Consider the following 226,467-nt stretch of genomic DNA (forward strand, 5'->3'; position numbering starts at 1 on the left):
GGATGAAATGTCGACCGGCGGCTCAGCGGCTCTGCGCCAGTTTTCAGGTCTCTGGTTCGATATCACCTTCATCGGTATCTCGGGCCTGACGGCGGAGGGAATTTATGACTACGCCTTCGAAGATGCGGAACTCAAACGCCTTTATCTCAACCGTTCCAGCCTGAAAGTGGTGCTGTGCGACTCCAGTAAGTTTCAACGGATGTCGCTGGTTCACCTGGCCACGCTGGAGCAATTCGACATCCTGATAACCGAGCAGGCGCCGCCGCCCGCGCTGTCAGCGATGCTCGATGCGGCAAATATTGATGTGATCATCGCGCCTGAGCTGTCGAAAGACGCGTGATCGCTTTTTCACCATGACATACCAGCCAACACCGGAGAAAGTTATGATCTTTGATTTTTTGGGTAATAAGAAAAAAGCGGTTATCGCAATGGCCCATATTGGCGCGCTGCCTGGCGCGCCGCTGTACGACGCCAAAGGCGGTCTCAACAAGCTGATTGACGATGTCCTCAGCGACGTTGAGAAGCTGCAGGCAGGCGGCGTGGATGCGATCATGTTCGGCAATGAAAACGATCGCCCTTACGTGTTTAAAGCCTCACTGGAAGGCGTTTCCGCCATGTCAGCCGTGGTGCAGGCGGCGAAATCGGTGCTGAAAGTCCCGTTCGGCGTGAACTACCTGTGGGATCCCAACGCCAGCGTCGCCATCGGTGCCGCCACCGGGGCGAGCTTCGTGCGTGAAATTTTCACCGGCGTGTTTGCCTCTGATATGGGGATCTGGGAACCGGATTGCGCCAGCGCGTCTCGCCTGCGTCGCAACCTTGGCCGGGAAGATATGAAATTGCTCTTTAACATCAACGCCGAATTCGCCCATTCTCTGGATGCACGCCCCATCGAACTGCGTGCGCGCAGCGCCATTTTCTCTTCGCTGGCCGATGCCATCCTGGTTTCCGGGCCAATCACCGGCGAACCGGCGGAACATTCCAACCTGCGTAAAGTCTGCGAAGCGGTGGAAGGCGTTCCGGTTTTCGCTAACACCGGCACCAATATCGACAACGTCACCGATATCCTGAGCGTGGCCAGCGGCGTGGTCATCGGCACACACTTTAAAGTGGAAGGGCATACCTGGAATCAGGTTGATGGGGATCGCGTAAAACGCTTTATGGATGTGGTCGAAAAACTGCGCTAAGCACAGCCGTCGGAACGGGAGGATAACATGCAGTATCTATTAGGTATTGATATTGGTACGACCTCAACCATCGGCATTCTGATCGCTTTGCCCGACAAGGTACTCGGTACGGCCTCCCGGCCGGTCACGCTCTCGGCCCCGCACAGCGGCTGGACGGAAGAATCGCCAGAGCAGTGGTGGGCGAATGTCGGCGAAATTTGCCGGCAACTGCTGGCGCAAAGCGGCATTGCGGCGAGTGATATCAGCGGCATTGGCGTGACAGGGATGCTGCCTGCCGTGGTCCTGCTGGATAATGAAGACCGGCTGCTGCGCCCGAGCATTCAGCAGAGCGACGGCCGCAGCGGCGCACAAGTGCAGCAAATGCGCAGCGAAATGGACGGTCAGCACTTCTTGCAGCGGGCAGGAAACGGTATCAATCAGCAGTTGGTGGGGGCCAAAATCCGCTGGATTGAGCGCCATGAACCTGCTGTGTTTGAACGTATTGCGACGGTGTTTGGTTCCTATGATTTTATCAACTGGAAGCTCACGGGCGAGAAAATCATCGAGCAGAACTGGGCGCTGGAGGCGGGGTTTGTCGATATTAGCAGCAATACGCTGAATGAGGAACTGATCGCCTTTGCCCATCTTCCGCGACACGCGGTTCCCCGGCTGGCGCGTTCCCACGAGGTCATTGGTTCCATCACCGAACAGGCGGCGGCCTGGACGGGGCTCAGTGAAGGCACGCCGGTGATTGGCGGGGCCGCAGATTTGATTGCGTCCGCTCTCGGCGCGGGTGTGACGGCTCCGGGTGAGGTGCTGCTTAAATTCGGCGGTTCGGTGGACATTCTTACCGTGACAGCAACCGCCAACCCGGACCCGCGTCTGTATCTGGATTATCACCTCGTGCCGGGGTGCTATATGCCGAACGGCTGTATGTCGACCGGCGGCTCGGGGCTGAACTGGTTCGTGCAGAACTTCGCCGCGCAGCATGAAGCGGCGGCGCGTGAAAAAGGGATGAGTCTGCACCAGTATCTGGACACGCTGGCGGAAAATCGTCCGGCGGGCAGCGACGGCCTGATTTTTCTGCCCTATTTTCTCGGGGAGAAGACCCCGCTGCACGACCCGGATGCCCGTGGCATCCTCTTTGGTCTGACGCTCACCCACGACGCAGGTCATATCTGGCGCGCGCTGCTCGAAGCCTACGCCTATGCCATCAAACACCATATTGAAACGCTGGTTGATATCGGTTATCCGGTAAAACGCTACGTTGTGTCAGACGGCGGGTCGGCAAGCAAACTGTGGATGCAGATTGTCGCCGATGTGCTGGGACAGCCGCTCAATCGTCTGGACGGTCACCCCGGTTCTTGTCTGGGGGCGGCCTGGACGGCGGCGATTGGCGTCGGGGTGTCGACAGACTGGAAGGGGGCCAGCGCGTGGGTCAAGCTGAAAGATGTGATTACGCCGCTGCCTGAACATGCGGATGTCTATCGCCAGGGATACCCGCGTTTCCGCCAGCTTTATGAAGCCTGCCGCCCGCTGACTCGCCAGGAGACGCCATGAAATTTAACGCTATTGCCTGGGATGTTGACGGCACGCTGGTGGACAGCGAGCCTCTCCACCATCGGGCGCTGCTCGCTGCCTGCCATAGCTTCGGGCTGGATCTGAGCCATATTCCCGAGACGCGTTTTTACGGCGTGCATATTAACGATGTCTGGCTGGCCTTACGCGCCGAACTGCCCGCAGATTTAGATCGGGACGTATGGCTGCAGGCGATTGAGGATTACTACCACGACCACAGCAGTGAACTGGTTGCCATTCCCGGCAGCCGGGAAACCATCCGCCAGCTGGCGGCGAAAGGCGTCAGGCAGGCCTGCGTGTCAAACTCATGCCGACGTATCGTCGAATCGAATCTCGAGGCTTTAGGCGTGCGGGAATTCATTGACGTGGTGGTGACGCTGGACGATGTGCGCTCTGGTAAACCGGCTCCCGAGCCGTATCAACATGCGTTGGGGGCGTTCGGGCTGCCTGCTGCTACCGTCCTGGCGGTTGAGGACAGTATAACCGGAATGCGCTCGGCGCAGGCTGCCGGAATGCACGTGGCTTTTTATGGCGCATCACCCGCCTCTGAGCAGGGGGTAACCGAGATAACGTCGCTGGCCCGGATCCTCGACTGGTTCTGATTCGCACAGTTTCGCGTGGGGCAGGGAGGTCCCCGCAACGAAATGAACAAATTCGAACAAATTTGGTTTTAAATTACACCACTTCCTCTTAATATTGTGAGCTATATCGTTTAAGCCACCCTCAACCCGAAACAGAGTGTCCATCGTCATGTCAGCCAAACCCGAGATTCAGGCCCGTTATCTTCCCCAGGAACGCAAAAAGCGGATTCTAAACATGCTGGTCGAACAGGGGCGTGCGACGGTGGTTGATATCTCGGCGGAGCTGGCGGTTTCGGAAATGACGGTTCGCCGCGATCTGGCCGAACTGGAAACCGAAGGCAAACTCAGCCGGGTACACGGCGGCGCCGTACTGACGGAAACGGTCAGCCAGGCGATTATGGACCCGCTTCCGGCGCACTTTGATGCGCGCCTTTCACTGCACCGTGACAGCAAGATGCGTATTGCCCGGATGGCCGCCGAGGTTGCCGGGCGCTATCAGAGTGTTGCGCTTGATATCGGTACCACTACCCTGTTTATGGCCGAAGAACTGGTGAAGCATGAGCGCCTGAAAATCTTCACCAATAGCGTGCGTATCGCCCATGCGCTGGGGCGTTATGCGCAGGCGCCGGAAGTCTATCTGGCAGGTGGAATGATGCGAGATGATGAGATGGCGATTGTCGGACCGTCTGCCATTGAGCAATTCCAGCAGTTCTGGTTTGATATAGCGTTTATCAGCGCGTCGGGTATTACCAGCCAGGGGATTTACGATAGCGCGCTGGATGAGACGGAAATGAAGCGGGTGCTGATCCGCCGCTCCGGCTTTAAAGTGCTGCTTTGCGATGCCGCGAAGTTCCAGCATATGTCGCTGGTGCAGGTTGCGCAGTGGCAGGATATCGACCTGCTGATCACCGACAGCGCACCGCCTGCAGTGCTGGCCACCGCCCTTGAGCTGGCGAATGTGCAGGTGATGATTGCAACCTGACTGGTAATCAAGCTGCTGAGGCTGCCAAAAACGATGCAAACCGATGAAGGGAGAGATGGCGGAACACAACGCCCGCTTCCTGGTGCAGTTTATGGCGAAGCTCAGTTCGGCGCTGTAGGGCGACCCCATCGCGCTGGATGAAGCGGTTTTGCGTCGCTTTGATCCACAGGCTTAAAACTGCCTGCGCTATTTGTGATAATCTCTGCGAAAAGTGTCCAGCTGGTTGAGGTTATGCCGCAAAATTTATCTAAGGAAAATCCCCCGTCTCTGCCGGTCACGGGCGCCGGGGAAGATGCGCAGGCGTTATTGCGCCAGCTGATGGCAATATATGATGTGAAAACGCTGGTGGCGCAGCTGGTTGCCGTCGGCGAACAGCACTGGAGCCCGGCAATACTCAAACGCGTTGCGACGGTGTCCCGGGCGGCTGGCCGCTTAGGCCGCCGGGAGCTCGCGCATCTGGCATCGCTGCTGCCGCAGCCGCCGGCTCACCATCCGAATTATGCTTTTCGCTTTGTCGATCTGTTCGCCGGTATCGGCGGCATTCGTAACGGCTTTGAAGCCATTAACGGGCAGTGCGTTTTCACCAGCGAATGGAATAAACATGCGGTGCGCACCTACAAAGCGAACTGGTATTGCGACCCAGAGCAGCATCGCTTCAACGCCGATATCCGGGATGTCACCCTCAGCCATCGTCTCGATATCAGCGATGATGAGGCCGCGCAGCATATCCGTGACACCATTCCTCAGCACGATGTTCTGCTGGCCGGCTTTCCCTGCCAGCCTTTTTCCCTCGCCGGGGTGTCGAAGAAGAACGCGCTCGGACGCGCCCACGGCTTTGCCTGTGAGACGCAGGGCACGTTGTTTTTCGATGTCGTCAGGATTATAGCGGCGCGGCGGCCGGCAATCTTTGTTCTGGAGAATGTCAAAAACCTGAAGAGCCATGACAAGGGGCGAACGTTTAGCATTATTATGCAAACCCTCGACGAACTTGGCTATGAGGTGTCTGATGCCGGGCATAGCGGGGCGGACGATCCCAAAGTTATCGATGGCCGCAACTTCCTGCCGCAGCACCGCGAACGCATCGTGCTGGTTGGCTTTCGCCGTGACCTGCAGCTGCACGATGGGTTTACCCTGCGCGATATCTCCGCGCTTTACCCGGCCCGGCGCCCGACGTTTGGCGATCTGCTTGAGCCGACGGTGGATGCCAAATTTATTCTTACCCCGGTGCTGTGGAAGTACCTCTATCGCTACGCGCGTAAACATCAGGCGCTGGGCAACGGTTTTGGCTACGGGTTAGTCGACCCGCGCAATCCGCATAGCGTGGCGCGCACGCTGTCGGCTCGCTACTACAAAGACGGCGCCGAAATTCTTATCGACCGCGGCTGGGATCGCCCGCTTGGCGAAAAGGACTTTGACGATCCGCAAAACCAGCAGCGCCGCCCGCGCCGGCTCACGCCCCGCGAATGCGCGCGGCTGATGGGCTTTGAGGCCCCGCAGGGATACCGCTTCCGCATTCCCGTTTCCGATACTCAGGCGTATCGCCAGTTCGGTAACTCGGTGGTTGTGCCGGTGTTTGCCGCAGTCGCTAAACTGCTACAGCCGCGAATTGCGCAGGCGGTGGCCCGCCGCGATCCCGAGGATGGTGCTGATGGACGTTCACGATAAGGCCACCCGCAGTAAAAATATGCGCGCCATCGGCAAATTCGATACGGCGATTGAAAAACGACTGGCCGGGCTGCTCACGCAGGCCGGTTTTTCTTTTACCGCTCAGGAGGCCACGCTGCCGGGGCGCCCGGATTTTGTGGTTAATGATTACCGTTGCGCTATCTTCACCCACGGCTGTTTCTGGCATCATCATCACTGCTACCTGTTCAAGGTGCCGGCAACCCGGACGGAGTTCTGGCTGAAAAAAATCGACGGCAACGTGGCGCGAGACCGGCGGGATGAGACGCTGCTGCTCGAACAGGGATGGCGGGTGCTGATCGTCTGGGAGTGCGCGCTACGCGGGCGGAAAAAGCTCAGTGATGAAGCGCTTAGCGAACGCCTGGAGGAGTGGATCTGCGGCGGCGGCGACCGCGCGCAGATTGATACTCAGGGGATCGGGCCGTAGCCTACTTTTCAACCTTACAGGGCGTTACTTCGCTGCGGGCGGGAAACAGATACTTGCCCAGCGTCACCAGAACTACCGCAAAAATGATGACGCCTAGCGCCGTCCACTCCGTCAGCGACAGGCTCTCTCCGGCGAACCCGGTGCCTAATAACACCGCTACTACCGGGTTAACGTAGGCATAGCTGGTGGCGACGGCGGGGGTGACGTTGCGGATCAGGTACATGTAAGCATTAATGGCAATCAGCGAGCCGAATATGGCCAGGTAGGCGACGGCAATAATGCCGGACCATGATGGCATATGGGTGAGCTTTTCGCCGGTCAGCGCCGAGGCGACCATCAGCACAATTCCCGCCGCGAGCATTTCAATCGCGCCGGCCATCATGCCGGTCGGAAGTTCAATTCTCGAACCATACACTGAGCCAAACGCCCAGCTAATGGAACCGATCAGAATCAGCAGCGAGCCCCAGGGGTTGCCGCTTAAATTGCCGCCGCTATTGAGCAGGATAATCCCCGCCAGGCCGATGGCAATGCCCAGCCACTCGATTTTACGCGTGGCGATGCCGAAAAAGCGGCTAAAGCACAGGGTAAATAGCGGGACGGTGGCGACCATGACCGCCGCAATTCCTGAAGGCACGTGCTGATGCTCAGCCAGGGTGACGAAGCCGTTGCCAACGGCAAGCAGCAGGATACCGATCAGCCCCGCGTTGAGCAGCGGTCTACGCGCCGGGAGCTTGTGGCCGGTAGCCAGCAGATAGACGATCAGCAGCCCTCCGGCGGAAAGGAAGCGAATGCCGGCCATCATCAGCGGGGGCCAGCTGGCAACGCCAATGGCGATGGCAAAGTAGGTGGATCCCCAGATGATATATAGCGCAAACAGCGCCCCGATAAGCGGTAATAACTGGCGGGTAGACATACGTCCTCACGACGGTACAAAAATAGGAAGGGGGCATATAGTAAACGTGAAAACTACCTCGCTGGCGAGCGCTTTAATTGCCCGGTGATTGTTAATTTTTTGTTGACTATTCGCTTTGCTGGGCGAGAGGCCGATTTTGCCCCATACTCTATGTTTCATAACCATAAAATGAAGGAATGGTATTTTGGCGGGAAGTAGTCTTTTAACCTTGTTGGACGATATTGCTACGCTGCTCGACGATATCTCCGTTATGGGTAAGCTGGCGGCGAAGAAAACGGCAGGCGTGCTTGGGGACGATCTTTCCCTCAATGCTCAGCAGGTAACCGGCGTACGGGCGAACCGCGAACTGCCGGTAGTCTGGGGGGTGGCGAAGGGGTCCCTGGTCAATAAAGTGATCCTGGTACCGCTGGCGCTATTAATCAGCGCATTTATTCCGTGGGCGATTACGCCGCTGCTGATGCTTGGCGGGGCCTTCCTCTGTTTTGAAGGCGTCGAAAAAGTGCTGCATAGCGTGCAGGCTCGCAAACACAAAGAGGACCCGCAGGCCCGTCAACAGCGTCTGGAGGCGCTGGCTGAACGCGACCCGCTGGCATTTGAACGCGATAAAGTGAAAGGCGCTATTCGTACCGACTTTATTCTCTCCGCCGAAATTGTCGCGATCACCCTCGGCATCGTGGCGGATGCGCCGCTGTTAAACCAGATTCTGGTCCTTTCAGGAATTGCCATTCTGGTGACCGTTGGCGTGTACGGCCTGGTGGGAATTATCGTGAAGCTGGACGATATGGGCTACTGGCTGGTGGAGAAAGGCGGCGTGCTGGCGCAGTGGCTCGGCAAAGGTCTGCTGGCGGTGGCGCCTCGTCTGATGAAGATGCTGTCGATTGTCGGGACGCTGGCGATGTTCCTCGTCGGCGGCGGAATTGTGGTCCATGGCATTACCCCGCTGCACCATGCGGTGGAAAATCTGGCCAGCGGAATGTCCGGGTTCGCCGCTTCACTGCTGCCGACGGGCGTAAACCTGGTTTTGGGTTTCATCATTGGCGCCGTGGTGCTGGCGGGCGTGAAAGCCGTTTCCGGACTTCGTCGCGCGGTAAAGTAAATCCGCCGGCGGTTATGCAAAATGTCGCAGCTTCGTCTAAGGTGAAACAGTTTCTCCCGGATTACGGAGCGAAAAATGGTCTGGTCCATCAGCGATGAAGTGAGACGAAAAAGCGGCGGGCCGCGCATGGTTGTAACCGGTTTTGCCAATGGCATGGTTGAATGCCGTTGGTATGACGGTTATGCCGTCAAGCGCGAGGCGTTCCGTGAAGATGAATTGGTTCGTGGGGGAGGGGGAGCGGAACAGGTCTCCTGAGCCCAATAACGCCCGGTATATACCGGGCGTTTTGTCATGGTATGGCCTGTCTTTCCGACAGGGAGCGTTGATGATTGCACTGCGAGAGAACGATGAATAAGCCGCTGTGGGTGAGAAAACTTCGCCGCTTTTCGAGCCCTGGACATGTGGTAAATTTTTGTTTTGTTGCGGTGCTGTTCTTTTCCACGCTGCTGATATGGCGAGAAATAATGGTGCTGGAGGAGGCGTATGTCGATAACCAGCGCAACAATCTGGCAAACGTCGCCCATGAAATGGATGGCCTGCTGCAGTTTAATATCGACCGGATGATCTTTTTCCGCAACGGGATGCAGTCGGCGCTGGAAACGCCGTTAGATTTTACGATCCTGCGTAATGCCGAGCAGGAGTATATGAGCAGGCGCCATGAAGCGATCTGGTCGGTGGCGCTACACAACCGGCGTACGCTGCCGGTCTACGGCGTGTCCGATGCTTTTGTCGACAAAGCTAATACCCTGTCCCGCGACAACCCCCTTTCCGGCAACGAGCTGATGGCCACGCTTGAGCTGGGCTATCTGCTGCGCCTGACCAATAATAACCGCGGCTTCACCGAGCGTATGCTGTATGTGTCGCGCAGCGGCTTTTTTATCAGCACGGAAACGCTAAAAAACACCGCCCAGGCGCTGGAGCGGTATAGCGATGCCACCCGCTCCCCGTGGTTTACCCGCCAGGCCCAGCGGACCAATCCCGGGCGCGGCGTGGTTTGGCAAACCTTTCCTGAGGAGGGGGCGCTGCGCGATGCCCAGGTGGTGACGGCTTCCGTACCGCTGGATTTCCGCCACTACTGGCACGGCGTGCTGGCTATGGACTTCTCCGTTCGCGAAATGAAGGCCTTTCTGGTGAGCGCGGCAAAGGGCGGGCAGGACGGCGAGTATCAGCTGTATGACAACCGGCTGAACCTGATTGCCTCTTCCGCGCCGGGAACGGTGCTCACGCTGCTCTCGCCCCGCGAGCAGGAGATGCTGAGCTACGCCTTCTCGCATGACAACGAAGGCGGCATGCGCCTGCTAACCCGCTACATCAGCTGGGAAAAACTGCATAATTTTGATGGCGTCCTGCTGCGTATCCACACCCTGCAGGAAGGAGTCCGCGGTGAATTCGGATCGATTACCATCGCGTTGATGCTGATGTGGCTGCTCTTTACCTCAATGCTGATAATCTCCTGGCTGGTTATTCTGCGCATGGTGCGCAATATGAGCGTGCTGCAAAAGTCGCTGGAGTGGCAAGCCTGGCACGATGCCCTAACGCGGCTGTTAAACCGCGGGGCATTGTTTGCAAGAGCTATTGCCGCGGCCGGTGAGTGCGAGCGCGGGAGGCGCCCGTTGGCGGTGATCCAGCTCGATCTGGATTACTTCAAGCGGGTTAACGACCTGCACGGCCATCAGTCCGGCGATCGGGTGCTGTCTCTGGTCGCCGGTACGATAGCCTGCAACATCCGCGAAGGCGATCTCGCCGGGCGCGTGGGCGGGGAGGAGTTTTGCGTGGTTATGCCTGATACCACGCTGCAGGAGGCGGCTGCGATAGCGGAGCGTATCCGCATTCGCATTAACAGCCGCGAAATACTGCTCTGCGACAACACGAGCCTGCGTATCAGCGCCTCGCTGGGCGTCAGCTGCAGCGAGGATTCCGCGGAGGCTAACTTTGAAAACCTGCAGTCGATTGCCGATCGCCGGCTCTATCTTGCGAAACAGAACGGCCGAAACCAGGTCTGTTTTGCGGGATAGGCGTCCGGGTCTGGCCATCGTTATCCGGTTGCGGCGGCACGATCATCTCCTGATATGGGATTTTTCTTAAAAGAGGGGGCGGGGTTAAACGTGACTCATGGCGCAGCGATATCGACGAAGCCTTCTGCCGCCTGGGTTATTCAACGCCCTGACGTCATTGGCCACATTTCTCAATTATTTACTTCATCAATAGCTCTTGTCATACAAAATAATTGAGGATAATGTTTTCCACGCATCGGATCTCCCGGTGTAACGAATTTTCAAGTGCTTCTTGCATTAGCAAGTTTCATCCCGACTCCTGCGAGTCGGGATTTTTTTCGCCTGCGCCTAGCGGTTGACTTCGGTGACGCTAAAGTCATGGATATCGAGCTCAAAGGCTTCCGCTAGTTCACGCCAGGTATGGTAATCGCGACCATCAATGCTCACATGATGGGGATCGTCGCGGGTGCGCTGCACTTCACTTTCGCTAATCTCATTAATTGCCGCCAGCAGGGCGTCAACATTGACGTTGCCCCCGCCGCTACCCGAACTGCTCTCTTTGGCGGATTTCATCTTCGCTACCTCGCTTGGCTCCGACAGTGCCTCTTCAAGTATAGACGGTCTATAAAAACAGCGCTCGTCGGGCGGGACGCTGCGCATCTGGCGGTTTTGTTCTACACTGGCTCAAAAATAGAGGAGACAAGTTATGCAGGTGAACGATCGTGTCACGGTGAAGACCGACGGTGGCCCACGTCGATCGGGGGTAGTACTGGCAATAGAGTCGTTTAGCGAAGGGACAATGTATCTGGTTTCGCTGGAAGACTATCCGCTGGGGATCTGGTTTTTCAACGAGAAAGGGCATTCGGACGGTATCTTTGTTGAGAAAGTTGACTAGCGTGCTAAAAATCAAAACTGGCGGTTGTTGCCGCCAGTTCTTTTACCGCATGTTGACGTAAATTCCTGAAGTAATGTTTTCCGTCAGACGGACAATATGGTAAATCACCTGTTTATTGTGGGTCTGGATTTTCTTTTTAATATTGCCTTTGTGCGATGATACGGTCTTCGCCTTGATGTTCATCTGCGTCGATATTTGCGATGTCCCGTGTCCGGCCATCCACATTTGCAGCATATTTGATTCGGCCCGGCTTAATGACAGCGTTGGTATATTGATCCGTCCGGCGCTGAATCGATCGTATTTCAGATGATTACCCAGAATATCATCAAGGTCTTTTGGCGTAAGCGATTTCGAGCTAATAAGTAAATTTTTGCGCACCAGCAGATAGTGGTCAAAATGAACGTTAGCCAGCGCCATAAAGATGACAAATAGCGTGCCGGGATACTCCGTAATGATTTGCCGGATTAGCTGATTACTATCTTCGCGATGAATAAAGCAATCTTCGTTGAGAAACACCACCTCCGGGCGGGACGATTCACAGCTCTCTTTCAGGCTTACCGCCGTATCTACTTCTCTGATGTCACGTTTTCTTATTCCTCTGCTTGTCAGATACCCGGTTAATCCCAGTCGGGTATAGCTGCACAAATCCATGATAATCGTTGACATGACCCATCCTCAATCAACACGTAACGATAATTCATCCCTCGCCGGTAAGCGCGATGAAGTCCATTTAAGTGGGTAATAAAACAAGGTACAGTGTTGAAACCATTAAGTAACCTGAACTATTCCGTAATATTGCCTATAATTTGCCAGGAATACTCCCAAAGTAAAGGCGTGCATCATGTTACGTCAGAGAATTAAAAGCAAAAACTTCCAGTTACAGATATGGTTGGCGGCCATGAGTTATTCTTTTTTCAGATTTTCCTTATACTGGCTGGATAAATTCTCACCTCACCAATATGCCCGTTTCATCAAAAATATTAATTAATGTCTGAATAAACCACGCCGCCATTTAGCGACCCGAGCGATCGGCGTGGATTGACGGCCGCTGAGCGCGGGTGTCGGACACCGCTTTTCGTTCGCTGCAAGAGAGGTGGCAGCCTTAACGCTTTAATGCCACAATACTTTTTTATCGGTGTGTGGGATGAATGATGAAAAAGATAGTAATTGCTGGCGCGCTGTTGACTCTCGCCGGATGCGTTCAGGTAGATAATTATAACGAGGTTGTCAAAGCGCCGGCGCCCGCCGGGTTAGAGGGATACTGGCAATCGAAAGGCCCGCAGAGCGAAATGATGAGCCCGGATGCGATTGCCAGCCTGATTGTGACCAAAGATGGCGATACCCTCGATTGCCGTCAGTGGCAGCGGGTTATCGCCACGCCGGGTAAATTAATGCAGCGTGACGAGCAGGTTTACAACGTCACGTCAGGTCTGGATATCTACCCTATAGAACGTTCTGGCAATAGCCTGCAATACGATCGCATGACCCTGACCCGCGTCGACCGCCTGACCCCTGAGTGTGAGCAGGCGTGGAATAAAGCCGCCGCCGCGACGAAAAGCGCGCGCTGAGGCATCGACGGGCTGGCAGCGCGTCCAGCCCGCGATATTTACCTGATTTATAACGTCTCTTCGATAACCCACACGCTGACGCTCCCGCCGCTGCAGGTAAACGTAGCGCAGCCTTCGTCGTCGGTTTCTACCAGCCCTTGCTGGTTGCCGAGAAAATCCTTCCAGCGCTTATTGCCGTAATTGGCGCCAAGAGTCAGCGATTTTTCACCGTCATCGCCGTTCGACAGCACCACCACGCATCCCGGATCGTCATCGGTACCGCTGCGGCTGAAGGCGATGCAGTTCGGATGATCGAACCACAGCGTCTGCACGCCGTGGGCAAAGCGCTGGCGGGCATCAATCAGCTCATGCAGCTGTTCGATCACCGGCATCTCGATTGCGTAAGTCTGGCCATCTCCGCCGGTATCTTCATAGCTGGCGCCGAAGAGGTCGGCGTAAAAGACCGACGGCACGCCGTTCTCGCGCAGCAGAATAAGCGCATAGGCCAGCGGTTTAAACCACGGCTCAACCGGCGCCTCCAGCGCCTGCAGCGGCTGCGTGTCGTGGTTGGTCACCAGGGTGACGGCGTGGAAAGGATCGGCTTCAACCAGCGTGCCGCTAAAGATCTGGCTCATATCGTAATCGCGGCCCTGGCGCGAGGCCTCGTGAAACTTCATCTGCAGAGGGGCGTCAAACAGCAGCGTATTGCCGTCAACCATCGCAATATACTGCTGCAGCTTTTCGACTTCGTGCGACCAGTATTCCGCCACGATAAACAGCGGCTTTGTCGCCACCTCCTGAACGTGATCGATCCACTCCTTATAGAACCAGGCCGGAATATGCTTCACCGCATCGAGGCGAAAACCGTCGCAGCCGGTCTGCTCCATCACCCAGCGCGCCCAGTACTTGAGCTCCTCGGTAACCGCATGATTGCGGAAATCGATATTTTCGCCCATCAGGTAGTCGAAGTTGCCCATCTCATCATCGACCTGCTCGTTCCAGCCTTCGCCGGTATAGTCGTTAACGATTTTAAAAACGCCGTCTTCGTCCGGGTTTTCAATATGATCGATGCCGCTAAAGCATTTGTAATCCCAGACGAACTGCGAATATTTACCGCCGCGGACCGGGAAGTCGTAGCGGGTCCAGGCCTCGCACTCCACGACCTCTTCGGCTATTTGCGTGCGGTCCTGCTCGTCCACCCGCTGAACGCGGATGCTCTCTTTTTTATCGGCGCCCATTTTATGGTTGACCACCACGTCGAGCAGGACGGCGATGTCGTGCTGTCGTAGCGCGGCGATGGCCGCCAGCAGCTGCGCCTTATCGCCGTATTTGGTGGCGATGGAGCCCTTTTGATCGAACTCGCCAAGGTCAAAAAGGTCGTAGCTGTCATAGCCGACGGAGTAGCCGCCGGAAGCGCCTTTATAAGCGGGAGGGAGCCAAATCATATTGACGCCGATTTCGTTCAGGTTAGGTGCCAGCGCCTCAACTTCACGCCACAACTCGCCGCCGGTGGGGTAATACCAGTGAAAGCACTGCAATAACGTGGGGTTTTTCATCTTCCGTGCTCCAGACGTCATCAAGCTGACTCTTGCAGTATGAGAGATCTCCAGCAAATACGATCAATTTTGCGCGCGTTTTTCACTATGCCATAAACGGTATCGTATATAATAAATTGGAATAAGATGTAGCGGATAGATGTTGGTTCGTGAGGATAAACGCCTTACACTACAAAAAAATATCACTCTGTGGGGTCTCTATGAAATTAGCACTTCTGGGCCGCCATGCGCTGATGGGCGCAATGGCTGTGGTTTTGATGACTGGCGTTAGCGTAAAAACGTTCGCAGCAGAAAACCTGTTTAACCAAATTAAAGAGCGCGGCACGCTGCGCGTGGGTCTGGAAGGCACCTATCCTCCGTTCAGCTATCAGGGTGATGACGGCAAGCTGACCGGTTTTGAGGTCGATTTTGCCAGCGAGCTGGCTAAGCATCTGGGCGTGAAGGCCGACCTCAAACCGACCAAATGGGACGGGATGCTGGCGTCGCTGGATTCCAAACGCATTGACGTGGTTATTAACCAGGTGACCATTTCCGACCAGCGCAAGAAAAAATATGACTTCTCCACCCCGTATACCGTTTCTGGCGTTCAGGCGCTGGTGAAAAAGGGCAATGAAGGCGCTATCAAAACGGCGGCCGATCTGAAAGGCAAAAAAGTCGGCGTGGGCCTGGGCACCAACTACGAAGAGTGGCTGCGCCAGAACGTGCAGGGCGTGGATATCCGCACCTATGATGACGACCCGACTAAATACCAGGATCTGCGCGTAGGCCGTATCGACGCTATTCTGGTCGATCGTCTGGCGGCGCTGGATCTGGTGAAGAAAACGGGTAATACCCTGGCCGTCACCGGCGAAGCGTTCTCGCGCCAGGAGTCCGGCGTAGCGCTGCGTAAAGGTAATGAAGACCTGCTGAAAGCGGTGGATGATGCCATTGCCGACATGCAGAAAGATGGCAGCCTGAAAGCGCTGTCGGAAAAATGGTTTGGCGCTGACGTGACGAAATAACGGCCGGCGGTGAAAAAGGGCGCTCATGGTAGCGCCTTTTTTTATTTCGTCCGCAACTACGTGCATAATAAAGATAAAGGGCCTGTTTCATCAGGCTATTTTATGGGCCAGTTTGCCTGGAATAATAACGCCTGAGGGATAGGCTCTCAGTCAGGAGATATCATGTCACTGCAAAATTTAACGCGTTTCCCGCGCCTGGAGCTGATTGGCGCCCCGACGCCGCTGGAATACCTGCCGCGCCTGTCCGATCATCTCGGTCGCGAGATTTTTATCAAACGTGACGACGTGACCCCGCTTGCTATGGGCGGCAATAAGCTGCGCAAGCTGGAGTTCCTGGCGGCCGATGCGCTGCGGGAAGGCGCCGATACGCTGATCACCGCCGGCGCTATTCAATCCAACCACGTTCGTCAGACGGCGGCGGTGGCGGCTAAGCTTGGCCTGCACTGCGTGGCGCTGCTGGAAAACCCGATTGGCACTCGCGCAGAGAACTACCTGACTAACGGCAACCGCCTGCTGCTGGATCTGTTCAATACTCAGGTTGAGATGTGCGATGCGCTGACCGACCCCAATGCGCAGCTGGAAGAGCTGGCGACGCGTATCGAGGCTCAGGGCTACCGGCCGTATGTGATCCCGGTCGGCGGCTCCAGCGCGCTGGGTGCGCTGGGCTATGTTGAAAGCGCGCTGGAAATCGCCCAGCAGTGCGAAGGCGCGGTAGAGCTGTCGTCTGTCGTGGTGGCATCCGGCAGCGCCGGCACCCATGCGGGCCTGGCGGTGGGTCTGGAACAGCTGATGCCGGGGGCCGAACTGATTGGCGTCACCGTGTCGCGCAAAGTCGCGGACCAGCTACCGAAAGTCGTTGCCCTGCAGCAGGCGGTAGCGAATAGCCTCGAACTGCAGGCAAAAGCAGAGATTACGCTGTGGGACGACTATTTTGCGCCAGGCTACGGCACGCCGAATGACGAAGGAATGGAAGCGGTAAAACTGCTGGCGCAGCTTGAAGGTATCCTGCTGGACCCGGTCTATACCGGGAAGGCGATGGCCGGGCTGATCGACGGTATTCAGCAGAAGCGCTTTAAGGATGAAGGGCCGATCTTATTTATTCACACCGGCGGAGCGCCGGCGCTGTTTGCCTACCATCCTCATATCTAAAGCAGAACAAACAGAATGCAAGAGAGTATCCAACTGGTTTTTGATTCCGCACCTTATCTCCTCAAGGGGGCGGTATTTACGCTACAGCTGAGCATCGGCGGCATGTTCTTTGGCCTGGTGCTGGGCTTTATCCTCGCGCTGATGCGAATGTCGCCCCTCTGGCCGGTAAAGTGGCTGGCGCGGGTCTACATTTCTATTTTCCGCGGCACGCCGCTGATCGCCCAGCTGTTTATGATTTACTACGGCCTGCCGCAGTTTGGCATTGAGCTGGATCCGGTTCCGGCGGCGATGATTGGCCTGTCGCTCAATACCGCGGCGTACGCCGCCGAAACGCTGCGCGCGGCGATTGCTTCTATTGATAAAGGGCAGTGGGAAGCGGCGGCGAGCATCGGCATGACGCCGTGGCAAACCCTGCGCCGGGCGGTTCTGCCGCAGGCCGCGCGCGTCGCGCTGCCGCCGCTCTCCAACAGCTTTATCAGCCTGGTGAAAGATACTTCGCTGGCGGCGACTATTCAGGTACCGGAACTGTTCCGTCAGGCGCAGCTTATTACCTCCCGCACGCTGGAAGTTTTCACCATGTATCTGGCCGCATCGCTGATTTACTGGGTGATGGCGACGGTGCTGTCGACGCTGCAAAACTATTTTGAAAATCAGCTTAATCGCCAGGAGCGTGATCCAAAATGAGTGCCATTGAAGTCAAAAACCTGGTGAAAAAGTTCCACGGCCAGACGGTGCTGCACGGTATTGACCTGGAGGTGGCGGAGGGAGAAGTGGTGGCGATTATCGGCCCCAGCGGCTCTGGTAAAACGACCCTTCTGCGCAGCATCAACCTGCTGGAGCAGCCGGAAAGCGGCACCATTCGGGTCGGTGACGTCACTATCGATACCGCGCGCAGTCTCAGCCAGCAGAAGGGGCTGATTCGCCGTCTGCGCCAGCACGTCGGCTTCGTCTTCCAGAACTTCAACCTGTTCCCGCACCGCACGGTGATGGAGAACATCATCGAAGGGCCGGTTATCGTGAAGGGTGAAGATAAAAACGAATCCATCACCCGGGCGCGCGAACTGCTGGCGAAAGTTGGGCTGAGTGGGAAAGAGAATAGCTATCCGCGCCGTCTTTCCGGCGGCCAGCAGCAGCGCGTGGCGATTGCGCGCGCGCTGGCGATGCGTCCGGATGTCATTTTGTTTGATGAACCCACGTCGGCTCTGGACCCTGAACTGGTGGGCGAAGTGCTGAATACGATCCGTCAGCTGGCGCAGGAGAAGCGCACTATGGTTATCGTAACCCATGAAATGAGCTTTGCCCGCGATGTGGCCGACCGGGCTATCTTTATGGATCAGGGACGTATCGTCGAGCAGGGTGAGGCTAAGGCGCTGTTCGCCAATCCGCAGCAGCCGCGCACGCGGCAGTTCCTCGAAAAATTCCTGATGCAGTAATGGCTACCGGCTTGCGGTAGCTGAGCCCGGCGAAGAGGGCGGGAGCGACCAGATGACCGGCGCTCCCGCCAGCCGTAGAGGTAAACGCCGGCGCCCGTACCGCCGACGAGCGCTTGAGTCGCGAAGTGACAATCCTCCTGGACGAGTAGGGCGATAGCGCTGAGCGATGGCGTCGGTCTGAGAGAGCAGAACTATTAAACGCTGCTTATCGATTGGTTTTTTTATATTAGAAGCGCGCAGCGTTTTCCCGGAACAATCCCTTCTTACTACGTCGGTTCGTGCCGGTTTTCCGGATCGATACGCCGACCTTATCGCTGACGGCAAAACAGGAGCGCCTGAGAGAATGCAATATCTGCGGCAGGTTGAGCGCTAAACTCCTTCCACAGTTGAGAATATATCCTCGGCTGAGATAAATGAGACAACATTCTCTTCTCCCGTCGGCGCTGAATAGCACCGGTAACGATCTAATATGTGCGGTGTATACGATATTTTATACATATAAATAAGATTTATGTGTTAGTTTTTGTATTTGTAATAATGATAATTACTCAGGAGTTATTTGGTCGGTTATGAGGGACAATGATTTTTTCAGCTGGCGGCGGGAAATGCTGCAACAATTTCAGTCAATCTCGACAGGGGAGGATGTTTATAATCTCCTGCAGCAGCAAACGGAAGGGCTGGAATACGACTATTTTGCTCTCTGCGTACGCCATCCCGTGCCCTTCACGCGCCCCAGGGTAACGCTGCAGACGACCTATCCGCAGGCGTGGATGGCGCACTATCAGGCCGAGAACTATTTCGCCATCGATCCGGTGCTGCGGCCGGAAAACTTTCTTCGAGGTCACCTGCCGTGGAATGACGGGCTATTTCGTGATGCCCCGGAGCTCTGGGATGGCGCGCGCGATCACGGGCTGGTCAAGGGGATCACACAGTGCCTCACCTTACCCAACCACGCGCAGGGTTTTCTTTCGGTCTCAGGGCAGAGTCGTAGCCTGGGGCCCTATCCGGCAGACGAACTGGAAATGCGCCTGAGAACGCTGATCGAGCTGAGTTTGTTAACGCTATTACGCCTGCAGGACGCGATGGTGATGCCGCCGGAAATGAAGTTCAGCCGGCGTGAGCTGGAGATTTTGAAATGGACTGCGGAAGGGAAAACCTCGGCGGAGGTCGCGATAATTCTGTCTATCTCAGAAAATACCGTCAATTTTCATCAGAAAAATATGCAACGAAAGTTCAACGCACCGAATAAAACGCAAATAGCCTGTTATGCGGTCGCCACTGGCTTAATTTGAGTTCGCCCATCGTTCTGCGTGTCAGGCGTGAAACCGGCTGTCAGTTATACTTTCAGCCGGTTTATTGTTACTGACGGTAAGCCTGTTTAATTTGCTTAACGGTGCTGGAGAATACGGCAGCCTGAGCCTCATCTTCCATCTGCGTGATTTGCCTTTCCATCTTAATAATCACCCGACCCGCATCGGCCTGACCCATTGCCTGGAGCATCAGCGTCAACAGCGTTTTCAGGCAGGTCACTTCCTGCGCCAGTTCTTGATTATTTTCTGCAGTGGAAAAATCTGGTGTGCTCATCGATATCCTCGTTTGCTATCTGCGCTTTTGCGCAATACTAAATCTCAAAGCGGCGCAGTATACCACAAGAGGAACAAAAAAAAGGAGCGCGTAATTTGTGTTCTCTGATCAGAGCTGTAGAGGGTTTAATTTCCTGGATAAAGCCCGTTCCGCCGCCCACAAATTGTTAATTTTTGGTGTGATTTTTAGAGTTAATTATTGTTACATATTTTCTTTCGTATTTATCAACTAGTATTGTGTTGTGTTTATTACGTTTTCTGTATGACGAATGTTAAAAATACGACCTTATACAACTCTCTGTTATGTATGGGTTTCCACCAGGTGTGCAAACAACTTGCCATAAATGGCAGATAAATCCTCTGAAGAACACTTTTGGCTTTTAAAATTATGCCAAAACCCGGTAATATGGGTTCGATAAACTATCAGTTGTGTTATCCCTAATTCTGGAGATTATTCCTTTGATCAACGTCCTTCTTGTTGATGACCACGAACTGGTGCGCGCAGGGATACGACGCATTCTGGAAGATATAAAAGGGATTAACGTCGTCGGCGAATCTTGCTGCGGCGAGGATGCCGTTAAATGGTGTCGGGCTAATCCCGTTGACGTTGTCCTGATGGACATGAATATGCCGGGGATTGGCGGTCTTGAGGCGACGCGTAAAATTGCGCGTTCTATCGTCGATACCAAAGTCATTATGCTCACCGTACATACCGAAAACCCGCTGCCGGCGAAGGTCATGCAGGCAGGGGCTGCGGGCTACCTGAGTAAAGGCGCCGCGCCGCAGGAGGTGGTCAATGCGATTCGCTGCGTGGCATCCGGGCAGCGCTATATCGCCTCGGATATCGCCCAGCAGATGGCGCTCAGCCAGATCGAGCCGGAAAAGACGGAGTCGCCGTTTGCCAGTTTGTCGGAACGAGAATTGCAGATTATGCTGATGATCACTAAAGGTCAGAAGGTCAATGAGATCTCAGAGCAGCTGAATCTGAGTCCCAAGACGGTGAACAGCTATCGCTATCGGATGTTCAGTAAATTAAACATCCACGGTGACGTTGAGCTGACTCACCTGGCAATCCGCCATGGCCTGTGCAATGCGGAGTCGTTAGCAAGTCTGTGAGTGATGTTTTTGATGCCAAAGCTTTCCTGAAGACAGTAACCAGCCAGCCGGGCGTCTATCGGATGTACGATGCTGGCGGTACCGTTATCTACGTGGGTAAAGCAAAAGATCTGAAAAAACGGCTAAGCAGCTATTTTCGCAGCAACCTGGCTTCGCGTAAAACCGAGGCCCTGGTGGCTCTGATCGCGCAAATAGACGTGACGGTAACCCATACCGAAACGGAAGCCCTGCTGCTTGAACATAACTATATCAAGCTGTATCAGCCGCGCTACAACGTGCTGCTGCGTGATGATAAATCCTATCCTTTTATTTTTCTCAGCGCCGATACCCATCCGCGGCTGGCGACCCATCGCGGCGCAAAGCATGCAAAGGGCGAATATTTCGGTCCTTTCCCGAACGGCTACGCGGTTCGCGAAACGTTAGCGCTGCTGCAAAAAATCTTTCCCGTTCGCCAGTGCGAAAATAGCGTCTATCGCAACCGCTCACGTCCGTGCCTGCAGTACCAGATTGGCCGCTGCCTGGGCCCCTGCGTGGCCGGGCTGGTTAGCGAGGAAGAGTATGCTCAGCAGGTTGAATACGTTCGGCTGTTCCTTGCCGGCAAAGACGATCAGGTACTGACGCAGCTTATTGCCCGCATGGAGAGGGCCAGCCGGGCGCTGGAGTTTGAAGAGGCGGCGCGCATTCGCGACCAGATCCAGGCCGTACGCCGGGTGACGGAGAAACAGTTTGTCTCAAATAATGGCGACGATCTGGACGTTATCGGCGTCGCCTTTGATTCAGGCATGGCCTGCGTCCACGTGCTGTTTATCCGCCAGGGGAAAGTGCTGGGCAGCCGCAGCTATTTTCCAAAGGTTCCCGGCGGCACCGAGCTCGGGGAAGTGGTGGAGACCTTCGTCGGCCAGTTCTACCTGCAGGGCAGCCAGATGCGCACCTTGCCTGGGGAAATTCTGCTCGATTTTAACCTTGGCGATAAAACCCTGCTCGCGGATTCGCTCTCCGAGCTGGCGGGGCGGCGGGTGAATGTCCAGACTAAGCCTCGCGGCGATCGCGCCCGCTACCTCAAGCTGGCGCGCACCAATGCCGCGACGGCGCTGACGACCAGGCTTTCCCAGCAGTCAACCATCCATCAGCGCCTGCAGGCGCTGGCAACGCTGCTCAAGCTGCCGGCGGTGAAGCGCATGGAGTGCTTTGATATCAGCCACACGATGGGCGAACAGACGGTCGCCTCGTGCGTGGTGTTTGACAGCAACGGGCCGCTGCGCGCCGAGTATCGTCGCTATAATATCACCGGGATTACGCCGGGGGATGACTATGCGGCGATGAATCAGGTTCTGCGCCGGCGCTACGGTAAAGCTATCGAAGAGAACAAGATCCCGGACGTTATCCTGATAGATGGCGGTAAAGGGCAGCTCGGGCAGGCGAAAAGCGTGTTTGCCGAGCTGGATGTGGCCTGGGATAAACATCATCCTCTATTATTAGGGGTAGCAAAAGGCAGCGATCGTAAGGCGGGCCTGGAAACGCTATTCTTTGAGCCTGAGGGCGAAGGCTTTAGCCTGCCGCCGGACTCTCCCGCGCTGCACGTCATTCAGCATATTCGCGATGAGTCGCACGATCATGCCATCGCCGGACATCGTAAAAAGCGGGCAAAAGTTAAAAGCACCAGCACGCTGGAGACTATCGAAGGAGTGGGGCCAAAGCGTCGGCAGATGCTGCTGAAGTATATGGGCGGCCTGCAGGGGTTACAGAAAGCCAGCGTCGAAGAGATAGCCAAAGTACCGGGTATATCTCACGGTCTGGCAGAAAAGATCTTCTACTCGTTGAAACATTAGGGGCTCTGTAGCAACATAGGGCTAATTTTTACTTCTAACAGATAGTTACCCGTCACTATGCAATTTAATATCCCTACATTGCTTACTCTGTTTCGCGTCATACTGATACCGTTCTTTGTGCTGGCGTTTTACCTTCCCGTGGTATGGGCACCTTTCGCCTGTGCGCTGATCTTCTTCGTCGCCGCAGTAACCGACTGGTTTGATGGTTATCTGGCGCGCCGCTGGAATCAAAGCACGCGCTTTGGCGCGTTTCTCGATCCGGTAGCAGATAAGGTTATGGTGGCGATTGCGATGGTGCTGGTTGCCGAGCATTACCACACCTGGTGGGTTACTCTGCCGGCGGCGACGATGATCGCCCGTGAAATCATTATTTCTGCCCTGCGCGAATGGATGGCTGAGCTGGGTAAACGCAGCAGCGTGGCGGTTTCCTGGATCGGCAAAGTTAAAACGACGGCGCAGATGACGGCGCTGGTGTGGATGCTATGGCGGCCAAATGAGTGGGTTGAAGGGGCAGGGATCGTGCTGTTCCTCGTCGCGGCGGTGCTGACTCTGTGGTCAATGCTGCAATATTTGAACGCGGCGCGCGGCGATTTGCTTGATCAGTGATCGTTTCGGCGTAATTTTCAGCAAACGACGCAAGGTTTTAAAAAATATCGTTGACTCATTGCGCCAGGTAAGTAGAATGCATCGCATCGAACGGCGGCATGACTCGCCAGACGATAACAAAATCAAGTGATTAGCAATTACCTTGATAATGCGGGAATAGCTCAGTTGGTAGAGCACGACCTTGCCAAGGTCGGGGTCGCGAGTTCGAGTCTCGTTTCCCGCTCCAGTTTAAAAACATCGGCAGTTGCGGGTGTTGCAGCATTAAGGGCGCGTTAGCAAAGCGGTTATGTAGCGGATTGCAAATCCGTCTAGTCCGGTTCGACTCCGGAACGCGCCTCCAATTTACATCCCGAGCCCGGATGGTGGAATCGGTAGACACAAGGGATTTAAAATCCCTCGGCGTTCGCGCTGTGTGGGTTCAAGTCCCACTCCGGGTACCATTGGGATGATGCAGAATAATCAAAGCAATAAGCAGTGTCGTGAAACCACCTACGGGTGGTTTTTTTGTGTCTGAAATCCGCCATTTATAATATCACTTCATAATATTATCTTTCCCTTCAGCATATTCCCTTGCCGCGCAGGGCTTCGCCCGCTAACCCTGTTACTATCCGTAAGATCGTACTTATCAAAAATAACGAGGAGTTCTGATGCCCGTTTCAGGCCTGCCCAGGAGCCGCAAAATTTTTATTGGCGATATTCATGGCCAGTACGGCAAGCTTTCCGCTCTGCTGGGTCATCTGCAGTCCCGGGAGAATCTGGATCGCAGCCTCCTGATTTTTGTCGGCGACCTTATTGATAACCAGCCGGGGAGCCACATCGATCATGCCTCCGTGCTGGAACAGGTGAGGGGAGATGTGGCCGCGGGCCGCGCCGTTTGCCTGATGGGCAATCATGAATTTAATGCCGTTGGCTGGCTGATGCGGCATCCGGAGACGGCGCAGCCCCTGCGCCCGCATACGCCGAATAACCGCCGTCAGCATCAGGCCTTCCTCAACGACGTCACGGAAGACAGCGCGCAGCACCTGCGGTGGGTTGAGTGGTTTAAAACGCTGCCGCTGTTTGTCGATTTTGGCGATATCCGTGCGGTGCACGCGTGCTGGGACAAGGACGCTATTGCCCAGCTTCGCCCGTGGCTCGATGAAGAGAACCGGCTGAAACCGGAGTGCTGGGTACACGCCTTTGATAAACGGCACGTCCTGTTCCACCTGCTGGAGACGATACTCAAGGGGCCAGAGCTGGCGCTGCCTGAGGGCTATAGCTTTCAGGATAAAACCGGGATCGAGCGGCGCCATATTCGTATCCGCTGGTGGCTGAATGAGGCAACAACCTATCGCCAGATTGCTCAGGTCCAGCCCGAGATGATTGACAGCATCCCGGATATCGCGCTGGAAAAAAACGCTCACCTTTTGCCCGAGGTTCCCGTGGTCGTTGGGCACTACACCCTATCCGCCGAACCGCAGGCGCTGAGCGAGCGGGTGGTGTGCGTTGATTATAATGCGGCAAAAGCGAACCATCCGCTGCGGGCGTGGATCTATGACGATGGCCAGACGGAAGTGGCAAACGGACGCTTCGTCAGCGTATGAGGCTGGTTTGCCGCATTATCGTCATGGCGCCTGGCGGTCAAGCCCTAAGTTTTCTCCGGCACATTCCGGGAAAACTGCGCTAAAATAGCGCCCGGTGCGCGCCTGCGGGCCGGATAAACTGCCTTTGGGACAATATGCCGTCACGGCAATAATAATTATTTTTGATGAGGGATCTTATGGCCACGTTGCTTGAAAGCTACGGTAACTGTTTTCGGAAATATGCCACCTTTCGCGGCCGCTCGGCGCGCAAAGAGTACGCCGTATTTACCGTCGCTAACTTTGTGCTGTCCGCGGTACTGGGGCTGATCCCGGTTATCGGCGGGCTGTTTAGCCTGATTATTATTATTCCGGGTATCGCGGTGGCGGTACGACGCCTGCACGATCTGAACAGATCCGGCTGGTGGCTGCTGGCGCCTTTTCTGATCCTGATTATCGGCCTGATTGGCGTCGCCGGCAGCGTTGAAGACGGCGGGGCTGCGGCATGGGTATGGCTGATGGTCGCTGGCGGAATCATGTCGCTGGTGATGTCGATTTGGCTGCTGTTCGCCCGAGGTACCGCCGGGGTTAACCGCTTTGGCGATGCGCAGCAAGATAACGCCGACGGCGCGCAGAGCGCCCCCGTTTCTTCCGCCGACGATGTCAGAGAGCGCCTGGCCCAGGCCACGAAAATGCGCGATGACGGTACGATCAGCGAAAGTGAATATGAAACGATGCGCTCGAGCATTATTAAAGATATTTAACCCGCGCAGAATGCCCGCGCCGGGTGGTTTTCTCCCGGCATTTCCGCTACTGTATGCGCCATTTTTATAAGACGACGAGCCTGTTTATGAAAACCGGACCCCTGAACGAAAGCGAACTTGAATGGCTGGACGATATCCTGTCGAAATACGCCACCGACGGCGCCATTCTTGATGTCTCCGAGCTTGATGGCCTGCTGACGGCGATTCTCTCCGGGCCTGCTGAAATTGAGCCCGCCCGGTGGCTGCTGGCTATCTGGGGCGGTGCCGACAACGTACCGCGCTGGGCAAACGATCGCGAGCGCGACCGCTTCGTTAACCTCACTCTCCAGCATATGAGCGATGTCGCCGAGCGCCTGGACGACTATCCGGAGCAGTTCGAGCCGCTGTTTGGCACGCGTGAAGAGGAAGGCCAGGAGCTGACTATCGTTGGCGAGTGGTGCTTTGGCTATATGCGCGGCGTCGGCTTGAGCAACTGGGCCGCTTTACCGGCGGAGCTGCAGGCCGAGCTGGATATCATCGCTCTGCACGGGACGGAAGCGCAGTTCCCGGCGGTTGAAGCGCTCTCTGTCGACGATTTTCTTGCCAGCGTGGAGCGTATTAAACCCGCGGCGCTGGCGCTCTATCAATACGGGACGGAGCATGCGCAGCCGGCGGAAGTGCAGCAGCCAATCAGAAATGATGCCAAGGTTGGACGTAACGATCCGTGCCCGTGCGGCAGCGGTAAGAAATATAAGCAGTGCTGCTTAGCGAAATAAAATAAGGGGCCGACAGGGCCCCTTACTCTTTTATCCGACGGCAGGTAAAACGCCGATCGCGATACAAAACTGAATCAACACGATAGCGATACCGCACAGCAGGACCAGCCATAGCGCCGGCGTGCCGCCGACAACCCGCCACGCCGCCTGCGGATGCTGCTGGCGGCTCTTCATCACCAGCAGCGCAGGCAGCATCAGCGCCAGTACGGCCAGGGCCACGCCGGCGTAGCCCAGCGCCATCACGAAACCCCGCGGATAGAACAGGGAGAAGGCCAGCGGCGGCACAAAGGTGATGACGCCGCTTTGCACGCGCCCGCCCGGCGTATTTTTACGCTGGAACAGGTCGGCCAGATAATCGAACAATCCCAACGCGACGCCGAGGAACGAAGTGGCCAGCGCCAGATCGGCAAACAGATGAACCGCCAGCTCGACGTGCGGTGAGGCGACGACTTCCCGGATGGCTTCCAGCAGGCCGTTCAGTCCCGCATGCTGTCCCAGCAGGACGGCAAAGGTCGGTGAGCTAATACTGCCCAGCGTCGCCAGCTGCCAGAAAATATAGGCAACCAGAGGGATAAAGCTGCCGATGATAAATACCCGCCGCAGTTTACGAATATCGCCGTTGAGGTAGCTGACGATGCTCGGTACGCTGCCGTGAAAGCCGAAAGAGGTAAAGATAACCGGGATCGCCGACAGCGCCAGCCCCTGCTGAAGCGGTAAGGTCAGCAGGTTTATCTGATGAATATGCGGCATCAGCAGCGCCAGCATAATGGCGAGAAAAATAATTTTGGCGCTGAATAAAAAACGGTTGCACAGATCGACCAGAGAGGTCCCGAGGCAAACTACGGCACCGCCAATGGCGGTAAACAGCAGCACTCCGCCGGCCGGCGGAAGGTTCCACTGCAGCCACTGATTCAGGCTGGAGGCTAACAGCTCCCCCGCGCCGCTAATATAGGCGGCCGTCAGCGCGTACATCAGGAACAGCATGCAAAAACCGGTGACCCACTGCCCATAGCGTCCGAGATAGCGGGCGGCGAGAGAGCCTAGCCCCATATCGGCCGGGACGTGCTGGTAGACCTCCAGCAGCAGCAGTGCGGTATAGCACATCAATGCCCACAGGGCGATCAGCAGCCCGAGCGTGACGCCGAAACCGACGCCAGCGGATGCCAGAGGCATTGCCAGCATCCCTGCGCCAATAGTGGTCCCTGCCACGATTAAAATACTACCAAGAGTGCGGTTCTTCACGTTTCTCTCTATCCATGAAGGAATTAACAATAAAATATGTCGCGCAGAGTATGTGAAATTGGCAGGCTCGTCAAATGAGGGTTACAGTGCTTGTCAGGAAAAGTTTACATGCTGAAGACCGCTCTAATGCTGCGCTGGCGCAAAACTTTAGGCCGTAAGGTCGTTTAATCTGGGCACTTTACAGGAGGAGTTATGCAATCTATTCACGGTCATGAAGTTCTGCAGATGATGCTCGCTTCGGGCGAACCCTACAGCGTTGCCAGTCTTGAAGCTGCGATAGTCGCCCGCTTTGGTAGCGACGCCCGTTTTCACACCTGTTCGGCGGAAAATCTGACCGCTGGGGAGCTGGTGATATTTCTACAAAAGAAAGGGAAGTTTATTGCCGCAGACGCCGGGTTTAATACCAGCGAAAGCAAAATCTGTCAGCATTAATCGGGCGACAATGCCGAAGCATCGTCGCCGACTTCATTATTTTTGCGTATCGAGCGTTGCCAGGTCTTTATCAATAAAGTACAGACCTTCGCCGCTTTTACCGGCGAGGGTAAGTTTATCAATAACGGATTTAAACAGTTTTTCTTCTTCGTGCTGCTCGGCAACATACCACTGCAGGAAATTAAAGGTCGGATAATCCTGAGCAGACATCGCGGCGTGGGCCAGAGCATTAATTTGCTGCGTGATCAGCTGCTCGTGTTCGTAGGTGACGCGGAACAGCTCATCCAGCGATGCGTACTCGGCAAACGGCGAGGCAATGGCGTTGATGCACGGCAGGCTGCCGGTGTCAGTCAGGTAGTCAAACAGGCGCTGCATATGGGTCATCTCTTCCTGAGCGTGACGACGGAGAAACGCCGCCGCCCCTTCGAAGCTATGATAGCTGCACCATGCGCTCATTTGCTGATAAAGCAAAGAGGAATAGAGTTCAAGGTTCATCTGCTCATTGAGCTTATCGATCATTTCTGTTTTCAGCATAGCGCGTGCTCCAAAATATAGGCATAAAGTTTATTGTGTGCTCACTATAATTTGTTATTTATTTATTTGCAAAAAGTAAATTAAAAAACTCATTTATTAAAAATGCAAATGGGAATAAAACGCATTGGCAATTTAATAATTAATGAGAATGGTTTTAATTGATATTTAATAAAATAGCGATGAGCGCGCGCCGGATAAATATGAGATACCGTATGGCTGACGACTGAGAGCTTCGCGCGGGTTTGCCGATCGGGGCCAGGCAGGAAAGCGGATGCGGGAAGGGCGGGTAGCGGGGCGCGAGGGTAAAAGTGTGAAGCGCTACGTAATTTATAAAACAACTTTTCATAAAATTTGAAAGTGTGTTTGTTAAGTAGTAATGTCATACCAACGTTAACGACCTAGCGCGGAAGTACCCGCAAAGCATTCAGGAGAGTAAAGCATGAAAATTGCACTGATGATGGAAAACAGCCAGGCAAACAAAAATGCCATCATCCTCAACGAGCTCAACGCCGTTGCCGACGAGAAAGGTTTCCCGGTTTACAACGTGGGTATGAGCGATGAGCACGATCATCACCTGACCTATATCCATCTGGGCATCATGGCCAGCATTCTGCTGAATTCAAAAGCGGTGGACTTCGTAGTCACCGGCTGCGGCACCGGCCAGGGCGCGCTGATGTCTTTGAATATCCACCCGGGCGTGGTGTGCGGCTACTGTATCGATCCTGCCGACGCTTTCCTGTTTGCCCAGATCAACAACGGCAATGCGCTCTCTCTGCCGTTTGCTAAAGGTTTCGGCTGGGGCGCAGAGCTGAACGTGCGCTTTATTTTCGAAAAAGCGTTCACCGGCCGTAACGGAGAAGGCTATCCGCCAGAGCGTAAAGAGCCGCAGGTACGTAATGCCGGTATCCTGAATACGGTGAAAGCGGCGGTGGTGAAAGAGAATTACCTGGATACGCTGCGCGCCATCGACCCGGAACTGGTTAAAACCGCCGTCTCTGGCCCGCGCTTCCAGCAGTGCTTCTTCGAGAATTGCCAGGATAAAGAGATCGAAGCGTTTATTCGCCAAATCGTCGGCTAATCACCATCAGGGTCAGCCGCGGCTGGCCCTGCTTTCGCTTAGGTTTTTTTGTTCGACACGCTGCTTCCCGCATCCTCGGCCAGCTTCAGGCTATCCACCATTCCTACCAGACAAATCAACGCGATAAACACAAACGAGAGTCGAAAACTGATGCCGGGCAGGGTCGCTAAGGTTAGCCATTCGCTCAGCTTTTCCCCGATACGAATACCTATCGCGCCAAGAGTTATACCTAGGCCAACCGCCAGCTGCGACGCGGTGCTGAACAAGGTGTTGGCGTAGCTCATTTGCGTGGAGGGCACATCGGAAAAGGCCAGAGTGCTGATGCCGGTGAACTGAATTGAACGGAACACGCCGCCAAGAAACAGGATCAGCAGAATTAACCACGCCGGCGTTTGCGGGGTCAAAAATGCGCAGGCCAGCAGCGAAATAACGTTGAGCGCACCGTTAATCAACAGCAGACGGCGAAAGCCGAGCCAGCGGATAAGCGGCGTGGTGGCGGGCTTAATCGTGAAGTTGCCGACGAAGACGGCGAGCACCAGCAGCCCTGAGTGGAAAGGATCCATGCCGAATCCGACCTGGAACAGCAGCGGCAGCAGGAAAGGTACGGCGCTGATGGAGGCGCGAAATAGCGAGCCGCCGTACATTGTGACCCGGAATGTGGGGACCTGCAGCGCATCGAGGCGCACCATCGGCCAGGCGGCGCGGCGGAAGTGGCGCAGCGAGAACAGCATGCAGCCGATCCCAAGCCCCAGCAGAGCCAGGGTTTTCCAGCCCTCGGGCCGGTTATCGCCAAGGATCTCCATCGCGCTGACCAGGCTGACCATCGCAACCGCTGTGGCCAGGAAGCCGGGAAGGTCGAACGGCCGCCGCTCCTCCTCGCGGATATCGGGAATAATGCGCAGCGACAGCGCCATCGCCGCGAGACCCAGCGGGACGTTAATAAAGAAAATCCAGTGCCAGCTGGCGTAACTGGTAATAAAACCGCCCAGCGGCGGACCAACGATCGGCGCCACCAGCGCGGGCCAGGTCAGCGTCGCAATGGCCTTAATCAGCTGGTGTTTCGGGGTGGTACGCAGCACCGCCAGACGGCCGACCGGGACCATCAAAGCGCCGCCCATCCCCTGCAGGATACGCATGGCGACGAAGGTATCGACGTTGGTTGAAAGGCCGCAAAATACCGAGGCAAGGGTAAAAATCGCCAGCGCGAGGGTGAAGACCCTGCGCGCGCCGAAACGATCGGCTATCCAGCCGCTGGCCGGGATCAAAACCGCTAGCGTAATCAGGTAGGCGCTGATCCCGATATTGAGGTCCACCGCCGCCACGCCAAAATCTTTCGCCATGTCCGGTAGCGCGGTGGCGATCACCGTGCCGTCGAGAAACTCCATGAAAAAAGCCCCGGCAACCAGCAGCGCTGGCGCCGAGAACGCCCGGTCTTCCCGGGCGGAGATGTTTGTCGTCATTGTGTTGTTGCCATAGCCTGCAGAGATCGTGAGCAGGAGAGGGGGAACGCTCCGGCTCCGCTCGCTTTTTGTTAAATTTAAAATTCAGTCTGCAATTATTTTTGTGATTTAGCGCACATTTAAATTGATTTTTGTGATATTGGTCATATTATGGTCGCACAAACATTAACACCTGCATAACAAAACGGAGTGACTCCATGAAGCTGCGCAAGATCCTGAAAAACATTTTCGACACCTACTGCAAGACCTTCAAAGATGTGCCGCCGGCCGGCATGTTCTGATAAAAAAACCTGCTGCGGCAGGTTTTTTTATCTCAGCAGATTTAGGGTACTATTACGCTCCTGCAAAAAGGAGTAAAAAATGTCTCAACACCTTACCGAACAAGACGAGCTGGTTTCCGACGTTGTTGCCTGTCAGCTGGTTATCAAACAGATCCTCGACGTCATTGACGTTATCGCCCCTGTAGAGGTGCGCGAAAAGATGGCGACTCAGCTTAAAGCTATTGATTTTTCTAGCCATCCTTCGTCATCCGACCCGGTTACGCTGCGCGCGGTGCAAAAGGCGATTGCGCTGATTGAGCTGAAGTTCACCCCGCAAAGCGAAGCGCACTAATTCGTTTTACCCCGCCGCCGGCCGCGGCGGGGCGTCATCAGGCCTGATGGGAGACGGCGGAACGGGCCGGGGTAGCCTCTTCGCCCTTAAACAGCTTGCTGTTACCCCAGCACTCTTCATAGCGATGGCCGACTAAATCCTCAACGATAACGCGTACCTCCGGCGCGATATCGGCGATTTTACCTCCTGCTTTAATCCGCGCGACCTCCTGTAAGACAACCATATGGGCTTTGCGATCCAGCTTCATCTGTTTGCTGAACACGATCGCTGCCAGAGCCAGCAGCACCACTCCGGTACAGAACACCACGGCAATTGCCGTTACCGCGCTTTCCGGTTGGGTGTGCGCCTTCGACTGGAATCCGTAGAAGCTGAGAATGGCCCCCATGGTGAAGACGATGACGGAGCGTAATATTTTCCCGGAGAAGGTCATCGCGCCGGCATAAATTCCCTCGCGACGGCGGCCGGTGTAGATCTCATCCACATCGGCAAGGAAGGTATAAACGGTCCACGGGATGTAATACACGCCGCCGGTGCCAAGGCCAAACAGGACGGTGATCCCGAACATCAGAACGGTGGCGAGGTGCGCCGGAAGATGGAAGAACCACAGCGAGGTGTACAGCAGTACCGAGAAAATGACGACGCTCAGCGCGAGGATATAGGGCTTGCTGAAGCCTTTTTTCACGCACAGGCCGATGAACAGCGCGGTAGAGACGAGCTGCAGAATTGAGTTCAGGCTGTTTAGCCCGGCGACCATCGCCGGATCGTGCTGCAGAACGAAGATCACAAAATAGGTAAAGATGGAGGCGAACAGCCATTCTGCGCCAAAACCACACAGATACATGCCGAGATGCTTGCGGAAGACGCGTAAATAAAAAGTCGAACGCATATCTTTTGCCAGCAGCAGCAGCGTATTAAGCAGCCCTTTCTTCTCGCTGACGCTGCTTCCTTCTTCACGCGGACGCTCCCAGCTGCAGTACCACAGGCAGGAGATAGCGGTGACAAGGATGATCCCATAGGTCAACCCGGTCAGGAAGAACGGAGTAGCGGAATCCTTGCCGTATAGCAGGATGAACTGCCCCGGAATAAAGGCCGCGAGGAAGTTCGCCAGCTTGCCAAAAATGGCTTTATAACCGGTTAGCTTAGAGCGTAATGAGAAATCGTCGGTCATTTCGGTGGCCAACGTTTCGTAGGGCACCATGATTGAGGTATAAATAATTTCGAAGATGACGTAAGTGCTGAGGTAGTACCAAAAGCCGAGGCCCTCGACCCACAGCAGAGGGTAAAACATCATCAGCGGAATGCCGATGAGCAAAAAGAAGCGCCGCCGCCCAAAGCGTTTGCCGAGCCGCGTTTTACCGAAGTTATCGGTCAGGTAGCCCATTAACGGGTTACTGATGGCGTCGATAATGCTGGCGATCGAGAAAATTAACGAGGCCTCGATCAGCGTCAGCCCGCAAAACGTTGTATAAAAATAAAGTAACCATGCGCCGCTGATTGCCAGCGCGCCGCTCCCCAGTAAGTTGCCGCCGCCGTAGGCGAGCTGATGGCGTAACAAAATCGGTCTTCCCTGCAGCCCTTGCGAGGCTGAAGCCGCGTATCTTGCCATTAATATAAACCTCTTGTTTTAAATTTTTGAAACGATGTTTTTATATTATTAACTCATGGCGTAAAAAGTGATCCCGGTCACTAATCATCGGTAAGGTGATTTACCTGCGCAGTAATGCGATCGGGTTAAAAGTTTTTAATACTTTTCAGGAATAACAAATGACGCTGGAGCGCCAAAAAGTCAGGGTAGCGGGACGAGAGGGTCATGCCGGGGAGCTCTGAAGCGATGCTGAACAGAGGGCGACTGCGCCCTGAAATAGGGTTGGCGATGACGGGACGCAGCGGGACGGGGATTATCAGGCACCTTTCATTCACCGCTCGAACGGTGCCTACAACGGTGCGTTGCAGCGGTTGCTTCCGGCTTTATCCCGCCTGAAGGAACCGCTGATGCGGCGTGCGCCGGAGCGGAATTAATGGCGCTGCTGAGCAACCAGATCCATCAGGCGGCGGTCGGTTTGCTGCAGACAGATGCCGGCCTTATCGGCGTTACGCACTTCGTCGAGGACGGTTTTCAGGAGAATGCCGTCCTGCTGCTGCTCTTTCTCTAACAGGGTTAAAAAGCGCCAGGTGGAATCATCGCTTTGCGCTTTGGCTTCTTCTGCCAGCCCGGCGAGCAGGCTGCTGCGCTGTTCATAGTCGGCAAGGGTTTGGGTAAACAGATCCTCGAGGGAGCTGCACTCCTGGCGGTAGGTCCCTTCGGCTTTCACGATAGGCCACTCACCGCCCTTTTTCATGAAATCGAATACCCGCATCATCAGCGTGACGCTGGACTGCGCCTGCGAGCGGAGAAACGTCGCGGTGCCGTTCAGGCGCCGCTGCGCGCACCATTCGCTCAGATGCAGATACGAGTTCGACGCGCGGAACTCAAGATTCATCTGGTTATTCAGCTTTTGAGCCATTTCTGCAATTACCATAAAATATCCTTATTAATCTGGAAGGGGGCCTTCGCGGGTTAAGGGCTTGCGCCTACAAACAGCTTCAATACGAGACCTTTACGCAAACTTTACTGGCGGAATAATATAATTCCACGCTCTCCATTGGTGGCCGGAAATGATATTGCTGATGACCACAAATATAGAATACTCTCAGAATTTACTTAAGAAAACTCTTAACCAGAGGGATTTACCTTTAGTTACACCATCCTGTGGTGGCAGGCCGTTTCTCAACGTTTTCTCTACGAGAGTAAATTTACAATATTTTGATTTTATTCATTTTTTATTGTTTTGCTTACCGGGCTTATCAAACTGCTCATTCGTATTACGTAGATATATGATGTTTACATGAGTATTGCTTAGTGCAAATAAAAGTGCCGGATGTTTAAACCCGGCATTTAATTTTCATGATGCGGCTGGCTAACATTGCGCTGGATCATTTTTTAATTTTTATTGCTGAACATTCTCCGTAATAATATTTCAAGACGATGAATCTTTTATCAATAAAGCATGATGTCATCTTTGCCGCCTGAAATCGTCGGGAGGGCGGGAGCGGGGGATTGAAAAAAGATTCCGCCGATTGCGGGCCCGCATGTTGCCCGCGTTTCGCTGAGGCGTTCCACAGGGATAACTCTGCTGGTGATATGGATAATACTGCTGATACCTGCGCTAATTGTCTGACAATTAGCGCTTTTTTTATGTCATTTTTCGCTGAATTTATGCACTCAATTACTGTAATTCCGTGGTGTGATAATGCTCTCGTATGGAGAATTGATTTCCAGCTATTACTATTTCAACAACGACATCGTTGGATGAGTTTTTTCTAATGCCTTGTTTTAAGCCTGATAAAAATTTTTAGATCCGATATTTCCCTACATAAAAGCGAATTTAAGCTGGAGTTTACCATGCACAAATTTACTAAAGCGCTGGCGGCGATTGGTCTCGCTGCGGTTATGTCACAATCAGCTATGGCGGAAACGCTTAAGCTCGGTTTTCTGGTCAAGCAACCGGAAGAGCCGTGGTTTCAAACTGAATGGAAATTCGCCGATAAGGCCGGCAAAGATTTAGGTTTTGAGGTCATTAAAATCGCGGTCCCGGACGGCGAAAAAACGCTCAACGCTATCGACAGCCTGGCCGCCAGCGGTGCGAAAGGGTTTGTCATTTGTACCCCGGATCCGAAGCTCGGGGCGGCGATTGTCGCCAAAGCTCGCGGCTATGACATGAAAGTGATCACCGTCGACGATCAGTTCGTTAATGCCAAAGGTAAACCGATGGAGAGCGTTCCGCTGGTGATGATGGCCGCCAGCGAGATCGGCGCTCGGCAGGGCCAGGAGCTGTATAAAGAGATGCAAAAACGCGGCTGGGAAGTGAAGGATACCGGGGTGATGGCGATTACCGCCGATGAGCTCGATACCGCGCGTCGCCGCACGACCGGTTCGCTGGATGCGCTGAAAGCCGCCGGCTTCCCGGATAAACAGATCTACCGCGTGCCGACGAAATCTAACGATATTCCCGGCGCCTTCGATGCCGGCAACTCGATGCTGGTCCAGCACCCGCAGGTAAAACACTGGCTGATCGTCGGTATGAACGATAACACCGTCCTGGGCGGCGTTCGCGCCACCGAAGGGCAGGGCTTCAAGGCTCCGGACGTGATTGGTATCGGTATTAACGGCGTTGATGCGGTCAACGAACTCTCCAAGGCGCAGGCCACCGGCTTCTACGGCTCTCTGCTGCCTAGCCCGGATATCCACGGCTACAAAACCAGCGAGATGCTCTACAACTGGGTAACGAAGGGCGCCGAACCGCCGAAATTCACCGCGGTGACCGATGTCGTCCTGATTACTCGCGATAACTTCAAAGAAGAGCTGGCGAAAAAAGGGCTGTAAGGCCTGCTAACCATGCCTCCCGCAGCGGCGGGAGGCTGAGCGCAGTAGAGCGGAGTCGTTATGCAACAGTCTACCCCTTATCTCTCATTTCGCGGCATCACCATGACTTTCCCGGGCGTTAAGGCGCTGTCCGATATTAGCTTTGACTGCTATGCCGGCCAGGTTCACGCCCTGATGGGAGAAAACGGCGCCGGAAAATCCACGCTGCTGAAGATCCTCAGCGGCAACTATATACCGACCGCGGGCAGTCTGCATATCCGCGGCCAGCAGCTGGCGTTTAGCAACGCCACCGAGGCGCTTAACGCCGGGATCGCCATTATTTACCAGGAGCTGCACCTGGTACCGGAAATGACCGTCGCGGAAAATATCTACCTCGGCCAGCTTCCGCATAAATACGGCATGGTGGACCGCAAGCTTCTTAACTACGAAGCACGGCTGCAGCTGGAACATCTGGGTCTGGATATCGATCCGCAGACGCCGTTGAAGTATCTCTCTATTGGTCAATGGCAAATGGTGGAGATCGCCAAGGCGCTGACGCGCAACGCCAAAGTTATCGCCTTTGATGAACCGACCAGCTCCCTTTCCGCCCGTGAAATTGACAACCTGTTTCGGGTCATTCGCGAGCTGCGTCAGGAAGGGCGGGTCATTATTTACGTCTCGCACCGCATGGCGGAGATCTTTGCGCTAAGCGACGCGATCACCGTCTTCAAGGATGGCCGCTATGTGCGCACCTTCGACGATATGCAAACGGTGAGCCACGACGCGCTGGTACAGGCGATGGTGGGGCGCGATTTGGGCGATATCTACGGCTGGAAGCCGCGCGAGTACGGCAATGAGCGCTTGCGTCTGGAGCAGGTAAAAGCGCCGGGCGTGAGAACGCCGGTTAGCCTGGCGGTGCGCAGCGGAGAAATCGTCGGCCTCTTTGGCCTGGTGGGTGCCGGACGCAGCGAGCTGCTGAAAGGGCTGTTTGGCGGCACCCGGATCGCCGGCGGTCAGGTGTACATCGACGGGGAAGCCATCGATATTCGTAAACCGGCGCAGGCCATTCAGGCCGGGATGATGCTGTGTCCGGAGGATCGTAAAGCCGAAGGCATTATTCCGGTGCATTCGGTGCGCGACAATATCAACATCAGCGCCCGACGTAAGCATATTCACGCCGGTTGCCTGATTAACAACGGCTGGGAGGCGCAGAACGCCGACCGACATATTCAGTCCCTTAATATTAAAACGCCGGGACCTGAACAGCTGATTATGAACCTCTCCGGCGGTAATCAGCAAAAGGCGATTTTGGGGCGCTGGCTCTCCGAGGAGATGAAGGTGATCCTGCTCGACGAGCCGACCCGCGGTATCGACGTCGGCGCCAGGCATGAAATCTACAACGTCATCTATGCGCTGGCGGCATCCGGCGTGGCCGTGGTCTTTGCCTCCAGCGATTTACCCGAAGTGCTTGGCGTTGCGGATCGCATCGTCGTGATGCGCGAAGGGGAAGTGGCGGGTGAGCTGCTGCATGAAGATGCGAATGAACAGCAGGCGTTAAGCCTTGCGATGCCAAAAGTGAGCCAGGCGGTCGCCTGAGTAAAGGAGCCTATGATGTCCTCTGTTACCACCTCAAATACCCGTCGATCCGCCTTCAGCTTTGCCCGTATCTGGGATCAGTTTGGGATGCTGGTCGTCTTTGCCGTGCTGTTTATCGGCTGCGTGATTTTTGTGCCGAACTTTGCCTCTTTCATCAATATGAAAGGACTCGGGCTGGCGATTTCGATGTCCGGAATGGTAGCCTGCGGGATGCTGTTTTGCCTGGCATCCGGTGATTTTGATCTTTCGGTCGCGTCGGTTATCGCCTGTGCGGGCGTGACGACCGCCGTGGTCATCAACCTCACCGAAAGCATGTGGATTGGCATTGCCGCCGGCCTGCTGCTGGGGGCGTTAAGCGGCCTGGTCAACGGTTTTGTTATCGCCAGGCTGAAAATCAACGCCCTGATCACCACCCTGGCGACGATGCAGATTGTTCGCGGGCTGGCCTATATTATCTCCGATGGCAAAGCGGTGGGCATTGAAGATGAGCGCTTCTTCACCCTCGGCTACGCCAACTGGTTCGGCCTGCCGGCGCCGATTTGGCTGACCGTGGGCTGCCTGATAATCTTCGGCCTGCTGTTGAATAAAACCACCTTTGGCCGTAATACCCTGGCAATCGGCGGCAACGAGGAGGCGGCGCGTCTGGCCGGGGTGCCGGTAGTGCGTACCAGGATTATTATCTTCGTTATCTCCGGCCTGGTTTCTGCCGCGGCGGGGATTATTCTGGCATCGCGAATGACCAGCGGCCAGCCGATGACCTCGATTGGCTATGAGCTGATTGTGATCTCCGCCTGCGTGCTGGGCGGCGTGTCGCTAAAAGGGGGGATCGGTAAGATTTCGTACGTGATCGCCGGGATCCTGATCCTCGGCACCGTCGAGAATGCGATGAACCTGCTCAATATCTCTCCCTTCTCGCAGTACGTGGTGCGCGGCGTGATCCTGCTGGCGGCGGTTATCTTCGATCGCTACAAGCAGAAGGCAAAGCGTAGCGTGTAAATACTCCAACCTTTCAGTTTAATCCTGGAATATCACCAGCGCCCGCTGCGCTGGTGATAACTATCAAAAATGGCGAGCTCCGTCACACTGTCTATACTTACATGGCTAACAATTCGTTAACAGCCAGCGAAACGCTGGTCATGAAAGGAGGAGTTCAGGGTGGCTGACCAGATATCTGTACCGCCTGTACCAACCGGAAATTGCGCATTTTTCTTTGACCTTGACGGTACTCTTGCCGATATCAAACCTCATCCCGATCAGGTTGTTATCCCGGTTAACGCGCTTCAGGCGCTGCGGCAGCTCGCGCAGCAGCACCGTGGGGCGGTGGCATTGATTTCAGGGCGCTCAATGGTTGAGCTCGATGAGCTGACCCGTCCTCACCGGTTGCCGCTGGCCGGCGTCCACGGAGCTGAGCGCCGTGATATCAATGGGAATACGCATATCGTTTCCCTGCCGGATGCGCTACAGAAGGAGCTTCACGCGCGCCTGGCGCTGGCGCTTGAGGCGCTGCCGGGCTGTGAGCTTGAGCATAAGGGGATGGCTTTTGCGCTGCACTATCGTCAGGCGCCGCAGCACCAGAGCGCGGTGCTGGCGCTGGCCCAGGAGGTGGTAAAGAGCTATCCGCTGCTGGCGCTACAGTTAGGCAAGTGCGTGGTCGAGATAAAACCGCGCGGAGTGAACAAGGGCGAGGCGATTGCCGCCTTTATGCAGGAGGCGCCGTTCGAGGGGCGCAGGCCGGTATTCGTCGGTGACGACTTAACCGATGAAGCGGGTTTTGGCATCGTTAACCAGCTGGACGGCGTTTCGGTAAAAGTCGGCGGCGGCGAGACGCAGGCGCGCTGGCGCTTGCCGGACGTCGCGGCGGTGCACCTTTGGCTAAATAATATTGCGAATAATGGACAGCAACCAGACGCGCTAACCGACAGGAGAGATGGCTATGAGTCGCTTAGTCGTAGTATCTAATCGTATTGCCCCACCGGATGATAAAAAGGCCAGCGCCGGCGGCCTGGCGGTGGGGATTATGGGGGCCTTAAAAGCGGCCGGTGGGCTGTGGTTCGGTTGGAGCGGGGAAATTGGCGACGATCGTCAGCCGTTGAAAAAGGTGACTCAGGGAAATATTACCTGGGCCTCCTTTAACCTTAGCGAGCAGGATCATGATGAGTACTACAACCGCTTTTCCAACGCGGTGCTGTGGCCCGCGTTTCACTATCGCCTCGATCTGGTCGATTTTCAGCGCGACGCCTGGGAGGGCTACCAGCGCGTCAACGCGACGCTGGCGGACAAACTGCTGCCGCTGATTGAGCCTGACGATATTGTGTGGATCCACGATTATCATCTGCTGCCGCTGGCGCACGAGCTGCGCCAGCGCGGGGTCAATAATCGGGTCGGCTTTTTCTTACATATTCCCTTCCCGACGCCGGAAATATTTAACGCGCTGCCGCCGCATGCCGAGCTGCTTGAGCAGCTCTGCGACTACGATCTGCTGGGCTTTCAGACCGAGAGCGACCGGCAGGCATTTCTTGACTGCATCGCGGTGCAGACCCGCCTGACCACCCGCAGCGGAAAAGCTCATCTCGCATGGGGCAAGCCGTTCCGCACCGCGGTCTACCCGATTGGTATCGATCCTGATGAGATCGCGCGTAGCGCCAAAGGGCCGCTGCCGCCGAAGCTGGCGCAGCTCAAAAGCGAACTCAAGAGCGTGCAGAATATCTTTTCCGTAGAGCGGCTGGACTACTCGAAAGGGCTGCCGGAGCGCTTCCTGGCCTATGAGGCATTGCTGGAGAAATATCCGCAGCATCACGGCAAGATTCGCTATACCCAGATTGCCCCGACCTCACGCGGCGATGTTCAGGCCTATCAGGATATCCGCCACCAGCTGGAGACCGCCGCCGGGCGCATTAACGGCCAGTATGGTCAGCTGGGCTGGACGCCGCTCTACTATCTGAATCAGCATTTTGAACGCAAGCTGCTGATGAAAATTTTCCGCTATTCCGACGTCGGGCTGGTGACGCCGCTGCGCGACGGGATGAATCTGGTGGCGAAGGAGTTTGTTGCCGCCCAGGACCCGCAGAACCCCGGCGTTCTGGTGCTGTCGCAGTTTGCCGGAGCGGCAAACGAACTGCCGACGGCGTTAATCGTCAACCCCTACGATCGCGATGAGGTCGCCGCGGCGCTGGACAGCGCGCTCACCATGCCGCTGGCCGAACGTATTGCGCGCCACTCGGCGATGCTGGCGGTGGTTAAGGATAATGACATTCACCGCTGGCAGGAGCGGTTTATTGCCGACCTGAAGCAGATAGAACCGAGAAATGAGGAGAGTCACCTGCAGCATAAGGTGGCAACCTTCCCCAAACTGGCTTAGCCCGGTCGTAAGGCTGGCGCTTCGGCGCTAGCCTTTTTCCAGCGAGATCAGCAGCACGTCAACGCCGCTGCTGCCGACGATATTTTTTGCCGAGCAGGTCGCGCGGGAAAACAGGCTGTGATTGTGGTTGCCGCAAATCACCAGATCCACCCTATGCAGCTGGCAAAAATCTTTCACGTGATGGCCGAGTTCGCCGCTGGCGATGACGATTTTATCAATCGGATACCCGGCATCCTGGGCCAGACCGTTGAGAAAGCCGCGGGTCTCTTCATGCATCAGATCCCGCAGGTTCTCTAACATTGGCGCCGCAAACTGGTTATACATTTCCGGGTCTGTTGCCAGCGTTATCAGGCTAATTTTAGCGTCAAGCGGACGCGCGATAGAGACCGCCTTGCTGATAAGCGTACGGCTTTCCGGCGTTGGGGCAACGGCTACGAGCAGATGTGAGTAGGGCATCAAGCCTCCTTGAGATACGCAAAATAACCCTTCTTCTTTTCTTTACTCCGATTTCCCTGTTCCCGCAAGGGCTATTGTTTGCTGCAAAGTACGCGCTTGCCGAGGGCGCGCAATCGCGATTTTGACAACCCAGCCACAAAATTGGTCTCTGGTTTTGCTATAAAAGAAATGCTGTTTTATAAATCGGTGATGCGCGTTCACTCTCTCTTTGCGTTTTTGCCATTGCCGGGCGAGGGCTGGCAAAAATGAAAAGGTAAGCCCGTTTCCATACTTTTACTGTAGCCGGGTACCAACTCCCTTTTGGCCTGGCCAGAAAGATTGTCGGAGTTCTCTAAAAAAAACGACACAGGATTTACGGCGATGAAAACACGTAAAATCGGTTTGGCTAATTATCTTGCCTATGGATCGGGCGATTTTCTCGGCGCCGGAACCACGGCGCTCACCGCGGCATGGCTGCTCTATTTTTACACCACCTTTTGCGGCTTATCGCCGATTCAGGCAACGCTTATCTTTGCCACCGCCAGAGTGCTGGATGCGGTCATTAGCCCGCTGATGGGGTTCCTGACCGATAACTTTGGCTCCACCCGGCTCGGCAAACGCTTCGGCAGACGAAAGTTCTTTATCCTGCTGGGGATCCCCTGCGTATTCAGCTACTCAATGATGTGGGTGGGCGATATGGGGTTCTGGTACTACCTGCTGACCTATCTGCTGTTTGATATTGTCTACACCATGATTCTGGTGCCGTACGAAACCCTGGTTCCGGAAATGACCGATGATTTTAAACAGAAAACAAAATTCTCCGGCGCGCGCATTTCGATGGCGCAAATGTCGGCAATTCTGGCCTCGTTCCTGCCGGGAGTGCTGCTTAGCCACTTTGGCAAGGACAATGCCGTCTCCTTCTTTTACGCAAGCCTGGTGTTTTCGATCCTGTGCGCAGTGATGCTGACGTTTGTCTGGTTCTTTACCTGGGAGCGCTCTCGCGAAGAGTGGTCGGAGACGGCGCTGCGGGCCGAGGAGGAGAAGCGTAATCTCTCGCTGGCGCAGAGCCTCAATCGTCTGTTTATCGAGCTCACCTCGACGCTGCGCATTAAGATCTTCCGCCAGCATCTGGGCATGTATCTTGGCGGCTATATTGCTCAGGACGTGTTTAACGCCGTCTTCACCTACTACGTGGTCTTCGTGCTGATGCAGGAAGCCGCGGTGGCATCCAACCTGCTCGGCACTATGGCCATCTTCCAGTTTATTGCGGTCATTGCCATGATCCCGCTGTGCATTCGCTTTGGGCCGGCGCCGTCCTATCGGATGGTGGTGGTTCTGTTCGGCCTCGGCTCGCTCTCATATGCGATGCTTTATTATGCCGGGCTGAGCGACGTTTATTCGCTGCTGCTGCTGATTTCCGCCATTGCCGGCCTCGGTCGCGGCGGGATCAACTATGTTCCGTGGAACACCTACACCTATATTGCCGACGTCGACGAGGTGATTACCGGCCAGCGTCGGGAGGGCATTTTCGCCGGCATTATGACGCTGACCCGCAAGGCGTCTCAGGCGGGGGCGGTGATGCTGGTGGGCATCATCATGCAGCTATCCGGCTTTGTCTCCGGGCAGAAAACGCAGCCCTATGAGGTTAGCCACACCATCCTGTTAATTCTCAGCGTGGGCACGCTGCTGGTGCTGGCCTGCGGTTTCCTCGTCTCCCTGCGCTTTAAGCTCAACCTCGAAACCCACGGCGTGCTGCACGCCGAAACGCGCAAGATGCGCGAATCGGGCCGGGTGCAGCCAGAGCTGACCCGCGCCGAGGATCGTGCGGTGGTGGAGATGCTGGCCGGTATGCCTTACTCATGCCTGTGGGGAAATAACAACATTGGCTATCTGAATCGTAATAAACCTGCCGCGCCGTCCCTGAAGCAGGGTGCTGAAATGAATTCGACATTGAACAGAGGTTAATAATATGAAGGTTTGGCCTGTCAAACATAGTCCCTTACTGCGTCAGCCGGAGCACTTTATTGCGCGCAACGAGCTGCAGGCGCTTATTCAAAAAGTGACCGACAATCTGGTCAATATTAAGGATGAAACGGGCGCGTTTCTGCTACGGCTGGACGATGGGCGGGTCATTGATACCAAAGGGTGGGCCGGCTGGGAGTGGACCCACGGCGTCGGTTTATACGGGATCTACCAGTACTACCAGCAGACCGGAGATATCGCGATGCGCGATATTATCGATAGCTGGTTTGCGGATCGCTTCGCTGAAGGCGCGACCAGCAAAAACGTCAACACCATGGCGCCATTCCTGACCCTGGCCTGGCGCTATGAGGAGACCGGCAGGCAGGAGTACCTGCCGTGGCTCGACAGCTGGGCCGAGTGGGCGATGAACGAGATGCCGCGTACCGATCATGGCGGGATGCAGCACATTACCCTGGCGGAGGAGAATCATCAGCAGATGTGGGATGACACGCTGATGATGACCGTGTTGCCGCTGGCGAAGATCGGTAAATTGCTCAACCGACCGCAGTATGTGGAAGAGGCGGTGTACCAGTTTTTACTCCACGTGCAGAACCTGATGGACCGGGAAAGCGGGCTGTGGTTCCACGGCTGGAGCTATGAGGGGCGGCATAATTTCGCCCGGGCCCGCTGGGCGCGCGGCAACAGCTGGCTGACGATGGTGATCCCGGACTTTCTCGAGCTGGTGGACCTCCCCGAGCACAGCGCGGTGCGGCGCTATCTGCTTCAGGTACTGAATACGCAAATTGAGGCGCTGGCACAATGTCAGGACGAGAGCGGTCTGTGGCATACGCTGCTGGACGACCCGGACTCGTATCTTGAAGCGTCGGCAACCGCCGGTTTTGCCCACGGAATTCTGAAGGCGGTACGTAAACGCTACGTGAGCCGGGAGTATGCGAGCGTCGCGGAGAAGGCCATGCGCGGGATTGTGCAAAATATCTCTCCACAGGGGGAGCTGCTGCAAACCTCATTCGGCACCGGAATGGGCTCGAATCTCGATTTCTATCGCCAGATCCCGCTCACCTCGATGCCGTACGGGCAGGCGATGGCGATCCTGTGCATGACGGAATATCTGCGTAGGTATTTCTGACGGCGAACCGTCTCCCGGCTCAGCGCAGCGCGGGCGGGACGTGCCCAAAAAAAAGAAACCGGCAGGCGCCGGTTTCTTTATCGTTCATCAGGGCGGTATTACATCCGCTCGACGGTTTCAATACCTAAAGTATCCAGACCCGTCTTGAGCGTTTTCGCGGTCAGCTGCGCCAGCTTCAGACGGCTGTTGCGCGTCTCTTCGCTTTCAGCGGAGAGGATCGGGCAGTGTTCGTAGAAGCCAGAGAACAGACCGGCCAGATCGTACAGGTAGGCGCACATGACGTGCGGAGTCCCTTCACGCGCGACGACGGTCAGCGTCTCTTCAAACTGCAGCAGGCGTGCTGCCAGCTGCGCTTCGCGATCTTCGGTGATGATGACCGGCGCCGCAGCCAGCGCGCTTTCGTCGATCTCCGCTTTACGGAACACCGACAGCACGCGGGTATAGGCATACTGCATGTAAGGCGCGGTATTGCCTTCAAACGCCAGCATGTTGTCCCAGTCGAAGATGTAGTCGGTGGTGCGGTTTTTGGACAGGTCCGCATATTTTACCGCCCCGATACCGACCGCATTAGCCAGCTTCTCCAGCTCGTCGGCAGGCATATCCGGGTTTTTCTCGGCAACCAGGCGACGCGCGCGCTCCAGCGCTTCGTCCAGCAGGTCGGCAAGCTTCACGGTACCGCCCGCGCGGGTTTTAAACGGCTTGCCGTCTTTACCGAGCATCATGCCAAACATATGGTGCTCCAGCGGAACGGAGTCCGGCACGTAGCCCGCTTTGCGCACGATGGTCCACGCCTGCATCAGGTGCTGATGCTGGCGGGAATCGATGTAGTAGAGCACGCGGTCGGCGTGCAGAGTTTCGTAGCGGTATTTGGCGCAGGCGATATCGGTGGTGGTGTAGAGATAGCCGCCATCCTTTTTCTGGATGATAACGCCCATCGGTTCGCCTTCCTTGTTTTTGTACTCGTCAAGGAATACGACGGTGGCGCCTTCGCTCTCAACCGCCAGGCCCTGCGCCTTCAGATCGGCAACGATACCCGGCAGCATCGGGTTATACAGGCTTTCACCCATCACGTCGTCGCGGGTCAGGGTCACGTTCAGGCGGTTATAGGTAATCTGGTTTTGCGACATGGTGATGTCGACCAGCTGGCGCCACATCTGGCGGAAGTACTCGTCGCCGCCCTGCAGTTTAACCACATAGCTGCGCGCGCGCTCGGCGAAGGCTTCGTCTTCGTCGTAGTGCTTTTTCGCTTCACGGTAAAAGCCTTCGAGGTCCGCCAGCGCCATTTCGCCGGCATTTTCCTGCTGCTGCTTTTCGAGATAAGCAATCAGCATCCCAAACTGGGTGCCCCAGTCGCCGACGTGGTTGGCGCGAATAACCTTGTGGCCGAGGAACTCGAGGGTGCGAACCGCGGCATCGCCGATGATGGTGGAGCGCAGGTGGCCGACGTGCATCTCTTTTGCCACGTTGGGCGCCGAATAGTCGACGACGATAGTCTGCGCCTGCGGCTGGGTAACGCCAAGGCGCTCTGCGGTCAGCGCCTGGCTAACATTTTCCGCTAAAAACGCCGGGTCGAGGAAAATATTGATAAAGCCAGGCCCGGCGATTTCGACCTTATTGGCAATGCCGTTCAGATCAAGATGAGACAGCACCTGCTCTGCCAGTTGTCGCGGTGCCATACCCAGTTTTTTAGCCACCGCCATCACGCCGTTGGCCTGATAGTCGCCGAACTGGATTTTTGCTGACTGGCGGACCTGAGGTTCGCAATCGGCAGGGGCGCCTGCCGCGATCAGGGCGTGGCTGACTTTTTCTGAGAGAAGAGCCTGAATATTCACCGGAATACCTTACTTTTAAGGCGCCGTAACCCCTGCAGGGTGGCGCCGGAATGTGGACAAATTAGGGCGGGAGTATACTGCATTTGCACCCCTGCGTCAGCCCTGCGCGCGCGTCGCCGGGCGGCACGCTTAACGAATAACCAGCGCGGGCGGAATAAAGAAGATTGCGGGTTGGTCGCCGTCGGGAAACGCGATAAATTAGCCCCCTTTAGCGAGCACCGAGGTCAAGAATGGCGAACTGGCAGCAAATTGATGAACTTCAGGATATTACCGCGGATCTGCCGAGCTTCACCGAGGCGTTAGGCAGGCTGGCCGCGCGGCTCGGGCTGGATATTGCGCCACTCTCTGCGGACCATATCTCTCTGCGCTGTCATCAGAATACGACGGCTGAGCGCTGGCGGCTCGGGCTCGAGCAGTGCGGCACGCTGCTCTCAGAAAACATCATTAACGGTCGGCCAATCTGCCTGTTTAAGCTGGATGAACCTGTCATCGTGGCGCACTGGCGCTTTAGCGTGGTTGAGCTGCCGTGGCCTGGGGAAAAGCGCTATCCGCACGAGGGCTGGGAGCACGTTGAGATTGTGCTCGCCGGCGACCCGGAAACGCTTAATGCCCGCGCGCTGGCGCTGCTCTCCGACGACGGCCTCAGCCAGCCGGGGATCTTCGTCAAAACCAGCTCGCCGAAAGGGGAGCGCGAGCGCCTGGCAAATCCGACGCTGGCGGTGACGGACGGGAGCGTGACGATCAAATTTCATCCGTGGTCCATCGAGCAAATTATCGCCAGTGAAAAAACGGATGCGTAACAGTGTGAAGCTACGCGGTTTCTGAACGGAAAAATCGTGACATGCTGTGTTGCCCGCGGCGTGAATGGAGAAGGGAATGACGCTACTGGAAGTGTGCTGTTACAGCACGGAGTGCGCCGAGGAGGCGCAGCGACGCGGCGCTGACCGCATCGAACTGTGCGCCGCGCCGCAGGAGGGAGGGCTAACGCCGTCGCTGGGCGTGCTCAAAGCGGCCCGCAGGGCGCTGACCATCCCGGTGCATCCGATTATTCGCCCGCGCGGCGGTGATTTTTGCTACACCGAGGGCGAATTTGCCGCGATGCTCGACGACGTGGCAACGGTGAGGGAACTGGGTTTCCCGGGCCTCGTGATTGGCGTTCTGGACGCCGATGGTCGGGTTGATACTGCGCGTATGCGTAAAATTATGGCCGCGGCGGGACCGCTGGCGGTTACCTTCCACCGGGCTTTCGATATGTGCGCAAACCCGCATCAGGCCTACGCTACGTTGGCTGAATCAGGCGTTGCGCGGATCCTGACTTCCGGCCAGCAGGCGAGCGCAGAAAAAGGTATTTCATTAATTTTGGAACTTATTGCCCTGGGCGATACTCCAATCATTATGGCCGGAGCAGGGGTGAGGGCAGCGAACCTGTCGCAGTTCCTGGAAGCCGGCGTGAAGGAAGTGCATAGCTCTGCCGGCCAGTGGCTGCCTTCGCCGATGCGCTTTCGTAATTCCCGGCTGTCGATGTCGACAGACGCCGACGCAGATGAATATTCACGCTACGCCGTTAACGGCGCAGCGGTGGCGGAAATGAAGAGTATTATTTCCGCCTGAATGCCCCGAGTTGTTTGCGCGCAGCCTGCGGGCTGGTGAGCTCAAACTCTGTGGGTAGAGAAAGAAAACCGTTTTTTGCTGCACATCATGTCGCCCAATATGATGATTGCCCGTACCAGGCCCCTGCAATTTCAACAGGGGCCTTTTTTTAGGCAAAATTTCGCTACCGATCGCCGAGGCGCGATGCCTGGCCCGCCGGCGTTAGCCCGCTTTTCTGGCCAGAGATTGCTGGGTTTCGGGCCTGGTGGCGATAATCACCGCGCGCAGCGGCGCGGGATAGCCTTCGAGGGTTTTGCTGCTGTCGTTCGGGTCGAGGAAATCCGCCAGCGATTCGGTGGTCATCCATTCGGTGCGGCGCTGCTCTTCGGTACTGGTCATGCAGGCGTCAACGATGCGCACGTCGACAAAACCGCATTTTTCCAGCCACATTTTCAGCGCAGCGGCCGAAGGAATGAAGTAGACGTTGCGCATCTGCGCGTAGCGATCGCCCGGCACCAGCACGGTATTTTCATCACCTTCAACAACCAGCGTTTCCAGCACCAGCTCGCCGCCTTCAACCAGCTGATCTTTGAGCTGCCACAGATGGTCGAGCGGAGAGCGGCGATGATACAGCACGCCCATTGAAAATACGGTGTCAAAGGCATTTAGCGCCGGAAGCTGCTCAATACCTAGCGGCAGCAGATGGGCGCGCTGGTCGTTGCCCAGCAGCTTGCGCACCGCTTCGAACTGGCATAAAAACAGCTGCGTAGGATCGATACCCACCGCCAGATGAGCGCCGGCGCCGATCATGCGCCACATGTGATAGCCGCTGCCGCAGCCGACGTCGAGGATCGTCCGGCCGGTCAGATCGGAAAGATGCGGCAGAACGCGATCCCACTTCCAGTCCGAACGCCATTCGGTGTCGATATCCACGCCATAAAGCGACCACGGGCCTTTGCGCCACGGCATCAGGTTGCGCAGCAGGTTTTCAATCCGCAGCCGATGGCCTTCGCTCAGCGGGACTTCGCTTTCCGCGGTCACGCTGTGCAGCAGGTCCAGACGATAGGGGGAGAGCTCGGGAAGAAACTCAACGGCCCGCTCCCATTCGCGGAACTTACCGTGCAGGGCTTCGCGCTGCCAGGCGGCAACCTGAGCAGGGAGCGTCTCCAGCCAATGGGAGAGCGGACCTTTGGCGATACGCTGATAAAAATTGCTGAAATCGATCATGCCGTTTCCCCGGACTTCACCGCCACCAGTGAGCCAAAGTTAAAGCACTGGAACCACAGCTCGGCGTGTTCGAACCCGGCCTTGCGCAGCCGCGCTTTATGGGTTTCTACCGAATCGGTGAGCATGACATTTTCCAGCATGCTGCGCTTCTGGCTGATTTCCAGCTCGCTGTAGCCGTTGGCGCGTTTAAAATCGTGATGCATGTTAAACAGCAGTTCGCCGACGTTGGCGTCTTCAAAGCTGAATTTTTCCGACAGCACCAGCGCGCCGCCCGGATTAAGCCCTTGATAGACCTTATCCAAAATCGCCTGGCGTTCATCGGGCTCAAGGAACTGAATGGTGAAATTGAGCACCACCATCGAAGCATTTTCGATGGTGACATGGCGAATATCGCCTTCCACCACTTCAACCGGCGTCGGCGCTTTGTAGGCGTCGATATGGCGACGGCAGCGCTCAACCATCGCCGGGGAATTATCTACGGCCACAATCCGGCAGCCGGCGTGGGAAATATTACGCCGTACGGACAGCGTGGCTGCGCCGAGGGAGCAGCCGAGATCGTAGACCTGGGTATCAGGCTGCACAAAACGCTCGGCCAGCATGCCAATCATTGAAATAATGTTGGAGTAGCCGGGAACGGAGCGCTGGATCATATCCGGGAAGACTTCAGCAACCCGTTCATCAAAGGTCCAGTCGCCAAGGCTGGCGATCGGCGCGGAAAAAAGGGTATCGCGGTGAGACATAAGGTTAAACCCGAAAAAACGAAAACGGCGTATTGTGCGCTAATGTAAGGAGAAAACCAACTCCCAGGGCATATACCACAGGTTAGCGAGCACCATCAGCACCAGCGCGCACCAGGTCGCGCTCATGCCCGAGCGGCGCCAGCTGTAGAGCCGATGATGGAAACCGTAAGAGTGCATCAGCCGGCCGGCGATAAGCAAAATACCGCAAAGGTGCACCATCCAGTTCTGCGCGCCGTCCATCTCGACAAACAGCAGCAGGATAAGCCCGATGGGCAGGTACTCAACCGCATTACCGTGCACGCGGATAGCGACCTGTAGCTCGCTAAAGCCGCCGTCGCCGTATCCGACATGGTACTGCGTACGCAGGCGTACGACGTCAAAAGAAAACTTGATTAACAATAACGCACCCAGGACGGCATACAGCGCGCTAACCATACAAAAAACTCCCTTTCACTTTGTCAGATGGCTCCGATTATCATAGCAGGATATCAGAAAAGAGAGGTCTGCTGCGGAATTGACGGCGCCGCACCCACTTCTGGCAGCACGGTGCGTAAATCTTCCCACAGGGTGTCGACCAGCGCCGGCGCGTGGGCGATATCCGGCGTATGCAGGAACAGGTAGGGCGTGGTCGAGCGGCTCCACTTCGGCAGCGTCTGGAGCCAGACGCGAAACATCTCATGGTTCTGCGCCATATCGTCGCTGCCGATGAAGCGAACCAGCGGATGATGCGCGGTGACCACCGCGTGGACCGGAAGCTTCGGCTTTTTACGCTGCGCGTCGAGCGCGGCCGGGCTGCGGGCGGTAACGCTGTGCACCGGGCGGCTATCAAGGATCACGCGGTTAACGGCGCGCTGGTGCAGCCCGCGGTTGAGCTGCTGCTCGTCGTCACCTTTGGCAAAAAAGGACGGATGCCGTACCTCAACGCCGTAGGTGAAGCCGGCGGGCAGCGCGTCGAGAAACTGCCACAGGGCAGGGAGGTCGCGCGGGCCGAATGTCGCGGGCAGCTGCAGCCAGTACTGGCCGATACGCGTCTCCAGCGGCGCGAGGCGGGTAAAAAACTCGCGGCTTAGATCGCCGCAGTTACGCAGCGCCGCGTTGTGCGAAATGGTTGCCGGAAACTTAAAGCAGAAGCGAAAGTCGTCGTGGGTTTGCTCGAACCAGCGGGCCACTATCTCGGCTTTCGGCAACGCGTAGAGGGTCGTATTGCCCTCCACGCAGTTAAAGTGGCGAGCGTACTGTTCCAGACTGGTTATGCCAAGGCGCACCCATTTCGGATGCGACCATTGCGGGAGCCCAATGTAGATCATAGCGCGGCGAGAATGTCCTCAGTGCTGCGCACGCGGGCGATGCGCGGGAAAATATGCGTCATGCTGCCCTGGTGCTGCTCGGCGGAGGCCGCGCTGCAGGCGTCTTCGGCGATCAGCAGATTGAAGCCCAGCTCCCAGGCGTTGCGCGCGGTGGATTCAACGCCGATATTGGTTGAGATCCCGCACAGGATAATGGTGTCGATACCGCGGCGGCGCAACTGCAGTTCGAGATCGGTGCCGTAAAACGCGCCCCACTGACGTTTGGTGACTTCGATATCGCCATCCTGTTTGCCCAGCGCAAGCGGCCAGGTCCACCAGTTGTCCGGCAGCGCGTGCGCGCCCGTCTGCGCATCAACCGGCTGTTTCAGCGCTTCGCCGAAGTCGGCAGACCAGCCGACGCGAACCAAGATGACCGGCGAGCCCTGCTGACGGCATTTTTCCGCCAGACGAGCGGCGCGAGTGACCACCTCATCGGCGCGGTGTGGGCCTCCGGCGAACGGCAAAATGCCTTCCTGCAGGTCGATGACCACAAGCGCCGTTTTTTTCGCATTGAGTTCTGGCATAGTATCCCCGTATCTTCTGTAGTTTGGCCGTTACAATACCGTTGCCATTCCCGCTCCAGGGTAACAAATTTTGTTAATTTTTGTGAGCGTAGCCAATAAGCGCGCAGCAAAGCAACGTACAAACTGCGTCGGGCTTATCGCGCGGCAGAATTTCCAGTATAATAGCCGCCTTTTTTCATTCAGTTGTGACATTCAGCTAAAGCCGCAACTTCGTGGCCTGCAGAGCAGGCAACAATCCGCCAGTGGCTAAGTTAAGGGATATCTCATGCGTACAGAATATTGCGGGCAGCTGCGTCTGTCCCACGTGGGGCAGCAGGTGACTCTGTGTGGTTGGGTCAACCGCCGTCGTGATCTTGGTAGCCTTATCTTCATCGATATGCGCGACCGCGAAGGCATCGTACAGGTGTTTTTCGATCCGGAACGTGCGGATGCATTAAAGCTGGCCTCCGAACTGCGTAATGAGTTCTGTATCCAGGTGACGGGCACCGTGCGTGCGCGTGACGAAAAAAACGTCAACAGCGATATGGCCACCGGTGCCATCGAAGTGCTGGCTTCCGATCTGACCATCATCAACCGCTCAGAAGCGCTGCCGCTGGATTCCAACCACGTCAACACTGAAGAAGCGCGACTGAAATACCGCTATCTGGATCTGCGTCGTCCGGAAATGGCCCAGCGTCTGAAAACGCGGGCAAAAATCACCAGCCTGGTCCGTCGCTTTATGGACGAGCACGGCTTCCTCGATATCGAAACCCCGATGCTGACCAAAGCCACGCCGGAAGGCGCGCGCGACTATCTGGTTCCGAGCCGCGTTCATAAAGGCAAATTCTACGCGCTGCCGCAGTCTCCTCAGCTCTTCAAACAGCTGCTGATGATGTCCGGCTTCGATCGTTACTATCAGATCGTCAAATGCTTCCGTGATGAAGACCTGCGCGCCGACCGCCAGCCGGAATTCACCCAGATCGACGTGGAAACCTCCTTCATGACCGCGGCGCAGGTGCGCGAAGTGATGGAAGCGCTGGTGCACGAGCTGTGGCTGAACGTGAAGGGCGTGGATCTGGGCGAGTTCCCGATCATGACCTTTGCCGAGGCCGAGCGTCGCTACGGTTCCGATAAGCCGGACCTGCGCAACCCGCTGGAGCTGGTGGATATTGCTGACCTGGTGAAAGCGGTTGAATTTGCCGTCTTCTCCGGCCCGGCAAATGATGCCAAAGGTCGCGTTGCCGCCCTGCGCGTGCCTGGCGGCGCGGCGCTGACCCGTAAGCAAATCGATGAGTACGGCAAATTCGTGCAGATTTACGGCGCGAAAGGCCTGGCGTATATGAAAGTCAACGAGCGCGCAAAAGGCCTCGAAGGCATTAACAGCCCGGTGGCTAAATTCCTCAACGCGGAAATCGTTGAAGCTATTCTCGATCGCACCGCTGCGCAGGACGGCGATATGATTTTCTTCGGCGCCGATAATAAGAAAGTGGTTGCCGATGCTCTGGGCGCGCTGCGCCTGAAGCTGGGTAAAGACCTCAGCCTCACCGACGAAGCTAAATGGGCGCCGCTGTGGGTTATCGACTTCCCGATGTTTGAAGACGATGGCGAAGGCGGCCTGACCGCGATGCACCATCCGTTCACCTCCCCGCGCGATATGACCGCGGACGAGCTGAAAGCCGCTCCGGAAACGGCGATTGCTAACGCCTACGACATGGTCATTAACGGTTACGAAGTCGGCGGCGGCTCGGTGCGTATTCACAGCGGCGAAATGCAGCAGACCGTGTTCGGTATCCTCGGGATCAACGAGCGGGAGCAGCGTGAGAAATTTGGCTTCCTGCTGGATGCGTTGAAATACGGTACGCCGCCGCACGCGGGCCTGGCATTCGGTCTCGACCGTCTGACGATGCTGCTGACCGGCACCGATAACATACGTGACGTTATCGCTTTCCCGAAAACCACCGCCGCCGCCTGTCTGATGACCGAAGCACCGAGCTTCGCTAATCCGACTTCGCTGGGGGAATTAGGTATTCAGGTTGTGGCGAAAGAGACAAAAGAGTCTCTGGAGAATAAGTAAGATGTCATTCAAGCTCCCCGTTTCTGTTCTGGTGGTGATTTATGCCGAAGATACAAAGCGGGTGCTGATGTTGCAGCGGCGCGATGATGCCTCTTTCTGGCAGTCGGTAACCGGCAGCCTGGAAGAGGGGGAAACCGCGCTGCAAGCCGCCGCGCGCGAAGTAAAGGAAGAGGTCGTGATAGATGTTGCTGATGAGCATCTGGCCTTAATTGACTGTCAGCGTACGGTGGAGTTCGAGATTTTTTCTCATTTACGTCATCGCTATGCGCCGGGCGTTGAGCGCAATACGGAATTTTGGTTCCGCCTTGCGCTCCCTCATGAACGCCAGATTGTTTTTACCGAACATCTGGATTACCGCTGGGTTGATGCGACGGAAGCCGCCGCGTTGACCAAGTCGTGGAGTAACCGGCAGGCGATTGAAGAATTTGTAATTAACGCCAACTAATATTCCCCGCCTCCTGCTGGTCAGAAGGCTTCGGGAAAACGGCATTTTTGGAGAGTTTTTTATGGCAGGTCATAGTAAGTGGGCCAACACCAAACACCGCAAAGCGGCACAGGATGCCAAGCGCGGTAAGATCTTTACTAAAATTATTCGCGAACTGGTTACCGCCGCGCGTTTAGGCGGCGGCGATGCGGCTTCTAACCCGCGTCTGCGCGCAGCGATTGATAAAGCGCTGTCCAACAACATGACCCGCGATACCCTGAACCGCGCTATCGCTCGTGGCGTAGGCGGCGATGATGACGCGAACATGGAAACCATCATTTATGAAGGCTACGGCCCAGGCGGCACGGCGGTCATGGTTGAGTGCCTGAGCGACAACCGCAACCGTACCGTTGCCGAAGTGCGTCATGCCTTCAGCAAAACCGGCGGTAACCTCGGCACCGACGGCTCGGTGGCCTATCTGTTCAGCAAAAAAGGGGTGATCTCCTTCGAAGCTGGCGACGAAGACGTGATTATGGAAGCGGCTCTCGAAGCCGGTGCGGAAGACGTTGTGACCTACGACGACGGCGCGATTGACGTCTACACCGCGTGGGAAGAGATGGGCGCCGTACGCGACGCGCTGGAAGCGGCTGGCCTGAAAGCTGACGCGGCCGAAGTTTCGATGATCCCGTCGACAAAAGCCGATATGGATGCGGAAACCGCGCCGAAGCTGCTGCGCCTGATCGATATGCTGGAAGACTGCGACGACGTGCAGGAAGTTTATCATAACGGCGAGATCTCTGATGAGGTCGCCGCAACGCTGTGATGCCCGTAATCTTTCAGCCCACAGCGGCGTTGGCTCTCCTCGCTTACCCCGGTCACGTAGTGAATCTACGCTCCCGGGGATGCGCTGCGTGGCCGCCCGGCTGTGAACTGAAATATTTAGGGTCTCAGGGATTCGTTATTACCGGAGATGCGTGATGGCTATTATTCTCGGTATTGACCCGGGTTCGCGCATTACCGGCTATGGCGTTATCCGCCAGGTCGGGCGGCAGTTAAGCTATCTTGGCAGCGGATGCATTCGTACCAAGGTGGACGATCTGCCGTCGCGCCTGAAGCTGATCTACGCGGGCGTAACGGAAATCATCACCCAGTTCCAGCCGGACTATTTCGCCATTGAACAGGTGTTTATGGCGAAAAACGCCGACTCGGCGCTGAAGCTGGGGCAGGCGCGCGGGGTGGCTATCGTCGCGGCGACCAATCAGGATCTGCCGGTCTTTGAGTACGCCGCGAGGCAGGTCAAGCAAACCGTGGTCGGCATCGGCAGCGCGGAAAAAAGCCAGGTGCAGCATATGGTGCGCACTCTGCTGAAGCTGGCGGCTAACCCGCAGGCGGATGCGGCGGATGCGTTGGCCATTGCGATTACCCACTGCCACGTGAGTCAGAACGCGACGCAGATAGGCGATAGCCGGCTAAATCTGGCGCGCGGACGCTTGCGATAACCTCAAATCAGGCTGGATATTTATCCAGCCTTTTTTTATGATACCGGCAGATACTTTAGCCCTTAACGCAGGAGCAGCATGTGATAGGCAGACTCAGAGGCATCGTTCTCGAAAAACAACCCCCGCTGGTATTACTGGAAACGGGAGGCGTTGGCTATGAAGTGCATATGCCTATGACCTGCTTTTACGAACTGCCGGAAGTGGGCAAAGAGGCGGTCGTATTTACCCATTTTGTGGTTCGCGAAGACGCGCAGCTGCTGTTTGGTTTTAATAACAAACAGGAGCGTACGCTGTTCCGCGAGCTGGTTAAGACCAACGGCGTAGGGCCGAAGCTGGCGCTGGCGATCCTTTCCGGCATGTCGGCGCAGCAGTTTGTTAACGCCGTCGAGCGCGAAGAGGCCGCGGCGCTGGTTAAGCTTCCTGGAATTGGCAAGAAAACCGCCGATCGCCTGATCGTTGAAATGAAAGATCGTTTCAAAGGGCTGCACGGCGACCTGTTTACTCCGGCGGCGGATCTGGTGCTGACCTCGCCGGCCGGCCCGTCCGATGACGACGCCGAACAGGAAGCGGTTGCCGCCCTGGTGGCGCTGGGCTATAAACCTCAGGAGGCCAGCCGAATGGTGAGTAAAATCGCGCGTCCGGATGCCAACAGTGAAACGCTAATCCGCGAAGCGCTGCGCGCCGCGTTGTGAGGTAAGGGATGATTGAAGCAGACAGGCTGGTATCGGCAGACAGCACCGGGTTTGAAGAGACGGTCGATCGCGCAATCCGCCCTAAATTACTGGCAGAGTACGTGGGCCAGCCGCAGGTGCGGTCGCAAATGGAGATCTTTATCCAGGCGGCTAAGCTGCGCGGAGACGCGCTCGATCATCTGCTGATCTTTGGCCCTCCGGGGCTTGGGAAAACGACGCTGGCAAACATTGTCGCCAATGAGATGGGCGTCAACCTGCGTACCACCTCCGGGCCGGTGCTGGAGAAAGCGGGTGACCTGGCGGCAATGCTGACCAACCTTGAACCCCACGACGTGCTGTTTATCGATGAGATTCACCGCCTTTCGCCGGTGGTGGAAGAGGTGCTCTATCCGGCGATGGAGGACTATCAGCTGGATATCATGATTGGTGAAGGACCCGCGGCGCGCTCGATAAAAATCGACCTGCCGCCGTTCACCCTGATTGGCGCGACCACGCGAGCCGGTTCGTTAACCTCGCCGCTGCGCGACCGTTTCGGCATCGTCCAGCGGCTGGAGTTTTATCAGATTGCCGATCTGCAGCATATTGTGAGCCGCAGCGCCCGCTATATGGGGCTGGAGATGAGCGAAGAGGGCGCGCTGGAAGTGGCGCGTCGCGCGCGGGGCACCCCGCGTATAGCCAACCGCCTGCTGCGGCGGGTGCGCGACTTCGCGGAGGTGCGTCACGACGGCAGCATCTCCCTCGACATTGCCGCCCAGGCGCTGGATATGCTTAACGTTGATGCTGAAGGCTTTGACTATATGGACCGCAAGCTGCTGCTGGCGGTGATCGATAAATTCTTCGGTGGTCCGGTGGGGTTGGATAACCTGGCGGCGGCGATCGGCGAAGAGCGGGAAACCATTGAGGACGTGCTGGAGCCGTATCTGATTCAGCAGGGGTTCCTGCAGCGAACGCCGCGAGGGCGGATGGCAACGGTCCGCGCCTGGAACCACTTTGGCATCAAGCCGCCGGAAATGCCGTAGCCGTTCGCTCCAGCCGGTAGCCCTGCTAAGCAGCGCTACCGGAAGAAGAGTAATCAGGCGGCGGCTTTCTTCATCATGCTGAAGATAAACAGCACCGCAGCGCACAGCACCACCGACGGGCCGGCCGGCGTGTCGTACAGCGCCGAGAAGGTCAATCCTCCGGTGACAGCGATCGCCCCGATGCCAACGGCGATAGCCGCCATTTGTTCCGGCGTACGCGCAAAACGGCGCGCCGTGGCGGCAGGGATAATCAGCAGCGAGGTGATGATCAGCGCCCCGACAAACTTCATCGCCACGCCGATGGTCAGGGCAGTGACCAGCATCAGCAGCAGCTTCACCCGCTGCAGCTTCACGCCGTCAACGAACGCCAGATCCGGGCTGATCGTCATCGACAGCAGGTTGCGCCACTGCCAGAGCAAAATGGCCAGCACTATCGCCACCCCGATGGCAATCGAGATCAGGTCCGTCGGCGTCACCGCCAGCAGATCGCCAAACAGATAGGCCATCAGGTCGACGCGGACGTTCGACATCAGGCTGACCACCACCAGGCCCAGCGACAGCGCGCTGTGGGCCATAATCCCCAGTAGCGTATCGATGGCCAGGTGAGGGCGCTTCTCCAGCCATACCAGCCCGCCCGCCAGCAGCAGCGTGATCGCGATAACGGCATAGAAAGGATTGACGTTGAGCAGCAGGCCAAAAGCGACGCCGAGCAGCGAGGCGTGGGCGAGGGTATCGCCAAAATAGGACATCCGGCGCCAGACGACAAACGATCCCAGCGGGCCGGCGGCGCAGGCGAGCATCACCCCGGCCAGCCAGCCGGGTAACAGTAGTTCAATCATCAGCGGTCATTTCCCCGACGCAGTACAATCCGCCCCTGCAGGTCGTGGCGGTGATTATGATGGTGACGATAAATGCCCAGCTGTTCCGCGCCGCGCTGGCCGAACATCGAGATAAACTGCGGGTGCATTGAGACCACTTCCGGTGTGCCGGAGCAGCAGATATGCTGATTCAGGCACAGAACTTCATCCGTTTTCGCCATCACCAGGTGCAGGTCGTGGGAGACCATCAGCACAGAGCAGTTAAGCTCCTGTCGCAGCTGGTTTATCAGATCGTAAAGCGCCACCTGGCCGTTGACGTCGACGCCCTGCGTCGGCTCATCAAGCACCAGCAGCTGCGGCTGGTTTAACAGCGCGCGGGCGAGCAGCACGCGCTGCGTTTCGCCTCCGGAGAGTTTCTGCATCGGGGCATCGATAAGATGTCCGGCCTGGACACGCTTCAGCGCCGGCAGAATATCCTGCTTATGCGTATCCGGACGCAGGCGTAAAAAGCGGCTGACGGTGAGCGGCAGCGTGGCATCGAGGTGTAATTTTTGCGGGACATAGCCAATCCGCAGCTTTCCCTCTCGTTTGATAACGCCGTCAGTTGGTGCTACCAGCCCGAGAACGACCCGCACAAGCGTGGACTTACCGGCGCCGTTTGGGCCGAGTAGGGTCAAAATTTTGCCTGGCTTAAGCGTTAGCGAAATGTCAGACAGCACGCGTCGCTGGCCGAAGGCCACCGAGACGTTTTCCAAAGTTACAAGATTTGTCATGTCAAATTAAGGGTTGCACAAGCTAGTGAATGTTATAATATCACATCTTTCTCATTCATTACGATGATTAGACGCATTATGTTACATAAAAATACGCTTCTTTGCGCTGGACTTAGCGCCGTTTTTTTGTTCACCCATGCCTCCGCGGCGAATGCCGCCGTGGTTACCTCAATGAAACCTCTTGGCTTTATCGCTTCCGCTATCGCTGACGGGGTCACGGACACTCAGGTTCTGCTGCCCGATGGCGCATCCGAGCACGACTATTCGCTGCGTCCATCGGATGTAAAACGCTTACAGAACGCAGACTTAGTGGTGTGGATTGGCCCGGAGATGGAAGCCTTTATGGATAAGTCAACGCAAAGCATTGCGCCAAACAAAAAGGTGACAATCGCCCAGCTTGACGGCGTGAAACCGCTGCTCATGAAAGGCGCGGATGACGACGATGACCATCACGACCACGACCATGCTGCAGGCGGAAAAAGTGACGACGATCACCATCACGGCATATACAACATGCATCTGTGGTTATCCCCAGAGATAGCGCGGCTTTCGGCGGTTGCAATCCACGATAAATTATTGGAACTTATGCCGCAGAGTCGAGCCAAACTTGACGCTAACCTGAAGGAGTTTGAGGCAAAATTAGCCTCGACCGATAAACAGGTGAGTCACGAGCTGGCACCGCTGCAAGGGAAAGGGTATTTCGTTTTTCATGATGCCTACGGCTACTTTGAAAAACACTACGGTCTGACATCGCTTGGTCATTTCACCGTCAACCCTGAAATTCAGCCTGGTGCCCAGCGTTTACACGAAATCAGAACACAGCTGGTTGAGCAGAAAGCGACCTGCGTTTTTGCTGAGCCACAGTTCAGGCCTGCCGTCATAGAAGCTGTTGCCAGGGGCACCTCCGTGCGCATGGGGACCCTGGATCCGTTGGGTATTGGAATTAAGCTGGGTAAAGACAGTTACCCTCAGTTCCTCAACCAGCTGGCGAACCAGTATTCGAGCTGCCTGAAAGGAGATTAACGAGGAAGTGAATACGTGCAACAGATAGCCCGCGCTGTCACTCAGGCATTTAACAATTTGCCACGACCTCACCGCGTTATGCTGGGGTCGTTGAGCGTTCTAACCTTAGCGGTCGCCGTCTGGCGACCGTACATCTACCACCATGAATCAGCCCCTATCGTCAGAACGATTGAGCTGGAAAAAAGCGAAATCCGTTCCCTGCTGCCGGAAGCCTCTGAACCTATCGATCAGGCCGCGCAGGAGGAAGAAGCTATCCCTCAGGACGAGCTGGACGATAAGGCGGACGGCGATTCAGGCGGCCATGAGTACGTCGTATCAACCGGCGATACCCTCAGCAGCATCCTCAATCAGTACGGTATCGAAATGGGCGATATCTCCCTTTTATCGACCGCTGATAAAGAGCTGCGCAACCTCAAGATTGGTCAACAGCTGTCATGGACCCTGACGGCGGATGGCGATCTGCAAAGCCTGACCTGGGAAATGTCCCGTCGCGAAACCCGAACCTATAATCGCGTGGGCAACGGCTTCAAGATGAGCAGCGAGCTGCAGGAAGGGGACTGGGTCAACAATGTGCTGAAGGGCACCGTTGGCGGCAGCTTCGTCTCCAGCGCGCGTAACGCGGGCCTTACCAGCACCGAGGTCAGCGCGGTTATTAAGGCCATGCAGTGGCAGATGGACTTCCGCAAGCTGAAAAAAGGCGATGAATTCTCGGTGCTGATGTCACGAGAAATGCTTAACGGCAAGCGGGAACAGAGCCAGCTGCTGGGCGTGCGTTTACGTTCAGATGGCAAGGATTACTACGCGATCCGTGCCGAAGACGGCAAGTTCTACGATCGTAACGGTACCGGCCTGGCGAAGGGCTTTATGCGTTTCCCAACCGCGCGTCAGTTCCGCGTGTCGTCAAACTTTAACCCGCGCCGCCTCAATCCGGTGACCGGGCGCGTTGCGCCACACCGCGGCGTAGACTTCGCGATGCCGCAGGGTACGCCGGTTCTTTCCGTCGGCGACGGCGAGGTGGTGGTGGCCAAACGCAGCGGCGCGGCGGGGTACTATGTTGCAGTGCGTCATGGGCGTACCTACACCACCCGCTATATGCACCTGCGTAAGCTGCTGGTGAAACCTGGACAGAAGGTGAAACGCGGTGACCGTATTGCCCTGTCGGGAAATACCGGCCGTTCTACCGGGCCGCATCTGCACTATGAAGTGTGGATTAACCAGCAGGCGGTAAACCCGCTGACGGCGAAACTGCCGCGTACGGAAGGGCTGAGCGGTTCCGATCGCACGGATTATCTGGCGCAGGTGAAAGAAGTGATGCCGCAGCTGCGATTCGACTAACGCGCTGTTAATAAAAGCCGGTGCCAGCGCGCGCCGGCTTTTTCTTTTGTACCTTCCCCTACGTGTCGCTAAACTATAGCCTTGAGTATCTCCTTATCTTTATTCAGCACCATTTTTGCGGATCGGGCATGGAAACGAAAAAAAATAATATTGAGTTTATTCCAAAATTTGAGAAATCCTTTTTACTCCCGCGCTACTGGGGCGCGTGGCTGGGCGTTGTTGCCTTTGCGGGGATTGCGCTGACGCCCCCGTCGTTCCGCGATCCGATTCTCGGCAAGCTGGGGCGTTTTGTCGGCAGGCTGGCCAAAAGCTCGCGCCGCCGCGCACAGATAAACCTGCTGTACTGTTTCCCGGAAAAGAGCGAGCAGGAGCGCGAAGCGATTATTGATGAGATGTACGCCTCTGCGCCTCAGGCGATGGTCATGATGGCAGAGCTGGGCCTGCGCGATCCGCAGCGCATTCTTTCCCGCGTCGACTGGCAGGGGAAAGAGATCATCGACGAGATGCAGCGTAATAACGAAAAGGTGATCTTCCTGGTACCGCACGCCTGGGGCGTGGATATCCCGGCCATGCTGATGGCCTCCGGCGGACAAAAAATGGCTGCGATGTTCCATAATCAGGGTAATCCGGTATTTGATTACGTGTGGAATACCGTCCGTCGTCGGTTTGGCGGGCGCATGCACGCGCGGAATGATGGCATCAAGCCGTTTATCCAGTCGGTGCGTCAGGGCTACTGGGGCTACTACCTGCCCGATCAGGATCACGGCGCGGAGCATAGCGAGTTCGTCGATTTCTTCGCCACCTATAAAGCTACGCTGCCGGCGATTGGCCGCCTGATGAAGGTGTGTCGGGCGAGGGTGGTGCCGCTGTTCCCGGTCTATGATGGCAAAACCCACCGTCTGACGGTGCTGGTACGCCCGCCGATGGACGACCTGCTGGAGGCTGACGATAATACTATTGCCCGGCGGATGAACGAAGAGGTGGAGATTTTCGTCAAGCCGCATACCGAACAGTACACCTGGATCCTCAAGCTGCTGAAGACCCGCAAACCCGGTGAAATCGAACCCTATAAGCGCAAAGAGCTCTTTCCTAAGAGGAAATAGCGCCCGCGCACGCTCAGGGTACCGATCGTTTAGCCACTGCACGCCGAGGCGTCAGTGGCTAAATTGTTTGAGTAATGAGTCATGTTCCACAATCAGCCGATAGCGATACTCCGGCCTCCCCGTGGCGCCGTAGTGATTGCTGGTGCGTAAAATATTTATCTGCGCCAGCCACAGCAGATACTTGCGGCAGGAGACCCGGGAAATATCCAGCTGCGCCGCCAGCTCATTCGTTGAAAACTCAGCTTCAGGATGCGCGCCTATCCAGCGACATACCGTGCGCAGCGTTTGGGCGGTCAATCCTTTTGGCAAGCGGCGGCTCTCCGCGCGCTGCTGCGAAGCGTGGTTGAGCAGGCCGTCAATGTCAGACTGCTCGTAACAGGGCCTGGCGTGGCGCAGGCTACGCTTGTGGCTCCAGGCGATTAGCGCTTCTTCAAAGCGGGAGAACTGGAAGGGCTTGATTAAATAATCCACCACCCCGTAGCGCATCGCGCTCTGGACGGTAAGCGCATCGGCGGCGGAGGTGATCATGATGACGTCAATATCGTGCGCCGCCCGGCGCAGCGTTGGCAGCAGGTCCAGCCCGTTTTCCTTATGCATATAAACATCGAGCAGTATCAGGTCGATACCCTGCGGCCGTTCGCTGATGATCCGCTGCGCTTCGCCGAGCGTCGGAGCGATGCCGCAGCAGAAAAAGCCGGCAAGCCGGCTGAGAAACAGGCGGTTTAGCTCAGCGACCATCGGATCGTCATCGATAATAAGGACATTTATCACGCAGGCCTCCTTTTAAGGCCGGGAGGCCATTTGCCTCCCGGGCAGCACATGACCAACCGGACCCGTTTATCAGAACGATGAGCGTTTGTAGGCGGTGTAGCGCGCCTGCCAGTAGGTCTGTTCGATGCGCTCGATCAGTCGATCTTCACTTAGCTGCGGCGCAACGCCCTCCTGCTGAGCGACCTTGACGATCGCCAGGGCAATAGCGCGCGATATCGTTTCGATCTCCCCTACCGGAGGCAGCAACCCGCCGCTTTCCGCCGTAGCCAGCGGGGAGTGAGCGGCCAGGGTTCGGCTTGCGGCGGTGAGCATTTTTTCCGTTATCCGCTCAACCTTGCCGGCCAGCACGCCCAGTCCGAGGCCGGGGAATATATAGGCGTTATTGCATTGGGCGATATCGTAGGTTTTGCCTGCGTAAACCACCGGCGCAAAGGGGCTGCCGGTGGCGACCAGCGCCGCCCCTTGGGTCCAGGCGATCAGGTCCGCAGGCTGGGCCTCGGCGCGAGAGGTTGGGTTCGAGAGCGGCATGATAATCGGGCGGGCGCAGTGCCGGTGCATCTCTTTGACAATCTCTTCGCTGAACAGACCGGGCTGCCCTGAGACGCCGATCATTACCGTCGGATGCGCGTGGCGGACAACGTCGAGCAGCGAGATGGGGCCGCTGCCGACCTCCCAGTGCGCAATGCTGTGCCGGGAGGTGATCAGCTTTTGCTGGAAATCGAGCAGGTCAGGGATGGCGTCCGTCAGCAGGCCGCAGCGGTCGACCATAAACACCCGGCCGCGGGCCTCGTGCTCAGACAGTCCGTCATCGACCATCAGCGCCACGATCTTTTCCGCAATACCGCAGCCTGCGGAGCCGCTGCCTAAGAAGACCACGCGCTGATCGCATAAGCGGCTGCCGGCCGCCTGAGCGGCGGCGATTATGGTACCCGTCGTAACGGCGGCGGTGCCCTGGATATCATCGTTGAAGCAGCAGAGCCGATCGCGATAGCGCTGCAGGAGACGGGTGGCGTTCTTTTGGGCAAAATCTTCGAATTGCAGCAGAACGTCAGGCCAGCGGCGCTTCACCGCCTCAATAAACATATCCATAAACTCAAGGTAGCTATCGTCGTCGATCCGCGGATGACGCCAGCCCATATAGAGCGGATTATCGAGCAGCTGCGCATTGTTGGTGCCAACGTCGAGCATGATCGGCAGGGTAGAGGCCGGATGAATCCCGCCGCAGGCGGTGTAGAGCGAGAGTTTGCCAATCGGGATCCCCATTCCGCCAACGCCCTGGTCGCCGAGGCCGAGAATGCGCTCGCCGTCGGTGACCACGATGACCCGGATGTCGTTGCGCGAGAAGCTGTGCAGCATTTCATCAATTTGGTGGCGGTCCGGCCAGGAGATAAATAAGCCCCTGGCGCGACGATAAATTTCCGAAAAGTGTTCGCAGGCCTCGCCGACCGTCGGCGTATAGACGATAGGCAGGGTTTCGGTCATATGCGTGCGCAGGACGTTGTAAAATAACGTCTCGTTCGTATCCTGAATATTGCGCAGATAGACGTGGCGAGAGATATCGCGTTTAAACTGGCAAAACTGTTCCCAGGCTCTTGCCGTTTGCTCCTCAATCGTCTCCACCTTCTGCGGCAGAAAACCGTGCAGGCCAAAGGCGTCGCGTTCGCCGTCGGTGAATGCCAGCCCTTTATTAAGTAACGGGTTTTCCAGTAATACGGAGCCGTTATAGGGAGTGTAAATAGTGTCCTGGTTTAACATGGGTTACTCCTGAATATATATTTTGCAAAACGGTGGTCAATATTGATAGCCAATTAATAGGGTGGTGCCGCCGGGCATAATTTATGAAATCAAATAGATCATTATGCCTTCCGTCACCACGCCGATAGCGGTGCCAATTAAAATAGATGAGGATGCCGATTCAATATATGTATCGCTGCGCAGGGCAAACATTCCTGCGGCAATAGCGGATGGTGTCGCGCCGATAATAATAACCTGCTGCATTAAGCTATGGCTCAAGCCCAGCGCCAGTCCGGCGGCGGCCATCATTCCCGGTTGGATTAGATTTTTAATTCCAATGTTGGTGCATACCTGGCGATTAAATGCCGGACGCTCGCCATAAAATAGCAGTCCGAGGGCAAACAGGGAGAGACCGCCGGCAATTTTACCGACCATTTCTATCGGAGCGCTCAGGAGGTGCGGCAGCTTTATTCCGGCAAGACTTAACAGGACGCCTAATATCGGGATCCAGACAATCGGGTTTCTGACCGCCTTCATCAGATTTTGCCATATCAGCATCGCGGGGTTGAGCCCGGCTCCCTGAGTGTCGGCGTTTTTATCGCCGAGACGAATGAGGATAATCGTCAGTGGAATCATAAATACGCTGGTGATGAGATTGCCGATCAGGACGCCAAGAAATCCTTCCGGCCCGATAAGGACCGCCAGCACCGGCGCGCCAAAATAGGCCATGTCGGGAAACGAGCAGACCAGAGACTGGATCGCGCTGGTCTTGATATCGTGGCGAAAAACGTAGCGTGAAAGAAGCAGGGTCAGAAAATAAGAGCCCATCAGGCCAATAACCAGCACGGCCATAAAAGTGAAGTTTTTAATTTTATCCGGGTTGGTGTTTAGGGCACCAATAAAGAGATGAAAAGGTAACGCGAAGCGAATAACCACGGTAGCTAAAACCGTAGCATCTTCACGACGGGTATAGCCGAGCTTGCCGCTGATCCAGCCGAGCAGCATGATAAACACCAGCGGGAACAGTGATTGTAATAATAATGAAGGCATAGGATGTCCTGATAAAGTATGGTCTGCGACTACTGTTTTTTTAATCTAACAATCCCTCGTGCGGTGCAGGGTGATAGAAATCACAGTCTGTTTTCTTTAAATACTTTTACAGCGAGGACTTTACTTACAAATATAGCCGGGAGGTAACCCGATGTTTTCATTGAGGGTGGTTAAAAATAGTCGCATCGATAAATTTAATTACAAAATGCCGACTTAAATTACTTAAAGTTGAGATTCAAGGTCAATCACAAAAGCATCATTAGAAATGGCGCATGGCTTTTTTATGTTCGATGGCTGTGCTACTTTTTTTCAGGTTCAATGTGCTCGATGTACTATTTTATTCTCGATTTTATTCTGGTTGAATAACATTGTTGTTATTTATGCCCCTACATAGCTATTTATAAAAAGTCAGGTGAAAGATGGAAAATAATTCACTAAATCATCCTATTGAAAATTCACTGCCCAACCGGCCCGCGCTCAGAATGCTGGGGAATGCGGAAGTGGGGTCCGTCCCCCTGGTGCTGTTTGTCGGTATCGCGATCGTAGTGGCTATTGCCGCCTACGCCAGCGTACTGCCAAAAAATATGATCGGCGGCCTGGCGGTGATTATGACCCTGGGCTTTGCGTTTGCCAAAATTGGCCGCATGGTCCCGGTACTGAAAGATATCGGTGGCCCGGCGATACTGTGCCTGATGGTGCCTTCGGCGCTGGTATACTTTGAAATGTTTGCCCCGCATACGCTGGCGACGGTGCATTTGCTGATGAAAGAAGCCAATCTGCTTTATTTCGTTATTGCCTGTCTGGTGGTGGGCAGCATCCTGGGGATGAATCGGGTTATCCTGATTCAGGGGATGGTCAGAATGTTTGTCCCGCTGGTTGTCGGGACCTTTGCCGCCATCCTCACCGGCCTGCTGGTGGGCACGCTGTTTGGCTACAGCCTGTACCATACCTTCTTCTTTATTATCGTCCCGATCATCGGGGGAGGGATCGGCGAGGGCATTCTACCGCTTTCGCTGGCCTATTCAGCGATCCTTGGGCAAACCCCCGACGTCTACGTTGCGCAGCTGGCCCCGGCGGCGGTCGTCGGCAATATCTTTGCGATTATCTGCGCCGGGGTGCTGGCGAGAATTGGCGTTCGTCGCCCCTCGCTTTCCGGAGACGGGATGCTGATCCGCAGCCATGAAGATAACAGCGTCTTCACGCAAACTCAGGGCCCGCAGCAGACGGACTTTCAGCTGATGGGCGGTGGGCTGCTGATGATTTGCGCCTTTTTCATCGTCGGCGGGCTGTTGGAGAAAGTGGTGCATATTCCCGGTCCGGTACTGATGATCCTCGCCGCCGTCATTTGTAAATACACCAAAGCGATCCCGGCGGCGATGGAGGTCGGTGCCTACAGCTGCTACAAATTTGTCTCCGCGGCGCTGGTATGGCCGCTGATGATCGGGCTTGGGATGCTGTACGTGCCGCTGGAAAGCGTGGTGGCGGTATTCTCCGTCGGCTATGTCGTGGTGTGCGGGTCGATTGTTATCGCTATGGCCCTGAGCGGGTTCTTTATTGCTTCACGACTCAATATGTACCCTGTGGAAGCGGCGATCGTCACCAGCTGCCATAGCGGCCTCGGCGGTACCGGAGACGTTGCGATTCTGTCCGCCTCCAACCGCATGTCGCTGATGCCGTTTGCGCAGATTGCGACCCGTATCGGCGGGGCGTCGACGGTGATTGCCGCCACGCTGCTGATGAACTGGGTGGTGTGATGTTCTTGCCGGCGAGCGCCAGCCGCAGAGCCGGGATAAAAAAATACCTGCCGATTTTACGTCGGCAGGTAGGTGGTACGCGGGGTCCGTTGCGCGATGGCTTATTCGACGGTCAGGATACGCGTGGTGTTGGTGCTACCGATGGTGCTCATGACGTCGCCCTGGGTGACGATAACGAGGTCGCCGGAGACCAGATAGCCTTTATCACGCAGCAGGTTTACCGCATCGTGAGCGGCGGCAACGCCATCGTTGGTGCTGTCAAAATAAACCGGCGTCACGCCGCGGTACAGCGCAGTCAGGTTGAGGGTGCGCTCATGGCGAGAGAGGGCAAAAATCGGCAGGCCAGAGCTGATGCGCGAGGTCATCAGCGCGGTGCGGCCGGATTCGGTCATGGTGATGATAGCGGTTACACCTTTCAGGTGGTTCGCGGCATACATCGCTGACATGGCAATCGCTTCTTCCACGTTGTCGAACTGGATGTCCAGACGGTGTTTGGAAACGTTGAGGCTCGGGATTTTTTCCGCGCCGAGGCAGACGCGAGCCATGGCGGCAACGGTTTCAGACGGATACTGACCGGCTGCGGTTTCAGCCGAAAGCATCACCGCATCGGTGCCGTCCAGCACGGCGTTAGCCACGTCCATCACTTCCGCACGAGTCGGCATCGGGTTGGTGATCATCGACTCCATCATCTGGGTGGCGGTGATGACCGAACGGTTCAGCTGACGGGCGCGGCGGATCAGGGCCTTCTGAATACCGACCAGCTCCGGATCGCCGATCTCGACGCCCAGATCGCCACGGGCAACCATCACGACGTCGGAGGCGAGAATAACGTCGTCCATCGCGTCCTGATCGCAAACGGCTTCCGCGCGTTCCACTTTCGCTACGATCTTCGCGTCGCAGCCCGCTTCACGCGCCAGGCGGCGAGCGTAGTTCAGATCTTCCCCGCAGCGCGGGAAGGAGACGGCCAGATAATCGACGCCAATTTTTGCCGCAGTAAGGATATCGGCTTTGTCTTTTTCGGTCAGCGCTTCGGCGGAGAGGCCGCCGCCAAGCTTGTTGATGCCTTTATTGTTGGACAGCGGTCCGCCGACGGTGACTTCGGTGAACACCTTCATGCCCTGAACTTCCAGCACTTTCAGCTGAACGCGGCCATCATCAAGCAGCAGGATATCGCCAGGCACCACGTCCGCAGGCAGACCCTTATAGTCAATACCGACTTTTTCTTTATCGCCTTCGCCTTTGCTCAGCTCTGCGTCCAGCAGGAATTTATCGCCGATATTGAGGAAAATTTTGCCTTCTTTGAAGGTCGAAACGCGAATTTTAGGCCCCTGCAAATCGCCGAGGATGGCCACGTGGCGGCCCAGTTTGGCCGCGATCACGCGAACTTTATCCGCGCGAATTTGATGATCTTCCGGGGTACCGTGAGAGAAGTTCATACGTACGACGTTAGCGCCAGCAGCGATAACCTTTTCAAGGTTGTTATCGCGGTCGGTTGCCGGGCCTAAGGTGGTAACGATTTTGGTTCTGCGAAGCCTTCTGGACATGTAATACTCCGTTGACTAAAACAACTTTGGTGTTGCGTGAACATGGAATCGGTCGTTCCGGCCGGTAAAGTTGCTATGCTGAAACGTAACCGAAGTGTAATGGGTTAACTACTTATTATCAGGTTTTATGGGTTGTCGCTGTGTACGGGAAGTTCTTTATCAAAACGCGATTCTTTCAACGCTTCCTTGACCCTCTTCAAGTTATCTCTGAATTTTGCGCCGCGGCGCAGGGTAAAGCCGGTAGCCAGCACGTCGATGAGGGTCAGCTGGGCGAGGCGCGAGACCATCGGCATATAAATATCGGTATCTTCGGGAACATCAAGCGTAATGGACAGCGTCGCCTCGCGAGCCAGCGGCGTACCCGCAGAGGTAATCGCGATAACCATGGCATCGTTTTCACGGGCCAGCTGCGCCAGCTCCACCTGACTTTTCGTTCTGCCGGTGTGAGAGATTATCACCACCACGTCATCATCATTGCAGTTCATACAGCTCATGCGTTGCAGGACAATGTCATCGGAGTAGATAACCGGCACGTTGAAGCGAAAAAATTTATTCATCGCGTCATGGGCAACGGCGGCCGAGGAGCCGAGGCCGAAGAAGGCGATTTTTTTCGCCTGGGTTAAAAGATCGACGGCCCGATTAACCGCGGACATATCGAGAGAATGGTGGACCTGATCTAAACTGGCCATCGCGGACTCGAAAATTTTTCCGGTATAAGACTCTACGCTGTCGTCTTCATCGACATTGCGGTTAACATAGAGGGTGCCGTGCGCCAGACTTTGCGCCAGATGCAGTTTAAAATCAGGGAAGCCGCGGGTTTCAAGACTCCGGCAAAAGCGATTGACGGTGGGTTCGCTGACGCCGGCTTCCAGGGCGAGCGCGGCAATGCTTGAGTGGATGGCCTGCGCGGGTTCCGCAAGAATGACCTCGGCCACTTTGCGTTCGGATTTGCTAAGGTGTTCCAGCCGGGACTGAATTTTTTCCAGCATATTCATGGTAACAAGGCGCTCATCAATGGAAGCGATTTCATTAATGGGTGAAATCATCAGGCGTTTTAGCAAGAATATACCCCTCCGCAATCATTAGCGGGGAAGAATGACCTAAAAAAATGTTGTTTTTTTTCATTACATGATCAGAGTCGTATTTTACTAACTGATAATCGGTCGGAACAACGAACAATATTAGCCGTCTGCCCAAATTGTCGCCTGAAGTTTTCTCCTTGTGCGGTTTAGCGCCTGGAAAGGGGGGCCGAGGCTTTCGGGAAAATCGTAAACACAGTACAGTGCAGTGTAAGAAAATTACAAATTATAGCCTGGCATAAGCACCAGACTATCAACTGAGGAGAATGACATGGCGGTAACGCAAACGGCCCAGGCATGCGATCTGGTCATTTTCGGCGCGAAGGGTGACCTGGCGCGTCGTAAATTGTTGCCTTCCCTGTATCAGCTTGAGAAGGCTGGCCAGATCAACCCGGATACCCGCATTATCGGGGTCGGACGTGCTGACTGGGATAAAGATGCTTACACCAAGGTAGTTCGTGAAGCGCTTGAAACCTTCATGAAGGAAAAGATTGATGAAGGGCTGTGGGATACCCTGAGCGGGCGCCTGGAGTTCTGTAACCTTGATGTTAACGACACCAAAGCTTTTACCCGTCTGGGCAAAATGCTCGACCAGAAAAACCGCGTCACCATCAACTATTTTGCCATGCCGCCTAGCACCTTCGGCGCCATCTGCAAAGGCCTTGGCGAAGCGAAGCTGAATGCGAAGCCGGCGCGCGTGGTGATGGAAAAACCGCTGGGAACCTCTCTTGACACCTCGCGCGAGATTAACGACCAGGTCGGCGAGTTCTTTGAAGAGTGCCAGGTTTATCGTATTGACCACTACCTTGGTAAAGAAACGGTTCTCAACCTGCTGGCGCTGCGCTTTGCCAACTCCCTGTTCGTCAACAACTGGGACTGCCGCACCATCGACCATGTGGAGATCACCGTAGCGGAAGAGGTGGGTATTGAGGGGCGCTGGGGCTACTTCGATCAGGCCGGACAGATGCGCGACATGATCCAGAACCATCTGCTGCAGATTCTGTGCATGATCGCCATGTCTCCACCGTCGGATCTCAGCGCCGATAGCATCCGCGATGAGAAAGTTAAGGTCCTGAAGTCGCTGCGTCGTATCGATCGCGCCAACGTGCGTGAAAAAACGGTACGCGGCCAGTACACCGCAGGCTTTGCGCAAGGCAAAAAAGTGCCGGGCTACCTTGAAGAAGAGGGGGCTAACAAATCCAGCAATACCGAAACCTTCGTGGCGATCCGCGTGGATATCGACAACTGGCGCTGGGCCGGCGTGCCGTTCTACCTGCGTACCGGTAAACGTCTGCCGACCAAATGCTCTGAAGTCGTGGTGTACTTCAAGACGCCGGAGCTGAACCTGTTCAAAGAGAACTGGCAGGAGCTGCCGCAGAACAAGCTGACTATCCGCCTGCAGCCGGATGAAGGCGTCGATATCCAGGTGCTTAACAAAGTGCCGGGTCTTGACCATAAGCACAACCTGCAGATCACCAAGCTGGATCTGAGCTACTCGGAAACCTTCAATCAAACGCACCTCGCCGACGCCTACGAGCGCCTGCTGCTGGAAACCATGCGCGGGATCCAGGCGCTGTTCGTGCGCCGCGATGAGGTGGAAGAGGCGTGGAAGTGGGTTGACTCCATTACCGAAGCCTGGGCCGCCGACCGTGATGCGCCGAAGCCTTATCAGGCGGGTACCTGGGGACCGGTTGCCTCCGTGGCGATGATCACCCGCGACGGTCGTTCATGGAACGAATTCGAGTAAGCGTTCGTTATCCGGAGGAGTTATTTTACCGGTAACATGATCTGGCGCAGAAAGCCGCATAATTTTTAATCTTTTAAGCTCCGGGAGGATTCACCCCCGGAGCTTTTTTTATTACACTGCGGGCAGACATTTTGCCTCTGAGCTGCAGTGTTGGTGCCTTTTAACTCTTTTGACATCGTAAAAATGCCGCGGCCGGACAGATAAATTTTTAGGAGCCTTTATGAATTCGACAATGTTACGGGTAACAAATCGCATTATCGAACGGTCGCGCGACGCCCGTACTGCCTACCTCGCACGGATTAATCAAGCCAAAACGGATACCGTCCATCGCGCCCAGCTGGCGTGCGGTAACCTGGCCCACGGTTTTGCTGCCTGTCAGTCGGATGATAAAGCCTCGCTGAAAAGCATGCTGCGTAACAACATTGCCATCATCACCTCCTATAACGACATGCTGTCCGCGCATCAGCCCTACGAGTCCTATCCGGATATCATCCGCAGGGCGCTGCATTCGGTGAATGCGGTTGGTCAGGTTGCCGGCGGCGTGCCGGCGATGTGCGATGGGGTAACCCAGGGGCAGGACGGAATGGAGCTGTCCCTGCTGAGCCGCGAAGTGATTGCCATGTCTACTGCTATCGGCCTGTCGCACAATATGTTCGACGGCGCGCTGTATCTTGGCGTCTGCGACAAAATTGTCCCCGGCCTGACGATGGCCGCGCTCTCCTTTGGCCATCTGCCGTCCGTCTTCATTCCGTCTGGCCCGATGGCCAGCGGCCTGGCGAATAAAGAGAAAGTGCGTATTCGCCAGCTGTACGCCGAAGGTAAGGTCGACCGAATGGCGCTGCTGGAGTCGGAAGCCGCCTCTTACCACGCGCCGGGCACCTGTACGTTCTACGGTACGGCTAACACCAATCAGATGGTGGTGGAGTTTATGGGCATGCAGCTCCCGGGCTCCTCGTTCGTGCATCCGGATGCCGAGCTGCGCGCAGCGCTGACCGTCGCCGCCGCGCGCCAGGTTACCCGTATGACCGGCAACGGCAACGAGTGGATGCCGCTGGGCAAAATGTTTGATGAGAAAGTGGTGGTTAACGGCATCGTGGCGCTGCTGGCGACCGGCGGCTCAACTAACCATACGATGCACCTGGTGGCAATGGCGCGCGCCGCGGGCATCATCATTAACTGGGATGATTTTTCCGATCTCTCGGACGTGGTGCCGCTGCTGGCGCGCCTCTATCCGAACGGTCCGGCGGATATCAACCACTTCCAGGCGGCAGGCGGCGTGCCGGTGCTGATCCGCGAACTGCTGAAAGGCGGGCTGCTGCACGAAGATGTTAATACCGTGGCCGGCTTTGGGCTTTCGCATTACACCATGGAGCCGTGGTTGAACAACGGCGAGCTGGACTGGCGTGAAGGGGCAAGCGCGCCGCTCGACGACCAGGTCATCGCGACGTTCGACAAGCCGTTCTCTCGTCACGGCGGCACCAAAGTACTGAGCGGCAACCTTGGCCGTGCGGTCATGAAAACCTCGGCGGTGCCGGTGGAAAATCAGGTTATCGAAGCGCCGGCGGTTATTTTTGAAAGCCAGCACGACGTACTGCCCGCTTTCGAAGCCGGGATGCTGGACAAAGATTGCGTCGTCGTGGTTCGTCATCAGGGACCAAAAGCGAACGGCATGCCAGAATTACATAAACTTATGCCGCCACTTGGTGTATTATTGGACCGCCGTTTCAAAATAGCGCTAGTCACCGATGGTCGACTCTCTGGCGCATCGGGCAAAGTCCCGTCAGCCATCCACGTCACGCCTGAAGCCTACGACGGCGGGCTGCTGGCGAAAGTCCGTGATGGCGATATCATCCGCGTCAACGGCCAGACCGGCGAGCTGACGCTGCTGGTGGACGATGCTGAACTGGCCGCGCGGCAGCCGCATATTCCTGACCTGAGCGGTTCGCGAGTCGGGACCGGTCGTGAAATGTTCTCTGCGCTGCGTGAGAAACTCTCCGGAGCCGAACAGGGCGCAACCTGCATCACTTTTTAAGACCATACAATTTGTAGATCTGGCGAGAGAGAAACTCTGATGAAAAACTGGAAAACAACTGCAGAAGCAATCCTCACCTCCGGCCCGGTTGTCCCGGTGATCGTGGTGAAAAAGCTGGAGCACGCCGTGCCGATGGCAAAAGCGCTGGTTGCAGGCGGCGTACGCGTACTGGAAGTGACCCTGCGTACCGAATGCGCGCTGGATGCCATCCGCGCAATCGCCAAAGAAGTCCCGGAGGCGATTGTCGGCGCCGGCACCGTGACTAACGCGGCGCAGCTGAAAGAAGTGACCGAGGCGGGAGCGCAGTTCGCTATCAGCCCGGGCCTGACCGATTCTCTGCTCAAGGCGGCGACTGAAGAAGGGACTATTCCACTGATCCCGGGTATCAGCACCGTATCCGAGCTGATGCTGGGCATGCAGTACGGCCTGAAAGAGTTTAAATTCTTCCCGGCTGAAGCGAACGGCGGCGTGAAGGCGCTGCAGGCAATTGGCGGTCCGTTCGCCCATATTCGTTTCTGCCCGACCGGCGGGATCTCTCCGGCTAACTACCGAGACTACCTGGCGCTGAACAGCGTTCTGTGTATCGGCGGTTCATGGCTGGTACCGGCGGATGCGCTGGAAGCAGGCGATTACGACCGTATCACCACTCTGGCTCGTGAAGCGGTAGAAGGCGCGAAGTAATTTCCGCGCCTCAGTTCTGACCCGGTAAGCGGCAACGCTACCGGGTTTTTTTATCCCTCAACCACCACCGCTGACGCCGCGGCTTTGGCGCGCGCAACCGCCTCATCGACGCTCTCCGCTACCGCCAGCGTAACGCCCAGACGACGGGAACCGTCAATTTCCGGCTTACCGAACAGACGCACCTGCAGGCCCGCGCCGACGGCGGCCTGAAGGTTGCCGAAGGTTACATTGTGGCTGGTGAGCTGCGGCAGAATCACCGCGGAAGCCGCCGGGCCATACTGGCGAATCGCACCAACCGGCAGACCGAGGAAGGCGCGGACGTGCAGGGCGAACTCCGACAGATCCTGCGAAATGAGCGTAACCATTCCGGTATCGTGCGGACGCGGCGAGACTTCGCTAAAAATCACTTCATCGCCGCACACGAACAGCTCGACGCCGAACAGGCCGTAACCGCCGAGCGCCAGCACCACGTTGCGGGCAATTTCCTGCGCGCGGGCCAGCGCCAGCTCGCTCATCTGCTGAGGTTGCCAGGATTCGCGATAGTCGCCATCTTCCTGACGGTGGCCGACCGGGGCGCAGAAGTGCACGCCGTCGACCGCGCTGACGGTGAGCAGGGTGATTTCAAAATCGAAGTTCACCACGCCTTCGACAATAACGCGGCCGGCGCCGGCGCGGCCGCCCTGCTGGGCATAAAGCCACGCGTCGGCCAGCTGTTCGCGGCGGTGGATAAAGCTTTGTCCTTTACCGGAAGAGCTCATCACCGGCTTGACGATACACGGCAGGCCAATCTCGTTCACTGCGTCGTTAAAGGCGGCTTCACTGTCGGCAAAACGATAGGCCGAGGTTGGAAGCTGCAGCTCTTCAGCGGCCAGGCGGCGAATGCCTTCACGGTTCATCGTCAGCTTTGCGGCGCGCGCGGTGGGAACGACTTTTTGTCCGCACAGCTCCAGCTCGACCAGAGTATCGGTGGCGATGGCTTCAATTTCCGGCACGATAAAGTCGGGTTTTTCTTGCTCAATTATGGCGCGCAGGGCATCTCCGTGCAGCATGTTGACGACATGTGAACGGTGCGCGACCTGCATGGCCGGCGCGTCAGGGTAGCGATCGACGGCGATGGTCTCAATGCCCAGACGTTGACACTCGATGGCGACTTCCTTACCCAGCTCGCCGGAACCTAACAGCATAACTCGCGTTGCCGCAGGGCGCAGCGCTGTGCCTAATACAGTCATGACTCTCTTCCGCAGTAAAAAAACATGCGCCGTAGTATAAACGAAAACGTTTGCGTCTGTCTTTATGCGCGTGAGTTGAGTCCTGGCCCTAAATTTGCTATACTGTATATAAATACAGTATAAAAAAGGGCTGCACAATGGCGGTTGAAATCAAATATGTGGTGATTCGCGAAGGTGAGGAAAAGATGTCTTTTACCAGCAAAAAAGAGGCCGATGCTTACGACAAAATGCTCGATCTTGCCGAAGTCCTTAACGACTGGCTGGTAGACTGCCCGCTGACGCTTGATGAAGCCCAGCGTGATGAGATGGCGATGTGGCTGGCGGAGCGCAAAGACACCTTACATCACATTATGAAGTCCGGAAAACTCCCGGAAGCGGAAGAGCACGCCGCCGGGCAGGATGAAAACGAACAACAGTCCGCAGACGCTGGCGATGACGCCATCAGCGCCAGCGTGGATGACAGCGTGGATGACGGCGCGGCGGAAAAAGCGGCGCCAAAATCGCGCAAGGCGAAAGCGGCCTGAGCCACCCGGAATTTGCGCATCTTTAGCCACTGATAACATTTCCTGACATCGCGTCGTTTAGGCTGATGACATCGCCTATTGTGCAACGAGGAAATCATGGCTAACTGGCTTAATCAACTTCAGTCTCTGCTGGGTCAGCAGGGTCAATCTTCTTCATCTGACGATCGTTCGGGCGGTAAAAATCTGCTGCTGCCCGGCGCGCTTGGCGGCCTGGCGGGACTGCTGGTCGCCAGCAAATCGTCGCGTAAGCTGCTGGCGAAATACGGCACCAGCGCGCTGCTGGTTGGCGGCGGCGCGGTGGCAGGAAGCGTTCTGTGGAACAAGTATCAGCAGAAAATGCGCGCCGGTTCGCCGCAGCCGGCCGGCCAGGTTCCGTCGTCACCTGAACCTGATGCCCGCAGCGAGCGGCTGATTCAGGCGCTGGTTTTTGCCGCCAAAAGCGACGGGCATATTGATGAAAACGAACGCGCGAGCATCGAAGAGCAGCTGCGCGCGGCTAATATCGACGTGCAGGGGCGGGTGCTTATCGATCGCGCATTGACTCAGCCCCTGGACCCGCAGCGCCTGGCGCAGGGTATCAGCAGCGAGCAGGAAGCGCTGGAAGTCTACTATCTGAGCTGTGCGGTGATTGATATTGACCATTTTATGGAGCGCAGCTACCTCAACGCCCTGGGCGAAGCGCTGAAAATCCCTGCGGACGTGCGGTCCGAGATCGAACAGGATATTCAGGCGCAAAAGCAGGCTCTTCCCTCTTAAATCATCACGTTCCGCTTGCATCGCTGGCAGCTTTTGCCACCCTTATATACGGGTCATCTCTCAGCCTGACGTCGCGCAGGCCGGGGATGATCCTCTCTCCGGCGTTTTCTCACCAGCGGTAGCCGAGCGTCGGTCCGCTGTTGGCCGTTTACCAACCTTCGGGGCAGAGCGATTTATGCCGGGAAGATTTCTTGTCTTGCCGTCCGGACGCGCGTCGATTAACGTTGTGCGCATAAAATTAAGCCGAAGAAGAACAAAGAGATGCTACCAAAAGCGAAACGGGTTCCCCGCGCGATGACCTTACATGGCGATACGCGTATTGATAACTACTTCTGGCTGCGTGACGATGAGCGTTCGCAGCCGGCGGTGCTGGATTATCTGCGCGAGGAGAATGCCTACGGCAAAGCGGTGATGGACACCCAGCGTAGCCTGCAGGAGCGGGTGCTGAAAGAGATTATCGACCGCATCCCCCAGCGCGAAGTCTCCGCGCCTTACAGTAAAAATGGCTATCGCTATCGTCAGGTCTATGAGCCGGGCTGCGAATATGCGATTTACCAACGCCAGTCGGTGCTCAAAGAGGAGTGGGACCCGTGGGAGCTTCTGCTCGATAGCAACCAGCGCGCGGCGCAAAGCGAGTTTTACACCCTCGGCGGGCTGGGGATCTCCCCGGACAACGGTCTGATGGCGCTGGCGGAGGATTATCTCTCCCGGCGGCAGTACAGCCTGCGCTTGTGCAACCTCTCCGACGGTAGCTGGTATCCCGAAGTGCTGGAGAACGTCTCCCCGGGATTCGCCTGGAGCAACGACTCACGCACCCTGTGGTATGTGCGCAAACACCCCACCACGCTGCTGCCGTACCAGGTCTGGCGACATACCGTCGGCACCTCGGCGGAAGCGGACGTGCTGGTATACGAAGAGCAGGATGAAACCTTTTACGTCAGCGTCCATAAGACCACCTCGCAGCAGTTTGTGGTTATCTACCTTGCGAGCGCGACCACCAGCGAAGTGCGGCTGCTGAATGCTGAAATGCCCGACGCCGAGCCGGTGTGCTTTCTGTCGCGGCGCAAAGATCATGAATACAGCCTCGATCACTATCAGCACGCGTTCTACCTGCGTTCTAATCGTGAAGGCAAAAACTTCGGTCTCTACCTTACGCATCAGCGCGACGAGCAGCAGTGGCAGGCCCTGATCCCGCCGCGCGATGACGTGATGCTGGAAGGTTTTACGCTGTTTACCGACTGGCTGGTGGTGGAGGAGCGCCAGCATGGGCTTACCAGCCTGCGGCAGATCAACCGTACGACCCGGGAAGCGGTGGGTATTGCCTTTGATGACCCGGCCTACGTTACCTGGCTTGCCTATAATCCCGAGCCGGAAACCTCGCGCTTACGCTACGGCTACTCCTCGATGACCACGCCGGATACGCTGTTTGAGCTCGATATGGATACCGGTGAACGGCGGGTGCTTAAACAGCAGGAGGTTAAAGGTTTCGACGCCAGCCATTACCGCAGCGAACATCTGTGGATCCAGGCCCGCGACGGCGTTGAAGTTCCGGTCTCGCTGGTCTACCGGCACGAATACTTCCGCCGCAGCGCCAGCCCGCTGCTGGTTTACGCCTATGGTTCATACGGCGCCAGCGAGGACGCAGATTTCAGCGCCAGCCGCCTGAGCCTGCTTGACCGCGGCTTTGTTTTCGCCATCGCCCACGTGCGCGGTGGCGGCGAGCTGGGGCAGCAGTGGTATGAGGACGGGAAGTTTCTTTGCAAGAACAATACCTTCAATGATTACCTCGACGTCTGCGATGCGCTGCTGAAGCAGGGCTACGGCGATCCGCAGCTGTGCTACGGCATGGGCGGCAGCGCCGGTGGGATGCTCATGGGCGTGGCCATCAATCAGCGCCCGGAGCTGTTTCATGGCGTAGTGGCGCAGGTACCCTTTGTTGACGTGCTCACCACCATGCTCGACGAGTCGATTCCCCTAACAACCGGGGAGTTTGAAGAGTGGGGCAACCCGCAGGATGAAACGTACTATCGCTATATGAAGGGCTATAGCCCCTACGATAACGTTACGGCTCAGGCCTATCCGCATATGCTGGTGACCACCGGGCTACATGACTCCCAGGTGCAGTACTGGGAACCGGCAAAATGGGTGGCGAAGCTGCGTGAACTGAAAACGAACGATAATCTGCTGCTGCTGTGTACCGATATGGATTCAGGGCACGGCGGGAAATCGGGACGTTTTAAAAGCTATGAGGGCGTGGCTCTCGAGTACGCGTTTCTGATAGGCCTGGCGCAGGGAACGCTGCCAGGCCAGGCCGACGTATAGGGCAGGCGCTTAGTCCCCGAGGTAGTGCTTGAGGGTTAAGCGCAGCTCGGGGCTCATCCGATCCAGGTTGTTGAACAGCCAGCGTAGGTAGCCCGGATCGTTTTCCGCCACTTCAGCAACCGGCTTGCCGCGATACTTGCCAAACGTGAAGGTGGTCAACAGCGCCGGACGGCCGGTAATGGTCGCCATATCGTCAGGCGACCAGCCGGAGACGTTGATAATATCCAGGAGCAGCGCGGCGGTGATATAGCAGTCATAGAGCGCGCGGTGGTGGTGCAGGCCTGCGGGCGTGGTGACGTTCAGCTTACGCGACTTATAGAGCCCCATATTGCTATATTTAATCCCCGGCCACAGGCGGCGCGCCAGCTTCATGGTGCAAATCCAGTCGCCGTGCATCTCTGGCAACACCCGCCGGTCAAAGCTGGCGTTATGGGCAACGTACCAGGGACTACCCAAATAGTGCGGGACAATCTCTTCAATCCACGGCTGGTCGGCGACCATCTCTTCGGTGATGTGATGAATAGCCATCGCCTGCGGGCTGATAGGCCGATCGGGGCGGACCAGATGGCTCATCGGATTGGTTATCTGGCCATCGACAATATCGACCGAGGCTATTTCTACGATGCCTCCCTGCAGTCCGCAGGTTTCTGTATCGATTACGCGTAGCATTGCGCGCTCCGGGTCAAAGGGGTCAGCGTAATAGAATGCGCCGGTCTTGCCAACCCGGGCGTCCGCAGGAGGGCCGAATTATTTCGTTTTGGGTTCATAGGGCAGGCGCGAGAGTGAAACGGATGCCAGGCGATGGGCGATCAGGCGTTCGCGGAACCAGTCCCGGAGATGAGCAGGCTGCTCTCTTTCGACTAAATCGGCGACCACCGGCATATTGTAACGTTCTTTAAAGGCGACGCCGGCTGCCGCAAGATCGACATTGACCTTGTCCATCTCGTCCTGCGAGATTTTTGCCAGATTATTTTCCATTGGGTTTCTCCTGGGTGATACCGAAAGCCGGTCGAGGGTAACGTAAGACTTAAACGCATGGCTCGACTACGCCATTATACAGGGTTATTCTCTGTGCTACATACATAACGAAAAGGAATGACGATTATGCGTATTCTCGCCGGTAGCGCGCTGCGCGTTTCTGCTCTTCTCGCCGGTTTGCTGGTCAGCGCCGGGGCTTTTGCCCACGCGCATCTGCAGCAACAAACCCCCGCCGCAGATTCTACGGTGAGCGCTTCGCCGCAGGCGCTAACGCTGAGCTTTTCCGAGGGTATCGAAACCCGCTTCAGCAGCGTGACGCTTAACGGCCCTCAGCAAAAAGCGGTGGCTACCGGCAAGCTGGCGCTTAGCGATGATAATAAAGCGCAGCTGATCGTCCCGCTGGCGCAGCCCTTAACGGCGGGTGAATATACCGTTGACTGGCACGTGGTCTCCGTCGATGGTCATAAAACCAAAGGGCAATACCACTTTACCGTCAAATAAACGATGCTCGCGGCACTCTATATCGCTTTACGCTTTGTCCACTTCGGCTCGCTGATGGTGGCTTTCGGCTGCGTGCTGTACGGCGCGTGGTGGGCGCCAGCGACGCTTCGTCGTCTGCTGATGCAGCGGTTTTATCCGCTGCTTCGCTACCTGCTGTTGATTAGCGCGCTTTCAGCGCTGCTGATGCTGATGGCGCAGGGCGGCCTGATGGGCGAGGGCTGGCCGGATGTCTGGCAACCCGCCATCTGGCAAGCCGTTGCCGGCACGCGGTTTGGTAGCGTGTGGGTGTGGCAAATACTGCTGGCCTGGGTGACGCTCATCGTCGTCTGGCTTAAGCCGCGCCATCCGGCGCGACTGCTGCTGGTGCTACTCTGCGGCCAGCTGCTTCTGCTGGCGGGAGTGGGCCATGCGGCGATGAGTGAGGGCGGGCTGGGGGGGCTGCAGCGCACCAATCATGCGGTGCATTTGTTCTGCGTCGCCGGCTGGTTTGGCGGGCTGCTGCCGTTTATCTACTGCCTGCGTTTGCTGCAGGGGCGCTGGCGGCAGGCGGCGATTGGCGCCATGATGCGCTTTTCGCGCTACGGGCATCTGGCGGTGGCCGGAACCATTGCCAGCGGCGTGGTGAATACGCTGCTGATTCAGGGCGGATTGTTCAGCGATTCTCCGTGGGGCAGGGCGCTGTTGATCAAATGTGCTCTGGTCGCGGGGATGGTGGCAATCGCGCTGGTGAACCGGTATGTTCTGGTACCTCGAATGTCGATGGACGAGGCGCGGGCAGAGCAGCTCATTTTGCGTACCACGCAGGTGGAGATGGCGCTGGGGGCGCTGGCGCTGCTGGCCGTCAGCCTGTTTGCAACCTGGGAACCTTATTGAATTAACTGGTTAAATCATGAAAAAAATTGTTCTGACACTGATGTTACTGGCAAGCTCCAGCGCCGCGCTGGCGGCCCCGCAGGTTATCACCGTTAGTCGCTTTGAAGTCGGTAAGGATAGCTGGGCATTTAACCGGGAGGAGGTCATGCTGACCTGTCGTCCGGGAAATGCGCTGTATGCCATCAATCCCAGTACCCTGGTGCAGTATCCGTTGAATGATACTGCCATTGAGCAGGTCAAGGCCGGTAAAACCAGCGGCCAGCCGATTTCTGTGATCCAGATCGACGACCCCCAGCATCCGGGGCAAAAAATGAGCCTGGCACCATTTATCGAGCGTGCGCAAAAGCTGTGCTGATTTTTGGAATTATCTGGCTGTATTAAAATGAAAAAACCGCCGTTTACCTGCATCAGGAACGGCGGTTTTTTTATGCGTCTCCGCGATTTTACCAGGAATTATTGGCCCACTTTTGTTGCGGACTGGAAAACCTGACGCGGTAAACTATTCTTATAAGGCAAGGCGACTTAGCCTGCATTAATGCCAACTTTTAGCGCACGGCTCTCTCCCAAGAGCCATTTCCCTGGACCGAATACAGGAATCGTGTTCGGTCTCTTTTTATCTATATCTTTCAAAAGCCTATCTTCAGAAGGCCCGAAACGATCCCTCATTTCCCGACGCAACCTTTTTCCCTTATACCACAACAAAAAACGCATTCACATTTCCTTTACAGAAAAACGCGGCGTTAAAGCCTCTCCAGGAGACGGTCAGGCGCTCTTACTGGCGCCAGCCGTCGCTGTCGGGCGCGCTGCCAGGAAAGCAGTCGTTGGCCACCTTCAGCGTAACCTTGAGTACCACCTGCTGATGGCCGATGGCGTAGTTGCAAGGGTAAAGGAGTCAGCTGAACCAAAACGAGGTTACAGGTAAAGGGATGCAAGGAGAGCGATGGTTCTAAGCGGATGATTCAAAGAGGGAATAGCGCATTGGCATCGGCCCCGGCATTGGGTCCCTGCGCAGCACCCGGAGCGATTTTAGCGCCGGATAAATTGACCGGGCGGATTCGTCTGTTTGTGGATGAGTAAACCGTAATGATTAGTATTATTGATACTGTTTTAGGCATCAAAAATGACGATGAAGTGAGAAAAAGAAAGCGCAGGATGAATTCGTAAATAAAAAAACGGGTTTATTCCGGAGCGACTAAAGAGGGATATAGCTGCGTCTCCAGATAACTGACGAGGGACCAGATTTCACCGCTGAAAATAAACCACAGGGAAGCCGTCAAAATAATCAAGACGATAGCCAACAGCACTGCTTCTGCTTTACTCATAACTTCAATGGCTACCTGAACGGAAACGGAGAAGTGATGATAGTAACGAAAGCGCAGGATAAGATGCAAACGCCGTTGCTAAAACGGCGTTGATTTGTTGGAAGGCTACGCCTGCGAGGAGCCGGCGGCGAGTGCGATAACCCGGGCATTCAGCTCATCGAGCAGCTGGAAGCGGCGGCGATACTCAGCCCGTTTTTTGCTGGCAATCTCGTCCAAAGACTTGCGCTCAAGGCGCAGCGGCAAGCGCCAGCGCCACGCGCCGTCGGCCGCGCCTTCAATAGACTTCCAGAACTCGTCATAGCTGGCGTGGAAGTGGCGTCCTTTACTCAAGCGATAGCGTAATGCCCTGAAAACGTGGCCGTTATCGCTGACGCCATAAATCGCCCGGATATTGCTTTGCGCCGCCAGCGCCCAGATAAACTCCAGCAGCAGGCGTTTAGGAAACAGGCCGTAGCAGGCGCGGGTAGCCTGCTTTATCGCCTCGTGCGGGACGTTGCGCCGCGGCCCCTGCAGCCCGCCGATGGTCAGCTGCCACTGCTCCTGTTCGCGCACCACGCTGAACGTCGCGGTGGCCAGCACCGTTTGGCTACCGTCGCGCAGCCAAAGCGTAGTTTCGCCTTCGCGCTCGGCTTTCCCGGCAGAGGAGGCCGAGATCGTGAACCGGGAGTCATCTTTGCCCTGCAGCTCCAGCAGCGGCATCTCCTGTACCGCGGTCATGGCGGCACTCAGCCGGCCGGCGGGTAAGGTATCGATATATTGATAGTGGCTGACAATCGCCGCGGCGCGCTGGCCGGCGTTGAGCCCGCGCCTCAGGTACTGACGATGAACTTTGCCCGGCAGAGTTGCCTGAGCGGCGAGCAGCTGGCTGAAGTTGGGCCGCGCCGCGAGATTATCCAGCATCAGCCGGGTCGGCGTGTAAAATAATGCTGTTCGCAGCAGGAACTTAAGCCGGTAATTACGCTTTTGCCAGATTGGCGCGGGAATAAGTCTGCCCATAACCAGATCGGTAATTAGATTTGTGCGTGGCTGTAGTACGTAGGCTGAATGCAGGCTATTGTCCGTCACGATGAATACCTCGGCGTTATTTAGCCTCTATTTTAGTGAGACTCGGACGCGAGATTAATGCCCCGGCGGACTATATTTCCGTTTCGTTTAAATTTTATTGAGGTGTGTTTCCGGAAGGGGAATAAGAGAAATAACTCGCTATAATTATAGCTGGAGGAACAATATGTATCAGCATCTTGATGGTTCAGGCTGGCGTAATATTTGGCTCGTCGGTGATCTGCACGGCTGCCTTGCGCAGCTGACGGCAAAACTGCGGCTGCTGAGGTTTGACCCGTACCAGGATCTGCTTATCTCAGTGGGCGATCTGATCGATCGCGGGCCGCAAAGTGCGGCATGTCTGGGCCTGCTCGACTGTCGCTGGTTTCGCGCGGTGCGGGGCAATCATGAGCAGATGGCGCTGGAGGCGCAGGAGAGCGGGAAGCCGGCGCTGTGGATGCTCAACGGCGGGCGCTGGTTCCAGGAGAGCTCGCCAAACGCGCGACAGCAGATGGCGCCGCTCTTTGCTCGCTGCCGTCAGTTGCCGTTGATTATTGAGCTCTGCGCCAGCTCGCAGACGCATATTATTGCCCACGCAGACTATCCGGCGTCGTTCTACCGGTGGCAGCAGCCGGTGGACGCATCCCAGGTCCTGTGGAACCGTCAACGTCTGACGGACCATCTGGCCGGGCGACACGGGGCTATCGGCGGCGCCGATCATTTCTGGTTTGGCCATACTCCGCTCACGCAGCGCTACGACAGCGATAACCAGCACTACATTGATACCGGAGCCGTCTTTGGCGGCGAGCTGACCCTCGTGCAGCTGCAGCAGGCAGGTTAGAAATCGCTGTATTCGCTGGCGGGGCGCCAGAAACCGTCGATAAAATCTTCTACCGGAAAGCAGCCGCCCTGGCGGATCCGCTGATCGTCCATCGCGACTATACAGCGTCGTTCGTCGTCATAAACATCCACGACAATATCCTCGCAGCCGCCGTCCAGGTAACAAATGAACAAAACTAAGGCAAACATCCTGGCCACATGTTCAGGTTAACATGCTAATAAGTATAGGGGGGTTTAGCGAGTGCGGGGGGTAAATAACCCGTCTCAGGCGACGGGTTCTTTTTGAGTCAGGCTACGCGCATGACCCAGGCGTCAGATTGTTGATCGTAGTGCTTACGGTAGAGAACAGAATGTTGACCATCAAGAATAGCGGGAACGCTGGTATCAGCATCCCAACCGTCGAGCTGCATACATAAATCCGGGTCGGATTTGCAGGGAATGCTTAACGTTCGCTCTCCCTGCTGTTCACCGTGCAGTTCGGCATCGTCTATCTCAAACGCGCCGATGCGTATGCTTGTTTTGCTCATAAATTCACCCCGTTTGTCTGCTGAATTGTGGTACGACCAGTTAAGGCCGCAATTTTCAGCGTAGACAATGGGGCGCAAATCGCCAGTTAAAAAATGCTGTTTTTCTGCGCTTAATCACACCTTGCCGGCAAATAGCTTCCCGTCGCGCACCAGCTCGCGTGGATAGCTGTTCTTCAGGCGCGAACCGACTTTTTTCGCCAGGCCCAGGGGAGCGCCCTGATAAGTGACGATCGCTTCGTCCTGCTGCGGCGCGGTTTGCGGGTAAATATCGCGTCCGCGATACCACTCTTCGGCTTCACTCTGCGTTAGCTCAAAAGGCGTCGCGGATGCGGCAAGGGCGATAACCGCCTCGTGCTGCCAGCGGAAGCCCTTGTTGTGCGTTTCCGCCAGCCTGAGCCCAATCCGCGAAAAGCGGACCTTGCCAATAAACGCTTCCAGGGCTTGCGGAAATAGCCAAATTTCCTTATCGCGTTGCCAGAGGGTATGGCTTTCATCCCAGCGCAGGCCAACGGCCGCCGCGGCGTCCGACACGGCGGCGCTTTCCCGCCGCTTGAGGGGAACAAACGGAAACTTACCGACCTTGTAGCCCGGCGCCGGCAGCGGTTCAACGGCGGCGGTTTTACGCAGACGGGCAACGAAGAATCCCTCGCAGTCATAAATCTGCGGGAAGACGTGAAGAAAGCCCTCTGTGGTCAGGGCCTCGCTGGCCTGGGGGAAGAGCGCGCCAAGAGGCAGCGTCTCCACCGCCTGCGGGTAGCGCGCCAGCAGCCAGTGCACCACGTCCTCATTCTCTTCGCGGTTCAGGGTGCAGGTTGAGTACACCAGCGTACCGCCCGGTTGCAGGGCGTGAAAGGCGCTATCGATAAGCTCGCGCTGGGTTGCGGCGATTTGCTGGTTGCTTTCCGAGGACCAGTTTTTCAAGGCATCGGGATCTTTGCGCACCACGCCTTCGCCGGAGCAGGGGGCGTCGAGCAGGATGGCATCGAAGCACTCCGGCAGCGCGGCGCCAAATACCCGGCCATCGAAATGCGTCAGCGCGACGTTGCTTATTCCGCAGCGGCTGATGTTGGCATGGAGGACTTTGACCCGGCTGGCGGAATATTCGTTGGCGAGGATCCCGCCTTTGTTACCCATCCGGGCGGCGATTTGCGTGGTTTTTGACCCCGGCGCGGCGGCGACATCCATCACCCGCTGCGGCATATCGCCATCGGCAAACAGGGCGGCAACCGGCAGCATTGAGCTGGCTTCCTGAATATAGAAGAGTCCGCTGAGATGCTCGGCGGTGCTGCCTAACGGCAGGGACTCCTCATCCTCGCGCTCGATCCAAAATCCCTCTGCGCACCACGGCACCGGCGTAAGCTGCCAGCCATAGGGGGCGACCAGCTGCAGAAAGTCAGCCACGCTGGTTTTCAGCGTGTTAACGCGGATGCTGCGGCGTAGCGGACGTTGGCAGGCGGCAATAAAATCGTCGAATGAGAGATGCGTCGGCATTGCCGCACGCATTTGAGCGAGGAATTCGTCAGGAAGAAAGACAGCGTTTTGAGCCACTGGAGCGCACCACAAGAAAAAAGGGTGCGCAGTTTAACATAAATGCTCCGGCATCGGACACCGGAGCGTTTAGCCAGCGCGGAGTTCAGGCGTCGGGATGGCGGCTGAACTCCGTAGGCCAGCGGCCTAGCGCGGCAGGGCGGTGCCCCATTCGCGCCACTCTTTCGGTTCGCTCCCCAGCAGCAGGAAGTGTTTATCATCCTGCGCTTTCGGCGCCAGCGGCGTACCCGGCGGCGTGGCAAAGGAGATGCCGCCGCGAATGAACTGATTGAAGGTCCCGGTTTTCACCACTCCGCCAATCAGGCCAAAGTCGAGGTTGTAGCCGGAAGAGAGCCAGAACACCGAGTTGTTACGCACCAGATACTGATAACGCTTACTGATACGCAGTTTGACCATCACGCGGTCCGATAGCGATCCCAGCGTCAGCCCGGTGACCGTTCCCACCTCAAGGCCGCGGAATAACACCGGCGTACCGATATCCAGCGAACCGGCTTCCGGAACCTCAACCACGATGCTCAGGCCATCGATATAGCGAGAGTCGCTAATGGTCGTTTCCTGAATTTCGAAGTCGCGACGCGGCGTCCCCCGGCCCGGCTCAACGTTGATATACGGCTGGAAGATGGTATCCAGATGCTCAACGCCCGCCGCGGAAATTTGCGGGGTGATCACCGAGAATCGGGTGCCTACACGGGCGAAGGTCTCCACGTATTCCGGGTAGAGCACGGCTTTCGCCTGCACTTCGTTTTTGGCGGTGATCAGGTTCAGCGATTGGATCTGGCCGATGTTAATCCCCAGATAGCGGATAGGCATCCCGGAGGAGAGTTTTCCCGCATCGAAGGCATGGAGGGTGATCTGCCCGCCCACCGCGCGGGCGGCGGTCTCTGAAGCATACAGAATACGCTTATTACCGCTGCGGACGCGGGCGCTGGTCCCGCTCAGATCGTCAAAGCTGATGGCCCCTTTGAGGGCGCGGGCCAGCGGCGAAGCCTGGACGGTCAGGCCGTTGCCGTCGAGCTGGACCTTAGCTCCGCCTTCCGCCCAGAACACGCTATTGCTGGTGAGCAAATGGCGGTATTCCGGCTTAATGTGCAGGTCGATATCAAACGCGTTGCTGCGCGGTTTGACGGAGGTCACCTCGCCCACGGCAAACTTACGGTAGAGCACCACCGAGCCTTCCTGAACATCCGGCAGCGTTTCCGCAGAGAGGCTCAGCGTGGTTGTCGGGAGGTCGCTCAGGCTATTCTCCTGCGCTTTTTCCATATTGGCATACAGCGGATAGCTGGACTGAATCGCCCCTTGTGCGCCGGGAATAATGCGGATGCCTCCGTCAACCCACTCGCTGGCGCTGGCGCCAAGCACCTTAATACCGTCGAGGCCGACCTTAACGTCAAGGCGGCTGTTGACCACAAATTTGCTATCGCCGTGCACCAGGTCGCGATATTCCGGCGTAATGGCCACCTGGAAGGTGACGCCTTTCGCCGTCAGCTTGCGCTCCAGCACCTGGCCGATTTTAACACCGTGCAGCACCAGCGGCTGTCCGGCGTCGATGCCGAAGCTCTCCGATGCCGTCAGCGTAATGGCCGCGACGTTCGGCTCTTCCAGCAGCGATTTATCCGCCGGCAGCACCACGAAATGGCTGCGCGGCTCACCCTCTCCCGGTACCAGTTCAAAGGTATTACCGGTCAGCAGGGCGCTGAGGCTCGGATTATCCAGCGAAATTTTCGGCTTTTTCATCTGAATAAGCGTCTTATCACGCAGCAGGGTTACGACGCTGGGATCGACGGTCATCTCGCCGGTAACTTTACTTCCGGGCTGGAGGTTGAGCTTAGTGAGCTGTCCGACCTCGAGGCCCTGGTACATCAGCGGCGTAGAGCCGGCTTTCAGCCCCGCGCCGTCAGGTAAATCGAGCGTCACCAGCACGCCGCGCTGGCTGTGGGCTAAATCTTCGTACAGCCCGTACTCATCGTTTTGCTGCGCTGCCTGGGAGTCTCCGGGGGAGTCAAAGGCAATCGCTCCATTAACCAGGGCCGAAAGGCTTTCCAGCTCAACTTTAGCGCCGATCAGGCCGACGTCGGCCTTGACGCCCGAAACGTTCCAGAAGCGGGTGCCTTTTTTGACCAGGTTGGTAAAGCGGCGTTCGATCAGCACATCGATGGTAACGCCCTGGTTGTTATCGTTGAGCGCATAGTCGTAAACCCGGCCAACGGGGATCTTGCGGAAATAGACCAGCGATCCGCTGGTTAGCGAGCCGAGATCCGCGGCGTGCAGATGAATCATCAGCTCGCCGTTGTTGATACGGTATTTCGGCTGGGTATCGAGGGCGACAAAGTGATCTTCCGGTTCGCCCTGGCCCGGCATCATGCCGATATAGTTGCCGCCTACCAGCGCATCAAGGCCGGAAACGCCCGCCAGCGAGGCTTTCGGCGTGACCAACCAGAACTGCGTGTCCTTGCGCAGCGCTTCTTTCATATCGCCTTTGACGCTGGCCGAAACCTCTATCTTACTCAGGTCTTTACTCAGCGAGATATTCTGCACGGTGCCCACTTCTACCCCTTGATAGCGGATAGGCGTGCGCCCGGGGACAATACCGTTCGCCGACTGGAAGTCGATAGTGATAGTCGTCCCGCGATCGTTATAGCTGGTCCAGATCAGCCAGCTGGCGATCATCAGCGCAATGACCGGCAGCAGCCAGAATGGCGATATGCGACGTTTGGTTTTAATTTTGGCTTCAGTCGGCGAAGCGGGCGTTTCCTGACTCATGTGCGTCCCAAAGTAAGCGGCTGTCCAGCCATTCAACAGCAAGGATAGTTAATATTACCGCGGCGCCGAAATATACCGCAGCAGGCCCCATCGTAAAAGCGAGGAGTTGATCGCGGTTTATCAGCGACATGGTTAATGAGATAACGAAAAGATCCAGCATCGACCAGCGGCCAATCCAGGTAATCAGCCGCAGCAGCAGGATGCGGGTGCGCAGCCCCTGTTCGCACTTGAATTGTATGCTGACCAGCAGCGTAAACAACACAATAACTTTGGTAAACGGCACCAGAATACTGGCGATAAACACCACTCCGGCAATGGCGACGTTGCTGTTGGCCAGAGACATAATCCCGGAGAGGATCGTATCATCCTGGCGCGCGCCGTTGACGTAGATAATGGAGATCGGCAGCAGGTTCGCGGGGAGCAGGAACATCACTGACGCAATCAGCGCCGCCCAGCTCTTCTGCAGGCTTTGCGGCCGGCGGTGGCGTAGCGGCGTATGGCAGCGACGGCAGCGTCCGCGGGGATCGCGGTGGCCGGTATAGTGGCAGCCGGTACATACCTGTAAATTCGGGTCCGGGCGCAGCGCCGGGCGCTGGGGATAAAATCGCTCCCAGAGCTCTTCGACGTTCATATGAATGAGTGTGAGGATGCTGAGCAGCGTTAATGAGACGAAGGCGATTAAGCCGACGCCGGGCTGCAGGAACGCGTAATCCTGCACCTTGATCGAGGCCACGCCGATCCCGACCAGGTAGATATCGAGCATCACCCACTCTTTGAGCCGCTCCAGCATCAGCAGCACCGGGCGCAGGTTCATCCCCAGCACGTTGCCTAGCCAAAGATAGGCGATGGAGATAACCAGCAGCGCCGGCGCGCCAATGGCGCAAAATAGCACCATCGCCGCCGTCAGCGGATCGCCCTGGTCGGTCATTTGCCAGATGCCCTGTAATACGTTAGCGTCGATACGGACGCCGAGCAGGTGCAAACGCAGCAACGGCTCCATCCAGGCGAAAGGCATCAGCAGCATCATGGCGATAGCCATACTGCCAAGGCGCGAAAGCGACCAGTCGCGGCCGTCGCGTATTTTGGCGCTGCAGCGCGGGCACCAGGCGCTCTGATTCCGCTTCAGCACCGGCAGGCGAAACAGAATGTCGCACTGCGGGCAGCGGTGATAGTGGGCCTGAGGCAACGGCGAGCTGACCGCATGTACGGTCATCTTTTTTGCTGGCGTAATCTGGGGTGTTTTTAGTGGCATTTATTACGTACGGCAATGAATGTATTTCACTATATTAACCCAGGAATGAATTCATCTTGAGCCTGAACGCATTTAATGCTTATTTTATTAGGCAGTGAGTGTAAGGCAGTAAGACAACTAAGTGATTATATAATGAGCAAAACAGAGTTTTACGCGGATCTGAACCGTGATTTTCAGGCATTAATGGCAGGAGAAACCAGTTTTCTGGCCACGATCTCTAATACCAGCGCGCTGCTGTTTGAGCGGCTGACGGAGGTTAACTGGGCCGGGTTCTATTTACTCGAAGGCGATACGCTGGTGCTGGGGCCCTTCCAGGGCAAGCTGGCCTGCGTGCGAATTCCGGTAGGGCGGGGCGTTTGCGGGACTGCCGTTTCGCAAAATCGCGTGCAGCGCGTGGAGGACGTTCACGCCTTCGACGGGCATATCGCATGTGATGCCGCCAGCAATTCGGAGATTGTCTTCCCGCTGCGGGTGAACGAGCGGATTATTGGCGTCCTGGATATCGACAGCACCGCGTACTCCCGCTTCACCGCTGAGGATGAACAAGGGCTTACGGAACTGGTAGCGCAGCTGGAAAAGTTCATTTCTGCGACCGACTATCAAAAAATATTTGCCCACGTCGCAGGATAATCAACGGATAACGTAGCATTTAGCGATGGCGTCATTATAATGGCGCCTGTTCATGCCTGCGGCTTGTTGGCTACGTCCGTTGTAATCAGGAAATTTCATGGAAAATCAACCTAAGTTGAATAGCAGTAAAGAAGTTATCGCATTTCTGGCCGAACGTTTCCCACAGTGCTTCAGCGCTGAAGGTGAAGCTCGCCCCCTGAAAGTCGGTATTTTTCAGGATCTCGTTGAGCGCGTTGGGGGTGAGATGAATCTCAGCAAAACCCAGCTTCGTGCCGCTTTACGTCTTTATACTTCGAGCTGGCGCTATCTGTACGGCGTTAAGCCAGGGGCGATTCGCGTCGACCTCGACGGCAACCCGTGCGGCGAGCTGGAAGAGCAGCACGTTGCTCATGCCCGTCAGCAGCTCGAAGAAGCAAAAGCTCGCGTCCAGGCACAGCGTGCAGGCCAGCAGGCTAAAAAACGCGAAGCCGCAGCTGCCGCTGCTGGTCAGCAGGAAGACGGCACCCGTCGTGAGCGTAAGCCACGTCCTCAGGTTCGCCGCAAAGAAGGCACCGAACAGCGTAAGCCGCGTCCTGCCGTTGCGAAAGCACCGCGCGAAGAGCGTCATACTCCTGTATCAGATCTGACCGTGCTGTCCGTCGGCCAGGCTCTGAAGGTGAAAGCAGGCAATAACGCAATGGACGCCACCGTTCTGGAAATCACCAAAGATGGCGTTCGTGTACAGCTGACTTCTGGTATGTCAATGATTGTACGCGCAGAACACCTGGTGTTCTGAAACGGAGGCCGGGCCAGGCATGAACACATTCTTTAAGCTCACCGCGCTTGCGGGCCTGCTAGCAATAGCAGGCCATGCGTTCGCCGTGGATGATATTACCCGAGCCGATCAAATCCCCGTGCTGAAAGAAGAGCCGCAGCACGCGACGGTGAGTGAGCGCGTAACCTCGCGCTTTACTCGTTCGCACTATCGACAGTTTGATCTCGATAACGCCTTCTCGGCAAAAATTTTTGACCGCTATCTGAACCTGCTGGATTACAGCCACAACGTGCTGCTGGCCAGCGACGTTGCTCAGTTTGCCGCGAAGAAAAATCAAATCGGTGACGAGCTGCGCAGCGGAAAACTGGACGTTTTTTACGACCTGTATAACCTGGGGCAGAAGCGCCGTTTCGAACGCTATCAGTACGCGTTGAAGGTGCTGGAGCGTCCGATGGACTTTACCGGCAACGATAACTTCAACCTTGACCGCAGTAAGTCACCCTGGCCGAAAGATGAGGCCGAGCTGAACGCGCTGTGGGATGCCAAGGTTAAGTTTGACCAGCTGAGCCTGAAGCTTGCGGGTAAAGACGACAAAGAGATCCGCGAAACGTTAACCCGCCGCTATAAGTTTGCTATTCGCCGTCTGGCGCAAACCAATAGTGAAGATGTGTTCTCGCTGGTTATGACCTCCTTCGCCCGCGAAATCGATCCGCATACCAACTACCTGTCGCCGCGCAATACCGAGCAGTTCAATACCGAAATGAGCCTTTCGTTAGAAGGGATCGGCGCGGTGCTGCAGATGGACGACGACTATACGGTGATCAACTCGCTGGTGGCCGGTGGCCCGGCGGCGAAGAGCAAGTCAATTAGCGTTGGCGATCGTATCGTTGGCGTCGGCCAGTCCGGTAAAGGCATGGTTGACGTTATCGGCTGGCGTCTTGACGACGTCGTGGCGCTGATTAAAGGGCCGAAGGGCAGTAAGGTTCGTCTGGAAGTGCTGCCGGCGGGCAAGGGCGCGAAAACGCGCATCGTCACGCTAACCCGCGAGCGAATTCGTCTCGAAGATCGCGCGGTTAAAATGTCGGTGAAAACAGTTGGTAAAGAAAAAATCGGCGTGCTGGATATCCCCGGTTTCTACGTTGGCCTGACGGATGACGTTAAGGTTCAGCTGCAGAAGCTGGAAAAACAGAACGTCAGCAGTATCGTTATCGACCTGCGCAGCAACGGCGGCGGCGCTCTGACCGAGGCGGTATCGCTTTCCGGTCTGTTTATCCCGTCTGGCCCGGTAGTGCAGGTTCGCGATAATAACGGCAAAGTGCGTGAAGACAGCGATACTGACGGCGTCGTTTACTACAAAGGCCCGCTGGTCGTGCTGGTTGACCGCTTCAGCGCTTCGGCTTCTGAAATCTTCGCCGCGGCGATGCAGGACTACGGTCGCGGACTGATCGTTGGTGAGCCAACCTTCGGGAAAGGCACCGTGCAGCAGTACCGCTCGCTGAACCGTATTTACGATCAGATGCTGCGTCCTGACTGGCCGGCGCTGGGTTCCGTGCAGTACACCATCCAGAAGTTCTACCGTATAAACGGCGGCAGTACTCAGCGTAAGGGTGTAACGCCGGACATCATGATGCCAACCGGAACCGAAGATCGTGAGACCGGCGAGCAGTATGAAGATAACGCCCTGCCGTGGGATAGCGTTAATGCAGCGACCTACGTCAAGTCCGGCGACTTAACGCCGTTTGGCCCCGGTTTGCTGAAGCTGCATGATGAGCGGATTGCCAAAGATCCGGAATTCCAGTACATCATGAAGGACATTGCTCGCTATAACGCGATGAAAGACAAGCGCAATATCGTTTCCCTGAACTACGCCCAGCGTGAAAAAGAGAACGAAGAGGATGATGCGACTCGTCTGGCCCGGATTAACGATCGCCTGAAGCGTGAAGGTAAGCCGCAGCTTAAGAAACTGGACGATCTGCCGAAGGATTACCAGGAGCCGGATCCGTATCTTGATGAAACGGTACATATCGCGCTCGACCTGGCCCATCTGGAGAAAGAACGGCCAGCGGTGGAACCACCGGTTAGTCAATAAGCACCCGACGGGCACACATGGTTGTGCCCGTTTTTTTATCTGCTCCTCCCGCCAAAAACCTCGATTCCCCCGTGCCTGATGTCAATATATTATGCAGATGTCAGCGATATGCTACAAAATGTAAAGTTGTGTCTTTCTCGTGACTTAGCGGGGGAGGATGGTTGAAAATTAACGTTGCACCCATACGATATGGGTAATCGCATAGTGCGTTTTGTTAAATCGAGGTTAGAAGAAAATTATGATGCGAATCGCGCTCTTCCTGTTGACCAACCTGGCCGTTATGGCGGTGTTCGGGCTGGTGCTAAGCCTGACGGGAATACAGTCAAGCAGCATGACCGGGCTACTGATCATGGCGCTGCTTTTTGGTTTTGGTGGTTCGATCGTTTCGCTGATGATGTCGAAATGGATGGCGCTAAAATCGGTGGGTGGGGAAGTCATTGAGCAGCCGCGTAATGAAACCGAACGTTGGCTGATGAATACCGTCGCGCAGCAGGCGCAGCAGGCGGGGATCGGCATGCCGCAGGTTGCTATCTACCATGCTCCGGATATTAACGCGTTTGCTACCGGGGCGCGCCGTGACGCTTCGCTGGTTGCCGTCAGCACCGGGCTGCTGCAGAACATGAGCCGTGACGAGGCGGAAGCCGTTATTGCCCATGAAATCAGCCACATTGCCAACGGCGATATGGTGACCATGACGCTGATTCAGGGGGTGGTGAACACCTTCGTTATCTTTATCTCGCGCGTTATCGCGCAAATTGCCGCAGGATTCCTTGGCGGCAACCGCGATGAAGGTGAAAACAGCAACGGCAACCCGCTGATTTACTTTGCCGTCGCTACCGTCCTGGAGCTGGTGTTTGGGATCCTGGCCAGCATCATCACCATGTGGTTCTCGCGCTACCGTGAGTTCCATGCGGATGCGGGCTCTGCCCGTCTGGTCGGCCGTGAGAAAATGATCGCCGCCCTGCAGCGTTTGAAAACCAGCTACGAGCCGCAGGAAGCCAGCAGCATGATGGCGCTGTGCATAAATGGCAAAGCGAAATCTATGAGCGAGCTGTTTATGACACACCCGCCGCTGGATAAACGTATTGAAGCTCTGCGCAGCGGGGAGTATCTGAAGTAATCACGTCCTTCCGAGCGCAGAAACAAAAACCGCAGCCTTAACCGGGCTGCGGTTTTTTTTGTGCCGTAATCGGGCCCGGCTACTGTCCGGGACGCGGCTGGGTGACGCGAAGCCCGCTAACGGTGGCCGCAATGACCGCCAGCCCTCCGGCCAGCAGCAGCGCGGTATGAGTGCCGCCGTTGCCTTGCAGATTGAACAGCAGCGCGACCAGCGCCGCGCCGGTGCTTTGCCCCAGCAGTCTGGCGGTACCGAGCATTCCGCTGGCCCCTCCGCTGCGGTGGCTAGGGGCCGATGAGACGATAGTGTGGTTATTCGGCGACTGGAACAGACCGAAACCCGCGCCGCAGAGCGCCATGCGCCAGATAATATCGAGATCGGACGGCGATGAGGGCAGCAGCGCCAGGCCAAACAGACCGCAGGCCATAACCGCCAGTCCCACCGCACCTAGCAGCCCCGCGTGAATTTTCTCAATCAGATAACCCGCCAGCGGCGCCATCACCATCGTCGCTAAAGGCCAGGGCGTCAGCAGCAGCCCGGTCTCCACCTCGCTGCGTCCGATCGTCGCCTGCAGGAAAAAGGGCAGCGAAACCAGCGCCAGCATTTGTGCGCAGAAGGAACAGATTGACGTGCAAATGGAGAGCGAGAACAGCGGGATACGCAGCAGATCAACCGGCAGGAGCGGCACCGGCATCCGCAGCTGGCGGCGAATGAAGAAGAATCCGATAACCAGCATTGCAACCACTTCAGCCAGCACCAGTTGACCGGACTGCCCTTGGGCAAAGCCGCCGAGCGCGGTGATCAGCAGGCCGAAGGTCAGCGCGTTCATGACGGTGCTGGGAAGATCGAAGCGGGTAATTCGGCTGCGGCCGCTGTTGGCCGGCAGGTAGCGTATGGCGAGCGTCAGCGAAACAATCCCCAGCGGAATGTTGATTAAAAACAGCCACTGCCAGGAGGCGATGGAGAGTATCGCAGCGGCAATCGTCGGGCCGGCCGCGGAAGATACGGCGACCACAAACGAGTTGATCCCCATTCCCCGTCCAAGGAAGCGCTTCGGGAAGATAAGACGAATGAGCGCGGTATTCACGCTCATCAGCGCGGCGCCGCCGAGCCCTTGAGCGACGCGGGCGAGAGTCAGCATCTCAAGCGAGTGGGAGAGGGCGCAGGCCAGTGAGGTAAAGGTAAAAACCAGCAAACCGATTTTGTAGATGCGCCGATAGCCAAACATATCGCCCAAAAAGGAGAGCGGCAATAGCGCAATAACGATGGCGATTTGGTAAGCGTTGACTATCCAGATTGAGGCGGCGGGCGAAGCGTTAAGATCTGTGGCGATGGTCGGCAGGGCCACGTTAGCAATGGCGCCGTCGAGTACGGCCATCGCTATGCCTAAAACGATGGTCAGAATGGCGCCGTAACGCTGCGGCAGGGGCAGACCATCGGAAACGTTTTTATCCATGTTAAGTTTGTGTCTTTATCGTGACTATTCTCTGGGTAATGATTTTAGCATTGATTATTCGGCTGTATGTCGCAGATTTGTAACGAATGGGCAGAAGAACGATTGCGGGCATCGGGTTGCGAATTTATAATAAAAACCGGTTCTAATTTTTATAAAACAGTAGCGATGAGGTGATAAATGGCAGTTGCAGATTTGGATAAACAGCCAGATTCTGTCTCTTCAGTATTGAAGGTTTTTGGCATCCTGCAGGCGCTTGGCGAAGAGCGTGAAATTGGTATTACCGAACTATCTCAGCGCGTTATGATGTCAAAAAGCACCGTTTATCGCTTTTTGCAGACTATGAAGTCGCTGGGCTATGTCGCCCAGGAAGGTGAGTCTGAGAAATACTCCCTGACGCTGAAGCTGTTCGAACTCGGCGCGCGTGCGCTGCAGAATGTCGATCTGGTGCGCAGTGCGGATATCCAGATGCGCGAACTATCGCGCCTGACGAAAGAGACTATCCATCTCGGTGCGCTGGATGAGGACAGTATTGTCTATATCCATAAAATCGATTCGATGTACAACCTGCGCATGTATTCGCGCATTGGCCGCCGCAACCCGCTGTACAGCACCGCAATCGGCAAAGTGCTGCTGGCGTGGCGCGATCGTGCCGAAGTGGAGCAGATTCTCGAAGACGTCGAATATAAGCGCAGCACCGACCGGACGATTACCAGCACCGAAGAGCTGCTGGGGGTGCTGGACAGCGTTCGTCAGCAGGGCTATGGCGAAGACAATGAAGAGCAGGAAGAGGGGCTACGCTGCATTGGTGTACCGGTCTTCGACCGCTTTGGCGTAGTGATTGCCGGGTTGAGTATTTCGTTCCCGACGCTGCGCTTCTCGGAAGAGCGGCTGCACGAATACGTTGAAATGCTGCATACCGCGGCGCGTAAAATTTCTGAACAGATGGGCTATAACGACTATCCGTTCTGATCGCGGCAGGCGTTAGCTGCGTCGGGCTACTGCGGGAAGAGGGTTCCTGCCGTAGCCCGAAGCGGATTAACCTTTGTCGATAACGGTTTCGCTTTTGCGCAGAACCGGACAGTCAGTCAGGCCAATAATACCGCTATCAGAATGAACGTACTGTACGGTGCTGGTGCCGCGGGCGGTCAGATACTTACACTGGAGGCCCAGCCCCGCTGCGTTCTCATTGCTACCAATCAACATGCCGTAGCCGCTTAATAATACGCCAATCCATAAGATAGCCAGTACCACAATCGTACGAATGATCAATCGCATTGTTGCCTCATAATTTGTATTATCCTCGGCGTTTATTTTGACAGGTACACGAGTTGAAACAAGTCTATGATTCTTAAACTTGCCTTTCGTATTACAGTTAGCCGCGGTTTAAGATGAGCGTGCTATCCTGGCAACATCTGGTATTGATGCGGAGTGTGGAGTGAAAAAATTACGCTGGGTTTTGCTGATTGTTGTCATAGCGGGCTGTTTGTTGCTGTGGACTCAGATGCTTAACGTAATGTGCGATCAGGATGTGCAGTTTTTCAGCGGCATCTGCACCATCAACAAATTCATCCCCTGGTAAGACATTTTTATAACGACTGATTTTCTTCTGCTGCGCGGGTGGTAGAATAAACGCCTTCTCTTTGAGGTGGTGAAATGAGTGAGTTACTAAGTCCTGGGATCGTAAATCTGGCATCGCTGGCGCTTTCTATTGTGCTGTTGCTTGTCGGCCTGTTGTTATGGTTTTTTGTTAATCGCGCAAGTTCGCGCGCCAACGAGCAGATTGCCCTGCTGCAGGCTCTGCTGGATCAGCAAAAGCGCCAGAACGCGCTGCTGCGTCGTCTCTGCGAAGCCAATGAGCCGGAGAAGGAAGAGGCTACCGGACCTTCAGCCGTTGAGAAGGGGAAGGATGACGACGACTTTATCCGTCTCGTCGCTGAACGGTAGCTGATAAACGGGTGTACACCGCCTTGGTGTACGCCTGCCTCATCGCCTTGCGCAATAACTTATTCTTATCCTTTTGTCCTGATTGCCACATTTCTTAGGCTACTTAATGTGTTAGCGATCGCAATTTTATCCAATAAGCTATGGATTTTTGAGCTAATCAAATAAAATAATAACATCGTGATTTAATTGCATGATGAAAGAAAGTGTCATCGAAATTTCATTATTCAGGTGCAATATAAACACTATTTATAGTGGGGCGAACAACATTTAATTAACCCTGCATATTCTCGGCCTAAGCCAATTTTCAACTATCAATATGCGCGTTTATGCGCATCGTTATGCACGTACCCTGCCGCAACCCTCTGAAAACTGGCAGGGTGCATCTCTGCCGGCCTGGATGGACCGAAGTTGTTGAGCAATGGTGAAAAAGTTGCCACGCTCATCCATGCGTAATTGTATGTTTGCCGCGCTGGGCGGGATTAACGGCGGGGCGGAAAAGGCGCATAAACGTGCAGTTGGTCAAATGATTCCCTTATATTTTGTGCGAAGGATCGAGACCCGTTTAAAAATGGCTTGCCATTATTAACGTTGTATGTGATAACACCTTTCGGGTTAAACGAGGTACAGTTCTGTTTATGTGTGGCATTTTCAGTAAAGAAGTCCTGAGTAAACACGTTGTCGTTGAATACCGCTTCTCTGCCGAACCTTATATTAGTGCCTCATGCAGTAGTGTGTCAGTTTTATCTATGTAAGTGCCTGCGGGCGAAGAAAACAGTCTAAGGAATTTTGCAAATGGCAAAGATTAAAGGTCAAGTTAAGTGGTTCAACGAGTCTAAAGGTTTTGGCTTTATTACTCCGGCTGATGGCAGCAAAGACGTGTTCGTACACTTCTCCGCTATCCAGGGTAATGGCTTCAAAACTCTGGCTGAAGGCCAGAACGTTGAGTTCGAAATTCAGGACGGCCAGAAAGGTCCGGCAGCAGTTAACGTAACTGCTATCTGATTCAAGACCACTCATCTTGTAAAGAAAGCCTCGCCTTTGCGGGGCTTTTTAGCGTTTATTGCAAAACATTTCCGATTTCTCCCCTTCGTTGTGCTTTGTTGCAAAACAACATCTTTATTAGCACTGTTTCGCATCCTGTTTTGTCGATTTTCTGTTAAATCAGAGGGTTGCAAAATAATGCTGGAGCTACGGTGCAAAAGAACAAAACTAAGTCAGGTGCGAATTTCACCCCGATTCGCTTTGGGCTGCTGTGTGCGGCGATCCTCAGCTGCCTTGGGCTGCTATTGGGCCGGGTGGGATGGCTGCAGATTGTCTCCCCCGATAATCTTGTTAAGCAAGAGGATATGCGCTCGCTGCGCGAAGAGCCTATCGACGTCCAGCGGGGGATGATAAGCGACCGCGAGAATCGCCCGCTGGCGGTCAGCGTACCGGTTAGCGCTATCTGGGCCGACCCGCAAACGATAGTGGAAAAAGGGGGCGTCGGCTATGGTCCGCGCTGGCAGGCTATGGCCGAAGCGCTGCACCTTAATCTGGGCGATTTGGCAAAGCGGGTTCAGGCTCATCCCCATATGCGGTTTGTCTATCTGGCCCGCCAGGTTAACCCGGAACAGGCCGAGTGGATCGATAAACTGCATCTGCCGGGGATTAATCTGCGCGACGAATCCCGCCGCTTTTATCCGGCCGGCCACGTTGCGGCCAACCTGCTTGGTTTTACCAATATTGATAATCAGGGAATTGAAGGCGTTGAGAAAAGCTTTAACTCCCAGCTGACCGGAAAGGCCGGCCGCCGGCTGGTGCGTAAAGATCGCCACGGCCACGTGGTTGAAAATATCACCGAGGTTCCGGCGGTTCCGGCGCACAATTTACAGCTAAGCATCGACGAGCGGCTGCAGACGGTCACCGAGGATGCGCTGGATAATGCGGTCAGCTGGAACAAGGCGGAGTCCGGGGCGGCGGTGCTCATTAAGATCGATACCGGCGAAATCCTGTCGATGGCCAGCTATCCCGACTTTAACCCCAATAATCGCGATAACGCCCGGCTGGATGATTTTCGTAATCGCGCCATCAGCGATACCTTTGAGCCGGGCTCGACGGTTAAGCCACTGGTGCTGATGACGGCGCTGCAGCAGGGGATTGTTCAGCCAGACAGCGTGGTGGATACCCATCCTTTCGTCCTCGACGGTCACCGCATTCGCGATGTCGGCTACTACCCGGAGCTGACCCTGACCGGCATCCTGCAAAAATCCAGCGATACCGGCGTCTCGCACCTGTCGCTGGCAATGCCGGTCCAGCACCTGATTGACACCTATAAGGCCTTTGGCTTTGGCGATCCGACGGGCCTGGGGTTAACCGGGGAAAGCGCGGGGCTGATGCCCCAGCGCCGCTACTGGGGGCAGCTGGATCGGGCGACTTTCGCCTTTGGCTACGGTCTGATGGTCACCCCGCTGCAGCTGGCGCACGTCTACGCTACCATCGGCGGCTTCGGCATCGAGCGGCCGCTGTCGATTACCCGCATCGATCCGCCGGTCATCGGCACGCGAGTGATGCCGGAGCAGATCGTCCATCAGGTCGAACATATGATGGAGAGCGTGGCGTTACCGGGCGGCGGCGGGACAAAAGCGGCCGTCCGCGATTACCGGATTGCGGTCAAAACCGGCACGGCTAAAAAGATTGGCCCCGACGGCAAGTACATCGATAAATATATCGCCTATACCGCAGGCGTGGCGCCGGCCAGCAACCCGCAGTTTGCGCTGGTGGTGGTCATCAACGATCCCAGCAACGGCGCCTATTACGGCGGGGCCGTTTCGGCGCCGGTATTTAGCCAGATAATGGGCGATGTTCTGCGTCTCGAAAACGTGATGCCGGACGGAATGCCGGCGGGCTCGGGCAATCTTATCGTTATGCATAACGGCGAGAGCCTGCCCCCGGCGCTGTAACAGTGGTCTGAAAGAGCGAATAACGCTACACTTTCGCTCTTTCAGCGACACCGGAGTTGTCATGTCTTACAGTTGCCCCCTTTGCCACGCGCCGCTTGAGCGCCGTGAAAATAGCTATATCTGCCCGCAGCGGCACCAGTTTGATTTAGCGAAGGAGGGATACGTTAACCTGCTGCCGGTGCAGTTCAAACGCTCGCGCGATCCGGGCGATAGTGCGGAGATGATGCAGGCGCGGCGCGCCTTCCTCGATGCCGGTCACTACCAGCCGCTGCGCGATGCGATCGGCGAGTTCCTGCAGACCTGTGCGCCGGCCGATCTGCTGGACATCGGCTGTGGAGAGGGCTACTACACTCACGCATTTGCCGCTATCTCAGCCAGCTGCTGGGGCCTTGACGTCTCAAAATCTGCGGTTCGCGCGGCGGCCAAACGCTATCCGCAGGTTAATTTCTGCGTCGCTTCAAGCCAGCGCCTGCCGTTTGCTGATGCCAGCTTTGACGCGGTGGTGCGGATCTATGCGCCCTGCAACGCTCTGGAGCTGGCGCGGGTTGTCAGGCCCGGCGGCTGGGTGGTTACCGCGACGCCGGGCCCGAAGCATCTGCTTGAGCTGAAAGGTATGATTTATGACGACGTGCATCTGCATGAGCAGAATACGGAAGCAATGACCGGCTTTACGCTGCGCCATCAGCAGCAGCTGGCTTACTCAATGACGCTAAGCGGGAGCGAAGCCGAGGCGCTGCTGCAGATGACGCCGTTTGCATGGCGGGCGAAACCGCCGGTTCGTGAGGCGCTGCGTGAGCAGGCGTTATTCAGCTGCCAGACCGATTTTATGATCCACTGCTGGCAGCGTGATGCCTGATAGCTAGCCGGCGAAATGGCTCCAGAGAATTTCGGCGCCGATACCTATCAGCACAATTCCTCCCAGAATTTCAGCCCGCTTGCCTAGCAGCGGGCCGATAAATCGTCCCAACATAATACCCAGCGTTGACATCACCAGCGTCGCGCAGCCAATCGCCAGCGCGGTGGCGATGATGTTCACCTGCAGGAATGCCAGACCGACGCCAACGGCCATAGCGTCAAGGCTGGTGGCAAATGCGGTAGTGACCAGCAGCCAAAAGCCGTGGCGATGGGGCGCTTCGCACTCGTCGCCGGCGTCGCCGCGAAATCCTTCAATCACCATTCGGCCGCCGAGGAAGACCAGCAGCACAAAGGCAATCCAGTGATTCCATTCGAGGATGAACTGACTGGCAAGCATCCCCATTCCCCAGCCGACAAGCGGGGTCAGCGTTTCAATCGCGCCGAAGATAAGCCCGGTACGTAACGCTTCGGAAAATTTAGGTTGGTGGAGAGTTGCACCCTTACCGATAGATGCGGCGAAGGCGTCCATGGACATGCCAAAGGCCAGAAGAATCGTTGCGGATAAGTTCATAAGTGCGTCCTGACCGGGGATATTCCATATGACACATCGCTGCCCCCAGTAAATATACGCAATAAGTCTAATGATTATATATTGCGTACTGCAGTGATGCGTCTATGGTCTCGCCTGATTGAATGCGTTCTTCAACCCGTACGTGCCACGTTTTGCAACGAGTATGTTGACACGTACATCTCCTGGCCTGGCGGACAGGACATCGGCTACTCCCCAACGACGGGCGCAACCTTAACATATTTTTAGAATATAAAACAATAACACTATTTAGATATTTTAATAACCAAATGATAACGATTTTCATTTGAATTTAGGTGTCAAGAATTGGTTAATAAATATGAGGGAAGTGGGCAGATGAAATATAGCAAGGGCTATATATCCATCTGCCTGAATGAGCTGAAATATAGCGTAGGCTATATTTTTAACCTACTGAGTGGAAACGAGAAGTTTGTATATTTTTTCCAGATCGTCGATATTTCGTACGCGAATAAGCAGGCGTCTTTGCTCTAATTGCATCACCAGCACGCCGTCTTCCGATAAATTCATCTCTTTAATACGCTTATATTCAATCCAGATATTGGCGAAGAAAAAACCAGCGGGCTTGAAGATGATTTTGGGCGTGCGGATCCAGAACAGGTAGAGACCCATTAATGCCAGAGCAGATAATAACCATGTGGTAATGAGCGCGCCGTGGCTGATAATGTTGTTATAAATCAGTATGGCAGTTAGACCGACGAAGATTATTCCATCAACGCGGCTGCGGCGGAGCAGGGGAATGGCCAGCAGCTGCGGGCCGTTACGGCGCGGCATAATAAACTGGTCGTAAATCGCAAATGCCAGCAGAACCAAAATAAACAGCACCAGCACCAGATCCGTGAGTGTCATCCATCCTCCGAACAAAAACTAAAAAAAAAGCCGGGGGCAAGCCCCCGGCGTACAGCAGGATAATTACAGCCCCAGTAGGCCGATTGCGTAGCCAACGATACCGATGACGAAGAAGCCAACGATGATCCACAGGGCGTTAACTTTCTTACGCAGCAGCCACATACAGGCGAAGGTCAGCAGCAGAGGCACCAGACCCGGCATCAGCTGGTCAAGGATAGTCTGCACGGTGGTCACGCGAGTCTGGCCATCCTGACCGGTGATAGTCGATACCACCAGCGGGATGTTCACGTGCGTCCATTTATTGACCAGCGCCCCCATGACAAACAGGCCGAGAATCGACGCCCCCTCGGTCAGTTTCTGCAGGAAGCCGCCGCCCATATCTTTAACGATGTCGATACCTTTACGGTAACCGTACGCTACGCCGTAGTAACGGGTCAGCAGACGTACTGCGTTAAACAGAATAAAGAACAGCAGAGGACCAAGCAGGCTGCCGCTCATCGCGATACCGGCGCCCAGCGCCGCGAATACCGGACGCACGGTGCCCCAGAAGATCGGGTCGCCTACGCCTGCCAGCGGGCCCATCAGACCGACTTTGATACCGTTGATGGCACCATCGTCGATTTCCGCACCGTTAGCGCGCTGCTCTTCCATCGCCAGCGTTACGCCGAGCACCGGCGCCGCAACGTAGGGGTGGGTGTTAAAGAACTCAAGGTGACGCTTAATCGCCTGTTTACGCGCATCGTTATTCTCCGGGTACAGGCGACGAATTGCCGGCACCATAGAGAAGCAGAAGCCCAGCGCCTGCATACGTTCGAAGTTCCATGAACCCTGGAACAGGTTAGAACGAATGAACACGCCACGAATATCACTCTGAGTGAGTTTTTTCTCGGTGGTATTTTTAGTCATATCAACCATTTCGCTCACCTGTTAGTCCAGTTCGTTATCGAGATCGTTATTACCAGCAGCCTGCGCTGGCGCACCCGCTACGCGGTTGTATTTCGGGCTCAGCTGGATGTAGAGGATTGCCATTACGGTACCAATCACGCCCAGAGCAACCAGGTTGAAGTTGGTGAACGCAGCGGTAACGAAGCCGAGGTAGAAGAACGGCATCAGATAGCCTGCGCGCATCATGTTGATGACCATCGCGTAACCAACTACCACGATCATGCCACCCGCGATGTTCAGACCGCCGGTTACCACTTCCGGAATGGCGTTCAGCAGGCCCTGGACTTCACTGGTACCGACGGAGATAGCGACGATAACGGCCGGGATAGCGATACGCATGGCCTGCAGGAACAGAGACGAAACGTGAAGCCAGGAAATGGCCGTCAGGTTTCCGCTCTCCGCTGCTTTATCCGCAGCGTGCTGGAAGGCAACGGTAATCGTACGGACGATAATGGTCAGAACCTGGCCTGCCGCCGCCAGCGGGATAGCCAGCGCGATACCGGCACCAATGCTTTGGTGACCCGCGATAACCAGAACGGTCGAGATGATGGACGCCAGGGCGGCATCCGGCGCAACGGCGGCACCGATGTTCATCCAGCCCAGGGCGATCATTTCCAGGGTACCACCGATGATAATACCGGTTTTCATATCCCCGAGAACGGCGCCAATCAGCGTACAGGCCACCAGAGGACGGTGGAACTGAAATTCATCAAGTACCGACTCCATACCCGCAATACACGCGACGATGAACACCAGCACAATCTGAAGAAGGGTAATCTCCATTGTACTTCTCCTGTTGATTAAGTCTTAAGTTGAAAAGTCAGGCGCGAGCGCAGGGTTATTTATTAACCTTGGCGATCAGGTCCATCATTTTCAGTTTCTGGTCGGTGGAAACTTTGCGTGCTTCCAGTTCGATACCGCGGGCGTTCAGCTTCTTGAACGCTTCAATATCTTTCTCATCGACCGAAATCGCGTTGTTCACCTGCGTTTTGCCCTGGCGGAAAGCCATACCGCCGATGTTGACCGTGGTGATATTCACGCCACCTTCAACAACACGCTCAACGTCAGTCGGGTTAGTGAACAGCAGCATAATGCGCTCGCCTGCGTATTTAGGGTTGTTGTAGACGCGGATCATTTTAGCCACATCAACAACGTGGGCGGTGACGCCCGGAGGTGCAACCTGAGTCAGCAACGTTTTTCGTACGGTATCGGCTGCGACTTCATCGCTGACGACGATAATACGGGTGACGTTGGTTTCTTTGGTCCAGCGGGTCGCTACCTGGCCGTGGATAAGACGGTCATCGATACGCGCCAGGCCGATAACCATGTAATCGTTTGGACCCATCGGTTTAGCTGGGGTTGCCGCTCGTGGCGCTGCCGCCTGAACGGGAGCCGGAGCCGCTTTTTCAACCGCTTTCGCTTTCAGCGCTTTCACGCCTTCACGACCGGTTTCCACCGCTAACGCCACCAGCTCGTCGAACGACGGGTCGTCGTCACGGGCCATTAGCGTTTCAACCAGCATTGGAATGTTGACGCCGGCGATGACTTCGTAGTGCTCTTTATCGACGACAATGCGGCTCGCCGCATTGAACGGGCTTCCTCCCCACGTATCGACGAGAAACAACACGCCTTTAGCCGTGTCCAGCTTCGCCAGCTGTGCGTTGTATTTTTCGATCAGCGTTTCGGCGTTTTCACCGGGAACGAAATCGATCCAGCCAACGTTTTCCTGCTCGCCCAACAGCATTTCTGCCGTTTTCAGCAGCTGTTCTGCAGCCCAACCATGTGTGCCTATTACAATAGCAATCGTCACTTGCTACCTCCTTTATTATGGTGAATGCATCATCTGTTGTGATACATCCTGAATCACTCTTGCGAACAAAATCGATTCAGTAAGGGTGTAAGATATAAAATAATCACTACAGCGAATTATTTTAGATAGTGAAAAAATAATTAATGTGATGAAGATCCGTTAATCACGCATCTACGAATAATAATTTCGCGGCGCAAAAAATAGCCTTAGCTATTGCAAAAACAGGTAAATTTTTTTCCAATCTGGTTCTGTTTTTTGCTATGTTTAGCTTCCGTTTAACTACTCAGGAGTATAGGGCATAGCCCGCTGTATGGACCCTCATCGACGTCTTTTCACCTTTTGGCACCTGTCTGCCACCGCTACCGCTATCTGCTACGCTTTTTTACCAGCAATAATTGTCTCGCCTGTGCATGACATAGCGATGATTGCGTCCGTCGTTAACTGGAGCAACTCATGGAATTCTTAATGGATCCCTCTATTTGGGTCGGCTTGTTGACGCTGGTCGTCCTCGAGATCGTGCTCGGTATCGACAACCTGGTATTTATTGCCATCCTTGCGGATAAACTGCCGCCAAAGCAGCGTGATAAAGCACGTCTGATTGGCCTGTCGCTGGCGCTGTTCATGCGTCTGGGGCTGCTGTCGGTTATTTCGTGGATGGTGACCTTAACCAAACCGCTGTTCAGCATCGCTGATTTTTCCTTCTCCGGGCGCGATCTTATTATGCTGCTGGGGGGGATATTCCTGCTGTTCAAGGCGACGACCGAACTGCACGAGCGGCTGGAAAACCGCCAGCACGATGCCGGTCATGGTAAGGGGTACGCCAGCTTCTGGGTGGTGGTGCTGCAAATCGTCGTGCTTGATGCCGTGTTCTCGCTGGATGCGGTGATTACCGCCGTGGGTATGGTAAACCACCTCCCGGTCATGATGGCGGCGGTGGTGATTGCGATGATGGTCATGCTGCTGGCATCGAAGCCGTTGACCCGCTTCGTTAACCAGCATCCAACGGTGGTGGTGCTGTGCCTTAGCTTCCTGCTGATGATTGGCCTGAGCCTGGTGGCCGAAGGCTTTGGTTTCCATATACCGAAAGGCTACCTGTACGCTGCGATTGGCTTCTCAATCACCATTGAGTTCTTCAACCAGGTGGCGCGGCGCAACTTTATCCGCCATCAGTCGACGCTGCCGCTGCGCGCGCGCACCGCCGATGCGATCCTGCGTTTGATGGGCAGCCGTAAGCAGAATCCGGTGACGCACGATGGCGACATGCCGTCCGCGGTACCGGTGCCAGAGGGCGCGTTCGCCGAAGAAGAGCGCTATATGATTAACGGCGTGCTGACTCTCGCGCAGCGTTCGCTGCGCGGCATCATGACGCCGCGCGGTGAAATCAGCTGGGTGGACGCCGAGCAGAGTGTAGAAGAGATTCGCCGCCAGCTGCTCTCCTCTCCGCACAGCCTGTTCCCGGTGTGCCGGGGCGAGCTGGATGAGATTATCGGTATTGTTCGCGCTAAAGAGATGCTGGTGGCGCTGGAGGCCGGCGAGAACGTTGCGGCGCTCGCCTCGGCATCGCCGGCGATTGTGGTTCCGGAAACCCTGGACCCGATCAATCTGCTGGGCGTTCTGCGCCGGGCCCGCGGCAGCTTCGTCATTGTGACCAACGAATTTGGCGTGGTGCAGGGGCTGGTGACGCCGCTGGACGTGCTGGAGGCGATTGCCGGCGAGTTCCCGGACGCCGATGAGACGCCGGAGATTGTTGCCGATGGCGACGGCTGGCTGATCAAAGGTTCAACCGACCTGCACGCCCTGCAGCAGACGCTGGGGCTGGATGACATCGTCAATGAAGAAGAGGATATTGCGACGGTGGCCGGGCTGGTGATCGCCGTCAACGGCCATATCCCGCGCACCGGTGATGTGGTTGAGCTGGAGCCGCTGCGGTTCACCATCGTTGAGGCCAACAGCTACCGCGTCGATCTGGTCCGCGTCGTTAAAACGCGGCACGAGCACGACGAAGAAGAGTAATCCCGCCGACCTGCCGGTCTCCTCAGGAGGCCGGCAGGCTATTGACTATCCGTTTCCTCATCCGCCGCCAGATCGTGCGCCGCCAGCCATTGCGGGAATTCGTTAACCGGCATCGGCCGGGCGTAGCGAAACCCCTGCAGGATATCGACGCCGTGGTTACGCAGGTATTCCGCCTGCTCCTCTGTTTCAACGCCTTCCGCGATGGTGACAATTTCCAGGCGATGCGCCAGGGAAATAATCATATCCGTCACCGTTGAATTTACGCTGTCGATGCCGATTGCGCTGGTGAAGGACTTATCAATTTTTAAGATGTCGGGGCGGAGTTTTTTCAGCCATGACAGCGAGCTGTTGCCGGTGCCGAAATCGTCGATTGCCAGCTGCACGCCTTTGAAATGCAAATGTTCGGCCATATGGCGATCGCCATCCTGCAGCACGTCGCGCTCCGTGAGCTCCACCACCAGCTGCTGGACGGGATGGGCGCTAAACCAGTAGTGATGCAGATCGCGCAGCAGCTCGCCGTTAGCAAAATGGCGGGCGGCGACGTTGATCGAAATATGGAAGCTTTTGTCCTGAGGGAAAAGGTTGAGCTGGCGTGCGGTTTCCGCGATCACGTAGCGGGTGAGGGGAACGATAAGATTGTAACCCTCGGCAATGGGAATAAAGACATCGGGGGAGATCCTCCCCCGGCGCGGATTGTTCCAGCGCAGTAATATCTCGACTCCGCAGCACCTTTGGCTGCGCAGATCCTCCAGCGGCTGGCACCAAAGTTCGAACTCACGCGCGGTGATACCGAGGCTGATTTCACGGGAAAAGCTGAGCCTGCCTGCGGTTATGAGCCAGGTTATGCCGGTCGTTAACAGCGTGAAGATCAGCGCCAGCGGCAGCTCGGCGGGGAGTTCGTGCAGGGCGATTGCCGAGGCTCCGGGGCCGCTGACGTTGATGGTAAAGGGGAACTGCGAAGAGCTCTGGCGATAAATGACGCGCTCGCCCGGAATGGCGTCGTGGTCCACCAGTCCAAGGCCGTTAATAAAGCTTTTGTTACCGACCCGCAGCCCAATACCGGTAATCAACGGTGATTTCGCGTTGAGAATTAACTCCCCCAGCAGCTCAATATTAATCATCAGCATTACGCCGTCGGAGCCGCTAATCGATGCCGGATACCACTGAATTAATACCGGCGAGCCGACCAGCAGCGATCCATCGGTGGAGAAGACCAGAAGAGGGTGGTTGCTCGGCAGCATGGGCTGGCGCTGATGAAGGTTAAAATTACGTTCGCCATAAATACTGGAGCAGTAAAGAGTATCCGCTTTCACCAGTGCGATAGTTCGCACCGTTTGCAGCGAAGACGCCAGCTTGCGTAAGGGCAGGTGAATTTCCCGGCACGGCTGACCGACGAAATTCAGCATCGACAGGTGCTGCTTTTCAAGAGGGCGAAGAATTTTATCCATGGCCATCACCATCTGACTGGTGACCGTCTGGATCCGTTGCTGATTTAGGCTACGCTGCGAAATAAATCGGATAACCAGAGTGGTTGTCAGCGTTAATAACGCAACAATCAAACATACGACGATACGTTTACGGCGGTATGTCGTGATGACCTTATGTGCAGTCTGCATGCGCGACACCCTGTCGACTCTGAGTACCGTTCAGAATAACAATCGTCAGACAGTAAGTGTAGTGGGTGTAAATGAATAGAAGAAGAAAAATGCGCCGGTTAGGGCGCATTTCGGTTGCGAAGGTTTAGTCACACTGTACTTTGATGGCCAGACCGCCGCGGGAGGTCTCGCGATATTTGGCGTTCATATCCTTGCCGGTTTCGTACATCGTCTCGATAACTTTATCGAGGGAGACGCGCGGTTCGCTGGTGCGGCGCATCGCCATGCGCGCGGCGTTAATCGCTTTAACCGATGCGATGGCATTACGTTCGATGCACGGCACCTGGACCTGGCCGGCGACGGGATCGCAGGTGAGGCCCAGATTGTGCTCCATACCGATCTCCGCCGCCACGCACACCTGTTCAGGGCTGGCGCCGAGCAGCTCTGCAAGACCGGCTGCGGCCATGGAACAGGCCACGCCAACCTCGCCCTGACAGCCCACCTCAGCGCCTGAAATAGAGGCATTCATCTTGTACAGCGCGCCCACGGCGCCGGAAGCCATAAAGTAGCGAATGTAGATATCAGGGCTGACGGATTCAATAAAGTGGTCATAGTAGGCCAGCACCGCGGGCACAATCCCGCAGGCGCCGTTGGTCGGGGCCGTGACGACGCGGCCGCCGGCGGCGTTCTCTTCGTTGACGGCGAGGGCAAACATGTTCACCCAGTCAATGACGTTCATCGGATCGCTGGACAGCTTATCGCTGGCCACCAGCAGGCGGCGCAGCGCAGAGGCGCGGCGCGGTACGCGCAGCGGCCCGGGCAGTACGCCTTCGGTATTCATGCCGCGATCGATGCAGGCGCGCATGGTCTGCCAGACGTTGGCAAAATAGTCTTCAATCTCTTTTTTGCCGTGCAGCGCCAGTTCGTTCTGCATCACCATCCCGGAGAGTGACAGCCCGGTCTCTTTGCAGTAGCCCAGCATCTCCTGCGCCGATTTAAACGGGTAAGGAACGCTGAGCTCTCCCGCATCCTCTTTGCCGAAATGATCTTCGTCGACGATAAAACCGCCGCCGATGGAGTAGTAAGTTTTGCTGTAGATTTCTTTGTCGCCGGCCCAGGCATGAATCGTCATCCCGTTTTCGTGCAGCGGCAGGTTGTCGCTGCGAAAACGCATACCGTCATCCTGCGGGAAATCGACTTCCTGCTGCCCTTGCGCCAGCAGCAGGCGTCCGCGGGCTTCTACGTCGCGAATAAATGCCGGAATCGCGTCAATGTCGACCGTATCGGGCTGATTGCCCGCCAGCCCCATGATAATGGCGATGTCCGTGTGGTGGCCTTTGCCGGTTAATGACAGCGAGCCGTAGACGTCAACCGCCACGCGCGTTACGTCATTAAGTAGTCCCTTTTCGACCAGGTCATCGACGAACTGTTTACCGGCTTTCATCGGCCCTACAGTATGGGAAGATGAGGGACCAATCCCCACCTTGAACATGTCGAATATACTAATCACCATAACACTCCAGTACAGGGTTGCCGCGGCTGCGGCAACGATGTGATAACTGCGCATAGTGTAAGAGGGAACCGTAGCATCAGCTTAACTATTCACATGAATTAAACTAATGGATAACCATGAATTTACTAATGCTGAGAGCGCCGTCATATTTAAGTATATACCCTAAGTAACGGGCCCGACGGGGGAGCCGCAAGAGGGGGGCGCAAAGGGCGGTGCGGGGGAGTTCGGCGAGCGAACGCAGCCGCAAGAAGGGCTGCGCAAAGTCGATTAAGGCGTCAGGGCTTGACGCCGATTTGCAGGGCCAGCTCGCGGATAATCCCCGCGGTCATTCCCCAGACAAAATAATGCTGATACCAGGAAAGCCAGACCCGATGCGAGTTCCCGCGGCGATGGATATCCAGAGGGTGATAGCGGCCCAGGCGCAGCGCTTCGGCCAGCGGCATTTCAAAGACCGCCGCCACCTCATCCTGGCTGGCGTGATAGCGCAGGTTAGGCGGAATGATCCCCACCACCGGGGTGACCTGAAAGCCGGTCACGCTATCCACCGGCGGCAGAACGCCGATGATTTCCACCTGTTCAGGGGGAATAGCCACCTCTTCCTGCGCCTCGCGGAGCGCGGCGGCAATCAGCGACGCGTCGCTGTTATCGACCGCTCCGCCCGGGAAGGCCACCTGGCCGGCGTGCTTACGCATCCGCGGCGAACGCTGGGTAAGCAGCAGCCCCGGCTGCGGGCGACGGACAATCGGTACCAGCACCGCGGCCTGGCGCTGATTGAGGGCGCCTTGCGAAGGCTGCGGGCGCAGTAATTGAAAGCGCGAAAGAAAGTCGTCCAGCTCAAGGGCGTTATCCGCCATATCCTAGCTCTCCAGTTGTTGCAGAATGCGGTTAACTTTATCAAACGTTTCCTGATATTCAGCCTCTTCTTCGCTATCCGCGACAATCCCGCCGCCCGCAGAGCAGTATAGCTGCCCCTGCCACGCCGTCAGCGTGCGGATCGTAATGCTGGTGTCCATATTGCCGCACAGGCTGAGATAGCCGATGCTGCCGCACCACGCGTTGCGCCGCTGCGGCTCCAGCCGATCGATAATTTGCATCGCGCGCACCTTGGGGGCGCCAGTAATGGAGCCGCCGGGAAACGCCGCGCGCAGCAGGTCGCTGGCGTGAAGATGGGCCGGTAGCCTGGCGGTAATGGTGCTGACCAGATGGTGGACCGCCGGGAACGGCTCAACGACGAAGAGCTCGGGTACGCGAACGCTGCCGGGCTCGGCAACCCGGCCAATATCGTTGCGCATCAAATCGACGATCATCAAGTTTTCCGCGCGGTCTTTCGCCGAGTTAGCCAGCTTTTCTGCCTGGCGAGCGTCCTGCTGAGGATCGGCCAGCCGCGGGAGGGTGCCTTTAATCGGCCGGGTCTGGATTTCACCCTGATGAAGCTGGATAAAACGCTCCGGAGAGAGGCTCAGGACCGCGCCTTCCTCGAGGCGAATAAAGGCGCTGAACGGGGCTCTGTTGGCGCGGTTAAGCTGGCAAAATGCCTGCCACTCGTCGCCCTGATAGCGGGCCTGGAAGCGCTGAGCCAGGTTGACCTGGTAGCAATCGCCGCTCTGCAGCCACGCCTGTACCTGGCGGAATTTCTCGCCATACTGCTCGCGGCTCATATTCGAATGCCAGGCCGAGGTCAGGCTAAAAGGTGCCGCCGCTGGGGCCGATTGCGCCCTCAGCCACTGCAGGCGCGCCTGGGGATCGCCGTAGCTCAGCAGCGAGACTTCACAACGCTGGTGATCGACGATCAGCGCCCAGTCGTAAATGCCGACCGCCATATCCGGCAGCGCAATATCCGCGTCGGCCTGAGACGGCAGGTTTTCAAAACGACGCCCCAGATCGTAGCCGAACAGCCCCAGCGCGCCGCCAAGGAACGGCAGGTGCGGATGGGCCTGCGGCGCTAATCCGCACTGCGCCAGCTGTTGCGCCACTATTTTTAGCGGATCGTCGGCGGACGTCGTCAGCGTTCGGCCGTCGTTCACCGTGGTGAGGCCGCCGCGGGTAGTCAGCGTTGCGCGCGGCTCGGCCACCATAATATCAAAACGGTTATGCGGGTGATCGGCAAAGCCTGAGTGTAGCAGCATCGCCCAGGGCGCTGCGCTTAAGGGCGCAAAGTAGCGCTCGGCGGCATCCGGATGCCAGGGCAGGGTAATAATAGCGGGGGACAACATCTTCCTCGATCCTGATCGTTACCGCCCGCTGGCTTATAAGGGGACGGCGTGAAATAATTACGCCCCACAATGTAGCAGGAGTCAGTTATGTTTGCAGGTTTACCTTCGCTGAGCCACGAGCAACAGCAAAAAGCAGTAGAACGTATCCAGGATCTGATGTCGCAGGGGATGAGCAGCGGTGAGGCGATTCGTCTGGTCGCCAACGAACTGCGCGCCACGCATACCGGCGACCGGATCGTAGCGCGCTTTGAAGATGATGAAGACGAAGACGAGAGCGAAGACGCGTAATTAGACGGCGGCGATAATTTTAATTTCGACTTTGTATTCTGCTTTCATCAGCGCTGCCTGAACGGTGCAGCGAACCGGCGCGTGACCGGCAACAACCCAGGCGTCCCAGGCTCTGTTCATCGCGGCAAAATCGCTTTTGTCCGCAAGGAAAATGGTGGCGTCGAGAATACGCGATTTGTTGCTACCCTGTTTCTCAAGCACCGCGTCAATCTGCGCCAGAGTATTGGCGGTTTGCTCTTCAGCGCCCGCGTCGAGATTTGCCGGCACGCCGGTGTAATAAAGCGTCTGGTTGTGGATCACAACATCAGACCAGCGGGCTTCGGCATCGATACGCGTAATAGTCATTTCAGTTTCCTCTCTATCCAATGAATTTCAGGCAGCTCTGCCGGCGGAACCGGCGCGGAAAGCTCCCGAAAGACGACGGGTATATCCATTTGACGGGGGCAAGACTGCCATAATGTTCCGCCCGCGTCACTACCCGGGCTGGTGAAAAGACCTCCTCCCTGACATAATCACTGTCCAAATAACCAGGGGGCATTGTGATCGACGATTTTGCAGCAGACGGCCAGTTGGCCAACGCGATTCCGGGATTCAAACCACGCGAGCCGCAGCGCCAGATGGCGGTGGCGGTGACGCAGGCTATTGAGGAAACGCGGCCTCTGGTGGTCGAAGCAGGGACCGGAACCGGTAAAACCTACGCCTACCTGGCGCCCGCGCTGCGGGCAAACAAAAAGGTGATTATCTCCACCGGCTCGAAGGCGCTGCAGGATCAGCTCTACAGCCGCGACCTGCCAACCGTGGCCAAGGCGCTTAAATTTAAAGGTAAACTGGCGCTGCTGAAAGGGCGGTCGAACTACCTGTGCCTGGAGCGTCTTGAGCAACAGGCGCTGGCCGGGGGCGATCTGCCGGTGCAAATTTTGAGCGATGTCATCCTGCTGCGATCGTGGTCCAACCAAACTATCGACGGCGATGTCAGCACCTGCGTCAGCGTGGCGGAGGACTCCCAGGCCTGGCCGCTGGTCACCAGCACCAATGACAACTGCCTGGGCAGCGATTGCCCGCTGTATAAAGACTGCTTCGTGGTTAAAGCGCGTAAAAAGGCGATGGACGCCGACGTGGTGGTGGTCAACCATCACCTGTTCCTTGCCGATATGGTGGTTAAAGAGAGCGGCTTCGCTGAGCTCATCCCCGAAGCGGAGGTGATGATCTTCGATGAAGCGCATCAGCTGCCGGATATTGCCAGCCAGTATTTTGGCCAGTCGCTCTCCAGCCGCCAGCTGCAGGACCTGGCGAAAGACATCACCATCGCCTACCGCACCGAACTGAAAGATACCCAGCAGCTGCAAAAATGCGCCGATCGCCTGGCCCAGAGCGCGCAGGATTTTCGTCTGCAGCTCGGGGACCCCGGCTATCGCGGCAACCTGCGCGACCTGCTGGCCGATAGCCATATCCAGCGCGCGCTGCTGCTGCTCGATGACGCGCTGGAGCTCTGCTACGACGTGGCTAAGCTCTCCCTTGGGCGCTCCGCGCTGCTGGATGCCGCCTTTGAGCGGGCGACGGTTTACCGCGCGCGGCTGAAGCGGCTGAAAGAGATTAACCAGCCGGGCTTCAGCTACTGGTACGAATGTACCTCGCGCCACTTTACGCTGGCCTTGACCCCGCTGACCGTCGCCGAAAAGTTTAAAGAAGTGATGGCGCAAAAGCCCGGCAGCTGGATTTTCACCTCGGCAACGCTGTCGGTAAATGACGATCTGCGCCACTTTACCTCTCGCCTCGGTATTGAAGAGGCCGAGTCGCTGCTGTTGCCCAGCCCGTTTGATTATGCGCACCAGACGCTGCTCTGCGTGCCGCGCAATCTTCCGCTGCCGAATCAGCCCGGCGCGGCGCGTCATCTGGCCGCGATGCTTAAGCCGCTAATTGAGGCTAACGACGGGCGCTGCTTTATGCTGTGCACCTCCCACGCCATGATGCGCGATCTGGCGGAGCAGTTCCGCGCGACCATGACGCTGCCGGTTCTCCTGCAGGGGGAGACCAGCAAAGGACAGCTGTTGCAGCAGTTCGTCAGCGCCGGTAACGCGCTGCTGGTGGCGACCAGCAGCTTCTGGGAAGGGGTCGACGTGCGCGGCGATGCGCTCTCTTTGGTGATTATCGACAAGCTTCCCTTCACCTCTCCCGACGATCCGCTGCTGAAAGCGCGAATGGAAGACTGCCGGCTGCGCGGCGGCGACCCGTTCGACGAGGTTCAGCTGCCGGATGCGGTGATCACCCTCAAGCAGGGCGTGGGGCGCCTGATCCGCGATATTGACGACCGCGGAGTGCTGGTCATTTGCGATAACCGTCTGGTGATGCGCCCCTACGGCGCGGTATTCCTTGCCAGCCTGCCCCCCGCGCCGCGAACCCGCGATATCCGCCGGGCGGTGCGCTTCCTCGCCGTGCCGCCGGGGCGGTGATCTGGCGTAAAATGTGATAAACTGCGCGCCATTTTGTCAATCTGCTATAGCGAGAGCGCGACAACTCATGCGAATTTTGGCTATCGATACCGCCACGGAGGCCTGCTCCGCGGCGCTGTGGAATGATGGCACCCTTTGTGCTCATTTCGAAATCTGCCCCCGCGAACATACGCAACGTATTCTGCCTCTGGTGCAGGATGTCCTCAATGAAAGCAACGTCTTACTGACCGAACTGGATGCGCTGGCGTTCGGCCGCGGGCCGGGTAGCTTTACCGGCGTGCGCATCGGCATCGGCATTGCGCAAGGCCTGGCGCTCGGCGCCGAACTGCCGATGATCGGCGTTTCTACGCTGGCCACTATGGCGCAGGGCGCATGGCGTAAAACCGGCGCCACCCGCGTGCTGGCCGCCATTGATGCCCGCATGGGAGAGGTTTACTGGGCGGAATATCAGCGCGACGAGCAGGGCGTCTGGCACGGCGAAGAGACCGAAGCGGTCCTCAAGCCGGAGGCCGTCAGCGAACGTCTGCAGCAGCTTGAGGGGGCCTGGGCAACCGTTGGTACCGGCTGGCCGGCGTGGCCCGATCTGGCGAAGGACTCCTCGCTGACCTTAACCGACGGCGAAATTGCGCTGCCGGCAGCGGAAGATATGCTGCCGCTGGCCTGTCACCTGCTTTCCGTCGGTAAAACCGTTGCCGTAGAGAACGCCGAGCCGGTTTATTTGCGTAACGAAGTGGCCTGGAAGAAACTTCCTGGCCGAGGATGAATCTCAGTAAACATAAGACTGAGAGAAGGAGTCGCATCATGGCGGGTCAAACTAAAGTAGTACGTTGGCTGTTGGCGGGCGCCGTTGCCGCCGCGTTAAGTGGCTGCGTTTCGGTACCGGATGCCATCAAGGGCTCTACCCCGACGCCGCAGCAGGATTTAGTGCGGGTCATGGCCGCACCGCAGCTGTACGTTGGTCAGGAAGCTCGCTTTGGCGGCAAAGTGGTCAACATTATGAATCAGCAGGGCAAAACCCGCTTAGAAATCGCCACGGTGCCGCTGGACAGCGCCGCCCGGCCCGAGCTGGGCGAGCCTTCGCGCGGGCGTATTTTCGCCGACGTTAACGGCTTCCTCGACCCGGTGGACTTCCGCGGTCAGCTGGTAACGGTGGTTGGCCCGATTGCCGGCGTTGTCGACGGCAAGGTCGGCGGCACGCCGTATAAGTTTATGCAGATGAACGTCATCGGCTATAAGCGCTGGAACGTTGTGCAGCAGGTGGTTATGCCGCCGCAGCCGATTGATCCGTGGATGTTCGGCCCGCGTCGCTGGGGCTACGGCCCATCCCCGTGGGGCTACGGCGGCTGGGGCTGGTATAATCCAGGCCCTGCGGAAGTCAGAAATGTGGTAACCGAATGATTTTGCGGTTTTTCTAAGCTATTCGTAAGCTAAAAGAAACAGCGGCCAGTCCGCTGTTTCTTTGTTTCTGGTCTGATAAGAAAAATAAATAGTGACGCGCTTCGCAACCTGCAAAACGCCTAATTAATAAACTGGTACGCTGAGTTAATATAATGTTAACAGAATGTTTGTTGATCAGGGGGTGTGATGACGACGAATAACTATTTCAGAGGTGATGCAGTGAAAAAGGTTTGGCTAAACCGTTATCCCGCCGATGTTCCTGCGGAGATAAATCCTGACCGCTATCAATCCCTGGTTGAATTGTTTGAACAAGCCGCCGCGCGCTATGCCGACCAGCCGGCGTTTATCAACATGGGCGAGGTGATGACCTACCGTAAGCTGGAGGAGCGCAGCCGCGCTTTTGCCGCTTACCTTCAGCAGGGGCTGGGGCTGAAAAAGGGCGACCGCGTGGCGCTGATGATGCCCAACCTGCTGCAGTATCCCATTGCGCTGTTCGGGATCCTCCGCGCCGGGATGATCGTGGTTAACGTCAACCCGCTATATACGCCGCGCGAGCTTGAGCATCAGCTGAACGACAGCGGCGCCGCGGCAATCGTGATCGTCTCAAACTTTGCACATACCCTGGAGAAGGTGGTCGATAAAACTCAGGTCAGGCACGTGATTCTGACGCGAATGGGCGATCAGCTGTCGACGGCGAAAGGCACCCTGGTTAACTTCGTCGTCAAGTACATCAAGCGGCTGGTGCCAAAATACGATCTGCCTGACGCCATCTCGTTTCGCAGCGCGCTGCAGCACGGCTACCGGATGCAGTACGTCAAGCCGGAGATCGTCTGTGAAGATCTGGCGTTCCTGCAGTACACCGGCGGTACGACCGGCGTAGCGAAAGGGGCCATGCTGACCCATCGCAATATGCTGGCCAACCTTGAACAGGTCAACGCCACCTACGGGCCGCTGCTGCACCGGGGCAAAGAGCTGGTGGTGACGGCTTTACCGCTGTACCACATTTTTGCGCTGACCATGAACTGCCTGCTGTTTATCGAGCTTGGCGGGCAGAACCTGCTGATTACCAACCCGCGTGACATTCCGGGGCTGGTGAAGGAGCTGGCTAAATATCCGTTCACCGCGATGACCGGGGTCAATACCCTGTTTAACGCCTTGCTGAATAACAAAGAGTTTCAGCAGCTCGATTTCTCCACGCTGCACCTCTCCGCCGGCGGCGGGATGCCGGTCCAGCAGGTTGTGGCCGAACGCTGGGTGAAGCTCACCGGACAGTATCTGCTGGAGGGCTACGGCCTGACCGAGTGCGCGCCGCTGGTCAGCGTTAACCCGCACGATATTGACTACCACAGCGGAAGTATCGGGCTGCCGGTCCCGTCGACGGAAGCGAAGCTGGTGGACGATGACGATAACGAAGTCGCGCCGGGCCAACCGGGCGAGCTGTGCGTGAAAGGCCCGCAGGTGATGCTGGGGTACTGGCAGCGCCCGGACGCCACCGCGGAAATCATCAAAGACGGCTGGCTGCACACCGGCGATATCGCGGTGATGGACGACGATGGCTTCCTGCGGATTGTCGATCGTAAAAAAGATATGATTCTGGTCTCCGGATTTAACGTCTACCCCAATGAAATTGAAGACGTGGTGATGCAGCATTCCGGGGTTCAGGAAGTGGCGGCGGTCGGCGTACCGTCCGGCAGCAGCGGTGAAGCGGTGAAGATTTTTGTCGTCAAGAAAGATGCGACGCTGACTGAAGAGGCGCTGATCGCCTTCTGCCGCCGCCAGCTGACGGGCTATAAGGTTCCCAAGCTGGTTGAGTTTCGTGATGAGCTGCCAAAATCGAATGTCGGGAAAATTTTACGGCGAGAACTTCGTGACGAAGCTCGCGCTAAAGTAGACAATAAAGCCTGAGCTAAGAGTGAATCGCCAGACGCCGGCTAAGCCGGCGTTTTTTATGGGCGCCAGTTAAGAGAGCATGATTTGAACTATCAGATGATTACCACCAACGATGGTCTTCGCACCGTCTGTGAAGCGGCAAGCGCGGCAGCTGCGGTTGCGCTGGATACGGAATTTGTCCGCACCCGTACCTATTATCCGCAGCTGGGACTGCTGCAGCTGTTTGATGGCGAGCAGGTTTCGCTCATCGACCCGCTGGAAATCACCGATTGGGCGCCGATGCGTGAACTGCTGCTAAATCAAAACGTCACCAAATACCTGCACGCCGGCAGTGAAGATCTGGAAGTGTTCCTCAACACCTTTAGCCTGATGCCGCAGCCGCTGATTGACACCCAAATCCTGGCGGCGTTCTGCGGCCGCCCGATGTCATGGGGCTTTGCATCGATGGTTGAAGAGTATTCCGGCGTGGCGCTGGATAAGAGCGAATCGCGTACCGACTGGCTGGCCCGTCCGCTGACCGAACGCCAGTGCGACTATGCCGCGGCGGATGTCTGGTATCTGCTGCCCATCGCCAGCAGGCTGATGGCCGAAACGGAAGCCGCCGGCTGGCTGCCCGCCGCGCTGGACGAGTGCCGCCTGATGCAGCAGCGCCGCCAGGAAGTGCAGGACCCTGCGCAGGCGTGGCGCGATATCGGCAACGCCTGGCAGCTGCGCACCCGCCAGCTCGGCTGCCTGCAGCTACTGGCAGAGTGGCGCCTGCGCAAAGCGCGGGATCGCGACATGGCGGTCAATTTTGTCGTGCGTGAAGAGCACCTGTGGAGCGTGGCGCGCTATATGCCCGGCAGCCTCGGAGAGCTCGATAGCCTCGGGCTATCCGGAAGTGAAATTCGTTTCCACGGTAAAACGCTGATAAGCCTGGTGGCGAAAGCGCAGGAGCTGCCGGAAGAGGCGTTGCCTGAACCGCTGCAAAACCTGGTCGATATGCCGGGATACCGCAAGGTGTTTAAAGAGATTAAAGCGCTGGTGCAGGAGGTGAGCACCGGGACCGGGCTGAGCGCCGAGCTGCTGGCGTCCAGACGGCAGATTAACCAGCTGCTGAACTGGCACTGGCAGTTGAAGAGCGGAAATGCTCTGCCGGAGCTGATTTCCGGCTGGCGTAGCGAACTGATGGCCGATCGCCTGCGGGCGCTGTTAAGCGAATATCCGCGCTAGGCCACGGCAAATAGCCCGGGGTGATCTCCGGGCTTATGCAACAAACTGGCCCGACAGCGCAAGGCTATCGGGAGGAGCCAGCGTCAGGATTTCGACTCTTCCGTTTCTGGTAAAGTCACGTTCAACTCCAGAATCGAAATATCACCGTCTCGCTGCTCCAGCTGCACGCTGACCATTTCCGGGTCGATCTGCACATACTTACAGATCACTTCCAGAATATCTTTTCGTAGCTGCGGCAGGTAATGCGGTTCAGCATCGCCGCGACGACGCTCCGCGACGATGATTTGCAGGCGCTCTTTCGCAATGTTGGCCGTGTTCTTTTTCCGCGAGAGAAAAAAGTCGAGTAATGCCATAATTTATCCTCCGAACAGGCGTTTGAGGAAACCTTTCTTCTCTTCTTCAATGAAGCGGAAAGGACGTTCTTCTCCGAGCAGACGTTCGACGGTATCGGCGTAGGCCTTACCTGCGTCCGACGCATCATCCAGAATAACCGGCTCACCCTGGTTCGACGCACGCAGCACGGACTGATCTTCCGGAATCACGCCTACCAGATTGATACGCAGAATTTCCAGAACGTCTTCCATGCTCAGCATGTCGCCTTTATTGACGCGACCTGGGTTGTAGCGGGTCAGCAGCAGATGCTCTTTGATCGGCTCTTCACCATTTTCCGCGCGGCGGGATTTGGACGCAAGAATACCGAGGATGCGGTCGGAGTCACGAACGGAGGAGACTTCCGGGTTAGTGGTGATGATGGCTTCGTCAGCGAAATACAGCGCCATCAGCGCACCGGTTTCGATGCCTGCAGGTGAATCGCAGACAACAAAATCGAAATTCATTTTTTTCAGTTCTTCAAGAACCTTGTCTACGCCTTCGCGGGTCAGAGCGTCTTTATCACGCGTCTGGGAAGCGGGGAGGATGTAGAGGTTTTCGGTGCGCTTATCTTTGATTAACGCCTGATTCAGCGTGGCGTCACCCTGAATAACGTTAACGAAGTCATAAACCACCCGGCGCTCGCAGCCCATGATCAGGTCAAGGTTACGCAGGCCAATGTCGAAGTCGATAACGACGGTCTTCTTTCCCTTCTGGGCCAAACCAGTAGCGATGGCCGCGCTGGAGGTGGTCTTGCCGACGCCCCCTTTACCCGAAGTCACAACAATAATGCGTGCCATAGAAATTCCTTGTTAAAAAGGGACTAACTCAACGGTTGAATAGTCAAAGCGTTATCGCCCAGACGCAGACGCGCCGCTTTGCCATAAAATTCGGCCGGGATATTATCACTCAGCCAGTATTCCCCAGCGATGGATACCAGCTCCGCCGTGAGGTGTGAACAAAATATTTGGGCTTCTCTGTCGCCGCCTGCGCCTGCGAGTGCACGACCTCGCATCATGCCATATACATGGATATTGCCGTCGGCGATAAGTTCCGCTCCGGCACTCACATGATTTGTAACAATTAGATCACAGTTTGGTGCATAAATGCGCTGACCGGAACGTACCGGCAGGTCAATCAAACGCGTTTTTGTGATCTGATTAACAACTGGCGCAGCGACGACCGGTTCCGGCGGCGCCTGACGCGGCATTTTTTCTTTCCCTTCCGTCAGCAAAGGGATCCCCGTGCGGTCGATTTCCGTTTTCAGACGCGGGGCTTTGCAGCCGCTCACGCCGATAATGCGTAAACCGGTGCCGGCGATCGCCTCCTGCATAGCGCGCCAGTCGACGACATTTTCGATGTTGCTAATATTCACAACGACCGGGGCGTGACGTAAAAAAGCGGGGGCCTGGGCGATTTTGTCTTCTAACGCCTGACGAATAACCTCGGGATTTGCGTCGTGCAAATGAACGACAGATAAGGTGAAGCTACTGCCCTTAAGTTCGATTGGCGTATTTGACATCCTGGCCTTACTCAATTTGCTGTTTATCACCCGCCGAAGTGCGGTGATATTCCGAAGACTAAAAGGCATGTTATAGTCACTCATATATTGAGGCAAGTGACCACGAGTCTAATTCCGGGTAAAACTATGTTTTGTGTGATCTATCGAAGTACTAAACGTGAGCAAACCTATTTATATGTCGAAAAAAAGGACGATTTCTCACGTGTGCCCCCTGAATTAATGAGCAGCTTCGGCGCGCCGAAAATGACCATGCTGCTGCCGCTCGACGGGCGTAAAAAACTGGTCGGCGCTGACCTGGAAAAAGTCAAACAGGCGTTGAGCGATCAGGGCTATTATCTACAGCTTCCTCCACCGCCTGAGAATTTACTCAAGAAACACCTGGCGGAACAGGGGAATAATCCTTAAATAATTCAGACTGCCGGAAGGGGAACGTCGTTCGCGCCGAGGCGGCCTGAAGTAAAAGGGTATCACTCTGATTCACCCACTAAGGGGAAATAATGTACCAACATCATAACTGGCAGGGAGCATTACTGGATTTTCCGGTAAGCAAGGTCGTTTGCGTGGGCAGCAATTATGCAAACCACATCAAGGAAATGGGCAGTGCGACGCCGGAAGAACCGGTGCTGTTTATTAAACCTGAGACGGCGTTATGCGATATCCGTCAGCCGTTGGTGCTTCCTGAGGGGCTGGGATCGGTGCATCACGAAGTGGAGCTGGCGGTGCTGATTGGCAGCACGCTGCGCCAGGCGACCGAAGAGCACGTGCTTAAAGCGATCGCGGGCTACGGCGTGGCGCTGGATCTGACCCTGCGCGACCTGCAGGGCAAAATGAAAAAAGCCGGCCAGCCGTGGGAGAAGGCCAAGGGATTCGACAACTCCTGCCCGATCTCCGGTTTTATCCCCGCAGCCGAGTTCCACGGTGACCCGCAGAACACGGCGCTGAGCCTGAAGGTGAACGGCGCTGCTCGCCAGCAGGGCACCACCGCCGATATGATCCATAAAATTGTGCCGCTGATTGCCTATATGTCGCGCTTCTTTACCCTGAAGGCCGGCGACGTGGTGCTTACCGGCACCCCGGAAGGCGTCGGCCCGCTGAATAGCGGCGACGAGCTGGAAGTCGGTTTTAACGGTTTAACCCTGTCCACTCGCGTACTGTAACGTCCTTTTGCCGCCTCCCGAGGCGGCAAAACTTGCATCGGCGTGCCAGACTGGTTATAAGGTGCACCCTGAATTGCAATGACGGACATCCCTATGAGCGAACAACTCTTCTGGCAACATAAAACGCTGGAGCAAATGGCCGACGCGGAGTGGGAATCACTGTGCGACGGCTGCGGACAGTGCTGCCTGCATAAGCTGATGGATGAGGATACTGACGAAATCTATTTTACTAACGTCGCCTGCCGTCAGTTAAATATTAAAACCTGCCAGTGTCGTAACTATGAGCGGCGCTTCGAGTATGAGCCGGACTGCATCAAGCTTACGCGAGACAACCTGCCGACCTTTGAGTGGCTGCCGCCAACCTGCGCCTATCGCCTGCTTGCGGAAGGTCAGCCGCTGCCGCACTGGCACCCGCTGTTAACCGGATCGAAGGCGGCGATGCACGGCGAGCGTATTTCCGTGCGCCATATTGCGGTGAAAGAGTCCACCGTCAACGACTGGCAGGACCATATTTTAAACAAGCCTGACTGGGCGCAGTAGCCGCTCGCTGCCCGCCGCGCCAGACAGAACGGCTAAAACAGAAAACCCGCCACCGGCGGGTTTTCTGTTATCAGCCATCGGCAGGCGGGGTTACGACTTTTTGCTGTGGAACAGCCCGTTTTCGCCGTCGGCGTCATCTTCAACCCAGAAGTTGATATTGAACTGGGCATCGTCGCTTAATTCGATGCGATGCCAGTACTGAGGCGGGCTGGTCGCAAACTGCCCGGCGTTAATCACCACTTTGACCTCCGGCTCTGTCGCCTGTTCATCAGCGAAACCATAATAAGTTACCGTCCCTTCCATCACGCAAAGCTGGCCGAAAACGGCGGCGGCGGTGTTGTGGTGGGTGAGCAGGGCGGCAGGTACGTTCTCTTTGGTAAAGAAGGGGGTGGAGCGTTTAACTTTCCAGTTAGCCGGAATACGCAGGTGAGACATCGTGAGCTCCTTAGCGGACGCGAATAAGATGCATTTAATATGCAGCTTATAGGGGCGAACGTCAACTCGCGGGAGAGAAAAAACGCGTAAAGGCGCTATGCTGCCGACCCGAACCTCAGGCGGAACATGCGCCTTCGCTGCGCCTTTTCATCAGCGAACGTTCAGCATCGTGGAGAGAATACGGGATGGGGCAAAAAAAAACCTGCCAGCGGTTTCACTGACAGGCTTTGCTCTCGGCGGCGCGACTTCACCGCGACGGGATTAGCGACCGAACAGATCGCGTTTTTTAGGTTTGAACGGCTGAGCAATCACAACCAGCACCGCCACAACCAGGTAGGCGGCAAAGATCCCCACCAGCCACTGCGGCATCTCCAGCGTCAGAAACTCCCATTGACGCACGGAACAGTCGCCGCTGGCCACGAACATCTGCGGCAGCCACTTATCCAGCGGCAGCCACGTTGGGAAGCGGGCGGCAAAATCGCAGGTCTGGAACGGAGAAGGGTGAAGCTGAATCATGGTATGTTCCCATGCCAGCTGCAGCCCCCGCAGCGCGCTATAGAGCCAGATAACCAGCGCCACATAGCGCAGCGGCGTTTTCGGTGCGATGGCGCCGACGATACCGGCTCCCATAATGCCTAATAGCGCACAGCGTTCGTAAATACACATTACGCAAGGCTGCAGCAACATAACGTGCTGGAACCACAGCGCAACCAGCTCAAGAGCGAAAGCGGTGAACGCCATCAGGAGCCAGGCTCCGCGTCCCCTTGAGCACTGGTTTAAATATCGCAACATAGTCTTTTCCCTGAAACATGCTAAATCATGGCAGTGTAAACGAAAACCGAACCGACGCCAGCAGCTAGTCCGAAAATATTACGTAAAAATATTGCACATCCGGCGGCGGGTTGCGGATGTGCCGATATCGCGTCAGCTTCAGGGAAGCTGCGGCGTCACAAGCCAGCCCTGTTCGAGCATCCACTGCGTCGCTGGCATCAGCGTAAACTCAACGCCCAGCAGCCCGACCAGGGTCATCACGATGGTGTAAGGCAGCGCCATCCATACCATTCGCCCGTAGGAGAGGCGAATCAACGGCGCCAGCGCGGAGGTCAGCAGGAACAGGAACGCCGCCTGCCCGTTAGGCGTGGTGACCGAAGGCAGGTTGGTCCCGGTATTAATCGCGACGGCCAGCAGCTCAAACTGCGGCAGGCTGATGGCTCCCTGCTGGAGCGCGGTTTTGGCCTCGTTGATATAGACCGTGCCAACGAAGACGTTATCGGAAATGGATGACAGCAGGCCGTTAAACAGATAGAACAGCGACAGCTGGGCGTGCGGCGACGCCTGCAGTACGAACTGGATCACCGGGGAGAACAGGCGCTGGTCGATAATCACCGCGACCACGGCGAAAAAGACCGTCAGTAGCGCGGTGAACGGCAGCGCCTCGGTAAAGGCTTTACCAATAGCGTGCTCATCGGTCACGCCGGAGAAGGTAGTGGCCAGCACAATCACCGATAAACCGATCAGGCCGACTTCCGCCAGATGCAGGGCCAGCGCGGTAATCAGCCAGATACCGATAATCCCCTGGGCGATAAGCCGCAGGCGATCCTGACGGCTGCGCTGGCGCCGGCTGCGATCGTCATAATCCTGCAGAACCTTACGCACCGCGGGCGGCAGCGGTTCGCCGTAGCCGAACAGCCTGAACTTCTCCACCAGCAGGCAGGTGAGCAGGCCGCAGACGATGACCGGCAGCGTCACCGGCGCCATGCGCAAGAAGAATCCGGCAAAGTGCCATCCGGCGGCTTTCGCGACGATCAGGTTTTGCGGTTCGCCAACCATGGTCATCACGCCGCCCAGCGCGGTACCCACGCCCGCGTGCATCATCAGGCTACGCAAAAAGCCGCGGAACTGCTCCAGTACGTCGCGATAGTGCGGATCGATATGGCTATCGTCCAGCAGATCGCGATCGTCGGGCCGCGCGGAGGCCACGCGATGATAAATACCGTAAAATCCAACCGCGACGCTAATCACTACCGCCACCACGGTTAGCGCATCGAGGAAGGCGGAGAGGAACGCCGCCGCCAGACAAAAGGCCAGCGACAGCAGCATTTTGCTGCGGATACCCAGCAGCAGACGGGTAAAGATAAACAGCAGCAGCTGCTTCATAAAGTAGATCCCCGCCACCATAAATATCAGCAGCAGGAGCACTTCGAGGTTGCCGGCGATCTCATCGCGAATATGCTCCGCGCTGGTCATCCCGATAAATACCGCTTCGATAGCCAGCAGGCCGCCGGGCAGCAGCGGGTAGCATTTGAGCGCCATCGCCAGGGTAAAAATAAACTCAACAACCAGCAGCCAGCCGGCGACAAACGGATTGAAGCAGAACAGCAGCGGGTTAAGGATTAAGAAGACAATTAAGGTGAGCTTATACCAGTCCGGAGACTGGCCAAGAAAATTACGCCACAGGGCGCGACCATAAGACATTTCCACGACAGACATCCTTCCCCGTCAAATATTGACATGATTTTACGTATAACTATTTGCAAGACTAACAGTTGAGTAAAAAGGGTAGCAACCTGGTTCGCCTCGCGCCCGGTTTCATCAAGTACCAGGAGCAAAATCTCAAAATGAAACGGCGATCCCCTTTTAATTACCTCCTGGCGCTATCTGCCCTATAGCTGCTCTGGTATGATGAGTAGAATTTGCAACGCTGTGTAATGGAAATCTTACTATGGTCATTAAGGCGCAGAGCCCTGCGGGCTTCGCGGAAGAGTACATCATTGAAAGTATATGGAATAATCGCTTTCCCCCGGGCACAATTCTCCCCGCCGAACGTGAGCTTTCTGAACTTATTGGTGTTACCCGTACGACCTTACGCGAAGTTCTGCAGCGTCTGGCACGTGACGGTTGGTTAACGATACAGCACGGCAAACCGACGAAGGTGAACAACTTCTGGGAAACGTCGGGTCTGAATATTCTCGAAACGCTGGCGCGCCTCGATCACGACAGCGTCCCGCAGCTGATTGATAACCTGCTGTCGGTGCGTACCAATATCTCCACTATCTTTATCCGCACGGCCTTCCGTCAGCATCCTGAAAACGCGCTCCAGGTTCTTGCCGCGGCGCGTGAGGTGGAAGACCACGCGGACGCCTTCGCCGATCTCGATTACGGTATTTTCCGCGGCCTGGCGTTTGCCTCCGGCAACCCGATCTACGGTCTGATCCTCAACGGCATGAAGGGGCTCTATACCCGCATTGGCCGTCACTATTTTGCCAATCCGGAAGCGCGCAGCCTGGCGCTGGGCTTCTATCACCAGCTGGCTAAAGTCTGTGAAGAGGGGCAGCACGAGCAGGTTTATGAGATCGTCCGTCGCTACGGGCATGACAGCGGTGAAATCTGGCATCGTATGCAGAAAACGCTGCCGGGTGATTTAGTCATCGGTATGCGCTAAGACCCGCGATAAGATAAAAAACGCCCGGCGATTATGCCGGGCGTTTTGTTTGCCGCGATTTACAGCGCGTTCTGCCGCGGCGGGCTGCGTTCCAGCAGTTCGATGCTGCCATCGGCATTTTGCTGCTCCAGCAGGATGTCGAATCCCCACAGGCGATGGACGTGCTTAAGTACCTCGCGACGCCCCTTATCCAGCGGTACGCGGTTATGCGGCACGTAGCGCAGCGTCAGCGAACGATCGCCCCGCAGGTCGACGTTCCACACCTGAATATTCGGCTCCAGATTGCTCAGATTGTACTGGGCGGAAAGCTTGGAGCGAATCTCCCGATACCCCTCTTCGTTATGGATGGCGGAAATCTCCAGGTAGTTATGATGGTCATCATCGAGCACCGTAAAGAAGCGGAAATCACGCATAATTTTCGGTGACAGGAACTGGCTGATAAAGCTCTCATCCTTGAAGTCGCGCATGGCAAAATGCAGCGTCTCCAGCCAGTCTGAGCCGGCGATGTCGGGGAACCAGTATTTGTCCTCTTCGGTCGGCGACTGACAAATGCGCTTGATATCCTGGAACATGGCAAAGCCCAGCGCGTAGGGGTTAATCCCGTTGTACCACTGGCTGTTGTAGGGCGGCTGGTAGATAACGTTGGTGTGGCTGTGCAGAAACTCCAGCATAAAGCGTTCCGTCACTTTCCCTTCATCGTACAGGTGGTTGAGGATCGTGTAGTGCCAGAACGTCGCCCAGCCCTCGTTCATGACCTGGGTCTGCTTTTGCGGGTAGAAATACTGGCTCACCTTACGCACGATACGCAGGATTTCACGCTGCCATGACTCCAGCAGCGGGGCGTTCTTCTCCATAAAGTAGAGCAGGTTTTCCTGCGGCTCAGAAGGATAGCGGCGCGCGGTTTCGATGGCTTTCTCTTCTTCCCGCTTAGGCAGGGTGCGCCACAGCATATTCACCTGGCTTTGCAGATACTCCTCCCGGCTTTTCTGCCGCGCCTTCTCCTCCTGCAGCGAGATTTTCTGCGGACGTTTATAGCGGTCAACGCCGTAGTTCATCAGCGCGTGGCAGGAGTCGAGCAGCTTCTCCACCTCATCAACGCCGTAACGCTCCTCGCACTCGGTGATGTATTTTCGGGCGAAAATCAGGTAGTCAATGATCGAGCTGGCATCGGTCCAGCTGCGGAACAGGTAGTTATTCTTGAAAAAGGAGTTGTGCCCGTAGCAGGCGTGGGCCATCACCAGCGCCTGCATGGTAATGGTGTTCTCCTCCATCAGATAGGCGATACAGGGGTTGGAGTTGATGACAATTTCGTAGGCCAGCCCCTGCTGGCCGTGCTTATACGCCTGTTCGGTTTCGATAAATTTCTTACCAAACGACCAGTGCGGGTAGTTGATTGGCATGCCGACGCTGGAGTAGGCATCCATCATCTGCTCGGAAGTAATGACTTCGATCTGATGCGGATAGGTGTCGAGACGATACAGCTTCGCCACCCGGTCAACCTCGGCGAGGTAGGTTTCCAGCAGTTCAAAAGTCCAGTCGGGTCCATCGCTTAAACGAGTCGTGTCCCTGTTCATGGAATCAATCGTAGCCATTAGCGCGCCCTCATTGTCGGTGACTCTCTCTATACGGAGAGCCTCCCAATAAGCATAGAACACGGCTCGACAAACTGCGCCTGCGGACAATTTCTTTTCTTCGCGATTTCACAATCTTAAAGGCCTGATTCAGCCTTTCTGGCGGGATTTTATTCTGAGGAAAAATGAAGCGCAGCAGGAGATAGTAAATCTACCGGGTCAGTGCTGGTGCGGTTTGGTGTGAGATTAGTCACCATAAATAAAGCGTATGTTGAATAATATTTTCAACTGAGTTATCAATTTGTAATCAGATGATTGTTCTTTAACTATTACGGAGTCGCTATGCGAGTCGTCATACTGGGAAGTGGGGTGGTTGGGGTAGCTAGTGCGTGGTATTTGAGCCAGGCGGGACATCAGGTCACGGTTATCGATCGTCAGCCGGGGCCGGCGGAAGAGACCAGCGCCGCCAACGCCGGACAGATTTCTCCGGGCTACGCCGCCCCCTGGGCCGCGCCCGGCGTGCCGCTGAAGGCCATCAAGTGGATGTTCCAGCGCCACGCGCCGCTGGCAATCGGTCTTGACGGCACGCAGTTCCAGCTCAAATGGATGTGGCAGATGCTGCGCAACTGCGACACCCGTCACTATATGGAAAACAAAGGCCGCATGGTGCGTCTGGCGGAGTACAGCCGCGACTGCCTGAAGGCGCTGCGCGAAAGCACCGGCATCCAGTATGAGGGACGGCAGGGTGGGACGCTGCAGCTCTTCCGTACCGAAAAACAGTATGAGAACGCCACCCGCGACATCGCCGTGCTGCAAGATGCCGGCGTGCCGTATCAGCTGCTGGAGGCGAAACGTCTGCTGGAAGTCGAACCGGCATTAGCCGAGGTGAGCCACAAGCTGACCGGCGGTCTGCGTTTGCCGAACGATGAAACCGGCGACTGCCAGCTGTTTACCACGCGCCTGGCGGCGATGGCGGAGCAGGCGGGCGTCACCTTCCGCTTTAATACTTCGGTTGATGCGCTGCTGTACGAGGGAGAGCAGATCTCCGGCGTGAAATGCGGCGATGAAATTGTGAAAGGCGATGCCTACGTCATGGCCTTCGGCTCCTACTCGACGGCGATGCTGAAAGGGCTGGTGGACATTCCGGTCTACCCGCTGAAGGGCTACTCGCTAACGATCCCGATCGCCGAGGAAGACGGGGCGCCGGTATCGACTATTCTTGATGAGACATACAAAATTGCGATTACCCGCTTTGACCAGCGGATCCGCGTCGGCGGGATGGCGGAGATCGTCGGCTTTAACAAAGAGCTGCTGCAGCCGCGTCGCGAAACGCTGGAGATGGTGGTGCGCGATCTGTTCCCGCGCGGCGGCCACGTAGAGCAGGCGACCTTCTGGACCGGTTTACGTCCGATGACCCCGGACGGCACGCCGGTTGTCGGCCGCACGCCGTATAAAAACCTGTGGCTGAATACCGGGCACGGCACCCTCGGCTGGACCATGGCATGCGGCTCAGGACAGCTTTTGAGCGATTTAATATCGGGTCGCACTCCGGCTATTCCGTACGACGACCTTGCCGTCGCCCGCTATAGTCCGGGCTTCACTCCGGCGCGTGCTCAGCACCTGCACGGCGTTCACAACTAAGGAGTCTTCATGTCCCGTCCGGTACTGGCCAGCATTGATTTGTCGGCCTTGCGGCAGAATTTACAGATTGTCCGGCGCGCGGCTCCTGGCTCGCGGCTGTGGGCGGTGGTTAAAGCCAACGCCTACGGTCACGGCCTGGCGCGCGTGTGGCACGCGCTGAGCGGCGCAGATGGCTTTGCGCTGCTGAATCTTGAAGAGGCGATCCTGCTGCGCGAGCAGGGCTGGAAAGGGCCGATTCTGCTGCTTGAGGGTTTCTTCCACGCCGACGAGCTGGCGCTGTTTGATAAGTATCGCCTGACCACCAGCGTGCACAGCAACTGGCAAATTAAGGCGCTACAGCAGGCGAAGCTTCACGCTCCGCTGGATATTTACGTTAAGGTCAACAGCGGAATGAACCGGCTGGGCTTTATGCCGGAGCGTATCCATACCGTCTGGCAGCAGCTGCGGGCGCTGGGCAACGTCAGCGAGATGACGCTGATGTCGCACTTTGCCGACGCGGAAAACCCGCAGGGGATCGTTGAGCCGATGCGCCGCATCGAGCAGGCGGCGGAAGGGCTGGCGTGCTCGCGCTCGCTGGCGAATTCGGCGGCGACGCTGTGGCACCCGGAAGCGCATTTTGACTGGGTCAGGCCGGGGATCGTGCTGTACGGCGCGTCGCCGTCCGGCCAGTGGCAGGACATCGCCAACAGCGGCCTGAAGCCGGTCATGACCCTCAGCAGCGAGATTATCGCCGTGCAGAACCTGAAGGCGGGCGAGGCGGTGGGCTACGGCGGCCTCTACCGGACGACGCAAGAGCAGCGGATTGGCATTGTGGCCTGCGGCTATGCCGACGGCTATCCGCGCATCGCGCCGGCTGGAACGCCGGTGCTGGTTGACGGCGTGCGCACCACGCTGGTGGGGCGCGTCTCGATGGATATGCTGGCGGTAGACTTAACGCCTTGCCCACAGGCCGGGATCGGCGCGCCGGTCGAACTGTGGGGCAAAGAGGTTAAAATCGACGATGTTGCCGCCGCCAGCGGCACCGTCGGCTATGAGCTGATGTGCGCCCTGGCGCCGCGCGTTCCCGTTGTGACCGTGTAACTTCTCGTGAGGCGGCTCACTCCGCCGATCATATATGCCGGTATTTCAATAGGTTACTGAAATACCGGCATTTCGATAACCTCAAACTACCCGCCAAAACCCGCCCTAACTCGGTGGGTGTGGACACTTTGTGGATCCCAAATCAGGCACCAGCTTTTGCCACTAGGTACGCAACTACAGCACCGAATACACCCATCACTATAGGGATGATAATGTTGCCCCATTTCCAGCGAGCGATTTCATCAAGCTTATCGAAACGATCCTGCACCACCTTGAGCGTGGACTCTTGAGACTCTTTTATCGCTTTGAAGGTATTAAGGTTTATCTCTGCAACACTTGCTTTGATATCACCCTTAAGACCGATAATTTCAGACTTCAAATCACCCTTAAGCTCTGATAAATCAGCCTTTGTGACAAACTGCTCTGAACGCTCTGTCAGTCGTACAAGGTCAAGTTTGACAACGGAAATGCCGTCTTCAAGTTTTTCTACACGCTTTTCAAGATTGTCAGACATATCACCGCCCCCATTCCCATCTTTCTTCCATATTACATCATCAATACTTCTGCGGTTGGGAAGTTCCGAAACGTTACTCATTGCCTTCCGCCTCTTTTGATTCCTGACGTGCAAACCACTTAAGGACAACACTAGCGCGGTAAAGTGTGAGATGACCGCAATTTAAGCAATTCATCTGATAGTAGCTATTTAGTATTCCCCTCGGCTGGTCTACATCGTCAAAAGAAACATACTGAACGTAGGGAGGCGACCTTAACAAGTCGTCGTTTATTTTTCCATTTTCTATCGCTGGAGCTTTAATTCCTTCCAGAGAGAATGCTTGCGGGACTGATAGCTTTTCAGAACCACATGAGACGCATTTGCCCGAGACGCCCCTCTCGGCGAGAAACTGGAAAAACAGCATCGGCGTGATCTGCCTTAATTTTTCCATTTGCTTTTCTACAATTTTCTTTGAATCTTCATCCGTTTTTTTGTTGAACTTTTCCTCAAGGTATAGCTTGATAAGGTGGTTTTTTAGATCGTCATCAGATATTTCTATGTTATCCATAGCTTAATTCTCCAGAGGGTTAAACCGCACTGCATCCTGAAGGTAATCAGGTGCAAGATGCGCGTAAACCATCGTTTGCTGTATGTTCGAATGACCGAGTATTTTTTGCAGGGTCAGAATATTGCCGCCGTTCATCATGAAATGGCTGGCGAAGGTATGCCGCAGAACGTGAACCCCTTGGCCTTCCGGCAGATCCGGAGCCACCTGTTTGATCGTCCGGCGCAGCAACTCGTAATCCACGTCCGCAAAAATATCGCCCGTTCCCCGCTCGCACAGCTCATCAAACAGCGCATTACTAACAGGCACGGTTCTGTTTTTGCTGTTCTTGGTGTTAATGAACATCGCCTTTGAATGAGCAAGATGTGTTCGCCTTAGTTTAACGACCTCACCCCAGCGGGCGCCGGTCGCCAGACTTAATCGCGCCGCGAGGTTTTCCGGCTCGGGCAGGGTAGTCAAAAGCTGGTTAATCTGCGACTTCAGCAGATAGCCCATTTCATGCGCGTGCACTTTTAGCGGTGAAATGCCTTTAAAGGGGTTTTCGTGGTGATAATTCCCGGTTTCAATGAGCGTACCGAACAGAGAAGAGAGCGTTTCCTGTTCGCGGTTGAGCGTTTTAGCCTTAATGCCCGCTGCATATCGGGTTCCGCGATATTCGGCCCAGGCATTCTTATTCATCCGGTCAGTGGTGGGGAAGCCCATCGCTTCATCAACGCGCTCCAGTTTCCGGCGGGTACTTTCACCTGATTTCATGGTCTGGCCTTTGATGCGCCACCAAAGCTCAATAAGTTCGGAGAACGGACGCTTGTCGGGGGCTCTATCCAACCACTCTTTCCCGTGCTGAGAAGACAGGATCCAGCGCTCATATTGTTGCGCTTCGGATTTGGTTGGGAATTTTTTGCGTATACGCCGGCCTTCACGGCCCTGCGGACGCATATCAACCATATAGCCATCTTTAAGAGATTTAATACTCACCAGAAAATCCCCCTATCATGACAGATCCCACCCTTACCCCATCTTTCCATTATGTTTAAAGCAGTTAGCCAACCTTCTTCGCGCCTCGGCGACTCGATGTGCCGTCTTGCCCATTAGGGGAGAGAGCCGGAGCTATCTGGCCGGATGCTTCATTGGTTTCATCACTCATTAGCCACAAGGTGTACTTTTTGAAGACCTCGTGAGTTGTAATTTTCCTCAGCGTAACTCCGCCAGGCTCCATTATCCCGACCTCATATTTCTTAATTGTGCTTATGGAAATACCTGTTAAATCGGCAAATTTTGCCTGACTTAAATCCTCTGCTTCCCTAATCAGCTTTAGTTTCTCACTTAGCTCGCTTGACATGGTTCATTCCTATGATCTAAAGTTGGTTCATATAAATGAACCAATAAAACCCCAAACTACCCAAACAAGGCAGGATAACACATGGCAAGAAACGCAAGAAGAGCCACTACGCCACCTGAAATCAGGGATTTGCCGGGGGATTACCCATTCGGCGATCGTGTTTCTGAGTCCCTGGCCGACTATGCAAAACGCACCGGCTTAACGCTGAAGGCAGTTCAGCACCGCGCAGATGATGGCCGCTTACCGATCATCCAGGCCCGCCCGCGAGCAAAGCGGGAAGTGAACCTGCTCGCCATCTACATGAACGCCCGTTACAAAGCCGAACGCTTTGTTGAGTCAATGAACTAAAGGGGATGATCATGCCGAAAGGGAGCGGAATTACGGGAGATGACTTGCCGAAAGTTACCTGGATAAATAAGCACGCCGGAATTTGTTGCGGTTTTACCATCCGCGTATTACCACGCAGGGTAGGGAAGAAACGTTATCAAATTATGAAAGATGGTGATTCCTTTGGAATTGACTTCGCTTTATCGGAAGCGCGTAGAACGATAGATCGGATTATTAACAACAACCATTTTATTGTCCATTAAGGAAGCGGGAATATGAAACGCCTTTATGCCGAACAGATTAATAAAATGCTGGAAGATTATTATTTCAATCTGGAGAACAACCCTCAAGGCCGCGAGTCACATTACGGGGTTCTGGCTAGCGGAATCCAGCACATCTATGGTGCTGCATTCTGCCTGAATGACGATGACACGCTTAGCGAGCTTCGCCCATTCGTCAACACCATCATGAATGGAGAGATACCCCCTCCAGTGTTTGCGGGGATTGCCGCATGAGCATGTTCACCGAAGAGAAAACTTCATGGGCACAGGAAATGCTGATCCGCGAGGCAGTAGATAACGCCGAGCAGGGTTTTACTGTTCACCTGAAAAATGGTTGCGTCATTGTCGTACCAGCAAGCAGCCCGTCAATTGATTTAATTATTTACGGGCTGGAAAAAGATATTCGTGGTAATCACGAGCGTGCCAGAACGACCTTTATTGATTTTCTGTATCACTGGCACGAAAGGTTATTCAAGCTGGCTAAAAGAAAACCGCGCCCTAACCACTAATTAACCAGCGTTAAAAATAACGGCATTCATTTTGCCGGGGATTCGTTTTGCCTTTTTCAGGAGGTCGCATGTCGATCACGTCAATAAAACTGGATGGCGGAATAAGTGATCCAGAGTTTGTGGAAATAAGCGCCAACGCACGGAAACGCGAGCGCGATCACCTGCTGGGCCTGCTGCGCATTTTCATCGGCCAGCTGAAAAAGGAAAGCGCCACCCCGGAAGAGATTTATTTATCAATCGAACAGTGGGCCAACGCCCGCGAGCTAACCATCAGTGAGGGAAAAAACCATGAATAACATGATGCTTGACGTCAGGGCATTGGGCAGTGAAGACGACTCACAGCTGTTCGCTGTTGGGTGCGCCTTCTTTGAACCGTCAACCGGGCAGCTTGGGCCCCAGTTCTACCGCGCGATTGACCTAAACACCGTCAAAAATATCGATCCTGCAGTGGTGATCGGGCTGCTGAAAAGGGACGCCGATCAGCGCGTAGAGATAATTAGCGCGACCCACACCGAATTAGCCGCCGTGGCCGAACTTCTCGGATTCGTGGAAAAAAACGCATCGAAACATGCGGATCTCCGGTGCTGGACAAGATCGGAGGGTGCGGTAAGGCAGCTCATTTCTGCCGTGAAGAGGCATAACCTGGTTGTGTCCCGCATCGCTCTCAGGGTCTGTAGTTTGAATACGCTGGTTATGCTGGCGGGTGCCACCGGTTACGTTCCGCACCCGCGCCGCTCAACGGCCACTTACATGCTGACTGACGCCGTATATCAGGCCGAGCAGGTTTGCGAGATCTGGCAGCGCCTAACCAGCCCGCATCTCGAATCACTGTGAGGGCCGCCATGCATCCGCGTCTCTCCGTCATTTGCAGCGCACCGCTGCCGGTCTGCAACAGGGCGCTGGCCGCCCTGAAGTGCTTCGCCCGCGGTCAGCGCAATTTCTCCCGCGTCATGCCGCATGCCTATCTCGTGATCCGCATTGGTCGCCGCTGGCGCTTGCTCAGTAAGAACGGCGGCCAGCAGTGGCGGCTGATGACCCACGAAACCTACAACCAGGAATATCGCAAATGAACCGATCACCTGAATACGCCCAGGGTGCATTGGCCGCCCTGCACGAGGCCAAAACCCTCAATCTCGCAAACGCCACAGCGCTCGGCGTGCTGGAAGGCCCGGAGGCCGCAAAGACCCTCGTTAACCTGATGAATATTGTGATTGATCCGCTAATCCAGAAATACACCGTGATGGAGGCAAAAAAATGATTAAGTCCCCGATCAAATGGGCCGGCGGCAAAACCCGCGTTATGCCGCAGCTGCTGAAGCACCTCCCAAAAGCTGATTGCCTGATTGAGCCATTCGTTGGCAGCGGCACCGTATTTATGAACACGGAATACCGCCGCTACGTCCTCTGCGACAGCAATCGCGCGCTGATCAATTTCTTTCTTGTATTGAGGGATGATACAGAGCGCCTGATAGCGGTTGCCCGCAATATGTTTCGGGACGGTAATAAAGCAGATAAATATTACTCCGAGCGCGCAAGATTCAATTACATGTCATGGTATGAATCAGAAGAGGATTGCCGATCGACATTATGGGCGGCGTCCTTTTTGTACCTGAATCGCCACTGCTTCAACGGTCTTTATCGTACAAATCTGGACGGCGATTTTAATGTGCCATTTGGCCGATATAAACAGCCATATTTCCCCGAAGCCGAAATGCGCTTATTCGGCGAAAAAGCGCGGGATACCAACGCACTCTTTCTTAGCAATGATTTCCGCACCTCCATTCCATACATCGCGAAGAACCGCCCGAATTCGGTAATTTACTGCGACCCCCCCTACATCCCGGCCAGCAAAACCGCCAACTTCACCGCCTACGGCAAGCCATTCACACTGGACGATCACCGCGCTCTGGCTGCAACCCTGCTCGATGCTCATCGCCAGCATGGCGCCCGCTCAGTTATCTCAAACAGCGATACCCCAGAAACCCGCGAGATCTACTCCGCTTTCAGCCTCCACGCCTTCAGCGTCCGCCGTTCTGTCAGCGCCAAAAGCCGCGACATGGCCGGTGAGGTTATTGGCGTTCTTCGCGTGTGCGATTGCTGTGGCCGCTCAGGTGGCGCCAGCTGCCCGGATTGCGGCCCTGTGATGGGTGCTTCCACTTACGGCGCAATGGCTGCAGCGGGTGCATTCGACGGGGCGGAGGAATTTTGATGAGTGAGCCAGTGTGGTTAGCAGTAGATCCCGCCGATGAGCGAGGGGATTACACCATCGTGACAGCGCTGGTTTACCGCATAACCGGTAGTCAGCAATACCACACCTTCACCCTGATTGATTTTAGGGCATTCATCCTTGATGCAGATATGCCGCTCTCTAGGTCATGCGTATCCGGCATTGGAAGCGATGACCAGGGCATCAGGAAGGGTGGGCTTGTGCGGCTAAAGCTTGTTTCCGAGGCACCTGACGAGGGGTTGCCATTCTGATGAACGAAGAAACCAATTACCGCCGGTTCTGGCGAAACCTTGTTATCTGCTGCGCACTCTGCTCGCTGCTGTTCTGGCTCCCGATGGGCTATCTCGCCTTTCGTGTTTTCTCTGTGGTGTGGGAGGCGCTGTGGCTGCTTATTACAACGAAATAGACCCCCACGCAGCACAGCACCTGCGCAACCTTATCGACGCCGGCCACATTGCGCCGGGCGTCGTTGATACCCGCTCAATTGAGGATGTAACCCCCAATGACCTTATCGGATTCAATCAGTGCCATTTCTTCGCCGGGATCGGCGGATGGTCGCTTGCCCTGCGTCGCGCAGGATGGCCAGACAGCCGCCCGGCATGGACAGCATCATGCCCCTGCCAGCCTTTCAGCCAGGCAGGCAAAGGGCTTGGGTTTGCTGACGAGCGGCACTTATGGCCCTCCGCACATTGGCTTGTCGGCCAGCGCCGCCCTGTCGTGGTCTTTGGCGAGCAATCTGGCAGCGCTGACGCGAACGACTGGATCGACCTTGTACAAGCTGACGTGGAAGCCCTGGGCTATGCCTTCGGGGCGACTGCGTTTCCGTCTGCGAGCGTCGGCGCGCCGCACCAGAGAGACCGTGCTTATTGGGTGGCCGACGCCGATCGCCAGCAATGGGAGAGGTGCGGGGAATTTCAACCGACAGGGGGGGGGTAAACCTTCAGACAGCTGCGTTATTGGCTGGCTGGACAACGCCGAGCGCGACCGATGGAGTGCGCGGAGGGACGGGTATCACCTCGGGAATGACGGGCAGCAGCCTTACGCAGATGGTGAAAATGGCGGTATGGCCGACGCCGACAGCAACGGACGGGAAAGGCGGTTATCAGGGAGGACGGATCCGCAACGGGAAGCTATCGACGGACAGGCTCGATGTGGCTGCGCAGCTTGCGGGCTGGCCGACGCCGACCACGAGCAACGACCGCTCGCCATGTCCGCAAGAGGCTATGCGGATGTATCGCGACAATGGAACAAAGATTCAGAAGCGGCTTCAGGATGTAGCTGCGTTATGCGGCCCGGCCCGGTTAACGGCTTCTGGAGAGATGCTGATTGGCTCCACGGCCGGGATGGATGGTGGAGGCCAGTTAGACCCGGATCATTCCCGCTGGCTGATGGGATTCCCGCCCGAGTGGGAAGAGTGCGCACCTACGGAAACGCTATCAACATTGAAGCGGCGGCAGCGTTCATAAAGTCCTACATGGCAGCGGTGGATCATGTCTGATTCCGCCGCTTTAGTATGGAGATGGAACGCCAAACGGCAGGCTGTTAACCCCAATAGTGTTGCTGATTCTGCGATTGAGTATCTCACCCCGAAAGGCGAGCGGAAGACGCTCGCCTATGCGGATTTGGTCGATACCGTCTATCGCACCCCCATGCGCCCGCGCGAGGGCGCCGCGCGCGAAGCATTCGACCGCAAAGGCCGCGCTCACTATCTGCGCCGCCGGGTTCAGACTCTACCGGCGTTTATCCGCAAGCGGTTCTCTCTGCGCCTGGAATCGCTGGAGCGTCACGATCCAAAAGAGGCAGTGCGCTGGCTGTTCAGCACGTTTGAGCGGCACGTGTTACGCCGCGTCGACGCGGTAAACGCCCAATACCTACCGCAGAGCGAACTCCCCGCGATCCTTGCGCCTCTCCGTGATGATTTTCACCTGCTGCCCTGGGCGGACAAAAAACGCCTGAAACGACTGGCCTATAAGCTCGCAAACCTGATGAAAAGCGAGTTTATGCGCGAGTTTGATTTCCAGTACGGGAAAACCGCTGATGTTGAGTTTTCCACGCTCTACGCTTACGGCTATATCGCCAGCAAGGCGACGAAGCTCAATATCTCGATCCCTGGCTGGGGTCGGTATTGCGAAGAGGAGATGGGAGCCGAAGAGGCACTGCGCGCCGTTGCGCGCCTTCAGTCGGAAAAGTGGTGGTTAGGTAAAATCCGCCGGATCCATGATTGCTGGCGAGAGCACCTCATGATCGCCGCGGGCTACGTCAGTAAGGTGGCGTCGCCGTATTGCTCCGATCCGTGCTTCAAGGAATGGATAGCCCAGAAAAAAGCGAACTTCGAATACCTCCAGGCGATGGAGTTGGAAGATCAGGACACTGGCGAGCGCAGCTCTTTGCTGGACAAGGTCATGGGGAGCACGTCCAACCCCAAAAACGCCCGCGCCGAGCTGATGGTGCGCATGCGTGGGTTTGAGGATATGGCAACCGAAATGGGTTTGGTTGGCATGTTCTATACGCTGACCGCGCCGTCTCGTTATCACTCCACGCACGTAAAATCCGGCAAACGCAACGACAAATATCGCGACGCTGGCCCGCGCCAGACGCAGAAATACCTCTGCAAAGTCTGGGCGCGAGTCCGTGCGAAATGGGGGCGAGAAGGTATTCGCACCTTCGGCTTTCGTGTAGCCGAGCCGCACCACGACGCCACCCCGCACTGGCACCTGCTGCTATTCCTGCGCCCGGAAGAGGTGGAATATGCAACGGCCATTTTCCGCAAGCATGCGTTGAAAGAGGACGGTAACGAACCGGGCGCGCAGGAGCACCGTTTTACCGTTACGCCGATTGATGAAAAATTTGGCTCTGCAACGGGCTATATCGCGAAGTACATCTCTAAAAATATCGACGGTTACGGCATGGACGGCGAGCTAGACGATGAATCCGGCCAACCCGTCAAAGAGATGGCGAAGCGCGTGCGCGCATGGGCGTCGCGCTGGAATATCCGCCAGTTTCAGCAGATCGGCGGCGCCCCGGTGACCACCTGGCGCGAGCTGCGCCGGTTAGGTAACCGCGAGCTGGTTCTACATCCGGAGATCGAAGAGGCTCGCGCAGCTGCTGACGCGGCGGACTGGCCGGGGTACACCAACGCCCAGGGCGGCCCGTTAGTGCCTCGTGACTGCCTGCGCGTTCGCCTCAGTTACGAATACACCGAGGAAGGCAATGATTATGGTGACACGGTCGCCAAAATAACCGGTGTCTATTGCCCTCTCACCATCCGTGAATCCGTCATTTTTACCCGCACAACCGAATACAAAATTGTGCCGAAGCGTAAGCCGTCGCCGGTCGAGAATTTGACCTTAGAAGGCCGCGCAGCGGCCCCTCGGAGTTCTGTCAATAACTGTACGGGGCCCGCCGGATCGGACGAAAAAGCACCATCAGAAACGGCGGTGCCAGCTGATAAAACCGCGCCCGACAACAGTTCGGTGACAGCACTTCCGCTGAATATCGATGTTTTGAGGCGATATTCACGCCAGCAAAGGCAGGAGATCACCAGCAGGTTAAGAAAATCCGCCCGGGAAAGCTCAGATCAAGCCTTCACGCGTACCGCGCGCGGCCTGCGCACGTCGATTGATGACGAAAGCGCGCTGACATGGGGGCCAAAAGTTACCGCCGCGAAAGATATGAGCCTGACGCTGGAAGAGGCCGAGCGGCGCTGGCGCGAGCAGCTGCGGATCGAGGCTGAACGGCGAGCAGATAACTACGCGGCGGCGGTTGCGGAGTATCAGAAGAAAAAAGCTGAAGCTGCATTGCTTCGTCAGAACGGCGCAGCATCAATTAACCAGAATCAGAATTCACCACAACCAGACATTAGAGCGGGTGCTCAGGCAATGCCTGATAAAGTGATCGCGGGTCTGGATAGACGTAATATCATTCTAACCGATAGAGAGGTTAGAGCGTTGTTAAGTGGCTGCATTCTGGCGTATGGCGAAATGGAATTTGCCATCAGAGAAGGGGGTCTGGTGGTAGAGCATCGGCTTTATAAGCATGCCAACCACGCCCCAGCATCGGCGACTAAGCAAAGTGAGTTACTTAGTCGCTGGCAAAAGGCTACCAGGAAGAAACTATGACCACGTTCAGTGTAGAAATTAACGAAAATATCGTTATCAGACTTAAAAAGAGTGCTCGTCCGGAAATAACGCTTGATCTGCCATCTGTGCCGGAGCAAGGCGATAAGCTGTGGGTGAAAAGCATGCGCGGTACTCATATCGTCGAAACGGAAAGGTGTATGATCGTGGAGTCGTGCCGCGTTTCACGTCTGCGCCCAACCATACGGTTGGTATTATTATTTGGCATTGCAACCAATCACGGACACGATGAATCAGCCACACCGCTTGCGTTACAGGATAAACGTAAGCATGCACCGCTGCCGGAGGTAGTTCGGAATATCAGATTGGAACAGGGTCAGCAAGGGCTGTTACAGAACCGAGAGAGAATGACCAGAAAATTAGCACTACTAGGCAAGACTGGCTCCGTCGCTTCTGGATGTGTTGGTCATACATCAATTCCGGCCACTAATGACCATGCTGCAGGTGACGTTGAAGATGGCAATTCTGAAGGAGGTGATAAAGAATGAGCCATCTGGAATTAAGGCGGAGAGCTATCATCATCAAAAATTATCGAAATTTTATCATATGGGCTTGCATTTCAAGAGTGAGCGGATAAGCCTATATAATAGACGTCTTTTATCACAAACGGAGGATTCGCCATGGACCCACAGATAAATGTAAACGCAGACTTTACCCCTGCCATTGAAGGTGGAACAAAAGGATTGGGCAAGTTATTTCGAGTGATTTTGGGAAAAAGATTAAGTAATAGCGATTATCATGAAGCTCTCAGTAATGCTCAGAAATTAAAGGATGTTTCCTTGATTGAGGGGGGGGTAGCTGAGTATCGTGATGGTGCCTTAATCATCTTGCGGGACGATGCTCAGGAACCTAATACCGTTGCAGGCGCAATGTTGTCTATGAGGGATGCTAATGCACGAGAGGCCCTGAATCATGCAATTCATACGTTGCAAAATGAAAATCCAGTTGTAGACGAGGAACCATTGTCGGAGACTTTTTTTCATCACTGGTACAACCATGCTTCTAAGGTGTCGGAAGATGAAGTTCGTTCTTTATGGGGAAGGGTTCTTGCTTCTGAAATTCAAGCCGGTGGTTCAATATCATTGAGGACAATGAATATTTTATCGACAATGGAAAAAAGACAACTGCAAAGTTTGGAGATCCTTTCTAAGTACACGGCTGGAGGAAAACTTATTTTTTCCGAAAACAATGATGATATCAGATCCTTTGCATCAGATGTAAGTGTCGATGATATCAATGAAATGATGGATTTAGGTATTGTAAGGCCTGAAGCAGCTTCAAATTTTATAATTACAGATCTCTTTTTATTTAACAAAGATTTTAATCTAAATATACACACATGGGGTGCTAATGAAGAATATATATTAGGTGTGGATAAGCGTAGAGTGGTATCGGTTAAAATAAAAAACTTGACATCTACAGGCTCCTTACTGCTTCGCATAGCTCAGTCTAATATAGACTTAGATAAGCAGGTTAAAGATTATTGCCTCTACCTTCTACACTCTAGCCAGTTAAGTGCACAGAATGTTGTTAAAATAGATATTTTTAAGCGAACAAAAAACGGAACCTATCAGCACTTAGGTAAAGTTGAAAAATGAAATGATAATTTCTTTCGTGAATTACATAAAACACAGGTTAGAAACACGCCCAGCCCTTTGGAATACCAATTCGGACATGTCATTGAAAATTATGATAAGTATCATTAAATTTGCGCAGCCATACTGATAATGTCAGCGTGGTTTTATTAGGTTACCAAACCACTGAAGTCTTGATTTCCAGCCCGCCAAAACGCGGGCTTTTTTTAGGATTTAATGAATGCAAAATGTTGCACAAATTTGCACAATTTTTGAAACGTCGTTTTTGCCTCACAGCGCCAGCACTGGCGGGACCTGGGCGGTTTGCACAAAGTGCACAAAAAGACGCATGTTTAGCGCGCAGGCGAGGCGGGGGAGCAATCGCGCGCTTTGGGGGTAGGGAAGGGGTCGGTATACCTCGCCAAAAGCCGCCTGCCGGGCGCGCACTTTCGCGGTGCATCCGGCGAGCGGGCAGGCAAAAGCCCGCCAGAGTGGCGCTGGCTGCGTCTGGTTGGTGATATGACATTGAAGTGTTGCAGGTTGGCCGACATGGCCGGGAATGGTGGTGGTGCTGGTCGGTACCACACCGCCGGAAATGGCAGTGCGGTACCTTCAAATTACTTCGGGGTTTCCAGCAGGGCGTAAGGGTTGAAGCGGATCACCTCTTCGCCGAGCCAGTCGTTAACATGCTTCATCGCTTCCATCACCGGCGTCAGTTCGTTGACCGCGAATACCCTCGCCGCCTTCTCGACGTCGCCGAACGATCCGTTGCCTTCCGGGATGGCACCCATCAGTTGCGGCGGCACGCGGTGAGCTGCAAGCATGTCGTCGCGGGTGGAGGACTTCACGCCGACAAACTCATCCTTCGCCGATATCTGGCTGAACGGCAGGATCTGCACGGCGTCTTTGCCGACGCCGGGCGCACTCAGCAGAATGTTTTTAAATGCCCCGCCGCGCCGGGTATCGGTCAATGTCTTCTTCAGGTTCTCCAGACTTTCCCCGTCAGCCACTGCGCTGCTGACGTAGACAATACAACCCGCATGCGATCCGTTGTCGTAGTAGAGCTTGCGGAACTTGTCGGCCGAGTGAGACAGGTTAGCCGACAGCAGGCCGGCGAAATACTCCGGCATGCCGTAGATCTCCTGGTGAATGTCGGGGTTGATCACATGACACACCGAACTGGTTTCGAACGGGTGATCGTCAAGCCCGGACTGAATAAACCAGTAGGTGTCGAGGTCAGAACCTCGCCGGGTGTACTTCGCCAGCGAGTTACGAAAACCCATTGGCCCATGCAGGCGGTTGCGCCGCATCTCAAGGTACGCATTGCCGAATACAAACCAGTCGAGCGCAAAGGCCGAGAACGCCTGGCGCGACAGCAGCTTGTGCGGGATGAAGCACCCGGCCAGCACGTTACGTTTGAAGAACAGCGCCGACTGGTGCCAGCTCGCATAGCCGAACTGGCGGGCCAGCCCGTACCAGCTAATCGGCGTCTCGTAGTACCGGCCATTGTTGGCGCAGTACATGTTATCCAGCAGGTCATGAGCACCGGTCACGGGCCACGGGCCGTCGAACGTGAACGCGCTCAGGCCGGGGGCTGACTTCAGCGCGTCGGCGAGGTCTGCTTGCTCTCTGGCATACTGCCTGCCGCGCGGGGATTTTCGTCTGCTCATCAGTACTCCATAACAGTCATAGTGTTGCCGCCTTCCTGGCCCAGCGGCTCGTTAACGGTGGCGAGCATGGTCGCCCAGGCGAGATCGCCGTGACTCACACCACGGGCGCGGTCGGTGTCGTAAGTGATGACGCCGCCGGGCGTGACCACCTTGCGTACGGCGCAGAAAGCGGTGATTAGATCATATTCTCCGCGGTCATACTCCCAGCGGCCGGCGCGAATCAGTTGCAGCATTTTCAGTACCAGCATGCGTTTACTGGCTGGCGAGAATTGGTAGCACACCGCCGCCGGAAAGCGCTTCTTCACGAGCTGGTAAACCGCCTCGCCAATGCCGCTGCCGTCGATGCCGATGTGCTGCACGTTGTAGCGCGTGAGCATGTTAATGATCATGGCGGCCTGCGCCTCAAACTCCATGCCGCGCACGCGAATGGTCTCGATAGTGCGGAACTTGCCGCCGGGGATCAGTGGCGCCGCGTTAACAGAGATGGCCCCGCTGTCGCCTTTGCCGCTGGAGCCGTTGGGGTCGTAGCCAATCCATACCGGGCGATCGGCCATTGGCCGCATGGCGTAAGGTTTCCAGTCCGGCCACTCGTCGTAACCGTCTGCGCCGCAGCTCAGCAGTATGTTGTAGTCAAAGGCGGTTTCACCGTTCTTGATGAAGGTGCAGGCGTAGAGGTTGTCGTACTCTTCCGGGCTGTTTTCCTCGCGGATTTCGTCAATGTCAGTCAGATCCCAACCGTTATCGACCGCATCCTGCAACGTGACGATCTGGCGCCAGATTTTGTCCGGGCACATCAACCCACTGTTAAGCGTCTTCCAGGACGTGTCGAACTCCACGCGCTTACCGTGGCTGCGGCCTTTGTTGAAGGCTTCACCCGACCAGAAAGGGTACGCCTCGTGACTCTCCGCTGACGGTGTCGAGAAGTAGGTACGCGTCAATCCCTTCAGGGTCGCCATTGCGCCGGCCACTTTCTTCAGGTTGGCAAACTGCCCGACCCAGAAAAATTCGTCAAAGTACAGATTGCCGGTATAGGACTGCGCAGTTGCCGCAGAGGTACCGAGGAAGTGCAGTTCCGCGCCGTTAAACAGCTGGATCATGTCACCCCCTTTAAGTTCCACGTCTACCTCGGCGGCAGCGGCGCGAATGAAGCTGCGAAACTGGTACGCCTGGCGACGACTGGCCGACAGGAATATCTGGTTGAGCTGATGCTTGTACTTCACGTCATCAGACAGCGCACGCAGCAACGCTTCGCGGGCAAAGTACCAGGTCGCACCAACCTGTCGGCTTTTCAGGATCGCCCGGTTACGGTGGTGATGGTTCTCATACCAGGTTTTCTGATGCCAGTGCAGCGAGTCGATGATATTGGCCCGCAGCGCGGAGATCTGCGTCTCGGAAAAGAAGTTCTGTTTCTTGCGGATCTTCTTCTTCGGCTGCGCCATTGGTGTGCCGTTATCCAGCTTTTTGAGCTGTCGCGTCAGCAGGTCAATTTCCTTGAAGTCGCCACCGGTCTTTGTGTCCTTACTGGTGAGCTGGATCAGTCGCGCATCAATGGACGTCGTGACGCGCTGGATCGGTGGCGTGGTGTCCCATTCGTCACGTTTTTTCCATGAGTAAATCGTGTTCTGATTGATACCCATCAGGCGCGCGATTTCCGCCGGCGGGTATCCCTGCCAGTAGAGCTGCCGCGCCCGCTGCATGATGAATGCTTCTTCAATCGCCATTTGTCCTCCTCGCTTCCTGCCGGGGAGATTAACCCGCGCGCGCGTGCCCTTTCGCCCGCTTTTGGTTGTCACAGTTCCCTCACAACAACAACGCGTTGAGCGCGTGCGGCACCGCCTGCCATCATCACCGGGAACTCAACCAGATGAGCAAAAGAACATGGCTAATCAGGCAACCACCCGCAAGAAATTTAAGGTCATGACGTCCGGAACAACGGTCGATGGCCGCAATGTCACCCGCGCACAGCTTCATGCGATGGCGGCAGCGTACAACCCGGCAGTCTATGGCGCGCGCGTCAACATTGAGCACTATCTTTCCCCGTTCCCTGACAGTGTATTTAGCGCTATGGGGGATGTTGTTGCTCTGTCCGCTGAGGATATCAACGAAGGCCCTCTGACCGGGGAGGCGCATCTCTTTGCAGAGATTGAGCCCACTCAACGCATGAAGGACATGCTGGCCGACGGCAAGAAGGTCTATTCCAGCACCGAAATACACCCTAGCTTCCCACTGACGAAAGGCCCGTACCTTATGGGGCTGGCGATGACCGACACCCCGGCAAGCCTGGGTACCGATAAGCTGAAATTCACCGCTGAAAAGCGCGCCGAGATCATGCGTTTCAGTTCGCAGGATGCAGAAGTCACCTTGTTTACCGCTTCTTTTGAGGCCGAACTGATGCAGGAAAATCAGAGCCGTAATGATTCAGGTAAGGAATGGTTCTCCCGCGTGATGGGCATTCTCGGCAAGGGTCAGAAAACCGACGATCAGCGTTTTAGCCAGGTGCATCAGGCTGTTGAGGTCGTGGCGCAGTCTCAGGTTGATCTTGGCGAGCAGTTCAGCACCTCCGAACAGGAGCGCCAGCAGGACAAGGCCGCCATCCAGAAGCTGACCACTGACCTTGCCGCACTGCGTCAGCAGCTTGAAGGGACGGACGGCAACTTCAGCCAGCGCCAGCCAGCAAACGGCGGTGCTAACGCGCAGCTCGCTGACTACTGATATCCATAACGAGAGAAACCGCACATGAGAAACTCCACCCGCAGGCACTTTGACGGTTACGTTGCCCGTCAGGCGCAGCTGAACGGCGTCACCGCCGCCGCCGTCGCGGCGCAATTCAGCGTTGATCCGACCGTGCAGCAGCGCCTTGAGGCCGCAGCGCAGCAGGATGATGCTTTCCTGAAACTGATCAACGTCTTTGGCGTTGAAGAGCAGATCGGACAGAAAATCCTGATCGGCAGCAAAGGCCCGCTGGCGGGCGTCAACAACAGCACCACCAACCGCCGCAATCCCGGCGCTAACGACCAGATGGATCCGTACAACTATCTGTGCCGTAAAACCAACTACGACTACGCCGTCAGCTACGCGCAAATGGATGCGTGGGCGCATCAACCGAACTTCCAGCCGCTGATTAGCTCTGCGATGGCCCGTCAGATGTCGCTCGACCGCATCATGATCGGCTTTAACGGTACCAGCTACGCCGACCCGTCAGACCGCGCAGCGAATCCGCTGTTGCAGGATTGCGGTATCGGCTGGCTGCAAAAAATTCGCAACGAAGCGGCGCACCGTCGCATTACCGGCGTGACGATCACCTCGCGCAACCAGAACAACGCCATTGTCGCCGAGGGAACCTACGGCAACGTAGCGGCTGCGGTCTATGACGCCAAAAACAGCCTCATGGATGAATGGCATAAGCGCAACCCTGACAACGTGGTGATTTTGTCCGGCGATCTGCTAACAACCAGCAATTTCCCGACCATCAACGCCATGAGTCAGACCAACCCGAACACCGAAATGCTGGCCGGTCAGCTGATTGTTGCGCAGGAACGCGTAGGCAATATGCCGACCTTTATCGCCCCTTACATGCCGGGTAACGCCATTCTCATCACGCCGCTTAAAAACCTCTCGATCTACTACCAGCGCGGTGGTCTGCGCCGGACGATCAAAGAGGAACCGGAATACAACCGCGTGGCAACGTACCAGTCCTCAAACGATGACTTCATCGTGGAAGACTACGGCGCGGTGGCCTTTATCGACGGCATCACCTTTGCCGAAGCACCGGGCGGCGAGTAACCGCGCACTGGCGGGCTTCGGCCCGCCGTTAATCGGGGAAAAAACAATGCTGACACCGGCACAAAAACATTTTCAACGCGTCATGGCTGAACGTCATGGCAAAACAGACGAGCAGTCAGATACCGCGCGGACGGCGCACGAGCAGATCATGCACCGGCTACGCATGGATCAGAGTGCATTAAAGCGAGTGCAGTCTGACCAGGCGAAAGCGGCGATGAAACGCCAGCTGCTCCCGCATTACGAGGGCTGGATCGAGGGCACGCTCGACGGCGACAGCGGCCGACAGGATGAGGTGATTGTCACCCTGATGGTCTGGGCGATCGATGCCGGTGATTACGCGCTGGCCGCCCGCATTGGTCGCTATGTCGTCACGCATGGTCTGCTGATGCCCGACCGCTTCAACCGTACCGCCGCAACCGTTCTGGTCGATGAGATTTGCGATCCGATTCTGGTGCAGGTCAAGGCAGACGATACCACCGACGTCACGCCGTATCTGACGGTACTCGATGACGTAGCGGACTTTACCGCCGGCAGCGATATGCCCGATGTGGTGCGCGCCAAGCTGTGCAAAGCTCGCGCTTTTGCGCTGCGTAACGGCACAACCGAAGAACAGACCACCGCGCTGGCACTGTTGCGCCAGGCGCTAACCCTGGACGCGGGCGCCGGGGTGAAAAAAGAGATTGAGCGACTGGCTCGTGTGGTGAAAAAAGCCGCCGCACAGACAGGCGCAGACGGGGCCGATAGCACCGATGGTTCCGATGGTGGAGAGGGCGCCGAAGGCACCGGCGAAACTGGAGGAGATACCGCAGCGGACGGCGCAGGTGCAGGCCAAGCTGCAGCATCGTCAAATCCGGCGGTAGCGGCCAGCGAAACAGCAGCCAAAACCACCCGCAAAAGCCCAACCCGTAAACCGGCAGCGCGTAAAACAACCGCGAAAAAAACGCCTGCCGCCAAAAAATAACCGACTTGCGCCCCGTGCGCTGGCGGCGCGGGCGGAGATCTGCAACGCATTGCGTTTACTTTTCTCCGTCCGCTCACCGCCACCTATTCAGGAGACGACGCGATGAGCCTTGTAGCCGGTCGCACTGTTACCCCCTCTTCGGAGGATGTGCCGGACACTGACGACGGTGGCGAGAAAGTCACTGCCGGGAGTTTCTGGCCGGAAATCGCCCTGAGCGATGTGCGCATGGAAATGCGCATCAATGGAGCGGTGACGACCTCGCGCCTGAAGCAAGCCGTTATTGAAGGGGTATCCCACACCCTCGATCAGCTCACTGACTGGCAGGCCGCTCAACTGGCAGCGGGTTACACCCAACTGGCCGACGTCCCGGCGGTCAGAGTGAACAACGAGAGCGTGAAGGTTCATCGCTACCGCCGCGCGGTATTCAGCATCGCCCGTGCGCATATCCTCGGCACTAACCGGGACGTGGATACCACAGGTGATGCGGGCGAGAAGCGCGCCATCGCGCTGGCTTCACAGGCCGACGATATGTGGCGCGATGCGCGCTGGGCGATATCCGACATTCGCGGCACCGTGCGCAATACTGCGGAGGCGTTCTGATGAAAGTGAAAGCATTGCAGGGCGATACCGTGGATTTGCTGTGCCAGCGGCACTACGGCACCACGCAGGGCGTGACTGAGGTAGTCCTCGCCGCTAACAAATCGCTGGCCGGTCAGATCTTTCTCGACGCCGGCCAGGTGGTGGAACTGCCGGAAATCAGCGCCACCGCGACACAGGAGACCGTGCAGCTATGGAGCTGATTAATCGTATCTGGAATGGCGTGACGTACTCCTGGTCAACGCTGCTGACCAGTGTCGGCGTAATGACGCAAAAGGACTGGTTGACCGCTATCGGCATCCTGATTGGTATCGCTGCCGCCGCGCTGGGTGAGCTGCATCGCCGCCGCATGGCGCGCATTCACGAAACCAACAACACGCTGCTGAACGAATTGATCGACGCCATCCGCGACGACACCGAGAACCGTCAGGACGTTAAAGAACTGATCCGCACTATCCGGGAGGCACCGCGATGAAAAAGGGGATTATTGCCTGCTCCATCGCCGCGATCATCTCGCTGGCCGCCACGTTGTGGCCGCAGGCGCTGCGAACCAGCCCGGAAGCACAGCTGAAGATGGCGAAGTATGAGGACTGCCGTAAGACCCCGTACTACTGCCCGGCGGGCGTGCTGACGGTAGGCCTTGGCTCCACCTCAAAGGTGGAGGATCGCCAGTACGCCGAGGGCGAGATCGCCGAGCGATGGGTTAACGACCTCCTGCGTGCTGAGAAATGCGTTAACCGCGAATTTAACGGTGCCGCTGCGCCGCAGAAAGTCTTCGAGGGCATGACCGACGGCACGTTTAACGTCGGCTGCACCGGGCTGGGCTGGTACACCAATGGCAAGGGCCAGAAAGTCAGAACCACCCTCTGGCACAACGCGCAGGCGGGCAACTGGAAGGGCGTTTGCGAACGGCTGACGGACTTTGTGAACTCCGGCGGCAAGCGCCTGAAAGGGCTGATCAACCGCCGGGAAGAGTTTAAGGCCTGGTGTTTATCCGACCCCGCGCTGAAGGGGGCGAAATGAAAGCGACCGCCATTCTTGCCATCGTGATGTTTGCCCTGCCGATCGCCGCTGTCAGCGCCATCGCATGGCAAAGCCATAAGCGCGAACAGGCCGAAAAATCGCTGACCAGCACCCAGGAAGAACTGAAGCAGACCGGCGATGTGCTGACCGAGGTTAGGGCGCTACGCCAGGACGTCAGCCGGGTGGAAGCCAGACTGAAAACACTAAACCAGCAGCGCAACACAACGGGAGAGCATCGACGTGAAAACATCAAAACCGCACTGGCCGGTAACGGCTGCGCCGTTGCTCCTGTGCCTGCTGCTGGCGCTGACGGCCTGTACCAGCGAGCCGAAGAAGTCGCCGCCGCAGATTATTCAGGAGCCCTTACCGGAAAGCCTGACGGCAAAAACTGACGTCCCGCCGCCACCGGCCAGGCCGATGACGTGGGGCGGGCTTGCCGTCTGGACGGACTCATTACTTGACGCGCTGGATACCTGCAACGCAGATAAGGCGGGGATCCGTGAGCTGGAACTGCGGCGTATTGCCAGGGGGGTAAAGTGAAAAAAGCTGAACTACTGCGTGCTGCGCTGACCGCCGGTAACACCTGGTGCAAAGCCAACCCGGAACAAATCACAGTCTGGGTGGAGAAAGGCCATATCCAGATCGAGGCGACCGGCGAAGCATCGTTCATGTACCACTACACCATTCAGGTACTGGCGATGGATTTTCCCGGCCAGATTGATGATCTCATGCTGCCGCTGCTGTCGTGGGTATGGCAGCAGCAGCCCGACCTGCTGTTGAATCCCGACAATAACCGTAAGGTGGAGTTTGACGCCGATATCGTCAATGACGACGTCGCCGACATTCTGTTTAAGGTGCCTGCCTGGGAGCGCGTGATAGTGGAAATCGCGGACGGAAAACCCGTCGCGAAACATCTGGCGGAGTCGCGTCCGCGCTTTAACGGTGGCGAGTGGGAGATGGTCTTTGATCCGGAGTCCGGGGGCGCGCTGGTATGAGCAATAACGACGCGTTGTTTCAGCAGCTTGACAAGGTGTTTGCGACGATCCTGTCGGGCACGTCTCCGGCAGGTAGACAGCGTACCGCCCGCAGCGTCGGTACCATGTTGCGCCGGAGCCAAAGCCAGCGTATCGGCAGACAAGAGGCGCCGGACGGGGCGAAGTACCCGCAACGCAAGCAGCGGATACTGCGCGCGCAGGCAGGCATGCGTTTTATCTGGCAGGGGGAAACCCGCCAACTACGCAACTGGCGGGCCACTCGCGGACGCCACGGGCGCATGCTGACCGGCTTTGATATCGACAGAGGGGATATGCGCTCGTTTTATCGCGAAGATATTGAACGCTACCTCGATATCAGCTTCAGACCAGCCAGCCGGAATACGACCAAACGAGAGCAGATGTTTCGCCGTCTGCGTACCGCTCGTTTTCTTAAAACCAGCGCCACGCCTGACGGTGTTGAGGTGGGGTATTCCGGCGTGGCTGCGCGTATTGCCCGCGTCCATCAGTTCGGCCTGCGCGACAAAGTCAACAGCAGCGGCGCGATGGCGACTTATCCCCGCCGTGAATTGCTGGGCCTGAGTAAGGCCGACCGCATGGCGATAGCCCGTCAGGTGATCGACTCGCTGGGGGTGCGCTGATGGATCTTGCTGAGCTGATTCGCCTGCTGGAGAACGTCGTGCGCACCGGCACGGTGACCGAGATCGACGAGGACAAATGGCGCGTCAGAGTGCAGAGCGGCAGACTTGAAACCACATGGCTACGCTGGAACGCGCAGCGGGCCGGGGCGTTTAAGGTTTGGGTACCGCCATCCATCGGCGAGCAGGTCTGGTTTCTGTGCCTGGGCGGTAATACCGATGTCGCCTTTATCGGCGGCAGCCTGTACAGCGACGACAACCCGGCACCGGGCACATCGCGTAATGAGATGGTGGTGACCGCTCCGGACGGTGCAACGTTCCGCTATGACGCGGAGGCAGGCGCATTGCAGGTAAAGGGTATTCAATCCGCTGTGGTTGAGGCGTCAGTCAAAATCACGCTGGAAACGCCGGAGGTGGAGTGCACCAACCTGCTGACCACCAAAAATCTGAACGTCACCAAGGGCGGGGAGATGCGCGGCAATTTTAATCACACCGGCGGAGCGTTCAAATCTAACGGCGTGCAGGTGGATGATCACAATCACGGCGAGGTTGAGCGCGGTGGCGACTGGACGGTGGGCACAAAATGACAGAACGCTATCGCGGTATGAATGCCGCAGGCACCGGCACTCTGACCGACGAGGATCATGTGTGGCAGTCGGTTAACGACATTCTGCTGACACCGGTAGGTAGTCGCCTGATGCGCCGTAACTACGGCTCTCTGTGCCCTGATCTTATCGACAGTCCGCAAAACGATGTCACCCGCCTGCAACTGATGAGCGCAACTGTGATTGCACTGGCGGCGTGGGAGCCGCGCATTGTCCTGGACACCATCAATGTGACGTACTCCGCCAGTGGCGCCGTAACAGCGGAAATGTCCGGCATGCTGACCGAGACCATGGAAAAAAGCACCCGCGCGGTGACATTAAGGAGCGCTAATGCCAACGATTGATCTGTCGCAGCTGCCATCACCGACCATTATTGAAGAGCTCGACTTCGAGACCATTCTCGCCGAGGTTAAGGCGGTCATGGTGGCAGCATTTCCTGCTGATCAGCAGTCAGCCGTTGCCGCTGCGCTGGCGCTGGAATCCGAGCCGTTGACCATCATCGCGCAGGCGATGGCGTACCGCGAACTGCTGCTACGCCAGCGCATCAATGAAGGGGCGGCGGCCTGCATGCTGAGCCATGCGACCGGCGATGATCTGGATAATATTGCCGCCAATCTGGACACGGAACGCTTGATTATCACCGAAGCCACCGACACCACAGACGCGGTAACGGAAAGTGATGAAGCCCTGCGCCTGCGTGCGCAGGCAGCGTTTGAGGGGATGAGCGTTGCCGGGCCATCGGCGGCATATGAGTATTTTGCCCGTAGCGCCAGCGGGAAGGTTGCCGCCGTGCGCGCGACCAGCCCGGCACCCGCAGAAGTGGTGATAGCCATCCTGTCGAGTGACGGTGACGGCACGCCATCAGCCGAGCTGATCGCGACGGTGCAGGCAGCGGTAAACGATGAAGATACGCGCCCGCTGGGCGATCGCGTGACAGTGCAGGGCGCCAAAATTATTGAATACGCAATTGATGCCACTCTGTATCTGTATCCGGGCCCGGAATCGGAACCGATCATTAATACCGCGCTGGCCTCACTGCAAACCTTCCTGACCGGCGCTGATAAAAAAATCGGCCGTGACGTGGTGCGCTCCGCTATTTCGGCGGCCCTGCATGTTCAGGGGGTGCAGCGCGTGGTGATTAACTCCCCGTCAAGCGATCTGCAGATCGATAACACGCAGGTCGCGCGTAATACCGGGTACACCGTGGAAAACGGCGGCACCGATGAGTAATTCTCTCCTGCCGCCGTCCTCCAGAGACTGGCTTCGCCACACCGAAGCCGGCACGGCCAGGCTGTCGGCGATCACTGTTGCACTTCGCACACTGTGGACGCCGACAGATTGCCCCGTGGATCTGCTGCCGTATCTGGCCTGGGCGTTGTCAGTTGACAGGTGGGATAAGGGGTGGCCGGCAGAGAGAAAGATTGCCGCTATTCAGCGTTCGTACTGGTTGCACCGGCGCAAAGGTACGCGCGCGGCGGTGCGGCGTGTTATTGAGGACATGGGATTTTCAGCGACGTTCGCGGAGTGGTTCGACGTCGGCGACGAGCCGGGAACATTCCGCCTTGAAGTCGATATCAATGAGGTCGGTCTGACACACAAGACGCTGGCCGAACTGAATCGCCTGATTGATGACGCAAAACCGGTCAGCAGGCATGCCGCCCGGCTCAATATCGCCGTTAAGCTGACAGGGGATATCTGGACGGGGTCAACGCTTTGCAGCGGCGACATTATCAGTATTTACCCCGCCGACTATGAGGCGGAAGAAAACATTACTTATAACGGCGTGATTTTCCACGACGGTAATTTTAATTACGGGTAAGACTATGACCAGACTGCCAGAATCCTCATTGTGGGAAGAAGAGATTGAGCTTATTTCCAGAAGCGAGCGCGTTTCCGGAGGACTGGACGGCGTGGCAAACCGCCCACTGAAAAGCCTGGCCAACCGCACGCGGTTCCTTAAGCAGCAAGCTGGAGAGTTAGATCAGCTTATCGCGGAAAAAATCAGCGCGGTAAAGACCTTTTCGGAAGGTGCTACGCTGGAGTCGCCACGCGAAGAAATACTCTATGGCGTACTTCGCCTTGTATGGACGGGCGCATTTCCCAAGAGCGTTCCGGCGTACTCATCACCGAAAACGACCGGCGGCGTAGGGGCGGGAGCCTGGGCCTATACATCAGATGCAGTCATTCGCCAGAACCTGGCTTCAAACGATGGCCTGAAATGGATCGGAAAGTGCAAAACCCTTGAGACACTTCGCACGATTGAGCCAACGATTTCAGGTCAGAGTATTATCCTGGAACGCGCTGTTATCGGAGGGCCATTATTAAACGTAATCATTACGCATAACCCGGCGGCGGCGGATGCGGTCGACGATGGCTACAGTCGTTTCGTTACCGCGGGTGGGGCGGTTTGGGATGCGGATATTTCATTCGGACATAATGTGTTTCTGGCTGGCTATTCTGATGCGCTAAATAATCTTGCCGACTGCCTAAACAAAATCATTCTGAATAAGGTCAGCAAGGTCATTTCCCGTGGCTACGTTGCGGGCGGTGTGGATTCTGAGATAAGAATTCCCCCAAACCCCAACGCTGAAGGCGTGACGAATTTTTACATGAATAAAAAATCCGTCAAAATCCCGTCGTTTTTGAGGGTTCATTCCGCGCCGGCGGCAATTTATGATTACAGCGACTTCACCACGGGTGTCGGCATTATTGGCAGTAATGAGTTTGAAGGCCTCACCAATGACATGATGTACCGGAATAACGGTGGTGGATGGGGAGCCGGAGCCGGTGCCTCTAACAGCCATAATTCGGGCGGATTTATTGGTAATGGCTGTTTAATAAAAGGCCCGAACACAACCTCAAACCCCAACGCGACCACCTATCCGGGCGTGCGCTGGGGTAACGTCACGTACCCCGGCGGCGACCAGGCCCATTTCAGGGATACCACCTTCTCTGATGCGCGCGTATCCGGGTGGGGTTCAGGGTTCCGCCCTGGCTCCGTTAATACCTATCTGATGGATGTGGTTGCCTGCCATTTTACAAATAACACCTACGGCATTGATACCTATACGGCATGGAGCGGTAGCACTCCGCAATGGGCTAACAGTGGCGAGAAAATGTCATTTCGTGGGTGCCTGATAAGTAACAACCGAAGCCATGCTGTTTATCTGGATAATCGCGGTGATTTCTTCTACTTCGATATGTGCAGCATTGACTACAACGGCGGGGATGTATTCCATTGCAGCCCGACCAACCTCGGGGAAGTGAATTACATTAACGGCCACATCGAGGGTAACAGCGGATTAATCCTTAACTGTCCGACGCGAACAACGAATGACGGGGAAAATAACGTCAAAATTCGCGGGGCGAAAATCTACCCCAATAAATCCACCAACGATAAATATGGTGGCGTCAGGGATATTGTGTTCGGGACGACCATCAGGACGATTCTGGAGCTGGACAGCTGCAATATCTTCTGCCGCGCACCGTATGTTAACGGCGCATACCCGACCTGGAAAAGTTACAACCCGGCCAACCTGGCACGTCTCATTATTAAGTATCCAGGCAGCGGCCAGACATACCGATTCCTGCCATCCTATGACGGAACATACGGTTATCGAATCAACGACAAGCTGCTGTTTTCCGGCAATGAAAATGAGAACGTCCCCACATCACGAACGGGGGATTTCTGGTGCATAAAATCAGGCGGCGCATCATGTGTGTACGGCGGCGCAGGTGACGCAGACAGTGATGGGGTCATCCCAATTAAAATCACGCTGAACTCGCCGACCGATACGGTGCAGTTGCTGTTCAGCCGGCAAATAACACCTGAACGGGGAACGCAGCATATTCACGGTTTTTGCTCGGTAAAAGCGGCAGCGTTTGCCGGGGCGCTGAACGTATCGGCTATCGCCAGAACCATTGCCAGCGTCACCAGAACGGTCAGCGCGGCTCCCGGTCCGGTGGCTGAAACCGAAAACCTTTACGGAGTAAACCAGAGTATCGCCCAGGATATTTTGCTGTCCCTGAAAAATGAGACGATTTCTATCACCGCAGATGACTACATGGGAACCCGGCCGCTGGCAGTCCAGCTAATCGGCGGGAATTACTCTTATCTCGGTTTCCTGTTCACCGGCGGTACCGGCACCTTCTACGTCAAATTGCCGGTGTGGGCGAACCTCGATTTGCACCCGACTATCGGCTACCAGTAAGGAAAAACTCATATGACCATGTATTACATCCGCAAAGAGGAGGACGGCGTTTACGCCGTCTCCACAACCGATATCAGCAGTTTTATTTCGGGTGACTGGCCTGACGATGAGTATTTTGAATACGCGATGGCCGCGCTGGTTTCGTATCTGTCGTCTCAGCCAGAAGGTGAGGGGTATGTTCTGGTTGATAAATCCAGAGAAACAACAAGCGACAACCTGAATACCCGATAACGGCCAGATGGCGAGGAATCGATCACAATGAGCAAAATTTTTAAATCGGTGATAACGGTCGCTGGCAGGGAAAAAATTGCGGCCGCCATCGTTAACGGGGATAAGGTTGTATTTTCTCAAATGTCTGTCGGTGATGGTGGCGGTAGCGCGACAATTCCCAACGATGAGCAGACTGCGCTGGTCAATGAATTATTTCGGACTCAGCTGAACAGCCTGAAGCTGTCAGATACCGAAAACATCATTATTGCCGAAATGGTCATCCCACCTGAGGTGGGTGGCTTTACTATCCGAGAGGCCGCGCTGTTTGATGATGCCGGTGTGTGCATGGCGGTTGCCAACGTCCCGGAAACCTATAAACCCGCTCTGACAGAAGGTTCAGGGCGATTTACCATCCTCCGAATCTGGCTGGCGGTCAGCAGCACCGAGGCGGTAGAGCTTGTCGTTGATCCAGGAATCGTGCTGGCAACCGTAGAGGATGTGATTAACGCCGGTAATGATGCCAAAGATTATGCCGATGAGCAGTTGAGCGAGCACGCCAATTCACGGAACCATCCCGACGCCACGCTGAACGAAAAAGGATTCACCCGGCTCAGCAACGCCACTACCAGTAGCGATCAGGATAAAGCAGCAACGCCGCTCGCGGTAAGGCTGGCTGTTGAAGCTGCCATCACGGCTGCCTGGGAGCTGGATAACCCCGTCGGCACTGTGAAGTTTTATGCGCAGAATGTGAATCCCAACGAGCGCTACCCGTGGACTGAATGGGTTTATACCGGAGAAGACAGGACTATCCGCATCGGTAAAGCCAGTGGTGCGAACGTTGGTACGACCGGCGGCAGCGATACCGTCATGCTACAGAAAGCTAATCTGCCAGCCGTGCAGATTGACGTAAGCGGCGAAACCAGCGAGTTACCAGAGGTGACGCTAACCTCTAAACCTGCCGGCAGGCATAAGCATGGCGGCGTGCCGAGCCGGGTGGATCCGTGGGAGATTGGCGGCGATATCAGCCAGCGCTTTAACCCGGCAAATTTGGGCGAAACGGATGAGGCTGAAGACCATCAGCACGAAGTTGTGCAACCAGCCCACAAACACAATACCAGCGGCAAAACCGATAACCTCGGCGAAGGTAAATCTTTCAGTGTGGTAGAAGCCCACACCCTGCTGATGTGCTGGGCGCGAGTGGCGTGAGTATCGAGTGCCGTCAAAATTAACAGTGCTGCAGGACAGTCAGAAGTGGCGGCGCGGTACCAACATAGTCAAATATGGCGATATCTGCCGGCAGTGAAAGCCCCTCGAAGGGGCTTTTTTGTGGGTTAAAACAGGCTGCTGAGGGAGTTTGATACCGAGTTAACGGCTTTGGTCGCGCTGGTTTTGAGATCATCCAGCACATCACTGACCGACGACGTCTGTAGCTTCTCGCGGAAATCCGCATCTGCCCGACTCAAACTGATAGTGAACTCAATCTTTTTGGGGTTGCCGTAGCGGTCAAACTCCGTTTTTCCTCGCTCCAGCCGCGTCATGACGTACATCCCGTAAATCTGCCCGTCACCTTCAATCAGCGGCCAGGGGCGACCGGCAAAGCCGATTGTCTCTAGCGCAGACAGCGACCACCGTCCGCCGGTGATTTCGGGGTAAAGCACACCGTCAAGCGTGATCGTGTCATCACCGGGCCCGATGTACTGCCAGCCTGCCGACTGATTAACCCGGTCATTCTTAACGTGACGCCACTCCTGCGAGTGGCGCAGCTGCTGATACGGGACAGTGCGCAGCGTAAAAACAAACATCCCGTAAATCATCATCATAAAAAACCTCCTTACTCCCGATCGCGGAATGAACCACGGTTAGTTTTGCGGGTGCCGGCCATCGCATCGCGCACGGCATTGCGAACCATTTTTTCAAGCTCCTGATCCGAGCGTTTACCGACGTCGTTAAAGACCAGTTGGAAGAACGGCGCCGCACCCGAAGCCGCCGCGACCGGCACAGGTGATGCCCCCTGCGTCGCAGTCGGCACCGACAGAATACCGCCGGCCGCCGCCGCAGATACGCGCGGCACAGGCTGCGGAATAACCCGTGCCTCCTGATAGGCGCCACGCAGCGCCAGTGCGCGCGGCAGGTTTTTAAAAACAATGTCGCCGGGGCCGATTTTCTTCGTATTGTTGGCTGTCGCCTTCGTGTTATCGGCGATACTGTTCAGACGTCGCAGAGTGCCGTTATCACCTGTAATGACCGGAGGTTTATCGCCGGCAGGCTTGTACACTTCCGCTTTCCCTAACGGGAGTTGATGCCCTGCCAGCGCTGCCGCAGAGGCTTCAAGCTCCCGCTGTGCCTTATCAGCCTGTTGCCTGGCTTTGCCTATCCCGTCAGGGATGAGATCCAGCTTCTTAAGTAGCCAGTCCACGCCGTTCATGAGTTGCTGAAGCGGCCACAGCAGAACGCTAAGCGCCGTCCCCATCACCCGACCGAATGTCTCCCCGGCAGAGACGCACTTATCCAGCGTCTCTTTGCTGGTCTGCATCGGCGTTAACAGGTTTTTGAACCACTCCCAGACGGCTTTAATACCGCCACCCAGAGCAGAGAAGACGGGCGCCAGCGAAGAAAAGGCGCCCCTGAGCGGCGTCAGTGCCTGCCATACGCCAGCAAAGAACCCGGAGAAAAACGCCTTGATAGGCTCCCAATAGCGCCAGATCAGCAGCCCCGCCGCGACAAACGCCGCAGCAATCAGCCCGATTGGGCTTAACAGGAAAGGCAGCGCCCCACCCAGAACAGATACCGTGCCGGTGATCATGCCCCAGAGCGCAGGGAGGCCGGTCAGCCTGAGCATCAGCATGCCAAGACTTTTACCAAAAGATGCCAGCGCCGCACCTGGAGCCAGAAATGCACCCATTAACCCGGCCCGAATCGCGGGCATGATGGCGGAGATCCTCCCGAAACCGGATGCGATACCCGATATAACGACAGGCCAGCCGCGCATGCTTGCCATCACCGGGCCAGCGGCGGCACCCAGGGTGCGGAATGCGGCGACTGTGCCGAGAATGCCGCGACCACCGGTTAGCACCGCAAAGCCGAGCTGTAGTTTTGCCAGCGGCCCAATCAGAATGCCGGCGGCAAGCGAGAGGGCGCCAATAGCGACAGTCAGCGCCAGCGTACCGCCCACAACGAGGAGGAGAGTTTGCGCAAGTCGGGGATTTGCCTTAACCCAGACTGTTACGCGCGAAATAGTTTCATCAAGCCATTGCACCAGGCTACGCAGCGGGCCCTTGACGGTATCAGATATCTGGATTTGCAGACCCTCCCAGGCGCTGCTGAGGTTTGAAATGTCGCCCCCGAGGTTATCTGACATTTTTTTTGCCGTGGACGCGGACTCTCCCTGCGCTTTTTTCAGTTCAGCAATAAGCCTCTGGAGATCACCACTCCCTACGGATTTGACGAGCGTCTGTAACCCGACCATTGCCTCTTCGCCAGCGATATCCTTGAAGAAGCTAATTTGATCGGTGTCACCGTATTTTTTCGTGGCTTTATACAGGTCGCCGAGGATTTGCTCGACAGGCCGCAGCTTACCGCGGCTGTCCGCGACGCTTACTCCAAGCTCCTTGAGGGCTTTCGCAGCGGCCCCGGTTGGTGCCGAAAGTCGGGTAAGAGAGGCGCGCATAGCTGTCCCCGCATCGCTGCCACGCAACCCGTTATTAGCGAGAACACCAGCCATCGCCGCCGCTTCTTCCAGACTTATACCTAGAGCGGCAGCAACTGGCCCGGTATACTTCATTGTATCGCCGAGTGCGCGCAAGTTTGTGCTGGAACGGGTAAATGTGCCGGCCAATACGTCACCAACACGCCCCATATCCGTTGCCTGCAAGCCAAACTGCTTGAGCACACTGGCGCCAATGTCGGCAGTCTCACCAAGAGAGATATCCCCGCTCAGCGCGCCGCCGGCAATAGCTGTATCCAGAACGCCGGGTAACGCGGCCTGAATGGCCTCAGGCGTAAAGCCGGCCATCGCGAGGAATGCTTGCCCCTGCGCCGCATCACTGCTTGAAAATGCCGTTTCGGCACCTAATTTTTTGGCCTGTTCTCGCAGAACTGTAAACCGGCTATCGCCTTTGTCCATGCGGGTCAGCGCCATTACCCGCGACATGTCGGTATCGAAGCCGACGGCAGGCGACAGAAATCTACCGCTTGCGTATCCAGCCACCGCCGCGCCAGCTACTGCCATCGTGCCGCCGCCGCGCAGTTTCGCGCCGGTTTCTTTTGCCTTCTCATAGCTTGCCTGTGCGCGCGTTACCGCAGCCAGGCGCTGTCGTTCACGCTCAAGCGCCTGGCTGTATTGCTCAGTTCGCCGGATGGCAGATTGCACCGCACCGCTACCGGCGGTGAGGTTAACGCCGTGCTGGCGCACCGCCTGCCCGGCAGAGCGTAATTGGGTAGTCTGCTTGTTGTAGGTATCCGTCAGGCGTGAGAGCTTGTTGCGCAGCGTTTCAAGACGTGCCGCCTGAGCCTCGGTAAGCTGCCCGCCTTCGCGCTGCTTCTGGTTGAGACCGTCAAAGGCGCGCTGAGTGCTCCGGAGCTTCAGAGCTGTGTCGTTAGCTTGCGAGCGCAGCTTGTCGAAAGACGCCGCACCTTTCTCCAGGTCTTTAATGGAAGACTGTGTTTTTTTGAGGGAGTCAGAAAGGCCGCCAATCGCTTTGCTGGCGGCGCTGACCGGGCGGGTGAGCTTATCAATGGCGCTGAACGCAACGCGAATACTAAGATCCATCGTCGTCATCCTCCTGTTCATGGTTGCCGCTTCTGATGGCCGCCTTCTCGCGCCAGGCCATCAGCTCGCGCAGCTCCATGCCGTACATCTCGGAGGGCGGCCAGTGAAAAATAACTGCAATGTCGGCGATCAGATCGTCGACGTCAGAAAATACCGCCTCTCTTATTCGCTCCCCGTCTCCGCCGCGTTCGGTACGGACGGCGCCGGCCTCGCCAAAAAAGGCGTAAGCTCTTCACATAGTGCGGTGAAGTCACCCGTTGCCAGCGTGGCAATTTCGGTACTGGTCAGCTGCGGACTGGTGGTGCGCGTCAGCAGGGTGGAGACCGAATCGAAATCGAAGTTCAGCACATCAACCAGACGCAGGCCGCGCAGGGATCCCGCCTGTTTGATGGTGTCGGTGATAGTGATGGTGATAATTTCCTGATCGCCGCGCTTAACCGGCTTACTGAGAATAACGGACATAGCATTTTCTCCGGGCGGCCAGCAGGCCGCCTTAAAGGTGAGTAAAAAGGGTTATCAGCTGCCGAGGCCCAGCGCCGACATAATGCGATCCGGGTAGAGGTTCTCCCCGTTGCGCTTGTAGATAAAGTTCAGCAGGTCGATTTCCAGCAGCGGCTTATCGTCCACTGACAGCTTGTAGTAGGTGTTTTTGATGGCGTAGGTGTGGTTGGTATCATCACCCTGTTTCGCATCACCCGGATCGATTTCGGTGATACGTCCGCGCATCTCAACTTCCAGTAACGAGCTGGTACCGCCGCTGTAAAACTCACCGACAAAGCGCAGGCGCATTTCGTCGATATCGCCGCCATATTTCAGGATCAGCTCTTCAACCACGCCACCGACAATCATTGACGCGTCCAGCGCGCCGGAATCCAGCCCCAGATCAACCGCCACCGAACCGAGCATACCGCCGCCCTGGTAATCTTCGGTCTTGCGGGTCACTTTCGGCAGCGTCACGCTGGGGACTTTGCCGATATGGTTCACGCCGTCCACAAAGACGGTGAACAGTCGGAGTTTTTTAGGAATAGCCACTATTCACCTCCCAGCGATGCAAAAGCGGATTCGTAATACTGATCGGTGAACGTCTGGATCATCGTCAGGTCTTCCAACGGCGGTACCGGGCTGTAGTTGTAGCGCACGATGGCCTTACCCTGCCGCAGGCCAACGGTTGGGTTATCGACGATATCAAACCAGCACGCTGCGCCAATCAGCTTGCCGGCGGTAACCAGCGCCTGAAGTTTGGCGTTAATGCCGCTCACCACGTCTTTCACGTTCGCAGGCGTCAGCGGGGTATCCACGGTGGTGAATTGCGCTTCCGCGATACTGTCTGCCAAGATCTGCGCGGTTCGTGTGTACACCTCGAAAATGAATTCTTCGGTTTCGGTGGTGCGGTTGCCCCAGAAGCGGAAGCCGTCGCGCTTAATCAGCGTGGTGATCTCGTTGGCGTTTAGCTCGTTGGCGTCGGAGTCCTCCGCCTGCAACGCCCAGAACACGTCCTTCGCAATCCCCAGCACGTTTTTGACCGGCACGTTAGACAGTGATTTATGCCAGCCCTGCTCGTTGTCGATAAGCGCCCGCAAACCCAGCGCATACGCTACGGCCGGGAATTCTTCATTCACACCGCTCAGCGGGTTATAGGCGATGAAGTTCGGCCAGATCAGCATGCCCTCGCGCTCCGCAAACGTCTCGCGGTAGGTTTTCGCCTCCGCGATGGTGTCGCAGCCGTCGCAGTAGCTGTATGAGAACGCCCGCAGCTGCTTCGCGATAACCCGCAACTGCGCAGTCACTTCGGCGGTGTCGTACTCCGGAATGCCGAGAATGCGCGGGCGATAGCCGGTTTTCTGCTCCGCCGTCAGGAAGGCAAACATCCCGGTGTAGCTGCCGTCAGCCTGCGTGCCGCCGATAATCAGCTGCGACTGCGTCGGCTCATCTTCCCCGACCTTAGCCTCAGCAACGCGCACGACAATCACGCGGGTGCTGACCTGGTCGGAAATAGCTTTCAGCGATTTGTAGAGCGAGCCTGTTTTACCTGCTTTGCCGAGCACACTGATAACACGCGTCACCAGCACCGGGGTGTTAAGTGGAAAAGTGAGAGGGTCGGCGTCTTCGGCTACCGCAACCAGACCAATGACCGTTGAATCAATGTCATTGATCGCGGTCTGGAGGTCGGTGTTTTCTTTGACGCGCGCCCCGTGAAAAAAGTTGTCGGTCATACTCTACCGCCATCATGTTGAGTGAGTTCGCGGTCATCATCGCCGGGATGGCGGGCCGCTGTCGTGCCTTCAGGGTTGTGACCGGCCTGTCACAACAAAAAGCCATCGCCAGCATCGCGCGCGCATGAAACCATCAACGGCGGGGGAATGCATATGGCACTGACGACAGACACTATCGACAAAGCAAAAGCGCTACTGGACGAAGGGGCGCAGCGATTCAAGGACTATCAGTCCGAGCTTTCGCGCGTGCCGGCGTTCAGTATCCTGATGGGCGGCAAAGCACTGACGCAGCTGGATCCGCGCATTATTTCGCTGGAGCTGACCGACAACCGCGGATTTGAGGCCGACGAGCTGACCATTGCTATCGACGATAGCGACGGATTGATTGAACTGCCGCCGCGTGGTGCTGAGCTGTCGGTATCGCTGGGGTGGCAGGGTGAGCCGCTGGTTTACAAAGGGGTTTACACCGTTGACGAGGTCGCCCATTCGGGGCCGCCGGACCGACTGGAGATCACCGCCCGCAGCGCGGATTTTCGGGATGAGTTCAACGTCAAGCGCGAGGTGTCATGGCATGACGTGACGGTTGAGCGCATCGTGTCAGCCATCGCCAGGCGTTACAAACTGACGCCGGTGATTTCCGAGCAGCTGATGAGCGCCGAGATTGACCACGCCGACCAGACCCAGGAAAGTGATATGTCATTTCTGACGAGGATGGCCGACCTGCTGGGGGCCATTGCCACCATCAAAAACGGTAGCCTTCTGTTTATCCTGCCGGGTGGTGGCGTCAGCGCGAACGGCAAAGCCCTGCCGCAGTTTGCGATCACCCGCTCCAGTGGCGACCGGCATTCGTTCCGCGTCGCAGACCGTGACGCCTACACCGGCGTGCAGGCGTACTGGCTGGATCTGGAGTTCGGCAAAAAGAAGAAAGTCACCGTCAAGGAACGCAAGAAAAAGACCGAGAGGAAGCCGCGCAGCAGCAGTCGGGAAGGGGATTATATTGCAGGTGAAGACGGCAACGTTTTTGTACTGCGGACAACCTATAGCAGCGAAATAGCCGCCCAGCGGGCTGCTGCGGCAAAGTGGCAGCAGCTCAAACGCGGCGCCGCCGAATTTAATATGACGCTGGCCTACGGTCGCGCAGATCTGTACCCGGAGATGCACGGCACGGTATCGGGATTTAAGACGGATATGAATAATCAGGACTGGATAATTGCGAAGGCCACGCACACGATCGACGACGGCGGATTTAAAACGCAGCTGGAGCTTGAAGCGAAAATACCTGAATGGATTGCAGAAACGGAGTCGTAGCAGCCATAATAACGGTGAGTTCAACTCCCGCCCGGGAGGCCATCATGTTCAAGTGTCCCATTTGCGGTGCCGTTGCCAAAACGCGCACCAGTCGCCCATTGAGTAATACCACCGTTCGCCATTATCACCAGTGCCAGAACTTTGAGTGCAGCGTCACATTTACCACCCTGAATAGCGTTGAAAAGCTGGTAACAAAACGCGGTCATCGCGAAAAGTTGCCACCTGGATTTATCCCTTTGGATGCATTCCCTGCATCGCATTACGGCAACGATCAGCTCAGCTTTGCCATATAAAAAAGCCCCGCATCTGCGGGGCTTGGTTTTAGATCTTCAAAAGAAGTTAAAATGCGTGGGTATGCGATGCGATGATTAACTCAGAGCCATCGCCTTTTGCTTGCCCCGCCTCTTTGCAAGAAGAGCTGGGGTTCTCAAAAACAAACCCGCTATGAGCGTATCTATTTAACACCCGCACTTCTTTTGTATTTTTTAAGTACGTATTTTTTTTGGGGTTTAGCCAAAGAGGGCCACACACACCCATTCGAATGACGGAGTTATAGATTTGCGTAGTAACGCTATCTTCATTCATTACAAGCGTAACAACACCATCATTACTTTCAATAGACAGCGGATTCCAGGGTTTAAGAGACTTCTGTAAAACAGCCTCGTTAGAGGCTTGCGCCGTGACGCTGGCTGATACCAGCAACAGTGAGAGAGCTAGTTTTTTCATTGTCGGTTTTATCCAAAGCTTAATTGTTAAAAAGCGCCTTGTTGTTATTTTTTCGGTCTTTTTGTGGTCATGGAATAAATAAAATCAATTAAAAACATGCAATTAAATATGTTTTTGAGGCGGATCACTCCGCCTCATCTTCCGCAACGCGCACCCCGACCTTCAGAACGTGGTCCTCTTCTTTTTCTGCGACCGTCCATACCATTCCGGCAAACTCAACGTGGTCGCCCACCACCGGCGCGGCCCCGAGCTGGTGCTGCACAACGTCGCCCAGCGACTGCTGGCGATCGCGATACTCTTCCCCGCCGTCGAGGCCGTAAATTTGCGCGACGTCGGCAAACTTAGCGCTGGCGTCAAGAATAAAGTCACCGAAGAAACGCTGATCGAGTGCCACCGGCGGCGACTGGCTGAACATTTTACCCAGCGCGGGCAGGTCGCGCTCGCGGCCGATAACGCACAGAATATCGCCTTCCAGCAGGCGGGTGCTGCCGGTGGGATGCAGCAGCGCGTTATCGCGAAACAGGGCGGCAATGCGCGTTTCCGGCGGCATATGCAGATCGCGCAGCGCCGCGCCGACGCACCATTTATCCGCGCTGAGCTGATAGACGAACTGCTCCCACGGATTTTCCGGATGAATATCCAGCCCGACCCGGGAAATTGGCCAGCCCACCGGCGGGACCACCACTTTGGCTTTTTTCGCCGCCCATGACAGCGAGGTCCCCTGCAGCAGCAGCGAGACCAGCACCACGAAGAAGGCGACGTTGAAGAACAGCCGCGCATTCTCAAGGCCGGCCATCATCGGAAAGACGGCGAGAATAATCGGTACCGCGCCGCGTAATCCCACCCAGCTGATAAATATCCGCTCGCGCAGGTTAAACCCGCGAAACGGCAGCAGGCCGGCGAAAACCGACAGCGGACGGGCGATAAAAATCATCCACATCGAGAGCAGCAGCGCCGGGATCGCAATGGGCCACAGGTCGGACGGCGTCACCAGCAGGCCGAGCACCAGGAACATGGCGATTTGCGCCAGCCACGCCAGGCCGTCGAAGTTTTGCAGAATGCCGTGACGGTTGCGAATCGGCCGGTTGCCGAGCAGGAAACCGCACAGATAGACCGCCAGGATGCCGCTGCCGTCCAGCGAGGTGGTGACGGCGAAAATCATAATTCCGCCGCTCAGCGCCAGCAGCGGATAGAGACCGGTAGGCAGCACGATGCGGTTTATCATCTGCAGGAGCAGGTAGCCGCCGCCGAGACCAATGACGATCCCCAGGCCAAACTGCTGCACGATGTGGACCGCAAACATCCAGCTCAGGCCGGATTCGTGCTGCTGAATCATCTCGATAAGCGTGATGGTCAGGAACACCGCCATCGGATCGTTGCTGCCGGATTCGATCTCCAGCGTCGAGCCGACGCGTTCGTTCAGGCCCTTGCCGCCGAGCAGGGAGAACACCGCCGCGGCGTCGGTTGAGCCGACAATCGCACCGATCAGCATCCCTTCAATCAGGTTGAGGTGAAACAGCCACGCCGCCATCAGCCCGGTGAGGCAGGAGGTGATCAGCACCCCGACGGTGGCCAGCGAAAGCGCCGGCCACAGCGCCACGCGAAAGGAGCTGGCCTGGGTGCGCATCCCGCCGTCCAGCAGGATCACCGCCAGCGCCAGGTTACTCACCATATAGGCGAAAGGGTAGTTGTCAAAAGGGATGCCGCCGATACCGTCAACGCCCGCCAGCATCCCGATAGCCAGGAAGATGACCAGGATCGGAATGCCGAGACGTGAGGAAAAGGAACTCAATAAAATGCTACAGGTTACTAATACAGAACCCAGAATAAACAGACTAATAACCGCACCGGCATCCAATGTTCATGTACTCCTTACGAGTATGAAGATTTTGATAATTTGACATCATATTAACCATCTGCGGGGGATCCGGAAATGTGTCACGGAAAATTTTATTCTGTCAGCACCGGATGGCCGCTCAGCGTTAAGGTGGTGGTGGCCGAATTGTTCACCAGCAGCGCCCTCGCGCCAAGCGGCAGGGTGACGGTGCGCTGCTCGTGGCCGAAATCCAGGCCGTCGATCAGCGGAATCGCGAGCTGCGCGCGCAGGTATGCGTAAACCGCCGCTAAATCGTACCCGGCGTCGTAATCGTTGGGCGCGGCTCCGCTGAAGCTGCCGAGGATAATCGCCCGCTGGCGCGCAAGAATGCCGCTATGCAGCAGCTGCAGCAGCATACGCTCGACGCGGAACGGGTGCTCGTTGATATCTTCCACGACCAAAATGCCGTCGGTAATCTGCGGCAGCCACGGCGTGCCGATAAGCGAGGTGAGCATCGCCAGGTTGCCGCCCCACAGCGTGCCCTGCGCGCGGCACTCCGGACCGTCGCCGTGCCATTCGAGGGTAAACTCCGGGCTGCTCAGCGCCTGCCAGAAGTGAAATTCCGTGAACGGGTCCAGCGTTTCCGCACCAAAGTTACCTGCCAGCATCGGCCCGCTGAAGGTGATTATGCTACCCTTTGCCAGCAGACCCAGCTGGATCGCCGTGAAATCACTGTGGCCGCAGATCAGCAGCGGGTCGCGCTGCTGGCGCGCGGTTAAGCCCTGCCAGTCGATGTGCGGCAGCAGGCGGCTGGCGCCGTAGCCGCCGCGCACCGGCATCACGATGCGGTTGCTGCCGCTGAGGGTAGCGAGCTGGTTGATATCGCTCAGGCGTTCTTGCTCAGTCCCGGCAAAGCGCTGCTGTCGGCGGGTAATGACCTGCTGATGCATCACCTGGTGTCCGGCTTCCTGCAGACGGCTGACGCCGCGGGCCGCGGCCTGCTGGTTGGTGCAGTAGCCTGAGGGGGCGACCAGATAAAACTGAGACATGACAATTCCTTGCTAAGAATGAAAGGGTTATCATGCCGCCTGGAGCGATTATTGTCATCTCCAGGCGGCAAACTTCAGCCAATAAGGATAGATGTGTGAAATTGAGATGGTGCGTTTTTTTATGTGTGTTATTGGCCGGCTGTAGCTCAAAACATGATTACCGCAATCCGCCGTGGAACGCTGAGGTTCCGGTGAAGCGGGCAATGCAGTGGATGCCAATCAGCGAAAAAGCCGGCGCGGCGTGGGGCGTTGACCCGCAGCTGGTGACGGCGATTATCGCCATTGAGTCCGGCGGTAATCCAACGGTAGTGAGTAAATCCGGCGCGGTTGGTTTGATGCAGCTGAAGCCTTCGACCTCCGGGCGCGACGTCTATCAGCGCATGGGCTGGCGCGGCGAACCGTCGGTTAGCGAGCTGAAAAATCCTGAGCGCAATATTTCGATGGGCGCGGCCTACCTGAGCATTCTTGAGAACGGTCCGCTGGCCGGGATTAAAGATCCGCAGGTGATGCGTTACGCGGTGGTGGTCTCCTACGCCAACGGCGCCGGCGCGCTGCTGCGCACCTTCTCGTCGAATCGCCAGGACGCGATTGACGAGATCAATGATATGGATGCCGACGACTTCTTCGAGCACGTAGCGAAAAAGCATCCGGCTCCGCAGGCTCCACGCTATATCTGGAAGCTGCAGAAAGCGCTGGATGCGATGTAATCATTGCCGCCTTCCCCCGGTCGCGCCGCGCTTAACGGGGCTACAGATCGCGTGATTTTGTAGCCCGGTAGGCGCAGCGGCCGGGGGGAGAGTTATCGGCTATCTCTTAAAAATCGTAGCCGACGGTGGCCGTCACGCTACGCTCCGCGCCCCAGTAGCAGTTGCCGGTTCCGTAGCAGCCGGACAGATACTCCCGGTCACTGAGGTTATTCGCGTTCACCTGCACAAACGCCCCTTTCAACGACGGCGACCAGACGCCGAGATCCGCACGCACCATCGCATCCAGCAGGGTCACCGACGGCAGGCGCTCGGTATTGGCGTCATCCGCCCACTGTTTACCAATGTAGCGTACGCCCGCGCCGGCGCTGATCCCCGCCGGGAACTGATAGTGCGCCCAGAAGGAAGCCATCTGATCCGGCGAGAGCTGCGGCGTATTATCGTTGGTGCCATCCTTGGTTTCCTGGAAGCGCAGGCGGTTCCAGGTATAGGAGGCGATGGTGCTCAGCTGCGGCGTAATTTGGTTATGCATCTCCAGCTCGACGCCCTGAGAGTGAACTTTCCCGGCCGGAACAAAGGTCGCGGTGGCGATATTCGGATCGCGGGTGGCCACGTCTTTCTGGGTTAAATCATAGATGGCGATGCTGTACATATCGGCGCTGCCCGGCGGCTGGAACTTCAGACCCGCTTCTACCTGTTCCGCGGTCGTCGGTTTGAGCAGGGTGCCGTCGGCTCCCGGCAGCATCGCCGGGGTAATTGCCTGGCTGTAGCTCAGGTACGGCGAGAGGCCGTTTTCCAGCGCGTACAGCAGGGAAGCGCGGCCGCTGATATGGTCATCGGAACGGCGGCTGGTGGTGCCGAACGTGTCGCTGACCTGCTGGGAAACGATGCGATCGTAGCGGCCGGAGAGGTCCAGATGCCAGCGATTCCACACCATCTCATCCTGCAGATAGAGCCCGGTCTGGTAATAGCGGCGGTTATTGTTATCGCTGTAGGTGACGGTATGCCCGCTCTGAGCGGTATAGCCGGTAAACGGATCGAGCGGCGAGGCGCCGCCGGCACCGGTCCATAAATCGTTGCGGAAGCGGTGGTATTCCGCGCCGAGGATGAGGGTATGCGCCAGCTCGCCGGTACTAAAATCGGCGCGCAGGCGGTTATCCGTGGACCACGCGTCCAGCGAGCCGCGAGAGCCGCTGTAGCCGCGGGAGAGCATATTCGTGTCGTCAACCCAGCCCACCTGATACACCTGATCTAACGAGACGTTGGTGTGGGTATAGCTGCCGGCGGAGTAGGCCGACCAGACGTCGCTGAACTGGTGGTTAAATTCATAGCTGTAGATCTGCTCGCGACGCTGATAGCCATCGGACGGATCGCCTTCGTTGGTGCCGGTGGAGAGCTTACGCCCGTTGTGCGCGTAGCGGGTGCCGTCCAGCGGCAGCGAGCCGTGATAGCCGCCCGACGGATCTTTTTGCAGATAGGCGCGCAGCAGCAGAGAAGTGTCGGTATCCGGCTGCCAGAGCAGGGACGGCGAAATGGCGTAACGCTCTTCGCGGGAATTGTCATACTGGGTATCGCTGGAGCGCGTCATGCCGATAATCCGATAGGCCCACTGGTCGTTAATGGCATCGGTATAGTCGAAGGCGGCGCCTTTGGTATTTTGCGTTCCGCCGCTAAGACGGAAATGACCTTCGGAAGTGAACTGCGGGCGCTTCGAGGTCAGGTTGACCACGCCGCCCGGCACGCTTTGCCCGTACAGCGCGGAGGAGGGGCCGCGGATGACGTCCACCCGCTCGATAAACCACGGATCGACCTGAATGACGTTGTGGCTCCCGCCATCGCTCATCAGGCGCATTCCGTCGAGGAACAGGTTGTCCACGTCGCCGCCGTGATAGCCGCGCAGGGAGACGGTATCAAAACGCGTCGCGCCGCCGCCAAAGCTTGAGTAGACGCCGGGCGTGTACTGCAGCGCCTGGCTAATCGTATTCGCCCCCTGGTCGGCCATTTGTTGTCGGGTAATGACCGACACCGACTGGGCGGTAGTAATCAGCGGCTGATCGGTTTTGGTGGCCCCGGCGGAGGTCTTTGCGCTATAGCTCGTGGTCGGCGTGCTGGCGGAATCGACGGGCTGGGCGGTGACGACAACCGTCTCTTCCGCAAGGCCTGCGAGAGGGAAAGCGGTAGCGAGGGCGCACAGCAAGGCGGAGCGTTTGAAGGTGACGCGAGCGATCATTGCATAATCCTGAAGTTACGCAGCCTGGTACTCCTGTACGCCGCCACGAGAAAAAGCGAAAGTGTCAATTTCCGTCATAAAGTAATGCGAATTATTATTGTTTATTTTTTTCGTTATCAAGTTGTAATTGGCGCACAGGAAAGTAAAACCCTATGATAAATATGGTGTTTATCGGCGCATGCGTGGCGGGCAGGGGATGTCGAGGCGAAAGCTGCCGCGCCGGGCTACCAGATTTAGTAGCCCGACGCTAAGGAACTGCGGGGGCTAAGAGCGGCTTTGCAGACGTAGCAGAGCCAGCGCTCTCCAGCCATCGGCAAGGAACGGCATGGCTGAGAGCGCCAGCAGCTCTTCAGACGTACCGCCGTCGCTAAAGACGATGGCCTGCACCCGGCTAAGCGGCCAGCCCTCCGCCGGCCGATCGAGCAGCACAAAGCCGTCGCTGCAGCCGGCCTCGCCGGGGGTGAGTACCCGGTAAAACCAGCCGTTGCGCGACTGCTGGTGCATCAGCTCCGGGGCGTGAGGGTCCCGTAGCCGCTCGGCCATAGTCTGACAGGCCACGCGTCCCCAGGAGATCTGGATTTCAGCGTTGCCGAGGCGAAAAACATCCCCCGGACAGACGTTGGCTTCCGTCATCCCCCGGGTGGAAAAGTTCTCACCGAACAGTCCGATATGCAGCTGCTGCCCCGCCAACGCCGGATAGCGTTCGCGCCAGTAGTCGTAATGCTCCCGCGCGTAGTGCATCAGCGCGCAGTCGGGATCGGCAAAATGCTCCTCAATACCGTTTTCTGCCTGCAGACCGTGGGTGTTGAGAAAGACGCGTCCGCTTAACGCCGTTTTACGCAGGGAACCGTCCGCCTGGCGCTGGTTGCCGAGAATGCTGCGCAGCATTACCGGAAAATCTGCAATCATGATGTCCTCCTTTTTCTCCGCCGCGGCGGAGAAGGTCTCAGAATTTATATTCCACGCCGGCCCAGAAGTTACGCCCTTCCTCAATAAATCCTTCGCCGTAGTAGTAGCGGGTATCGAAGAGGTTATTGACCGAGGCGTTGACGCTAAAACCGTGGCCGATGGCGTAATCGGTCCGCAGATGGGTGATGGCGAATCCCGGCGCTTTTTGCGATCCGTCGCTGTTGCTATAGCTGGAGGTGCGCGCCTCTTCAGAGAGCGTGATTTGCAGCGGCTCGACGGGCTTGAGCGTCAGCCAGGCGGTCAGCGTCTGCACCGGCAGGTCGGTGACCTTGCCCGCCTCTTCGCGTTTGGCATCAGCATGAATCAGACCGTAGCTTAGCCCGACGTCGAGCAGGTCAAACGGCGAGCCTTTGATCCCCACATCCAGGCCGGTATAGTCAACCCGGCCGCTGTTTTGGTTCTGCACCGTATCGGCATCGATATTGATCGCCAGGATGGCGTCGCTGACCCGGTTATAGTAGGTGCTTATCTCGTAGGCCCAGCGGTCGTTGAGGTGTCCATTCCAGGTCAAATCGACGCCGCGGGCGCGCTCGGGCTTGAGCTGCGGATTGACCAGCGCAATCTGGTCTTTCGCCGGTTTCGAGGTGGTATAGCGCTCTTTGAGCGTCGGGAAGCGGGTGCGATCGGACCAGGAGAGCGACAGGGTATCTTCGTTGCGAAAGCGGTAGCGAGCCATCGTTTCCCAGTTAAACGCGCTCTGCCGGTTGTCGTCGTAATGGGTCACGCTGCCGTTCTTTTCGTGCTTCATTCCCTGAAGACTGTTGCGCCAGTCATAGCTCATCCCGGCGACGAAGTCGAGATTATCCGCCGCCGCCCACTGGTATTCGCTGGCGACGGACCAGGTGCGATCCTTATAGCGATCGTAAGGACCGTTGACGGCGCTCTTCTCCCGATGAACATCATCTTTCCAGTTAACGGCAAAAGAGAGCTGGTCGTTCTGGCGGACGTCGGCGGCGAGCTGCAGCCCCGCGCCGGTGCTGTAGTCGCTATAGTGGCTGTAGCTGCCGTTTTTATTGTGCAGGTCCGCCAGCGAGTTATACATCAGCAGGGTGTTTTTGAAGGTGTCGTGATAGAGGCGGCTTTTCAGGGTGAAGCTGTCGCCGAGGTGCGTCGTACCCTGGTAGTAATAGCTCTCCTTATCGTACTCCGGCCACTGCCAGTAGCGGGATTTCTGGCTGCTGGTTCCGGCGTAAGGCGGGTTCTGCTTCTCGCCATCCTGCTTGATATAGGTCAGGGCGTACTCGTCGTTAGCGCGCGGCGTGAAGCCGAGCTTAATAATGCCGCGCTTATCATCGCTTGCCGAGTTGACCAGCTTGCCGTCTTCCCCGGCGACGGGGTTATTCGTTCCGTGAGGCAGGCCGAGGAAATCCTGCTTCAGGCGGCTGCCACTAAGCTGGATGTAGCCCAGATCGCCGCTGGCCCCAAGGGAGGCATGGGTGTCATAGGCATTAGTTTCGCTGCGGCTCCAGCCCTGACGATAGCCGATGCTGGCTTCCAGCGGTTTACTGGGGCTCGGGGTGGTGATGTTGATCGCCCCGCCCATTTGGTTGGGGCCCTGCAGCAGGGAAGAGTAGCCTTTTGATACCTCCACCGAGGCGATATCGGAAGTGAGAAACCGGCCCAGGTCGAGGTTGCCGTCGTAGGGGACGTAGATCGGCACGCCGTCAAAAAAAACCGGGACCTGACGGCCATCGAAGCCGCGGACTTTTACCTGCAGCTCGTTGCGGCTGCCTGACTTTTGTAACACCACGCCGGGGACCACCGATAGCGCGTGCGCGACATCCTGCTTATCCAGACTCTTGATGGTCTCCTGTCCGAGGATATTGGTGGTCGCCGCCGGGACGGGGCTTGACCAGACGGTCATGGACTCCTCCGCCGGGTCTGCCCAGGCGGTCTGACCTAAGCTGAGGCTAATCAATGTGCAAAGATAGCGCTTCCTGATTCTCATTTTTATTGTTCCTGTTTTCGTTTTTTTATCTTGAACTGTCCGGCTCCAGGCGAACCTGAATATCCGCCGGCGGCGCATACCACGGCGCCGAAGTAATAAACAATTCAATCCCACAATCGAGGTAGTTGGTTAAGGTGGTTAAGGTAATTCCGCCCGTCAGCGCCAGCGTGCAGCGCGGGGCGATACGCTGCGCCAGGTCAGCAACCTGGCGCGCCTGCGGCGGGGTAAATTTATCCAGCTGCAGGATGTCGGGTTCCGCCTGCAGCGAGGCCAGCGCTTCTTCGAGCGTGTCGGCCTCAACGGCAACCTTTTTCTCCGGCGCTGACTGGCGCAGGAGCTGAACGGCGTGTCGCCAGTCGCCGTCGTCGGCGAGGAACCGGCGATGATTGGCGAACAGCAGCAGGGTTTCCGCGCAGCCGGCCCGGTGGATCAGCCCGCCGGCGGCGACGATGGCCTGGGTACCGAGCAGCCGGGTGCCGGGAATGGCTTTGCGGGTACAGGCGATGTGCGCTGCGGGATGGCGGGCGCGCAGCAGCGTCAGCATTTCCGCGACATAAGCCGATACGCCGCAGCTCCACTCCAGCACGTTCTGCGCCGCTTTCCAGCCCTGATGCAGCGCCTCAGCGCTGCCGGTCGCACGCAGCAGCGGCGCATCGGGCTGGACGCGCGCGCCCTCTTCCTGTAGCACGGTTACGCTTAATCCCAGGCTTTTCAGCATCTGTCCAGCCGGAGAGATACCGCTGACGCAGCCGCCCTGACGGTGGCTGAAGGTCATGACGCCGGGGCGCGCGCCAATCGCCAGCGCACGGGTGGTCAGGTCGCCGCCCTGAATATCCTCCATCAGCCACGCGTCGGTCAGCGCCTGGGGGAAGTAGATCATACGTTTTCCCCACACTCCCAGGAGATAAGCGCCCAGTCGCGGTTGGTTGGCGCGATGGCCTGCGGGTCCTGCCGCTGATACCAGTGACGAAGCCGCGCGCGATCCTCTTCGTTGAGTACGCCAAGCGTCCATTTGACGTTCTCTTCAAAACGTTCAAAGGTGGCGTTATCCCGTTGGCAGCTGGGGCCACGGATAAAATCGACCCGCGCGTGAATGCCCATTTGATACAGGACGTTCAGCGCGTAGATATAGTTCGGTAGTTCGATCACTTCGCGTCCCAGCGCGCGCTGGATTGCCGGCGGCATAAACGTTGGCTGAACGAGGTGGGTGGTATAGACGCGCAGCCGCGCCTGGCGATTGAGCTGATCCATCGCCTGACGCATGTTGCCGACCAGCGTTGAGCGTGAGGCCACGGCAATATCGCAGCGCGGAATATCGTGCCACGACTCCTCCCACGCCCGGAGATGCCAGCAGGCGTTGGCGATGCGCATCTGCGCCGCGCGCTTTTCGGCTACCTCCAGCATTCCCCGGCTGTAATCGACGCCGTGTACCGCAGCGAGTTTATCCGCCAGCGCCAGGGCGACGGTTCCCGGCCCGCAGCCCATATCAAACAGGCTTTGCGCGCCGGTTAAGTCTATTTTTGCCAGTAGCTGCAGCAGGTAGCCGTCCGTAGGCTGGGCGCAGCTGTCGGCCATTTTCTCCGCCCTCGCGTCCCAGTGGGCGGGGGATTTCTCGGTGCGTCCGGCGAGCCTGAGCTGCTGTTGGTAAAGCCCGGCAAAATCAATATCGTCAATGAGCATAATTATTCCTGAAAGTGTGGGTGGCCAAGATGGTGGCGGATCTGGGCGGGCGTCACGCCGTACAGGGTGGCGAGGTTGCCCGGTGAGAGCTGCTGCTCCGCCGTTCCCTGAGTGACGAGGCCGTTTGGTTCGACCGCGATCACGCTATCGGCGATGGCGAGGGCGTGCAGCGGATGGTGGGTGGCCATAAACAGCGTCATCCCGGTTTGCCGCAGCTGGCGCAGGGTGTCGAGCAGGCGGATCTGGTGGCCGAAGTCGAGGCTTGAGGCCGGCTCATCCAGCAGCAGCAGACGCGGGCGCTGGACCAGCGCGCGGGCAATTAAGGTCAGCTGGCGCTCGCCGCCGCTCAGCGTGGCCCAGTTCCGCTCGGCGAGATGAGCGATACCCAGCGCCTCCAGCTGGGCGTAGGCGATACTGCGTTCGCTTCTGGCGGGCTGGGTGAAGGTACCGATATAGGGGCTAAGGCCCATCAGCACCATATCGAGGACGCTGAAGGCGAAGGCCCCGTCGTGCGCCTGCGGCACCCAGGCGATCGCGCGGGCGCGATCGCGGGAGCACAGCTGGGTTACCGGCAGACCGTCGATCAGGATCTGGCCGTCGCGCAGAGGAAGGAGGCCTAGTATGCTGCGCATCAGCGTGGTTTTCCCGCTGCCGTTGGCGCCGAGCAGGCAGCACAGCGTGCCAGGCTGCAGCGAAAACGACACGTCGCGCAAAACGGCGCGTTTGGGATAGCCAATTTCGGCATGGCGTACCGTCAGTAGCGTCATGGTCGGCTCCTGCGCAGCAGCAGCGCCAGAAAGAAGGGCGCGCCGATAAAAGAGGTCAGGATCCCGAGCGGGATTTCGCTGGCGCTCAGTCCGCGCGCCAGGGTGTCGGTGAGCAGCAGCAGCACGGCGCCAAGCCCCATCGCCACCGGCAGGAGGCGCTGATGATTGCTGCCGGTCAGCAGCCGCCCGATATGGGGGACGATCAGCCCGACCCAGCCGATAATGCCGGCAATAGCGACCGCGCTGGCGGTCGCGAGGGTCGCGCAGGCGACCACAATTAGCCGCAGGCGAGCGACGTTGATCCCCAGCGATCGCGCTTCGTCATCGGACAGGGTCAGCAGATTGATTCGCCAGCGCAGCAGCCACAGCGGCAGGCACCCGGCGATCATCAGCGGGGCGGCGACGGTCAGGTCGGCGGGGGTAATATCGGAGAGACCGCCCATCAGCCAGAAGGTGATCGAGGGGAGCTGGGTGTAGGGATCGGCGAGAATTTTGATAAGCGAAATTCCCGCCCCGCACAGCGTACCGAGGCAAATCCCCACCAGCACCAGCGTCAGCGCCGGATCGTGGCGGACGATGGCGCGGGAGACGATCCCAACGCCGGCCACCACCAGCAGGCCGCCGCAGAAGGCGAATAGCTGAATATAGAGCGTCGACATTCCGCACACCAGCGCCAGGCAGGCGCCGAGACCGGCGCCGCCGGCGACGCCAAGGATATCCGGCGAGACCAGCGGATTGCGAAACATTCCCTGGTAGGCGGCTCCGGCGGCGGAGAGCGACGCGCCGATGGCCAGCGCGGCGCCGATGCGCGGCAGGCGTATCTGCCAGAATACGATGCCGGCCTGCGGAGGAAGCGAGGCGCTGTGCGGATCGAACAGCAGATCGAACAGCCGCCCGAGGGTCAGGTTCCACGGGCCGGTCAGCAGGGCTGCCGAGAGGACCAGCAGGGCGGCAAGCAGCAGCGCGGCGCTCAAAGTTGCAGGCTTCATGGACGATTCACCAGCCTCGTATAGCGCTCGGGCGTTAACGCCGCGTGCCAGAATAGCGTGCTGTAGCGGGTCAGATCCTGCTGCAGCGTGGCGCGGATTCGCGGATCGAGCCAGGCGTGCAGGCGGCGCATCCCGGCGAGGCGGTTGATCCCCGGCGGCGCGTCCAGCCAGCCAAAAGGCAGGCCGTCAAGCAGCAGAACCCGCCGCTGCGCCACGGCGGCGACGCCCTGCCAGGCGGGGTCGCGTAAAATCGCGTCCCGCGTCGTGGCCTGCTGGGTGAGGATGATATCCGGCTGCCATTCCAGCAGATTTTCCAGCGAGACCTGGGCCAGTCCGCTGCGTCCGCTCACCCGCGCGACGTTCTCTAATCCCAGCAGCTCCGCCGCCTCCGTGTGCAGCGAACCGGCGAGGCCCGTTTCCAGTCCCCTGGCTCCCCGCGCGGCGTAAAAGCGCGTTCGCGCCCCGGCGCCAGAGGAAAAGGCGAGCGCCTCGGCGATAAACGTTTGCGCCAGCGACGCCTGGTGCCGGGTGCGTTCGGCGGTGCCGACGATGTCGCCAATCGTCAGCAGCTGCTGCGCCGAGGAGGCCAGGGTGCCGGTAATCAGCACCCACGGAATATGGCTGCGGGCGTGAACCCGGCGCGCCTGCGAGATCCAGGTGTCGTCCGCATTCCCGCAGTCCACCACCAGATCGGGCTCAAGCGCCAGCAGCCCCTCCAGCGACAGGGTGCTGGCGCGTCCGGCAAGACGGCCCGTTTTCGGCAGCCGGGCGATGTGCTCGGGCAGCGGAGCGTCCGGGAAGAGGGCAAAATCAAAAGAGGAAAATCCCAGCAGTTTTTCCGGCGCGGCGGCGAGCAGCAGCATATCGGCGGGCCCGCCGGCGCTGACAATCCGCCGGATAGCCGCCGGCGCAGGGTGTTCGCCAATGCTCAGGGCCAAAGGCGTGGCGGCGCGACTCTTCTGGCCGGGAAAGCACAGCATGAGGCTTAAAGCCTGCAGGAACGTACGGCGCGAAAAAGGCATATGTTTCTATCCTGAAACAAAGTGATGAAAAAACCGCTATATATTTACATATATAACGTTGATGAAGTTGCCAGAGATCAAAAATCGACACATTAGTTTCCGCCTTACTCCATAAGGGTAAGGTGAAGTCGAAAGGCCATTCGGGAGGGGAAAACGCCCGGCATGGCTGAGCCGCCGGGCGTAAGTCGGGAGCGGTGAGGGGTTAATGCGCGGCGGCAGGCGCCGCCTTATCCGTTCCACTGGCGCTATCGTTTGCCGCCGGTCGCGCGGCAGGCGCCGCCTTATCCGTTCCGCCGGCGCTATCGTTTGCCGCCGGTCGCGCGGCCGGGAGCGAATCGCAGGGTTTCTCTTTCGGGCACACCAGGTCGAGCATTTTCAAGGTCACGCCGTTGGTCCAGCCGAAGCCGTCCTGCAGCGGATACTCACCGCCTCCGCCGCCGGTGCCGGTTGAGCTGACGTCATACTTTTCCACCAGCTTCTGCTGGCTGTCATAGGTATGCTGCACGTTGCTGAGGAAGCGCCAGCTGACCTCCATCGCGATTTTCTGCTGGCCGTAGTTTTGCAGCCCTTCGGCGGCCACCCACTGCAGCGGCGCCCAGCCGTTCGGCGCATCCCACTGCTGACCGCTGTTGACGGTAGTGGTGGTTAAACCGCCCGGTTTAAGCAGACGAGACTGCGTCGCGGCGGCAACTTTGGCCGCGCGTTCGCTGGAGGCGGCGTTGACGTACAGCGGGAACAGAGCCGCGGCGGTGAGCTGATTGCGCACCTTGTGGCTTTTGAGATCGTAATCGGCGTACCAGCCCTCTTTGTCATTCCACAGGTATTTCTCCAGCGCCTTCTGGCGGGCGTTAGCCAGCGCGTCGTACTGCGCCGCCTTCGCGCTATCGCCGGCGGCTTTGCTGGCGCGGGCGAGGGTTTTCTCCATGCGGAACATCAGCGAGTTAAGATCGACCGGAATGATGCTGGTGGTGCGAATGGTGCCCAGCTGCTGCGGGTTATCCATCCAGCGGGAGCTGAAGTCCCAGCCGGAGGCCGCGGCGGAGCGCAGATCGCGGTAGATCTCGGTCGCCGGACGGTTGGGGTTGTTTTTGGCGGTGGTCACATCATCGAGCCAGGACTCCGGGCGCGGCGTATCGTTGTCATCCCAGTAGCGGTTCAGCAGCGCGCCGTCCTCCATGCGCACCACGCGCTGATTCGCTTTACCCGGCTCCAGCGCATCGGCGCCTGCCATCCAGTAGCGGTACTCTTTCTCCATCTCAGGCAGCCAGGTTTTCAGCGCCTGGTCGCCGTCGTGGGTCGCCAGCAGCTCCACCATAAACGGGAAGAACGGCGGCTGTGAACGGCTCAGATAATAGCTGCGGTTGCCGTTCGGGATATGTCCCCAGGTATCGATTTCATAGGCAAAGTTAGCCACCATATCTGCAACTTTGTCCCAGTGCCCGCTCTCGGCCAGGCCCAGCATGGTGAAGTAGCTATCCCAGTAGTAGACCTCGCGAAAGCGGCCGCCCGGGACGACGTAAGGCCTGGGCAGCGGCAGCAGCGAATCCCATTTCTCGACCTCAACGGTACTGCGGGTCAGCACCGGCCACAGGCCGTCAATATGCTGGCGCAGGGTCTGGCCCTTGGGCGGTACGTACGTATCGTTATCTTTCGGTAGCGTAAAGTTGAGCCCGACAAAGTGGCGCAGGTCGAAGCTGGCCTGATTTTTCTGCATGCGATAATCGGCGAGGATCATCAGCGGATCGCCGTTCGGCACCGCATCGGCGAAGGTTTTCTGATCGGGGAAGAGTTTGGCGCTTTGCACATCGTTGAACAGCGGGCCTAGCAGAATATCCGGCGACTGCGGCGGGGCGGGCTTTGTCTCATCGGCCTGGGCTGCCAGCGCCGACAGCGCAAAGAGGGCGCCTCCCAGCGCCAGACGCAAAGCGTAGGGCAGCGTTGCCGGGCGACGTGAAACGGATCTCGTCATGGGTAGTTCTCCTTATCATTACAGACGATTTTGCCACTGCGATTGACCATCAGAAAACCTTAGACGAATATCCGCCGCTACGCGTGTCGCAGCTAACATTTTGCGTGAAAACAGATAATTTACCTGCATTTTGCGCCGCCGCCGGGCGGATAAGGGCGCCATGCGGGTGGCCGCTTTCTGCTAAAATCGCGCTACCGTAACAACGAGCTAAAAGCCCACCGGGAGCGAGCCGTGAACCGACGTCATTTTCTACTGTTTAGCGCCGCGGCGCTGCTGGCGGCCAACCGCGCCATCGCCCGCGATCCTGAGCAGGAAACCCTGTGGCTGTGGCCCGGCGACGCGCCGGGCGGCGGCGGGCCGCAGGGCGCGAGCCGGCGGTCGGCCCGAGGCGCCCTCAGCCATATCGCGCGGCCGCAGCTGTCGGTGTGGCAGCCGGCGGCGCCTCGCGGACACGGCGTGCTGGTCGCCGCCGGCGGTGGCTACCGGCGGATTGAAATGGCGAAGGAGGCGTGGCCCGCCGCCCGCTGGCTAACGGCCCGCGGCTATACCGCCTATGTGCTGAGCTACCGTCTTCCCGGCGAAGGCTGGGCGGCGGGTGGCCTGGCGCCGCTGCAGGATGCCCAGCGCGCGCTGCGTCTGATTCGCCAGCGCGAGCAAAAGGTCAGCCTGCTGGGCTTTTCCGCCGGCGGCCACCTGCTGGGAATGACCGCCTGCCGGGCTGATTTTGCCTCTTATCCGCCGGTCGACGCGAGGGATGCGCTGTCCGCCCGCGCCGACGGAGCGGCGCTGATCTATCCGATTATTTCGCTGGAGCCGCCCTATAGCCATACCGCGACCCACCGGGTCCTCGCCGGACCTCACGCCTCACCGGCGGTTGACCGCGCCTGGTCGGTGCAGACCTACGTGAACCGGCGCACGCCGCCCTGCTTTTTAACCCAGGCGCAGGACGATCCGGTGTCCGATCCGCACAATACGCTGATTATGGCCGACGCCTGCCGCCAGCATCAGGTGGCGGTCAGCCTGTATCGCTACGCCAGCGGCGGTCACGGCTTTGGGATGGGACGCCCGGGCACGCCAACCGTCGCCTGGCCGGAGCGCTATGCGCGCTGGCTGGAGACGCTCTCGCCGTAATGGCGCAAAGCGGCTTTCCGTGCCTCATCGTGGTGCAGTCCGGGTGAAATATAAGAAAAATGACGGGTTGTTTTTTGCACAGTTAAGCGGCGCGAGGCTGCGGGCTTGCACAGCCAGGTTACCGGCCGTGACCTGGCATAATTAATGCTTATCTCTTCCCGGGGTTACCCCAAAGTGAGTACAACCGGAGGAGACGGCCATGATAAAAATAACGCTTCCTGACGGGCATTATTATGACGAGATGCTTACCGTCGAGGGACAGCAGCGCCAGCACTATAACGCCTGGTGGCAATGGTTTCACAACACCGATCAATTCTCTATCCGGCAAAAAAAAGAGCAGGCGGAGCTGCTTTTTCACCGTATTGGCATCACCTTTAACGTGTATGGCGAAGGCGAGGGGACCGAACGGCTGATCCCGTTTGATAGCGTACCGCGCATTATCCCCGCCGCCGAGTGGCGGCGCATCGATCGCGGCATCCGCCAGCGGGTGAAGGCGCTGAACGCCTTCCTTTACGATATCTACCACGAGCAGAATATCCTGCGCGCCGGGATTATTCCGGCGGAACAGGTGCTGGCGAACGATCAATACCAGCCCTGCATGCAGGGGATTAATCTACCCAATAATATCTACGCCCATATCACCGGGGTCGATATGGTGCGCAACAGCGACGGCCAGTACTACGTGCTGGAGGACAATCTGCGCACGCCTTCGGGCGTCTCCTATATGCTCGAAAACCGCAAAATGATGATGCGTCTCTATCCCGAGATGTTTGAACAGCACCATATTGCGCCGGTGGAGCGCTATCCGGGCTATTTGCTGCAAACCCTGCGTGAAAGCTCCCCCGTGGACGATCCCTGCGTGGTGGTGATGACGCCGGGCCGCTTTAACAGCGCCTATTTTGAACACAGCTTTCTTGCCCAGCAGATGGGGGTTGAGCTGGTGGAGAGCGCCGATCTGTTTATTAAAGCGGACGCGGTCTATATGCGCACCACCGAGGGGCCGCGGCGGGTCGACGTGATCTACCGCCGCGTCGACGACGCCTATCTTGACCCGCTGGCCTTCCGCGCCGATTCGATGCTCGGCGTGCCCGGCCTGCTGTCGGTGTACCGCGCGGGAGGCGTAGTGCTGGCGAACGCGATCGGCACCGGCGTGGCCGACGATAAATCGATCTACCCCTTTGTGCCGGAGATGATCCGCTTCTATCTCGGCGAACAGCCGATCCTCAACAATATCCCGACCTGGCAGTGCCGCAAGCCGGAAGACCTGCTGTACGTGCTTAACAACCTCGATCGGATGGTGGTTAAGGAAGTGCACGGCGCCGGAGGCTACGGCATGCTGGTCGGCCCGCGTTCGACGAAAGAAGAGCGTGAAGCGTTCCGCCAGCGCCTGCTGGCAAACCCGGCCAACTACATCGGCCAGGATACCCTGGCGCTCTCGACCTGCCCGACCTTCGTCGAAGACGGCCTGTCGCCCCGGCATATCGATCTCCGTCCTTTCGTGCTTTCCGGCCAGGAGATCCGCCTGGTGCCCGGCGGCCTGACGCGGGTGGCGCTGACGGAAGGCTCGCTGGTGGTGAACTCATCGCAGGGCGGCGGCACCAAAGATACCTGGGTGATGGAGGATGACGAATCATGCTAAGTCGTACAGCGAGTGAACTGTTCTGGATGGCGCGTTATCTGGAGCGCGCGGAAAGCTACGCCCGGGTGCTCGACGTAACCTGGAAACTCTCGATGATCCCCCGTCATAGCCAGCAGGCGCGGGATCTGGCCCTACCGCTGAACCTGTCGCAGACCCACGAGCTGTTTCAGGAGCGCCACGCGCGCTTCTCGATGGGCAATCTGTTTAACTTCTTTGCCCTCGACGGCAACAACCCCGGCAGCATCTACAGCTGCGTCGAGATGGCGTGGAATAACGCCCACGCGGTGCGCGGCAGCCTCTCCGCAGAGGTATGGGAGTGCATTAACGCGACGCGGATTGAGCTGCGCAGGCTACGCCAGCAGGGGATTAGCGAGCTCGGCAGCGACGGTTTCCTTGAGTGGGTAAAAGAGCGGGTGCACCTGTTTCGCGGCGCGGTGCTGGGCACGCTGCTGCGCAACGACGCCCTCAGCTTTATCGGCATCGGCACGCTGATTGAAAGGGCTTACGCGACCACCCAGCTGCTGCTGATCAAGGACCAGCAGCTGAGCAGCGACCCGGACCCGGTGCGCGAGTACTACCGGCTGGACACGCTGCTGAACGCGGTCAGCGCGCGCGAAGCCTACAACAGTATTTATCGCCAGCCGGTGAGCCGGGAGACGGTTATGGAGCTGCTAATTTTGCGCAACGACGTCCCGCGCTCGCTCCGGGCCTCAATTTCCGATCTGATCGGCCAGCTGGAGCATATCGCCAACGATCGCTCCCATCTGCCGCTGCGCCTGGCGCATCAGCTGAACGTCGACCTGCGCTTCAGCACCCGGGAAGACCTGGCCAGCGCCGACCTGCAGAGTTACCTCAACGGACTGCTGGCGCGGATCAACGCCCTGTCCGACAGCATCAGACAAACCTATCTGGAGGCGCTATGAAACTGGTTATCGACCACCTGACCCGCTATGGCTACGATGAAGAAGTCAAGTTTTCGACTCAGTATCTGCGCCTGACACCGCGCAGCTCCGGCCGGCAAAAAATCAGCTCCTGGACGCTGACGCTGCCGGACGGGGCGAGCATTACGACCACCGATGCGTGGGGCAACGTGCTGCACGTATTGACGCTGGATAACCCGCATAAAGAGATCTCGATTCGCGCCAGCGGGGTGGTCGATATCGCGCAGGAGGATGAGGAGTGCGGGGTAGACGAAGAGGAGCTGCTCTCGCCGCTGGTCTTTTTACGCTGTACGCCGCTGACCCGCCCCGACGAGCGGATCCGCGAGTTTGCCCGGAACCTGTACCGCGCCGATGAGCCGGAGGCGAGCCTCAATCAGCTGATGGCGGAACTGCTGGTAAAAATGCCATACTCACCGGGAGCCACCCAGGTGCAGGACTCCGCCGCCGACGCTTTCGCGCGATCTAAGGGCGTGTGCCAGGATCATACCCACGTTTTCCTCGCCTGCTGTCGGGCGATGGAGATCCCGGCGCGCTACGTTAGCGGCTATGTTTATAGCGATAACGCGCAGCACGTGGCGATGCACGCCTGGGCCGAGGTGTGGCTCAACGGGCGCTGGAAATCGTTTGATATTACCAATAATACCCGTAACCTGAATCAGCACCTGCGGCTGGCGACCGGGCTGGACTATCTTGACGCCTGTCCGGTGCGCGGTACCCGACTGGGCGGCGGCGGGGAAATTATGTTAACCAACGCTGAAGTGCGCGAGCATTCGCAACAGGCGCAGCAGCAATAAAGGCAGGAACGGAGAACGATGACCTACTGTGTGGCCATGTGTTTAGCGGATGGGCTGGTATTCGCCTCAGATTCGCGCACCAATGCGGGCGTGGATCATATTGCGACTTTCAAAAAGCTTCATGTTTTTCAGCAGGAGGCTGAACGGGTGCTGGTGCTGCAGTCCGCCGGCAATCTGGCTACGACCCAAAGCGTGATTAGCCTGCTGAGCGCGCGAATTCGCACCCAGCAGGAGCCTAACCTGATGCAGGTAAGCTCCATGTATGACGCGGCGATGCTGGTGGGCAAAACGCTGCAGGAGGTTATTCAGCGCGACAGCAGCAACCAGCAAAACTGCGGCAATACCAACTTTAACTGTAACCTGCTGCTGGGCGGCCAGCTGGCGGGGGAGACGCACCGCCTGTTCCATATCTACCCGGAAGGTAATTTTATTGAGGCCACCCGCGATACGCCCTATTTCCAGATTGGCGAAAGCAAGTACGGCAAACCGATTATCGACCGGGTGCTGACTATAGACACGCCGCTGGAGCAGGCGATGTGCTGCGCGCTGATCTCCATAGATTCGACGCTGCGCAGCAACCTCTCCGTCGGCCTGCCCCTTGATACGCTGCTCTACCGCAGCGGCAGCCTGAGCGGCGCGGAGCAGCATCGGATAACCGAAAGCGATCCTTACTTCAACACCATCCGCAGGGCGTGGTCCGAAGGGCTGCAGAATACGTTCCAGAAGCTGCCGCCGTTTGCGCCGGAGCGCGAGCGTTAAATCACGGTCGATGATGAAAGATAGCGCCCCGGCGTCATCCCCGTCATGGTGCGGAAAAAGTAGATAAAGGCGCTGTCGCTGGCGAAATCCAGCGCCTGCGCGGCATCGGTAATGCGTTTCCCCGTCGCCAGCAGCTCCACCGCCTTCATCAATCGCCACTGCTGCCGCCACTGCTGCCAGGACATCCCGGTGTCGCGGCGCAAAATACGGCTGATGGTCTTTTCACTGGCTCCGCACTCTGCGGCGAGCGCCCGTAGCGTCGGCGGCAGCGCGTGGCCGCCCAGCGCGGCGAGGCGCTTATCCTGCGGCAGGGCGAGCATCATCGGCTCATGGGCCGCCGCGCTAATCTCCGCCGCGCACAGGGCGGCAAGGTGCCAGCCGGTACCGCTCTCCCAGTCGCTTTCCCACGGGCTCGCCGCCACCCGCTCCAGCAGCTCGCGCAGCAGCGGGCCGACGTTGAGGATCGCCGGGCGTTGGGGGAGAGCAGGAAAGCAGGAGGGCTCAAACCACACCGAGCGATAGTCGACGATGCTTTTCATCTCCGCGCGATGGCGTATGCCCGCCGGGATCCACGCCGCCCGGGTGGGAGGGAGCAGGCACAGCAGCGCGCCGTCGTTGAGCGTCAGGCTCACGCAGCCCTGACGGGTAAAAAGGATCTGCGCCATGTCGTGCCGGTGGCTGCCGGAGTCATGGTTACCCAGCGCCGACCGGACGCCAACCACCGTTTTGTTCAGCGCATCCGGGTTGAATGCCGCCTGCGCATCGAGCCACGCCATAATGTCCGATTTCCGATATATATAGTCACTATGTTTATAATGTCCGATCTGCGGCCTGCCTACAATAGCGCCTCTTATTATCAGGAGGTGGATATGTTCGGGCGTTCGGCCATAGTGCTGGTTACCGCATTACTGATGTTTCCGCAGATTGTGGAAACCATTTACAGTCCGGCGCTGACCGATATCAGCGTCCGTTTTGCCGTCAGCGCGCAGCAGGCGGCGCAAACCCTGGCGGTTTACTTTATCGGCTTTGCTCTCGGGGTTCTTTTTTGGGGGCGGGCGAGCGATCTGTACGGTCGGCGTCCGGCGCTGCTGGCGGGGATCGCGACGTACGCCCTCGGCTGCGCGATGGCGCTGGCGGTAACGGATTTCACCCTGCTGCTGCTGGCGCGGATCGTAGCGGCATTTGGCGCGGCGAGCGGATCGGTTGTCAGCCAGACGATACTGCGGGACCGTTTTAGCGGCCGCCGGCTCGCCGGCCTGTTTTCGCTTATCGGCCTGGCGCTGGCGGTGAGTCCGGCGGCAGGCGTCTGGATCGGCGGTTTACTTGCCGCCGGCTGGGGAGTGCGCGGCGTTTTCTTCGCCCTGGCACTGCTGGCCGGCGTCTTGCTGCTGCTGTGCCATTGGCTGCTGCCGGAGACGCGGCCGGCGCAGAGCGCGAAGACCGCGTTTGTGCCGGTGCTGCGCCGGATGGCGACGGACGGGCAGATTGGCCTGGCGGTCATCCTGATCGCGGCGTTCAACGTCAGCCTGTTCAGCTATTACAGCCTGGCGCCGTTTATCTTCGCGCAGCTGCGCCTGCCGGTCGCCGCGTTTGGCTACAGCGGTATTGCGCTGGCCAGCGGCTCCCTGGCCGGGGCGTTGCTGAATCGCCGGCTGCTACGCAGGGGCGTGACTCAGGGACGGATGCTGCTGCTCGCCTGCTGGCTCCATCTTATCGGCGGCGCGGCGGTGTACCTCTGGCGCGACTCGCTTTGGTTCCTGCTGCCGATGGCCGGCATCGCGCTGGCTTTCGCTATGGCGATCCCGCTGGTGCTCGGTTCGGCGCTCGGCGCCTACAGCGATTGTCGCGGCACCGCCGGGGCCATTTTGGGTCTCGCCTACTATCTGCTGATTGGCCTCGGGCTGGCGCTGGTCGGCTGGGGGCAATCGCTGGGAATGTCGCTGATGATCTGCGCCGCGGCCGGCGTCATCGCCGGTATCCGCTATTTACCCTGTTTCGCCGAAAACAGCGCGGGCGCCGCCCAGGGCACCCGCGTCGGCTAGTCCTCCTCCGCCAGCCGCTCGCCGCTGGCGGCATCGAAGAGGTGGATTTTCTCGCGTCGGGCGGCGAGATTCAGCGGCTGCTGGTGCCGGGCGTCGATACGTCCGGCAACCTGCACGTGCACCGGGAACCCCTGCCAGTCGAGATGCAGCAGGGTGGATTCCCCGGTAACCTCCATAATATTAACCGTCCCGGGCAGGCCGTCAGCGGCCGGCTGGATATCCTGCGGGCGCAGGCCGACGGTGACCGGCGCGCTTCCCTGCTGAGCCGCCGCCCGCTGCCAGCGTTCCGGCAGCGCCAGCCACAGTTCGCCGCAGCGCACGCCGGGAACTCCGTCGCGGCTGACGATCTCTCCCGCCAGCAGGTTCATCGGCGGCGAGCCGATAAAGCGGGCCACGAAGGTGTTGCAGGGGCGATCGTAAATCTCCAGCGGCGGCCCCTGCTGGACGATAAGGCCCTCGCGCATGACCACGATTTGGTCGGCCAGAGTCATAGCCTCAACCTGATCGTGGGTGACGTAAATCATGGTGGTTTTAAAGCGCTGGTGCAGCGATTTGATCTCCGCCCGCAGCTCCATGCGCAGCTGGGCGTCAAGGTTGGAGAGCGGTTCATCAAACAGGAAAACCTGCGGGTTGCGTACCATCGCCCGGCCCATCGCCACGCGCTGGCGCTGGCCGCCGGAAAGCGCGCGCGGGTAGCGGGCCAGCAGCTTATCGATCCCCAGCAGGCTGGCGATATGCTGGACTTTGCTTTTCTGCGTCTCTTTATCGACCTTTTTGACCTGCATATGGAAGGCGAGGTTTTCGGCCACCGTCAGGTGCGGGTAGAGCGCGTAGCTCTGAAAGACCATCGCCACGTCGCGGTCGGCGGGATCGAGATCGCCGATCGGCTGGCGGTTCATCAAAATTTCACCGGCGGAGAGGGCCTCAAGTCCGGCCAGCAGCCGCAGCAGGGTCGATTTCCCGCAGCCGGACGGCCCGACCAGCACCGTGAAGCTGCCGTCAGGAATGGTCAAATCCAGCGGCTGAAGCACCGTCTGTTTGCCGTAATGTTTGGCGACTTTTATCAGCTCAACGCTGGCCATCGGCGGTCTCCTCAATATGGTGTTGTAGGGTTCGCCAGTCAGGATAGTGGCGGGGAGAGGTGCTAATGGCGTGCGCGGCGACGGCGTTGCCCCAGCGCAGCGCCTGTGATGCCGGCTGGCCGTTTAACAACCCGGCGAGAAAGCCGGCGTTAAAGCTGTCGCCCGCGCCGATGGTGTCAATCACCTCGACCGGCTTCACCGGCGCGCGGTCGCCGCGCTCCGCGGTCCACCACCAGGCTCCCTCCGCGCCGCATTTGACGATGCAGCCGCCCCGGCCGCTGAGGCGCGACGCCAGGCTGCGGGCCGCCTGCGGCAGCTCGCTCATCGCGGCGAGGCCGAGGGTTTCGACTTCGTTGAGCAGCAGCCAGTCGCAATCGGCCAGCCACTGGTGCGCCGCTTCGCGCAGCGCCGGGTCCCAGCTTTGCGGCGGCCAGCCGGTATCCACGGCGACCTGAAAACCGCGCTGACGCAGCGCCCGCAGCAGCGCCGGATAGTGAGGCAGCAGGGCGGTGCACAAAAACGTCCCGCAGAGCAGCACGATATCGCCGGCCGTCGCCTGGTCGGGAAGCTGGGCGAGAACGTCGTCGGCGGAGAGGCGGGTAATATGCCCGTAGTTGCTGAGGAAAGAGCGCTCTTTATCGGGATGTGTTACCGCTACCGTCAGCGAGGTTTCGCAGGCGTACTGCGGCCAGCGCTCGGCGCTGCCCGGAAACTGGGCCGCCAGCCAGGCGGTAAAGGCGTCATCGCCCTGGCAGCCGATGGTGCGATGCGGGATCTGCATGGCGGCCAGCGCCAGGGCGCAGTTGCCCGCCGAGCCGCCGGGGCGCAGGGCGCTATGCTCCAGCATCACCTCCGTCCCCGGCAGAGGCCACTGCGCGAGGGTGCCCATAATCAAATCAATATTGTAATTGCCCGCGATATAGATCACGGGCGCGGCGAGCTTGTGCATAGTTATCCTTTACTTCCACCGTTAGTGAGGCCGCTGACCAGCGTTTTTTGTAACCAGATAGCGATAAACAGAGGCGGGACCGAGGCGAGAATACCGACGGCGGCCACCAGACCATCGTCGGTGGCGCGACCGGCGGTAAACCCGGCGATGGTGACCGGCAGCGTCTGGGCCGCGATATTGCTGGTAAACAGCAGCGAATAGAAAAACTCATCCCACGCCAGCAGCCAGCCAAACAGCGCCGAAGCGCCGAGCATCGGTTTCGCCAGCGGTATGGTGATGCGCAGCAGCACCTGCCACACCCGCAGCCCGTCGAGGCGCGCGGCCTGCTCAATATCCTGCGGCAGCGCGTCAAACTGGTTTTTCACCATCCAGGTGAGGAACGGCATAATCAGCGAGCAGTAAACCAGTACCAGCCCGCTGCGGGTATTGAGCAGGCCGAAATGTTCGAGAATAAAGTACAGCGGCAGGACGAAGGCCACCGGCGGCACCATATAAATACCCAGACCAGCGTACAGCCAGCCGTCGCGGCCCGGATAGCGAGAGAAGCTAAAGGCGGCGGGCACCGCCAGCGCCAGCGAGACCAGCGTCGCCCCGGCGGCGACCAGCAGGCTGTTGCGCAGCGCGGGTAAAAATAGCGCCCCCGGCTCGCCGGGCTGCAGGGAGAGCAGGCGGCCGTAGCGGCTAAAGTCCCACTGCCGCGGTAGCCACTCCAGCGGGACGCGGGTCAGATCGGCGGGGGTGCTGACGCTCATCAAAAATAGCCACAGCATCGGCGCCAGAATCGACAGGGCGACCAGCGCCGCTGCCAGATAGCGCAGGAGAGTACGGACTTTACGCTTCATATTCAGTGCTCCGGCGGCGCTGGCGCAGCAGCATAAACAGATACAGGGCGATCAGCAGAGCGCACATCAGGGTCATCAGAATGGCGTAGGCCGCGCCGCTGCCCGCCCGCAGATAGCTGAAGGACTCCTGATAGACGAAAAAGCTGAGGGTTTTGGTGCTGTCGAGCGGGCCGCCGCGGGTCATCACGTAGATGATATCGAACACCTTGAAGGCGTCGATGGTCCGCAGCACCAGCGCCACGCCCAGCGGGGCGGCGATGGCCGGGAAGGTGATGGCGCGAAAGCGCCGCCACGATCCGGCTCCGTCGAGGCGCGCCGCCTCGTACAGATCCTCAGGAATGGACTGCAGCGCCGCCAGCACCAGCAGCGTGACCAGCGGATAGTTTTTCCAGATATCCGCCAGCATCACCGCATTCAGCGCCGAGTCCGGCGACCCCAGCCAGCTGCGATAGCCGTCGATAATCCCCAGCTGGCTGAGCAGCGCGTTAATGCTGCCGTAGTCCGGGTTAAAGTTAAGCCGCCACATCATCGCGTTGACGATGGTCGGCAGCGCCCAGGGCAGTATCACCAGCACCCGCAGGATATTCCGTCCGACAAAGCGCTGATTGAGCAACAGCGCGACCAGCACGCCGATAACGCCTTCAATGGCGACGGAGACCACGGTAAAATAGAGCGTACGGGCAAAGGCGGCGCGAAAATCCGGGTCGGTCAGGGCATAGAGATAGTTCTCCAGCCAGACGTAGTTCGTCGCCTCACCGTTTCCCACCAGCGCGGTATCGGTAAAACTTAGCCACAGGGTGCGCGCCAGCGGCCAGGCCGTCAGCAGGAACATCGCCACCAGCATGGGCGCCAGCAGCACCCATGCCTGACGACGCTCGCGTTGTTGCAAACTCAGCATCAAAAGTCCTTAACGCAGGCGGGCCGCGCTTTTATCCACGGTCTGCATGGCGACTTCCGGGGTTTCTTTACCCTGAAGCACCGCCTGAAGCTGCTGCTGCAGGGTGTTGGAGAGCCGCGAATAGTCGGCGGTTTCCGGGCGCGACAGCATGACGTTCAGCGATTTGTCCGCGGCGACGATCAGGCTCTCCTGGCCCTGAGCGACCGCCGGGTCGTGGTAGGAGGATTTCCACACCGGCAGGCTGAGTTTGGCGTATTTATCCTGCACCGGCTGCGAGGTCAGGTAGTGGATATACTGCCACGCCTGCTCCGGGTGCTGGCTGGCTTTAGCAATGCCTAAGCCCATCGAGCCGTTGACGGCGCCGGCTTTATCCGGGGTATCGCCGGGGGCAGGAATAATGCCGACGTCGCCGGCGACTTTACTCTGTTTCGGGTCGTTGGCCATGTTGTACATATAGGTCCAGTTCAGCGCGAACGCCGCATCGCCGTTGGAGAAGGCTTTACGGACATCCTCTTCGAGATATTCGCGCGAGGCGGGGTTGGTCAGGCCGTCGTCCAGCGATTTCTTCATCAGCGTAACCGCTTTCAGCGAAGCCGGCGTGGAGAAGTCGAGCTTGCCGTCCTGGTAGAACTTACCGCCGAAGCCGGAGACGAGGGTGGTGTAGTCGCAGACCAGCGCTTCCGCCTGGGACCAGCTCCACACCAGCGGGTATTTCACCACGCCTTTATCTTTAAGAATTTTGGCGTCGTCCAGCACCTGTTGCCAGGTGGTCGGCACCTGCTTGATGCCGGCTTTTTCGAGCATGGCTTTGTTGTAGTAGAGATACTTGGTGTCGAGGATCCACGGCATCCCGAGGGTTTTGCCTTTGTAGACCACGGTATTCATTGCGCCAGGGAACACCTTTTCCCGCTCGTCGGCGGGGATCCGCGCCGAGACGTCCTGCAGCAGATCGAAGCGGCTAAACTCCGCCGGCCAGATGGCATCGAAGAGCACCACGTCATAGCCGTTACCGCCGGCACCGCGCGCCGCGACGATCTTGTCATGCAGCGCTTCATAGGGGACGAACTCAAGGTTGATTTTAATATCCGGATTTTGCTTTTCGAAGTCGGCGGTCATCGCACGAATATCGTTTTCGCTGTACGCCGCCTGGGTCATAAACAGGGCGTTGACCTGGGTGGCGGCCGCGGCCGCGCTACCGCTGATGACGAGCATAGCCAACAGACCGGCCTTCACCCGAAGTGTGCTGTGGTATTTCATGTGGCTCTCCGCTGTACTGAGAAAAAGGGGTTATGATTTATTAAATCAATTTGATTGATTTAATCGGGGCGACAATACAGCCGCAAGGTCATTCGTGGCCCTTGGCATAAGCGTAGCAAAGCCTGTGCCATGCGAAAGTCCGCCCGAGAATGTCGTTGCGGGATTTGTGACGGCGGCTAGAATTGCAGCATCAGGCGCCTGGGAAAGGCAAGGAAGGGAAAGGATGAAAACATCGGGAACAAACCTTGAGCACGCGCGGGTGCACAACCGGCGGGTGGTGATTGAAGCCGTGCGCCTGCATGGCAAATTAACCCGCGCGGAGCTGGCGCGCTTGACCGCGTTGACCCCGCAAACGGTCTCTAATATTGTCGCCGAGCTGCAGCAGATGGAGATCCTCACCAGCCACGCGCCGCGGCGGGCGGCGGGGCGCGGCCAGCCCGCGGTGCCGGTGAGCCTCAACCCTTCCAGCGCGTGGTCAATCGGCATTCATCTCGATCATCAAACGCTGATCGTGGTGCTGGTGGATCTCACCGGCGAGATCCATTTTCGCCGGCTCATTTTGGTGCAAAAGCCCCAGCCTGGTGCCACCTTTGCCCGCATTGGCGAAGTTATACAGGAGCTGCGTATGCTGCCGGGGCTCGACTGGGGCCGGGTGCTGGGAATTGGCGTGGTGATGCCCGGGCCCTTTGGCGTAGAGGGGATCTCCTCCACCGGGCCGACGACTCTGAACGGCTGGGAAGGCGTGGACGTCGAATCTGAACTGGCGCGGCTTAGCGGCCTGCCGGTCACCCTCGAAAACGACGCGACGGTGGCGGCCATCGGCGAGCGTTTTCACGGCGTTGCCCGCCATCTGAACTCCTTTGTCTATCTCTATATCGGTACCGGGCTGGGTGCCGGTATTTTTACCGACGGACATATTTATACCGGACATGCGCACAACGCCGGGGAGGTCGGGCATATCGTCGTCCAGCCGGGCGGCCGGACGTGCTACTGCGGCAATCAGGGCTGCCTTGAGCGCTATGTTTCGCTGCAGGCGGCCTACGAGTTCTGCGGCCTTGACCCCTATCGGGCGCTGCCAGAAGACCTGCTGGCGGTGGATGAAGCGCTGTTCGACCGCTGGATTGACAGCGCGCTGCCGCCGCTGCGCCAGGCGATCAATCTGCTGGAGTGCGTCTTTGATGCCGAAACGGTGGTGGTGGGCGGGACGATGCCGGCGCCGCTGCTGGAAAAAGTGCTGGCGCGCCTGCCGCCGCTGTATCAGTCGGTGCGCGGGCGCTACCTGACGGGGATGCGGGTGAAAATGGGGATGACCGGCACCGATACCGCCGCGCTCGGCGCCGCCGCGTTGCCTATTTTCGATGAGTTTAACCCGCAGTTCCAGGCGCTGATGAAGTAGCCCGGCGGCCGCTATCGTGGCCGTCGGGACTAAGGCAGGGGATTGAGCAGGGCCTGCGCCGTCAGCTCGTCGGTGACTAGTGGAGCCCGGCTGCCCGCAGGCTCAGGGACTCGTCGCCGTCGGGAAGAGAGCTTAATTTCATCTTCTCAGGCTTTTGACAGCTGCAGACGATGGATCTGCAGTACCGCCTTCGCCGCTTCCTGGCCCTTTTTCACGAAGTGCTCGCGATAAAAATCGATAAATTCGGCGGCGGGCTGGAAGTTGTGCGGCGTCAGAGAGACCGAGAACATCGGCACTTCCGTCGCCAGCTGCGCCTGCATCAGACCGCTGACCACGGCCTGGGCCACGAAGTCATGGCGATAGATCCCGCCGTCAACCACCAGCGCGGCGCAGACGATGGCATCATAGTTGCCGCTTTTCGCCAGCCGCTGGGCCAGCAGCGGCATTTCAAACGCCCCGGGGACATCCCAGCTATCGACAGCGTATTCTGCCTGCTGACGATCCAGCTCCTGGCGGAAACCGGTCTCGGCCTGGCTGACGATTTCCGCGTGCCAGTTGGCTTTGATAAAGGCGACTCTTAACGATGGCATGACACACTCCTGTTAAACGGTCGGCATCAGGCGATGCGGACCCAATCATTTAGACCTGCAGATCCTCGACTCCGCTATCGATGTCGGGGCCGAAAAGGCCACGCTTTCAGCGATATCGGCGACAACCTGGCTATCGGTCGGTTCGCGTTCTTTAAAACTGAGCTCAAGGCAGATCTCGTTATCCTCGGCGCCGCCGCGTATGAGCGCGCCGGGCAGCGGTTCGGGTTGGATCCGTCCGTTAACATTATACTGTAATGTAAACGGTCGATGCCCGCCTTTATCCAACATGCTTTGTTTAATATGGATAATCGGCGAGTCGCGGGGGACGGTTTCGGCCCAGGCATAGGGGTCATAGTCGCGCGGGTCGGGGAGGTGACGTCTCCGCGGTCAATATCCGCCATCATCCGCATCGGCAGCGCCCTGCAAGCGCTTCGCCAAGCTCGCGGTTCTGGCAAAGCTAAGTGATTTAAATACTTTGTTATTCTCCGTGTTATCTCACATCTTCGAAGGATAAAAGATAACGCGGAAACGGTATTTGCAGTAATGGCAAAAAAAACGTCTGTCTATTTGCACCCCCAGCAGCGCGACCTGATTCACCAGCTTTCACGCAGCCGCCTATGGCGCAGTGAACTTCCGACCTGGCTCCTGATTATCACCATCTACGGCGGCTGGTTCGCCACCCTCGCGTACTGGCAAACCCTGGGGCTGTTGCCGGCGACGCTGCTGCTGATCTGGTTTAGCGCCTGGTATATGTCTTTACAGCATGAGCTGATACACGGCCATCCGACGCGCTGGCCGCGGCTGAACCAGCTGCTGGGCATCCTGCCGCTGGCGGTGTGGTATCCCTACGGCCTGTACCGGGATTCGCATCTCGCGCACCACGATAATCACCATCTCACGATACCGGTCGATGATCCCGAATCCTACTATTTTACCGCCGAGAGCTGGCGGCGTTTCGCGCCCTGGCAGCGCAAGGTGATTCATCTGCGCAACACCTTTATCGGACGGCTGCTGCTGGCGCCGCTGCTGGATATTGCGCAAACGCTCGTCAGCGCATGGCGCGCTTTTCGCCTGCGTCAGAAGGCGGCGATGGCGATGTGGACTACGCACGGCCTGCTGCTGGCCGGCCTGTTTGCGCTGATGGCGCGCGTTGATTTTTCGCCACTCTATTTTGTCGCCGTCGTCAGCTATCCGGCGCTGGCGCTCACCAAGGTTCGCTCCTTCCTTGAGCATCGGGCCGCCGACGATCCGCTGGCGCGCTCGGTGATTAATGAAGCGGGGCTGCCGTGGCGCGTGCTGTTTCTTAACCTGAACTATCATTCAGTCCATCACGACCTGCCGGGGGTTCCCTGGTACGGATTGCGTAAACTTTATCTGCTCGAACGGGAGAACTACCGGCAGCGTAACCACGGATTTCTGGTGCGCGGCTATGGCGAATGGCTGCGGCGCTTTTTGTTCCGTGCGGTAGAGGTGAACGCCCATCCCGGCGTTAAAAAGCAGAGCGGCGCGGGGGAGAACCATGAGTAACGTTGTCGATTTTCCCATGTATGCGGTTAATCATGAAGAGACGCGGGCGCTGTGGCTGGCGTTGCGCGAGATCCTCGCGGCCCGCGGGGTGGCGGTGGAGGACCTGCCGACGCGATGGCCCCGGGATGAGCTGCTGAACCACTGGCGCGATCCGCAGCTGCTGCTGAGCCAGACCTGCGGCTATCCGCTGGTGACCCTGCTCCCGGAGGTGCAGATCGTCGGCTGTTTTCACTACGCGGCGGCGGGGTGTGAAGGCGTGAACTACCGCAGCCTGCTGGTGAGCCAGGCTGTGAATCAGCATCGGACGCTGGCGGATTTTCGCCAGCGGCGGGCGGTCTGCAATTCGCCAGATTCGCAGTCCGGCTACAATGCGCTGCGGAACATGGTGGCTCCGCTGGCCGAGAGCGGCCGGTTTTTTTCCGCCGTGCGCTGGAGCGGCAGCCACCGCCAGTCGCTGATTGAATTACAGCAGGGAACCGCCGATATTGCGGCAATTGACTGCGTCAGCTGGGCGCTGCTGCAGCGCCACGAACCGGCGCTGCTTGCCGGTCTGTGCGTTATCGGACGCAGCCCGTCGGCGCCGGGGCTGCCGCTGATAAGCAGCAAGGATACGCCGCCGGCGACGATTGCGCTCTTACGCGAGGCGCTGCATCAGCTGGTTAGCGGGGCGCAGTATCGGGATATTTGCGAGGCGCAGCTGATCGACGATTTTAGCGTCGTGACGCGCCAGCCGTATGCGCAGCTGCTGGCGTGGCGCGCCGAGGCGGCGACAAGGGGCGTGACCCGGCTGTAAGTTTGTGAAGGAGGCCGGGCCTCCTTCGGCGCGGGCTAGCGCGGATCGGCCGCAGCAAAGCGGTTTTCCGCCGCCGGTAGCCCGAGCTTCTCCCGCAGCGTGCCCGGCGGGTAGCTGGTGCGCATCGCGCCGTTACGCTGCAGAATCGGCACCACCTGGTCGACAAAGCGATCGAAATCCCCCGGCAGCAGCGGGAACATCAGGTTAAATCCGTCCGCCGCTCCGGCGCGCCAGGTGGCGGTCAGCGCGTCGGCGACCTCCTCCGCGCTGCCGATCAGCAGCCAGCTGTCAGAGCTTTGCAGCAGCAGGCGGCCCAGCTGCAGAACGGTCAGGCTGGGATCGTAGTGGCGGATAAGCCGCAGCGCGGTGCGGATGCCGTCAAACGTCTCCTCGTCCGGCAGCGGCGGCAGGGGTTGGTCCGGCGAGTGGGCGCTTAAATCCATCCGCAGATAGGATGAGAGCAGATCTATCGCCATCTGGTCGCTCATCAAACGCTCGTTCAGCCGCTGGCGCTCCTCCTTCTCGGCGTCGGAATTGACCACCACGGGCAGAACGCCGGCGATGATTTTAAAGTGCGCCGGATCGCGCCCGTAGTCCCGCAGCCGCTGATTCATCTCCTGACGATAGGCCAGCCCCTCGGCAATGGATTGAATAAATACGAAGTGCATATCTGACCACGCCGCGGCGAGGTTTTTCCCCGCCTCGGAAGATCCCGCCTGGACCAGCACCGGATGACCCTGCGGCGGGCGCGGGACGTTGAGCGGCCCGCGAACGTTAAAGAACTCACCGCGATAGTTGAGGTGGTGCACCTTCGGCGCGTCGGCAAACAGGCCGCTCGCTTTGTCATACAGCACGGCATCGTCCTCCCAGGAGTCCCAAAGCCGGGTGACGACATCGATAAACTCCCCGGCGCGCTGGTAGCGGTTGCCGTGCTGCGGAAGCTGGTCGAGGCCGAAGTTCGCCGCTTCCTCTTCCAGCCACGAGGTGACCACGTTCCAGCTCGCCCGGCCGTTGCTGAGGAAGTCCAGCGAGGCGAAATAGCGGGCAAGGTTGTAAGGCTCGTTGTAGGAGGTGGAGGCGGTGCCCATCAGGCCAATATGTTCGGTCACGGCGGCGAGGGCGGCGAGCAGGGTAATGGGCTCCAGGCGCGCGTTCGCGTAGTGGGTTAAGCCGCTGGGTACCGTATCCCAGATGGCGATGTGATCGGCGATGAAAATGGCGTCAAGGGTGGCGGCCTCGGCCTTCTTCGCCAGCTCCGCGTAGTAGCCGAGGGTGAAAATTTCTTTGCCCGGCGCCTGCGGATGGCGCCATGAGAACCGGTAATCCCCCTGCGGATTAAAGAAAAACAGGTTCAGAATCATATGATTTTCAGACATTTTGCGGCTCGTTTCCTGTCATTGCCGATCCCTGGCATGGAGAGATTAGTGGCTTGCCAGATGGGTATTAACCCACTGTTCGGCAACCGCTGCCGGGTCTTTATGCTGCAGATCGACCTGCTGATTGAGCTCAATCAGAGCGGCGTTATTCAGCTTGCCGGATACCTCGTTCAGCACCTTGCTCACCGTCGGCGTCAGGCTGGCTTTACGCACCAGCGGCACCACGTTCTGGCTCGGCTGCTCGTGCTTATCGTCGGCCAGCACCACCCAGTCCTCTTTCGCCAGGTTGCCCTGGGTGGAGATAACCGTCGCGACGTCGATTTTGCCGGAGTTGAGCGCCAGGCGGGTCAGCGGCCCGCCCATATCAAGAGACTTTACCGCCTTAAATTCGATTCCATAGACGCGCTTAAGGCCCGGCAGGCCGAGCGCGCGTACCGCCAGCTCCGGCGGCCCGCCGATCGTCAGCTCATGAGCGATGGGCTGCAGATCGGAAAGCTTACTCAAACCGTATTTTTTCGCCGTGTCGGCGCGAACGGCCCATGCGGTAATCGAGGTTGCCGGCGAAGGCGTCAGCAGCGCGAAGTCGGCGGGCAGGGCTTTAGCAAGCTCGGCGCTGACATCGCTCTGGCTGGTGGCCAGGGTTTTACCGTCGTAATAGTTAAGCAGGGCGCCAAGATACTCCGGCACAATATCAATTTCGCCGCTCTTTAATGCCGGAATAATAATCTCGCGGTTGCCGAGATTAAGCCGCGTGCTGACCTCAATATTATTTTTCTTCAGCGCGCTGGCATAAATATTAGCGAGAATAGAGCTCTCGGTGAAATTAGCGCCGCCAATCGTGACGCTTTCCGCTAATGAGCTAAAGCTTAAGCTGAGTAAACCGACGGCTAACAGGGACAGGCGAAAACGGCGATGATGAAAAGGGAAAGCTAATATATTCTGCATAGTGCCTCGCTAAGTGTATAAATATCCGTGATGCGTTAAGCCACGGGTACGCTGCGGCCCGGTTGAAATATTCGGGACGCCGCTACGGGTGATAAAAAATTAATACTCCGGGGTGCTGACGGTATGGGTGAAGCGCCGGTCAATGAATGAAAAGAGCAGCTCGCTGCCGATGGCCAGCAGCGATACCACCAGCGAGCCGGCGATCACCTGGGGAATATCGCGCTGGCCGAGTCCGTCGATCAGAAAGCGGCCGAGGCCGCCGAGCCCGGCATAGGCCGCGACGACGGCGGTGGCGATCAGCTGTACCAGCGCCGTGCGCATCCCGGCGAAAATAAGCGGCGCGGCCAGCGGGATCCGCAGTTGCCAAAGGCTTTGCAGCGGCGTCATGCCCAGCGCTTTCGCCGCATCGCATAGCTGGCGGTCGGCATGATAGATCCCGACCCAGGCGTTGGTGAGAATCGGCGGAACGGACATGGCGACCAGCGCGGCGAATAGCGGAATATCGTTAAAGCCAAATAAAAGAATGCACAGTAAAATTAATCCTAGCGCCGGAATAGCCCTGCCGATATTAAATAAGTTAATGATTATAAAGGCGCCTTTTCGCCAGTAGCCAAGAGCGATCCCCGTGGGCAGGGCAATGGCCGAGGCGATCAGCATGCTCAGCGTAACGTAATAAATATGCTCCCGCAGGCGCACCAGGATACCGCTGTCGGTGAGCCAGTGTTCGGGCTGTAAAAACCAGCCCAGCGTTGCCTGTATGATGTCCATCAGCGTGCCCAGGGCGTAATCCAATAGCCAACGCGGGCTATCAGAGAGTCAAATAACAGCGACAGCGCGAGGCTCAACGCCAGGCTGACAATGACAGGAGTGATAAAATCCTGGTTAAACCCCGCCAGCAGCAGCTGCCCCAGCCCGCCCTGGCCAATGAGCGCGGTCACCGTCACCAGACCAACGAGGGTAACTGAGGCAATGCGCAGACCGGCAAAAAGCGACGGCGCCAGCAGATGCAGCTCAATATCGAAAAAACGATAGCCGCGGGTGTAGCCCAGCGCGCGGGCCGACTCCAGCACCGCCGCCGGCAGCTTCTCGATGCCGGCAAGGGTGTTGCGCAGCAGGATCAGCAGGGAATAGAGCGTCAGGCCGATGACTGAGGTGGTCAGCGACAGGCCGGTAAACGGCAGCAGTAAAATGAACAGCGCCAGCGAGGGGATCGTAAACAGGACCCCGCAGAGATAGAGCAGTGGCTGTGCGGCCTTCGGCCAGCGCAGGGTCAGGATAATCAGTAATCCCGTCAGCAGGGTGCCAAAAAACAGCGAGATAACCACCAGCTGCGTATGCTGCCACAGCAGCGCACCAATCATCATCCGGTTGTCGACGATCCACTGCCAGTCAACCATAACGACGAATTTCCACCAGACCATCCAGCACGTGCTGGAGCAACGAGTGCGAAATGGCGCCCTGATATTTTCCGCTGCTGTCGACATGCACCAGCACGCCGCCCGGCGCATCCAGCAGGGCGCTGTAGGCAAAACGCAGGCTATGCAGCGCGGCCAGCGGCTGGGTGACAGGCAGCGAGATTCGCCTGTGCGGGTCGAACCACTGCAGCGGGCGCTGGTGCTTATCGAGGATCAGCTGCAGCGAGCTGCTGAGCGTCGGGTGGCTGCTGGCGATAGGCGTATATTGCTCATCGACCAGCGCCACGTCATGGCGCGGAAGCTGGCCTACCTGAATCATGCCCAGCCGCTTGAGGTTGGGCTCGGGGCCAATAAAGCGGCGGACAAACTCGCTGGCCGGGTGCGATAAAATATGGTCAGGGGAGGCAAACTGCGCCAGCACGCCGCCCTCCTCGAAAATGGCAATTCTGTCGCCCAGGCGGATGGCCTCGTTAATATCGTGCGTCACCAGCACGATCGTTTTATGCAGGCGCTGCTGGAGCAGCAGAAGCTCGTCCTGGAGGCGCTCGCGCACCAGCGGGTCGATAGCGGCAAAGGGCTCATCCATCAGCAGCACCGGCGGGTCGGCCGCGAGCGCCCGGGCGATGGCGACGCGTCCCTGCTGCCCGCCGGAAAGCTGGTGCGGATAGCGCTCAAGGAGCAGGCGGTCCAGCGACATTAAATCGACCAGCTCGGCAATGCGCGCGCGGATCTGCGTTTTGCTCCAGCCGAGCAGACGCGGCACCGTAGCGATATTTTGCGCCACCGTGCGGTGCGGAAATAACGCCGCGCTCTGCATCACAAAGCCAATTTTGCGGCGCAGCTGGATAATATCGCTATCGGCTATTTTTACTCCCTGAACGTAGACGTGACCGGAGTCCGGTTTATCGAGCTGATTAATCATCCGTAATAGGGTGGTTTTACCGCAGCCGCTGGGGCCAACGAAGGTGCACAGTTCGCCGCTATTAATCGTCAGGTTAAGATTGCTAATTGCCGCATGCGCGCTGCCGGGGTAGGTCTTATGGATATTTTCGAGTTTAATCATGTGCCGCCGTCGCGCCCTGAAGTTTATTTCATGGAAAGCATGAATAAACTACAAGCTACAGAGGCGGTGATTAACGAGCAAATATGATATTTGCATTTGCAATGCCGCTATTTGAATTTAACGCGTTGGGTAAAACTGATAATGAAAAGGCCACGCGGAGCGTGGCCGAGGAGCAGAATTAAAGCAGCAGGTAGCTCAGTGCGGAAAAAGCGACCATCCCCGCAATCACCGTGGCAAACAGACTACGGGTGAGTACACCGGCCACCGTCGCGGCGGCGGCGGCCAGCAGCGAAATACTGATGCCCGAACCGCTCAGCGCCGGTTTGCCGAGCAGCTCCGCGGCGATAATTGCCGCCATAATGGCTGACGGAATAAAGCTCAGCCACTGCTGGAGAACCGGCGCCAGGCGAAATCGCGAAAGCAGTAACACAGGTACCGTGCGCATCAGCGCGGTGACCAGCGCGGAGGCGAGAATGGCAAGGATGATATTTCGTTCCATCTTATTTTTCCCCTTTAGACGACAGGCGCAGCCCGACCGTCGCCAGCGTTGCCGCGACCGATGCCGCCACGATGACCACCACGCTCATATCGGTGTGCCCGGCGGTGAACAGCGTGATGACCACCGCCGTCGCAATGCTGAAGGCCTCCAGCGCCTTGCGTCGGCTGGCAAACCAGATCATCAGCACCAGCCCGATAAACATCGACACCAGGCTGAAGCTCAGCCCCTCCATCAGCGACGGCGGAAGGGCGGAGGCTAATCCTGCGCCCACCACGCAGGCGAGGATCCAGTTCAGCCACGCGGCGACGTTAAGCCCGAGCATCCACGCGTAGGGCACTTTGTTGTGCGCGCTGCCGCGCTGGACCGCGACGCCGAAGGTTTCGTCGGTCAGCAGCAGCCCGCTGATAATTTTTTGCCCGGTGCTGTATTCCCGAAAGAATACGCTCATGGCGGAGCTCATCAGCAGATAGCGGAGGTTCACCAGCAGCACGCTCAGCACCACCGAGGCGACTTCGGCGCCCGTGGCCCACAGCGAATAAAACAGGAACTGGGCGGAGCCCGCGTACAGCGCGCTCGCCAGTAAAGCCGTCTGCGCGGTGGTGAACCCGGATAATGTGCCGATCGCTCCGGCGGCAAACCCAATGCTCCAGTAGCCGGGAATTGTGGGCAGGCAGGCGATAATGCCCGCGCGAAACTCCGCCGCTGCCTCATCCCTGGGCGAGGTCTTCTTATTCATCAACATCAAATAGTCCCGAATTGTGCATCACTGAATGATAATCTTAAGAAATCCCGAGGATCGCTATAGTAAAATCCTGCTCATTGATTGAAATAGCAATATTGCGCAATAAAAAGGGTACCGGCATGGTGAAAGAGATGCGGGATGATATCAAGCTCTGGCGGGACAGCGAGCTTCACGGCGGGATGGAGATCCTCCGCGCCTCCTGCTACGAGCACAGCTATCCGCCGCACTTTCATAATGAATATGTGATCGCCGCTTTCGCCCGCGGGGCCCAGCGCACGCGCATCTGCCGGGAGCGCGGTATCGCGGCGGCGGGGACGGTGATGGTGATCATGCCCGGCGAAGTGCACACCGGCGAAGCGGTACAGCGCGATGAAGGCTGGGATTACTGCGCATTTTATCCTTCGGCGCAGCTGATTGATGAGGTGGCCGCAACGGTACTCACCGGCACCGGCGAGGTCCATTTTGGCGGCGAAGGGATGCGGCACGATCCGCTGATGGCCCGCAGCATGCTGCAGGCCTCCGCCGTGCTTGGCGCCAGCCGCGACCCGCTGGAAAAAGAGTGCCTGATGTACCAGGTGCTGAATATGCTGGTGGGGCGCTATGCCGGACGCAGCGCCCGCGGCGGCCGACGGGACGCGATCCGCGCCGATATTCGGCGCGCCATCGAGTTTTTACACTGTGCTTATCAGCAGCCGCTGGCGGTTAAGGAGATTGCCGAGGTTGCCGGGCTGAGCGAGTTCCATTTTATGCGCACCTTCCAGGCGCAGACCGGGCTATCGGTCCACCAGTACCTGACGCAGCTGCGCCTGGTCAGAGCCAAAGGGCTGCTGGCGAAAGGCTTCGGCGCCGCGCAGGTGGCGACGGACGTCGGATTTTACGATCAAAGCCACCTGATTAAATACTTCCGCCTGCATTTCGGCATCACGCCCGGCGCCTTTGCGACCTCATCGATATAGGCCACCTGTCAGACTCTCCCCGGCAAAGCGAATGATTTTGCGTATGCAACTAACATATCCGCATTTGCGCGACGGCGCCGATCGGTTATTTATTGCGGCTGGCATTCCCTGCAGGAGGCATTGATGGAGATTAACTCTGTTTACCGGATCGCCGCCGGACTGGAGCAGGTCTGGCGCTCGCGGGTATTGGGAACGGTAGGCAATAGCGCAATAAAGGTCATAAAAATGGGCGGCGAGGGTATCGCCCCCGAAGCGCATGCTGATTTCGACGAACTGCTGCTGGTGCTGGAAGGGGAGCTTCCGCTGGTTATTGACGGCACGCGGTTCAACCTCGCTGCCGGCGATTACTGCTTTGTGCCGAAGGGCGCCGTGCACCACGTACCGACCGGGAGTTTCGGTACGCTGCTGCTGGTTGATATCTGGGACGCGCCCCTGTCTTAATCGCTGCCGACCGGGCAGGTTTCAGAACGGGCTGGCGCTGCTGGCGTTGATAAACTCTCCGCTGACCGGGTGAGTAAAACGCAGCTCGCTGGCGTGCAGCATCAGGCGCGGCGTGCTCTCGGTGCCCGGCAGCAGCAGGCCGCCGTAGAGATCGCAGCCTAGAATAGGGTGACCTGCAAGCTGACAGTGAATGCGCAGCTGATGGGTACGCCCGGTTTCCGGGGTCAGCTGCACCCGGGTCAGCGGCAGCTGAGTCCCGTCTTCCCGCAGGCGATACAGGCGCTCAAGCACCCGATAGCGGGAGCGGGCCGGCTTGCCGCGGGTGGCGCAAATGGTCATCAGCGGAAACAGCGCCGGGTCTTTCGCGATGGGGGCGTCTATCACGCCTTCATCATCGGCCAGGTGCCCGCACAGCAGCGCGCTGTAGACCTTGCTCACCGCGCGCTGGCTAAACTGCTGGCAAAGGGCAGCGTTGATGGCCTTGCTGCGGGCGATCACCATCACTCCGGAAGTCCCGAAATCGAGACGATGAACCAGGGTACAGCCGGGGAAAGTCTGGACTAACCGATGGTGCACCGAGTCGAGATTGCGCGGGTTTTTGCCCGAGAGGCTGAGCAGGCCGGCGGGTTTAGCGATCAGCAGCAGATGATCGTCCTGATAGAGGATCTCAATCTCTGCATGACACGGCGGGGCAATAAAGGTATCAACGATCGTGGACATCGGGCGGCACGCCTGGAAAAGGGGATGCGGATGATAGCGAATTTTCAGTCAGCTGGCGAATTCGTTATTTAACCGGCAATTCGCGCAAATCGCCGATTATGCTCCTCAGGCGTGCGGGGCGTTTCGGGATTTAATATGCTGCCAGAAGCGCTCGGCCGATTGGTTCAGCCGCGAGCCGGAACGATACATATATGCCCCGATCGGCAGCGAGAGGGTGGCGTCCATAATAGCCAGGCGGCCCTCATCGAGCTCGCGCTGGATAGAGTATTGCGGCAGCCAGCCCACGCCGTCGCCGTTGAGGATCATGCGTTTAAGCAGTTCACTCATCGAAGAGACGAAGGTTAGCGAGAAGGTGATCCCCGGCGTGCGGTCGATAACCTGATTGACCTGGCGCCCCATATAGCTATCGTTGGCATACCTCATCAGCGGCAAGACGCCGCGGTGCAGATGAAAGAGCGGCCTGCCGCTATCATCGCAGGGCGAAACAAGATGTACCGAGGAGTCAAATATTTTGTGGTTAATAAACGGATAGTTCATTAACTCCTCATTATAAAACGACAGAATAAAGTCGCTTTTGCCTTCCTTGAGGTTAAATACGGCCTCGTTAACGTTAATCGATTCTACATGGAAGGTTTTATTTTTTATGTCGGTGTAGCCGGCAATTAATTCCGGAAGTACCAAAACTGAGAGCGACGGAGCGGCATCGATTCTTATTTTCTGGGTGGTATTATTTAGCCCCTTAATGCGGCTAATCTGAAAATCCATGTCGTCCAGCATATTTCGCGCATAGCCGACGAAGATCTTTCCGCGGGTGGTGAGCTGCAGCGGGTTAACCCCGCGGTCGAAAATGCTGAAGCCCAGCGACGCTTCAAGCGCCTGAATCCTGCGGCTGAAGGAGGACTGCGATATATTTCTGGTTTTAGCCGCAAGAGTAAAGCTTCTGGACTCCTCCAGAGCAATGACATCGTACAGCCACTTCACTTCAAGATTCGCCAGCACGGACCCGTTCCTTACGCTGTATTTAATGCTATGCAATTTTAGCATAACGCATAGAAACTATGCAATTAACATAACCAATCACAGGTGTTAACATTTTTCTCAGATTTAGCGTATTCCTTAGTTGTAAATACGAGTATTAGTAAAGTACAGGCGATACCCTACGAGCACCGTTATAAAATCGCTGCTCCAGGCGGCTCATCCTGTTATTTCATTTTGCTGTGGATTTTTTCCAGAAGGGAATTTACAGAAGAACGCAATAGCGGGCTGAAATAATGAATACATCTTACTAGCCAGTTGTTTGTCAGGAGTTCCATGCCACGTATTGAATTAGTAAAACAGGCTCTGCTGGAGCTTGGCATTAAGGATAGCAGCGAGTTATTTTATAACCCCGATTACGACCTGCTGATTGCCCATGAAACCAGCCCGGAACTCACCGGCGCAGCGCGCGGCGTGATGACCGCATCCGGCGCCGTAGCCGTTGATACCGGGATATTTACCGGACGTTCGCCGCGCGACAAATATATCGTCAGGGATGACCTGACCCGCGACACCGTCTGGTGGTCCGATGCCGGGCTTGGCCGCAACGACAATAAACCGTTAACGCCGGAGATTTGGACCAGCCTCAAAACGCGGGTTGCCGGACAGCTGAGCGGCAAAAAGCTGTATGTGGTTGATGCCTGGTGCGGGGCAAGCCCTGATACGCGCCTCGGCGTGCGCTTTGTCACCGAGGTGGCGTGGCAGGCTCATTTCGTCAAAAATATGTTTATCGTTCCCGACGCTGAGGAGCTGGAGCAGTTCACGCCGGACTTTGTCGTCCTCAACGGCGCGGGCTGCACCAACGACCAGTGGCAGGAGCAGGGCCTTAACTCTGAAAACTTTGTCGCATTTAACCTGAGCGAGAAAATTCAGCTCATTGGCGGCACCTGGTACGGCGGAGAGATGAAAAAAGGGCTCTTCTCGGTAATGAACTATCTGCTGCCGCAGCAGGGCATTGCCTCAATGCACTGCTCGGCTAACCGCGGTGAAGAGGGCGACGTGGCCCTGTTCTTTGGCCTTTCCGGTACCGGCAAAACGACCCTTTCCACCGATCCGCTGCGCCAGCTTATCGGCGACGATGAGCACGGCTGGGATGACGATGGCGTATTCAATTTTGAAGGCGGCTGCTACGCCAAAACCATCAATCTTGATCCGCAGGCGGAACCGGAAATTTATCAGGCGATTCGCCGCAATGCGCTGCTGGAAAATGTGGTAGTCAGAGCTGACGGCACGGTGGATTATGCCGACGGCAGTAAGACCGAAAATACCCGCGTTTCATATCCGCTGTCGCATATCGAAAATATCGTCAAACCGGTATCTCGTGCCGGCCATCCGGCGCGGGTGATTTTCCTCGCCGCCGACGCTTTCGGCGTGCTGCCGCCGGTGTCACGTTTGACGACCGAACAGATGCAGTACCACTTCCTGTCGGGCTTCACCTCGAAGCTGGCCGGGACCGAGCGCGGTATCACCCAGCCGACGCCAACTTTCTCCGCCTGCTACGGCGCGGCGTTCCTGCTGCTACACCCAACGCAGTACGCCAGCGTGCTGGCCGCAAAAATGGCGGAAGCCGGCGCGGAAGCCTGGCTGGTTAATACCGGCTGGAACGGAGAAGGGAAACGCCTGTCGTTACGCGATACCCGCAGCATTATCAGCGCTATCTTAAACGATACCACCGGCCCTCTGCGCCCCGAGACGATCCCGGTCTTTGGCCTGGCAATTCCTGAGAATATCCCGGGCGTTGACGGCGCGCTGCTCGATCCGCGCAGCGGGTGGAGCTCTGCCGACGGCTGGCAGGAGAAAGCCGAAAGTCTGGCCCAGCTGTTTATCGATAACTTCAGCCAATATAGCGATACCGAGGCCGGCGCGCGCCTGGCTCTGGCGGGCCCAAAACTTGAACCGTCCGCCGCTACGGCGAACTAATTGGCGCTGTAAATAGCGTAGCCCGCTCTAAACCCGGATGGCAAAGCGATTGCCGTCCGGGTTTTTTCTTTTTTGAGGGCCGACTGACCGCGTTTTAGCGGTAAATGTCGGCCACCTCAGCTTTCGCTTGCCCGTTGACGCGATCCGTTAGCCTTAATGATCAGGGGCATCCTGCTGGCAGCTTGCCCGCCTTCAATCCAGCCGATTATTTTCATATATCAGCAGTAAATTAAACGATCTATGCCGCTTGTGATTTTTTAAATGTCCAGTATTGGACTTGAAAAATAATGTTTTATTATTTCAGTTATTAATCGAATTGCCATTATTGCTGATGTGAATGTTATTTGTTTTATGCTGCGTGGTTTTATTTCAAATAAACATTGACGGTCGGCGTCGTTCCAGGCCTGTTATGTCGGGCTTATGGCGCGGTGAGTTTTAATTAGCGGTTGCTGTTAAGGGTTATTTTAATTATTGATGCTTTACGTGGCGATAAATTTAGAGTAAAAACAAAAAAGCCACATCCGCTATGGTAACAATATTTAAGATTAAGTGATTAATTTATTCAGGAGATAAGTATATATGTCTGAATCATTTCAGAACGAAATACCTCGTGCGCGTGTAAATATAAAACTGGATCTTTTGACCGGGGGAGTCCAGAAGAAAGTAGAGCTACCGTTAAAGCTCCTGAGCGTGGGTGACTTCAGTAACGGCAAGGCAGAGGGCATGCTTTCTGAGCGCGATAAGATCGACATCAACAAGAACAATTTTAACAGCGTCCTGGCTAATCTTAATCCCGAAGTAAATCTCACCGTTAAAAACACCCTCGCCAACGATGGTTCTGAAGAAGATGTGAAGCTGTATTTTCAGAATATGAAGGATTTTGAGCCGGAGGCGGTGGCACGTCAAATACCGCAGCTTCGGGCAATGCTCTCTATGCGCAATCTGCTGCGCGATTTGAAATCAAATCTTCTTGATAATATGACTTTCCGGAAAGAGCTGGAAACCATATTAAAAGATCCCGCGCTTTCCGAAGAGTTGCGCAATGAGCTGAATGCGCTTGCCCCGGCCCAGGATTAATTACTGGAAGTTCTTTTCACGGAATAATGACGAGTAAATGCTAATGTCAGTCAATAATGAATACCAGAATCTGGCGGGTGACGCCACTGTCGAAAAATACCTGCCTCAGGGTGGAGTATATGCCTCCCTGTTTGACAAAATTAATTTAACGCCGGTGGCTGAACTCGGTGATTTAAACGGTTTTGATGATACTACCGTGATGGCGGAAACCTCCGTTGATGCCCGCGTGACCGCCGCGGTGAAAGTATTTATGCAGTGTCTGCAAAAATCCGGGCACAAAGTGGAGAAGCTGGATAAGACGATCCTCGACCAGCATATTGCGGAGCTGGATTTTCAGATCGGCCGTCAGCTTGATGAAGTCATGCATCACCCGGATTTTCAGCGCACTGAGGGCATCTGGCGCGGGCTTAAATCGCTGGTTGATAAAACCGATTTTCGCCAGAACGTAAAGCTGGAATTACTCGATTTGTCTAAAGAGGAGCTGCGCCAGGACTTCGAGGACTTTCCGGAAATTATTCAGAGCGGGCTGTATAAGCAGACGTATATCGCGGAATACGACACCCCGGGCGGTGAACCTGTTGCCGCGGTTATCTCCGCGTATGAGTTCGATGCATCCGCTCAGGATGTGGCGCTGATGCGTAATATATCAAAAGTCGCCGCCGCCGCGCACATGCCGTTTATTGGCTCTGCGGGACCGAAGTTCTTTTTAAAGGACAGCATGGAGCAGGTTGCGGCCATCAAAGATATCGGCAACTACTTCGATCGCGCCGAGTATATCAAATGGAAAAACTTCCGCGACACCGACGACTCTCGCTACATCGGTCTGGTGATGCCGCGCGTGCTGGGCCGCCTGCCGTATGGTCCGGATACCGTGCCGGTGCGCAGCTTCAACTACGTCGAAGAGGTGAAGGGGCCGCAACACGATAAATACCTGTGGACCAACGCCTCCTTCGCCTTTGCCGCAAATATGGTGAAAAGTTTCATCAACAACGGCTGGTGCGTGCAGATCCGAGGGCCGCAGGCCGGTGGCGCTGTGCAGGATCTGCCCATTCATCTGTATGACCTCGGCACCGGCAATCAGGTGAAAATTCCGTCAGAGGTGATGCTGCCGGAAACCCGCGAATTTGAGTTCGCCAGTCTCGGCTTTATTCCGCTTTCCTATTACAAGAACCGCGATTACGCCTGCTTCTTCTCGGCCAACTCGGCCCAGAAACCGGCGCTGTACGACACTGCGGAAGCTACCGCAAACAGCCGGATTAACTCGCGCCTGCCCTACATCTTCCTGCTGTCGCGTATCGCGCATTACCTGAAGCTTATTCAGCGTGAAAACATCGGCACCACCAAGGATCGTCGCCTGCTTGAGCTGGAGCTCAACACCTGGGTGCGTAGCCTGGTGACCGAAATGACCGATCCGGGCGATGAACTTCAGGCTTCACACCCGCTGCGCGATGCAAAAGTGGTAGTTGAGGATATAGAGGACAATCCGGGCTTCTTCCGCGTGAAGCTGTTTGCCGTGCCGCACTTCCAGGTCGAAGGCATGGACGTCAATCTGTCGCTGGTTTCCCAGATGCCGAAAGCGAAAGCGTAACGTAAGGCAGGAAGCCGATGAAAACGGAACAACCGTTGTGGGGCAGGGGCATCATGGTCTCTCCCCAGCACTTCCAGCAACAGGCTGCGTATGCGGCCTGGTCTGTGGAATGCATTGCCCGACTGGGACTCAATCATCCTTGGGGGGTGATTGAGTCGACCTTTGAACCGGACATACTGAAACTCGGTCGTCTTCAGGCCCGTAAGCTGCATGTCCGTTTTCAGGACGGTACGCTTATTGATACGGATAATGCCGATGCGCTGCCGCCGGTTCTGTCACTGGACGGCGAATCACATGACATCGTGGTGGTGCTGGCACTGCCCTTGCTACGGGCTAATGGCGGTAACTGCCTTAAATCCGATGAAGTGGCCGAACGTCCGGTACGTTACCGCCAGTGCTGGCGGGACGTACGCAACCAGTATGATGTGGACACCCGCCAGATTGCGGTGCTGCAGCCCGAACTGACGCTACGCTTTGCTCATCAGAACAACAGTGATTATCTGACCTGCCCGGTGGCCCGTCTGCAACAGGATTCGCAGGGTATCTGGGAGCTTGATGGCTGTTTCCTCCCGCCGCTGCTATCCGTACAGAGCAGCCGCTGGCTGATGACCCAGCTCGAACAGCTGATGATCCAGCTGCGAGCCCGCCTGAGCCGTCTGATGGCCATGCGCCGGGAAAGCAATGCGCGGATGGCAGATTTTGCGGTGGCCGACGTGTCTCTTTTCTGGCTGCTAAATGCCCTGAACAGTGCGGAACCGGTACTCGGCCAGTTTCTGCGTTATCCGCAGAGCCCGGCTGAGCGTCTGTATCCAGAACTGGCGAGGCTTGCCGGCAGCCTGCTTACATTCTCCCTTGAGCATCAGGTCAGCGCTATTCCGCTCTGGCATCACGAACGGCTGAGCGCCGTTTTTCCGCCGTTGTTTGACTTATTGAGCGACCTGCTGGAAGCAAGCCTGCCGTCACGGGTGGTGTCCGTTGAACTTGAGTACGATAAGCGCCTGCATTTCTGGCAGGCGCGTCTGCACGATCCCCGTCTGCGCGAAAGTGCCGACTACTACTTATCTGTACGTTCCCGCATCCCGGTGGCGCAGTTGCAGGAACAGTTCCCGCGCCAGTGCAAGGTGGGCAGCCCGGATCACGTCCGGGGTATCGTCAATTCCTCGCGGGTAGGGGTGCCGTTGACACCGCTACGTCATGTACCGGCCGCTATTCCGTTGCGTCTGGAGAATCAGTATTTCAGCCTTGATGTATCCCATCCCCTGGCAATCGACATGCTCGAAGGCGGCTGCTGCATGTTTTATGTCCCGGGAATGCTCGGCGAGCCTGAACTTGAGCTCTTTGCGGTACTGAGAACATGAGTGAGCGTAAACGCGGCGTTGCCGCGTCCATCGATATTGATGCGCTGTTGCAGGATACCTGGCTGCAGGTTATCAGCCTGCGTTATGGCCCACAGTTTCAGGAAGGGGAAGGTCGATTACTCTGGGAGCGCTGTGTCGCTGACGTGGAGCGCGTACAGCGCGCGCTGAAGGAGAGCGAACTGGATGACGCCAGCTGCCAGCATATTCTCACAGCACAATGTGCCCTGCTTGATGAGGCGGTTAAAGGGCGCGGCATAGAGGATGACGCCTGCGTACAGTGGTATGACATTCCTCTGCAGGGGCACTTCCTCGGCACTATGGATGCCGGCGATACACTGTGTGACCGTATGCGCGACGTGCTGCGTGAGCCTGCACCTGACGATGCGGTGCTCACCTGCTTTCAGCGCGTCATGATGCTGGGGTTCCTCGGTGATTTTCGTTCGTTGAACGATCCCGAACGACAGAAACTGATACTGGCACTGAATGACCATACCTCCCCCTTCGGCTATCCACAGACCCATATGGTAATGGCTGAAAGCCGGGCAGGGCGGTTTATGGGCGGCTGGCTGTCCTCATGGTCCGTACGCATCGGCATCAGCATTCTGGCGCTCGCTGGCCTGTGGTGGGTACTGAGCTACTGGCTCGATCAGATGCTGGCAGCCCTGCTGCCTGGGACCGTGAAATGAGTCCGGCGCAGCGGCGTGGACTTGCGCTGTGGGCGGCTCTGCTGACCGCCGTCGTGTGTCTGGGGTTTCTGCCGGCATCCCGACTGGTTTCCATTCTCATGCTGCTGGCTGGGCTGGGGCTAATTGCTGCAACTGGATATACCACAAGGCGGCGCTGTGAGCAGGAAGTGCCCCTACGGCTGGATAATCTTCCTGAGGCCACGTATCGCCAGCCGGTAGTGCTGGTCTGCGGCGATCTGCCGCAGGTTTGGCCTGAGCAGTCTCAGGTGCTTACCGTCACACAGGGATGCTGGATCAGGGTCGACGAGAGTCAGAATCTGGAGCAGGTGGCCCGGCAGCTGTTATGGCTGCGTCCGAACTGGGGGCGTCAGCTTTCGGTGATGGTTAGCATCTGTCCGCAGAAGCATGCGGACAGCGAAGCCCTGACCAGCCGTCTGCTGGCCCTGCGCTGGTTTATCAGCCAGCTGCGTCGCGATACCGGACATACCGTACCGCTGGTTTTGTGCGTCCGGGCCGGCAGCTCGATGATGAATGACATGCTCTGGCAGGTTGCTATTCCAGGGGAAGGGAGCCGCGTCTGGCGGGAGTCCTCAGCACCCGGTCCCGTTTCTGCATGGGTCACGACCGGTGGCACGGTGGTCATGCAGCAGCAGGTGCTGATGAACAGCCTGATGACCTGGTCCCAAAGCCACGTCAACGCGGTGTTTACGGATAAGAATCCGGATATCCCGCAAATTGCGCCCGCCGCAATGTTATGGGGGATTGGGCCGACCCTCTCTGGCGGTCTCAGTTCTTCCCTCTGGAGCGCCTGGCTGACACGACACACCGCCATGCGGCACGTCGCGGGCTGGCTACCCGTGGAGGATGGCCCCAGGGGTGCGTCTCCGTTCCCGGACTTTGTCCTTCCGCACTTACCGGAAAGCCAGGGCCTCACGCCCCGCGGCCGCGCCTGGCGCTGTGCGCTCGGACTTTTCACCCTGGCGTCCGCTGCGGCTCTGCTCAGCAGCGGCTGGAACAATCGTGAGCTGTTGCACCGTCTGAGTTTCGATATAGCCCATTATTACCGACTTTCCATGGACGACTACGGGCCGAAAGCCGATGCGGTCAAGATCTTACGCCAGGATGCCGCTCAGCTGGACGGCTGGGCGCGTAACGGCGAACCGCTACGGATGAGGCTTGGCCTGTATCAGGGAGAAAGATTACGCGTGCCGGTGCTGAATGCGATCCGCTCTTATGTGCCGCCGCCATCGCCGCCAAAACCGAAGGCAAAGTCGGCGCCAATACCGAAAATTATCCGTCTCGACAGCATGTCGCTGTTCGATTCCGGCAGTTTCGCACTGAAAGCCGGCTCCACCAAAATGCTGGTCAATTCGCTGGTTGGCGTCAAGGCCAAGCCGGGCTGGCTGATCGTGGTCGCAGGGCACACCGATAACACCGGCAATCCACAACTCAATCAGACGCTGTCCCTGAAACGTGCCGAAGCGGTGCGGAACTGGATGCGGGATACCGGCGACGTGTCGGAAAGCTGTTTTGCGGTGCAGGGCTACGGCGCAAGCCGCCCAATAGCGACCAACGACACGCCGGAAGGCCGCGCGCTGAACCGCCGTGTCGAAATCAGTCTGGTACCGCAGGCGAACGCCTGCCAGATACCGGGCACCCCCCAGGCGCCATCGCCGGATGATGGCGCATCACAACACAATGGAGAGTAATTCATGGCAATTCCTGTTTATCTTTGGCTGAAAGACGACGGCGGTGCGGATATTAAAGGTTCCGTCGACGTGAAAGATCGTGAAGGCAGCATCGAGGTGGTGGCGCAGGAGCACAACCTGTACATCCCGACCGACAATAATACCGGCAAGCTGACCGGCACCCGCATTCACACGCCGTTCCTGTTCACCAAGGAGATCGACTCCTCCAGCCCGTATCTGTACAAGGCGGTGACTACCGGCCAGACCCTGAAGTCCGCCGAATTCAGGTGGTACAAAATCAACGATGCGGGTCAGGAGGTGGAGTATTTCAACACCAAACTGGAAAACGTCAAGCTGGTGAAGGTCGCGCCGAAAATGCACGACATCAAGGATCCTGCCTACGAAAAGCATAACCACCTCGAGCAGATTGAGCTGCGTTACGAAAAAATCACCTGGACCTACAAAGACGGCAACATCATTCATTCCGACTCCTGGAACGAACGCGCCACCGCGTAAGCCTGATGCGGACGGGGCAACCTGTCCGCAGTTTTCCTGAGTATCTGCCCGACGGGTACTGAGTAAAACATCCCGTAAACGAGAAATCTGACCTGATGCGCTTTAGGTTCCTTACGACAAGGAAAAGCGATGGGCGGTAGCGTGCCCGAAGGTCCCCAGACAGCGAGTTCAAGAACATGGAAAATCCGGCAATCCTCCTGCGACGTCTCAACCCCTACTGCGCCCGTGCGCTGGAAGGGGCCGCCTCCCTGTGCCTCACGCGAGCGCATGCTGAAATTCTGCCGGAGCACTGGCTGCTGAAGCTGCTGGAGCAGGGCGAGGGTGACCTCATCGTACTGGCGCGTCGCTATGAATGGGATATGGACTCCCTGTGGCAGGATTTACTCGGCTGGCTGGATGCGCAGCCGCGCTCGGTACGCAGCCGCCCACAGCTGGCAGAGAGCACCCAGACCCTGATGCGCGAAGCCTGGATGCGGGCCTCGCTGGCCGGTGAAGAACGCATTCGCGGCGTGCATCTGCTGATGGCGCTGGTCGATAAGCCTAAGATGGCACGCTGCGACGGCCTGTGGCCGCTGCTGACGCTGGGGCAGAGCCAGCTGCAGCGCCTGCGCCCGCTGCTCGATACGCAGTCCGACGAACGCCCGGAAGCCCAGCAGGACGCGGAGCTGGCGCAGAACGGCAGGGAGGTGCAGTTTGTTGGTCGCCCGGTCGGTGCCGGGATAAAAGAAGGTGAGCTTAATCCGGCGCTACAAAATGCGTTGGATAAATATACCCTCGACGTCACCGCCAAAGCGCGCGAAGGCGGCATCGATCCGGTATTTGGTCGCGATACGGAAATCCGCCAGATGGTGGATATTCTCTCCAGACGCCGCAAGAATAACCCGATCCTGGTCGGCGAACCGGGCGTCGGCAAAACGGCCCTGGTGGAAGGCCTGGGGCTGCGCATCGCCGAAGGTAATGTACCGGAGTCGCTGAAAGCCGTCAGCCTGCACACTCTCGACCTCGGCCTGCTGCAGGCGGGGGCGGGCGTCAAAGGTGAATTCGAACAGCGGCTGAAAAACGTCATCGATGCCGTGCAGCAGTCACCGGTACCGATTCTGCTGTTTATCGACGAAGCGCACACTATCATCGGCGCCGGCAATCAGGCGGGCGGCGCCGATGCGGCCAATCTGCTCAAGCCCGCGCTGGCGAGGGGGGAGCTGCGCACCATCGCCGCCACGACATGGAGCGAATACAAACAGTATTTTGAACGCGATGCGGCGCTTGAGCGCCGTTTCCAGATGGTGAAAGTTGATGAGCCGGATGACGAAACCGCCTGCCTGATGCTGCGCGGCCTGAAATCCCGCTATGCCGAACATCACAACGTCCACATTACCGATGACGCGGTACGCGCTGCGGTTACCCTGTCGCGGCGCTATCTGACCGGCCGCCAGCTGCCGGACAAAGCGGTCGATCTGCTGGATACCGCGAGCGCCCGCGTGCGTATGAGCCTCGATATCCTACCGGAGCAATTTACCCGTATCCGCATGAAGCTCACCGCGCTGGAGATGGAAAAACAGGCGCTGCTGGAGGATATCGCCGTCGGGAATCGCGCTGATGGTGAACGCCTGATCATGATTGAGCAGGAAGAGGTGCGCCTGATTGTCGAACTTGATGAGCGGGAAACCCGGTACGGCCAGGAGCTCACGCTTACGGAGCAACTGCTGGAGAGCCGTCAGGATATCTCCCGTCAGGGTGAGACACGCGAACTGCAGCAGCGGCTGCAGGACATTCAGCAAAGCAGTCCGCTGCTTTCGGTTGATGTGGATGTTCGCACCGTCGCTAACGTGATTGCCGACTGGACCGGCGTCCCGCTCTCCTCGCTGATGAAGGACGAGCAGACCGAACTGCTGAATCTTGAAGGCGAAATCGGTAAACGCGTGGTGGGGCAGAGTGCGGCCCTCAACGCCATCGCCCGACGCCTGCGGGCCGCCAAAACCGGGCTGACGTCTGAAAACGGTCCACAGGGCGTATACCTGCTGGTGGGCCCCAGCGGCGTTGGCAAAACCGAGACCGCGCTAGCGCTGGCGGACGCGCTGTACGGCGGTGAAAAATCCCTTATCACTCTCAATTTGTCCGAATACCAGGAGCCGCACACCGTTTCCCAACTGAAGGGGTCACCTCCGGGATACGTGGGCTACGGCCAGGGCGGCATTCTGACCGAAGCGGTACGCAAGCGCCCGTACAGCGTGGTGCTGCTCGATGAGGTGGAGAAAGCCCACCGCGACGTGATGAATCTGTTCTATCAGGTGTTCGACCGCGGCTTTATGCGCGACGGCGAAGGGCGCGAAATCGACTTTCGCAACACCGTGATTCTGATGACATCTAACCTCGGCGGCGACCCTATCATGCAGCTGCTGGACGAACGGCCGGAAGCTACCGAAGTCGATTTACATGAACTGCTGCGCCCCATTTTGCGCGACCATTTCCAGCCAGCGCTGCTGGCCCGCTTTCAGACGGTGATTTATCGCCCTCTGAGCGAGCCTGCAATGCGCACCATTGTGGAATTGAAGCTTAAGCAGGTAAGCCAGCGGTTGCAGCGCCACTACGGCCTGGAAACTCATATCGGCGAGAGCCTGTATGACGCGCTTACCGCGGCCTGCCTGCTGCCGGATACCGGTGCGCGCAACATTGACAGCCTGCTCAATCAGCAGATTTTGCCGGTGCTGAGCCAGCAACTGCTGGCTCATATGGCGGCGAAGCAGCAGCCAACATCGCTGACGTTAGGCTGGAGTGAGGATGGCGGTATTGCACTGGAGTTCAGCGGAGCCAGAGGAGAGGCATCATGAGTACAAATCCAAAAATCAGATTCAGCCATAACCACCACCAGCTGGCGATTAAAGGATGTAAGCCCGCGCTGGACGTGCTGGCCTTTGAAGGCGAGGAAGCCCTGAGCCAGCCGTTCAGCTACCGCATTGAGTTCACAAGCGCCGAGCATGCCATCAGCAAAGAGATGATGCTGATTAAGGCCGGTTCTCTGACGCTGCAGGCCCCGGTGGATCAGGGTTTTGGTATTAAGCTGCAGCAGCCAGTGCGGGTGATTCAGGGCGTGGTCAGCGGCTTCGAACGGCTCGGTACCTCGGCGGATGAAACCCACTACGCGTTGACGCTCCAGCCGCGTCTGGCGCTGCTCTCTCGTTCACGCCAGAACGCCATCTACCAGGACATGTCGGTCCCGCAGATCGTCGAAAAAATCCTGCGTGAACGGCATAACTTCAAAGGCCAGGACTTTCTGTTTTCACTGAGTAAAGAGTACCCGCGCCGGGAGCAGGTGATGCAGTACGGCGAAGATGACCTGCACTTTATCACCCGCCTGCTGGGCGAGGTGGGGATCTGGTTTCGCTTTACCGCCGACACGCGCCTGAACATCGACGTGGTGGCGTTTTACGACAGCCAGCAGGGCTACGAGAAAGGCCTGACGTTGCCATCGGTACCGCTGTCGGGCCAGCATTCGAAAGGGGTGGACTCGGTCTGGGAGATGGAATGTCATCACAACGTGGTGCAGCGGCAGGTCAGCACCCGCGACTACAACTACCGTCAGGCTAATGAGGATATGAATGCGCAGGTGGATGTCACCAGCGGGGATACGACCACCTACGGCGATGCGTATCACTATGCTGATAACTACCTGACGCAAGGTAGCACGTTCGACCGCAGCCCGGACCCGGAGTCCGGGGCGTTTTACGCCCGTATCCGCCATGAACGCTATCTGAACGGCCAGACGCAGGCCCGGGCTATTACCAGCTGCCCGACGCTCGCACCGGGCCAGGTGCTGAAGGTCACCGGTGGCTATGAAGTGGCGGAGACGTTCAGCCAGGGCGTGGTGATAACCGCGATCGCCAGCTTCGCCCGTCGCGATCGGGATTTTGAGCTGCACTTCAGCGGTATCCCGGACAGCAGTGATTTTGGTTTTCGCCCGGAGCCCGGCACGCGGCCGGTGATGGCGGGCACGCTGCCCGCACGCGTAACCAGCACCAGTGAAAATGATATCTACGGCCATATCGATAAAGATGGCCGCTATCGGGTGAATATGCTGTTCGACCGCGATAGCTGGGAGACCGGGTTTGAAAGCCTGTGGGTGCGTCAGTCCCGCCCGTACGCAGGCGACACTTACGGCCTGCACCTGCCGCTGCTGGCGGGCACCGAAGTGGCAATTGGATTTGAGGACGGCAACCCGGACCGGCCGTATATCTCCGGCGTGCTGCACGACTCGACCCACGGCGACCACGTCACCATTCGCAACTACAAACGCAACGTCCTGCGGACGCCTGCGAATAATAAAATCCGCCTCGACGATGAGCGCGGAAAAGAGCATATCAAGGTCTCGACGGAGTACGGCGGAAAGAGCCAGCTGAATCTCGGCCATCTTGTCGACAGCGAGAAGCAACAGCGCGGGGAAGGCTTTGAGCTACGCACGGATTCATGGGGCGCCATCCGGGCGCAGAAAGGGATATTTATCAGCGCCGACGGCCAGGCGAAGGCGCAAGGGCAGGTGCTGGAGATGGGGGCGGCGCTGGCAAGGCTTTCCGTCGCCTTAGTGGAAATGCAGTCTCTGGCGGCCAGCGCGCAGCAGGCTCATGCGCTGGCGGCGGATGTCGGTCGTCAGCAAAAACTCCTGAAGCAGAAAATAGAACAACTGCATGAAGAGGTTATCTTAGGCAGTGCGCCAGAAGGAATGGCACTGGTGAGCGGCGAAGATATGCAGCTATCAGCCAGCGATAATCTGACGCTGACAGCAGGTAAGCAACTGGATGTAGGGGCGCAAAAAGACTTCACTCTGGCCGCGGGTAAGCAACTCAGCCTGTACAGCCGTGAAGGGGCAAAACTGTTCAGCTCTCAAAATGATATTGATATTCAGGCTCAGGGCGGAGATATCACCACCTGGTCCACACAGGACACACATATTTCGAGTGGCAAGAATCTGGTCGTTACAGCCCAGGATGAACTGACGCTGATATGCGGCGGTGGTTATATCAAAATCAAAGGCGGGAATGTTGAGATTGGTGGGCCTGGCAAACTGCTTATAAAGAATGCGGGAATAAAGAAGGCCGGCTCCGGCAGTATGCAGGGTGTGATGAAGTCGTTTGAGCCATCAACGTTTGATGAGAAATTTGTTATTACTCATCCCGTATCAGGAAAGCCTCTCGCAAATCAGAACTATGACATTTATATGCCTGATGGGAGCATGTTGTCCGGAATAACAGACAGTTTAGGGCATTCATCACTCATATCATCAAAAGCCGTTGATGGGCTAAAAATAGTTTTAAAAAAATAAAGAAAGGAACAGGGTTATGATAAATCTGATTATGCGGTTCTGCTTTATATATGTTGTTTTTGTTCTGAGTGGTTGTGTAGCTGGCCCTTATGGCGGGGGTGTTGCCTTGGTTAATCCTTTTTCTGCGATGAATGATACGCAGAAAGAGCCGGGCAGCCTGAGGTTTATGGTCCGCCGCAGATAATTTATCGCATTGATAAAGAACGTTACTTTACGCTGGAAGAGTATACCCGCTGCGAAAACGGGAAAACGTTTTATAACAACAAGGCTAAAGGAATTCATACACAGATAGCACCCTCATCAGGTTATTTATTTAAAGGACGGCTGTTCTGGCTATCAAACCGGGATGACTATTTAGCCTTTCCAATCACAGCCAATGATAATAAGGCAGCATGTAAGGGATCGGATAAAGGGTGCCTGAATGTTGTTTCGGTGACAACCGATGGTGGGAAAACCGTGCACTCAGTGACTTACGGATCAAATACACAGGATCCTAATGGTGACACAAAAGACTACGATATGCTGGTGACTAATGACAGTTTTTATCTGATTTATTATCGGGGAAAGGGAAGAGTATACCCTGTTGTAGATAGATGGGATCTTGATAAAGAAAACTGGCTGGGTGTGGTTAAATCTGAGGATGAATATAGTTTACTCAGGCCTGGAGAAGAAAAACCTGTTGGGGGCTTTTTTAAAATAGATATGTCAAAGTTTTACCCAAAAAAAGGAGAGAGTGAAATGCAGTGTGATCGGCAGTTGGAACCAGTACAACCCACAGGAAGGATTTCAGATGAATAATCAAACATCTCCCACACGGAAAGTCGATGTTCAGATGACAGATAACGGGACGCCGTTTGCTCATTCAATAACCTCGCATAAAAATATTCATGTGAATGCTGAAGTTCAGCCGCCATTACAATTTCCTGGATTAGTTATCTTTGTACATGGAGTTAACTCGGAAGGTGAGTGGTATAATGACGCTGAAAAATCATTATGTGAGGGATTAAATCAGCGGTTGGGTCTTAATGGTGAGCATGTTCTTGTAGAAAATCAATATGCCGAAGGCTACTGGGAACCCTGTGATAAAAATAGTCCTGAATGGAGAGGATGTTATAGTGATATGTATGATGAGAAGAAACAGAAATGGGTTCCTCCGCCCAGGGAAATAAAAGAAGAAGGCCGTTCTCCCGTCATTCGGTTTTACTGGGGCTATCGTGCCGCTGATAATGAAACCGATAAATATGCCATTCCGCTTAAAAATAAGCAGGGAGATAATTATTACGACCTGACGCCTGAACAACGAAAAAGCAAAGGCCCTTTTTACTGGGGAGGTGGCCCTTTCCAGAACGGTTGTAATCAGTTAGTCAGTCTTTGGAGCGAAAAAGGGTTTGATAAGTGGCCGTCAGCGCTGGGCATTCCGGTGCCATTCAGCACTCAGCTATTGAACGGAGAACGTGACAGGCTTCTGACAGCAGCACCTCCACGTCATTATTATGCTCATGCAGCAGGCCGTCTGGCAAAGCTCATTAAAACCATTCGTGATAAACATCCCGAGGATACAGTGACGGTGCTGTCCCACAGTCAGGGAACGATGGTTGCCCTGGCCGCTGCTGCAATCGAAGCGCCGGATGCACTGTTTGTGATGAATTCGCCCTATGCGCTGGATAATGAAATGACAACCTATATTTCGTATCCCATGAATGAAATCATCAGCAAAGAGGCCAGAGAAGCGACATTTGCCGATATTGTAAAAAAAGTGGCTGAAAATAAAACACGTTTACAAAAGCAAGGGTGTGAAAGATTACTTGCAGGAGCCAGCAGTGATGGTGAAAGTTGGTCACCGGCCGGGAAAACGCACGGTGGTGTGCCAGAGCGTGATAACCATGGAACAACCTGGATTTACTGCAACCCTCACGACCGGGTAATGGGCTCTGCCCCTTTACGCAGTATTGGATGGCAGGGACTGCCCAATACGGAAACCAGCCGTTTTACAGAACCCCATCCCCTGTTTAAGGCAGCGGGAGACACGCTGTACGTGCGTATGCTCGGGCGGAACACGCCATGCGGCGTTGAACCCAGCACGCAGACCCACTTTAGCGATCTTGATGATGGGAAACCATTCTGGGACAGCACCACAACCCTAATGCAGAAGATGACCTGGCCCGCGCCGGTAAAAGAGCAAAAGCTGACGATTAATGCGCCTCTTGTGCCTGACCCCTTGTCTGCTGAAGAATTAAAGGATTTTGACCAGGATTATCGCAGCAGGGATATGGAGGTTGGTTGATGGGTTGGTCTCTTCCGGAGGTGCCTGAAAAAGAGCAGGCACCATCCTGGTCATCGTGGGTTTGCCTGTTGATTATTTTTCTCGGTCTTTTCATTGGGTTACTTGTTGCTGTACTGAAATCACCGACGACAGGGTTACCTTCATTAAGCAGTGGGGCCTGGCTACCACTGACGGCCTGGACATTTGCGGGCATTTCGGCAACCATCGCGGTTTACAGCTTCTGGTGGGAAACGCTGGCAATCCGTGTCTGG

Annotated in this window: 229 protein-coding genes, 3 tRNA genes and 8 pseudogenes (2 of these 240 running past the window's edge); 145 read left to right on the plus strand and 95 right to left on the minus strand. The window is 57.1% G+C overall.

The features are described from left to right. The 8 genes and pseudogenes from GO007_RS15980 to GO007_RS16015 all read left to right on the plus strand — a co-directional run. A protein-coding gene (locus tag GO007_RS15980) for a DeoR/GlpR family DNA-binding transcription regulator (RefSeq protein ID WP_095101571.1) crosses the window boundary here: on the plus strand, positions 1–340 show its 3' portion. 467 nt of this gene lie to the left of the window's left edge; 340 of the gene's 807 nt are visible here — the last part of the coding sequence; the start codon falls outside the window, past its left edge; the stop codon is at positions 338–340. A gap of 43 nt (positions 341–383) precedes the next feature. Then, positions 384–1,184 (plus strand): BtpA/SgcQ family protein, encoded by an 801-nt coding sequence (locus GO007_RS15985; protein ID WP_095101573.1) that lies wholly within the window; start codon positions 384–386, stop codon positions 1,182–1,184. A 27-nt stretch (positions 1,185–1,211) separates the two neighbouring features. Next, positions 1,212–2,723, plus strand: a complete 1,512-nt coding sequence (locus GO007_RS15990) for an FGGY-family carbohydrate kinase (RefSeq protein ID WP_095101575.1) — start codon at positions 1,212–1,214, stop codon at positions 2,721–2,723. Then, complete coding sequence (locus GO007_RS15995) at positions 2,720–3,343, plus strand: HAD family hydrolase (RefSeq protein ID WP_095101577.1); 624 nt, start codon at positions 2,720–2,722, stop codon at positions 3,341–3,343. The genes GO007_RS15990 and GO007_RS15995 overlap by 4 nt, the downstream gene beginning before the upstream one ends. 148 nt (positions 3,344–3,491) lie before the next feature. Then, positions 3,492–4,304 (plus strand): DeoR/GlpR family DNA-binding transcription regulator, encoded by an 813-nt coding sequence (locus GO007_RS16000; RefSeq protein ID WP_095101579.1) that lies wholly within the window; start codon positions 3,492–3,494, stop codon positions 4,302–4,304. A gap of 9 nt (positions 4,305–4,313) precedes the next feature. After that, a pseudogene (locus tag GO007_RS16005) lies at positions 4,314–4,422 on the plus strand (phosphohydrolase); the annotation flags it as partial. 113 nt (positions 4,423–4,535) lie between these two features. Next, entirely contained in the window at positions 4,536–5,969 is a 1,434-nt protein-coding gene (locus GO007_RS16010) for a DNA cytosine methyltransferase (RefSeq protein ID WP_095101581.1), read from the plus strand. After that, on the plus strand, positions 5,950–6,414 hold the full coding sequence (locus tag GO007_RS16015) for a very short patch repair endonuclease (RefSeq protein ID WP_095102266.1): 465 nt from the start codon (positions 5,950–5,952) through the stop codon (positions 6,412–6,414). Before GO007_RS16010 ends, GO007_RS16015 begins: the two co-directional genes overlap by 20 nt. A 1-nt stretch (position 6,415) precedes the next feature. Here GO007_RS16015 and yedA read toward each other — a convergent pair whose 3' ends face one another. Next, on the minus strand, positions 6,416–7,327 hold the full coding sequence (gene yedA / locus GO007_RS16020) for a drug/metabolite exporter YedA (RefSeq protein ID WP_095101582.1): 912 nt from the start codon (positions 7,325–7,327) through the stop codon (positions 6,416–6,418). A 184-nt stretch (positions 7,328–7,511) separates the two neighbouring features. Between yedA and GO007_RS16025 the strand changes: the two genes are divergently transcribed. The 3 genes from GO007_RS16025 to dgcQ all read left to right on the plus strand — a co-directional run bounded on the left by GO007_RS16025 (position 7,512) and on the right by dgcQ (position 10,438). Then, positions 7,512–8,423: a DUF808 family protein gene (locus GO007_RS16025; RefSeq protein WP_095101584.1), complete on the plus strand. Its 912-nt coding sequence runs from the start codon at positions 7,512–7,514 to the stop codon at positions 8,421–8,423. A gap of 75 nt (positions 8,424–8,498) precedes the next feature. After that, positions 8,499–8,678, plus strand: coding sequence for a YodC family protein (locus GO007_RS16030; RefSeq protein ID WP_095101586.1), 180 nt, complete (start codon positions 8,499–8,501; stop codon positions 8,676–8,678). A gap of 92 nt (positions 8,679–8,770) precedes the next feature. Then, the gene (gene dgcQ / locus GO007_RS16035) at positions 8,771–10,438 is read left to right on the plus strand and encodes a cellulose biosynthesis regulator diguanylate cyclase DgcQ (protein ID WP_095101588.1); all 1,668 of its coding nucleotides are present in this window, start codon (positions 8,771–8,773) and stop codon (positions 10,436–10,438) included. Between the two features lie 327 nt (positions 10,439–10,765). On the opposite strand, the gene yodD is transcribed toward dgcQ, so the two are convergent. Beyond that, positions 10,766–10,990 (minus strand): YodD family peroxide/acid resistance protein, encoded by a 225-nt coding sequence (yodD, locus tag GO007_RS16040; protein ID WP_095101590.1) that lies wholly within the window; start codon positions 10,988–10,990, stop codon positions 10,766–10,768. A 133-nt stretch (positions 10,991–11,123) separates the two neighbouring features. Between yodD and dsrB the strand changes: the two genes are divergently transcribed. Then, complete coding sequence (gene dsrB / locus GO007_RS16045) at positions 11,124–11,312, plus strand: protein DsrB (RefSeq protein WP_095101592.1); 189 nt, start codon at positions 11,124–11,126, stop codon at positions 11,310–11,312. A gap of 42 nt (positions 11,313–11,354) precedes the next feature. Here dsrB and rcsA read toward each other — a convergent pair whose 3' ends face one another. After that, a complete protein-coding gene (rcsA, locus tag GO007_RS16050) occupies positions 11,355–11,978 on the minus strand; it encodes a transcriptional regulator RcsA (RefSeq protein WP_095101594.1) in 624 nt (207 codons plus the stop codon). A 482-nt stretch (positions 11,979–12,460) separates the two neighbouring features. Between rcsA and yedD the strand changes: the two genes are divergently transcribed. Next, a complete protein-coding gene (gene yedD / locus GO007_RS16055; RefSeq protein ID WP_189339884.1) occupies positions 12,461–12,880 on the plus strand; it encodes a lipoprotein YedD in 420 nt (139 codons plus the stop codon). A gap of 47 nt (positions 12,881–12,927) precedes the next feature. Here yedD and amyA read toward each other — a convergent pair whose 3' ends face one another. Beyond that, positions 12,928–14,415: an alpha-amylase gene (gene amyA, locus GO007_RS16060; RefSeq protein WP_095101598.1), complete on the minus strand. Its 1,488-nt coding sequence runs from the start codon at positions 14,413–14,415 to the stop codon at positions 12,928–12,930. 200 nt (positions 14,416–14,615) lie between these two features. On the opposite strand from amyA, the gene tcyJ reads away from it, so the two are divergent. The 5 genes from tcyJ to sdiA all read left to right on the plus strand — a co-directional run bounded on the left by tcyJ (position 14,616) and on the right by sdiA (position 19,290). Further along, positions 14,616–15,416, plus strand: coding sequence for a cystine ABC transporter substrate-binding protein (tcyJ, locus tag GO007_RS16065; RefSeq protein ID WP_095101600.1), 801 nt, complete (start codon positions 14,616–14,618; stop codon positions 15,414–15,416). A 162-nt stretch (positions 15,417–15,578) separates the two neighbouring features. Next, positions 15,579–16,565, plus strand: coding sequence for a D-cysteine desulfhydrase (dcyD, locus tag GO007_RS16070; RefSeq protein WP_095101602.1), 987 nt, complete (start codon positions 15,579–15,581; stop codon positions 16,563–16,565). Positions 16,566–16,580: 15 nt separating this feature from the next. Next, a complete protein-coding gene (tcyL, locus tag GO007_RS16075) occupies positions 16,581–17,249 on the plus strand; it encodes a cystine ABC transporter permease (RefSeq protein WP_095101604.1) in 669 nt (222 codons plus the stop codon). Beyond that, a complete protein-coding gene (gene tcyN, locus GO007_RS16080; protein ID WP_095101606.1) occupies positions 17,246–17,998 on the plus strand; it encodes an L-cystine ABC transporter ATP-binding protein TcyN in 753 nt (250 codons plus the stop codon). The genes tcyL and tcyN overlap by 4 nt, the downstream gene beginning before the upstream one ends. Positions 17,999–18,567: 569 nt before the next feature. Next, positions 18,568–19,290, plus strand: coding sequence for a transcriptional regulator SdiA (sdiA, locus tag GO007_RS16085; RefSeq protein ID WP_095101608.1), 723 nt, complete (start codon positions 18,568–18,570; stop codon positions 19,288–19,290). A 67-nt stretch (positions 19,291–19,357) separates the two neighbouring features. Here sdiA and GO007_RS16090 read toward each other — a convergent pair whose 3' ends face one another. Then, the gene (locus GO007_RS16090; RefSeq protein WP_041146272.1) at positions 19,358–19,582 is read right to left on the minus strand and encodes a DUF2594 family protein; all 225 of its coding nucleotides are present in this window, start codon (positions 19,580–19,582) and stop codon (positions 19,358–19,360) included. Between the two features lie 458 nt (positions 19,583–20,040). On the opposite strand from GO007_RS16090, the gene uvrY reads away from it, so the two are divergent. The 9 genes from uvrY to GO007_RS16135 all read left to right on the plus strand — a co-directional run bounded on the left by uvrY (position 20,041) and on the right by GO007_RS16135 (position 26,210). Then, positions 20,041–20,697: a UvrY/SirA/GacA family response regulator transcription factor gene (gene uvrY, locus GO007_RS16095; RefSeq protein WP_095101610.1), complete on the plus strand. Its 657-nt coding sequence runs from the start codon at positions 20,041–20,043 to the stop codon at positions 20,695–20,697. Then, a complete protein-coding gene (uvrC, locus tag GO007_RS16100; RefSeq protein ID WP_095101612.1) occupies positions 20,694–22,526 on the plus strand; it encodes an excinuclease ABC subunit UvrC in 1,833 nt (610 codons plus the stop codon). Before uvrY ends, uvrC begins: the two co-directional genes overlap by 4 nt. Positions 22,527–22,583: 57 nt before the next feature. Continuing rightward, entirely contained in the window at positions 22,584–23,132 is a 549-nt protein-coding gene (pgsA, locus tag GO007_RS16105; RefSeq protein WP_041146269.1) for a CDP-diacylglycerol--glycerol-3-phosphate 3-phosphatidyltransferase, read from the plus strand. A 150-nt stretch (positions 23,133–23,282) separates the two neighbouring features. After that, positions 23,283–23,358, plus strand: a tRNA-Gly gene (locus GO007_RS16110). A gap of 40 nt (positions 23,359–23,398) precedes the next feature. Beyond that, positions 23,399–23,472, plus strand: a tRNA-Cys gene (locus GO007_RS16115). A 13-nt stretch (positions 23,473–23,485) separates the two neighbouring features. After that, positions 23,486–23,572: transfer RNA gene (locus GO007_RS16120), tRNA-Leu, on the plus strand. A gap of 207 nt (positions 23,573–23,779) precedes the next feature. Next, positions 23,780–24,715, plus strand: coding sequence for a metallophosphoesterase (locus GO007_RS16125; protein WP_095101614.1), 936 nt, complete (start codon positions 23,780–23,782; stop codon positions 24,713–24,715). Between the two features lie 176 nt (positions 24,716–24,891). Then, positions 24,892–25,455: a DUF805 domain-containing protein gene (locus GO007_RS16130; protein ID WP_095101616.1), complete on the plus strand. Its 564-nt coding sequence runs from the start codon at positions 24,892–24,894 to the stop codon at positions 25,453–25,455. Positions 25,456–25,541: 86 nt separating this feature from the next. Next, a complete protein-coding gene (locus GO007_RS16135) occupies positions 25,542–26,210 on the plus strand; it encodes a YecA/YgfB family protein (protein WP_095102268.1) in 669 nt (222 codons plus the stop codon). A gap of 30 nt (positions 26,211–26,240) precedes the next feature. On the opposite strand, the gene tyrP is transcribed toward GO007_RS16135, so the two are convergent. Continuing rightward, the gene (gene tyrP, locus GO007_RS16140) at positions 26,241–27,452 is read right to left on the minus strand and encodes a tyrosine transporter TyrP (RefSeq protein ID WP_095101618.1); all 1,212 of its coding nucleotides are present in this window, start codon (positions 27,450–27,452) and stop codon (positions 26,241–26,243) included. A 192-nt stretch (positions 27,453–27,644) separates the two neighbouring features. Between tyrP and GO007_RS16145 the strand changes: the two genes are divergently transcribed. Then, positions 27,645–27,884 carry a YecH family metal-binding protein gene (locus GO007_RS16145; RefSeq protein WP_095101620.1) on the plus strand — a complete coding sequence of 80 codons (240 nt, stop codon included), beginning with the start codon at positions 27,645–27,647 and terminating at the stop codon, positions 27,882–27,884. Between the two features lie 36 nt (positions 27,885–27,920). Here the strand turns inward: GO007_RS16145 and ftnA are convergent, their stop codons facing one another. Further along, positions 27,921–28,418, minus strand: coding sequence for a non-heme ferritin (ftnA, locus tag GO007_RS16150; RefSeq protein WP_045859271.1), 498 nt, complete (start codon positions 28,416–28,418; stop codon positions 27,921–27,923). 439 nt (positions 28,419–28,857) lie between these two features. On the opposite strand from ftnA, the gene GO007_RS16155 reads away from it, so the two are divergent. Continuing rightward, positions 28,858–29,496 carry an RpiB/LacA/LacB family sugar-phosphate isomerase gene (locus GO007_RS16155; RefSeq protein WP_095101622.1) on the plus strand — a complete coding sequence of 213 codons (639 nt, stop codon included), beginning with the start codon at positions 28,858–28,860 and terminating at the stop codon, positions 29,494–29,496. A gap of 38 nt (positions 29,497–29,534) precedes the next feature. Here the strand turns inward: GO007_RS16155 and GO007_RS16160 are convergent, their stop codons facing one another. Next, a complete protein-coding gene (locus GO007_RS16160; protein ID WP_095101624.1) occupies positions 29,535–30,956 on the minus strand; it encodes an MFS transporter in 1,422 nt (473 codons plus the stop codon). A 197-nt stretch (positions 30,957–31,153) separates the two neighbouring features. On the opposite strand from GO007_RS16160, the gene azuC reads away from it, so the two are divergent. Together azuC and GO007_RS16170 are read left to right on the plus strand one after the other, a co-directional pair. Next, positions 31,154–31,237 (plus strand): stress response protein AzuC, encoded by an 84-nt coding sequence (gene azuC / locus GO007_RS29595; RefSeq protein WP_095101626.1) that lies wholly within the window; start codon positions 31,154–31,156, stop codon positions 31,235–31,237. A gap of 79 nt (positions 31,238–31,316) precedes the next feature. Then, a complete protein-coding gene (locus GO007_RS16170) occupies positions 31,317–31,568 on the plus strand; it encodes a DUF2766 family protein (RefSeq protein ID WP_095101628.1) in 252 nt (83 codons plus the stop codon). Between the two features lie 37 nt (positions 31,569–31,605). On the opposite strand, the gene GO007_RS16175 is transcribed toward GO007_RS16170, so the two are convergent. Together GO007_RS16175 and GO007_RS16180 are read right to left on the minus strand one after the other, a co-directional pair. Further along, entirely contained in the window at positions 31,606–33,123 is a 1,518-nt protein-coding gene (locus GO007_RS16175) for an MFS transporter (protein ID WP_189339887.1), read from the minus strand. Between the two features lie 460 nt (positions 33,124–33,583). Beyond that, positions 33,584–34,087, minus strand: a complete 504-nt coding sequence (locus tag GO007_RS16180) for a non-heme ferritin-like protein (RefSeq protein WP_095101632.1) — start codon at positions 34,085–34,087, stop codon at positions 33,584–33,586. 923 nt (positions 34,088–35,010) lie between these two features. Between GO007_RS16180 and GO007_RS16185 the strand changes: the two genes are divergently transcribed. The 5 genes from GO007_RS16185 (at position 35,011) to otsA (ending at position 40,924) form a co-directional block, all read left to right on the plus strand. After that, the gene (locus tag GO007_RS16185) at positions 35,011–35,991 is read left to right on the plus strand and encodes an arabinose ABC transporter substrate-binding protein (RefSeq protein WP_095101634.1); all 981 of its coding nucleotides are present in this window, start codon (positions 35,011–35,013) and stop codon (positions 35,989–35,991) included. 60 nt (positions 35,992–36,051) lie between these two features. Continuing rightward, entirely contained in the window at positions 36,052–37,566 is a 1,515-nt protein-coding gene (gene araG, locus GO007_RS16190) for an L-arabinose ABC transporter ATP-binding protein AraG (protein WP_095101636.1), read from the plus strand. 15 nt (positions 37,567–37,581) lie between these two features. Further along, positions 37,582–38,562, plus strand: a complete 981-nt coding sequence (gene araH, locus GO007_RS16195) for an L-arabinose ABC transporter permease AraH (protein WP_095101638.1) — start codon at positions 37,582–37,584, stop codon at positions 38,560–38,562. A gap of 159 nt (positions 38,563–38,721) precedes the next feature. After that, positions 38,722–39,525, plus strand: coding sequence for a trehalose-phosphatase (otsB, locus tag GO007_RS16200; protein WP_095101640.1), 804 nt, complete (start codon positions 38,722–38,724; stop codon positions 39,523–39,525). Further along, the gene (gene otsA / locus GO007_RS16205) at positions 39,500–40,924 is read left to right on the plus strand and encodes an alpha,alpha-trehalose-phosphate synthase (protein ID WP_095101642.1); all 1,425 of its coding nucleotides are present in this window, start codon (positions 39,500–39,502) and stop codon (positions 40,922–40,924) included. Before otsB ends, otsA begins: the two co-directional genes overlap by 26 nt. Before the next feature lie 27 nt (positions 40,925–40,951). Here otsA and uspC read toward each other — a convergent pair whose 3' ends face one another. Next, complete coding sequence (gene uspC / locus GO007_RS16210; protein WP_095101644.1) at positions 40,952–41,380, minus strand: universal stress protein UspC; 429 nt, start codon at positions 41,378–41,380, stop codon at positions 40,952–40,954. Positions 41,381–41,458: 78 nt separating this feature from the next. On the opposite strand from uspC, the gene GO007_RS16215 reads away from it, so the two are divergent. The 3 genes from GO007_RS16215 to bglB all read left to right on the plus strand — a co-directional run bounded on the left by GO007_RS16215 (position 41,459) and on the right by bglB (position 44,468). Next, entirely contained in the window at positions 41,459–41,629 is a 171-nt protein-coding gene (locus tag GO007_RS16215; protein ID WP_157349240.1) for a hypothetical protein, read from the plus strand. 111 nt (positions 41,630–41,740) lie between these two features. Further along, a complete protein-coding gene (locus tag GO007_RS16220; protein WP_095101646.1) occupies positions 41,741–43,324 on the plus strand; it encodes an MFS transporter in 1,584 nt (527 codons plus the stop codon). A gap of 4 nt (positions 43,325–43,328) precedes the next feature. Next, entirely contained in the window at positions 43,329–44,468 is a 1,140-nt protein-coding gene (bglB, locus tag GO007_RS16225) for a beta-galactosidase BglB (protein ID WP_095101648.1), read from the plus strand. A 98-nt stretch (positions 44,469–44,566) separates the two neighbouring features. Here bglB and argS read toward each other — a convergent pair whose 3' ends face one another. Then, positions 44,567–46,300 carry an arginine--tRNA ligase gene (gene argS / locus GO007_RS16230; protein ID WP_095101650.1) on the minus strand — a complete coding sequence of 578 codons (1,734 nt, stop codon included), beginning with the start codon at positions 46,298–46,300 and terminating at the stop codon, positions 44,567–44,569. Between the two features lie 230 nt (positions 46,301–46,530). Here argS and GO007_RS16235 point away from each other — a divergent pair, with 230 nt between their 5' ends. Together GO007_RS16235 and cutC are read left to right on the plus strand one after the other, a co-directional pair. Then, entirely contained in the window at positions 46,531–47,100 is a 570-nt protein-coding gene (locus GO007_RS16235) for a VOC family protein (protein WP_095101652.1), read from the plus strand. A gap of 76 nt (positions 47,101–47,176) precedes the next feature. Further along, entirely contained in the window at positions 47,177–47,911 is a 735-nt protein-coding gene (cutC, locus tag GO007_RS16240; RefSeq protein WP_095101654.1) for a copper homeostasis protein CutC, read from the plus strand. Positions 47,912–48,112: 201 nt separating this feature from the next. On the opposite strand, the gene cmoB is transcribed toward cutC, so the two are convergent. Genes cmoB through GO007_RS16265 form a run of 5 tightly spaced genes read right to left on the minus strand, consistent with a single transcriptional unit; the run spans position 48,113 to position 51,727 of the window. Further along, complete coding sequence (gene cmoB / locus GO007_RS16245; protein ID WP_095101657.1) at positions 48,113–49,117, minus strand: tRNA 5-methoxyuridine(34)/uridine 5-oxyacetic acid(34) synthase CmoB; 1,005 nt, start codon at positions 49,115–49,117, stop codon at positions 48,113–48,115. Continuing rightward, complete coding sequence (gene cmoA / locus GO007_RS16250; protein ID WP_095101658.1) at positions 49,114–49,857, minus strand: carboxy-S-adenosyl-L-methionine synthase CmoA; 744 nt, start codon at positions 49,855–49,857, stop codon at positions 49,114–49,116. Before cmoA ends, cmoB begins: the two co-directional genes overlap by 4 nt. Positions 49,858–49,896: 39 nt before the next feature. Further along, a complete protein-coding gene (locus tag GO007_RS16255) occupies positions 49,897–50,292 on the minus strand; it encodes an MAPEG family protein (protein WP_045859239.1) in 396 nt (131 codons plus the stop codon). 53 nt (positions 50,293–50,345) lie between these two features. Next, on the minus strand, positions 50,346–51,164 hold the full coding sequence (locus GO007_RS16260) for a DUF72 domain-containing protein (RefSeq protein WP_095101660.1): 819 nt from the start codon (positions 51,162–51,164) through the stop codon (positions 50,346–50,348). Further along, the gene (locus tag GO007_RS16265) at positions 51,161–51,727 is read right to left on the minus strand and encodes a hydrolase (protein WP_095101662.1); all 567 of its coding nucleotides are present in this window, start codon (positions 51,725–51,727) and stop codon (positions 51,161–51,163) included. Before GO007_RS16265 ends, GO007_RS16260 begins: the two co-directional genes overlap by 4 nt. Before the next feature lie 265 nt (positions 51,728–51,992). On the opposite strand from GO007_RS16265, the gene aspS reads away from it, so the two are divergent. The 6 genes from aspS to ruvB all read left to right on the plus strand — a co-directional run bounded on the left by aspS (position 51,993) and on the right by ruvB (position 57,414). Beyond that, a complete protein-coding gene (gene aspS, locus GO007_RS16270) occupies positions 51,993–53,780 on the plus strand; it encodes an aspartate--tRNA ligase (protein ID WP_095101664.1) in 1,788 nt (595 codons plus the stop codon). 1 nt (position 53,781) lies between these two features. Next, a complete protein-coding gene (gene nudB / locus GO007_RS16275) occupies positions 53,782–54,225 on the plus strand; it encodes a dihydroneopterin triphosphate diphosphatase (protein ID WP_095101666.1) in 444 nt (147 codons plus the stop codon). Positions 54,226–54,286: 61 nt separating this feature from the next. Next, positions 54,287–55,027, plus strand: a complete 741-nt coding sequence (locus GO007_RS16280; protein WP_095101668.1) for a YebC/PmpR family DNA-binding transcriptional regulator — start codon at positions 54,287–54,289, stop codon at positions 55,025–55,027. A gap of 154 nt (positions 55,028–55,181) precedes the next feature. Continuing rightward, the gene (gene ruvC / locus GO007_RS16285; RefSeq protein ID WP_041146240.1) at positions 55,182–55,703 is read left to right on the plus strand and encodes a crossover junction endodeoxyribonuclease RuvC; all 522 of its coding nucleotides are present in this window, start codon (positions 55,182–55,184) and stop codon (positions 55,701–55,703) included. An 80-nt stretch (positions 55,704–55,783) separates the two neighbouring features. Further along, entirely contained in the window at positions 55,784–56,395 is a 612-nt protein-coding gene (gene ruvA, locus GO007_RS16290; RefSeq protein ID WP_095101670.1) for a Holliday junction branch migration protein RuvA, read from the plus strand. A gap of 8 nt (positions 56,396–56,403) precedes the next feature. Further along, positions 56,404–57,414 carry a Holliday junction branch migration DNA helicase RuvB gene (gene ruvB / locus GO007_RS16295; protein ID WP_095101672.1) on the plus strand — a complete coding sequence of 337 codons (1,011 nt, stop codon included), beginning with the start codon at positions 56,404–56,406 and terminating at the stop codon, positions 57,412–57,414. A 53-nt stretch (positions 57,415–57,467) separates the two neighbouring features. On the opposite strand, the gene znuB is transcribed toward ruvB, so the two are convergent. Then, on the minus strand, positions 57,468–58,253 hold the full coding sequence (gene znuB / locus GO007_RS16300; protein WP_095101674.1) for a zinc ABC transporter permease subunit ZnuB: 786 nt from the start codon (positions 58,251–58,253) through the stop codon (positions 57,468–57,470). Then, positions 58,253–59,005 (minus strand): zinc ABC transporter ATP-binding protein ZnuC, encoded by a 753-nt coding sequence (znuC, locus tag GO007_RS16305; protein WP_095101676.1) that lies wholly within the window; start codon positions 59,003–59,005, stop codon positions 58,253–58,255. Before znuC ends, znuB begins: the two co-directional genes overlap by 1 nt. A 78-nt stretch (positions 59,006–59,083) precedes the next feature. Here znuC and znuA point away from each other — a divergent pair, with 78 nt between their 5' ends. The 3 genes from znuA (at position 59,084) to lpxM (ending at position 62,466) form a co-directional block, all read left to right on the plus strand. Beyond that, positions 59,084–60,028, plus strand: coding sequence for a zinc ABC transporter substrate-binding protein ZnuA (znuA, locus tag GO007_RS16310; protein ID WP_095101678.1), 945 nt, complete (start codon positions 59,084–59,086; stop codon positions 60,026–60,028). A gap of 15 nt (positions 60,029–60,043) precedes the next feature. After that, entirely contained in the window at positions 60,044–61,363 is a 1,320-nt protein-coding gene (mepM, locus tag GO007_RS16315; RefSeq protein ID WP_095101680.1) for a murein DD-endopeptidase MepM, read from the plus strand. A 128-nt stretch (positions 61,364–61,491) separates the two neighbouring features. Next, on the plus strand, positions 61,492–62,466 hold the full coding sequence (lpxM, locus tag GO007_RS16320) for a lauroyl-Kdo(2)-lipid IV(A) myristoyltransferase (RefSeq protein ID WP_095101682.1): 975 nt from the start codon (positions 61,492–61,494) through the stop codon (positions 62,464–62,466). A 51-nt stretch (positions 62,467–62,517) separates the two neighbouring features. On the opposite strand, the gene dcuR is transcribed toward lpxM, so the two are convergent. The 3 genes from dcuR to GO007_RS16335 all read right to left on the minus strand — a co-directional run bounded on the left by dcuR (position 62,518) and on the right by GO007_RS16335 (position 66,021). Beyond that, a complete protein-coding gene (dcuR, locus tag GO007_RS16325) occupies positions 62,518–63,237 on the minus strand; it encodes a two-component system response regulator DcuR (RefSeq protein WP_095101684.1) in 720 nt (239 codons plus the stop codon). A gap of 69 nt (positions 63,238–63,306) precedes the next feature. After that, entirely contained in the window at positions 63,307–64,992 is a 1,686-nt protein-coding gene (locus GO007_RS16330) for an NAD-dependent malic enzyme (protein ID WP_095101686.1), read from the minus strand. Between the two features lie 81 nt (positions 64,993–65,073). Next, entirely contained in the window at positions 65,074–66,021 is a 948-nt protein-coding gene (locus GO007_RS16335; protein ID WP_095101688.1) for an AEC family transporter, read from the minus strand. A gap of 419 nt (positions 66,022–66,440) precedes the next feature. Here GO007_RS16335 and GO007_RS16340 point away from each other — a divergent pair, with 419 nt between their 5' ends. Next, positions 66,441–67,775 carry a 2-hydroxycarboxylate transporter family protein gene (locus GO007_RS16340; protein WP_095101690.1) on the plus strand — a complete coding sequence of 445 codons (1,335 nt, stop codon included), beginning with the start codon at positions 66,441–66,443 and terminating at the stop codon, positions 67,773–67,775. A gap of 101 nt (positions 67,776–67,876) precedes the next feature. Here the strand turns inward: GO007_RS16340 and pyk are convergent, their stop codons facing one another. Together pyk and GO007_RS16350 are read right to left on the minus strand one after the other, a co-directional pair. Further along, a complete protein-coding gene (gene pyk / locus GO007_RS16345; protein ID WP_095101692.1) occupies positions 67,877–69,319 on the minus strand; it encodes a pyruvate kinase in 1,443 nt (480 codons plus the stop codon). A gap of 125 nt (positions 69,320–69,444) precedes the next feature. After that, positions 69,445–70,349: pseudogene (locus tag GO007_RS16350) on the minus strand (MurR/RpiR family transcriptional regulator). Positions 70,350–70,508: 159 nt separating this feature from the next. Here GO007_RS16350 and GO007_RS28970 point away from each other — a divergent pair. From GO007_RS28970 to GO007_RS16365, 4 genes and pseudogenes are all read left to right on the plus strand, one after another. Then, positions 70,509–70,659: pseudogene (locus GO007_RS28970) on the plus strand (formate--tetrahydrofolate ligase). Positions 70,660–70,669: 10 nt separating this feature from the next. Further along, positions 70,670–72,145 carry a glucose-6-phosphate dehydrogenase gene (zwf, locus tag GO007_RS16355; protein ID WP_095101694.1) on the plus strand — a complete coding sequence of 492 codons (1,476 nt, stop codon included), beginning with the start codon at positions 70,670–70,672 and terminating at the stop codon, positions 72,143–72,145. A 220-nt stretch (positions 72,146–72,365) separates the two neighbouring features. Beyond that, positions 72,366–74,177: a phosphogluconate dehydratase gene (edd, locus tag GO007_RS16360; protein ID WP_095101696.1), complete on the plus strand. Its 1,812-nt coding sequence runs from the start codon at positions 72,366–72,368 to the stop codon at positions 74,175–74,177. A 39-nt stretch (positions 74,178–74,216) separates the two neighbouring features. Next, positions 74,217–74,858 carry a bifunctional 4-hydroxy-2-oxoglutarate aldolase/2-dehydro-3-deoxy-phosphogluconate aldolase gene (locus GO007_RS16365; RefSeq protein WP_095101698.1) on the plus strand — a complete coding sequence of 214 codons (642 nt, stop codon included), beginning with the start codon at positions 74,217–74,219 and terminating at the stop codon, positions 74,856–74,858. Between the two features lie 50 nt (positions 74,859–74,908). Here GO007_RS16365 and purT read toward each other — a convergent pair whose 3' ends face one another. Continuing rightward, positions 74,909–76,087 carry a formate-dependent phosphoribosylglycinamide formyltransferase gene (purT, locus tag GO007_RS16370; RefSeq protein WP_095101700.1) on the minus strand — a complete coding sequence of 393 codons (1,179 nt, stop codon included), beginning with the start codon at positions 76,085–76,087 and terminating at the stop codon, positions 74,909–74,911. A gap of 137 nt (positions 76,088–76,224) precedes the next feature. On the opposite strand from purT, the gene GO007_RS16375 reads away from it, so the two are divergent. From GO007_RS16375 to ptrB, 3 genes are all read left to right on the plus strand, one after another. Beyond that, positions 76,225–76,611 carry a YebG family protein gene (locus GO007_RS16375; RefSeq protein WP_095101702.1) on the plus strand — a complete coding sequence of 129 codons (387 nt, stop codon included), beginning with the start codon at positions 76,225–76,227 and terminating at the stop codon, positions 76,609–76,611. 96 nt (positions 76,612–76,707) lie between these two features. Continuing rightward, entirely contained in the window at positions 76,708–77,367 is a 660-nt protein-coding gene (locus tag GO007_RS16380) for a tellurite resistance TerB family protein (protein WP_095101704.1), read from the plus strand. Positions 77,368–77,628: 261 nt separating this feature from the next. Further along, positions 77,629–79,689: an oligopeptidase B gene (gene ptrB / locus GO007_RS16385; protein WP_095101706.1), complete on the plus strand. Its 2,061-nt coding sequence runs from the start codon at positions 77,629–77,631 to the stop codon at positions 79,687–79,689. Between the two features lie 9 nt (positions 79,690–79,698). On the opposite strand, the gene exoX is transcribed toward ptrB, so the two are convergent. Both exoX and GO007_RS16395 read right to left on the minus strand, forming a co-directional pair. Then, entirely contained in the window at positions 79,699–80,358 is a 660-nt protein-coding gene (exoX, locus tag GO007_RS16390) for an exodeoxyribonuclease X (RefSeq protein WP_095101708.1), read from the minus strand. Positions 80,359–80,436: 78 nt separating this feature from the next. Then, positions 80,437–80,667: a DNA polymerase III subunit theta gene (locus GO007_RS16395; RefSeq protein WP_041146219.1), complete on the minus strand. Its 231-nt coding sequence runs from the start codon at positions 80,665–80,667 to the stop codon at positions 80,437–80,439. A gap of 126 nt (positions 80,668–80,793) precedes the next feature. On the opposite strand from GO007_RS16395, the gene yobA reads away from it, so the two are divergent. The 3 genes from yobA to GO007_RS16410 are packed head-to-tail and all read left to right on the plus strand — an operon-like array spanning position 80,794 to position 82,396. Then, the gene (yobA, locus tag GO007_RS16400; protein WP_095101710.1) at positions 80,794–81,168 is read left to right on the plus strand and encodes a CopC domain-containing protein YobA; all 375 of its coding nucleotides are present in this window, start codon (positions 80,794–80,796) and stop codon (positions 81,166–81,168) included. A 3-nt stretch (positions 81,169–81,171) separates the two neighbouring features. Further along, positions 81,172–82,041 carry a copper homeostasis membrane protein CopD gene (gene copD, locus GO007_RS16405; protein WP_095101712.1) on the plus strand — a complete coding sequence of 290 codons (870 nt, stop codon included), beginning with the start codon at positions 81,172–81,174 and terminating at the stop codon, positions 82,039–82,041. 16 nt (positions 82,042–82,057) lie between these two features. Next, positions 82,058–82,396, plus strand: a complete 339-nt coding sequence (locus tag GO007_RS16410) for a YebY family protein (RefSeq protein WP_157349241.1) — start codon at positions 82,058–82,060, stop codon at positions 82,394–82,396. A gap of 167 nt (positions 82,397–82,563) precedes the next feature. On the opposite strand, the gene GO007_RS16415 is transcribed toward GO007_RS16410, so the two are convergent. The 3 genes from GO007_RS16415 to GO007_RS16425 all read right to left on the minus strand — a co-directional run bounded on the left by GO007_RS16415 (position 82,564) and on the right by GO007_RS16425 (position 84,428). Further along, positions 82,564–82,752, minus strand: a complete 189-nt coding sequence (locus GO007_RS16415; protein ID WP_095101716.1) for a hypothetical protein — start codon at positions 82,750–82,752, stop codon at positions 82,564–82,566. Positions 82,753–83,219: 467 nt separating this feature from the next. Then, positions 83,220–83,363 (minus strand): Ecr family regulatory small membrane protein, encoded by a 144-nt coding sequence (locus GO007_RS16420; RefSeq protein ID WP_141334947.1) that lies wholly within the window; start codon positions 83,361–83,363, stop codon positions 83,220–83,222. A 105-nt stretch (positions 83,364–83,468) separates the two neighbouring features. Further along, the gene (locus GO007_RS16425; protein WP_095101720.1) at positions 83,469–84,428 is read right to left on the minus strand and encodes a VirK/YbjX family protein; all 960 of its coding nucleotides are present in this window, start codon (positions 84,426–84,428) and stop codon (positions 83,469–83,471) included. A gap of 163 nt (positions 84,429–84,591) precedes the next feature. On the opposite strand from GO007_RS16425, the gene pphA reads away from it, so the two are divergent. Next, entirely contained in the window at positions 84,592–85,245 is a 654-nt protein-coding gene (gene pphA / locus GO007_RS16430) for a protein-serine/threonine phosphatase (RefSeq protein WP_095101722.1), read from the plus strand. Here pphA and GO007_RS16435 read toward each other — a convergent pair. The 5 genes from GO007_RS16435 to yebS form a co-directional block, all read right to left on the minus strand. Continuing rightward, positions 85,242–85,433: a YdfD/YebW family protein gene (locus GO007_RS16435; protein ID WP_095101724.1), complete on the minus strand. Its 192-nt coding sequence runs from the start codon at positions 85,431–85,433 to the stop codon at positions 85,242–85,244. The genes pphA and GO007_RS16435 overlap by 4 nt on opposite strands. Before the next feature lie 98 nt (positions 85,434–85,531). Continuing rightward, positions 85,532–85,771, minus strand: a complete 240-nt coding sequence (locus GO007_RS16440) for a YebV family protein (protein ID WP_095101726.1) — start codon at positions 85,769–85,771, stop codon at positions 85,532–85,534. Between the two features lie 114 nt (positions 85,772–85,885). After that, positions 85,886–87,319: a 16S rRNA (cytosine(1407)-C(5))-methyltransferase RsmF gene (gene rsmF / locus GO007_RS16445; protein ID WP_095101728.1), complete on the minus strand. Its 1,434-nt coding sequence runs from the start codon at positions 87,317–87,319 to the stop codon at positions 85,886–85,888. A 126-nt stretch (positions 87,320–87,445) separates the two neighbouring features. Next, complete coding sequence (locus tag GO007_RS16450; protein ID WP_095101730.1) at positions 87,446–90,079, minus strand: PqiB family protein; 2,634 nt, start codon at positions 90,077–90,079, stop codon at positions 87,446–87,448. Beyond that, positions 90,048–91,331 carry a membrane integrity lipid transport subunit YebS gene (gene yebS / locus GO007_RS16455; protein WP_095101732.1) on the minus strand — a complete coding sequence of 428 codons (1,284 nt, stop codon included), beginning with the start codon at positions 91,329–91,331 and terminating at the stop codon, positions 90,048–90,050. Before yebS ends, GO007_RS16450 begins: the two co-directional genes overlap by 32 nt. Before the next feature lie 132 nt (positions 91,332–91,463). Between yebS and GO007_RS16460 the strand changes: the two are divergent. The 4 genes and pseudogenes from GO007_RS16460 (at position 91,464) to htpX (ending at position 95,924) form a co-directional block, all read left to right on the plus strand. Beyond that, positions 91,464–91,977, plus strand: a pseudogene (locus tag GO007_RS16460) (GAF domain-containing protein). 81 nt (positions 91,978–92,058) lie between these two features. Then, the gene (gene proQ, locus GO007_RS16465; RefSeq protein ID WP_041146207.1) at positions 92,059–92,736 is read left to right on the plus strand and encodes an RNA chaperone ProQ; all 678 of its coding nucleotides are present in this window, start codon (positions 92,059–92,061) and stop codon (positions 92,734–92,736) included. A gap of 19 nt (positions 92,737–92,755) precedes the next feature. Next, on the plus strand, positions 92,756–94,804 hold the full coding sequence (prc, locus tag GO007_RS16470; protein ID WP_095101736.1) for a carboxy terminal-processing peptidase: 2,049 nt from the start codon (positions 92,756–92,758) through the stop codon (positions 94,802–94,804). Positions 94,805–95,042: 238 nt separating this feature from the next. Then, complete coding sequence (gene htpX / locus GO007_RS16475) at positions 95,043–95,924, plus strand: protease HtpX (protein WP_095101738.1); 882 nt, start codon at positions 95,043–95,045, stop codon at positions 95,922–95,924. A gap of 79 nt (positions 95,925–96,003) precedes the next feature. On the opposite strand, the gene GO007_RS16480 is transcribed toward htpX, so the two are convergent. Beyond that, complete coding sequence (locus tag GO007_RS16480) at positions 96,004–97,377, minus strand: MFS transporter (RefSeq protein ID WP_095101740.1); 1,374 nt, start codon at positions 97,375–97,377, stop codon at positions 96,004–96,006. A gap of 177 nt (positions 97,378–97,554) precedes the next feature. On the opposite strand from GO007_RS16480, the gene kdgR reads away from it, so the two are divergent. After that, complete coding sequence (gene kdgR, locus GO007_RS16485) at positions 97,555–98,346, plus strand: DNA-binding transcriptional regulator KdgR (RefSeq protein WP_041146203.1); 792 nt, start codon at positions 97,555–97,557, stop codon at positions 98,344–98,346. A 66-nt stretch (positions 98,347–98,412) separates the two neighbouring features. Here the strand turns inward: kdgR and GO007_RS16490 are convergent, their stop codons facing one another. Then, on the minus strand, positions 98,413–98,652 hold the full coding sequence (locus tag GO007_RS16490) for a YobH family protein (protein ID WP_095101742.1): 240 nt from the start codon (positions 98,650–98,652) through the stop codon (positions 98,413–98,415). Between the two features lie 160 nt (positions 98,653–98,812). Here GO007_RS16490 and mgrB point away from each other — a divergent pair, with 160 nt between their 5' ends. The 6 genes and pseudogenes from mgrB to rlmA all read left to right on the plus strand — a co-directional run bounded on the left by mgrB (position 98,813) and on the right by rlmA (position 103,116). Further along, positions 98,813–98,956 carry a PhoP/PhoQ regulatory lipoprotein MgrB gene (mgrB, locus tag GO007_RS16495; protein WP_041146201.1) on the plus strand — a complete coding sequence of 48 codons (144 nt, stop codon included), beginning with the start codon at positions 98,813–98,815 and terminating at the stop codon, positions 98,954–98,956. A 74-nt stretch (positions 98,957–99,030) separates the two neighbouring features. Then, positions 99,031–99,321 (plus strand): YebO family protein, encoded by a 291-nt coding sequence (locus GO007_RS16500; RefSeq protein WP_095101744.1) that lies wholly within the window; start codon positions 99,031–99,033, stop codon positions 99,319–99,321. A gap of 635 nt (positions 99,322–99,956) precedes the next feature. Beyond that, positions 99,957–100,101: pseudogene (locus GO007_RS16505) on the plus strand (DUF2627 domain-containing protein). A 12-nt stretch (positions 100,102–100,113) separates the two neighbouring features. Further along, positions 100,114–100,323: a transcription antiterminator/RNA stability regulator CspE gene (cspE, locus tag GO007_RS16510; RefSeq protein WP_001062678.1), complete on the plus strand. Its 210-nt coding sequence runs from the start codon at positions 100,114–100,116 to the stop codon at positions 100,321–100,323. 191 nt (positions 100,324–100,514) lie between these two features. Continuing rightward, positions 100,515–102,260 (plus strand): peptidoglycan glycosyltransferase FtsI, encoded by a 1,746-nt coding sequence (gene ftsI, locus GO007_RS16515; RefSeq protein WP_095101746.1) that lies wholly within the window; start codon positions 100,515–100,517, stop codon positions 102,258–102,260. 61 nt (positions 102,261–102,321) lie between these two features. Then, a complete protein-coding gene (gene rlmA / locus GO007_RS16520; RefSeq protein ID WP_095101749.1) occupies positions 102,322–103,116 on the plus strand; it encodes a 23S rRNA (guanine(745)-N(1))-methyltransferase in 795 nt (264 codons plus the stop codon). A gap of 3 nt (positions 103,117–103,119) precedes the next feature. On the opposite strand, the gene mntP is transcribed toward rlmA, so the two are convergent. The 5 genes from mntP to manX form a co-directional block, all read right to left on the minus strand. Next, positions 103,120–103,686 carry a manganese efflux pump MntP gene (gene mntP / locus GO007_RS16525; RefSeq protein WP_095101751.1) on the minus strand — a complete coding sequence of 189 codons (567 nt, stop codon included), beginning with the start codon at positions 103,684–103,686 and terminating at the stop codon, positions 103,120–103,122. 426 nt (positions 103,687–104,112) lie between these two features. Then, the gene (locus GO007_RS16530) at positions 104,113–104,571 is read right to left on the minus strand and encodes a DUF986 family protein (RefSeq protein WP_095101753.1); all 459 of its coding nucleotides are present in this window, start codon (positions 104,569–104,571) and stop codon (positions 104,113–104,115) included. 63 nt (positions 104,572–104,634) lie between these two features. Further along, the gene (locus tag GO007_RS16535) at positions 104,635–105,486 is read right to left on the minus strand and encodes a PTS mannose transporter subunit IID (RefSeq protein ID WP_041146195.1); all 852 of its coding nucleotides are present in this window, start codon (positions 105,484–105,486) and stop codon (positions 104,635–104,637) included. 12 nt (positions 105,487–105,498) lie between these two features. Further along, a complete protein-coding gene (locus GO007_RS16540) occupies positions 105,499–106,299 on the minus strand; it encodes a PTS mannose/fructose/sorbose transporter subunit IIC (protein WP_045859157.1) in 801 nt (266 codons plus the stop codon). Between the two features lie 55 nt (positions 106,300–106,354). Further along, positions 106,355–107,326 carry a PTS mannose transporter subunit IIAB gene (gene manX, locus GO007_RS16545; protein ID WP_095101755.1) on the minus strand — a complete coding sequence of 324 codons (972 nt, stop codon included), beginning with the start codon at positions 107,324–107,326 and terminating at the stop codon, positions 106,355–106,357. Between the two features lie 453 nt (positions 107,327–107,779). On the opposite strand from manX, the gene yoaE reads away from it, so the two are divergent. After that, positions 107,780–109,339, plus strand: a complete 1,560-nt coding sequence (yoaE, locus tag GO007_RS16550; RefSeq protein ID WP_095101757.1) for a CNNM family cation transport protein YoaE — start codon at positions 107,780–107,782, stop codon at positions 109,337–109,339. Between the two features lie 38 nt (positions 109,340–109,377). On the opposite strand, the gene GO007_RS16555 is transcribed toward yoaE, so the two are convergent. The 4 genes from GO007_RS16555 to pabB form a co-directional block, all read right to left on the minus strand. Next, complete coding sequence (locus tag GO007_RS16555; protein ID WP_095101759.1) at positions 109,378–110,955, minus strand: EAL domain-containing protein; 1,578 nt, start codon at positions 110,953–110,955, stop codon at positions 109,378–109,380. Between the two features lie 124 nt (positions 110,956–111,079). Then, positions 111,080–112,444, minus strand: coding sequence for an L-serine ammonia-lyase (gene sdaA / locus GO007_RS16560; RefSeq protein ID WP_095102272.1), 1,365 nt, complete (start codon positions 112,442–112,444; stop codon positions 111,080–111,082). Positions 112,445–112,722: 278 nt separating this feature from the next. Then, on the minus strand, positions 112,723–113,301 hold the full coding sequence (locus GO007_RS16565; RefSeq protein ID WP_095101761.1) for a CoA pyrophosphatase: 579 nt from the start codon (positions 113,299–113,301) through the stop codon (positions 112,723–112,725). A gap of 3 nt (positions 113,302–113,304) precedes the next feature. Beyond that, positions 113,305–114,660, minus strand: coding sequence for an aminodeoxychorismate synthase component 1 (gene pabB / locus GO007_RS16570; RefSeq protein ID WP_095101763.1), 1,356 nt, complete (start codon positions 114,658–114,660; stop codon positions 113,305–113,307). Between the two features lie 87 nt (positions 114,661–114,747). Between pabB and GO007_RS16575 the strand changes: the two genes are divergently transcribed. Continuing rightward, positions 114,748–114,948, plus strand: coding sequence for a YoaH family protein (locus GO007_RS16575; protein ID WP_095101765.1), 201 nt, complete (start codon positions 114,748–114,750; stop codon positions 114,946–114,948). Here the strand turns inward: GO007_RS16575 and GO007_RS16580 are convergent, their stop codons facing one another. After that, positions 114,949–115,293, minus strand: coding sequence for a RidA family protein (locus GO007_RS16580; protein WP_041146187.1), 345 nt, complete (start codon positions 115,291–115,293; stop codon positions 114,949–114,951). A gap of 194 nt (positions 115,294–115,487) precedes the next feature. Between GO007_RS16580 and GO007_RS16585 the strand changes: the two genes are divergently transcribed. The 5 genes from GO007_RS16585 to rnd all read left to right on the plus strand — a co-directional run bounded on the left by GO007_RS16585 (position 115,488) and on the right by rnd (position 121,898). Next, the gene (locus tag GO007_RS16585; RefSeq protein WP_095101767.1) at positions 115,488–117,398 is read left to right on the plus strand and encodes an ATP-dependent DNA helicase; all 1,911 of its coding nucleotides are present in this window, start codon (positions 115,488–115,490) and stop codon (positions 117,396–117,398) included. Between the two features lie 67 nt (positions 117,399–117,465). Further along, a complete protein-coding gene (tsaB, locus tag GO007_RS16590) occupies positions 117,466–118,161 on the plus strand; it encodes a tRNA (adenosine(37)-N6)-threonylcarbamoyltransferase complex dimerization subunit type 1 TsaB (protein WP_095101769.1) in 696 nt (231 codons plus the stop codon). Between the two features lie 38 nt (positions 118,162–118,199). Beyond that, positions 118,200–118,796: a Slp family lipoprotein gene (locus tag GO007_RS16595; protein WP_095101771.1), complete on the plus strand. Its 597-nt coding sequence runs from the start codon at positions 118,200–118,202 to the stop codon at positions 118,794–118,796. A gap of 219 nt (positions 118,797–119,015) precedes the next feature. Then, positions 119,016–120,701 (plus strand): long-chain-fatty-acid--CoA ligase FadD, encoded by a 1,686-nt coding sequence (gene fadD, locus GO007_RS16600; RefSeq protein ID WP_095101773.1) that lies wholly within the window; start codon positions 119,016–119,018, stop codon positions 120,699–120,701. An 81-nt stretch (positions 120,702–120,782) separates the two neighbouring features. After that, positions 120,783–121,898 carry a ribonuclease D gene (gene rnd / locus GO007_RS16605; RefSeq protein ID WP_189339888.1) on the plus strand — a complete coding sequence of 372 codons (1,116 nt, stop codon included), beginning with the start codon at positions 120,783–120,785 and terminating at the stop codon, positions 121,896–121,898. An 83-nt stretch (positions 121,899–121,981) separates the two neighbouring features. On the opposite strand, the gene minE is transcribed toward rnd, so the two are convergent. Genes minE through minC form a run of 3 tightly spaced genes read right to left on the minus strand, consistent with a single transcriptional unit; the run spans position 121,982 to position 123,789 of the window. Next, positions 121,982–122,251 carry a cell division topological specificity factor MinE gene (gene minE / locus GO007_RS16610; RefSeq protein WP_002910902.1) on the minus strand — a complete coding sequence of 90 codons (270 nt, stop codon included), beginning with the start codon at positions 122,249–122,251 and terminating at the stop codon, positions 121,982–121,984. A 3-nt stretch (positions 122,252–122,254) separates the two neighbouring features. Continuing rightward, positions 122,255–123,067, minus strand: a complete 813-nt coding sequence (gene minD, locus GO007_RS16615) for a septum site-determining protein MinD (protein ID WP_041146180.1) — start codon at positions 123,065–123,067, stop codon at positions 122,255–122,257. Between the two features lie 23 nt (positions 123,068–123,090). After that, entirely contained in the window at positions 123,091–123,789 is a 699-nt protein-coding gene (gene minC, locus GO007_RS16620) for a septum site-determining protein MinC (RefSeq protein WP_095101777.1), read from the minus strand. Positions 123,790–123,915: 126 nt separating this feature from the next. Between minC and GO007_RS16625 the strand changes: the two genes are divergently transcribed. The 3 genes from GO007_RS16625 to GO007_RS16635 all read left to right on the plus strand — a co-directional run bounded on the left by GO007_RS16625 (position 123,916) and on the right by GO007_RS16635 (position 125,486). After that, complete coding sequence (locus tag GO007_RS16625) at positions 123,916–124,194, plus strand: YcgL domain-containing protein (protein WP_095101779.1); 279 nt, start codon at positions 123,916–123,918, stop codon at positions 124,192–124,194. A gap of 92 nt (positions 124,195–124,286) precedes the next feature. Continuing rightward, on the plus strand, positions 124,287–124,946 hold the full coding sequence (locus GO007_RS16630; RefSeq protein WP_095101781.1) for a fumarylacetoacetate hydrolase family protein: 660 nt from the start codon (positions 124,287–124,289) through the stop codon (positions 124,944–124,946). 93 nt (positions 124,947–125,039) lie between these two features. After that, on the plus strand, positions 125,040–125,486 hold the full coding sequence (locus tag GO007_RS16635; RefSeq protein WP_076947366.1) for a YcgN family cysteine cluster protein: 447 nt from the start codon (positions 125,040–125,042) through the stop codon (positions 125,484–125,486). A gap of 90 nt (positions 125,487–125,576) precedes the next feature. On the opposite strand, the gene GO007_RS16640 is transcribed toward GO007_RS16635, so the two are convergent. From GO007_RS16640 to nhaB, 3 genes are all read right to left on the minus strand, one after another. Next, the gene (locus GO007_RS16640; protein ID WP_041146175.1) at positions 125,577–125,921 is read right to left on the minus strand and encodes a TehB family protein; all 345 of its coding nucleotides are present in this window, start codon (positions 125,919–125,921) and stop codon (positions 125,577–125,579) included. Between the two features lie 261 nt (positions 125,922–126,182). Next, the gene (gene dsbB / locus GO007_RS16645; protein ID WP_095101783.1) at positions 126,183–126,713 is read right to left on the minus strand and encodes a disulfide bond formation protein DsbB; all 531 of its coding nucleotides are present in this window, start codon (positions 126,711–126,713) and stop codon (positions 126,183–126,185) included. A gap of 138 nt (positions 126,714–126,851) precedes the next feature. Then, a complete protein-coding gene (gene nhaB / locus GO007_RS16650; RefSeq protein WP_095101785.1) occupies positions 126,852–128,402 on the minus strand; it encodes a sodium/proton antiporter NhaB in 1,551 nt (516 codons plus the stop codon). 241 nt (positions 128,403–128,643) lie between these two features. Here nhaB and fadR point away from each other — a divergent pair, with 241 nt between their 5' ends. Further along, a complete protein-coding gene (fadR, locus tag GO007_RS16655) occupies positions 128,644–129,363 on the plus strand; it encodes a fatty acid metabolism transcriptional regulator FadR (RefSeq protein ID WP_095101787.1) in 720 nt (239 codons plus the stop codon). A 59-nt stretch (positions 129,364–129,422) separates the two neighbouring features. Here fadR and GO007_RS16660 read toward each other — a convergent pair whose 3' ends face one another. After that, positions 129,423–130,955, minus strand: a complete 1,533-nt coding sequence (locus tag GO007_RS16660) for a SpoVR family protein (RefSeq protein ID WP_095101789.1) — start codon at positions 130,953–130,955, stop codon at positions 129,423–129,425. Positions 130,956–131,276: 321 nt separating this feature from the next. Between GO007_RS16660 and GO007_RS16665 the strand changes: the two genes are divergently transcribed. Then, positions 131,277–132,575, plus strand: a complete 1,299-nt coding sequence (locus GO007_RS16665; RefSeq protein ID WP_095101791.1) for a D-amino acid dehydrogenase — start codon at positions 131,277–131,279, stop codon at positions 132,573–132,575. A 9-nt stretch (positions 132,576–132,584) separates the two neighbouring features. Beyond that, positions 132,585–133,655, plus strand: coding sequence for a catabolic alanine racemase DadX (gene dadX, locus GO007_RS16670; RefSeq protein ID WP_095101793.1), 1,071 nt, complete (start codon positions 132,585–132,587; stop codon positions 133,653–133,655). 142 nt (positions 133,656–133,797) lie between these two features. Here the strand turns inward: dadX and GO007_RS16675 are convergent, their stop codons facing one another. The 4 genes from GO007_RS16675 to GO007_RS16690 all read right to left on the minus strand — a co-directional run bounded on the left by GO007_RS16675 (position 133,798) and on the right by GO007_RS16690 (position 136,052). Then, entirely contained in the window at positions 133,798–134,250 is a 453-nt protein-coding gene (locus GO007_RS16675; protein ID WP_095101795.1) for a hypothetical protein, read from the minus strand. Further along, entirely contained in the window at positions 134,243–134,716 is a 474-nt protein-coding gene (locus GO007_RS16680; protein ID WP_095101797.1) for a hypothetical protein, read from the minus strand. The genes GO007_RS16675 and GO007_RS16680 overlap by 8 nt, the downstream gene beginning before the upstream one ends. Before the next feature lie 3 nt (positions 134,717–134,719). Then, positions 134,720–135,658: a phage integrase gene (locus GO007_RS16685; protein WP_157349247.1), complete on the minus strand. Its 939-nt coding sequence runs from the start codon at positions 135,656–135,658 to the stop codon at positions 134,720–134,722. Positions 135,659–135,752: 94 nt separating this feature from the next. Continuing rightward, complete coding sequence (locus GO007_RS16690; protein WP_095101801.1) at positions 135,753–136,052, minus strand: helix-turn-helix transcriptional regulator; 300 nt, start codon at positions 136,050–136,052, stop codon at positions 135,753–135,755. An 81-nt stretch (positions 136,053–136,133) separates the two neighbouring features. Here GO007_RS16690 and GO007_RS16695 point away from each other — a divergent pair, with 81 nt between their 5' ends. From GO007_RS16695 to GO007_RS16760, 15 genes and pseudogenes are all read left to right on the plus strand, one after another. Further along, positions 136,134–136,400: a hypothetical protein gene (locus tag GO007_RS16695; RefSeq protein ID WP_032737939.1), complete on the plus strand. Its 267-nt coding sequence runs from the start codon at positions 136,134–136,136 to the stop codon at positions 136,398–136,400. Positions 136,401–136,411: 11 nt separating this feature from the next. Next, complete coding sequence (locus GO007_RS16700; protein WP_143350184.1) at positions 136,412–136,642, plus strand: DUF4761 family protein; 231 nt, start codon at positions 136,412–136,414, stop codon at positions 136,640–136,642. 12 nt (positions 136,643–136,654) lie between these two features. Then, on the plus strand, positions 136,655–136,894 hold the full coding sequence (locus GO007_RS16705; protein ID WP_095101803.1) for a DUF4754 family protein: 240 nt from the start codon (positions 136,655–136,657) through the stop codon (positions 136,892–136,894). Positions 136,895–136,896: 2 nt separating this feature from the next. Further along, complete coding sequence (locus tag GO007_RS16710) at positions 136,897–137,169, plus strand: hypothetical protein (RefSeq protein WP_095102276.1); 273 nt, start codon at positions 136,897–136,899, stop codon at positions 137,167–137,169. Positions 137,170–137,237: 68 nt separating this feature from the next. Next, positions 137,238–137,465 (plus strand): hypothetical protein, encoded by a 228-nt coding sequence (locus tag GO007_RS16715; protein WP_095101805.1) that lies wholly within the window; start codon positions 137,238–137,240, stop codon positions 137,463–137,465. Next, entirely contained in the window at positions 137,458–138,003 is a 546-nt protein-coding gene (locus GO007_RS16720) for a 3'-5' exoribonuclease domain-containing protein (RefSeq protein ID WP_095101807.1), read from the plus strand. Before GO007_RS16715 ends, GO007_RS16720 begins: the two co-directional genes overlap by 8 nt. An 8-nt stretch (positions 138,004–138,011) precedes the next feature. Continuing rightward, a complete protein-coding gene (locus GO007_RS16725; protein WP_032418764.1) occupies positions 138,012–138,239 on the plus strand; it encodes a ParE family toxin-like protein in 228 nt (75 codons plus the stop codon). Beyond that, positions 138,236–138,427 carry a hypothetical protein gene (locus tag GO007_RS16730; RefSeq protein WP_046852159.1) on the plus strand — a complete coding sequence of 64 codons (192 nt, stop codon included), beginning with the start codon at positions 138,236–138,238 and terminating at the stop codon, positions 138,425–138,427. Before GO007_RS16725 ends, GO007_RS16730 begins: the two co-directional genes overlap by 4 nt. Continuing rightward, positions 138,424–139,377 carry a DNA adenine methylase gene (locus GO007_RS16735; protein WP_095101809.1) on the plus strand — a complete coding sequence of 318 codons (954 nt, stop codon included), beginning with the start codon at positions 138,424–138,426 and terminating at the stop codon, positions 139,375–139,377. Before GO007_RS16730 ends, GO007_RS16735 begins: the two co-directional genes overlap by 4 nt. Continuing rightward, positions 139,377–139,646, plus strand: coding sequence for a hypothetical protein (locus GO007_RS16740; RefSeq protein WP_095101811.1), 270 nt, complete (start codon positions 139,377–139,379; stop codon positions 139,644–139,646). The genes GO007_RS16735 and GO007_RS16740 overlap by 1 nt, the downstream gene beginning before the upstream one ends. Beyond that, on the plus strand, positions 139,646–139,801 hold the full coding sequence (locus GO007_RS29175; RefSeq protein ID WP_159174780.1) for a hypothetical protein: 156 nt from the start codon (positions 139,646–139,648) through the stop codon (positions 139,799–139,801). Before GO007_RS16740 ends, GO007_RS29175 begins: the two co-directional genes overlap by 1 nt. After that, positions 139,777–140,893 (plus strand): annotated as a pseudogene (locus GO007_RS16745) (DNA cytosine methyltransferase). Before GO007_RS29175 ends, GO007_RS16745 begins: the two are co-directional and overlap by 25 nt. Further along, a complete protein-coding gene (locus tag GO007_RS16750; protein ID WP_223261787.1) occupies positions 140,886–143,513 on the plus strand; it encodes a replication endonuclease in 2,628 nt (875 codons plus the stop codon). The pseudogene GO007_RS16745 and the gene GO007_RS16750 overlap by 8 nt, the downstream one beginning before the upstream one ends. After that, a complete protein-coding gene (locus GO007_RS16755) occupies positions 143,510–144,019 on the plus strand; it encodes a hypothetical protein (protein ID WP_095101813.1) in 510 nt (169 codons plus the stop codon). Before GO007_RS16750 ends, GO007_RS16755 begins: the two co-directional genes overlap by 4 nt. A 132-nt stretch (positions 144,020–144,151) precedes the next feature. Next, positions 144,152–145,129, plus strand: coding sequence for a DUF2806 domain-containing protein (locus GO007_RS16760; RefSeq protein WP_095101814.1), 978 nt, complete (start codon positions 144,152–144,154; stop codon positions 145,127–145,129). 593 nt (positions 145,130–145,722) lie between these two features. Here the strand turns inward: GO007_RS16760 and GO007_RS16765 are convergent. Both GO007_RS16765 and GO007_RS16770 read right to left on the minus strand, forming a co-directional pair. Next, positions 145,723–146,775 carry a phage portal protein gene (locus GO007_RS16765; RefSeq protein ID WP_095101815.1) on the minus strand — a complete coding sequence of 351 codons (1,053 nt, stop codon included), beginning with the start codon at positions 146,773–146,775 and terminating at the stop codon, positions 145,723–145,725. Continuing rightward, on the minus strand, positions 146,775–148,496 hold the full coding sequence (locus GO007_RS16770) for a terminase large subunit domain-containing protein (RefSeq protein ID WP_095101816.1): 1,722 nt from the start codon (positions 148,494–148,496) through the stop codon (positions 146,775–146,777). Before GO007_RS16770 ends, GO007_RS16765 begins: the two co-directional genes overlap by 1 nt. A gap of 157 nt (positions 148,497–148,653) precedes the next feature. Here GO007_RS16770 and GO007_RS16775 point away from each other — a divergent pair, with 157 nt between their 5' ends. From GO007_RS16775 to GO007_RS16855, 18 genes are all read left to right on the plus strand, one after another. Further along, the gene (locus GO007_RS16775) at positions 148,654–149,487 is read left to right on the plus strand and encodes a GPO family capsid scaffolding protein (RefSeq protein WP_095101817.1); all 834 of its coding nucleotides are present in this window, start codon (positions 148,654–148,656) and stop codon (positions 149,485–149,487) included. A gap of 24 nt (positions 149,488–149,511) precedes the next feature. Then, a complete protein-coding gene (locus GO007_RS16780) occupies positions 149,512–150,558 on the plus strand; it encodes a phage major capsid protein, P2 family (RefSeq protein ID WP_095101819.1) in 1,047 nt (348 codons plus the stop codon). 46 nt (positions 150,559–150,604) lie between these two features. Further along, positions 150,605–151,519, plus strand: coding sequence for a phage terminase small subunit (gene gpM, locus GO007_RS16785; protein ID WP_095102278.1), 915 nt, complete (start codon positions 150,605–150,607; stop codon positions 151,517–151,519). Between the two features lie 102 nt (positions 151,520–151,621). Then, positions 151,622–152,119 (plus strand): head completion/stabilization protein, encoded by a 498-nt coding sequence (locus GO007_RS16790; protein ID WP_095101821.1) that lies wholly within the window; start codon positions 151,622–151,624, stop codon positions 152,117–152,119. Then, positions 152,119–152,319, plus strand: a complete 201-nt coding sequence (locus GO007_RS16795) for a tail protein X (protein WP_086073768.1) — start codon at positions 152,119–152,121, stop codon at positions 152,317–152,319. The genes GO007_RS16790 and GO007_RS16795 overlap by 1 nt, the downstream gene beginning before the upstream one ends. After that, positions 152,310–152,591 carry a hypothetical protein gene (locus GO007_RS16800; protein WP_080850474.1) on the plus strand — a complete coding sequence of 94 codons (282 nt, stop codon included), beginning with the start codon at positions 152,310–152,312 and terminating at the stop codon, positions 152,589–152,591. Before GO007_RS16795 ends, GO007_RS16800 begins: the two co-directional genes overlap by 10 nt. Further along, complete coding sequence (locus GO007_RS16805; protein WP_095101823.1) at positions 152,588–153,139, plus strand: lysozyme; 552 nt, start codon at positions 152,588–152,590, stop codon at positions 153,137–153,139. The genes GO007_RS16800 and GO007_RS16805 overlap by 4 nt, the downstream gene beginning before the upstream one ends. After that, entirely contained in the window at positions 153,136–153,531 is a 396-nt protein-coding gene (locus tag GO007_RS16810) for a DUF2570 domain-containing protein (protein ID WP_157349248.1), read from the plus strand. The genes GO007_RS16805 and GO007_RS16810 overlap by 4 nt, the downstream gene beginning before the upstream one ends. Continuing rightward, positions 153,422–153,679 carry an Rz1-like lysis system protein LysC gene (lysC, locus tag GO007_RS29715; protein WP_463351417.1) on the plus strand — a complete coding sequence of 86 codons (258 nt, stop codon included), beginning with the start codon at positions 153,422–153,424 and terminating at the stop codon, positions 153,677–153,679. Before GO007_RS16810 ends, lysC begins: the two co-directional genes overlap by 110 nt. Beyond that, a complete protein-coding gene (locus GO007_RS16815; RefSeq protein ID WP_095101827.1) occupies positions 153,676–154,134 on the plus strand; it encodes a phage tail protein in 459 nt (152 codons plus the stop codon). Before lysC ends, GO007_RS16815 begins: the two co-directional genes overlap by 4 nt. Beyond that, positions 154,131–154,772 carry a phage virion morphogenesis protein gene (locus GO007_RS16820; protein WP_095101829.1) on the plus strand — a complete coding sequence of 214 codons (642 nt, stop codon included), beginning with the start codon at positions 154,131–154,133 and terminating at the stop codon, positions 154,770–154,772. Before GO007_RS16815 ends, GO007_RS16820 begins: the two co-directional genes overlap by 4 nt. Further along, positions 154,772–155,356, plus strand: coding sequence for a phage baseplate assembly protein V (locus GO007_RS16825; protein ID WP_095101831.1), 585 nt, complete (start codon positions 154,772–154,774; stop codon positions 155,354–155,356). The genes GO007_RS16820 and GO007_RS16825 overlap by 1 nt, the downstream gene beginning before the upstream one ends. Then, a complete protein-coding gene (locus tag GO007_RS16830; RefSeq protein WP_095101833.1) occupies positions 155,353–155,718 on the plus strand; it encodes a GPW/gp25 family protein in 366 nt (121 codons plus the stop codon). Before GO007_RS16825 ends, GO007_RS16830 begins: the two co-directional genes overlap by 4 nt. Continuing rightward, the gene (locus GO007_RS16835; protein WP_095101835.1) at positions 155,705–156,604 is read left to right on the plus strand and encodes a baseplate assembly protein; all 900 of its coding nucleotides are present in this window, start codon (positions 155,705–155,707) and stop codon (positions 156,602–156,604) included. Before GO007_RS16830 ends, GO007_RS16835 begins: the two co-directional genes overlap by 14 nt. Continuing rightward, positions 156,597–157,193, plus strand: coding sequence for a phage tail protein I (locus GO007_RS16840; protein WP_095101837.1), 597 nt, complete (start codon positions 156,597–156,599; stop codon positions 157,191–157,193). The genes GO007_RS16835 and GO007_RS16840 overlap by 8 nt, the downstream gene beginning before the upstream one ends. Before the next feature lie 4 nt (positions 157,194–157,197). Then, positions 157,198–159,585: a tail fiber/spike domain-containing protein gene (locus GO007_RS16845; RefSeq protein ID WP_143350185.1), complete on the plus strand. Its 2,388-nt coding sequence runs from the start codon at positions 157,198–157,200 to the stop codon at positions 159,583–159,585. 12 nt (positions 159,586–159,597) lie between these two features. Beyond that, entirely contained in the window at positions 159,598–159,816 is a 219-nt protein-coding gene (locus GO007_RS16850) for a hypothetical protein (RefSeq protein WP_095101841.1), read from the plus strand. 27 nt (positions 159,817–159,843) lie between these two features. After that, entirely contained in the window at positions 159,844–161,001 is a 1,158-nt protein-coding gene (locus GO007_RS16855; RefSeq protein WP_095101843.1) for a phage tail protein, read from the plus strand. A 125-nt stretch (positions 161,002–161,126) separates the two neighbouring features. Here the strand turns inward: GO007_RS16855 and GO007_RS16860 are convergent, their stop codons facing one another. The 6 genes from GO007_RS16860 to GO007_RS16885 are packed head-to-tail and all read right to left on the minus strand — an operon-like array spanning position 161,127 to position 166,776. Continuing rightward, positions 161,127–161,615, minus strand: a complete 489-nt coding sequence (locus GO007_RS16860; RefSeq protein ID WP_095101845.1) for a phage tail protein — start codon at positions 161,613–161,615, stop codon at positions 161,127–161,129. Positions 161,616–161,626: 11 nt separating this feature from the next. Next, on the minus strand, positions 161,627–164,563 hold the full coding sequence (locus GO007_RS16865; RefSeq protein ID WP_223261788.1) for a phage tail tape measure protein: 2,937 nt from the start codon (positions 164,561–164,563) through the stop codon (positions 161,627–161,629). Continuing rightward, positions 164,553–164,729 carry a GpE family phage tail protein gene (locus GO007_RS16870; protein ID WP_071836356.1) on the minus strand — a complete coding sequence of 59 codons (177 nt, stop codon included), beginning with the start codon at positions 164,727–164,729 and terminating at the stop codon, positions 164,553–164,555. Before GO007_RS16870 ends, GO007_RS16865 begins: the two co-directional genes overlap by 11 nt. Next, positions 164,726–165,025: a hypothetical protein gene (locus tag GO007_RS16875; protein WP_064363116.1), complete on the minus strand. Its 300-nt coding sequence runs from the start codon at positions 165,023–165,025 to the stop codon at positions 164,726–164,728. Before GO007_RS16875 ends, GO007_RS16870 begins: the two co-directional genes overlap by 4 nt. Positions 165,026–165,079: 54 nt before the next feature. Next, a complete protein-coding gene (locus GO007_RS16880; protein WP_023328126.1) occupies positions 165,080–165,595 on the minus strand; it encodes a phage major tail tube protein in 516 nt (171 codons plus the stop codon). Beyond that, positions 165,595–166,776 carry a phage tail sheath subtilisin-like domain-containing protein gene (locus GO007_RS16885; protein ID WP_095101849.1) on the minus strand — a complete coding sequence of 394 codons (1,182 nt, stop codon included), beginning with the start codon at positions 166,774–166,776 and terminating at the stop codon, positions 165,595–165,597. Before GO007_RS16885 ends, GO007_RS16880 begins: the two co-directional genes overlap by 1 nt. A 153-nt stretch (positions 166,777–166,929) precedes the next feature. Here GO007_RS16885 and GO007_RS16890 point away from each other — a divergent pair, with 153 nt between their 5' ends. Both GO007_RS16890 and GO007_RS16895 read left to right on the plus strand, forming a co-directional pair. Next, positions 166,930–168,084 carry a phage late control D family protein gene (locus GO007_RS16890; protein WP_095102280.1) on the plus strand — a complete coding sequence of 385 codons (1,155 nt, stop codon included), beginning with the start codon at positions 166,930–166,932 and terminating at the stop codon, positions 168,082–168,084. 44 nt (positions 168,085–168,128) lie between these two features. Further along, positions 168,129–168,377 (plus strand): ogr/Delta-like zinc finger family protein, encoded by a 249-nt coding sequence (locus tag GO007_RS16895; protein ID WP_095101851.1) that lies wholly within the window; start codon positions 168,129–168,131, stop codon positions 168,375–168,377. Between the two features lie 46 nt (positions 168,378–168,423). Here GO007_RS16895 and GO007_RS16900 read toward each other — a convergent pair whose 3' ends face one another. The 3 genes from GO007_RS16900 to ldcA all read right to left on the minus strand — a co-directional run bounded on the left by GO007_RS16900 (position 168,424) and on the right by ldcA (position 171,675). Beyond that, the gene (locus GO007_RS16900; protein WP_095101853.1) at positions 168,424–168,810 is read right to left on the minus strand and encodes a hypothetical protein; all 387 of its coding nucleotides are present in this window, start codon (positions 168,808–168,810) and stop codon (positions 168,424–168,426) included. 124 nt (positions 168,811–168,934) lie between these two features. Then, the gene (locus GO007_RS16905; protein ID WP_095101855.1) at positions 168,935–170,668 is read right to left on the minus strand and encodes a potassium/proton antiporter; all 1,734 of its coding nucleotides are present in this window, start codon (positions 170,666–170,668) and stop codon (positions 168,935–168,937) included. Between the two features lie 92 nt (positions 170,669–170,760). Further along, the gene (gene ldcA, locus GO007_RS16910) at positions 170,761–171,675 is read right to left on the minus strand and encodes a muramoyltetrapeptide carboxypeptidase (RefSeq protein WP_095101857.1); all 915 of its coding nucleotides are present in this window, start codon (positions 171,673–171,675) and stop codon (positions 170,761–170,763) included. Between the two features lie 95 nt (positions 171,676–171,770). Between ldcA and emtA the strand changes: the two genes are divergently transcribed. Next, positions 171,771–172,382, plus strand: a complete 612-nt coding sequence (gene emtA / locus GO007_RS16915) for a membrane-bound lytic murein transglycosylase EmtA (protein WP_095101859.1) — start codon at positions 171,771–171,773, stop codon at positions 172,380–172,382. 106 nt (positions 172,383–172,488) lie between these two features. Here the strand turns inward: emtA and GO007_RS16920 are convergent, their stop codons facing one another. The 9 genes from GO007_RS16920 to GO007_RS16960 all read right to left on the minus strand — a co-directional run bounded on the left by GO007_RS16920 (position 172,489) and on the right by GO007_RS16960 (position 183,953). After that, complete coding sequence (locus GO007_RS16920; RefSeq protein WP_095101861.1) at positions 172,489–174,609, minus strand: TonB-dependent siderophore receptor; 2,121 nt, start codon at positions 174,607–174,609, stop codon at positions 172,489–172,491. 264 nt (positions 174,610–174,873) lie between these two features. Next, positions 174,874–175,518, minus strand: coding sequence for an MOSC domain-containing protein (locus tag GO007_RS16925; RefSeq protein ID WP_095101863.1), 645 nt, complete (start codon positions 175,516–175,518; stop codon positions 174,874–174,876). Between the two features lie 37 nt (positions 175,519–175,555). Further along, complete coding sequence (locus GO007_RS16930) at positions 175,556–177,526, minus strand: TonB-dependent receptor plug domain-containing protein (protein ID WP_095101865.1); 1,971 nt, start codon at positions 177,524–177,526, stop codon at positions 175,556–175,558. 25 nt (positions 177,527–177,551) lie between these two features. Continuing rightward, on the minus strand, positions 177,552–178,406 hold the full coding sequence (modD, locus tag GO007_RS16935; protein WP_095101867.1) for a ModD protein: 855 nt from the start codon (positions 178,404–178,406) through the stop codon (positions 177,552–177,554). Beyond that, on the minus strand, positions 178,403–179,206 hold the full coding sequence (locus tag GO007_RS16940) for a class I SAM-dependent methyltransferase (RefSeq protein ID WP_095101869.1): 804 nt from the start codon (positions 179,204–179,206) through the stop codon (positions 178,403–178,405). The genes modD and GO007_RS16940 overlap by 4 nt, the downstream gene beginning before the upstream one ends. Before the next feature lie 2 nt (positions 179,207–179,208). Then, the gene (locus tag GO007_RS16945; RefSeq protein WP_095101871.1) at positions 179,209–179,973 is read right to left on the minus strand and encodes an ABC transporter ATP-binding protein; all 765 of its coding nucleotides are present in this window, start codon (positions 179,971–179,973) and stop codon (positions 179,209–179,211) included. Continuing rightward, positions 179,970–180,962 carry a FecCD family ABC transporter permease gene (locus GO007_RS16950; RefSeq protein WP_095101873.1) on the minus strand — a complete coding sequence of 331 codons (993 nt, stop codon included), beginning with the start codon at positions 180,960–180,962 and terminating at the stop codon, positions 179,970–179,972. Before GO007_RS16950 ends, GO007_RS16945 begins: the two co-directional genes overlap by 4 nt. After that, positions 180,959–181,984 carry an ABC transporter substrate-binding protein gene (locus GO007_RS16955; protein ID WP_095101875.1) on the minus strand — a complete coding sequence of 342 codons (1,026 nt, stop codon included), beginning with the start codon at positions 181,982–181,984 and terminating at the stop codon, positions 180,959–180,961. Before GO007_RS16955 ends, GO007_RS16950 begins: the two co-directional genes overlap by 4 nt. A 202-nt stretch (positions 181,985–182,186) precedes the next feature. Continuing rightward, entirely contained in the window at positions 182,187–183,953 is a 1,767-nt protein-coding gene (locus GO007_RS16960) for an alpha,alpha-trehalase (RefSeq protein ID WP_095101877.1), read from the minus strand. A 231-nt stretch (positions 183,954–184,184) separates the two neighbouring features. Here GO007_RS16960 and GO007_RS16965 point away from each other — a divergent pair, with 231 nt between their 5' ends. The 5 genes from GO007_RS16965 (at position 184,185) to GO007_RS16985 (ending at position 189,217) form a co-directional block, all read left to right on the plus strand. Beyond that, a complete protein-coding gene (locus tag GO007_RS16965; RefSeq protein WP_095101879.1) occupies positions 184,185–185,084 on the plus strand; it encodes an alpha/beta hydrolase in 900 nt (299 codons plus the stop codon). Between the two features lie 199 nt (positions 185,085–185,283). Continuing rightward, the gene (locus tag GO007_RS16970; RefSeq protein WP_095101881.1) at positions 185,284–186,723 is read left to right on the plus strand and encodes a circularly permuted type 2 ATP-grasp protein; all 1,440 of its coding nucleotides are present in this window, start codon (positions 185,284–185,286) and stop codon (positions 186,721–186,723) included. Continuing rightward, positions 186,717–187,646 carry an alpha-E domain-containing protein gene (locus GO007_RS16975; RefSeq protein WP_095101883.1) on the plus strand — a complete coding sequence of 310 codons (930 nt, stop codon included), beginning with the start codon at positions 186,717–186,719 and terminating at the stop codon, positions 187,644–187,646. The genes GO007_RS16970 and GO007_RS16975 overlap by 7 nt, the downstream gene beginning before the upstream one ends. Then, positions 187,643–188,458: a transglutaminase family protein gene (locus tag GO007_RS16980; RefSeq protein WP_095101885.1), complete on the plus strand. Its 816-nt coding sequence runs from the start codon at positions 187,643–187,645 to the stop codon at positions 188,456–188,458. Before GO007_RS16975 ends, GO007_RS16980 begins: the two co-directional genes overlap by 4 nt. 18 nt (positions 188,459–188,476) lie before the next feature. Next, positions 188,477–189,217: a proteasome-type protease gene (locus tag GO007_RS16985; RefSeq protein ID WP_095101887.1), complete on the plus strand. Its 741-nt coding sequence runs from the start codon at positions 188,477–188,479 to the stop codon at positions 189,215–189,217. Here GO007_RS16985 and GO007_RS16990 read toward each other — a convergent pair. Continuing rightward, entirely contained in the window at positions 189,214–189,993 is a 780-nt protein-coding gene (locus GO007_RS16990) for an AraC family transcriptional regulator (protein ID WP_095101889.1), read from the minus strand. The two genes, GO007_RS16985 and GO007_RS16990, sit on opposite strands and share 4 nt — an antisense overlap. A gap of 93 nt (positions 189,994–190,086) precedes the next feature. Here GO007_RS16990 and GO007_RS16995 point away from each other — a divergent pair, with 93 nt between their 5' ends. Beyond that, a complete protein-coding gene (locus GO007_RS16995) occupies positions 190,087–191,259 on the plus strand; it encodes an MFS transporter (protein WP_095101891.1) in 1,173 nt (390 codons plus the stop codon). Here the strand turns inward: GO007_RS16995 and GO007_RS17000 are convergent. Genes GO007_RS17000 through GO007_RS17020 form a run of 5 tightly spaced genes read right to left on the minus strand, consistent with a single transcriptional unit; the run spans position 191,256 to position 196,287 of the window. Further along, the gene (locus GO007_RS17000; protein WP_095101893.1) at positions 191,256–192,341 is read right to left on the minus strand and encodes an ABC transporter ATP-binding protein; all 1,086 of its coding nucleotides are present in this window, start codon (positions 192,339–192,341) and stop codon (positions 191,256–191,258) included. The genes GO007_RS16995 and GO007_RS17000 overlap by 4 nt on opposite strands. Further along, entirely contained in the window at positions 192,328–193,290 is a 963-nt protein-coding gene (locus GO007_RS17005) for a carbohydrate kinase family protein (RefSeq protein ID WP_095101898.1), read from the minus strand. Before GO007_RS17005 ends, GO007_RS17000 begins: the two co-directional genes overlap by 14 nt. A 2-nt stretch (positions 193,291–193,292) precedes the next feature. Then, the gene (locus GO007_RS17010; RefSeq protein ID WP_095101900.1) at positions 193,293–194,132 is read right to left on the minus strand and encodes a carbohydrate ABC transporter permease; all 840 of its coding nucleotides are present in this window, start codon (positions 194,130–194,132) and stop codon (positions 193,293–193,295) included. Then, on the minus strand, positions 194,122–195,030 hold the full coding sequence (locus tag GO007_RS17015; protein ID WP_095101902.1) for a carbohydrate ABC transporter permease: 909 nt from the start codon (positions 195,028–195,030) through the stop codon (positions 194,122–194,124). Before GO007_RS17015 ends, GO007_RS17010 begins: the two co-directional genes overlap by 11 nt. Positions 195,031–195,039: 9 nt before the next feature. Then, entirely contained in the window at positions 195,040–196,287 is a 1,248-nt protein-coding gene (locus GO007_RS17020; protein WP_095101904.1) for an extracellular solute-binding protein, read from the minus strand. Between the two features lie 223 nt (positions 196,288–196,510). Between GO007_RS17020 and GO007_RS17025 the strand changes: the two genes are divergently transcribed. Then, on the plus strand, positions 196,511–197,683 hold the full coding sequence (locus GO007_RS17025) for an ROK family transcriptional regulator (protein WP_095101906.1): 1,173 nt from the start codon (positions 196,511–196,513) through the stop codon (positions 197,681–197,683). A gap of 146 nt (positions 197,684–197,829) precedes the next feature. Here the strand turns inward: GO007_RS17025 and GO007_RS17030 are convergent, their stop codons facing one another. Further along, complete coding sequence (locus tag GO007_RS17030; protein WP_095101908.1) at positions 197,830–198,273, minus strand: 6,7-dimethyl-8-ribityllumazine synthase; 444 nt, start codon at positions 198,271–198,273, stop codon at positions 197,830–197,832. A gap of 49 nt (positions 198,274–198,322) precedes the next feature. Next, positions 198,323–198,692 (minus strand): annotated as a pseudogene (locus GO007_RS29600) (aminotransferase); the annotation flags it as partial. A gap of 124 nt (positions 198,693–198,816) precedes the next feature. Between GO007_RS29600 and GO007_RS17040 the strand changes: the two are divergent. Both GO007_RS17040 and GO007_RS17045 read left to right on the plus strand, forming a co-directional pair. Then, positions 198,817–199,800: a fatty acid desaturase gene (locus GO007_RS17040; protein WP_095101910.1), complete on the plus strand. Its 984-nt coding sequence runs from the start codon at positions 198,817–198,819 to the stop codon at positions 199,798–199,800. Further along, on the plus strand, positions 199,793–200,593 hold the full coding sequence (locus GO007_RS17045) for a phosphate/phosphite/phosphonate ABC transporter substrate-binding protein (protein WP_095101912.1): 801 nt from the start codon (positions 199,793–199,795) through the stop codon (positions 200,591–200,593). Before GO007_RS17040 ends, GO007_RS17045 begins: the two co-directional genes overlap by 8 nt. A 35-nt stretch (positions 200,594–200,628) precedes the next feature. On the opposite strand, the gene GO007_RS17050 is transcribed toward GO007_RS17045, so the two are convergent. From GO007_RS17050 to GO007_RS17080, 7 genes are all read right to left on the minus strand, one after another. Next, positions 200,629–201,969, minus strand: coding sequence for an NtaA/DmoA family FMN-dependent monooxygenase (locus GO007_RS17050; protein WP_095101913.1), 1,341 nt, complete (start codon positions 201,967–201,969; stop codon positions 200,629–200,631). A 45-nt stretch (positions 201,970–202,014) separates the two neighbouring features. Further along, entirely contained in the window at positions 202,015–202,914 is a 900-nt protein-coding gene (locus tag GO007_RS17055) for an ABC transporter substrate-binding protein (protein WP_095101915.1), read from the minus strand. Between the two features lie 99 nt (positions 202,915–203,013). Continuing rightward, entirely contained in the window at positions 203,014–203,682 is a 669-nt protein-coding gene (locus GO007_RS17060; RefSeq protein WP_095101917.1) for an ABC transporter permease, read from the minus strand. Continuing rightward, on the minus strand, positions 203,682–204,311 hold the full coding sequence (locus GO007_RS17065) for an ABC transporter permease (protein WP_095101919.1): 630 nt from the start codon (positions 204,309–204,311) through the stop codon (positions 203,682–203,684). The genes GO007_RS17060 and GO007_RS17065 overlap by 1 nt, the downstream gene beginning before the upstream one ends. Beyond that, positions 204,304–205,392 carry an ABC transporter ATP-binding protein gene (locus GO007_RS17070; protein WP_095101921.1) on the minus strand — a complete coding sequence of 363 codons (1,089 nt, stop codon included), beginning with the start codon at positions 205,390–205,392 and terminating at the stop codon, positions 204,304–204,306. The genes GO007_RS17065 and GO007_RS17070 overlap by 8 nt, the downstream gene beginning before the upstream one ends. Positions 205,393–205,570: 178 nt before the next feature. After that, positions 205,571–205,891, minus strand: coding sequence for an AzlD domain-containing protein (locus tag GO007_RS17075; RefSeq protein WP_095101923.1), 321 nt, complete (start codon positions 205,889–205,891; stop codon positions 205,571–205,573). Position 205,892: 1 nt separating this feature from the next. Beyond that, complete coding sequence (locus tag GO007_RS17080) at positions 205,893–206,633, minus strand: AzlC family ABC transporter permease (protein WP_095101925.1); 741 nt, start codon at positions 206,631–206,633, stop codon at positions 205,893–205,895. Between the two features lie 131 nt (positions 206,634–206,764). Here GO007_RS17080 and GO007_RS17085 point away from each other — a divergent pair, with 131 nt between their 5' ends. Both GO007_RS17085 and GO007_RS17090 read left to right on the plus strand, forming a co-directional pair. Continuing rightward, the gene (locus GO007_RS17085) at positions 206,765–207,589 is read left to right on the plus strand and encodes a helix-turn-helix transcriptional regulator (RefSeq protein ID WP_095102282.1); all 825 of its coding nucleotides are present in this window, start codon (positions 206,765–206,767) and stop codon (positions 207,587–207,589) included. Between the two features lie 123 nt (positions 207,590–207,712). Then, a complete protein-coding gene (locus GO007_RS17090; protein ID WP_095101927.1) occupies positions 207,713–208,030 on the plus strand; it encodes a cupin domain-containing protein in 318 nt (105 codons plus the stop codon). A gap of 21 nt (positions 208,031–208,051) precedes the next feature. Here the strand turns inward: GO007_RS17090 and GO007_RS17095 are convergent, their stop codons facing one another. Next, a complete protein-coding gene (locus GO007_RS17095) occupies positions 208,052–208,750 on the minus strand; it encodes an RluA family pseudouridine synthase (RefSeq protein WP_095101929.1) in 699 nt (232 codons plus the stop codon). A 105-nt stretch (positions 208,751–208,855) separates the two neighbouring features. Beyond that, on the minus strand, positions 208,856–209,749 hold the full coding sequence (locus tag GO007_RS17100; RefSeq protein WP_095101931.1) for a LysR substrate-binding domain-containing protein: 894 nt from the start codon (positions 209,747–209,749) through the stop codon (positions 208,856–208,858). A 312-nt stretch (positions 209,750–210,061) separates the two neighbouring features. On the opposite strand from GO007_RS17100, the gene pckA reads away from it, so the two are divergent. From pckA to GO007_RS29180, 12 genes and pseudogenes are all read left to right on the plus strand, one after another. Next, positions 210,062–211,705 (plus strand): phosphoenolpyruvate carboxykinase (ATP), encoded by a 1,644-nt coding sequence (pckA, locus tag GO007_RS17105; RefSeq protein WP_095101933.1) that lies wholly within the window; start codon positions 210,062–210,064, stop codon positions 211,703–211,705. A gap of 579 nt (positions 211,706–212,284) precedes the next feature. Further along, positions 212,285–212,782, plus strand: a complete 498-nt coding sequence (gene tssB, locus GO007_RS17110) for a type VI secretion system contractile sheath small subunit (RefSeq protein ID WP_095101935.1) — start codon at positions 212,285–212,287, stop codon at positions 212,780–212,782. A gap of 37 nt (positions 212,783–212,819) precedes the next feature. After that, positions 212,820–214,370, plus strand: a complete 1,551-nt coding sequence (tssC, locus tag GO007_RS17115; RefSeq protein ID WP_095101937.1) for a type VI secretion system contractile sheath large subunit — start codon at positions 212,820–212,822, stop codon at positions 214,368–214,370. Positions 214,371–214,387: 17 nt separating this feature from the next. Next, complete coding sequence (gene tssK, locus GO007_RS17120; RefSeq protein ID WP_095101939.1) at positions 214,388–215,728, plus strand: type VI secretion system baseplate subunit TssK; 1,341 nt, start codon at positions 214,388–214,390, stop codon at positions 215,726–215,728. Further along, positions 215,725–216,414 (plus strand): type VI secretion system protein TssL, short form, encoded by a 690-nt coding sequence (gene tssL / locus GO007_RS17125; RefSeq protein WP_095101941.1) that lies wholly within the window; start codon positions 215,725–215,727, stop codon positions 216,412–216,414. Before tssK ends, tssL begins: the two co-directional genes overlap by 4 nt. Beyond that, the gene (locus GO007_RS17130) at positions 216,411–218,123 is read left to right on the plus strand and encodes an OmpA family protein (RefSeq protein WP_095101943.1); all 1,713 of its coding nucleotides are present in this window, start codon (positions 216,411–216,413) and stop codon (positions 218,121–218,123) included. The genes tssL and GO007_RS17130 overlap by 4 nt, the downstream gene beginning before the upstream one ends. A gap of 3 nt (positions 218,124–218,126) precedes the next feature. Then, positions 218,127–218,618, plus strand: coding sequence for a type VI secretion system effector Hcp (gene hcp, locus GO007_RS17135; RefSeq protein ID WP_095101945.1), 492 nt, complete (start codon positions 218,127–218,129; stop codon positions 218,616–218,618). A 176-nt stretch (positions 218,619–218,794) separates the two neighbouring features. Then, complete coding sequence (gene tssH, locus GO007_RS17140; RefSeq protein ID WP_095101947.1) at positions 218,795–221,446, plus strand: type VI secretion system ATPase TssH; 2,652 nt, start codon at positions 218,795–218,797, stop codon at positions 221,444–221,446. After that, positions 221,443–223,932 carry a type VI secretion system Vgr family protein gene (locus GO007_RS17145; RefSeq protein ID WP_095101949.1) on the plus strand — a complete coding sequence of 830 codons (2,490 nt, stop codon included), beginning with the start codon at positions 221,443–221,445 and terminating at the stop codon, positions 223,930–223,932. The genes tssH and GO007_RS17145 overlap by 4 nt, the downstream gene beginning before the upstream one ends. A 216-nt stretch (positions 223,933–224,148) precedes the next feature. Beyond that, positions 224,149–224,730, plus strand: coding sequence for a T6SS immunity protein Tli3 family protein (locus tag GO007_RS29720; protein WP_463351419.1), 582 nt, complete (start codon positions 224,149–224,151; stop codon positions 224,728–224,730). Next, positions 224,723–226,213, plus strand: a pseudogene (locus GO007_RS17155) (T6SS effector phospholipase Tle3 domain-containing protein); the annotation flags it as partial. The gene GO007_RS29720 and the pseudogene GO007_RS17155, both read left to right, overlap by 8 nt. 2 nt (positions 226,214–226,215) lie before the next feature. Next, positions 226,216–226,467, plus strand: the 5' portion of a protein-coding gene (locus GO007_RS29180; protein WP_223261791.1) for a hypothetical protein. Its footprint extends 198 nt past the window's final position; the window shows 252 of its 450 coding nt (coding positions 1–252); it begins with the start codon at positions 226,216–226,218; the stop codon falls past the right edge of the window.

It is taken from the genome of Klebsiella sp. 10-1, assembly GCF_009758445.1.
In the GTDB taxonomy this organism is placed as follows: domain Bacteria; phylum Pseudomonadota; class Gammaproteobacteria; order Enterobacterales; family Enterobacteriaceae; genus Klebsiella; species Klebsiella scottii.

Coding starts and splice junctions, on each gene's coding strand:
- GO007_RS16155 (WP_095101622.1), top strand. CDS start 28,858: ATGAAAATTGCACTGATGATGGAAAACAGCCAGGCAAACAAAAATGCC.
- GO007_RS16160 (WP_095101624.1), bottom strand. CDS start 30,956: ATGACGACAAACATCTCCGCCCGGGAAGACCGGGCGTTCTCGGCGCCA.
- GO007_RS16765 (WP_095101815.1), bottom strand. CDS start 146,775: ATGAGCAGACGAAAATCCCCGCGCGGCAGGCAGTATGCCAGAGAGCAA.
- GO007_RS29175 (WP_159174780.1), top strand. CDS start 139,646: ATGAACGAAGAAACCAATTACCGCCGGTTCTGGCGAAACCTTGTTATC.
- exoX (WP_095101708.1), bottom strand. CDS start 80,358: ATGCTACGCGTAATCGATACAGAAACCTGCGGACTGCAGGGAGGCATC.
- GO007_RS17075 (WP_095101923.1), bottom strand. CDS start 205,891: ATGGAACGAAATATCATCCTTGCCATTCTCGCCTCCGCGCTGGTCACC.
- mntP (WP_095101751.1), bottom strand. CDS start 103,686: ATGAACTTATCCGCAACGATTCTTCTGGCCTTTGGCATGTCCATGGAC.
- GO007_RS16770 (WP_095101816.1), bottom strand. CDS start 148,496: ATGGCGATTGAAGAAGCATTCATCATGCAGCGGGCGCGGCAGCTCTAC.
- tssH (WP_095101947.1), top strand. CDS start 218,795: ATGGAAAATCCGGCAATCCTCCTGCGACGTCTCAACCCCTACTGCGCC.
- GO007_RS16675 (WP_095101795.1), bottom strand. CDS start 134,250: ATGAGTAACGTTTCGGAACTTCCCAACCGCAGAAGTATTGATGATGTA.
- znuA (WP_095101678.1), top strand. CDS start 59,084: ATGTTACATAAAAATACGCTTCTTTGCGCTGGACTTAGCGCCGTTTTT.
- GO007_RS17090 (WP_095101927.1), top strand. CDS start 207,713: ATGGAGATTAACTCTGTTTACCGGATCGCCGCCGGACTGGAGCAGGTC.
- GO007_RS16825 (WP_095101831.1), top strand. CDS start 154,772: ATGGATCTTGCTGAGCTGATTCGCCTGCTGGAGAACGTCGTGCGCACC.
- purT (WP_095101700.1), bottom strand. CDS start 76,087: ATGACTGTATTAGGCACAGCGCTGCGCCCTGCGGCAACGCGAGTTATG.
- GO007_RS17085 (WP_095102282.1), top strand. CDS start 206,765: ATGCGGGATGATATCAAGCTCTGGCGGGACAGCGAGCTTCACGGCGGG.
- cmoB (WP_095101657.1), bottom strand. CDS start 49,117: ATGATCGATTTCAGCAATTTTTATCAGCGTATCGCCAAAGGTCCGCTC.
- GO007_RS16805 (WP_095101823.1), top strand. CDS start 152,588: ATGAAAAAGGGGATTATTGCCTGCTCCATCGCCGCGATCATCTCGCTG.
- GO007_RS16565 (WP_095101761.1), bottom strand. CDS start 113,301: ATGGCGGATAACGCCCTTGAGCTGGACGACTTTCTTTCGCGCTTTCAA.
- GO007_RS17130 (WP_095101943.1), top strand. CDS start 216,411: ATGAGTCCGGCGCAGCGGCGTGGACTTGCGCTGTGGGCGGCTCTGCTG.
- GO007_RS16775 (WP_095101817.1), top strand. CDS start 148,654: ATGGCTAATCAGGCAACCACCCGCAAGAAATTTAAGGTCATGACGTCC.
- GO007_RS17055 (WP_095101915.1), bottom strand. CDS start 202,914: ATGCAGAATATATTAGCTTTCCCTTTTCATCATCGCCGTTTTCGCCTG.
- GO007_RS16145 (WP_095101620.1), top strand. CDS start 27,645: ATGCAATCTATTCACGGTCATGAAGTTCTGCAGATGATGCTCGCTTCG.
- GO007_RS16420 (WP_141334947.1), bottom strand. CDS start 83,363: ATGAGTAAAGCAGAAGCAGTGCTGTTGGCTATCGTCTTGATTATTTTG.
- GO007_RS16030 (WP_095101586.1), top strand. CDS start 8,499: ATGGTCTGGTCCATCAGCGATGAAGTGAGACGAAAAAGCGGCGGGCCG.
- GO007_RS16435 (WP_095101724.1), bottom strand. CDS start 85,433: ATGTTTGCCTTAGTTTTGTTCATTTGTTACCTGGACGGCGGCTGCGAG.
- araH (WP_095101638.1), top strand. CDS start 37,582: ATGTCCTCTGTTACCACCTCAAATACCCGTCGATCCGCCTTCAGCTTT.
- GO007_RS16950 (WP_095101873.1), bottom strand. CDS start 180,962: ATGAAGCCTGCAACTTTGAGCGCCGCGCTGCTGCTTGCCGCCCTGCTG.
- GO007_RS17020 (WP_095101904.1), bottom strand. CDS start 196,287: ATGAAATACCACAGCACACTTCGGGTGAAGGCCGGTCTGTTGGCTATG.
- yedD (WP_189339884.1), top strand. CDS start 12,461: ATGATGAAAAAGATAGTAATTGCTGGCGCGCTGTTGACTCTCGCCGGA.
- znuC (WP_095101676.1), bottom strand. CDS start 59,005: ATGACAAATCTTGTAACTTTGGAAAACGTCTCGGTGGCCTTCGGCCAG.
- GO007_RS16410 (WP_157349241.1), top strand. CDS start 82,058: ATGAAAAAAATTGTTCTGACACTGATGTTACTGGCAAGCTCCAGCGCC.
- GO007_RS16660 (WP_095101789.1), bottom strand. CDS start 130,955: ATGGCTACGATTGATTCCATGAACAGGGACACGACTCGTTTAAGCGAT.
- GO007_RS16885 (WP_095101849.1), bottom strand. CDS start 166,776: ATGACCGACAACTTTTTTCACGGGGCGCGCGTCAAAGAAAACACCGAC.
- GO007_RS16940 (WP_095101869.1), bottom strand. CDS start 179,206: ATGCTCATTGACGATATTGATTTTGCCGGGCTTTACCAACAGCAGCTC.
- ftnA (WP_045859271.1), bottom strand. CDS start 28,418: ATGCTGAAAACAGAAATGATCGATAAGCTCAATGAGCAGATGAACCTT.
- edd (WP_095101696.1), top strand. CDS start 72,366: ATGAATTCGACAATGTTACGGGTAACAAATCGCATTATCGAACGGTCG.
- GO007_RS16625 (WP_095101779.1), top strand. CDS start 123,916: ATGTTTTGTGTGATCTATCGAAGTACTAAACGTGAGCAAACCTATTTA.
- GO007_RS16340 (WP_095101690.1), top strand. CDS start 66,441: ATGGAAAATAATTCACTAAATCATCCTATTGAAAATTCACTGCCCAAC.
- GO007_RS16500 (WP_095101744.1), top strand. CDS start 99,031: ATGAGTGAGTTACTAAGTCCTGGGATCGTAAATCTGGCATCGCTGGCG.
- GO007_RS17050 (WP_095101913.1), bottom strand. CDS start 201,969: ATGTCTGAAAATCATATGATTCTGAACCTGTTTTTCTTTAATCCGCAG.
- dsbB (WP_095101783.1), bottom strand. CDS start 126,713: ATGTTGCGATATTTAAACCAGTGCTCAAGGGGACGCGGAGCCTGGCTC.
- minE (WP_002910902.1), bottom strand. CDS start 122,251: ATGGCATTACTCGACTTTTTTCTCTCGCGGAAAAAGAACACGGCCAAC.
- GO007_RS16260 (WP_095101660.1), bottom strand. CDS start 51,164: ATGATCTACATTGGGCTCCCGCAATGGTCGCATCCGAAATGGGTGCGC.
- yobA (WP_095101710.1), top strand. CDS start 80,794: ATGCGTATTCTCGCCGGTAGCGCGCTGCGCGTTTCTGCTCTTCTCGCC.
- GO007_RS17070 (WP_095101921.1), bottom strand. CDS start 205,392: ATGATTAAACTCGAAAATATCCATAAGACCTACCCCGGCAGCGCGCAT.
- GO007_RS16575 (WP_095101765.1), top strand. CDS start 114,748: ATGTTTGCAGGTTTACCTTCGCTGAGCCACGAGCAACAGCAAAAAGCA.
- minD (WP_041146180.1), bottom strand. CDS start 123,067: ATGGCACGCATTATTGTTGTGACTTCGGGTAAAGGGGGCGTCGGCAAG.
- GO007_RS16860 (WP_095101845.1), bottom strand. CDS start 161,615: ATGATGATGATTTACGGGATGTTTGTTTTTACGCTGCGCACTGTCCCG.
- GO007_RS15995 (WP_095101577.1), top strand. CDS start 2,720: ATGAAATTTAACGCTATTGCCTGGGATGTTGACGGCACGCTGGTGGAC.
- hcp (WP_095101945.1), top strand. CDS start 218,127: ATGGCAATTCCTGTTTATCTTTGGCTGAAAGACGACGGCGGTGCGGAT.
- azuC (WP_095101626.1), top strand. CDS start 31,154: ATGAAGCTGCGCAAGATCCTGAAAAACATTTTCGACACCTACTGCAAG.
- GO007_RS16810 (WP_157349248.1), top strand. CDS start 153,136: ATGAAAGCGACCGCCATTCTTGCCATCGTGATGTTTGCCCTGCCGATC.
- GO007_RS16960 (WP_095101877.1), bottom strand. CDS start 183,953: ATGACGAGATCCGTTTCACGTCGCCCGGCAACGCTGCCCTACGCTTTG.
- yedA (WP_095101582.1), bottom strand. CDS start 7,327: ATGTCTACCCGCCAGTTATTACCGCTTATCGGGGCGCTGTTTGCGCTA.
- aspS (WP_095101664.1), top strand. CDS start 51,993: ATGCGTACAGAATATTGCGGGCAGCTGCGTCTGTCCCACGTGGGGCAG.
- GO007_RS16955 (WP_095101875.1), bottom strand. CDS start 181,984: ATGCCTTTTTCGCGCCGTACGTTCCTGCAGGCTTTAAGCCTCATGCTG.
- GO007_RS16705 (WP_095101803.1), top strand. CDS start 136,655: ATGAAACGCCTTTATGCCGAACAGATTAATAAAATGCTGGAAGATTAT.
- modD (WP_095101867.1), bottom strand. CDS start 178,406: ATGATCTACTTCCCCCAGGCGCTGACCGACGCGTGGCTGATGGAGGAT.
- GO007_RS16090 (WP_041146272.1), bottom strand. CDS start 19,582: ATGAGCACACCAGATTTTTCCACTGCAGAAAATAATCAAGAACTGGCG.
- GO007_RS16690 (WP_095101801.1), bottom strand. CDS start 136,052: ATGTCAAGCGAGCTAAGTGAGAAACTAAAGCTGATTAGGGAAGCAGAG.
- GO007_RS16330 (WP_095101686.1), bottom strand. CDS start 64,992: ATGTTAAACCAGGACACTATTTACACTCCCTATAACGGCTCCGTATTA.
- GO007_RS16220 (WP_095101646.1), top strand. CDS start 41,741: ATGAAAACACGTAAAATCGGTTTGGCTAATTATCTTGCCTATGGATCG.
- GO007_RS17065 (WP_095101919.1), bottom strand. CDS start 204,311: ATGGTTGACTGGCAGTGGATCGTCGACAACCGGATGATGATTGGTGCG.
- dsrB (WP_095101592.1), top strand. CDS start 11,124: ATGCAGGTGAACGATCGTGTCACGGTGAAGACCGACGGTGGCCCACGT.
- araG (WP_095101636.1), top strand. CDS start 36,052: ATGCAACAGTCTACCCCTTATCTCTCATTTCGCGGCATCACCATGACT.
- GO007_RS17040 (WP_095101910.1), top strand. CDS start 198,817: ATGGCAAAAAAAACGTCTGTCTATTTGCACCCCCAGCAGCGCGACCTG.
- GO007_RS16925 (WP_095101863.1), bottom strand. CDS start 175,518: ATGATTGCAGATTTTCCGGTAATGCTGCGCAGCATTCTCGGCAACCAG.
- GO007_RS16580 (WP_041146187.1), bottom strand. CDS start 115,293: ATGACTATTACGCGTATCGATGCCGAAGCCCGCTGGTCTGATGTTGTG.
- zwf (WP_095101694.1), top strand. CDS start 70,670: ATGGCGGTAACGCAAACGGCCCAGGCATGCGATCTGGTCATTTTCGGC.
- pckA (WP_095101933.1), top strand. CDS start 210,062: ATGCCACGTATTGAATTAGTAAAACAGGCTCTGCTGGAGCTTGGCATT.
- GO007_RS17145 (WP_095101949.1), top strand. CDS start 221,443: ATGAGTACAAATCCAAAAATCAGATTCAGCCATAACCACCACCAGCTG.
- GO007_RS16555 (WP_095101759.1), bottom strand. CDS start 110,955: ATGCAGACTGCACATAAGGTCATCACGACATACCGCCGTAAACGTATC.
- GO007_RS16890 (WP_095102280.1), top strand. CDS start 166,930: ATGGCACTGACGACAGACACTATCGACAAAGCAAAAGCGCTACTGGAC.
- prc (WP_095101736.1), top strand. CDS start 92,756: ATGAACACATTCTTTAAGCTCACCGCGCTTGCGGGCCTGCTAGCAATA.
- GO007_RS17010 (WP_095101900.1), bottom strand. CDS start 194,132: ATGAAGCGTAAAGTCCGTACTCTCCTGCGCTATCTGGCAGCGGCGCTG.
- GO007_RS16010 (WP_095101581.1), top strand. CDS start 4,536: ATGCCGCAAAATTTATCTAAGGAAAATCCCCCGTCTCTGCCGGTCACG.
- lpxM (WP_095101682.1), top strand. CDS start 61,492: ATGGAAACGAAAAAAAATAATATTGAGTTTATTCCAAAATTTGAGAAA.
- dcyD (WP_095101602.1), top strand. CDS start 15,579: ATGTCACTGCAAAATTTAACGCGTTTCCCGCGCCTGGAGCTGATTGGC.
- cmoA (WP_095101658.1), bottom strand. CDS start 49,857: ATGTCTCACCGCGATACCCTTTTTTCCGCGCCGATCGCCAGCCTTGGC.
- GO007_RS16540 (WP_045859157.1), bottom strand. CDS start 106,299: ATGGAGATTACCCTTCTTCAGATTGTGCTGGTGTTCATCGTCGCGTGT.
- GO007_RS16795 (WP_086073768.1), top strand. CDS start 152,119: ATGAAAGTGAAAGCATTGCAGGGCGATACCGTGGATTTGCTGTGCCAG.
- GO007_RS16280 (WP_095101668.1), top strand. CDS start 54,287: ATGGCAGGTCATAGTAAGTGGGCCAACACCAAACACCGCAAAGCGGCA.
- GO007_RS16980 (WP_095101885.1), top strand. CDS start 187,643: ATGAAACTGGTTATCGACCACCTGACCCGCTATGGCTACGATGAAGAA.
- fadR (WP_095101787.1), top strand. CDS start 128,644: ATGGTCATTAAGGCGCAGAGCCCTGCGGGCTTCGCGGAAGAGTACATC.
- GO007_RS16235 (WP_095101652.1), top strand. CDS start 46,531: ATGGCGAACTGGCAGCAAATTGATGAACTTCAGGATATTACCGCGGAT.
- GO007_RS16865 (WP_223261788.1), bottom strand. CDS start 164,563: ATGGATCTTAGTATTCGCGTTGCGTTCAGCGCCATTGATAAGCTCACC.
- otsA (WP_095101642.1), top strand. CDS start 39,500: ATGAGTCGCTTAGTCGTAGTATCTAATCGTATTGCCCCACCGGATGAT.
- GO007_RS16640 (WP_041146175.1), bottom strand. CDS start 125,921: ATGTCTCACCTGCGTATTCCGGCTAACTGGAAAGTTAAACGCTCCACC.
- GO007_RS17015 (WP_095101902.1), bottom strand. CDS start 195,030: ATGCTGAGTTTGCAACAACGCGAGCGTCGTCAGGCATGGGTGCTGCTG.
- GO007_RS17000 (WP_095101893.1), bottom strand. CDS start 192,341: ATGGCCAGCGTTGAGCTGATAAAAGTCGCCAAACATTACGGCAAACAG.
- GO007_RS16820 (WP_095101829.1), top strand. CDS start 154,131: ATGAGCAATAACGACGCGTTGTTTCAGCAGCTTGACAAGGTGTTTGCG.
- GO007_RS16945 (WP_095101871.1), bottom strand. CDS start 179,973: ATGACGCTACTGACGGTACGCCATGCCGAAATTGGCTATCCCAAACGC.
- GO007_RS16630 (WP_095101781.1), top strand. CDS start 124,287: ATGTACCAACATCATAACTGGCAGGGAGCATTACTGGATTTTCCGGTA.
- GO007_RS16180 (WP_095101632.1), bottom strand. CDS start 34,087: ATGGTAATTGCAGAAATGGCTCAAAAGCTGAATAACCAGATGAATCTT.
- bglB (WP_095101648.1), top strand. CDS start 43,329: ATGAAGGTTTGGCCTGTCAAACATAGTCCCTTACTGCGTCAGCCGGAG.
- ruvC (WP_041146240.1), top strand. CDS start 55,182: ATGGCTATTATTCTCGGTATTGACCCGGGTTCGCGCATTACCGGCTAT.
- rcsA (WP_095101594.1), bottom strand. CDS start 11,978: ATGTCAACGATTATCATGGATTTGTGCAGCTATACCCGACTGGGATTA.
- GO007_RS16895 (WP_095101851.1), top strand. CDS start 168,129: ATGTTCAAGTGTCCCATTTGCGGTGCCGTTGCCAAAACGCGCACCAGT.
- amyA (WP_095101598.1), bottom strand. CDS start 14,415: ATGAAAAACCCCACGTTATTGCAGTGCTTTCACTGGTATTACCCCACC.
- GO007_RS16135 (WP_095102268.1), top strand. CDS start 25,542: ATGAAAACCGGACCCCTGAACGAAAGCGAACTTGAATGGCTGGACGAT.
- GO007_RS16170 (WP_095101628.1), top strand. CDS start 31,317: ATGTCTCAACACCTTACCGAACAAGACGAGCTGGTTTCCGACGTTGTT.
- GO007_RS16970 (WP_095101881.1), top strand. CDS start 185,284: ATGATAAAAATAACGCTTCCTGACGGGCATTATTATGACGAGATGCTT.
- GO007_RS17030 (WP_095101908.1), bottom strand. CDS start 198,273: ATGCCATCGTTAAGAGTCGCCTTTATCAAAGCCAACTGGCACGCGGAA.
- minC (WP_095101777.1), bottom strand. CDS start 123,789: ATGTCAAATACGCCAATCGAACTTAAGGGCAGTAGCTTCACCTTATCT.
- GO007_RS16130 (WP_095101616.1), top strand. CDS start 24,892: ATGGCCACGTTGCTTGAAAGCTACGGTAACTGTTTTCGGAAATATGCC.
- GO007_RS16930 (WP_095101865.1), bottom strand. CDS start 177,526: ATGAGAATCAGGAAGCGCTATCTTTGCACATTGATTAGCCTCAGCTTA.
- GO007_RS16900 (WP_095101853.1), bottom strand. CDS start 168,810: ATGAAAAAACTAGCTCTCTCACTGTTGCTGGTATCAGCCAGCGTCACG.
- yodD (WP_095101590.1), bottom strand. CDS start 10,990: ATGAAATCCGCCAAAGAGAGCAGTTCGGGTAGCGGCGGGGGCAACGTC.
- tcyL (WP_095101604.1), top strand. CDS start 16,581: ATGCAAGAGAGTATCCAACTGGTTTTTGATTCCGCACCTTATCTCCTC.
- nudB (WP_095101666.1), top strand. CDS start 53,782: ATGTCATTCAAGCTCCCCGTTTCTGTTCTGGTGGTGATTTATGCCGAA.
- rnd (WP_189339888.1), top strand. CDS start 120,783: ATGATTACCACCAACGATGGTCTTCGCACCGTCTGTGAAGCGGCAAGC.
- GO007_RS15985 (WP_095101573.1), top strand. CDS start 384: ATGATCTTTGATTTTTTGGGTAATAAGAAAAAAGCGGTTATCGCAATG.
- GO007_RS16740 (WP_095101811.1), top strand. CDS start 139,377: ATGAGTGAGCCAGTGTGGTTAGCAGTAGATCCCGCCGATGAGCGAGGG.
- GO007_RS16710 (WP_095102276.1), top strand. CDS start 136,897: ATGTTCACCGAAGAGAAAACTTCATGGGCACAGGAAATGCTGATCCGC.
- GO007_RS17095 (WP_095101929.1), bottom strand. CDS start 208,750: ATGTCCACGATCGTTGATACCTTTATTGCCCCGCCGTGTCATGCAGAG.
- GO007_RS16750 (WP_223261787.1), top strand. CDS start 140,886: ATGTCTGATTCCGCCGCTTTAGTATGGAGATGGAACGCCAAACGGCAG.
- tssC (WP_095101937.1), top strand. CDS start 212,820: ATGCTAATGTCAGTCAATAATGAATACCAGAATCTGGCGGGTGACGCC.
- pgsA (WP_041146269.1), top strand. CDS start 22,584: ATGCAATTTAATATCCCTACATTGCTTACTCTGTTTCGCGTCATACTG.
- GO007_RS16985 (WP_095101887.1), top strand. CDS start 188,477: ATGACCTACTGTGTGGCCATGTGTTTAGCGGATGGGCTGGTATTCGCC.
- GO007_RS16255 (WP_045859239.1), bottom strand. CDS start 50,292: ATGGTTAGCGCGCTGTATGCCGTCCTGGGTGCGTTATTGTTAATCAAG.
- tsaB (WP_095101769.1), top strand. CDS start 117,466: ATGCGAATTTTGGCTATCGATACCGCCACGGAGGCCTGCTCCGCGGCG.
- ruvB (WP_095101672.1), top strand. CDS start 56,404: ATGATTGAAGCAGACAGGCTGGTATCGGCAGACAGCACCGGGTTTGAA.
- tssK (WP_095101939.1), top strand. CDS start 214,388: ATGAAAACGGAACAACCGTTGTGGGGCAGGGGCATCATGGTCTCTCCC.
- tcyN (WP_095101606.1), top strand. CDS start 17,246: ATGAGTGCCATTGAAGTCAAAAACCTGGTGAAAAAGTTCCACGGCCAG.
- GO007_RS16125 (WP_095101614.1), top strand. CDS start 23,780: ATGCCCGTTTCAGGCCTGCCCAGGAGCCGCAAAATTTTTATTGGCGAT.
- tssL (WP_095101941.1), top strand. CDS start 215,725: ATGAGTGAGCGTAAACGCGGCGTTGCCGCGTCCATCGATATTGATGCG.
- dgcQ (WP_095101588.1), top strand. CDS start 8,771: ATGAATAAGCCGCTGTGGGTGAGAAAACTTCGCCGCTTTTCGAGCCCT.
- gpM (WP_095102278.1), top strand. CDS start 150,605: ATGCTGACACCGGCACAAAAACATTTTCAACGCGTCATGGCTGAACGT.
- pphA (WP_095101722.1), top strand. CDS start 84,592: ATGTATCAGCATCTTGATGGTTCAGGCTGGCGTAATATTTGGCTCGTC.
- proQ (WP_041146207.1), top strand. CDS start 92,059: ATGGAAAATCAACCTAAGTTGAATAGCAGTAAAGAAGTTATCGCATTT.
- GO007_RS16530 (WP_095101753.1), bottom strand. CDS start 104,571: ATGACACTCACGGATCTGGTGCTGGTGCTGTTTATTTTGGTTCTGCTG.
- yoaE (WP_095101757.1), top strand. CDS start 107,780: ATGGAATTCTTAATGGATCCCTCTATTTGGGTCGGCTTGTTGACGCTG.
- GO007_RS16535 (WP_041146195.1), bottom strand. CDS start 105,486: ATGGTTGATATGACTAAAAATACCACCGAGAAAAAACTCACTCAGAGT.
- GO007_RS16685 (WP_157349247.1), bottom strand. CDS start 135,658: ATGGTTGATATGCGTCCGCAGGGCCGTGAAGGCCGGCGTATACGCAAA.
- GO007_RS16855 (WP_095101843.1), top strand. CDS start 159,844: ATGAGCAAAATTTTTAAATCGGTGATAACGGTCGCTGGCAGGGAAAAA.
- rlmA (WP_095101749.1), top strand. CDS start 102,322: ATGTCTTACAGTTGCCCCCTTTGCCACGCGCCGCTTGAGCGCCGTGAA.
- GO007_RS16595 (WP_095101771.1), top strand. CDS start 118,200: ATGGCGGGTCAAACTAAAGTAGTACGTTGGCTGTTGGCGGGCGCCGTT.
- GO007_RS16840 (WP_095101837.1), top strand. CDS start 156,597: ATGAGTAATTCTCTCCTGCCGCCGTCCTCCAGAGACTGGCTTCGCCAC.
- GO007_RS17060 (WP_095101917.1), bottom strand. CDS start 203,682: ATGGACATCATACAGGCAACGCTGGGCTGGTTTTTACAGCCCGAACAC.
- copD (WP_095101712.1), top strand. CDS start 81,172: ATGCTCGCGGCACTCTATATCGCTTTACGCTTTGTCCACTTCGGCTCG.
- GO007_RS17005 (WP_095101898.1), bottom strand. CDS start 193,290: ATGCACAAGCTCGCCGCGCCCGTGATCTATATCGCGGGCAATTACAAT.
- GO007_RS16920 (WP_095101861.1), bottom strand. CDS start 174,609: ATGATCGCTCGCGTCACCTTCAAACGCTCCGCCTTGCTGTGCGCCCTC.
- uspC (WP_095101644.1), bottom strand. CDS start 41,380: ATGCCCTACTCACATCTGCTCGTAGCCGTTGCCCCAACGCCGGAAAGC.
- GO007_RS16830 (WP_095101833.1), top strand. CDS start 155,353: ATGACAGAACGCTATCGCGGTATGAATGCCGCAGGCACCGGCACTCTG.
- GO007_RS16490 (WP_095101742.1), bottom strand. CDS start 98,652: ATGCGATTGATCATTCGTACGATTGTGGTACTGGCTATCTTATGGATT.
- GO007_RS16335 (WP_095101688.1), bottom strand. CDS start 66,021: ATGCCTTCATTATTATTACAATCACTGTTCCCGCTGGTGTTTATCATG.
- GO007_RS16665 (WP_095101791.1), top strand. CDS start 131,277: ATGCGAGTCGTCATACTGGGAAGTGGGGTGGTTGGGGTAGCTAGTGCG.
- GO007_RS17025 (WP_095101906.1), top strand. CDS start 196,511: ATGAAAACATCGGGAACAAACCTTGAGCACGCGCGGGTGCACAACCGG.
- GO007_RS16715 (WP_095101805.1), top strand. CDS start 137,238: ATGTCGATCACGTCAATAAAACTGGATGGCGGAATAAGTGATCCAGAG.
- GO007_RS16790 (WP_095101821.1), top strand. CDS start 151,622: ATGAGCCTTGTAGCCGGTCGCACTGTTACCCCCTCTTCGGAGGATGTG.
- htpX (WP_095101738.1), top strand. CDS start 95,043: ATGATGCGAATCGCGCTCTTCCTGTTGACCAACCTGGCCGTTATGGCG.
- GO007_RS16835 (WP_095101835.1), top strand. CDS start 155,705: ATGCCAACGATTGATCTGTCGCAGCTGCCATCACCGACCATTATTGAA.
- GO007_RS16415 (WP_095101716.1), bottom strand. CDS start 82,752: ATGCGTTTTTTGTTGTGGTATAAGGGAAAAAGGTTGCGTCGGGAAATG.
- GO007_RS16265 (WP_095101662.1), bottom strand. CDS start 51,727: ATGCCAGAACTCAATGCGAAAAAAACGGCGCTTGTGGTCATCGACCTG.
- sdiA (WP_095101608.1), top strand. CDS start 18,568: ATGAGGGACAATGATTTTTTCAGCTGGCGGCGGGAAATGCTGCAACAA.
- GO007_RS16680 (WP_095101797.1), bottom strand. CDS start 134,716: ATGGATAACATAGAAATATCTGATGACGATCTAAAAAACCACCTTATC.
- GO007_RS16975 (WP_095101883.1), top strand. CDS start 186,717: ATGCTAAGTCGTACAGCGAGTGAACTGTTCTGGATGGCGCGTTATCTG.
- GO007_RS15990 (WP_095101575.1), top strand. CDS start 1,212: ATGCAGTATCTATTAGGTATTGATATTGGTACGACCTCAACCATCGGC.
- GO007_RS16850 (WP_095101841.1), top strand. CDS start 159,598: ATGACCATGTATTACATCCGCAAAGAGGAGGACGGCGTTTACGCCGTC.
- GO007_RS16185 (WP_095101634.1), top strand. CDS start 35,011: ATGCACAAATTTACTAAAGCGCTGGCGGCGATTGGTCTCGCTGCGGTT.
- GO007_RS16730 (WP_046852159.1), top strand. CDS start 138,236: ATGAACCGATCACCTGAATACGCCCAGGGTGCATTGGCCGCCCTGCAC.
- tssB (WP_095101935.1), top strand. CDS start 212,285: ATGTCTGAATCATTTCAGAACGAAATACCTCGTGCGCGTGTAAATATA.
- pabB (WP_095101763.1), bottom strand. CDS start 114,660: ATGTTGTCCCCCGCTATTATTACCCTGCCCTGGCATCCGGATGCCGCC.
- GO007_RS16700 (WP_143350184.1), top strand. CDS start 136,412: ATGCCGAAAGGGAGCGGAATTACGGGAGATGACTTGCCGAAAGTTACC.
- GO007_RS16440 (WP_095101726.1), bottom strand. CDS start 85,771: ATGAGCAAAACAAGCATACGCATCGGCGCGTTTGAGATAGACGATGCC.
- GO007_RS16635 (WP_076947366.1), top strand. CDS start 125,040: ATGAGCGAACAACTCTTCTGGCAACATAAAACGCTGGAGCAAATGGCC.
- kdgR (WP_041146203.1), top strand. CDS start 97,555: ATGGCAGTTGCAGATTTGGATAAACAGCCAGATTCTGTCTCTTCAGTA.
- GO007_RS16395 (WP_041146219.1), bottom strand. CDS start 80,667: ATGGAAAATAATCTGGCAAAAATCTCGCAGGACGAGATGGACAAGGTC.
- GO007_RS16780 (WP_095101819.1), top strand. CDS start 149,512: ATGAGAAACTCCACCCGCAGGCACTTTGACGGTTACGTTGCCCGTCAG.
- tcyJ (WP_095101600.1), top strand. CDS start 14,616: ATGAAATTAGCACTTCTGGGCCGCCATGCGCTGATGGGCGCAATGGCT.
- GO007_RS16990 (WP_095101889.1), bottom strand. CDS start 189,993: ATGGCGTGGCTCGATGCGCAGGCGGCATTCAACCCGGATGCGCTGAAC.
- GO007_RS16755 (WP_095101813.1), top strand. CDS start 143,510: ATGACCACGTTCAGTGTAGAAATTAACGAAAATATCGTTATCAGACTT.
- GO007_RS16875 (WP_064363116.1), bottom strand. CDS start 165,025: ATGTCCGTTATTCTCAGTAAGCCGGTTAAGCGCGGCGATCAGGAAATT.
- GO007_RS16720 (WP_095101807.1), top strand. CDS start 137,458: ATGAATAACATGATGCTTGACGTCAGGGCATTGGGCAGTGAAGACGAC.
- GO007_RS17080 (WP_095101925.1), bottom strand. CDS start 206,633: ATGTTGATGAATAAGAAGACCTCGCCCAGGGATGAGGCAGCGGCGGAG.
- GO007_RS16995 (WP_095101891.1), top strand. CDS start 190,087: ATGTTCGGGCGTTCGGCCATAGTGCTGGTTACCGCATTACTGATGTTT.
- GO007_RS16845 (WP_143350185.1), top strand. CDS start 157,198: ATGACCAGACTGCCAGAATCCTCATTGTGGGAAGAAGAGATTGAGCTT.
- GO007_RS16725 (WP_032418764.1), top strand. CDS start 138,012: ATGCATCCGCGTCTCTCCGTCATTTGCAGCGCACCGCTGCCGGTCTGC.
- cspE (WP_001062678.1), top strand. CDS start 100,114: ATGGCAAAGATTAAAGGTCAAGTTAAGTGGTTCAACGAGTCTAAAGGT.
- GO007_RS16365 (WP_095101698.1), top strand. CDS start 74,217: ATGAAAAACTGGAAAACAACTGCAGAAGCAATCCTCACCTCCGGCCCG.
- GO007_RS16380 (WP_095101704.1), top strand. CDS start 76,708: ATGGCTAACTGGCTTAATCAACTTCAGTCTCTGCTGGGTCAGCAGGGT.
- dadX (WP_095101793.1), top strand. CDS start 132,585: ATGTCCCGTCCGGTACTGGCCAGCATTGATTTGTCGGCCTTGCGGCAG.
- GO007_RS16735 (WP_095101809.1), top strand. CDS start 138,424: ATGATTAAGTCCCCGATCAAATGGGCCGGCGGCAAAACCCGCGTTATG.
- cutC (WP_095101654.1), top strand. CDS start 47,177: ATGACGCTACTGGAAGTGTGCTGTTACAGCACGGAGTGCGCCGAGGAG.
- GO007_RS16760 (WP_095101814.1), top strand. CDS start 144,152: ATGGACCCACAGATAAATGTAAACGCAGACTTTACCCCTGCCATTGAA.
- GO007_RS17045 (WP_095101912.1), top strand. CDS start 199,793: ATGAGTAACGTTGTCGATTTTCCCATGTATGCGGTTAATCATGAAGAG.
- znuB (WP_095101674.1), bottom strand. CDS start 58,253: ATGATTGAACTACTGTTACCCGGCTGGCTGGCCGGGGTGATGCTCGCC.
- pyk (WP_095101692.1), bottom strand. CDS start 69,319: ATGTCCAGAAGGCTTCGCAGAACCAAAATCGTTACCACCTTAGGCCCG.
- GO007_RS16800 (WP_080850474.1), top strand. CDS start 152,310: ATGGAGCTGATTAATCGTATCTGGAATGGCGTGACGTACTCCTGGTCA.
- GO007_RS16375 (WP_095101702.1), top strand. CDS start 76,225: ATGGCGGTTGAAATCAAATATGTGGTGATTCGCGAAGGTGAGGAAAAG.
- ptrB (WP_095101706.1), top strand. CDS start 77,629: ATGCTACCAAAAGCGAAACGGGTTCCCCGCGCGATGACCTTACATGGC.
- GO007_RS16695 (WP_032737939.1), top strand. CDS start 136,134: ATGGCAAGAAACGCAAGAAGAGCCACTACGCCACCTGAAATCAGGGAT.
- GO007_RS16480 (WP_095101740.1), bottom strand. CDS start 97,377: ATGGATAAAAACGTTTCCGATGGTCTGCCCCTGCCGCAGCGTTACGGC.
- GO007_RS16450 (WP_095101730.1), bottom strand. CDS start 90,079: ATGAGTCAGGAAACGCCCGCTTCGCCGACTGAAGCCAAAATTAAAACC.
- yebS (WP_095101732.1), bottom strand. CDS start 91,331: ATGCCACTAAAAACACCCCAGATTACGCCAGCAAAAAAGATGACCGTA.
- GO007_RS16000 (WP_095101579.1), top strand. CDS start 3,492: ATGTCAGCCAAACCCGAGATTCAGGCCCGTTATCTTCCCCAGGAACGC.
- ldcA (WP_095101857.1), bottom strand. CDS start 171,675: ATGTCTCAGTTTTATCTGGTCGCCCCCTCAGGCTACTGCACCAACCAG.